This window comes from Microbacterium sp. KU4F, assembly GCF_056868075.1.
The window spans coordinates 396,856-624,609 of sequence record NZ_CP200324.1 but is presented as its reverse complement, the minus strand read 5'-3'; the positions used below and the strand labels follow the sequence as shown (position 1 = coordinate 624,609).

Genomic DNA, 227,754 nt, shown 5'->3' with positions numbered 1-227,754 from the left:
GTCGGGCACGGATCACTCCGCCCGTCTCGCCGTCGGGGTGCAGACCCAGCACGTCGTGGGGGGAGTAGTAGGAGCCGGTGGCGACGGTGTCGAGCACCCGCGGTTCGATGAGGCTCATGCGAGGCCCTTCACGTGGAGGATGTGCGCCGGCTCGCGGAACGCGTCCAGTCGCACATAGTTGTGGTCGGTCCAGGTCCAGGTGGCGCCCGTCACGAGGTCTTCGACGGTGTACGGCGTTCCCGCCGGAACCCCCCATGCCTCGGTGTCCAGATGAACGGTCGTCTCCCGTGCGGAGTGCGGGTCGACGTTGACGACCACGATGATCGTGTCGCTCTCGCCGCTCTCGTTGAGGGCGCCGTCGAGGTGCTTCGTGTACACCAGGATCGCGTCGTCATCGCTGCGCTGGATCTCGAGGTTGCGCAGTTGACGCAGCGCCGGATGCTCGCGGCGGATGCGGTTGAGCAACGCGAGGTACGGGGCGAGGGAGTCGCCGTCTGCCTCGGCCTGCTGCCAGTCGCGGAGCTTGTACTCGTACTTCTCGTTGTCGATGTTCTCCTCGCTGCCCGGGCGGGCGACGTTCTCGAACAGCTCGTATCCGGCGTAGACGCCATAGGTCGGGGCCGCGGTCGCCGCGATCGTCGCGCGGATACAGTAGGCCGCCCGGCCGCCGTACTGGAGGTATTCGGTGAGGATGTCGGGGGTGTTGACGAAGAGGTTGGGGCGCAGGTAATCGTCGGTCTCGTGGGCGAGCGAGTCGAGGAACTCCTCGAGCTCGGCCTTCGAGTTGCGCCACGTGAAGTACGTGTAGCTCTGCTGGAAACCCGCCTGCGCGAGCCCGCGCAGCGGCGTCGGCCTGGTGAAGGCCTCGGCCAGGAAGACCACGTCGGGTGCCTCGTCGCGGACGGTGCGAATGAGCCATTCCCAGAACTGCAGGGGCTTGGTGTGAGGGTTGTCGACGCGGAAGATCTTCACGCCCTGAGCGATCCAGTGGCGCACGATGCGAAGGACCTCGGCACGGATCCCGGCGGGGTCGTTGTCGAAGTTGACGGGATAGATGTCCTGGTACTTCTTCGGCGGATTCTCCGCGTACGCGATCGTGCCGTCGGGAAGGGTGGTGAACCACTCCGGGTGCTCTTTCACCCACGGGTGGTCGGGCGAGGCCTGCAACGCCAGATCGAGCGCGATCTCGATCCCGGCGGATGCGGCGGCATCCAGGAATGCGCGGAAGTCGGCCAGCGAGCCGAGTTCGGGGTGGACGGTATCGTGTCCCCCTTCGGCCGCGCCGATGGCCCACGGCGATCCGGGGTCGGCCGGGCCGGCGTTCAGCGTGTTGTTGGGGCCCTTGCGGTGGGTGCGTCCGATCGGGTGGATCGGCGGCAGGTACAGCACATCGAATCCCATCGCCGCGACGCCCGGGAGTCGGTCGATAGCGGTGCGGAAGGTGCCCGGCTCGATGGTCCCGTCCGCGCGTCGCGTCGCTCCCTCAGAGCGTGGGAAGAACTCGTACCACGCGCCGACACCGGCCCGCTCGCGCTCCACGAGCAGATCGTGCGTCGCGCCCAGGGTCCAGAGCTCGCCGAGCGGGCGTGCGCTGAAGGCATCGGCCACCCTCTCGTCGTGCACGATCGCGAGGGCGGCCGCCTCGTGGGTGGTGCTCGCGCGCAGCAGCGCGGCCTGCTCGGTCAGCAGACGTCGCTCGGCCGCGGGGCGATCCTTCTGGGCGGCGGCATCCTCGAACAGGAGTGCACCGATCTCGCGCACGAGCGCGACATCGACACCGGCCGGGATCTTCAGCTCGGCCGCGTGTCGCCAGGTCGCATACCGGTCGGCGAACGCCTCGAAGCGGAAGGACCACGTCCCCTGTGCGAGCAGGGTGACCAGCACGCCCCACGTGTCCAACCCGTCCTCGTGGGCGCTGAGCCGATGCAACGACTCGCTGCCGTCCGGAGCGGTCAGCCGTAGCTGTACGCCGATCAGGTCGTGTCCTTCCCGGAACGCGCGCACGCGGAACGGGACGACCTCGCCCGCGAAGGCGGAAGGGTCGAACCGTGGGTCGGGAGTCGACGGCCGTTCCGCGCTGAGGGGGATGCGGCCGGTCACTGTGTCGGCGGATGACCACGCGACGACCTTGCGCAGCGGGATCTCGGCACCGCTTCGTTGAGTGCGGACGGGAAGGGATCGTGTCGGAGTGGCCACACAGCGAACCTATCGCGGGCGCGTGCGGCACGACAGGCGTGACGCGGGCGGGGCGAACGTGCTATTCGGCGCGGAACAGATGCATCGACGTCGGGGGCGTCGGAACGATGTCGCCCGGTGTCAGGACCGGCTCCTCCTGCGAGGGCGACTCCTCGGCGCTCGACCAGAGCGACACGTAGCGGCTGACCCCGTCGATGAGCGGGAGGCGCACATCCACCGGCGTCTCATTGCCGTGGACGATCAGCAGAATGCGGTTGAACTCCTCGAACTCGGGCGTCGATGCCGCGACGTACTGGAGTGTGCGGTGCGCGGGATCGTTCCATCGCTCGCCCGACATGGTCTCGCCGTGCTCGTCGTACCACTCCATGACGGATGCCGACGGCGTCTCCTCGTCCAGGCGGGCGAAGCGGATGGGGCGCAGCGCCGGGTTCTCGGCCCGTAGCTCGATCAAACGCCGTACGTGCGCGAACAGCTCGCGCTGCCAGGGCCGATGCTCCCACGACAGCCAGGTGAGAGCGGAGTCGTGGCAGTACGCGTTGTTGTTGCCGCGCTGCGTCCGGCCGAACTCGTCGCCGGCGGTGATCATCGGGATCCCCGCCGAGAGCAGGAGCGTGCCCATGAGGTTGCGCATCGCCTTCCGGCGGGTGGCGAGGATCCGTTCCTCGTCGGTCGCGCCCTCCGCCCCGTGGTTGAACGAGCGGTTCGTGTCCGCCCCGTCGCGGTTGTGCTCGCCGTTGCCGAGATTGTGCTTGACGTCGTACGAGACGAGATCGTTCAGGGTGAAGCCGTCGTGGGCGGTGACGAAGTTGATCGACGCCAGCGGCCCCCGCTCGGCGCTGAAGGTGTTCGACGATCCCGCGAGCCGGGTGGCGAACCCGCCGATGCCGACCGGTGCCGTCGAGGCGCGACGGGCATAGTCCACGTCGGACAGCCAGAAGTTGCGCACGCGGTCCCGGTACCGGTCGTTCCACTCGTGCCAGCCGTCGCCGAAGTTGCCCGTCTGCCACCCGCCCATGCCCACGTCCCAAGGCTCGGCGATCTTCTTCGTGTCGGCGAGCTCCGGATCCTCGGCGATGGCCCGCAGGAGAGGATGATCGGGCGTGAAGCGATGCTGATCGTCGCGCCCCAGCGTCGTGGCCAGATCGAACCGGAAACCGTCGATCTGCACGTCCCGTGCCCAGTAGCGCAGCGAATCCAGTACGAGACGCGCGCCCGCATCCGTCGCCGTGTTCACCGAGTTGCCGCATCCGGTGACGTCGACGTACGTGCCGTCGTCCTGCTGCCGGTAGTAGGCGCGGTTGTCGAGACCGCGCAGGCTGGAGCGCGGACCGCCGATGCCCTCTTCCGCGGTGTGGTTGTAGACGACGTCGAGGACGACTTCCAGACCGGCCTGGTGCAGGAGCTTCACCATCCCCTTGACCTCGCGAAGAACCGCATCCGGTCCCTCGCGGCGCGCCTGATCGGTCGCATAGGCGGCGTGGGGCGCGAAGAAGCCGAGCGTGTTGTAACCCCAGTAGTTGTCGAGTCCCAGCTGCAGGAGGCGGGGTTCGGAGGCGAACGCATGGATGGGCAGCAGCTCGATGGTCGTGACGCCGAGGTCCAGGAAGTGCTCGATCATGGCGGGGTGCGCGAGTCCTGCGTACGTGCCGTGGAGCGCGGCGGGGACACCGGGATGCCGCTTGGTCATGCCCTTCACGTGCGCCTCGTAGATGACGGTTCGATCCAGCGGGACGGCGGGCTTTCGCACCTCGCCCCAGTCGAAGCCGCGATCGACCACCACGGAACGCCAGTCGCCGAACCCGCCGCTCACGATCCCGCGGCCGTACGGGTCGAGCAGCAGCGTCTGCGGATTGAAGATGTTCCCCGCCCCGAAAGGACCGGATGCGCGCAGTGCGTAGCGTGCGCCGGCGACGAGGAGCTCGGAGGTGATCTCCCATACCCCCCTCTCGCGACGCTGCATCGGCAGGGTCGCCGTCGCCCAGTCGAGATCGTCGGCGTCGAAGATCACCACGTCGAGGGCGTCGGCCGCCTGCGAGAAGACGCGGAGGGTGCCGCCGTTCTCGTGCAGGCGCACGCCGAGGTCCTCGAGAGCGGGATCGAGGACCTGCGAGAGCGCAGGAACGGAGGTCGTTGTCGGACTGACCATGCCCACAACCCTAGCCATCGCCGGATGACGAACTCATGACGCCGCCACATGCCGCGCGTGCGACAGTGGACGGGTGCACATCTACCTCGATCATGCGGCGTCGAGCCCGCTGCGTCCCGAGGCGCGGGAGGCCTGGCTCGAGGCGGCGGCGACGACGGGCAACGCCTCTTCCGTGCACGGCGGCGGGCAGGCGGCGAGGCGCGTGCTGGAGGACGCGCGAGAACGGCTCGCGGCGGTGGTCGACGCCGATCCCATCGAGGTCGTCTTCACCTCGGGTGGCACGGAGGCCGTGAACCTCGCGGTGAAGGGCTTGTGGGCGTCGCGCGCCGCCGGTGCGGACGCGGTCGTGCTTCCGGATGGGGAGCACCACGCGACGATCGACTCGGTCGCGGCCCTCGTCGACGCGCAGCACGCCGAGGTGCGACCCGTGCGGCTGACCCCGCTCGGCGCGATCGACCCCGAGGATTTCGCGTCGGCGCTCGGTGGCGCGGCATTCGCCACAGCGCTGGTCGCCAACAACGAGGTCGGGACGCTGTCGGATGCGGCGGGCCTGGCCGCGGACGCCGCGTCGGCCGAGGTGCCGCTGCATCTTGACGCCGTGGCGGCATTCGGGCAGGTTCCTGTGGACTTCCGGCGGTGGCGCGGCGATGCTCCAGCGGGTGCCGGCCTGGTGGCCATGAGCATCTCGGCGCACAAGGTCGGCGGACCGGTAGGCACGGGCGCTCTGATCAGCGCTCGGTCGGCGCGCATCTGCGCGCAGATGCACGGCGGTGCGCAGCAGCGGGGACTGCGCGCCGGGACGCAGGACATCGCGGGCGCTGCCGCCTTCGCCGTGGCGGCGGAACTCGCAGCGGCCGAGCGTGAAGCGGAGGCCGTGCGCCTCGGAGCGCTGCGGGACCGGCTGGTGACGCAGGTGTGCGCCGCCGTGCCGGGTCTCGAGTTGCTCGGCGACCCGGTGCACCGCATCCCCGGCAACGCGCATCTGCTGGTGCCCGGTGCGCTGGGGGAGACGCTGCTGTTCCTCCTCGACACCCGCGGCATCGCGGTGTCCACAGGGTCGGCCTGTCAGGCGGGCATTCCCGAACCCTCGCACGTGGTGCGCGCCCTCGGCCGTGACGAGGATGCGGCACGTTCGGTGCTGCGGATCACTCTGGGACGCACCACGACGTCCGACGACGTGGACGCGTTCCTGGAGGCGCTGCCCTGGGCCGTCGAGCGCGCTCGCGCTGCCGGAGCCCGTGCAGCCTCGCCCTCGTAGACTGGGATGATGCGGATTCTGGCGGCGATGAGCGGTGGCGTGGATTCGGCCGTGGCCGCGGCGCGCGCCGTGGATGCCGGACACGAGGTCGTCGGGGTTCACCTGGCCCTGTCCCGCGCGGGCGGGACGCTGCGCACGGGCAGTCGCGGCTGCTGCACCATCGAGGACGCGATGGATGCTCGGCGCGCGGCGGACAGGCTCGGCATCCCGTTCTACGTGTGGGATTTCTCGGAGCGCTTCCGCGATGACGTGATCGAGGACTTCGTCTCGGAGTACCGGGCCGGACGCACCCCGAACCCGTGCATGCGATGCAACGAGCGGATCAAGTTCGCCGCGCTGCTCGAGCGTGCGCTCGAGCTGGGCTTCGACGCCGTCTGCACGGGACACTACGCGCTGCTCGTCGACGGCCCGGAGGGCCGAGAGCTGCACCGGGCGAGCGACCAGGCCAAGGATCAGTCGTACGTGCTCGGCGTCCTGACCGCCGAGCAGCTCGCGCACACGTACTTTCCGCTGGGAGACACGCCGTCCAAGGCTCTGGTGCGCGCAGAAGCCGCCGAGCGCGGTCTGACGGTCGCCCAGAAGCCCGACAGTCACGACATCTGCTTCATCCCCGACGGCGACACCCGGGGCTGGCTCGCCGAGCGTGTCGGCGCCGAGCAGGGTGACATCCTCGACCGGACGGGCGCCGTCGTCGGACGACACGAGGGGGCCCACGCCTTTACCGTCGGCCAACGCCGCGGGCTGCAGCTCGGCGTCCCCGCATCCGATGGCAAGCCGCGTTTCGTGCTCGAAGTGCGTCCGGTGAGCAACTCCGTCGTGGTGGGCCCGAAGGAGGCGTTGGCGACAGCCGAGATCGCGGGTGCGCGCTTCAGCTGGGCGGGTGCCGCGCCGACCGAGGCCGCGTTCTCGTGCGAGGTGCAGATCCGCGCCCACGCCGATCCGGTGCCCGCACACGCCGACGTCACCGGCGACGGCGTGGTGGTGCGCCCGGTGGAGCCGTTCGACGGCGTCGCGCCGGGTCAGACGGCCGTGCTCTACCTCGGCTCGCGCGTGCTCGGCCAGTTCACAGTGGACCGCACGGTCTCCGCCGTCGCGGTCGACGCCGTCGCCGCATCCTAGGCACGAGACCCGCGCCGCGCACGGCCCTGGCGGTGTCGCAGGCCGCACCTAGACTCGATCCGTGACGCAAGCCGGTGACTCGATCGACGATGACACGACCCTCTCCGAGGCCCGTGCCGAAGCGGCGGAGCTGACGGAGCGCATCCTCCGTGCCCGCGATGCGTACTACGGCGACGACGCCGAGATCGTCGACGACGCGACCTACGACCGGTGGATCCGACGGCTCGAAGAGCTGGAGCGGCTGCATCCGGAGGTGCAGAAGCAGGATTCGCCGACCCTCAGCGTCGGCGCCGCATCCACCACGATGTTCGCTCCCGTCGAGCACGCCGAGCGGATGCTGAGCCTCGACAACGTCTTCAGCCCCGAGGAGCTGCGGGACTGGTGCGTCAAGGCCCAGGGCTCCGCAGGCCGGCCGGTGCGGTGGCTGACCGAGTTGAAGATCGACGGCCTCGCGATCAGCCTCCGGTACGAGAACGGTGTGCTCACCTCAGCCGCGACGCGCGGCGACGGGCGCATCGGCGAGGACGTCACCGTCAACGCAGTGCGCGTCGAAGGCATCCCCGAGCGCCTGAGCGGCACCGGCCATCCCACTCTCCTCGAGGTGCGCGGCGAGGTCTTCATCCCGGTCGCGGCCTTCGAGCAGCTCAACGCCCTGCAGGCCCGGATGCGGGAGCGCGTCGTCGAGCAGGCGCGTGAGCGCGGTAATCTCACCGAGGAGCGCGCGCGGCTGAGTGCCGATCGCCGATTCCCCGCATTCGCCAACCCGCGCAACGCCGCGAGCGGCGGACTGCGCCAGCAGCTCGACAAGAAAGACGGCCTCGAGCTCGAGGCCGGGCGGGCGCGTCTCGCGTCGCTGCGACTGTTCGTGCACGGCATCGGTGCGTGGCCGGCTCCTCCGGTGGCTTCTCAGAGCGAGATCTACGACCTGCTCGCCGAGTGGGGGCTGCCGACGAGTCCCTACTACAAGACCTTCGACGACATCGACGGCGTCCTCGGGTTCGTGGCGCACTACGGCGAGCATCGTCACGATGTGGAGCACGAGCTCGACGGCATCGTCGTCAAGGTGGACGAGCTCGCGCTCCACGACGAACTGGGGGCGACCAGCCGTGCGCCGCGCTGGGCCATCGCGTACAAGTACCCGCCCGAGCAGGTGAACACCCGCCTTCTCGACATCGTCGTCTCGGTCGGGCGCACCGGCCGTGCGACGCCGTTCGCGGTCATGGAGCCGGCACGTGTGGCAGGTTCCGTCGTGCGTCAGGCGACGCTGCACAACCAGGACGTCGTCAAGGTCAAGGGCGTTCTCATCGGCGACATGGTCGTCCTCCGCAAGGCCGGCGACGTGATCCCCGAGGTGCTCGGTCCGGTGGTCGAGCTCCGCGACGGCTCCGAGCGTGCCTTCGTCATGCCGCGCGACTGCCCGGTCTGCGGTACTCCGCTCGCGCCGGCGAAGGAGGGCGACGTCGATCTGCGCTGCCCCAACGCCCGTTCGTGCCCCGCGCAGGTGCGCGGCCGTGTCGAGCACATCGGCTCACGCGGCGCACTCGACATCGAGGCGCTCGGCGAGGTGACCGCGGCGGCTCTGACGCAGGCGGACGGTGACGCACGTGCACCCCTGGACACGGAGGCCGGGCTTTTCGATCTGACTCTCGATGAACTCGTTCCGATCGAGGTCGTCGTCCGGGACGCGGAGACCGGTGAGCCGAAGCTGGACGACGCGACGGGCGAGCCGGTGCGACGTGCTCCGTTCCGCCGCAACCCGACGCCCGCGGAGCGCAAGTCCGGTCTGCTGACTCCGCAGCCGTCCGCGCAGGCACTGACGCTGCTCGACGAGCTCGAGAAGGCGAAGACGAAGGAGCTGTGGCGTTTCCTCGTCGCCCTCAACATCCGTCACGTGGGCCCCGTCGCGGCCCGGGCGCTGGCGCAGTGGTTCGGATCCGTCTCAGCCATCCGGTCGGCGAGCCGCGAGGAGCTGGCAGCCGTCGAGGGAGTGGGCGGGATCATCGCGGATGCGGTCATCGCCTGGTTCGAGGTCGACTGGCACCGCGAGATCGTCGAACGGTGGGAAGCGGCCGGAGCGCAGCTGTCCACTCCCGGACACCCCGGACCCGGCGCGGCGGTCGTCGAGGGCGGGGTGCTCGAGGGGCTGACGGTCGTGGCGACCGGAACGCTCGAGGGCTACACGCGCGAGGGCGCTCAGGAAGCCATCCTCGCCGCCGGCGGCAAGGCCGGCTCCAGTGTGTCCAAGAAGACCGACTTCGTCGCGGCGGGGCCGGGCGCGGGCTCCAAGCTCGCCAAGGCCGAGCATCTCGGTGTGCGCATCATCGACGCGGCGCAGTTCCGCATCCTCGTGGAGCAGGGACCGGCGGCACTGGACGCCCTCGCGCCCGATGCGGGCTGAGCCCGCTCAGCGCCCCGTCTCGGCGAGCAGGTGCTCCCGCACCTGCTTGCGCAGCACCTTGCCGATGAGCGACTTCGGAAGCTCCTCGACGATGAACAGACGCCGCGGCACCTTGTAGGGGGTGAGGATCCCGCGCGCGTAGCCGCGGATCGCCTCGGTGTCGATCTCGGCACCGGGGGCCACCACGATGGCGGCGACGACTTCTTCACCCGCGTGCTCGTCGGGAAGACCCACGACGGCCACATCCTCCACCTGCGGGTGCTGTCGCAGGACGTTCTCCACCTCGGTGGGTGCGACGTTGAAGCCGCCCGTGATGATGAGCTCCTTGATGCGGTCGACGATGCGCACGAAGCCGGCCTCGTCGATCGTCACGATGTCGCCCGTGCGGAACCAGCCGTCGACGAAGACCTCCTCGGTCGCCTCCGGCTTGCCGTAGTAGCCCGAGAACACCTGCGGTCCACGCACGAGCAGCTCGCCTGCGCCGCCGGGGGCGACGTCGACCCGAGGGTTCTCGGGGTCGACGACGCGACACTCCGTGCCTGGCAGCGGCAGGCCCACGGTGCCGGGCACCCGGTTCTCGGCGACGGGGTTGGCCATCAGCACGGGGGAGCATTCACTGAGACCGTAGCCCTCGACCAGGTAGCCTCCGGTCGCCTTCTCGAACGGTACGACGAGCTCGTGCGGGAGCGCCATGGCGCCGGAGATCGCGATCCGGGTTCCCGCGAGCGAGACCCCCTTCGCCTGCGCCGCCTGCAGCAGCCGGTCGGCGATCGGCGGAACCAGCGGCAGGAACGTCGCGGGGTGCTTCTTGGTCACGGCGAGGACCATATCGGGGTCGAAGCGCGGGAACAGCACGAGCCGCGCACCCATCGACATCGCGAAGGTGAGACAGAGGGTGAGTCCGTAGGCGTGGAACATCGGCAGCACGGCGTAGACGACGCAGCCTTCGCCGCGGTGGATCGAAGGCACCCAGGCCCGCGACTGGGCCGCGTTGGCGAGCAGGTTCCGGTGGGTCAGCTTGGCGCCCTTGGGAGTGCCGGTCGTTCCACTCGTGTATTGGATGATGGCGAGGTCGTCCGCCGTCGGCGCGGGATGGGAGGTCGGAAGCGGGTCGCCGCGCAGCAACTGGTCCCAGTCGATGCCGCCGCGGACCTTCGTGTGCAGCGCGGCGCGGGACGCGCGGGCCTTGGCGATCGGCAACCGCAGCGCCGCCCGCGTCGTGAAGGGCATCGCGCGCGTCAGATCCACCGTCACGAGCGTCGAGACGCGCACATCCTTCGGGAAAGCCTGCACCGTGGCAGCCACCTTGCTCCAGACGATGGCGTGCTTGGCCCCGTGGTCCTCGAACTGCTTACGCAACTCGCGCGCGGTGTAAAGCGGATTGTGCTCGACCACCACCGCGCCCAGGCGCAGGACGGCGTAGAAGGCGACGATGTGCTGCGGGCAGTTGGGCAGGACGATCGCGACGGGGTCCCCTCGGCGCACGCCCTGCGCGTGGAGGCCGGCCGCCGCGCGCGAGATGGCATGGTCGAGTTCGCGATACGTGGTCTCGCGCCCGAAGAACTGCAGTGCGACGGCGTCCGGATACTCGCGCGCCGAAGCCTGCACGATATCCACGAGAGAACCCGACACCGGCTCGAGGTCGTCGGGCACTCCGTCGGCGTAGCTGCGGACCCAGGGACGGGGAGGATCGAAGGTCGTCACCCGGCACAGCCTACGGGCGCCCGGCGGTCCGGCGGGGCCGAACTAGACTGTCGGGGTGTCGGAAATCACCCCAGATCTCGTGCGCCATCTCGGCGTCCTCGCCCGGATCCAATTGAGCGACGAGGAGGTCGGGCGCCTCACCGGTCAGCTCGATGCGATCGTCGACAACATCGCGAAGGTGTCGGAGGTCGCGACCCCCGATGTCGTCGCGACGAGCCACCCGATCCCGCTGCAGAACGTCTTCCGCGACGACGAGCACAGCGAGGCGCTGTCTCTCGCCGAGGTGCTGCAGAACGCCCCGGATGCGGCCGAAGACCGCTTCCGCGTGACGGCGATCCTGGGGGAGGAGCAGTGAGCGACATCATCCGGCTCAGCGCGGCGGATCTCGCCGCCAAGCTCGCCGCGGGCGAGGTCTCCAGCGTCGAGGCGACCAAGGCGCATCTGGACCGCATCGCGGCGGTGGACGGCGACGTCCACGCATTCCTGCACGTCAACGAGGGCGCGCTGGCGGCCGCCGGCGAGATCGACCGCCGCCGCGCGAGCGGGGAGGCCCTGGGGAAGCTGGCCGGTGTGCCGCTCGCCATCAAGGACGTCCTGGTCACGACCGATATGCCCTCCACAAGCGGATCCAAGATCCTCGAGGGGTACATGTCGCCCTACGATGCGACGGTCGTGGCGCGCGCCCGCGCAGCCGGCCTCGTGCCCCTGGGCAAGACCAACATGGACGAGTTCGCGATGGGTTCCTCCACCGAGCACTCCGCGTACGGTCCTACCCACAACCCGTGGGATCTGGATCGGATCCCGGGAGGTTCCGGCGGGGGCTCGGCGGCCGCCGTCGCCGCCTTCGAGGCTCCCCTCGCGCTGGGGTCGGACACCGGCGGCTCCATCCGCCAGCCCGCGCACGTGACGGGCACGGTCGGCGTGAAGCCCACGTACGGCGGTGTCAGCCGCTACGGCGCGATCGCGCTCGCCTCGAGCCTCGACCAGGTCGGTCCGGTCACACGAACGGTTCTCGACTCGGCGCTCCTGCACGATGTGATCGCCGGTCACGACCCGCACGACTCCACGTCGCTCACCGATGCCTGGCCGTCTTTCGCGGCCGCGGCGCGTGAGGGCGCGTCCGGCGAGAGCCTCAAGGGTCTGAAGGTGGGCATCATCCGGGAGCTCGACGACAGAGGCTTCCAGCGGGGCGTCTCCGACTCGTTCCGCGCGGCACTCGCGGCCATGGAAGCACAGGGTGCGGAGATCGTCGAGGTCAGTGCGCCGCACTTCGAGTACGGCGTCGCGGCCTACTACCTCATCCTGCCGGCGGAGGCATCGAGCAACCTCGCGAAGTTCGATTCCGTGCGCTTCGGGATGCGGGTGAGCCCGCACGCGGCGGCCACCGTCGAAGACGTGATGGCGGCCACGCGCGAGGCGGGCTTCGGCGACGAGGTGAAGCGCCGCATCATCCTCGGCACGTATGCGCTCTCCGCGGGCTACTACGACGCCTACTACGGCAGCGCTCAGAAAGTGCGGACCCTCATCCAGCGCGACTTCGACGACGCGTTCGCGCAGGTGGACGTCATCGCGACTCCGTCCGCTCCGACCACCGCGTTCCGACTGGGCGAGAAGATCGACGACCCGCTGCAGATGTATCTCAACGACGTGACGACCATCCCGGCGAACCTGGCCGGTGTGCCGGGCATCTCCGTGCCCTCGGGTGTCGCGGCGGAAGACGGCCTTCCGGTCGGCATACAGTTCCTCGCGCCCGCGCGTGAGGATGCGCGCCTGTACCGAGTGGGAGCGGCGCTCGAAGCGCTGCTCGTCGATTCGTGGGGCGGGCCGTTGCTCGATCGCGCCCCCGTGCTGGGAGGGACCCGCTGATGGCCAAGGACAAGCTGATGGACTTCGATAAGGCTCTCGAGCTGTTCGAGCCCGTGCTCGGCTTCGAGGTCCACGTGGAGCTGAACACGCACACGAAGATGTTCTCCGCCGCACCCAACCCCGCGCACCCGGACAACCATCAGGCCGCGCCGAACACGCTCGTCGCGCCCGTCGACATGGGCCTGCCCGGTGCGCTGCCGGTCGTGAACGCGACGGCCATCCGGTCCTCGATCAGCCTGGGCCTCGCCCTCGGCTGTTCGATCGCGCCGTCCAGCCGGTTCGCACGCAAGAACTACTTCTACCCGGATCTCGGCAAGAACTACCAGATCTCGCAGTACGACGAACCCATCGCGTTCGACGGTCAGGTCGAGATCGAGCTCGCCGACGGCACGCTCGTGACGGTTCCGATCGAGCGCGCCCACATGGAAGAGGACGCCGGCAAGCTGACCCACGTCGGCGGCTCCACCGGTCGGATCCAGGGCGCCGAGTACTCGCTCGTCGACTACAACCGCGCCGGGGTGCCCCTCGTGGAGATCGTCACGCGGCCCATCTTCGGCGCCGAACACCGCGCCCCGGAGATCGCCAAGGCGTACGTCGCGGCCATCCGTGACATCGTCCTCTCGCTGGGTATCTCGGAGGCCCGCCTCGAGCGCGGCAATCTGCGGTGCGACGCGAACGTCTCACTGCGTCCGCGCGGCCAGGAGAAGCTCGGCACGCGCACCGAGACGAAGAACGTGAACTCGATGCGCTCCGTCGAGCGCGCCGTGCGCTACGAGATCCAGCGTCAGGCGGCGATCCTCGCCGACGGCGGCACGATCACGCAGGAGACGCGGCACTGGCACGAGGACACGGGCACGACCTCCCCGGGCCGTCCGAAGTCGGATGCCGACGACTACCGGTACTTCCCGGAGCCCGATCTGCTTCCCGTGGTCCCGGCCCCGGAGCTGATCGAAGAGCTTCGTGCCGCCCTCCCCGAACCGCCCGCGGCTCGCCGCCGCCGGCTGAAGGCCGAGTGGGGTTTCACCGACCTCGAGTTCCAGGACGTCGCCAACGGCGGACTCCTCGTCGAGGTCGAGGCCACGATCGCCGCCGGTGCCAGCCCGGCCGCGGCGCGCAAGTGGTGGACCGGAGAGATCACCCGCGTCGCGAACGCGCAGGAGCGGGAAGCGGCGGACCTCGTGACGCCGGCCGATGTCGCCGCCCTGCAGGCGCTCGTGGATGCCGGCACGCTGACCGACAAGCTCGCGCGTCAGGTCCTCGAAGGCGTCATCGCCGGTGAGGGCTCGCCGCAGGAGGTCGTCGATACTCGAGGGCTCGCGGTCGTCTCCGACGACGGCGCGCTCATCGCCGCGATCGACGACGCCCTGGCGGCGCAGCCGGACGTGCTCGCGAAGATCCGCGACGGCAAGGTCCAGGCCGCCGGTGCCGTCATCGGTGCGGTGATGAAGGCCATGAAGGGCCAGGCCGACGCCGCCCGCGTCCGTGAGCTCGTGCTGGAGCGCGCCGCACAGTGATCCGCCTCTCCCGCGGGCCGCGATGTCGGCGGTCCGCGGGAGAATGGACGCATGGGACGCGGTGACGGATCCGGGCGCATCGTGTCGCCGGCCGATGCCGACGACACCGGAGCGGGCATCCTGCACGTCGATATGGATGCGTTCTATGCCGCCGTCGCCGTGCTCGACGATCCGTCGTTGGCGGGCAAGCCGCTCATCATCGGATCGCCGGAAGGTCGCAGCGTCGTCTCGAGCGCATCCTATGAGGCGCGTCGTTACGGCGTGCGATCCGCGATGCCGGTCTCGCAGGCCATGCGCCTGTGTCCGACGGCGGTGATCGTCCCGCCGCGCTTCGATCGGTACACGGCGATCTCGGCGCAGGTGATGGACATCTTCCGCGAGTTCACCCCTCTGGTCGAACCGTTGTCCATCGACGAGGCGTTCCTCGACGTGCGCGGTTCGCGCCGGCTGTGGGGGAGTCCCGGGACGATCGCGCGGATGCTGCGCGCCCGGGTGCTCGAGCGCACAGGTCTCGTGTGCAGCGTGGGAGCGGCGTCGACGAAGCACGTCGCGAAGATGGCGTCGACCCTCAGCAAGCCCGACGGCCTGCTGATCATCGCAGCCGCCGACACCGCGGCGTTTCTCGCACCCCGACCGGTTCGTGCCATGTGGGGCGTGGGCCCCCGCTCCGCCGAGATCCTCGAAGCCCGTGGCATCCGCACGATCGGCGATGTCCTCCAGACTCCTCGGCCGGTGCTCGAGAAGGCCCTGGGGAACGCGATGGGGGAGCGCGTCTGGCATCTGGCGCGCGGCGAGGATGCGCGCGAGGTCTCCGTCGAGCGGATCGATAAGAGCATCGGCCACGAGGAGACCTTCCACGACGACGTCGATGACGACACCGTGCTCCGAGCGGAAGTGCGTCGCCTTGCCGACCGCGTGGGTGCCAGACTTCGGGCGCACGACGTCGAGGCGGCGACAGTGGCCATCAAGGTGCGTTTCGCGGACTTCCGCACGCTGTCCCGGTCGGTGACTCTGCCCGAGCCCACGGCCGTGGGTCAGCGGATCGGCGACGCCGCCCTGCGTCTGCTGGCGGGTATCGACCGGTCGCTGCCCGTTCGGCTCATCGGGGTGCGGGGCGAGAACCTGCGCTCTTCCGGCATGATGGCCACCCTCTGGGACGACGACGCCGAATGGCGACGCGTGGAGGAAGCCCTCGACGGCGCGTCGAGTCGCTTCGGCCGCGGGGCGGTGACCCGCGCGGCGCTGCTCGGCGCACCGCGCGCCGGTGGCTCCCTGCCTTCGCATCCCCGTCCACCGCGGCTGGACTGAGTCAAGACGTAGGTGTCGCGAGTTTGTGGCGTTAGCGTGGGGGCATGGCCAACTTCGTTCTCGATCTCGGTAAGCAGTCCGCATCCCTCGGTGTCACCTCCGTCTACGGCGAGCAGCAGGACGTCGACGGCGTGCGCTTCATCCCGGTCGCACTGTCGTGGCACGGTTTCGGGGGCGGCTCCGACGACAGCGGCAATGAGGGTGGTGGCGGTGGCGGCTACACGGTTCCGCTGGGCGCCTACATCCGCAAGGGCGACGATCTGCGCTTCGAGCCGAACCTGGTGTCGCTGCTCGCGGTGGCGATTCCGTTCGTCTTCGTCGCGGGTCGCGCACTGAGCCGTGTGATCCGCGCTCTCAAGAAGTAACGTGCGCCAGGTCGGCGCCGCGCTGGCGGACATCGCCGCGTCCGTCGACGTCTCCGGGCCGACCTGTCTCGTCGTCATCGACGGGCGCTCCGGTGCGGGCAAGACGACCCTCGCGCGTGAACTCGCCGATGCCCGCCCCTTTCTCACCGTGCTGTCGCTCGACCAGATCTATCCCGGCTGGGACGGTCTGCGGCGAGGCGCGGATGCCGCGATCAGCGGTGTGCTGCTACCGCTGTCGCAGGGAAGGGTGGGCCGGTGGCAGGGCTGGAACTGGGAGACGGACGAACCGTCCGCGTGGCACGAGGTCGCGGCGGGCACGCCTCTGATCATCGAGGGTGCGGGCATTCTGACTCCCGCGGCGGCCGCTCTCGCGCCGGTGCGCGTCTGGGTCGAGGCGGACGACGCGCTGCGACGCGAGCGGGCTCTGCGACGGGACGGAGCCACGTACGAGCCCCACTGGGAGCGATGGGCCACCCAGGAACGAGATCATCTGCGCCAGAACGACCCTCGGTCGCTCGCGACACACGTCGTCCGCGCGTGACTCAGAGATCCTCGGTGGCCGCGATCAGAAGCTCGAGTCGATAGCCGAGCCACTCGTACACGCCGAAGCGGGGGTCGTCTCCCGGCCGGTCGTCCTCGTCGTCGATGCCGAGCCGTGCGGCCAGGACGAGACGCACGGCGTTGAGCGTGCGCATCCACGCGGTCACCTGGCGGGGCTCGAGTGCGATCTCCATCTGCGCGAGCGCCTCGTCGAAAGCATCGTCGTCGGAGGGGTCCAGTTCGCCCGCACTCGCGAGGTCCGCGAGAACGGTGCCCGCCTCCGCGTTCCTCCGACGCAGGAGGTCCGCCCGGGTCGCCGCGTGGAACTGATCGGCCGACGCGGCATCGTCGGGGTAGGCCGAGGGCGTCAGGCGTGCGACGGCCGGGTCGGATGCGGCATCCGCGTCCGAGAGCAGATCCACGAACTGCCCCACGAGACCGCGCAGGTGTACCGCCTCGACGCGGGTGAAGGAGAGGATGATCTCGTCGCTCATGCGCCGGGCGCCCGTCGGACGGTGGCCCAGAGGCCGTAGTCGTGCATCGCCTGTGCGTGCAGCTCCATCTGCTCCCGCATCCCTTCCGCGACGACGGCGTGTCCGTCGTGGTGCACCGCCATCATGAGTCGTGTGGCTTCCTCTCGAGAGAAGCCGAAGTACTCGCGGAAGACGCGGACGACGTAGCTCATCAGGTTGACGGGGTCGTTCCACACCACGGTCTGCCAGTGGGGGTCGAGGGCGCCGGCGGCGCCGAGATCGACCGCTTCGTCGATCTCGGGACTCGCCAGCGCGGCCATCATGCCCACCCCAGCTCGTGCAATCGTGCGTCATCGATCCCGTAGAAGTGCGCGATCTCGTGAACGAGAGTCGTGTGGACCTCGTCGCGAAGCTCCGCCTCGTCGGCGCAGGCCTTCAGGTGCGGCTCGCGGTACACCACGATCCGATCCGGCAGCTCACCGACGCCGTAGCGGTCGCGTTCGGTGAGGGCCCAGCCGTCGTAGAGCCCGAACAGCTCGCCCTGGTTGTCATCCGCGCGGTCTTCGACCACGAAGACGACATTGTCGAGCCCGTCGACCATGTCGTCGGGGAGACGGTCGAGCTCCTCGACGACAAGCCGTTCGAAGCTCTCGTGATCCATCTCAAGCATCAGACGACCCTGCCTCGCAGCGGAGGAAGAAAGTGGGGTGGCTAACGGGGCTTGAACCCGCGACCCCCGCGACCACAACGCGGTGCTCTACCAACTGAGCTATAGCCACCATGTCTCCCGCTCTCGCGGGCAACCAAACGATTCTCTCACACCTCGGAGGCAAATGACGACACGACGTGAGCCGCGGCGGACTTCGCGTCGTCGCTCGACGGACCGGGCTGCGCGACGAAGACCGCCTCGCGGTAGTAGGCCAGTTCCCGGATGGATTCCCGGATGTCGGCGAGGGCCCGGTGTCCGCCGTTCTTGGCGGGCGCGTTGAAATAGACCCGTGGGTACCAGCGGCGCGAGAGTTCCTTGATGCTGGAGACATCGACGTTGCGGTAATGCAGCCACCGATCGAGTCGGGGCATGTAGCGGGCGAGAAAGGCGCGGTCCGTGCCGATGGTGTTGCCCGCGAGCGGGGCCTTGCCCTCGATCGGCGCGAAGCGCTGCACATACTCGAGCGCCTGGAACTCGGCCTCGGCGACGCTGACACCGGAGGGAATCTCATCGAGGAGCCCGGAGGATCGGTGCATCTCGGTGACGAAGTCGTTCATGTTCGCCAACGCGGAAGCGTCGGGGCGGATGACGATCTGGAACCCCTCGTCCAGGACGTTGAGTTCGAAGTCGGTGACGACGATCGCGATCTCGACGAGCTCGTCGATCTGCGGGTCGAGACCCGTCATCTCGCAGTCGATCCACACCAGCCGGTCGCCATCGGTCGTACTCACGTGCACTCCTCCTCGTGTGCTCCGACGCGGACGGGTCGGAGACGGTGGTCCCCCCGGCAGGAATCGAACCTGCGACCAAGAGATTAGAAGGCTCCTGCTCTATCCGCTGAGCTACGGGGGGCCGCATCCTCCAGCGTAGCGCGACGGGCCTGGTGCCCGACCGCCCGACGGCGTAGCGTCGGCCCCACACGGACGAGGAGGTTCGGCATGAGCACGACCGAAGCGCTATGGGTGGCCTACGGGAACACCGGTGTGGTGGGCAGTATCCGCAAGGACGCCGGGGGCTATGTCGTCACGATGAGCGGCGCGGACGAGCATCTCGGCAGCTACCCCAGCATGGAGATCGCGAAGGGTGCACTGCGCGCGCACCTCAAGCCCGGCTCGGCGTGGCCGGAGTTCCGTCAGCACTGATCGCCACGCGCGCCACGCGCGGACGGCGCGCCAGCAACGGCAGAGCGCGGTGCACCAGGGGGCCGATGAGGAGTGCGAAGGCGACGGTTCCGAGACCCACGGTGCCGCCGAGCAGCCAGCCTGCGCCCAGCACCGTCAGCTCGATGCTGCCGCGCGCGACCCAGATGGGAATGCCGAAGCGCGTGTGGAGTCCGGTCATCAGTCCGTCGCGTGGTCCGGGTCCCATCCCGGCGCTGATGTACAGACCGGTCGCGAAGGCGACGAGGAGGATGCCGCCGAGCAGTGTGAGCGCCTGGGCGACGATGCCCTGAGCGTCCGGCGCGAGATCCAGCACCAGCTGCATGCTCGTTCCGAGCAGGAGGATGTTGGCGAGAGTGCCGACGCCCGGTCGCTGGCGCAGCGGGATCCAGGCGAGCATGACGGCCAGTCCCAGGAGGTTGACGATCCAGCCGATGCCCAAGCCGGTGTGCAGTGAGATGCCCTGGGCGAGAACCGTCCACGGATCCACGCCGAGACCAGCGCGAACGATGAGAGCTTCGCCGGCGCCGTAGATCGCCAAGCCGACGACGAGGCGGATCAGTCGTGAGGTCATGCCCTCTAGAACACTCTCGAATTGGATTCCAGTAAAGAGGCCAATCTCGATAGACTGGCTTGCATGGATTCCCGAGTGAGTGCGCGTGCACTGGCAGCGCGGCTGGGTGGATGGCGCACGAGCGAACCCGCGTACGAGGCCCTGGCGGACGGGATCCGGCTCCTCTGTCTCGACAACCGCCTTCCTGCCGGCACCGCGCTGCCCGCGGAGCGGGAGCTTGCCGCGGTGCTCGGTGTCAGCCGGACGACAGTCGCGGCCGCGTACCGGAGTCTTCGCGACAGCGGCCACATCCGGAGCCTTCGCGGTTCGGGCAGTGTCACCCAGGGAGCGCCGCAGCGCGCCGCCACCAGGACGATCTCCGACCCTCGTGCCATCGACCTCCAGCAGGCCAGTCCTGCGGCATGGCCTGGACTGGCCGGTATCTTCGCCGAAGCCGCGACGCAGGCGCCGACGCTCCTTGCGCGCCCCGGTTATGACGTTGTCGGACGCGAGGAACTGCGCGCCGCGTTGGCCGACCAGTACAGGCGACGCGGCATTCCCACCACGCCGGCACAGATCCTCATCACGAGTGGGGCGCAGAGCGCGCTGCACCTCCTGGCGACCGTCCTGGTGCGCCGCGGCGATCGGGTGCTGATCGAGAGTCCGACGTATCCGCACGCGGCCGAAGCGCTCCGCTCCGCCGGTGCCCGGCTGGTGAGTGTTCCGGTGACCCCCGACGAGGGGTGGGATCTCGACCGCGCCGAGCAGGTGTTCGCACGCGTCCGCCCGAGTCTCGCGTACCTGATGCCCGACTTCCAGAATCCGACGGGCCGCTCGATGACAGGCGTCGAGCGCGAGCTGTTCGTCACGGCAGCCGAGCGTGCGGGAACGACGCTCATCGTCGACGAGACCACGGCCGATCTCGACATCGACCGTGCGATCGAGCCGCCTCCGTTCGGGGCGGACCCTCAAGACGAGCAGATCGTGCGCGTCGGTTCGTTCGGCAAGACGGTCTGGGGAGGCCTCCGCGTCGGTTGGATCCGGGCGGATGAGGAACTCATCCGCCGGCTCATCGCGGCCCGCTTTCCCATCGAGCTCGGAACTCCCGACTGGGAGCAGCACGTCGCGACGCTTCTCCTTCCGCATCTGCCCCAGGTCATCGCGCAGCGCGCGCATCTGCTGCGTACCGGACGCGACACGGTCAGCGCGGCCCTGGCGCAGCAGCTTCCCGAGTGGACGGTTCCGGTGGTCGACGGCGGCGTGGCGTTGTGGGTGGAGCTCGATCGGCCTTTCAGCAGCGCGCTCGTGCTCGCCGCGCGCGCCGAGGGCATCCTCCTTTCGGCGGGCCCCCGGTTCGGCGTGGACGGCGGGTTCGAGAAGAACCTGCGCATCCCCTTCACCGCCGGCGCGTCCGACCTCGAGCGCGCCGTCGACGGCATCGCTCACGCGTGGCGGCGGACCGTCGGGGGAGCGGCTCCCATGAGGGAGGGCGCGCTCGACGCGGTCGTCTGAAGACTCAACCTCGTCGGAGCACGGCAACGGCGTCATCGCGTCGCCAGAACTCGCCGACGTCGATGAAAGCGCGCGAGGACCACCGGTAGCGACGAGCGCGGTAACGCATTCCCTCCGCGCACGAGAGCGCATCGATCACGCCGATCACGACGCCTGCGGCATCGAGTACGCGCCATCGATCCAGTCCGAGAGCGACCAGGGATGGCGGGGTCTGGGTCTTCGTCGGTGCGTTCATCGGTTATGCCTCCCGTCGCACTGACGCTATCGATGGCCACCGACATGGCATCCTCGCTCCTCCCCAGCGCAATGCGGACGGCGGGTCCGCCGCATCCGGGTCGGTCGAGGGTTCGGCGACCTGATCGGACCGGCACAGTTGTCTTCGCTGCGGCGCCCGTCGGGCACCCGGGCGCCGCAGCGTCGTTCTGTGTGCCCGATCAGGAGGAGACGCCATGAAAGAACGCATCACGATCGTCGGCAACGTGGCGGCGACGCCCGAGCTGCGGCGGATGCCCTCCGGCGACGCGGTCGTCAGCTTCCGTGTCGGCGTGACCGAACGTCGCCAGGACAAGCAGACGTCGCAGTGGGTCGACGGAAACACCAGTTGGTACCGCGTGAACGCCTTTCGCGGATTGGCCGAGAACATCCACCGATCGATCGCATCGGGCGAGAGGGTCGTCGTGAGCGGTCGATTCTCGTTGCAGGAATGGGAGACCGACACGAAGAAGGGCGTCTCGGCGGAGATCGAGGCGGAGGCGGTGGGTCATGATCTGCGATGGGGCACGACCGTCTACACACGCACCGCCGCACGGTCGGACGACTCCGCCGGACACGACCCCAGCCCCCTCGCGGGTCCGGTCGACGACGACGGGTGGGCGGCGCCCGGTGCAGTGAGTGAAGAGGTGAGCGTCGGGTCGACCCCGTTCTGATGCCTAAACTGGGCCCGTGACCCCGCCCCGCGCCGTCCGACTGTCCGCCCTCGTTCTCGTGGCCGCGGCCGGCGCCGTGGTGCTGGCGGCGTGCACGCCGTCACCCGAGCCGACCCCGACCGTGTCGGTCTCGACTCCCACCGCCACGACTCCGGCTCCGAGCCCGACGCCGACTCTCGTCCCGGAGGGCTCGGCCGAAGACAATCTGCCGTTGTTCACGAGCGTGGTGGATGCGGTCTGGGCCGGCCCCGATCAGGTCTCGGGGCGTGCCTATGTCGACGCCCTCACGGCTGCCGGCTTCGACAAGGCGGCGATGCAGGTGACCCCCGATCAGTCGACGGTGAACAATCCGGCCGAGAGCATTCAGTTCTCGGTGCGCTGGGGTGAGGAGTGCTTGATCGGGCAGGTGGGACCTGCAACGCGGGAGGCGGTGACCGTGGTCGAGCCAGGCCTTCCCGACGGCACGTGTCTGATCGGTCGCACCCGCGCCATCGACTGGTAGACCGGCGGCGGGGCGGGTGAGCGCCGTCTAGACTGGAGCGGATATGGCCGAATACATCTACTCCATGGTCCGTGCCCGCAAGGCGGTCGGCGAGAAGCTCATCCTCGACGACGTCACGATGGCGTTCCTCCCCGGTGCGAAGATCGGCATGGTGGGCCCGAACGGCGCCGGTAAGTCGACGATCCTCAAGATCATGGCCGGTCTCGACCAGCCCTCCAACGGCGAGGCGAAGCTGAGCCCGGGCTACAGCGTCGGCATCCTGATGCAGGAGCCCGAGCTCGACGAGACGAAGACCGTGCTGGAGAACATCCAGGACGGTGTCGCGATCAAGGCCAAGCTCGATCGCTTCAATGAGATCTCGGGTCTGATGGCCGATCCCGACGCGGACTTCGACGCGCTGCTGGCCGAGATGGGCGTGCTGCAGGAGGAGATCGACGCCGCCGACGGGTGGGACCTCGACTCGCAGCTGGAGCAGGCGATGGATGCACTGCGCACCCCGCCCGGCGACGCCGCGATCGGCCCCCTCTCCGGTGGTGAGCGCCGCCGCGTCGCGCTGGCGAAGCTGCTGCTCCAGAAGCCGGACCTGCTCCTGCTCGACGAGCCCACCAACCACCTCGACGCCGAGAGCGTGCTCTGGCTCGAGCAGCACCTGCAGTCCTACAAGGGCGCCGTCATCGCGATCACCCACGATCGCTACTTCCTCGACAACGTCGCGGAGTGGATCGCTGAAGTCGACCGTGGCCGCCTGATCGGCTACGAAGGCAACTACTCGACGTACCTCGAGAAGAAGGCCGAGCGCCTCGACGTGCAGGGCAAGAAGGACGCGAAGCTCGCGAAGCGCCTCAAGGACGAACTCGAGTGGGTTCGCTCGAGTGCGAAGGGTCGCCAGACCAAGTCGAAGGCGCGTCTGGCGCGCTACGAGGAGATGGCGGCGGAGGCCGAGCGCACGCGGAAGCTGGACTTCGAGGAGATCCAGATCCCCGCCGGTCCCCGCCTCGGAAACGTCGTCATCGAGGCGAAGAAGCTCCACAAGGGCTTCGGTGACCGCGTCCTCATCGACGGGCTCAGCTTCAGCCTGCCGCCCAACGGCATCGTCGGTGTCATCGGCCCGAACGGCGTCGGTAAGACCACCCTGTTCAAGACGATCGTCGGCCTGGAGCCGCTCGACGGCGGCGATCTGAAGGTCGGCGAGACGGTCAAGATCAGCTACGTCGACCAGTCGCGCGCGAACATCGATCCCAACAAGACACTGTGGGAGGTCGTCTCCGACGGACTCGACATCATCACGGTGGGCAAGACCGAGATCCCGTCTCGCGCCTACGTCTCCAAGTTCGGGTTCAAGGGGCCGGACCAGCAGAAGAAGGCCGGCGTCCTCTCCGGCGGTGAGCGCAACCGCCTGAACCTCGCCCTGACGCTCAAGGAGGGCGGTAACCTCCTGCTGCTCGACGAGCCGACCAACGACCTCGACGTCGAGACCCTGAGCTCGCTCGAGAACGCCCTGCTGGAGTTCCCCGGCTGCGCCGTGGTCATCACGCACGACCGGTGGTTCCTCGACCGCATCGCGACCCACATCCTGGCCTACGAGGGCACCGACGAGAACCCCGCCCAGTGGTACTGGTTCGAGGGCAACTTCGAGGCGTACGAGCAGAACAAGATCGAGCGCCTCGGTCCGGATGCGGCCAACCCGCACCGTTCGACGCACCGCAAGCTGACGCGCGACTGATGCCGAATGCGGATCGCCCATGACGGGCGATCCGCATTCTGCATTCGAGGAGTGGGAGAGACCATGACCGAGGGCGAGCGCCGGCTCCACATCCCCATCCACCTGAGGTGGGGAGACCTCGACGCGTTCAATCACGTCAACAACACCTCCATGCTCAAGCTGTTGGAGGAGGCGCGCGTGCGTGCGTTCTGGGAGGCGGACGACGCAGAGCCGCAGTACCCGACGGCGGTCGTCCCGGCGGGGGCCTCGGCCGGTGTGCTCACGCTCATCGCGCGCCAGGAGATCGAGTACCTGCATCCGGTGCCGTACCAGCGTGCGCCGCTCGATGTGCAGCTGTGGTTCGGGAGCCTCGGCGGATCGAGCATGGAGGTCTGCTACGAGGTGTTCAGCCCGCTGACGGGCGAGCAGCCTCAGACGCTCTACGCCCGATCCTCCGCGGTCGTCGTCACGGTCGATGCCACCACGGGCCGGCCCATGCGGCTCACCGAGCGCATGCGCGAGGCCTGGGAACCGTACCTGGGTCAGCCCATCGCCTACGCCCGGCGCCGCTGAGCGTCGCGCCCGCCGCCGGAGCTCCTCCGCGGTCGGGCCCTCCTCCCTCCGTGAGACTGCATCTCTCGCACGAGATCACTGTCATTACCCGTGATCTCGTGGCGAAATTGCAGTCTCGCGGTGGAGGTGGCGGTCGAAGGGCGCTAGGAGTCCTCGGTCGGCGCGGGAACACGCACCATGATTTCCTGCGCGACGCTCGCGACCAGTTCGCCCTCGCGCGTGTAGATGCGGCCGGTGGCAAGCCCTCGCCCGCCGCGTGCGCTGGGGGAGTCCTGCGTGTACAGCAGCCAGTCATCGACGGCGGCGGGACGGTGCCACCACATCGCGTGATCGAGGCTGGCCACATTGAGCCGGGGTGTGCGCCACGTCAGTCCGTGTGCGCGCAGAATCGACTCCTGAATGGTCATGTCGGAGAGGTAGGCGAGCATCGCGCGATGCAGCAGGGGATCGGCCGGCAACGGTCGGCGCAGCCGCATCCACACGCTCTGGTGCGGTTCGGGGGTCACCGCTTCGCTCTCGAACAACGTCCCCGGCACGTGGCGCACCTCGACCGGCAGCTCGCTGATGCTGCGCATCGACAGCGGATGCAGTTGGTCCGATTCCTGGGGCACGAGCGCCTCCGGCGCCGGCACATCGGGCATCGGCTCGGCGTGGTCGAGGCCGGCGTCGTCGGTCTGGAACGAGGCGATCATCGAGAAGATCGGCACGCCCTCTTGATATGCCTGCGTGCGGCGCGCGGAGAAGGAACGGCCGTCGCGGAGGCGATCCACCGAGAACGTCAGCCCACGGGAGGAGTCCCCGGGGCGCAGGAAGTACCCGTGCATCGAGTGGATGGGGCGGTCCTCAGAGACCGTGCGGGATGCGGCGACCACGGACTGTCCGAGGACCTGTCCGCCGTAGATGCGTCCGAGGGGCATGGCGTGCGAGTCGCCGGTGAAGATGTCCTCCGTGGTGCGCGCATCGCTCGACGCGATCGAGAGGACCTCGATGAGGGAGCCGACCGGGTCGCTCGCGTGCTCAGTGGTGCCGGCGGTGGATTCATCGCTGTTCGTCATTGCTTCTCCTCGGCTCGCCGCGTGCACGCGTTGCTAGTTTAGGTGGGGTGTACGCTCGTCTCCTGTTCCCCGATTCCGAGGCCGCGGCGGACGCTCTGACCTTCGCCGGGCGAGCCGGAGCGCTCGATCGGGAGGCCGCGGTGCATCTGCGCGGCAACGGCGGCGTGCTGACGATGTCGACGGCGGTGCTGGCATCGCGGGGCCTGCTCGACGCGACGCCGACGGTGCTGGCCATGCGTGTGCTCCCGGTCGACCCTGAGCTCGAGTGCGACCTCAGCGTGCCCGCGGCGCAGCTGAGCGCCGCGTCGGACACGGCGATCGAGCTCGGCGAGACGGCCGTCCGACCCGCATGGACGGGCGTGACCCCGCCGCGTGCCGGGTGGGAGCCGTCTGGCCGTATCGCGTCGGACGTGCTGGCCGCACGCGCGCAATGGGGGATGGCCGCCGTGGCGGACGCACTGCCGAGCGACCCCGGTGAGGAGATCGTGCGGGCTGCTCGGCTCCGCGTGTGGGGCGAGCCGGATGAGGTGCTGGGCTCTCAGTTGCGGGCCATAGCGTTCGGCGCCGTCGCGATGGGGTTCGTGCTCGGTGAGGAGGACGCCCGCCTGTTCTCGGCCCCCGGATGGACGCGCCTCTCGCTCTCGAGAGGCCACATCCTGGTGCGCGTACCGATGCGGTCGGGGATGACGGCGGTACGCACGACGGGAACCTGACGGCTCAGAGGGCGCGCCCCGCCGCCCGCCCCGCGGCTCGGCCCGAGAAGAGACAGCCGCCGAGGAACGTCCCCTCGAGCGCTCGATAGCCGTGCACCCCGCCGCCCCCGAATCCTGCGGCCTCTCCCGCGGCGTAGAGCCCCGGGATCGGCTGGCCCTCGGCGTCGAGCGCACGAGAGTCGAGGTCGGTCAGGATCCCGCCGAGGGACTTGCGCGTCAACACGTGGAGCTGGACGGCGATCAGGCCGCCGCCCGCGCGGTCGAGGATGCGGTGCGGCCGGGCTGTGCGCACGAGTCGGTCGCCGCGGAACGCCCGCGCGGAGCGCAGCATCGCGACCTGGGCATCCTTCGTGAACGGATTGTCCATCTCGCGGTCACGGGCCTCGATCTCCCGTCGGACCTGCTCGGGATCGAGCGCATCGCCGCCCGGCAGGGCCCGCATCCCCGCGAGCAAGTCGTCGAGCCGGTCGGCGCGAACGAAATCGGCGCCGTGCTCCAGGAACGCGCGAACCGGACCTGAGGCGCCCTTCCCGAGCCGCGAGCGCACGAGCAGGGACAGATCCTTGTCGGTGAGATCCGGGTTCTGCTCGCTGCCGGAGAGGGTGAACTCCTTCTCGACGATGCGTTCGGACAGCACGAACCACGAATGGTCGTATCCGGTTGCGCGCAGGTGCGCCAGGGTTCCGAGCGTGTCGAAGCCGGGGAACAGCGGCACCGGCAGACGCTTTCCGGTCGCATCCAGCCAGATGGAGGAGGGGCCCGGGAGGATGCGGATCCCGTGCTGCGGCCAGATCGGGTCCCAGTTCTGAAGGCCCTCGACGTAGTGCCACATCCGGTCGCCGGCGATGAGCGTCGCTCCTGCGTGCTCCGCCACGGAGAGCATCGCGCCGTCCACATAGGCGGGAACCCCTGCGACCATCGTCTGGGGCGGGGTCCCCAGTCGCTCCGGCCACCGCTCGCGGACGAGGGCGTGGTTGCCGCCGATGCCGCCGCTGGTGACGATGGTGGCTCCTGCCTCGACGTCGAATTCGCCGACGACCTCGTGCGGGGTCGCTTGGCCGCGGGCGGTGTCGGCGGGCACCAGGATGTCGCCGCGCGCCCCCGTGACCGTGCCGTCGGCCGTGGTCAGCTCGGTGACGCGGTGGCGGCTGAGGATGCGCAGGCGCCCCGCCGCTTCTGCTTCCTCGATCTCGGCCGCGAAGGGGGCGACCAGACCGGGACCGGTGCCCCAGGTGATGTGGAAGCGGGGCACGGAGTTTCCTGGGCCGGTCGCCGTGTACCCGCCGCGCTCGGCCCAGCCCACCACGGGAAAGAACGACACCCCGCGCTGACGCAGCCACGAGCGCTTCTCGCCGTGCGCGAAGTCCAGGTACGCCCGGGCCCAGCGCGCGGGCCACTCGTCCTCGGCCCGGTCGAAACCGGCGGTGGCGAACCAGTCCTGCTCGGCGAGCTCCGGGGAGTCCCTGATGCCCATGCGGCGCTGCTCGGGCGAGTCGACGAAGAACAGACCGCCGAACGACCACCACGCCTGTCCGCCGAGATCGACGCGGGGCTGCTGGTCGACGATCGCGACCGACCGCCCGGAGCGCAGAACCTCGCACGCGGCCACGAGCCCTGCCAACCCCCATCCCACGACGAGAACATCGGTGCGGTGGGATGCGGTCACGTTCACTCCTTCGTGGGCGCCTCGGGATCGACCGGGAGAGTGGGACGCGACCCCGCTGCGGGGCCGATGCCTGCCGGCTCGAACGTGTTCACCATGGCATATGCCGCGCGCTGCAGGTAGTCCCACAGCGTCGCCTCGAGCAGGGGCGGCAGCTCGCAGGCGTCCACGGCGCGGCGCATGTGCGAGAGCCACCGGTCGCGCGCGTCCGGATCGACGTGGAACGCCGCGTGGCGCATGCGCAGTCGCGGGTGACCCCGTTGCTCGCTGTAGGTGGTGGGCCCGCCCCAGTACTGCTCGAGGAAGGTCTGCATGCGCACCTTGGCGGGGCCGAGGTCGGCCTCCGGGTACATGGGACGCAGAACCTCGTCGTCGGCGATCCCCTCGTAGAAGACGTCCACGAGCTTCGTGAAGAACGCGTGGCCGCCGACCTGATCGTAGAAGCTGATCGGCTGTTCGCTCATGCGGACTCCTCGGGCGGGGTTCGGGGCTTTCGGGGCTTGCGGGGTGCCGTCGCCGGCGCGTCGCCGGCAGGTGACTCCGCGGCTGGGGCGGGGGCGACCGTCTCACCCTGCGGTGCGGCTTCGGCGGCGCGTGCGCCGCGTCCGGTCCGCTTCGGACGCCACACCGGACGCTCGTCGGCCGGGACGGGGATCGGCTTGGTGCGGGGAGGATTGGCGCCGCGGACGCGACCCGCGCCCTCGAGGCCGCTCAGCATGATCGAGTTCAGCAGCGGCAGCTGGATGCCCATGGCATCCATCGCTCGCTTCAGGCGGACTCGGAGCTCGCGCGCGACATCGTCCTTGGCGTTCGAGCGCGTCTTCATCACGAGACGGATGACCAGGGCGTCGCCCGAGATGGACTCGAGTCCCCAGATCTCGGGCTGCTCGATGATCCGCGTGCGCCACTTGGGATCCTTCGCGAGCTGCTTGGCGGCGTCGAGCATCGCCTTCTCGACCGCATCCAGATCGGCGTCGACGGGAACGGAGAGATCGATGATCACCCGAGACCACCCCTGCGACATGTTGCCGATGCGCGTGATCTCGCCGTTTCGGACGTACCAGAGCGTCCCGTTGACGTCGCGCACATGCGTGACGCGCACGCTGACGTATTCCACGACGCCGGTCGCGAGTCCGAGGTCGACGACGTCGCCGATCCCCACCTGATCCTCCGCGACGATGAAGATGCCGTTGAGCACGTCCTTGACGATGTTCTGCGCCCCGAAGCCGAGTCCCGCGCCGATCGCCGCGGTCAGCAGCGCGAAGGAGCCCAGGATGCCCGAGTCAATCGTGTTGACGATCAGGATGATGCCGATGATGACGATCGTCACGTTGACGATGTTCTGCAGGATCGAACCCAGCGTGCGGGTGCGCTGGACGAGACGCACGGCCGCGAGCGGGGAGCGATCGAGCGCCTGGGTGTCGGTGACCTGCGCCTTGCTCTTCGCGCCCGAGACGATCCGCTCCACGACCCGGTGGATCACCCCGCGGAGGATCCAGGAGAGGATGATGGCGCCGACGATGATGGCCAGGACGCCGAGTGCCTTGAATCCGGCCGCGGTGAAGAAGGCGCCGATCTTGGGCCAGAGGTCCGGGTCGTTGGGGTCGAGGACGAAGGTTTGCGTCACCTTCTCGATGCTACCGACCACCGCTCTCGCCGGGCTGGGCGCCGTCGTCCACGAGCCCCGCGCGGTGGGCGATCACGACCGCCTGCACGCGGTCTCTCGCGCCGAGCTTGGCGAGGATGCGGCCGACGTGCGTCTTGACCGTGGACTCGCCCAGGAACAGGGCCGCCGCGATCTCGGCGTTCGTGGCGCCCTGCGCCATCGCGAGGAACACCTCGCGTTCTCTCTCGGTCAGCGTCTCGGTCGGGTCGGGTGCCGCGTTGCGGACAGGCGGGGTGCCGAGCAGCTCGATCATGCGGCGCGTCACGCGCGGCGAGAGCGTAGCGTCGCCCCGATGCACGGCGTGGATCGCGGAGATGAGCTCGTGCCGTTGCGCGTCCTTCAGGAGGAACCCGCTCGCCCCCGCACGCAGCGCGGCGAACGCATACTCGTCGAGATCGAAGGTGGTGAGCACGAGGATGCGGGCGTCGGGGTGGGCTTGGACGATCCGTTCCGTCGCGGTGATGCCGTCGACGCCCGGCATCCGCACGTCCATGAGCACGACATGGGGCTGCAGCGCCTCGACGGCCGTGACAGCGGAAGCTCCGTCCGCGGCCTCGCCGACGACCTGCAGATCCTCTTCGGCGTCCAGCACCATGCGAAAGCCGAGTCGGATGAGCTCCTGGTCGTCCACGAGGAGGATGCGGATGGGATCGGTCATCGGGTGTCCTCCTCGGTGGGAAGCCAGACGTCGAGGGTCCAGGTGCCGTCGCCGCGGCGGGTGCGCAGCGTTCCGCCGGCGTGGGCGACGCGCTCGGTGAGTCCGCGAAGTCCGAAACCGGGGTTGTCGTCGGCGCGTTCGGGCGGGACACCGTCGTTCGTGATCCTGATGCGCACCGCATCCGGATCCTCGCGGATCTCGACGACGGCCTCCGTTGCGCGTGGGGCATGTCGCATCGCGTTCGTCATGCCCTCCTGCACGACGCGTCCGATCGCGAGCTCGGTCGTCGGCGCATGCGTGCTCGTGCGGCCGGACGTGCGCAACACGACCGGGTAGCCCGCGCCCTGCGCGGTGGCGACGACCTCCCGCGGCGAGGGGGCGGTGAGAGGCGCGAGCGGCGCGCTGCCCGTGTCATCCGTGCGCAGGACCCCCAGCATCGCCCGCATCTCGGTCAGAGCGCCGCGGGCGGTGTCGGCGGCGGTGCGGGCGGCGGAGCGGGCGCGCTCGGTGTCGGTCGTGGCGGCAGCGCCCTCCGACAGTGCCACGATGACCGTGAGCGAGTGCGACACGATGTCGTGCATCTCGCGCGCGATCCGCGTGCGTTCGGCCGCTGTGGCGAGCTGTGCCTGCTGATCACGCTCGATCGTGAGCTGACGGGAGCGCTCGATGAGGGCTTCGACGTATCGTTTGCGCCCGCCCACGTTCGCTCCGATGAGCGCCCCGATCAGGAGCATGACCATCGTGGCGATCGTCGCGCCGATCGCGCTCGACCAGCTCTCGCCGAGAACCACGCGCACCGCACCCGAGATGACGAGGGCACCGCTGAGGATGCCGGCGCTCGCCCACGCGGCGCGACTGGAGCGGTACACCGAGAGGGAGTACACGGCGATCGCCAGTGCGACACCGCTGGGCAGCATGGGATACGGCGCGAAGGGGTAGGGGAGCGCGGCGACCAGGAAGACGGCGAGGGGGAAGCGCCGACGCCACAGCAGGGCGATCGCGGTGCTCGCCGGGACCGCGATGGACACGATCATCCCGAACGGTGCCCAGGCCGGATCCATGGGAGCGGCAGCCACGAGGCCCGGCCCCGAGAGGATGAAGGCGAAGAACGCGACCAGGGCGTCGGCGAAGCGCGGATGGCGCGCCCAGTACCGGCGAACGGCCCCGGGAGGACGGGGCAGCAGCAGGCCGTCGTCGGGGGAGTGCTCTCCGCCCCGGCGACGGCCTGACTGCTCGTGCTCATCCGCTCGACTCTACGCGTCCCGGCTCTTCAGAACGGCGCTCGCGCCCACGAGGCCGACGACCACCCAGGCGACGAGGGTGAGGCCGGCGGCCCACGGCTCGAGCGGGTTGCTCCCGCCCCCGGTGCCCATCAGAAGCTGGCCCGCGTTCGAGGGCAGGAACCGTGCGGCGTCCTGGATCCACTCCCAGCCCGGCAGGGCGGCGAAGAAGGCCGGGACGATGGGCAGGACGAACACGAGACCCACGCCGAGGGCGATCGCGCCCGGACCGTTGCGGAGGACGTAGCCCGTCGCGACGCCGATGATCGCGATGACCGCCATGGTGAGGGCGCCGGCGAGCAGTGGGAGCAACGAGACCTCCGGGTTGGAGAAGTCGAGTCCGAGGTCCTTGCGGGCCATGATCGGCGCTGTCGCCACGGCGACGATGGCGAAGATGATGATGCTGGACACGAACACGAATCCGGCGACCACGACGGTCTTCGCGAAGAGCGACCCGAGTCGCCCGGGCGCCGCCGTCAGGGTGGAGCGCATCATCCCGGTCGAGTACTCGCCGGTGACCTGGATGGCGCCGAGGATCACGGCGAGGAGCATCGTGAAGGTCGTGGGCGCGAGGATCACCATCGTGGCCAACGAGCCGTCGTCGCCCTGCGGTCCGCCGTCGAAGCTCGTGATCGCCCACGCCATCAGCAGGGAGAAGCCGATCGAGAGCACGGCGACGATCGCGATCGACCACCACGGAGAGCGCAGCGTCACGAGCTTGAGCGACTCGCTTCGTACGAGGCGCGGGAAGGAGATGCGGTACGAACCGTCCGTCGAGGTGGTGCGACGCGCGGGTGCGGGTGCAGTGGTGGCGCTCATGCGATTTCCTTGCTCTTGTACTCGACGGACTCGCCCGTGAGGGCGAGGTAGGCGTCTTCGAGCGAACCGCTCTGCGGGCTCAGCTCGTGGATGGGGATACCGGCTGCCGCCGCGGCGTCGCCGACGGCCTCGGGCCGCGCGCCGACCAGGTCGGCGGTTCCGGGCTCGGTCTGGGTGATCTCGATGCCCGCTCCCGAGATGAGGGGGATGAGCTCCGCGAGACGCGGGCTGCGCAGGCGGATGCGGGTGCTCGTCCATTCCGAGACCAGCTGCGACACGGGCGCGTCGGCCAGGACACGGCCTTTGCCCAGCACGATGATGTGGTCGGCGGTGATCGCCATCTCGCTCATGAGGTGGCTGGAGAGCAGGACGGTACGTCCCTCACTCGCGTAGTGGCGCACGAACTGGCGTACCCAGCGCACGCCCTCGGGGTCGAGGCCGTTGACCGGCTCGTCGAGGATCAGCGTCTGCGGGTCGCCCAGGAGCGCTGCCGCGATGCCGAGGCGCTGGCCCATGCCGAGGGAGAATCCGCCCGCACGCTTCTTGGCGACCGATTCGAGGCCCGTCAGCGCGATGACCTCGTCGACGCGAGAGGTCGGGATCCCGTGCGTGGCCGCGAGCGCCCGCAGGTGGTTACGGGCGGAGCGGCCGGTGTGCACGGCCTTGGCATCCAGAAGGACACCGACGCGGGTGAGCGGCGAGCGCATCTTGCGGTAGTCCTCGCCGTCGACGGTCACGCTGCCGTGGGTCGGGCGGTCCAGTCCCACGATCATCCGCATCGTGGTGGACTTGCCCGCACCGTTCGGTCCGAGGAAGCCGGTGACCTTGCCGGGTTGGACGGTGAAGCTGACATCGGAGACGGCGTGCTTGTCCCCGAACTGCTTGGTGAGGTTCTCTGCGACGATCATGGCTCCACGCTACGAGCGGTCGCTTCGTCGCCGCGTCCCCCTGTGGTACCGATCTCGACCGCTGCGTCTCGTCCCATGGGCGGAGATGAAGAAGGCCCCGTCGACACGGGGTCGACGGGGCCTTCAGGTATCAGCCGATCAGGCGTCCGCCTCCTGGACGGAGAGGGCACGCTCGACGCCGGCGAGGTTCTCGGCGACCAGACGGCGCAGCGCCGCCGGTGCTTCGCGGTTCTCGATGAGCCAGGCGCGTGTCGCGTCGCGCAGCGCGACGTCGGCGAGGGGTGCCGGGTATAGCCCCACGATCAGGTAGTTCGCGATCTGATAGCTGCGAGACTCCCAGACCGGCAGGAGCATGTCGAAGTAGGTCGACACGAACGGGGCCAGCAGGTCGCGACCGGCCGGGTGGGTGAAGCCCGCGGCGGCCGAGCGGACGACGGTGTTGGGAAGGTCGTCGGAGCCGACCAGAGCGTCCCAGGCGGCCTGCTTGGCCTCCGCGTTCGGGAGCGCTGCCTTCGCCTGCGCGGCGAACTCACCGCCCTTGGCCGTGTTGTCCGCGGCGAGGGCGGCGTCGATGTCCGCCGTCGTGACGAGTCCGCCCGCGGCGAGGGAGACCAGCAGTGCCCAGGACAGGTCCGCATCGATCTCGAGACCGTCGAGGACGAGCTCGCCGTCGCGCAGGCTCCGCACGCGCGCGAAGTGCTCCGGAGTCGCCGCGGCAGACGCGAATGCGGTCACGAACTGCAATTGGCTGTCGCTTCCCGCGGCCGCACCCTGTGCGAGGTCCCACAGGCCGTCGGCGACGGCCACGCGCGTGGCATCGCGCTTCGCCGGGTCGACGTAGGCGTTCGCCGTCAGCTGCAGCTGCGCGAGGGTCGTGCGCACGGTGGTGGACTCGGTCTCGGTGGCGATGTTGCCGAGGACGAGCTGCACGTACGCGGAGGCCGACGCCTCCGCATCCCGTGTCTGGTCCCAGGCGGCGCCCCACACGAGGGAGCGGGCGAGCGGGTCGCTGATCTTCGACAGGTGCGCGACGGCGGTGGCCAGCGACCGGTCGTCGAGTCGGATCTTGGCGTAGGCCAGGTCGTCGTCGTTGAGGAGGATGAGGTCGGGGCGGCGGTGGCCGACGAGCTCAGCGACGTCGGTGCGGTCGCCGTCGACGTCGAGCTCGATGTGGTGCACGCGAACGAGGGCGTCGCCCTGCAGGTCGTAGAAACCGATGCCGAGACGGTGCGGACGGATGGTGGGGTAGTCCGCCGGCGCCGTCTGGATGATGGAGAACTTGCTGATCGTGCCGTCCACGGATTCGTCCACCGCGGGGGTCAGCGTGTTGACGCCGGCCGTCTCCAGCCACTTCTTGGACCAGCCCGACAGATCGCGGCCACTGGTGGTCTCCAGCTCCGTCAGCAGATCGGGCAACTCGGTGTTGCCCCACGCGTGCTTCTGGAAGTAGGCGGACACGCCGGCGAAGAACGCCTCGACGCCGACCCACGCGGCGAGCTGCTTCAGGACCGAACCGCCCTTGGCGTAGGTGATGCCGTCGAAGTTGACCTGGACATCCTCCAGGTCGTTGATCTCCGCGACGACGGGGTGCGTGGAGGGCAGCTGGTCCTGGCGATAGGCCCAGGACTTCTCCATCGCGTTGAACGTCGTCCACGCCTCGGTCCACTCGGTGGCCTCGGCGGTGGCGATCGTCGACGCCCACTCGGCGAACGACTCGTTCAGCCAGAGATCGTTCCACCACTTCATGGTGACGAGGTCGCCGAACCACATGTGCGCCAGCTCGTGGAGGATCGTGACGACACGACGCTCCTTGACCGCATCCGTGACCTTGCTGCGGAAGACGTAGGTCTCGGTGAAGGTCACCGCGCCCGCGTTCTCCATGGCGCCGGCGTTGAACTCGGGCACGAACAGCTGGTCGTACTTCGCGAACGGGTACGCGACACCGAACTTCTCCTCGAAGTACGCGAAGCCCTGGCGGGTCTTCTCGAACACGTAGTCGGCGTCGAGGTACTGCCAGAGGCTCTTGCGCGCGAACACGCCGAGGGGGATGACCCGGCCCGACGAGCTGGTCAGCTCGGAACGCGTGACCTCGTAGGGGCCGGCGATGAGCGCCGTGATGTAGGACGAGATGCGGGGCGTGGGCTCGAACGTCCACGTCGCGACGCCGTCGCCCGCGGGAACGGGCTCGGGCGTGGGCGAGTTGGAGACGACCTGCCACGGGGCGGGAGCGGTGATCGTGAACTGGAACGTCGCCTTCAGGTCGGGCTGCTCGAACACGGCGAACACGCGCCGCGAATCGGGCACCTCGAACTGCGAGTAGAGGTACACCTCGCCGTCGACCGGGTCGACGAACCGGTGCAGACCCTCGCCGCTGTTCGTGTACCGCGCGTCGGCGTCGACGGTCAGCACGTTGTGGGCGGCGAGGTTCTCCAGCTGGATGCGGGAGTCCGCGAAGGCAGAGGTGTCGATGTCGACGCCGTTGAGCGTGATGCGGTGCACGCGCTCGGCGATGAGGTCGACGAAGGTCGAAGCGCCCTCGGTGGCGGCGAATCGGATGGTGCTGGTCGAGCGGAACAGCTCCGCTCCCGTGGTCAGATCCAGCGCGATCTCGTACGACTCGGTGTCGACGACCGCGCGGCGCTCCTGCGCCTCGATCCGGGTGAGGTTCTCTCCAGGCACTGCGTTTGCTCCCATGGGGTGAGGGTGTGAAAGGCGCGGCATCGCTGCTGGCGACACGGGCGAGACCTCCAGCCTACGGTTTTGCTGCGCATCGGCGGTATCGTTCCGGCCCGATCAATTCGCGGTGCGAGGATGTTGGCGTGAGTTCCCCTGAACAGACCCCGCTTCAGACCGAGACCCCCGACACTGCGGTGCCCTTCGCCTCGGCGCACGCCGCGAGCGGTCCGCCCTGGGTCGAGCAGCCCACCGCGTACGACGCCGTGCTGCTCGCCGGCTTCGGAGGGCCGGAGGGGCAGGAGGACGTGATCCCGTTCCTGCGCAATGTGACGCGGGGGCGCGGCATCCCTGACGAGCGCCTGGAAGAGGTGGCGCACCACTACCGCCACTTCGGCGGGGTGAGCCCCATCAATGCGCAGAACCGCGCGCTGAAGGCTGCGCTCGAGGCCGAGATCGCGCGCCGCGGACTCGGACTTCCGGTCTACTGGGGCAACCGCAACTGGGGCCCGTACCTGGAAGAGGCCGTGCAGGAGGCAGCGGATACCGGTCACACGACGCTGCTGGCGGTCGCGACGAGCGCATACAGCTCGTTCTCCAGCTGTCGTCAGTACCGCGAGGACTTCGCGCGCGTTCTGGACGCGACGAACCTGGGCGGGAGGGTGACCATCGACAAGGTGCGTCAGTTCTTCGACCACCCCGGATTCGTGTCCACCTTCGTCGAGGGCGTTCGCGAGGCCGTCTCGGGCTTCCTGGCCGACGGGGTGCCCGCGGATCAGATCCGCGTGCTGTTCTCGACACACTCGATCCCGACCGCCGACGCGCAGCGCTCGGGCCCGCGCGACCGGGATTTCGGCCCCGGCGGGGCGTACGAGGCCCAGCATCTGGCCGTCGCCGAGGTCGTCATGGCGCAGTCGGCGCCGGAGATCGGTTGGAAGCTCGTCTACCAGTCGCGCTCGGGCCCCGCGTCCCAGCCCTGGCTCGAACCCGACATCAACGACGAGATCACGGAGCTCGCCGCCGCCGGGATCACCGCCGTCGCGATCGTGCCGCTCGGGTTCGTGAGCGACCACATGGAGGTTCTCTGGGATCTCGACACGGAGGCCATGGAGACGGCGCAGGAGGTCGGCATCCGGGCCGTCCGCACGCCGACGCCCGGCATCGATCCCGCCTACGTGTCGGGGCTCGTCGATCTGATCGAGGAGCGACTGGCCGGCACGCCGGCTGACCAGCGCCCGCACCGCACCTCGCTCGGTCCGTGGTTCGACGTCTGTCGTCCCGGTTGCTGCGAGAACATCCGCGCGGGCTTCAAGCCGGCAGCCGCCGGCATCGCCCCGTGAGTGCGGGCCGGGTGCGCGCGTCCCTAGGATGAGCAGCATGCGCATCCATATCGCCACGGATCACGCCGGCCTCGAGTTCTCGACGCGCCTGCAGCACCATCTCGCCGAAGCCGGTCACGACGTCGTCGACCACGGGCCTCTGGAGTACGACCCCGTCGACGACTATCCCGCGTTCTGCATCCGCGCCGCCCAGGCGGTCGTCCGCGATCAGGCGGCGGGCATCGAGACGCTGGGCATCGTTTTCGGCGGCTCGGGAAACGGGGAGCAGATCGCGGCGAACAAGGTCGCGGGCATCCGTGCGGCGCTGGTCTGGAACATCGCGACGGCTGAGCTCGCGCGCGAGCACAACGACGCGAACGTCATCGCGATCGGTGCCCGCCAGCACACTTTCGAGGAGGCGACGACCTTCATCGACCGCTTCATCGCGACGCCCTTCTCCAACGAGGAACGCCACGTGCGGCGCATCGCGCAGATCGCGGACTTCGAGCGCGACGGCTCGCTTCTGCCCGATCCGCGTGCGGGTCTCGCGCACCCCGACGTGCTCGACGACGCGTCCAGCAGCTTCGACCCGGAAGCGGGCTGATGCCCGAGGGCCATTCCGTTCACCGGATCGCCCGGCAGTTCGACCGCAACGTGGTCGGGCACCGCGTTTCGGCGTCGAGTCCGCAGGGCCGCTTCGCTGAGGGTGCCGCGCTGCTGGACGGTCGTGAGGCGCTATCGGTGCGGGCCGTGGGCAAGCAGATGTTCCTCGAGTTCGAGGGCGATCTGTGGCTGCGGGTGCACCTCGGGATGTACGGCGCGTGGGACTTCTCGGGTGAGATCCTCGTCGACCCGACGATCGCGTCCGCCAACGGGCGCATGGGGCAGACGAACCAGCGGGGGACCGATCCCGAACGCATCGTGGACGACGCCGGTGAGAACTCGCTGTCCTCCATCGGTGCGCCCCGCAAGGCGCGCGGCCACGTGCGCATGTCGGAGCAGACGTCCGGGCTCGATGACACCGACGCGACCTGGCCACCCCCGGTGGTGGGCCAGGTGCGGTTGCGTCTGCTCACGGAGGCCACGTGCGCAGACCTGCGCGGCCCCACGGCGTGCGAGGTGCTGACCCCGGACCAGGTGCAGGCGGTCATCGCGAAACTCGGCCCGGATCCCCTGGTCGACGACGTGGCAGTGGGTGAGGAACGCTTCACGAGCGTCGTCCGACGCAAGCCCACGCCGATCGGACTCCTGCTCATGGACCAGAGCGTCGTCAGCGGGATCGGCAACGTCTACCGCGCCGAACTGCTGTTCCGCGCCCGGCTCGACCCGCACACGCCGGGACGCGACGTGCCCGAGGAGGTCGTGCGCGGCCTCTGGCGCGACTGGGTGAGACTGCTGCGCATCGGCGTCGAGACCGGCCAGATGATGACCATGGACGACCTCACCCCCGATGAGTGGCGCAGGGCGATGGCGCATCGCGACGACCGCCACTGGGTGTACCACCGTGCGGGCCTGCCCTGTCGGATCAGCGGCACATCGATCGTGCTGGAGGAGATGGGAGCGCGAAAGCTCTACTGGTGCCCGGTATGCCAGAAGTGAGGATGCGGTGAGACAGAACCCGAGCTTCGCGATGACCGATGTGGGCGAGATCCGTCGACTCATCGACTACAACCCGTGGGCGACCCTCGTGAGCGCCGGGCCCGACGGCCTCGTCGCGTCGCATTACGCCGTGCTCCTCGACGACACCAGGGACGATCTGAGCATCGTCGCCCACGTCGGCAAGCCCGACGACGCGATCCACGGCCTGGGCGAGCGCGAGCTGATGGTCGTGGTGCAGGGCCCGCACGGCTATGTGTCGCCGGGCTGGTACGGCGACGTGCCGGCGGTTCCCACCTGGAACTTCGTGGCCGCGCACCTGAGCGGCGTCCCCGAACTTCTCGGCACCGAGGAGAACCTGCGGGTGCTGGACCGTCTCGTCGACCGGTTCGAGTCGCCGATGCCGGCTCCGCGCCGGATGTGGGAGCGTCCGAACGACGCAGAGTTCGTGCATCGTCTTGAGCGCGGCACGGTCGGCTTCCGGCTCACGCCCACCTCGGTCGTGGCCAAGCGGAAGCTGAGCCAGAACCGCCCCGTGGAGGTGGTCGACCACATCGTCCACATGCTGCGTGCGGAAGGGCCGCACGCGAACGCCGCCTTGGCGGATGAGATGGCCCGGGCGCGGCGAGCACGGCCCGAGGCATGAGTCGGCCACGCATCGACGCCCTCGCGGACGTGCGGATCGCGGGTCCGGGCGCCGAGCTTCCGCCGGGGACCGAGCTCTACGACATCGTCCTCCACGACGGCCGCATCGCCGACATCGCGCCCGCCGGCGCGCTTCGGCTGACCGGCGCGGTGCATCGCGCCGAGGGAGCCCATGTCATCCCGGGCCTCTGGGATCACCACGTGCACGTGACGCAATGGGCCTTGGCCGCGTTGCGCGAGCCGCTCGGGGACGCGGTCTCGGCGACGGATGCGGCAGCCCGGATGGGCCGTGTGGCCCCGGGCGTGGACGGACGGCGTGTCGGCACCGGCTTCCGCGATGCGCTTTGGCCCGACACGCCGTCGCTCGAGGTACTCGATGCGGCGACGGGGGACATCCCGACCTACCTCATCAACGCCGACGTGCACAGCGTGTGGCTCAACTCCGCAGCCCTCGCCCGCGAGGGCGTCTCGTCCGACGACGGGATCCTGCGCGAAGGGCCGGCATTCGAGATGTCGCGGCGTCTCAACCAGCTTCCCGACCGGGTGTCGGATACGGCCGTGACGGCGATGGCCGCCGCCGCGTCCGCTCGCGGCGTCGTCGGTGTGGTGGACCTGGACATGGTGTGGAACGAGTCCTCGTGGCAGCGCCGTCGTTCGGCCGGCTTCGATCTGCTGCGCGTGGAGTTCGGCGTCTATCCCGATCTCCTCGACCGAGCCATCGCGGAGGGCCTGCGCAGCGGCGACCCTCTGCGGGGCGACGACGGAGGTCTCATCACGGTCGGAGCGCTGAAGGCGATCACCGACGGATCTCTCGGCACCCGGACGGCGGCGTGCTCGGTCGCCTACGCCGACGCGCCGCACCCGCACGGATTGCTCACGATCCCGCCCGACGCTCTGCGCGAGGTCATGACACGCGCGACGGCGGCCGGTCTGGACTGTGCGATCCACGCGATCGGCGACGAGGCGATGCGTCATGCCCTCGATGCGTACGCGGCCACCGGCGCACACGGAACCATCGAGCACGCGCAGCTCGTGGCCGTCGCCGACATCCCGCGCATGGCCCGCCTCGGCGTAGCCGCCAGCGTGCAGCCGGAGCACGCCCTCGACGACCGCGATCTCACCGACAGCATCTGGGCGACGCAGACGGCGCGTCCGTATCCGCTGCGATCGCTGTGGGCCGCGGGAATCGACCTACGCTTCGGATCCGACGCCCCGGTGTCCGCGCTCGACCCCTGGCGCCAGATCGCCGCGGCCGCGTCTCGCACGCGCGACGGACGCGAGCCGTGGCAACCCGGCGAGACCGTCTCCGTGGACGTCGCTCTCGCTGCATCCACGCATCGCGGTTGCTTGAACCCCGACACGATCGCCGTCGGCCAGCGCGCGGATCTCGCCCTCACTGCGGCCGACCCGCGCGCAATGGAGCCAGCCGCCCTTCGTGGGATGGAGGTCGTCGGCACGATCATGGACGGCCGCGTCATCTACCGCGCCTGAGCGCGATTACGCTCGGGGCATGATCGTCCTGCTCGCCGTCCTCCTGCTCGTCAACGCGGTCTACAACGTCGTGGTCTGGCCGCGTTTCTACGGACGTATTGCAAAGGACGCGCGAGCCCGCGACGCCGACGGGCGCCCCACACGGTTCCTCGTCGTGCACGCGGTGCTCATCGGCACCGCCCTCCTGCTCGCGGTCCTGTCGGCGGGCGCCGCGGTGTGGGCTCTCGTGGCGGGCTGAGCGCCTACGCTGTCTCGGTGGCCATCTCGAAGATCCTGCTGTACTACCGGTTCACCCCCATCGCCGACCCCGAGGCCGTTCGCCTCTGGCAGCGCGACCTCTGCGAACTGCTCGGTCTGCGCGGCCGCATCCTGATCTCGAAGCACGGCATCAACGGCACGGTCGGCGGTGAGCTCGGCGCGGTGAAGACCTACGCGCGCAAGACGCGGCAGTACGGGCCCTTCCGGGGTCTCGATCTGAAGTGGTCGGAGGGGAGCGGACTCGACGACGAGGGCCGGAGCCTCGACTTCCCGAAACTCTCCGTGAAGGTGCGCGACGAGATCGTCACCTTCGGCGCGCCCGACGAACTGCGCGTCGACACGGACGGCGTGGTGGGCACCGGCACGCACCTGACCCCCGGCGCCGTGCACAAGCTCGTCGAGGAACGCGGCGAGGAGGTGGTGTTCTTCGACGGCCGCAACGGGTTCGAGGCGGAGATCGGCCGTTTCCGCGGGGCGGTCGTCCCGGACGTCTCGACGACGAGGGAGTTCATCGCGGAGCTCGACTCCGGCCGGTACGACCACCTGAAGCAGAAGCCGATCGTGACGTACTGCACCGGCGGCATCCGGTGCGAGGTGCTCTCGAGTCTGATGACGGCGCGCGGCTTCCAGGAGGTCTATCAACTCGACGGCGGGATCGTGCGGTACGGCGAGACGTTCGGCAACACGGGACTCTGGGAGGGTTCGCTCTACGTCTTCGACGGACGGCAGGCGATGACGTTCGGCTCCGATGCCGAGCACATCGGGCGCTGCACCGGATGCGGCGCGGCGACGTCGCGGATGATCGACTGCGCCGTCGCCGGATGCCCTGATCGCGTGGTGCGATGCGAGGCGTGCGAGGGCAGCACGGCGTGCGGTCACCATCCGGAGCTCGTGGCGGGCTGAACCGATCGCCTGAGAAGATGGAGGGATGTCCTCCACTGACGCCGTGCCCTCTCGTTACACCGTCGCGACCGACGGTGCCTGCAAGGGCAACCCGGGCCCCGCGGGGTGGGCATGGGTCGGCGAGGACGGCCAGTGGGCCGCAGGCTCTCTGCCGAGCGGCACGAACAACATCGGCGAACTGCTGGGCCTGCTCTACGCCATCCGAGACCACTTCCAGGTGCCCGAGCTCATCGTGCAAGCGGACTCCATGTACGCGATCGACACCTACACGAAGTGGATGGACGGCCACGCGCGTCGCGGCTGGGTGACTTCTGCCAAGAAGCCCACCGCCAACCGGGACATCCTCGAACAGCTCATCGAGGTCCGCGACGCCCGGCGGGCGGCGGGCCTTCCCGACGTCGTCCTGGAACACGTGCGCGGGCATCGCGGTCATCGCCTCAACAGCTGGGCTGATGAGCGCGCAGTCCGGGCATCCCAACACGCGGCCAAGGGCGAAGAGCTCGTGTGGACCTCCCTGCGCGGGCTCGACCCCCTGGATGTGAGCGTCGACCCGCCGCGCAGCGCGGGCGACCGTGCGCGCTGAGCACCTCTCCCGCACTGCGCCGACGCGCGAGAGGATGGGGGTGTGCACACGACCGACAACCCGCTGATCGTCGCCGACGCCGCCGCCTGGCGCGCGTGGCTCGACGAACATGAGCACGACGACGAGGGAGTCTGGCTCGTGCTCGCCAAGAAGGGCACGACCGCGCCGACGGTTCTCAGCTACGACGGCGCACTCGAGGAGGCGCTGTGCAGCGGTTGGATCGATGGTCAGAAGCGAGGGCGCGACGAGGCGACGTTCCTGCAGCGCTACACGCCGAGACGCCGCGCCTCGTTGTGGTCCCAGCGCAATCTGACGCTGGTCGCTGGTCTGATCGAACAGGGGCGGATGCGCCCGCGCGGGCAGGCCGAGATCGACCGCGCGAAAGCGGATGGACGATGGGACCGTGCCTACGCCGGTTCGGCCACGATCGAGGTGCCCGACGACCTCCGCGACGCCCTCGCGGCGGAGCCCGCGGCGGCGGCGCTCTTCGAGCGTCTCGACGCGACCAACCGGTACGCAGTGCTGCACCGGGTCGCGACGGCCACGCCGTCGGCGCGAGCGGGGCGCATCGCCCGGCTCGTCGCGATGCTCGCCGAGGGGAAGACGCCGCATCCGCTCGGGGAGCCGCGCGGCCCCCGGCTCACGTAGGCTCGGATCATGCTCGCAACCGTCATCCACGCCGCCCGTGACATCCGCGTCGAAGAGGTCCCGCGCCCGCAGCCTCGACCGGGCGCGACGCGATCGTCCGCGTCGTCGCCGCGTGCGTGTGCGGCTCGGATCTGTGGCCCTACCGCGGGGTGACGCCGACGGAGCGTCCTCACCGCATCGGCCACGAGTTCGTCGGAGTCGTGGAGGAGGTCGGCGGCGACGTCGAGAACGTTCGTGCCGGCGACTTCGTCATCGCGCCGTTCTACGTGTGCGACGGCACGTGCGTGAACTGCCGTAACGGCGTGAGCACCTCGTGCCTCAACGGCGGATGGTGGGGCAGCGACGTGCGCGAGGACGGCTTCGCCGACGGCGGTCAGGGCGAGTTCGTGCGCGTGCCTCTCGCCGACGGCACCCTCGCCGTGGTCCCCGGCCCTGTCGAGCCCGAGGAGATCCCCGGCCTGCTGACGCTCAGCGACGTCATGGGCACGGGGCACCACGCCGCGGTGTCCGCGGGGGTGCGCCCCGGTGACAGTGTGGCCGTCGTCGGCGACGGGGCGGTCGGCCTGTGCGCCGTCATCGCCGCGAAGCGACTGGGTGCCACCACGATCATCGCGATGTCGCGTCACCCCGAACGACAGGCACTGGCGCGGGAGTTCGGCGCGACGCACATCGTCGCCGAGCGGGGCGAGGAGGGCATCGCGACGGTGCGCGAGCTCACGGGCGGCATCGGCGCGGACCGCGTCCTCGAGTGCGTCGGCACGAAGGAGTCCATGGACCAGGCGCTGCGCTCGACGCGACCGGGTGGGATGGTCGGGTACGTCGGTGTGCCCAACGGCGGCCCTGAACTGCCCGTGCGCACCATGTTCGGCTCGAATGTGGGTGTCAACGGCGGTGTGGCGCCGGTGCGCGGCTACATCGAGGAGCTGCTGCCCGACGTGCGCTCGGGAGCGATCCGGCCCGGGCTCGTCTTCGATCTCGAACTGCCGCTGCGTGAGGCCGCCGACGCCTACGCCGCCATGGACGAGCGTCGGGCGACGAAGGTCCTGCTGCGTCCGTGAGTCGGCGCGTTGTGCGCCCGGCGGGCGGGGGAGTGAGCGAGTCGGTGGCGACGGGAGACGAGAAGATGGCGCAGGCAGAGGCGACGACCTGGCTTCTCGTCGACGGCGAGAACATCGACGCCACCCTGGGCGGCTCGATCCTCGGCCGTCGTCCGCAACCGGATGAGCGTCCGCGCTGGGACCGCCTGCTGGACTTCGTCGAGCGCACCTGGGGAGGGCGCGCTCGCGGCCTCTTCTTTCTGAATGCCTCGACGAACCTTCCGATGACCTTCGTTCAGGCGCTGACGGCGCTCGGCTTCGAGCCGGTCCCGCTGTCGGGCCCCGCGGACGCAAAGGTCGTCGACATCGCCATCCAGCGCACCCTGCGAGCGCTTCGCGAGCGCGACGACGACGTGGTTCTCGTCAGCCACGACGGCGACTTCGTGGAGGATCTCGCACCACTCGCCGACGGCGCGCGGCGCGTCGGAGTGCTCGCGTTCAACGAGTTCCGCAACACCGGTTACGCGGCGATCGGCGGAGTCACCTTCTTCGACATCGAGTACGACGCGCAGGCGTTCGATGCGCCCCTGCCCCGCATCCGTGTGATCCCGATCGACGAGTTCGACCCGACGCAGTTCTTGCGCTGAGCGAAGGTCTCGCCGCGTCAGAGCGACAGCTGGTAGTGGATGAACCCGCTGCGCGTCGCGACCTGGTCGTACAGTGCCCGAGCGCGGGTGTTGGTCTCCGCCGTCAGCCAGTAGACCTTTGCGCAGCCCGCATCCTTCGCTCGATCCCGGACGTGGCCGATGAGTGATCGGCCCGCGCCGGACCCGCGCGCGCCAGGCGAGACGAACAGGTCCTCGAGGTAGCAGTAGTCACTCCTGGACCAGGTCGCCTGGTGGGTCAGCCAGTGCACGAGTCCGACCGCGTGCCCGTCCTGCCAGGCGATCGCGCCGTCGAGTCCGGATGCGGGATCGACGATGCGGTCGAAGGCGTGCTGCGTGACGTCGTCGGAGAGTTCCGTCTCATAGAAGCTCAGGTATCCCCGCCAGAGCTGCAGCCAGACGGCGTGGTCTTCGGTGCGAACGGCGCGGATCTCCAGCATTCGACCAGCTTAGAGTCGACTCGACGCGACGACGCCTTCGTCGGATCAGTGGTTCTGCTTGGTCGACATATGTCAGAGAAGGTGTTGCCCAGCGCCGAATGTTCTCGCTAACATGCAGTCGTCGCCACCGGACATAGATCGTCCGAACCCGCGGCCTGCAGTGGTGAGGCCCGGGTGCGGCGGCAGTGCGTGGCGCCCCGAAGGCGACACGATGCGGCGCGATGATGCGCGGAAGGGGAGACATTCAGTGACGATCATGAACCCGGGGAAACGCGCAGGGCGCCTCCTGACCCGAGCGGCAGCATTGACCGCCGCTGTCGCGACCACCGTGTCCGGCGCGGTCGTGAGCACGGCGGCGGCGCGCGCGGCAGATGACGACCCATGGTCGGGCCAGGGGAAGAGCTTCACGTCGACGCAGACCTCCGAGGCGACGTTCACGAACGCCATCATCGGATCCGATGTGCCCGATGTCGCCACGATCCGCGTCCCTGCCGGGACCGCGGGTGCCAGCAGGGACAGCTACTACATGATCTCCACGACCATGGAGCTCACGCCCGGCGCCCCCATCCTGCGCTCGTACGATCTCGTGAACTGGGAGATCGTCAACTATGTGTACGACGTCATGGAGGTCACCGACACCAACGCGTTGCGCAACGGCTACAGCGCGTACGGCCAGGGCCAGTGGGCGAGCACCCTGCGCTATCACGACGGCACGTTCTATGCGCTCATGAACAGCAACAACAACGGTCACGCCTACCTCTACACGACCACCGACATCGAGAAGGGGCAGTGGGAGAAGTACAGCTACAACCGCAGCTTCCACGATCCCAACATCTTCTTCGACGGCGACACCCCCTACATCGTCTACGGCAGCTCCTCGATGCAGATCGCGCAGATGAGTCCCGATCTGCGCAGCGTCATCAGCGACCGCGTCGCGGCGACCACGGCCACCGCGATCAACAACACGGGTCTGACCACCTCCGAGGCCATGGGCAGCGGCTGGGAGGGCAACCAGGTCGAGTACATCAACGGGTACTACTACGTCCTCGGCATCGCCTGGGGCAAGTACGGACGCCAAGCCATCGTGCTGCGTTCCAAGAGCCTGCTGGGTGCCGCCGCATCCGACCCGTACGAAGTGCGTGTCGCCGTCGGCTCCAATCTCGTCGCGCAGGGCGGGTTCATCGGCACGGGCGACTCAGCCACGCCCCAGTGGGCATTGCTGTTCGGCGACGACTACCCGACCGGCCGCATCCCCGTGCTCGTCCCCGTGACATGGGATGCGGCCGACAAGGACGCGTGGCCCGTCTTCGGAACCGGCGTCTACGGAAGTTCCCAGGTCCCGCTGCCCGGCGCGCAGCCGATGCCGGTCACCCTGAGTGCGGCAGACCGGCGCAGGGCCGAGTCGGCGAGCGTCGTGACGTCGGACCGGTTCGACAACGACGCGGACCCCCGCGACTTCCACAACCCCAACGGGAGCGCACCCGAGGTCGTGGTGCCCGAATCGCACGGTGAGCACATCGCCAACGGCACGATCGAGAGCGGCACGACGGCGTGGCAGTCGTTGGGGGGAACGACCCTCGGGCTCGGCTACTCCACGCGCCACCAGGGTTCGATGTCGCTGAAGGTGAACGGCCGCACGACCGATGCTGCCGGCGCTTCGCAAGCGGTCACGACTCTTCAGCGACGATCGAACTACTCCGTGTCGGCGTGGGTGCACTATCGCGACGCCGGTTCGGATCCGGCGCGGTTCGCGATCACGCTCAGCGACACGAGCGGTCACTCCTACGTCATGGCGCAGGCGGACGTGCCGAAGGGCTCGGCCTCGGCAGCGACCACCTTCGTGCAGGTCGCCGGTGACTTCACCATCCCCGCGGAGCTGGACGTCGCCAACGCGAAGGTCTCGATCGTGACCGTCGACTCGGCCACCGTCCCCGACGTCTTCTTCGTCGACGACGTGTCGATGGTCGGAGCACGGGCGGTCCCCGACTACTACACGCCCGAGGAGGGCGCCGACAACGGCTCCCATCTGGCACTGCCGTGGCAATGGGGGCACAACGCGGACAACAGGTATTGGTCGCTGACCGATCGGGCCGGCTGGCTGCGCCTGACGAACGGACGCATCGTGACCGGAAAGGCGAACAAGCAGTATCAACTGACGTACTTCGAGGAAGCGCGCAACACTCTCTCGCAGCGCACGTTCGCCCCGGCATCGTCCGCGCAGACCCGCCTCGACTTCACGGCCCTCAACGACGGCGACGTCGCGGGTCTCGCCGTCTACAACCGGCAGGTGAGCTACATCGGCGTGACCAGACAGGACGGGGAGTTCACGCTCGGCATCGTCAACCGTCCCGTGCGCGACTACACCGACCAGGAGTCGATCGCGACAGCGGAGGATTTCGTGGCCAGCGTGGCCGTGCCGGACGGAACCACATCGGTGCTGTTGAAGGCCGACCTGAACATGCGCAAGACGGGTGCGGACCGCAACACCGTCCGGTTCCTCTACAGCTGGGACGGCGCGACCTGGCACGCGTTGGGGGAAGCGCAGCCCAAGCGCGCCTCGTGGGAGTCGAAGCACTTCAAGGGGCAGCGATTCGGTCTGTTCAGTTACGCCAAGCAGACGACCGGCGGGCATGCGGACTTCGACTACTTCTATCTCTCCGACGTGCTGAGCGCAGACGGGGCAGCCGTGGACACGAGTGACCTCGACTGGCTCGTGCGCGAGGCGGCCGGCTTGGATCGACGCGACTACACGGATGCGTCATGGGTGAGCGTGGAGGCAGCGCTCGCGTGGGCGAAGTCGGTCGTGGCCCCGGCGACGCAGAATGAGGTGGATGCGCCGGCGCAGGCTTTGAATCGCGCGGTCGCGGCCCTCGAGGCGTCGCCGGCGGTGGCCCCCGTCGTCTCGGCCGAGGTGAGTTCGGCCGCCGCTCAGATCTCGGGCTGGTACCCCGCCGCAGTATCGGTCGCCCTGGCACTGAACGAGCGGGCGAAGGCCGACATCCAGTACCGGATCGACGGCGGCGTCTGGTCGGAGTACCAGGACGAGATCGTGGTCGCCGACTCCGGAAGTCACACCGTCGACTACCGCGCCAGCGTGGGAGGGGAGCCTGTCGCGGAGTCGGGCGGCGCCGCATCCTTCTCCATCGATGTCGACGCTCCCGTGACCACGGCGACCGTGGACGCCATGGCGCGGACGGTGCGCCTGACCGCGGTCGACGCGCATGCCGGAATCGATCGGATCGAGTACCGGATCGGTGAGACGGGGCCGTGGTCGCGTGTGGACGGTGCGGTGATCGTCGGCGACGAAGAGAGCGTCGTCGGTTATCGCGCGGTGGACGTCGTCGGCAACGTCGAGGCCGTGCGGACGGTCACCCTCCCCGCCGTGTCGGGGCCGCCTGCGGGTGTCGTCGCGCCTGCTGCGGACGAACTGACCGACCAGCGGCAGGGCGCGGTGAAGGGACCCGCCACGGTACGACGGGGCGAGGTGCTGACGCTGACGCTCGGGGACGTCCAGCCGGGGACCGAGGTTCACGTGTGGCTGTTCTCGACGCCGATCTACCTCGGGAAGGCGACGGCGGGCGCTGCGCAGACCGTCGCCGTCACGGTTCCCGCCACGGCGAGCCTGGGAGCGCATCGCGTGGCTGTCGCCAGCGCTGACGGATCTGTCATCGGATGGATGCCCCTCACGGTGACGGCATCGGACGGCACACTCCCGGCGACGGGTCGGGACGCCGCCGGAGTCGTGGCGATGCTCATCGGCGCCGCGGGGCTTCTCGCGTTCGGCGGGCTTCTGGTGTGGCGTCGCCGCAAGACAGGACGTTCGACGACGTCGTCGTAGTGGCTCGCGCTCCGCGGGTCGCGTACGAGCTCACCGGGCCGTAGGCACGGGGATGTCGTCCTGAGAGGCGGCGTCCCCTTGCCTGATCGGTATTGTTGGACTGAGGCCAACAAGGGAGTCAAGAATGCTCGACATCGTGACGGTGGGTTTCGCGCCCGCCCTCGTTCCCTACGAGCGCGCGTGGGCGATGCAGAGGCGCCTGCACGAGGAGGTCGTGACGGGCGTACGACGTGACACCCTGCTGCTGCTCGAGCATCGGGCCGTGTACACCGCAGGTACGCGTACGGAGCCCGCCGAGCGACCGGTCGACGGCACCCCGGTCCTCGATGTCGATCGCGGCGGCCGCATCACCTGGCATGGGCCGGGCCAGCTCGTGGGCTACCCGATCGTGCGTCTTCCCGATCCGATGGACGTGGTGGCGCACGTGCGCCGGCTCGAGCGTGTGCTGATCGCGGCTGTCGCCGAGTACGGCGTCGCTGCACACCAGGTGCCGGGGCGCAGCGGCGTCTGGGTGGAGGGCGAAGCAGGTGTGGACAAGCTCGCGGCGATCGGTGTGCGTGTCGAGCGGGGCGTCACGATGCACGGCTTCTCCGTCAACTGCGACAACTCTCTCGCACCGTTTCGCCGCATCGTGCCCTGCGGGATCACGGATGCCGGTGTCACGACTCTCAGCGACGCCGCCGGTCGGCCGATCTCGCCGCAGGAGTTCGCGGACACGGTCTCCCATGTATTCCGGCTCGAGTATGCGGAGGTGACGGCGTGAGCGCACCGGACGGGCGGCGCCTGCTCCGGCTGGAGGTGCGCAACGCCCAGACGCCCATCGAGCGCAAGCCGGATTGGATCAAGACGAAGGCGCGGACGGGGCCTGAGTACACGGCACTGCGCGAACTGGTGCGCACGGAAGACCTCCACACCGTCTGCCAGGAGGCCGGGTGCCCCAACATCTACGAGTGCTGGGAGGATCGCGAGGCGACGTTCCTCATCGGGGGCGCCCAGTGCACCAGGCGCTGCGATTTCTGCCAGATCGACACCGGCAAGCCCGCCGAGTACGACACCGACGAACCGCGCCGAGTCGCCGAGAGTGTGCGACGGATGCGGCTGCGATACGCGACGGTCACGGGCGTTGCCCGCGACGACCTGCCGGATGAGGGCGCATGGCTTCACGCGGAGACCGTCCGCCGCATTCACGCCGAGAACCCGGAAACCGGGGTCGAGATCCTCGCCACCGACTTCTCGGGAGATCCGGATCTGCTGGACGAGGTCTTCTCATCGCGTCCCGAGGTCTTCGCGCACAACGTGGAGACCGTGCCGAGACTGTTCACCCGCATCCGTCCGGCTTTCCGCTACGAACGATCCCTCGGGGTCCTCGCGAGAGCACGGGCGGCGGGCCTGATCACGAAGTCGAATCTGATCCTCGGCATGGGAGAGGAGCCCGACGAGGTGCGTCAAGCGCTGCGCGATCTGCGCGAGGCGGGCACGGATATCGTCACGATCACGCAGTATCTCCGACCGACACCGCGCCACCTTCCGGTCGCGCGGTGGGTGAAACCGGACGAGTTCGTCGCGATCCGACAGGAAGCGGAGCAGATGGGCTTCCTCGGTGTGCTCGCCGGCCCTCTGGTTCGTTCGTCGTACCGTGCCGGACGCTTGTGGGCCCAGTCGATGCGCGCCCACGGCCGCCGGATCCCGACGGAACTCGCACACCTGGTCGAAGACATCGATGCCGAAGGCGGAGGCTTCGCCCGGGCGGTGTGAGGTGACGGCTCCCGCCTGGGTCAGGTACGCGAGCGACGCCGGAAGGTCAGGTGCATCACTCCGTTCGGTGCGGCCTCGCTGGTCGCCTCGTAGTCCGCCTCCCACCCGCGCAGATCGTCCCAGAGCCGGATGCCGCCACCGAGGATGATGGGCGAGATGCCCACGTGCAGCTCGTCGACGAGTCCCTCGCCGAGGAACGCCCGCGCCGTGCTCGCGCCGCCGCCGATCCGCACGTCCGCGCCGCCCGCCGCGTCGATGGCCCGAGCGAGGACCGTCGCCGGCGGCCCCTGGACGAAGTGGAACACGGTGCCGTTCGCCATCTCGATCGGTGGGCGCTCGCGGTGCGTGAGAACGAAGACGGGGACCTCGAACGGAGGCTCGTCCTCCCAACAGCCGCGCCACTCCGGGTCGTCGCCGTGCAGATGAAGGCCGAACATCCCGGCACCCATGATCTCGGCGCCCACACCCTCGAAGTAGCGCGCGGCGTACGCGTCGTCGACGCCCGCCGTCCCCGATCCGCTCTCGTCGTGGAGCACGCGGCGGCGGAACGTGCGGGTGGCGACGTATGCGGCGGTGAGTCGCCCCCAGTCGTCGCCGAACGGGTTCTCCGGCGTCTGGTCGGTCGTGGTGGCGAAGCCGTCCAGCGAGATGTTGAGGTCGAGGCGCACGCGAGTCACACTCGAGGATCCGGCCGATCGGAGCGGGTGTCAACATCCGGCGCGGCGAAGGGATGCGGGCGCGTGCTTGCCGGTGGAGCGGATGCGGGGCACCATGATTCTGGCGAGGCGCGTGCGCCAGAGGGAGTACAGCATGGTGCGTCGGGTGCGCGGCAGTTTCCGACGCGCCGCCCGGACCTGCGCGGATGCGGTCTCCGGCGGCGCCTTCCTGACGCGTTGGAGCGCGCTGCTGTCGTTCGTCGTCGCCAGCACGGTGAGCGTGCCGACGGTCGGTGATGCGACGCTTGAGGGCTACGCGGCCGCGGTGCTGGTCGGTGCGCTCGGCTGGATCGTTCTCTCGATCATCGTCCTGCCTGCGGCCGTGGCCGAACGGCGGCTGAAGGCATCTCAGGCGCGCGCGATCGTGGTGCTGGGGGCGCTCGTTGTTGCTGCTGTCGTGCGCGCCCCCGTCAACAACGCCGTGAGTCTGCTGTTGTGGGACACGCCCACGACGGGTTCGTGGGGTCCGCGAACGCTCACCAACCTCGTCACGACTCTCGTGGTGTTCGGCGTCGTCGGCGTCGCGACGACGCAGTTCGCGCGACGCCGCCTCGTCGCTCAGCGACTGGCTGATGCTCTGGAGCTCATGCGAGCCCGCCTGGACCGCGCCCAGGAGCGTGTGACGCAGACTCGCGAGTTGCTGGCGCAGACCGTGATCGACCTGCGCACCGGTCGCGACGCGATGCTGAGCGGTGACGTGGACTTCGACACCGTGCGGGCGTACGCCGCGAAGGTGCGCGAGAGCAGCCACCTCTTGGTGGAACTGGCGGACGACGAGGATCTTCCCGCGGACCGACCCACGGGCAGGAGGGAGGCTGCCGCCGGGGGTCGGACACCGGTCGTGCTGATTCCGACGCCCCTGCTCGTCGTCGCACTCGTCTACAACATCGCCTCTCTGCCCTTCGCTTTCACGGCCGGGCCGCCCGCGCTCGTCGGGCTCGGCTACCTCGGCGTGTGCCTGCTCGACATCGCCGCGGGAGCAGTGACCCGTCTCCCTCGCCTCCGCGGGTCGACGCCCGGCTCCGTGCGGCCGGTCGCATTCATCGGGGTGTGGCTGCTGGCCGGAGTCGGCGTGGCAGCTTTGACCTTCGCCCTGCTGCCGGATCTGAGGATGCTGAGCGTGGTCGGTGTCGTGGCGATCCCCGCCGCGGCAGTGGCGCTGTCACTGTGCGTGGACGCGGTACGGAGGGTGCGCTCCGCCGAGCACCGTGCCGCGCGTGTGCTGGCTCGCGTGGCGCAACGCGTGGCGGCGCGGAGGGCGCAGGCGAGTGAGCAGCTCATTCGCGCGTCGGGGCTGCTCCACGGTCCGGTGCAGGGCAGGTGCGTGATCCTCGCCGCGCAGGCGGACGACGAACCGCCGACGCCGGAGGATCTCGCGGTGTTCCGCGACCACACGGACGAGGCCTTCGATGCCATGCTCGAAGCGTCTCCGGACGCGGACGGCACCCCCGCGCCGGGCTTCGCCGGATCTGTCGAGGCTCTCCTGTCCGCCTGGAGCGGTGTCGTCGCGACGACGCTCCAGCTCGACGCGGACGCGCGTCTCGCCCTGACCGATCCCGGGACGGCCGCGCGTGCGGTCGAAGCGGTCAATGAGGCCCTGGTCAACGCTGTCAAGCACTCGGCAGCGCGTGTGGCAGCTGTCGCGATCGCGGTGATGGCCGACGGTCGGGTGCGTGTTCGCGTCTCGTCGCGGGGCGCCCTCGCCGCAGGCTCGCATCGTCCGACGGGGCTGGGGACGAGAGGTGCGGGCATCGCGATCAGTCAGCAGGGCGAGGACGTCGTCCTGGACTCGGTCCTGCCCGCCGCCGGCTGACGGAGGGGAGGGCACCGGGCCTCCCGCTCGGCGACGATGGAGACGGGCGGAGCGGGCGCTCTCAGGCCGAGACCGGGGCCTTCCAGCCGAGGGCCGGGGCGACGTACTTCGCGAACGACTCCACGACGCGCAGGTTGAACTCTACGCCCAACTGGCTGGGGATGGTGAGCATGAGCGTGTCGGCGGACTGGATGGCCGCATCCTGCAGCAACTGCTCGACCAGCACGTCGGGTTCGGCGGCGTACGTCTTGCCGAACGTGGAGCGAATACCGTCGATGATGCCGATCTGATCGCCGCCCTGCGAACCGCCGAAGTACATGGCGTCCTCCGCAGTCGTGATCGGGAAGATGCTGCGACTGACCGAAACGCGGGGCGTGCCCGCGTGACCGGCTTCGCGCCACGCCGCGCGGAACGCGTCGATCTGCTGCGCCTGCAGAAGATCGAAGGGCGTACCGTCTGCCTCGGTGAGCAGCGTCGAGGACATGAGGTTCACCCCGACGCGTCCCGCCCATTCAGCGGTGTCGCGGTTGCCTGCTCCCCACCACACCCGCGAGCGGAGCCCGGGGGATTGCGGTTCGATCGCCTGCATCCCGGTTCCGCCGCCGAAGGGGCTGTTCGCGTCGCGCTCGGCGAGCGGCTCGCCGTCGATCGCACGTAGGAACAGATCGAAATGCCGACGTGCGATGTCGGCACCCCGGGGGTCTTCGGAACCCGTGTAGCCGAAGGTTTCGTAACCCCGCACGACGGACTCGGGTGACCCGCGGCTCACGCCGAGCGCCAGCCTGCCGTCGCTGATCAGGTCGACCGCCGCCGCTTCCTCTGCCAAGTACAGCGGGTTCTCATAGCGCATGTCGATCACGCCGGTCCCCATCTCGATGCGGGAGGTGCGCGCGGCGATCGCAGCGAGAAGCGGCATGGGTGAGCCCTGCTGGCGCGCGAAATGGTGGACCCGGAAGTAGATGCCGTCGACGCCGAGCTCGTCCATTCCCACGGCGAGGTCGATCGCCTGGAGCATCGAGTCGCGCGCCGTGAGGATGCGGCCGCCGCCGAGAGGGCCGTAATGCCCGAAGGACAGTGTTCCGAAGCGTTCCATATCGATGACAACCGTACGCAGGCGGAAAGCATTCCGATGAATCGATCTTCGTTCTTCGCGTCGGCCCTCGCCCGCCGCGGCCGTGCGTAGCATGGCAGCACGTCGACGACCGGGAGGTGCCATGGTTCGCGTCCGCGTCCTGGGGGTTGCTCTGGATCCGGCGCAGGAGCATGTGATCCTGCTGAAGCCGGTCGCACGCCCGTGGGACAGGATCCTCCCGGTCTGGATCGGTGCCCAAGAGGCGACGGCGATCCTGGTCGCCGTGCAGGGTGCCCCCTCGCCGCGCCCGCTGGCCCACGATCTGATGCTCTCGATCGTGGACGAGCTGTCCGCACGGGTCGAGCGGGTCGAAGTGACACGAGTCGACGACGGCACGTTCTACGCCGCGGTGACCCTCGACACCCCGCTGGGCGCCCGCGTGGTGGATGCCCGGCCGTCGGACGCCATCGCACTGGCGTCCCGTGCGGATGCTCCCATCTTCGTGGCGGACGAAGTCCTCGCTGTGGCAGGCATTGCGGATACCGTCTCGGAGCAGTCGGATGAAGCTTCGACGCGGGACGAGGAGTCGCGCATTGCCGAGTTCCGCAGCTTTCTGGACGAGGTGGAGCCGGAGGATTTCGAGGACTGAGCGCGGTGGCTACGCTGGCGCCATGACAACCCTTGTGCTCACCGTCGTCGGGGTCGACCGTGCGGGCATCGTGTCCGCGGTCGCCGAAGTGATCGGTGCGCACGGCGGCAACTGGGAGGACAGCGAGCTCGCGGAGCTGGCGGGCACCTTCGCCGGCGTCATCCAGGTCGATGTCGCACCGTCGCGTGCTGACGAGCTGCGGGGCGCATTGAGCGTCCTGGAGGGATTGGCGAGCATAGTGGTCGTCACGCCCGGGCGATCCCTCGACCCGCGGAATGAACTCGCCGTCCGCGTGATGGGCAACGACCGCGTCGGCATCGTCCGCGAGGTCACGAGCGCGCTGGGCGCGCGTGGCGTCAACGTCGTCCGCATGACGACGCATACGCAGGATGCGGCGATGTCGGGCGGGCGGCTTTTCCAGGCGGAGATCGTGGCCGCGGTCCCTGCGGAGACTCCTGCGACGGAGGTCGTGGCGGCGCTCGAGTCGATCGCCGCGGACATCCAGGTCGAGGCGACCGTCATCGAGAGGTGATGAAGGCCCCTCAGTCGGCCTGAACGGTGTCGGTCGACTCGTCGGGAGCGAGAAAGCCGGACGTGGGCTCCTCCGGTGCCTCAGCGGGCGGATCCGGCGTCGGCGTCGTCGTCGGCTCGGGCGACGGTGTGGGATCGTCGGTCGGCGACGGGGTGGGCTCCGGAGTCGGAGCGGGGGTCGCCGGTGGGGCGGGAGCGGGGGTCGGCGCCGGCTGCGGAACACGCACGACGGCCGGCGGGGTGCCCCGATCGCGGCGGGACGACGGAGGAGCGGGGTCGTCGCGGGCGGGGGGTTCGGCGATCGGGGTCGGCTCCGTACCGATCGCCGCTTTCAGGGATGCGGGAGCATTCAACGCGATCGGAGGGAGTGCACGATCAGTGCTGGCCGCGCGCGGCGAGGTCTCGGCGTCGACGCCGGTGAGGGCGAAGGCGCTCAGGCACGAGAGCACGAGCGCACCGGCCGACGCGACCATCGCGGTCACGAGCGGTCGGGGCGCGGGCATAGAAGTCTTCCTTCGGTAGATCTACCGGCGTTCGGGTTCTTCCATCATTCTCCGGACGTTCCCGGACGTCAACGCGTGCCCCGCGCACCGATGAGCGCAGTGACGTCAGGATGGCCCGGTCATCGCGCGAAAAGACTGCTGCTGCACATCTTTCGATCTCGCAAGCCCGGCCCGCATGTCTCGCCCGCTTCGTAGGCTGGACACATGGCAGAACATCACGCAGATCACCGCGCCGACGCGAAGCGATCGAACGCGGGGCGCATCCCCTCGGTCTCTCTCAATTCGGGTCACGACATCCCGCAGCTCGGGTACGGCGTCTTCAAAGTCGACCCCGCTCAGACGGAGAGATTCGTCTCCGAGGCCCTCGAACTCGGATATCGACACATCGACACCGCAGCGATCTACGGCAATGAGGAAGGCGTCGGGCGCGCGATCGCGGCCAGCGGGATTCCGCGGGACGAACTGTTCATCACGACGAAGCTCTGGAACGACCGGCAGTCCGGATCGCAGCCGAAGCACGCCCTCGAGGAGAGCCTGACCAAGCTCGGACTCGATCACGTCGACCTGTACCTCGTGCACTGGCCCGCCCCGGCCAACGACAACTATGTGCATGCCTGGGAGCAGCTCGTCTCGTTCAACGAGGCCGGACTCGCCCGTTCCATCGGCGTCTCCAATCACCTCGTCGAGCACCTCGAGCGCCTCGTGGCGGCGACGGGCAAGGTTCCCGCCGTCAACCAGATCGAGCTGCACCCCGCATACCAGCAGCGTGAGGTGGTCGCCTGGGCGAAGGCCAACGGCGTGCACATCGAAGCATGGGGACCCCTGGGCCAGGGCAAGTACGACCTGTTCGGCACCCCCGCGATCCACGATGCTGCGGCCTCTCACGGCAAGACGCCAGCTCAGGTCGTGCTGCGCTGGCACCTGCAGGTCGGCAACATCGTGTTCCCGAAGACGGTCAACCGGGATCGGATGGCGGAGAACCTCGACCTGTTCGACTTCGAACTCTCCGACGACGAGGTCGCTGCGATCACGGCACTCGACCCGGGTGACGGATCTGGCCGTGTCGGCACCCACCCGAACGATCTGAACTGACGCATGCGCAGGTGAGTGGCGCAATGGATGCGGCGGGCGTGTGCTCGCCGCATCCGCCTGCGTCAGGCCTGTGTCGCGGCGCTCTCGCGACGCGGCAGCACCCAACCCTGTCGAGGGAAGTGGCAGGTGTAGCCGTTGGGGATCCGCTGGAGGTAATCCTGATGCTCAGGCTCCGCCTCCCAGAACGGACCCGCCGCCTCGATCGTCGTCACGGCCTTGCCCGGCCACAGGCCCGAGGCGTTCACATCCGCGATGGTGTTGCGGGCCTCCTGCTCCTGCTGCTCGGTGAGCGGGAAGATGGCCGAACGATAGCTCGTGCCGATGTCGTTGCCCTGGCGGTTCAGGGTCGACGGGTCATGGATCTGGAAGAAGAACGCGAGGATGTCGCGATAGGTCGTCTTGGTGGGGTCGAAGACGATCTCGACGGCCTCCGCGTGTCCGGGATGGTTGCGGTAGGTCGCGTGATCGTTCTGCCCACCGGTGTAGCCCACGCGGGTGTCGAGAACGCCGGGCTGACGACGAATGAGGTCCTCCATTCCCCAGAAGCACCCGCCCGCGAGCACGGCGGTCTCGGTGCCGGGGATCTGCGTGATGGTTCCGTTGTCGGTGGTCATGCTGACTGCTCCTTGTCGGACGGATCGTCGCCGCGTGATGGCTTTCACGAGTGTAGATCCGCCGGTCTGCGATGCGGCCGGTCGGCGGCATCGACGGGTACAACAACGCACCTGGCCGTTTTGGTCCCGCGCCGCGGATCCGCCTCAGCGGCGGCGTGAGCGCAGCAGTCGCCCGCGCGGGCGACTCGGGACGATCGGGATGGGGCGGGTGACGATCGCGTCGACGACCATGGATCCGCTCGTCGGTCCGACGACCGGGATGGGCGTGGTCTCGGGGGAGACGTGGTCCACCTGGGAGATGGGATCGTGGGCGAGGCGACGGTGGGCGCGCACGTACGCCGGGATCAGGACCACCACGGCTCCGAGCCACGCGAGCGGATTGCTGAAGGCCACCCCTGCGAACCCGAAGGCGGCGCCGAGCGCGATCGCGGCGCCCACGCGCATCACGAGCTCGATGACCCCCGTGACGGTGGGGATGACGGTGTGACTCAGACCCTGGAGCGCACCGCGGAGGACGAAGAGGATTCCGAGGAACGTGTAGCTGGCGCCGTTGATGACCAGGTTGAGCGCGGCGAGATCGACGACCTGCGGCGCGGAGTCTCCGACGAACAGGCGCACGATGGGCGCCCCGAAGACGATGAGCAGACCGCCGAGGGCGACGGCCCCGGCGATGGCGAGCCAGGACGCTTGACGCACGCCTGCGCGGATGCGGTCGGGACGGCCGCCGCCGAAGTTCTGCGCGACGAACATGGACACCGCCAGCCCGAGGGACTGCAGCAGAGCGACGGCCAGTCCATCGACGCGCGCCGCGGCGGTGTAGGCGGCGACGGCATCCGCGCCGAGCTCGTTCAGACGCACCTGCACCGCCAGCGTGCCGATGGCGATGATGGAGGCCTGGAACCCCATGGGCAGTCCGAGACGAAGATGCAGAGCGATGTCCGCGCGGCTGATTCTCCAGTCGGGGCGGGTCAGATGAAGGACCGGTACGCGCCGGCGCACGTACGCGAGGCACAACAGCACCGACACGGCCTGCGAGACGACCGTCGCCACCGCCGCTCCGGCGACTCCCCACCCGAGAGGGCCGACCGTGAGCACCACGAGCCCCGCATTCAGCAGGCACGCGACCGTGAGGAAGACGAGCGGGGTGCGTGCGTCGCCGATGGCTCGGATGGTGGCTGCGAGGTAGTTGAAGAACATGGTGGCCGCAGCGCCGAGGAAGCTGACCTGGGCGAAGACGGTCGCGTTCTCCAGCAGCTCCGGGGGAGTCTGCAGCAGCTGGAGCAGAGGACGTGACACGAGGGGTGCGCCCACGGTGAGGACGGCGCTGGTCGCGGCCGTCAGTACCGTGCCGGTGGCGACCGATCGCCGTACGGCGGCGTGGTCTCCCGCGCCGAACGCCTGTGCGGTGGGAATGGCGAAGCCCGAGGTCAGACCCCACGCGAACCCGATGAGCAGGAACAAGAGACTGCCTGTCGCGCCGACGGCGGCGAGCGCGTCCACACCCAACTGGCGTCCCACCACGATCGCGTCGACCACCTGATACAGCTGTTGCACGACGTTGCCGACAAGGAGGGGAACGGAGAAGAGGAGGATGACGCGCCAGGGGCTGCCCGTGGTCAGTGAGGTGGACATGCGAAAGCTCTCGGGATCGTGCGGGGAAGACGGCGGTTCGACGACCGCATCCTTCAGGATATCGAATCGATTCGAGAACGCGCCAGTGGTTCCGCCCGCCGAATTCGCCGGGAAGGGAGGTCGGACGAGATCCGCCTTCCCGGGACACGCGTGCTCTAGCGTGAGGGGCATGAGCTCCCGTACTTCGTCACTGACCATCGCCGAGCGTGCGACGCGACTGCGCGAGCTGCACGCCGCGTCCGAGATCCTGCGCGTCGTGAACGTGTGGGACGTGGTTTCGGCGCGGGCCGTCCTCGCCCTGCCCGAGACGCGGGCGATCGCCACGGCGGGTCATTCCATCGCGGCGAGCTTCGGCTACGAAGACGGCACGATCCCGCTCGAGACGACTCTCGACATGGTCTCGCGCATCGTCCGCGTCGCCGGCGACGTGCCCGTCTCCGCCGATCTCGACGACGGTTACGAGGACCCGGGGGACACCGTCCGTCGCGCGATCGGCGTGGGTGCCGTGGGGGCCAATGTCGAGGACAGGCTGCGCCCGCTCGACGAGGCCGTCGCGCGCATCGCCGCGATCACCGCTGCCGCGGATGCGGAAGGGGTGCCGTTCGCCCTCAACGCCCGCACCGATGCCTTCGTGCGGGCGGGCGGGCGCCCGGTAGACGAGTCTGTCGCCGATGCGATCGAGCGGGGTCGCGCGTACCTCGACGCCGGCGCCGATGTGGTCTTCGTCCCCGGCATCCTGGACGCCGTCGTCGCCCGCCGCCTCGTCGAAGGGATCGGCGAGCGCAAGGTGAGTGTCATCGGTCTTCCGGGGGCGCTGACCGCCGCGGAGTACGAGGCGCTCGGCGTCGCGCGCATCTCCTACGGGCCCACCACCCAGCGCGTCGCGCTCACCGCGTTGCAGGATGTGGCCGCGCAGCTCTACTCCGATGGCTCCATTCCCGGCTCGACCCGCGCACTGAACTGAACAGCGATCCGATCGGCGACATGAGAGCTCTGGGTGGGGCGCGAGCCGAACTCGCAGCACTTGCGCGGAACGCGGAGAGTTTCGACGTCGCCGAACTCCCCGCCCCGGCCCCGACAGATCGCGCGGCCGCGGTGCTCATGCTGTTCGGAGTCCTCGATGCGCTTCCCGCGACCCGCAGCGCGGCGGACGAAGCGGTGTCTGCCGACCTCGATGTGCTGCTGCTCTCGCGGGCGGCGACACTGCGTGCCCATCCGGGCCAGGTGGCCTTTCCCGGGGGCCGTCTCGAGGCGGGCGACGACGGTCCCGTCGCTGCGGCACTGCGCGAGGCGCGTGAGGAGACGGGCCTGGATCCTGAGGGCGTCGAGGTTCTGGGGCCTCTTCCCGCCGTGCCCCTCGCGTTCTCGCGACACGTCGTCACCCCCGTTCTCGCCTGGTGGCAGAAGCCGTCGCCGGTGCGCGTGGTGGACGTCGCCGAATCGGCTGCGGTCTTCCGAGCCCCCGTCGCGGATCTGCTAGATCCCGCTCGACGGGGCATGACCGTCGTACGGCGAGATGGACGCGAGTGGCGCGGTCCCGCTTTCGCCGTGGACGCTGCCGCGGGGGAGTTCCTGGTCTGGGGCTTCACGGCGCTGCTGCTGGACGCTGTCTTCGATCGCCTGGGCTGGACGGAGCAGTGGGATCGTTCGCGGGAGTTCGTTCTCCCGATGTGATGCGTCAGACTCGACGCATGTCTCTGCCTCTGGATCTGCCTGACGGTGCTCAGCTGCGCGCCGCGCGGCCCGGTGACGAACCCGGCATCCTCGCTCGGATCCACGATCTCGCCAGGTACGAGAACGAACCGGATGCGGTCGCGAACACCGAGGAGGCCTTGGCGGAGGCATTGTTCGGCGCAGAACCGCGCGTCTACGCGCACGTCGTGGAACGTGGTGGCGACATCGTCGCGATCGCGATCTGGTTTCTCACCTACTCGACGTGGACGGGCCGGCACGGGATCTGGCTGGAAGACCTCTTCGTCGCCGATTCGGAGCGGGGGCGCGGGCTCGGCCGGGCGCTGATCGGGTCGCTGGCGGCGCTGTGCGTCGATCGTGGGTACTCGCGTCTGGAGTGGACGGTGCTGGACTGGAATGCGCCGGCGATCGCGTTCTACCGCTCTCTGGGCGCGACGCCGATGGATCAGTGGACGACGCAGCGCCTCACGGGAGAGGCGCTGCGTCGTCTGGGCGAGGGCTGATCCGCGTCAGTCGGCGCCCCGCACCTCGCGCAGGAAAGCCGTGACGTTCTCGCGGAGGGCCTCGATGCGTCGCTGTCGAGCCGCTTCACGGTCGAAACCGAGGTAGGCGGAGGGTGGCAGGCGACGGACGTTGCGGGAACACTCGAAGCCGGCGCAGACCAAGGTGCCCACCGTGTCGCCGCGGCGGCCGGCGTCACCTGCGCGGCGCGCGACGAAGAGCACGACATCGTTCGGCAACTCGACGTCGTTGCACCACGCGCACTGGGCTCGTGTGCGCGGGCGGCTGTCGGCCTCGCGCAGGATCACGCCGACCGGAGCGCCCTCGACCTCGGCGACCGCGTAGCCCATCTTGGGCTGCTTGGGGTCGCGCCAGCCGAGATAGTCCAGGTCGTCCCACGACACGGTCTCGAGAGTCGGCGGAAGAAGAACGGCCTTGCGCTCGCGCAGGGACGCGTTGACGAAACTAGCCCGGATGCGGGCATCGTCCAAAGGGATCATGAGGGTGCCTTCGTGTGCGTGCCGCCGAAGCGGCGGGTGGACATCGACCGGCGGTCGACGCAGATGCAGAGGAGCCCGCGGGGCTCGGCCCTCATCTGTCGCCGGCGCGATGCGCGCCGGGGACCTCCTGACGCCCTGCGGGCTGCATGTCACGAATCACGCCGACCACTGTACGCCGTCGCCGGAGGGCGGGCGCCGTACTCTGAAGACGTGCGCAGCCGTCTCCGTCGACCGATCCTCCTCGCTGCCGTGGCGGACGTCCTGGTGGTCGTCGTCTTCTGTGTCATCGGTCGCGCCAGTCACGACGAGTCGCCACTGGGGAAGCTGCTTGTGACGGCGTGGCCGTTCCTCGTCGCACTTGCCGCCGGCTGGGGGATCTCGCTCGCTTGGCGACGGCCGTTCGCAGTCCTGCGTACGGGAGTACCCGTCTGGATCGTCACGGTGGCCGGGGGCATGCTGCTGCGCATGCTGGTCGGCCAGGGGACGGCTCCGGCATTCATCGTGGTCGCATCGCTCACCCTCGGAGTCCTCCTGGTCGGCTGGCGTGCCGCGCGTATGGCGGTTCTGCGCAGGCCCGGCCGATCCGCGATGACCGCCGTGGATGAGAACATGAAGGCATGATCGAGAACATCGCCCGATACGTCGACCACACGCTGCTCAAGCCCGAAGCCACCACGGCGGATGTCGCGGCGACGATCGCGGAGGCTGCGGCACTCGGCGCCTACAGCGTGTGCCTGTCTCCCTCGGTGCTCCCGGTCACCATCCCGGACCCGCTCAAGCTCGCCGTGGTCGTCGGCTTCCCCAGCGGCAAGCACCATTCGCAGATCAAGGCCGCCGAGGCCGCGCTGGCCGCGTCCGAGGGTGCGGACGAGATCGACATGGTGATCGATGTGGGTGCGGCGATCGAGGGACGCTACGACGCGGTCGAGGCGGACATCCGCGCGGTGCGCGAGGCCGCTCCCTCGCCAGTGGTGCTCAAGGTCATCATCGAGTCCGCGGCACTGAGCGACGACGCGATCGTGGCCGTCTCGCAGGCTGCCGAGCGTGCCGGGGCCGACTTCGTCAAGACGTCCACCGGCTTCCACCCCGCGGGCGGTGCCACCGTCCACGCGGTCGAGCTGATGAAGCAGACCGTCGGAGACCGACTGGAGGTCAAGGCTTCGGGTGGCATCCGCACGCGTGAAGACGCCGAGGCGATGATCGCAGCCGGCGCCACGCGCCTCGGTCTCTCGAGCACGCGCGCCGTGGTGGAGGGGGCGACCGCGTCGGGCTCGTACTGACGCGCGCGGCAGACGCCGCGGATCGATGACGCCGCATGACGGCGCTCTCCGGAGCGCTGGATCGCGGTGCCCGGCTCTGATAGCCTTGATCGTCACTCGTGTGGCGCGCCCGATGGTGCGCGCAGGGTGACAAGAAACCAGACAATCCGCTCCGTCCGTCGCATGCGCGTGCGTTCGGAGCCTGAGACCCCAATCCAACAAGGACTACCCACTACATGACTACCGCAACGACCGCCCCGGCCACCAAGCAGGTCGCGATCAACGACATCGGATCTGCCGAGGACTTCCTGGCCGCGGTCGAGAAGACCCTGAAGTTCTTCAACGACGGCGACCTCATCGAGGGCACCGTGGTGAAGATCGACCGCGACGAGGTCCTCCTCGACGTCGGGTACAAGACCGAGGGTGTCATCCCCTCGCGCGAGCTCTCCATCAAGCACGACGTGGACCCCAACGAGGTCGTCAACGTCGGCGACCACGTCGAGGCCCTGGTTCTCCAGAAGGAGGACAAGGAAGGTCGCCTCATCCTGTCCAAGAAGCGTGCGCAGTACGAGCGCGCGTGGGGCGACGTGGAGAAGATCAAGGAGAACGATGGCGTCGTCACCGGTCAGGTGATCGAGGTCGTCAAGGGTGGCCTGATCGTCGACATCGGCCTGCGTGGCTTCCTGCCCGCATCGCTCATCGAGCTGCGTCGCGTCCGCGACCTCACCCCGTACCTCGGTCAGGAGCTCGAGGCGAAGATCCTCGAACTCGACAAGAACCGCAACAACGTGGTCCTGTCGCGTCGCGCTCTTCTCGAGCAGACGCAGTCGGAGTCGCGCTCCAACTTCCTCAACAACCTGCACAAGGGTCAGGTCCGCAAGGGCACCGTGTCGTCGATCGTCAACTTCGGTGCGTTCGTCGACCTGGGCGGCGTGGACGGCCTCGTGCACGTCTCGGAGCTGTCCTGGAAGCACATCGAGCACGCCTCCGAGGTCGTCGAGGTGGGCCAGGAGGTCACGGTCGAGATCCTCGAGGTCGACCTCGACCGCGAGCGCGTCTCGCTGTCGCTGAAGGCGACCCAGGAGGACCCGTGGCAGGTCTTCGCGCGTACCCACGCCATCGGCCAGGTCACGCCGGGTAAGGTCACCAAGCTCGTTCCGTTCGGTGCGTTCGTTCGCGTCGCAGACGGCATCGAGGGCCTGGTGCACATCTCCGAGCTCTCGGGCAAGCACGTCGAGCTGGCCGAGCAGGTCGTCTCGGTGGGCGAAGAGGTCTTCGTCAAGGTCATCGACATCGACCTCGAGCGTCGTCGCATCTCGCTCTCGCTCAAGCAGGCGAACGAGTCGGTCGACCCGTACGGCACCGAGTTCGACCCGGCCCTCTACGGCATGGTCACGGAGTACGACGAGAACGGCGAGTACAAGTACCCCGAGGGCTTCGACCCCGAGACCAACGCCTGGAAGGAAGGCTTCGACGCTCAGCGCGAGGCCTGGGAGCAGGAGTACGCCGCTGCTCAGGGTCGTTGGGAAGCCCACAAGGCTGCCGTCATCAAGGCCCAGGAGGCGGAGGCCAACAACGTCGGCACCGTCGAGGCCAGCGGTTCGTCCTCCTACTCGAGCGAGTCGGGCCCTGCGGGCACCCTCGCCGACGACGAGGCTCTCGCGGCTCTGCGCGAGAAGCTGTCGGGTCGTTGATCGACTGACATCCTCATGAGAGAGGGCCGGGATCTTCGGATCCCGGCCCTCTTCTCGTTCTCGCGACGCCGCTAGGGTGGGCGCATGACCCAGGAGCGCCCGGTGGGCGTCGACGAGAGGAGCGACGTCCCGCCGCGCCCGGCGCTGGTGCTCGCCGCCCTCGTGCTCGCGGCGTTGGTGTGCAACCTCAATCTCGCTGCGGCGAACATCGCACTGCCGGAGATCGGTGACGACTTCGCCGCAGGCCAGACCGGGTTGAATCTCGTCGCGCTCGGATGCTCTCTCGGCCTTGCGATGTCCGTGCTGTACCTCGGCGCGCTCGCGGACCGCTATGGCCGCAAGCAGATGCTGATGCTCGGGCTCGCGCTGACCGTCATCGCCAGTTTCGCGGCCGCCGCGGCACCGTCGATCGAGTGGCTCATCGCTGCTCGCGTCTTCACCGGCGTCGCTGCGGGTATGGCCTACCCGACCACGTTGTCGTTGATCACCGCTCTGTGGTCCCGCGGACCCGCCCGTACGGGCGCGATCGCCCTGTGGTCCAGCGTCAGCGCAATGGCCGGTGTGCTGGGTGCGGTGGCGGCCGGCTTGGTGCTGGAGGTCTTCCACTGGCAGGCGGCCTTCCTGCTGGCCGCCCCCATCGCCGCCGTGGGACTCGTTCTGGTGCTCGCCGTCGTCCCCAGCCACATCCGCGAGTCGACCGAACCGGTGGATCACGTCGGCGGCGTGTTGTCTGTGTTCGGTGTGGCCGCTCTCGTGGTCGGAGTGGGGATCATCGCCGCACCCGAGCAACGCCTCGCAGGGGGCGTGAGTCTCGCTCTCGCCGCCGTGCTGCTCGGTTTCTTCGTGTGGCGTCAACGCAGCGCCGCATCGCCCCTGTACGACCTCGCGATCGCCCGTCGACGGATGTTCTGGGTGCCCGCGCTTGCGGGCATGGTCGTGTTCGGCTCGCTGATGGGAGCGATGTTCGTCGGTCAGCAGTTCCTGCAGAACATCCTCGGCTACGACACGCTCGAAGCGGGTCTGGCGGTTGTGCCGGCTGCGGCAGGGCTCCTGATCGCGGCGCCGGTGTCGGCGCGCATGGTCACGACACGCGGCTCGCGGACGACGATGCTCGCCGGGTACGCCTTCGTGTTCGTCGGGTTCCTGACGACGCTGTTCTGGCGGGAGCACACTCCCTACTGGTTGATCGGAGCGGGCTTCTTCACGATCGGGGTCGGCGCCGGGTTCGCGATGACTCCCGCGTCGCGGTCGCTCACCGATGCCACGCCGGTCCTGCGCGTGGGCATGGCCTCCGCGACCTCCGACCTCCAACGGGACCTCGGCGGTTCCATCATGCAGGCGCTGTTGGGCGCCATCCTGGCCACGGGATTCGCCGGTGCGTTCGGTCGGGCCATCGCCGCCTCGCCGTCCGCCTCGCAGGTCTCCGCGGAGGTGCAGGCCGCGCTGCAGGCCTCCTTCGCCTCAGCGCTGCATGTGGCCGAGCAGTTTCCGCAATACCGCAACGAGATCGTGGCCGCCGCGACGCAGAGCCTCGTCGACGGCGCACTGTGGTCGTACGCGGTCGGTGTCGTCGCGATCGTCTCCGGCGCCGTCCTCGTGCGTGTGCTCCTGCCTTCACGCAGCGGCGAGCATCGTCTGATCGCGGAGTACGCCGCGGCGGACGCGGCTGACGACCCGCCGTCTTCCGACGCGACCCCTCGATGACGTCCCACCTCGGAGGTCGTCGATCGGGAGCGGAGGTGGACGTCGCGTCGGCGTGTGGCGTCGGGTCGCGATAACGTCGGATTCATGAGCATCAGCGACGTCGGCGACGCGTACCCCGTCGCCGAGCATGTCGTCGACTCGCGGCGCATCCTTCGCCGCATCCGGGAGTTCGGTCGTCATTTCGCGTTGCCGCCCTTCCTCGACACCGGTCGGGCACGGACGACGGCGACTCTGCAGCTGAGCCTCGCTGCCGTCGTGCTCGTCTACGTCGTCATCGCGGTGCCGTGGGGCTATGCCGGTGATCTGGGTCTGTTCTGGCTGGGTGCGATCGTCGTGCTCGGCGCGGGCGGTGTGGCGCTCCTGGTGCCATGGGCCCGCGTCTCTGCGTGGTGGATCATGGCCGTGCCCATCATCGATCTGCTGGGCATCGCGCTGCTGCGCCAATCGCTGCCCACCGGTGGGTTCGGTGTGCTGTTCTTCATTCCCGCCATCTGGCTCGCCATCTACTTCGGCATCGGCGGCTACCTGGTCGGCATCATCGTCGCGCCAGCCATCCTTGTAACCACCGCGATCGTCGACACCCGGCAGGACGTCGGATACGTGACCTTCAGTCTTCCGCTGATGATCGTGGTCGTCGCAACCATCAGCCTCGCGCTCGGGCGGCAGATGACGGCGCAACGACTGCTCTTCACCCGTCAGACCCGCACCATGGCCCGCACCCTGCGCCGCGCCCAGAAGCAGGAAGAACTGCTGGCCGAGGTGCTGGACACGATCGACTTCGGTGTCATCCGTCTCGCGGCCGACGGATCCACGACCGTCGCGAACGAGGCGCACGCACGACTGCAACGCGCCGCCCGCTCCGCGGAGGCCGGTTCGGGCGGACACGCCGCCTTCGCGGCCGACGGAGTGACCCCGGTGGACCGGCAGGACACACCCTTCGCGCGGGCGGCCCGGGGCGAGGTCTTCGACAATCAGATCGTGTGGTTCGGCGGCGACGGACCGCGCCGCCGAGCGCTCAGCGTGACGGCGCGGCGCACGCGCGCCGTCGACGGGTCCGACAACGGCGCGGTCATCGTCTCGCGTGACGTCACGGCGGAGCTCACGGCTCTGCGTGCGCGCGACTCGCTCGTTTCCTCGGTCTCACACGAGCTCCGCACGCCGCTGACCTCGATCATCGGCTACCTCGAGCTCGCGGTCGACGACCCGGATGTGCCAGAACGCGCGCGCGGCTACCTCGACGTCGCGGAGCGGAACGTCTCGCGCCTGTTGGAGATCGTCTCCGACATCCTGACGGCGTCGAGCACGTCCGAGATGTCGGCGGACCTGACGATCTCGCAGCAGGACGTCGACATCGCCGACGTCGTGCGTGCCAGCGGCGAGTCCTGGGCCCCCGCTGCGGCGGAGCGCGCGATCGCCATCGACATGGCGGGCGTGCGCCCGGCGCCGGCCTACGCCGATCCTCTCCGCATGCGGCAGGTCATCGACAACCTGGTCAGCAACGCGGTGAAGTACAACCGCGACGGCGGACGCGTGACGCTCAGCACGACCTCGGACGGGATCACGACCTGGATCACGGTCACCGACACCGGCGTCGGCGTCTCCGAGAGCGACGTGGGCAGGCTCTTCGAGCGCTTCTTCCGTGTCGCCGACACGTCGACGGGAACGGGGCTGGGTCTGTCGATCAGCCGCGAACTCGTGCGCGCCCACGGTGGCGACATCATCGTCACCAGCACGGCCGGCGTCGGTTCGACCTTCAGCGTGCAGCTCCCGGCGAGCGCCGAGTCGCTGGATGATCCGGACGCGATCATCACGATCTCCGGAACGGGCGCATCTCGACGCGAAGAGGACCAGGTCACATGACGCTCGATCCCATCACCGCGGACATCTTCACCGCGATCGCTGTGGTCACCATCGCTGTGACCTACATCGCCACCACGCTCTCGCGGCGCTACGGGGGCGGGTCCCAGCTGTGGGGCATCGGGTTCCTGCTGCAGATCATCGCCGTCGTGTGCACGGTGGTGATCGGTCTGTTCGACGCCTCCGAGTGGACCAACGTGTGGGCTCTCGCGCTCGGCAACGCAGCCGCGGTGGGCGCCGCCGGCTGCGTTCTCATGGGGTTCCGCGCGTACAACGGCGAGGAGGTCGCCGGTCCCGCGCTCATGGTCGTGTCCCTCGCGTTCCTCGTCGCGGCGGTCACCGTCGTCGAGAAGCCGGCCGCAGGCGGGCAGACCGGTGTCCTCTGGTACAGCCTCGCCATCGCCGGACTGTGCGTGGGGGCGATCATCCATGCCGTCGGCCCGCGGACGAGGCCTCATGTCGCGACCTGGGTATTCGTGGGCGCCACCACCCTCCTCGGTGCGTATCACGTGACGCGCGCCGTCGTCACTCTCACGGCGGGGGAGGACAGCCCCGTCTTCGCGGCCTGGTTCGGTCCGATCTCGCTGAGTCTGGTCGTCCTGGTACTGGGAACCGTCTCCTCGCTGACGCTCTTCATGCTTCGCGCCGTGCTGGTCACCGCGCAGCAGGCGGCGGGCTCCGCCGCCGTGGACGAGGTCCTCGCTGCGTCCGCGTTCCTCGCGATGCTGCGGCGGATCCTCCGCCGTGCTGCGCATCGCACGGAACTCGTCGTCGTCATCGCCGTGATCGTCGAGGACGTCGGAGCGATCACGGCGTCGTTCGGGCAGGAGGTCGCCGAAGCCACCACTCGCGTCCTGCGGTCTGCGGTGCGCGAGTTCGCGTCGCCCGTGGCGGCGGTGGGCGCCACGGATGACCGGACCATCATCCTCGTCGCCACGACCGCATCCAGCCCTTCCGATGCCCGCCGCCAGGCCGGACTCATCTACCGCGGAGTGATCGAGCGCTTCGTGGATGCCCGGGGCATCGTCGTGCCCGGTGTCGGGGTGGGTGTCGCCCTCAGTCAGACGCTGGGCTACGGTCCCGAGGTGCTCGTGGAAGCGGCGACGATCGCCGCGGTGGAGGCGTCCGAGAGCGACGAGACCTCCGTGGTCTTCGCGCAGGCTCGGGGGGTCGGCGCTCCTGCGTTCCCCGGGGAGCCGACGGAGCGATAGTGTCCACGATATGCACAGCGACGCTGCTCCCGGTCGGGGCAGAGGTGTACGCGGATTCCTGCGCGCGAGGCTCGCGGGATCACGTGCGCCACGCACATTCGCGGCTCGGGGACGCACCGCTGTTCTGAACCAGCTCGTGCTCTGCGCGCTGGTTCTGGTCGTGGCGACGGTGGGGATCTTCTCGTCGACGCTTCGCAACGAGAGCCTGTTCCTCGTCGGGGTCGTCATCGTCTTCGCCGTCGGGGTGGCGACCTTGGCTACGCCGTGGACCCGCATCCCTCGGACCGCCCTCTACGTCTTGCCCATCGCGGACATCGCAGGCATCGCCGTCATACGCGTCGCCGAACCCATGAGCGGGCTCGGGCTCATGTGGGTCTTTCCCGCGATGTGGCTGGCAACCCTGGGCATCGTGGGATTCGTCATCCAGTTCACGATCATCACCGCCACCTATGCGGTCATCGTCGTGACGGGGGAACGACCGTGTGGGGGTACACGGTGTTCCTGCTCCCGATCGCCGTTCTCGCCGTCGCAACGACCACCTACATCTCCTCACGACGTCAGCGGGCCCAAGCGCATCTGCTCGAGAAACAGGCGGCGCTGCTCAGCGGAGCGCTGCAGCGTGCCCAACGTCAGGAGGAGCTCATCATCGATGTGCTCGACGCGGTGGATTTCGGTGTGCTGCGCATCGCACCCGACGGCACGGTTTCCGTGGTCAATGAGGCGCTGGGCCGATTCCAGAACACGATCCCCGGATTCGGGTCCCGCAGCCGGGAGATCGAGAACGCATACCGCGCCGACGGCGTGACCCCGTTGCCCCGTGCGGAACGGCCGCTGCTCCGGGCGCTTGCGGGCGAGGTGTTCGAGAATCAGGTGGTGTGGTTCGGCCACCCCGACGAACGCCGTCACGCCATGAGCATCACGGTGCGCCGGATGCATGACGCGGAGGGCGCGGATGCGGGAGCCGTACTGATCGCGCGGGATGTGACCCCGGAGATGACGGCACTGCGTGCCCGAGATCGGCTCGTCGCCTCCGTCTCGCACGAGTTGCGGACGCCGCTGACATCGGTGCTCGGTTACCTCGATCTCGCGATGGACACGCTCGACGACCCGGATCAGGCGCGCCACTCGCTGGAGATCGCTGCCCGAAACGGCGAGCGGCTCCTCGAGATCGTCGCCGACATCCTCGCCGCCTCCAGCGCCTCGCGCCTGTCCGTCGACATGACCATCTCGCCCGAACCGATCGATGTCGCAGAACTGGTGGCGGCGACGGCGGAGGCCTGGCGTCCGCGGGCGGCCGAGCGGGCGTTGACCATCGATACGTCCGGGATCGAGCCCGCCGGTGCGTTCGCCGATCCGCTGCGGTTGCGACAGGTCATGGACAACCTCGTCAGCAACGCCGTGAAGTACAACCGCGACGGGGGCGCCATGTTCCTCGGCTGCACCACGGACGGCAGCTCCACCTGGATCCTGGTGCGCGACACCGGGACGGGGATCGCGGAGCCGGACCTGGACCGCCTGTTCGAGCGCTACTTCCGTGCGCGGACGGATGTGGAGGGGACGGGCCTGGGCCTGTCCATCAGCCGCGACATCGTTCGTGCGCACGGCGGAGACATCACCGTGCGCACGAGCCGAGGGCTGGGATCGACCTTCATGGTGCAGCTTCCCGTCGACGAGCGCTCGGTCGCTTCGCCCGCTGCACCGCCTCAGGAGACGGGAGAAGCGAGATGAACGTCGATCTGTTCACCGCGTCGTTGTTCACGGCGCTCGTCGGCAATGTCGCCGGGGCCGTCTTCATCATCGACACGATCCTGCGCCGCGATCACGGTCCCGGTCGCATCTGGTCGATCGCGTTCCTGTGCGGGATGGCCACGACCGTCGCTTACAGCATGTGGGCAGCCGGCATCGGCGAGATGCTGCCGATCGCGGTGGGCAACGCGCTGTTCGTCACGACGACGGCGGTGATGTGGCTCGGCTCACGCAGTTTCAACGAGCGGCGGATCGGTTCGGCGACGGCGATCACCGTGCTCGGCGGGCTGACCGTGGCCGGTGCCGTCGTCGTAGAGGGACCGGACGGCGGAGACTGGGCCGGGTGGCTGACGATGGGCATCGGCCTCGTCGTGTTCTCCACGCTCGCCGCGATCGAGACGCTCCGTGCGCCGATGCGCCGCTTCGGCACCGCCGCGGTGCTCGCCGTCGTCTTCCTGGTGATGGCGACCTTCTATCTCATTCGCTGTGTGGTCTTCGTCGTCGCGGGCGCGGACAGCCCGCTCTTCCTCGACGCGTTCGGCTCGGTCGTCGCCAACTTCTTCACCGTCGTCCTGACCGTCGTCGCCGTCGTGGTCATCTCGGTGCTCAGGGCGGCGCAGGTCGAGCTGCGCTCCTTCGCGTGGATGACCAGCAGGGGGGTCACCTCGGACGGCATCCTTCTGGCGGCGACGCTCCGTACGGCGATGGCGGATGTCATCGAGCGCGCCCAATGGCGCGGCGAGCTGGTCTCGACCGTCGCGGTGCGTGTGGCGGATCTGGCGGAGATCCGCACGGCATTCGGCGCAGACGTCGCGGGCGACGTCCTGCACCATTGGAGACGGAGCGTGCGGCGGTATGCGCCGTCGTTCGCGCTCGTCGGCGAGGACGGCGCGGATGCGCTCGTCGTCGTCACGCGCGCGGCCACTGCGGCGGAGGCGCGCAGGCAGGCCGCCGTGATCTATCGCGGCGTGCTGGAAGCACTCGGCGCCGTGAGCCGCGCGGTCATCCCGTCCGTCGGCGTCGGGGTCGCCCTGACCGAGACCGTCGGCTACCGGACGGAGGCCCTGGTGCACAGCGCCCGCGCGGCGGCCGACGAGTCCGCCACGAGCGTCGAGTCCTCCGTGCTGTTCGGCGGCCTCTCGTATGCGGAGCAGGACCCGGCGTGAGGTCGTGGCATGCTCGAGGCATGCCTCTCATCGCACTGACCGGCGGGATCGCGTCCGGCAAATCCACGATCTCACGGCGTCTCGCCGAGCACGGCGCGGTCATCGTGGACGCCGATGCCATCGTGCGAGAGGTGCAGTCGGTGGGATCTCCGGTGCTGGAGCGGATCGCGGCCGAGTTCGGGTCCGGGGTGATCCAGAACGACGGGTCGCTCGATCGCGCCGCACTGGGCGCGATCGTCTTCTCCGACGACGCGGCGCGGGAACGTCTGAACGCCATCGTGCATCCGGCGGTGCGTCAGGCCTCGACCGAACGCTTCGCGCGTGCGTTCGCCGACGATCCCGATGCGGTGGTCGTGTACGACGTGCCGCTGCTCGTGGAGGCGCGCGTCGACGATCCATGGGAGGCGATCGTGGTGGCCCATGCGCCGGCTGCGGTGCGTGAGCGTCGGCTCGTGGAGCTTCGAGGCGCCAGCGCACACGACGCCCGCGCGCGGATCGCCGCCCAGGTCCCTGACGAGGAACGCCTCGCCGTCGCCGACGTGGTGATCGACACGTCGGGCTCTCTCGCGGACACGATCGCGCAGACCGACGAGCTGTGGGAGCGGCTGCGCGGCTGACCGCCCCCGATGTCCGTGGTCCCGCCTACGCTGGAACGGTGCAGACCACACGATCCGTTCGCCCCTTCGAGGTCGTCAGCGAGTACGTGCCGTCCGGCGATCAGCCGGCCGCGATCGCCGACCTCGCCGCCCGCATCAACGCCGGCGAGACCGATGTCGTGCTGCTCGGCGCCACCGGCACGGGAAAGTCGGCGACGACGGCCTGGCTCATCGAGCAGGTGCAGCGTCCGACGCTCGTTCTCGCTCACAACAAGACCCTCGCGGCGCAGCTCGCCAATGAGTTCCGAGAGCTCATGCCCCACAACGCCGTCGAGTACTTCGTGTCGTACTACGACTACTACCAGCCCGAGGCGTACGTCCCGCAGACCGATACGTTCATCGAGAAGGACTCGTCGATCAATGCCGAGGTGGAGCGCCTGCGCCACTCCACGACGAACTCCCTGCTGAGTCGGCGGGACGTCGTCGTGGTGTCGACCGTCTCCTGCATCTACGGTCTGGGCGCCCCGGAGGAGTATCTCCGTGCGATGGTGGCGTTGCAGGTGGGGGAGCGCTACGACCGCGACGCTCTCATCCGGCAGTTCATCGCGATGCAGTACAACCGCAACGACGTCGACTTCTCGCGGGGCAATTTCCGGGTGCGCGGCGACACGATCGAGATCATCCCGGTCTACGAGGAGTACGCCATCCGCATCGAGCTCTTCGGTGACGAGATCGAGGCGCTGTACACCCTGCATCCGCTGACCGGGGAGATCGTCGAGCGGATGGATTCGGTTCCGATCTTCCCCGCGTCACACTACGTCGCAGGCACGGATGTGGTGCAGCGCGCGATCGGCACGATCGAGACCGAGCTGGCCGAGCGGCTGAAGGAGTTCGAGTCACAGGGGAAACTTCTGGAGGCGCAACGGTTGCGCATGCGCACCACCTTCGACCTCGAGATGCTGCAGCAGCTCGGATTCTGCTCCGGCATCGAGAACTACTCGCGCCACATGGACGGGCGCGCACCGGGGGAGCCCCCGCACACGCTGCTCGACTTCTTCCCTGACGACTTCCTCCTCGTGATCGACGAGTCGCACGTGACGGTGCCGCAGATCGGGGCGATGTACGAGGGCGACGCGTCGCGCAAGCGCACGCTCGTCGAGCATGGGTTCCGGCTGCCGTCGGCGATGGACAATCGTCCGCTTCGGTGGGACGAGTTCAAGAACCGGATCGGGCAGACGGTGTACCTGTCGGCGACGCCCGGTCGGTACGAGATGGGAATCGCCGACGGGGTGGTGGAGCAGATCATCCGTCCCACCGGCCTCGTTGATCCCGAGATCGTGGTCAAGCCCTCGAAGGGCCAGATCGACGATCTGCTCGAAGAGATCCGGCTCCGGGTCGAGCGCGACGAGCGTGTGCTGGTGACGACGCTGACCAAGAAGATGGCGGAGGAGCTCACCGACTTCCTCGGAGAACACGGCGTGCGCGTCAGGTATCTGCACTCCGATGTCGACACGCTGCGGCGCGTGGAGCTGCTCAGCGAGTTGCGGGCGGGCGTGTACGACGTTCTCGTGGGCATCAACCTGCTGCGCGAGGGTCTCGACCTACCGGAGGTGTCCCTGGTCTCGATCCTCGACGCCGACAAGGAGGGGTTCCTGCGCAGCGGAACCTCTTTGATCCAGACGATCGGCCGCGCCGCGCGCAACGTGTCCGGTCAGGTGCACATGTACGCCGACAAGATCACCGATTCGATGCGCAACGCGATCGACGAGACCGAGCGGCGCCGTGAGAAGCAGATCGCGTACAACACGGCGAACGGCATCGACCCGCAGCCGCTGCGCAAGAAGATCGCCGACATCACCGACGCCCTGATCCGTGAGGGCGCCGACACGAAGGCGATGCTCTCCCGCGACCCCAAGGGCAAGGGCAAGTCACCCACGCCGAACCTGCGTCGCGAGGGAATCGCGGCCGAGGGCGCTGCGCAGCTCGAGGCTACGATCTCCGATCTGTCCGATCAGATGCTCGCCGCAGCGTCGGAGCTGAAGTTCGAGCTCGCCGCCCGACTCCGCGACGAAGTCCAAGACTTGAAGAAGGAGCTTCGCGCGATGGAGCGCGCCGGTCACGCCTGATCAGGGCGTATCGCTGGCTCAGACGGCGGCGGTGCGGGCGGCTCAGTCCGGCGCACGCGCGCGCCCATCGTTCAGGGGCAGTGCATGATCGGCTTCGGGCCGGACCGGTCGAACGTGTGCGCCGACATGGCGGCGCCGCACAACGGGCATGGACGTTCGGTGCGCACCGGCTCGGGCGTCGTCTCGTAGGGGCCCACGGATGCCGGACCCGCGGCGCGGATCAGGGTGCGGTTGATCCAGGCGTACCAACCGCCTGCCTCGCGCACGCGCTCTCGCAGCGGTGGACGCGCGTTCTTGTGTGCCATAACCATTAGTGTACTAACTAATCTGTAGGATAGTGCGATGACTGACGATCTGCTCCGGCTCGAGAACCAGCTCTGTTTCGCTCTGGTGACGGCCGCCCGGAATGTCGTCGCCATCTACCGGCCCGTGCTCGAGCCGCTCGGGCTCACGCATCCGCAGTACCTCGTGTTGCTCGCGCTGTGGGAACGATCGCCGCGGACCCTGGGGAAGCTGGCCGAAGAGTTGGCGATGGAACCGGCCACCCTGTCGCCGCTGCTGAAGCGTCTCGAGGCGCAGGGGAGGGTCACACGCGCTCGGCGCGCCGACGACGAGCGCGTGCTGGAGATCGGTCTCACCGATGCAGGCCGCCGCCTCCGCGAGGAGGCGCTGCGCGTGCCGCAGCAGATCATGGACCGCGTGGGCATGGACGCTTCTCAGATCGCGGCGCTGCGCGACTCGCTGGCGCCCTTCGCCGGCCGACGCCCCGAGCTCTGACCGCGCCCGTACACGATCGTGCGCTCTCGGCGAAGCTCGGAGCCCGTGTCCGTGGCCCTGCCTAGACTTGCGTGGTGCCCATCTCGCCTGTCTCCGAACTCGCCCACGACGCCGGAACTCTCAGTGTCCGTGGTGCCCGGGTCCACAACCTGCGCGGCGTCGATCTCGACATCCCCCGCGACTGCCTCGTCGTCTTCACGGGTCTCTCCGGATCCGGAAAGTCGAGTCTCGCCTTCGACACGATCTTCGCCGAGGGACAGCGCCGCTACGTCGAGTCGCTGAGCTCCTACGCGCGCCAGTTCCTCGGGCAGGTCGACCGTCCCGACGTGGACTTCATCGAGGGGCTGAGCCCCGCGGTGTCCATCGACCAGAAGTCCACCAACCGCAACCCGCGCTCCACGGTCGGCACGATCACGGAGATCCACGACTACATGCGCCTGCTGTGGGCGCGTATCGGGGTGCCGCACTGCCCCGAGTGCGGTGAGGTCATCCAGCGTCAGACGGTCCAGCAGATCGCCGATCAGCTGATGACGCTGCCCGAGCGCACGCGGTACCAGATCGTGGCCCCCGTGGTCACGCAGAAGAAGGGGGAGTTCGTCGACCTCTTCAAGGAGCTCAGCGCAAAGGGCTACGCGCGGGCCGTGGTCGACGGTGAGCTCATCCAGCTGTCCGAGCCGCCGACGCTGAAGAAGAGCTACAAGCACGACATCGCCGTCGTCGTCGACCGGCTCGTCGCCAGCGCCGACATCCTCTCGCGCGTCACCGACTCGGTCGAGACGGCGCTCGGTCTCGCCGGCGGTGTCATGCAGGTCAACTTCGTCGACGAAGAGGGCGACGATGCCTGGCAGAACTTCAGCGAGAAGCTCGCATGCCCGAACGGTCATCCGCTCCAGCTCACCGAGATCGAGCCGCGCACGTTCTCGTTCAATGCTCCGTTCGGCGCGTGCCCGACGTGCTCCGGCCTCGGCACGCGGATGTCGGTCGATGTCGAACTGATGCTCGGCGATGAGGACCTCTCGATCCGCGAGGGCGTCCTGGTGCCGTGGACGACGCAGGGCAAGGGTCTGTTCCAGTACTACGAGCGCCTGCTCGAGGGACTCTCCTCCGACCTCGGTTTCTCGCTCGACACGCCCTGGCGCAAGCTGCCGCAGGACGTCAAGGATGCGGTGCTGCACGGCGACAACTTCAAGGTCTCGGTCAAGTGGAAGAACCGCTACGGCCGCGAGATGCGTTACACCTCCGGGTTCGAGGGTGTCGTTCCCTACATCGAGCGTCAGTACCAGCAGGCCGAGTCCGACAGCGCCCGGCAGCGGTGGGGCGAATACCTCCGCGAGGTGCCGTGCCCGGTGTGCGACGGCACGCGCCTGAAGCCCGAAGTGCTCGCGGTCAAGGTGCACGGTCACTCGATCGCGGATGCGTCGAGCCTCAGCCTCATCGACGCGCAGGGCTTCTTCGACGGCCTCGAGCTGACCGACCGCGAGGCGAAGATCGCGGCGGCGGTGCTGCGCGAGATCCGCGCGCGGCTGAACTTCCTCATCCAGGTCGGGCTCACGTATCTCAGCCTGTCCCGGGCCGCAGGCTCTCTCTCGGGTGGCGAGGCGCAGCGCATCCGGCTCGCGACGCAGATCGGTTCCGGCCTCACGGGCGTGCTCTACGTGCTCGACGAGCCCTCGATCGGGCTCCATCAGCGCGACAACCGGCGGCTCATCGAGACGTTGCTGGCGCTCAAGAACCTCGGCAACACGCTCATCGTGGTCGAGCACGACGAAGAGACCATCCAGGCGGCGGACTGGATCGTCGACATCGGCCCGCGCGCGGGCGTCGAGGGTGGGCGCGTCGTGCACTCCGGCACCTACCCGCAGCTGCTCGAGGAGCCCGAGTCGCTCACCGCCGCATATCTCTCCGGCCGACGCGCCATCGCGGTGCCGGCCAAGCGCCGCAAGATCGACAAGAAGCGCCAGATCTCGGTCGTCGGCGCGCGCGAGAACAACCTCAAGAACGTCACCGCGACCTTCCCCCTGGGTGTGCTGACGGCCGTGACAGGGGTCAGTGGTTCCGGTAAGTCGTCGCTCGTGAACGGCATCCTCTACGAGGTGCTCGCGTCGCGGCTGAACGGCGCACGTCGCGTTCCCGGCAAGCACACCCGGGTGACGGGCCTGGAGAACCTCGACAAGGTCGTGCACGTCGATCAGGCTCCGATCGGTCGCACGCCGCGGTCGAACCCCGCGACCTACACCGGTGTGTTCGACCGCATTCGCACGCTCTTCGCCGAGACCCTCGAGGCCAAGGCGCGCGGATACCAGGCCGGGCGGTTCAGCTTCAACGTCAAGGGCGGGCGCTGCGAGGCGTGCTCGGGTGACGGCACGATCAAGATCGAGATGAACTTCCTCCCCGACGTGTATGTCGACTGCGAAGTCTGCCACGGTCAGCGCTACAACCGTGACACGCTGACGGTGCACTACAAGGGCAAGAACATCGCCGAGGTCCTGCAGATGCCGATCGCCGAGGCCGCAGAGTTCTTCGAACCGATCCAGGCCATCCACCGCTACCTCAAGACGCTCGTCGATGTGGGCCTCGGCTACGTCCGTCTCGGACAGTCCGCCACGACGCTGTCGGGTGGCGAGGCGCAGCGCGTGAAGCTCGCGACCGAGCTCCAGCGACGCTCGAACGGGCGCAGCATCTACGTGCTCGACGAGCCGACGACGGGTCTGCACTTCGAGGATGTGAGCCGGCTTCTCGAGGTGCTGAACAGCCTGGTCGACAAGGGCAACACCGTCATCGTGATCGAGCACAACCTCGACGTGATCAAGTCCGCCGACTGGGTGATCGACCTCGGACCCGAGGGTGGTTCGGGAGGTGGGACGATCGTCGCGACCGGCACGCCGGAGCAGGTCGCCCAGGTCCCCGAGAGCCACACCGGCGCGTTCCTCGCGGAGGTGCTGGGCGTCGCCGAGCAGCGCAAGGCCGGCTGACCGTGCTGCCGTACCGGCCCAAACAGGGGGAGATCCCCACCAGCCCGGGGGTCTATCGGTTCCGTGACGCCGAGGGCCGCATCCTCTACGTCGGCAAGGCGAAGAACCTGCGGGCGCGGCTGTCGAACTACTTCGCTCCGCTGCACACGCTGCACGAGCGCACGCGCCGGATGGTGACGACAGCGACCTCGGTCGAGTGGACGGTCGTCGGCAGCGACGTCGAGGCGTTGCAGCTGGAGTACATGTGGATCCAGGAGTTCTCGCCGACCTTCAACGTGCGCTACAAGGACGACAAGTCCTACCCGTACATGGCGATCACTCTGGCGGACGAGGCACCGCGCGTCATCGTCACGCGCAATCGGCGGATCAAGGGAGCGAAGTACTTCGGTCCGTATCCGAAGGTGTGGGCCGTGCACGACGTCATCGACCTGATGATCAAGGTGTTCCCGATCCGTACGTGCTCCGACGCGTCGTACAAGAAGGCGATGGCGACAGGACGACCTTGCTTCCCCGGACAGATCGGCCGTTGCGGCGGTCCGTGTTCGATGAAGGTCACGATCGAGGAGCACCGCGCGATCGTCGACGACTTCATCGCCTTCATGGCCGGCGGCGACCAGCGCTTCGCCAGGGCTCTGACGGCGCGGATGAGGGAGGCCGCCGCGGCGATGGACTACGAGGCGGCCGCCGGCTACCGCGACAAGCTGCAGGCGATCGAAGCGGTGCTCGGCAAGAGCGCGCTCGTGCTCTCCGACGACACGGATGCGGATCTGTTCGGCATCGCCGAAGACGAGCTGGCGGCCGCGGTGCAGCACTTCGTGGTGCGCGGCGGTCGTGTCCGCGGGGTGCGCGCGACCACGATCGAGAAGGAGATCGACATCTCCGGCGCCGAGCTCGTGGACCAGGTGCTGCAGCGCACCTATGGGGATGCGGCCGCCGCCGACATCCCCAAGCAGGTGCTCGTGCCCGCGCTTCCGGACGATGTGACCGAGCTCGAGCAGTGGTTGCGCGACAAGCGCGGCAAGAACGTCACGATCCAGGTCGCCCAGCGCGGTGGCAAGGCCGATCTCATGCGCACCGCCACCCTCAACGCCCAGCAGGCGCTGATGCTGCACAAGACCCGGCGCACGAGCGATTACGTCGCCCGGACGCAGGCGCTGACCGACCTCCAGGAGGCGCTGGGGCTCGCGACGGCGCCGCTACGCATCGAATGCTTCGATGTGTCACATCTGGCCGGGACCAACGTGGTCGCCTCGATGGTCGTGTTCGAGGACGGCCTGCCGCGCAAGGACCAGTACCGGTCCTTCTCGGTCGCGGAGACGACGGACGACACCGACTCTCTCTACCAGGTCCTCACCCGCCGCCTCGCTCACCTCGACCGGCCGGAGGACGCCGACGATGTCGAGGTCGCCGCCGCGGCGATCGATCCCGAGCAGGCGGCCGCCGAGGGCGAGGTGGCGACCGTGCGCAAGCGTCCGAGGTTCGCCTACCCGCCCCAGCTGCTGATCGTGGACGGCGGCCAGCCCCAGGTCGCGGCGGCCGCACGTGCGCTGGAGGAATCCGGCCACACCGAGATCGCGCTGTGCGGTATCGCCAAACGACTGGAGGAGATCTGGCTGCCGGGGGAGGAGTACCCCGTGATCCTGCCCCGTACCTCCGAGGCGCTGTATCTGGTTCAGCGCTTGCGCGACGAGGCGCACCGGTTCGCGATCACGCATCAGCGCAAGCGCCGGCGCCGAGACATCTCCAGCGTGCTGGAAGAGGTGCCGGGTCTCGGCGCCGCGCGCATCCGTGCTCTGCTGCGTCACTTCGGCTCGGTCACCGCATTGCGTGGTGCGACCGTGGAGCAGATCGCCGAGCTCCCCGGCATCGGGCCGAAGCTGGCGACGGCCGTGCACGAGCACCTGACGAGTCGATAGTCTGGGCGAGGCGGACAGGGGAGAGGGATGACGGACCCGGACACGGCGAACACCGGCGAGGTGCTGATCGTCACCGGCATGTCGGGCGCGGGACGCTCGACCGTGGCCAACGCCCTCGAGGACCTCGATTGGTACGTGGTCGACAATCTCCCGCCCCAGATGCTGCGTCCGCTGCTCGAGCTCTCGGAACTCGCCGGCGGGGCGGTACCCCGCGTAGCCGTCGTCGTCGACGTGCGAGGTCGTGAGCTGTTCGGCCGCGTGCCCGAGATCGCCGACGCCCTTCGCGCGCATCGACGCCTGCGCATCGTGTTCCTCGACGCCAGCGACGAGGTGCTGGTGCGGCGGTTCGAGGCGGTTCGACGACCGCATCCGTTGCAGAGCACGGGGACGATCATCGACGGCATCCATCGGGAACGTCAGCGCCTGGCTCCTCTGCGCGAGAGTGCCGATCTCATCATCGACACCTCGTCGTACAACATCCACCAGCTCACCACCCGAGTCGCCGAGTTGTTCTCCGCCGAGGGAAGCCCGCTGCACACCGTCTCTGTGATGAGCTTCGGCTTCAAGTACGGACTCCCGGTGGATGCGGATCTCGTCGCCGACATGCGCTTCCTGCCGAATCCTTATTGGACGGACGAGTTGCGTCCGCTCACGGGCGAAGACGAGGCGGTGCGTGAGTTCGTCCTCTCGCAGCCAGGGGCGCGCGAGTTCCTGGACGCGTACACGACGGCATTGGCGCCCGTCATCGCCGGCTACCAGCGGGAGAACAAGCGGCACTCGATCATCGCGATCGGTTGCACCGGCGGTAAGCACCGTTCGGTCGTCATGGCGCGGGAGATCGCTGCACGATTGTCCGAGATGCCGGATGTGGCCGTGGGCGTCACACATCGGGACCTGGGTCGAGAGTAGGCTGGAACGTCGTCCCGTTCCCCATTCCCACAAGGAGTACCGTGCCGCTGACCGCCGATGTGAAGGCCGAACTGATCGCCGGTCGCGATCCGCGTCCGAGCGCCCGAGTGGCCGAGTTAACCGCCATCCTGCGGTTCGCCGGCGGACTTCACGCGATTGCGGGGCGCGTCGCCGTCGAGGCCGAGGTCGATTCCGAGGCTCTCGCCCGACGTGTGGCGCGCGAACTGGTCGACCTGTACGGGGTGCGGCCCGAGCTCGCGCACGTGCAGGGCACCTCGGGGCGTCCGGGCACCACATACGCGGTACGTGTGATCGAGGGTGGGGAGACGCTCGCCCGACAGACGGGCCTGCTCGATCAGCGTCGCCGGCAGGTGCGCGGTCTGCCGAACCGGCTGACGACGGGTGCTCGGCACGATCTCGCCGCCATCTGGCGCGGGGCCTTCCTGGCCGCCGGAAGCCTCAGCGACCCCGGCCGCTCGGCGGCCCTGGAGATCGCGTGCCCCTCCGGTGAGGCCGCGATGGCCCTGGTCGGTGCCGCTCACCGCATCGGGATCGCTGCCAAGGCGCGAGAGGTACGCGGGCTTCCGCGTGTCGTGGTCCGAGAAGGAGACGCGATCCGTGCCGTGCTGCACGAGATGGGTGCGCGTCGCGCCGCCCAGGAGTGGGAGCAGCTGCGCCAACGCCGCGAGGTCCGTGCAGGAGTCAACCGCCTCGTGAACTTCGACGACGCCAACCTCCGTCGTTCCGCGCAGGCAGCCGTCGCGGCGTGCGCGCGCGTGGAACGCGCGCTGGAGATCCTGGGTGACACCGTCCCCGACCACTTGCGCGCCGCGGGGGAGCTTCGTCTCGCGCACCGTGATGCGAGCCTGGACGAGCTCGGGCACCACGCCGATCCTCCGTTGACCAAGGACGCCGTGGCCGGCCGCATCCGTCGACTGCTCGCGATGGCTGACAAGAAGGCGGAGACCGAGGGGCTGCCGGACACGGAGTCCGCCGTGCCCGCCGCCGCCAAGGAGTAGCCACCGCCGTCTGGGACACGTCATCCGAGGAATCAACCCCTGCCCCGCTCGGTTGCGCCTCAGTAGGATGAAGGCGTCATCCCCGCATCGCCGAGGCGTTCGGCGCTGCGCCCGACAGGAGGAAGAGAACATGGCGAAGTACACGCTGCCCGAGCTCCCTTACGACTATGCCGCGCTCGAGCCCAGCATCAGCGCGACGATCATGGAGCTGCACCACAGCAAGCATCACCAGGCCTACGTCACGGGCGCGAACACCGCGCTCGAGCAGCTGGCGGAGGCCCGCGACAGCGGAAACCTCGCGAACGTGAACAAGCTCGAGAAGGACCTCGCGTTCAACCTGGGCGGTCACACCAACCACTCGATCTTCTGGACGAACCTCTCGCCCAACGGCGGCGACAAGCCGACCGGCGAGCTCGAGGCCGCCATCGACGACCACTTCGGTTCGTTCGACAAGTTCCAGGCCCACTTCACCGCCGCCGCTCTCGGCGTGCAGGGCTCCGGCTGGGCGGGTCTGTTCTGGGACTCGATCGGTGAGAACCTCATCATCCAGCAGTTCTTCGACCAGCAGTCGCAGTTCGCCGCCGGCAGCGTTCCGCTGCTGTTGCTGGATGTCTGGGAGCACGCGTACTACCTCGACTACAAGAACGTCCGCGCCGACTACGTGAAGGCGTTCTGGAACATCGCCGACTGGTCCAACGTCCAGTCCCGCTTTGTTACGGCGCGAGAGAAGACGGCAGGCCTGCTGGTAGGGTCATGATCAGGTGAGGATGCCTCGGAGCCCTCGCCGTGCGGGGGCTCCGGCATCCCCCTCTCCGAGTCGATGCGCACCCACGCACGGCTCACCCCGGGAGGACAACCCGGGATGGAAAAGGCGCTGCGGCGCGACGAGAAAACGGGAGACACCGTGTCTGTCAAGATCGGCATCAACGGCTTCGGCCGCATCGGACGCAACTACCTGCGCGCAGCGCTCGCGCAGGGTGCGGACCTCGACATCGTGGCGGTGAACGACCTCACCGACAACAAGACTCTGGCCCACCTGCTCAAGTACGACTCCATCACGGGCCGTCTGGACGCGGAGGTCACGTACGACGAGGACTCGATCACCGTCGGTGGTCACAAGATCAAGGTGCTCGCCGAGCGCGACCCCGCCAACCTCCCCTGGGGCGAGCTGGGCGTCGACATCGTCATCGAGTCCACCGGCCGCTTCACGAAGGCCGAGGACGCGAAGAAGCACATCGCCGGCGGTGCGAAGAAGGTCCTCATCTCGGCCCCCGCGACCGGTGACGACGTCACCATCGTCATGGGCGTGAACGAGGGCGACTACAACCCCGAGACCGACGTCATCATCTCGAACGCGTCGTGCACCACGAACTGCCTCGCCCCGCTGGCGAAGGTGTTCAACGACAACTTCGGCATCGAGCGCGGTCTCATGACGACGGTCCACGCCTACACGGCCGACCAGAACCTGCAGGACGGCCCCCACAGCGACCTGCGTCGCGCGCGCGCCGCCGCGATCAACATCGTTCCCACCTCCACCGGTGCCGCCAAGGCCATCGGCCTGGTGCTGCCGGAGCTCAAGGGCAAGCTCGACGGCTTCGCGCTGCGCGTGCCCGTGCCCACCGGCTCGATCACCGACCTCACGGTCGAGGCGTCGCGCGAGGTCACCGTCGACGAGATCAAGGCCGCGTACAAGGCTGCTGCCGAGGGTCCCCTCAAGGGCATCCTGAAGTACACCGAGGACGAGATCGTCTCCAGCGACATCGTCACCGACCCGCACTCGTCGATCTTCGACGCAGGTCTGCTGCGCGTCATCGGCAACCAGGTGAAGCTCTCGAGCTGGTACGACAACGAGTGGGGCTACTCCAACCGTCTCGTCGACCTGACCGAGTACGTCGCCGAGCGTCTCTGATCCACACCATGGCACTGCGCACCCTCGATTCGCTGGGGTCGCTCGCAGGCCGCCGCGTCGTCGTCCGTGCTGACCTCAACGTTCCTCTCAAGGACGGGGTCATCACGGACGACGGTCGCGTGCGGGCCACGCTGCCGACCCTCAACGCCCTGATCAACCAGGGCGCCCGCGTCGTCGTCTGTTCCCACCTGGGACGTCCCGACGGCGAACCCAATCCGAAGTACAGCCTCGAGCCTGTCGCGCAGCGACTGTCCGAGCTGCTCGGCAAGCCCGTAGCCTTCGCACGCGACACCGTGGGTGTCTCGGCACAGGAGGCTGTCGCCTCGCTCGGCGACGGCGACGTCGCGATCATCGAGAACCTCCGCTTCAACCCGGGGGAGACCTCGAAGGATGCAGACGAGCGTCGCGCCTTCGCGCAGGAGCTCGCCGCTCTTGGCGACGCCCTCGTCTCCGACGGCTTCGGTGTCGTGCACCGCAAGCAGGCCAGCGTCTATGAGCTCGCCGAGCTCCTGCCCTCGGCTGCGGGCCTGCTCATCGAGAAGGAGGTCGATGTTCTCGACCGCCTGACCGAGAACCCCGAGCGGCCCTACGCGGTCGTGCTCGGCGGCTCGAAGGTGAGCGACAAGCTCGGCGTGATCGAGCACCTCCTGCCTCGCGTGGACACGCTCCTCGTCGGCGGCGGCATGATGTTCACGTTCCTCGCCGCTCTCGGCCACAAGGTGGGTGCGAGCCTGCTCGAGAAGGATCAGATCGACACGGTCAAGGGCTACCTGGCTGCTGCCGAGGAGCGCGGTGTGAAGATCGTGCTCCCCGTGGACGCCGTCGTGGCCGCATCCTTCTCGGCGGACGCGGAGCACGTGGTCGCCGCAGTCGATGCCCTGGAGGACACCCCGTTCGGTGCGTCGGGTCTGGGTCTGGACATCGGTCCGGAGACGGCGAAGACGTTCGCGGCGACGATCGCGGCGAGCAAGACCGTGTTCTGGAACGGCCCGATGGGCGTGTTCGAGATGGCCGCGTTCGCCGACGGCACCCGCGCGGTCGCGAAGGCGCTGACCGAGGTCGACGGCCTTTCGGTCGTCGGCGGGGGAGACTCCGCCGCGGCCGTGCGTCAGCTCGGCTTCCGTGACGATCAGTTCGGCCACATCTCCACCGGTGGTGGCGCCAGCCTCGAATTCCTCGAGGGTAAGAAGCTTCCCGGACTGGAGGTCCTCGGATGGCAGTGACGCGTAACCCGCTCATCGCGGGAAACTGGAAGATGAACCTCGACCACCTGCAGGCGGTCGCGCTCGTCCAGAAGCTGTACTGGACGCTGAAGGACGCGAAGCACGACGAGGACAGCGTGGAGGTCGCGGTCTTCCCGCCGTTCACCGACCTGCGCACGGTTCAGACGTTGATCGACGCCGACAAGATCCCGTTCGCCCTGGGCGCGCAGGACCTGTCGACGCACGACTCCGGCGCCTACACCGGTGAGGTCTCCGGCGCGTTTCTGGCGAAGCTCGATGCGAAGTACGTGATCATCGGTCACTCCGAGCGTCGTGAGTACCACAACGAGACGGACGAGGTCGTCGCGGCCAAGGTTCAGGCGGCTCTGCGCCACGGTCTGAGCCCGGTCATCTGCGTGGGCGAGACCGCGGAAGATCTGGAGAAGTTCGGTGCGAGCGCCGTTCCCGTCGGCCAGCTGCGGGTCGCCCTCGAGGGCGTCTCGGCCGATGCCGACGTGGTCGTCGCGTACGAGCCCGTCTGGGCCATCGGATCCGGCCAAGCGGCCACGCCCGAGCAGGCGCAGGATGTGTGCGCGACGCTTCGCGGCGTCGTCGCCGAGGTGCTGGGCGAGGATGCCGCCGCGCGCACCCGCGTTCTGTACGGCGGTTCCGTCAAGTCCGGCAACATCGCGACGTTCATGCGCCAGCCCGACGTGGACGGCGCGCTCGTGGGCGGTGCCAGCCTGGTCGCCGAGGAGTTCGCGGCGATCATCCGCTACCAGAAGCACGTCGGCGTCTGATCTCGGCCGTGAGACGGGGCTCGGCCCCGTCTCACGGCTCCGGTCGGCCGGTTGGCTATACTTGTTCCTTGTGCGATCTCGGGATCGCCAAGAAGGGTGACGAACACAGTGCAGATCCTCGAGTTCGTGCTCCAGGTGCTTCTCGGCATCACGAGCCTGCTGCTGACGCTGCTGATCCTGCTCCACAAGGGGCGCGGCGGTGGCCTGTCCGACATGTTCGGCGGCGGCATGAGTTCTTCGCTGGGCTCCTCGGGCCTGGCCGAGCGCAACCTGAACCGGTTCACGATCGTTCTCGCGCTCGTCTGGTTCATCTCGATCGTGGCCCTCGGCCTGGTCACCAAGTTCACCGGGCTGGTCTGATCATGGCCACCGGGGGGAACGCGATCCGGGGTACCCGCGTGGGTGCGGGACCGATGGGGGAACAGGACCACGGCTACCACGCCGACCGCGTGGCGGTGTCGTACTGGGACGCGCTGGGCAATGAGACGGTGCGCTATTTCGCGGCCGGCATCGCCGAAGAGGAGATTCCGGAGACGATCGACTCGCCGCACTCCGGTCTTCCGGCGGGTCGCGATCAGGCGAACCCGCCTGCTCTGGCCAAGCCCGAGCCCTACAAGACACACCTTGCGTACGTGAAAGAGCGTCGCACCGACGACGAGGCCGAGCAGCTCCTCGATGAGGCGCTGCACAAGCTGCGTGAGCGTCGCGGGCAGGACTGACCCGCCGCGTCCACGAGAAGAGCCCCGGTCGCTGACCGGGGCTCTTCCATGTTCTCAGTAGTCGCTGTCGATGAGCTCGACGGGAACCTTCGCGGCGGCCGCCTCGTCGACGAAGAAGACCGTTCGCTTACGCCCCTTCGCGCCGGCCGCAGGAACGCTCTGGTAGCTGGCGCCTGCGAGTGCGAGTCCGAGCACGGACGCCTTGTCGGGACCGACGAGGACCAGCCACACGCGCTTGGCGGAGTTGATGACGGGTCGGGTGACCGTGATTCGCTCCGGAGGCGGCTTCGGTGCGTCGCGAACGGCCAGCGCCGCGCGGTCCGTCACCTGGATCTCGCCACGATCCGGAAAGAGCGAAGCGATGTGCGCATCCGGCCCGACCCCCAGGAAGCAGACGTCGAACGACGGCCACGCGCCCACGCTCGGGTCCGCGAAGCGGGCGAGCTCGGCTTCGTAGGCAGCGGCCGCATCCTCGATGCTGAGTCCGTCGTCGCTGGCCGCCATGGTGTGCACGTTCTCCGCCGGCACCGGAATGCGATCGAGCAGAGCGGCGAACGCCTCGGCGTCGTTACGATCCTCTGATCCCCGCGGCACGAAACGCTCATCGCTCCACCAGAAGTGGACGAGGGACCAGTCCACCTCGTGACACCGCGGGTTCTCGGCGACGGCGGCGAGCACACGCCCACCCATCGACCCTCCGGTCAACGAGATGTGGGCCAGCTTCCCCTCTACGACGCGCTTCGCGATCCGGCTCAGCAGGCGACGGGCCACAGCGCGGGCGATCCGGTCGGGGTCCGAGCGGACGACGACCTGCTTCTCGGTGGCCTCGGGCATCATGCTCCTCGTATCAGTGCTCGATGAGGGCACTGCCCTCGGTGACGACGCGACCGTACAGCAAATCGGCATCCAGGCGTCGCAGCTCCTCGGCGAGGCATTCGCGCAGCGACCGCCGCGGGAAGGCCAGCTCGTGGCTCGGCTGTCCCGGCTGGGTCAGCACGGCCGTCAGCGCGTCGGGGCGTTCGAGCACGATGTCACCGCTGGAGCGTGTGAGTCGGACGGACTTGATGCCGCTCGCCCATTCCTCGCTGTCGAGATAGCGCCAGGTCACGTCCACCTTCAGCTGCAGACGGAGCCAGGCGGCCAGCAGGGGAGTCGAGGGAGAGTCGCCGCCACCCAGCACCTCGACGGCTGTGATCGGCTCGTACGGAGGCTGATCCAGGACGGCGGCGAGCTGCTCGCGCCAGCGCGTCAGTCGCGTCCAGGCGAGATCGGTGTCGCCGGGCGCGTAGTGTCCGCCGAGGTTGAGCACCCACTCGTGCGGGTCGCTCTGCATCGCGGCGTCCGTGATGCGGCGTTGAGCGATCTTGCCGATGTCGGAGCGCGAGGGGACCTCGGGGGTGTCCGCGGGCCACCATGCGACGACGGGCGCATCGGGAAGGAGGAGACCAGTCACCAGGCTCTCTGCATTCGAGCCCGCCGGCCCGTGCGCGTGCAGCAGGATGACCTCGCTCGCACCGGCGTCGCCGCCGACGCGAATCTCCGCATCCAGGCGCGGCTCCGCCTTCGGGTTGTCGAGCATGAGCACGATGACGCGCATGGGGTGCTCGCGAGATGCATCGTTCGCGGCCTCGATCGCCTCCTCCTCGATGCCGCGGCGCGTGGCGATGATGAGCGTCAGGACACGACCGAGGGCGACCGCTCCACCCTCCTCGCGAACGTTGACCAGGGCGCGGGAGATCTTGCTGACGGTGGTGTCGGGCAGATCGATGATCACGGGCGCCTCCAGGTGCGACCATCGCGGGCGAGGAGCTCGTCCGCGGACTGCGGTCCCCACGAACCGGGGGAGTACTGTTCGAGCGGGCCGGACTGCTCCGACCAGAACTTCTCGATCGGGTCGAGGATCTTCCAGCTGAGCTCCACCTCTTCGTGGCGGGGGAACAGCGGCGGATCTCCCAGGAGCACATCGAGGATCAGCCGCTCGTACGCCTCGGGGCTCGCCTCGGTGAATGCGTGACCGTATCCGAAGTCCATCGTGACGTCGCGCACCTGCATGTCGGCGCCCGGCACCTTGGATCCGAAACGGATCGTGACGCCCTCGTCCGGCTGGACGCGGATCACGAGCGCATTCTGCCCGAGACCGTCGGTCTGGCTGCGGCCGAAGAGATGCTCGGGTGCGCGCTTGAACACCACGGCGATCTCGGTCACCCGGCGGCCGAGTCGCTTTCCGGCGCGCAGGTAGAAGGGGACTCCTGCCCATCGGCGGGTGTTGATGTCGAGCTTGATGGCCGCGTAGGTCTCGGTCGTCGAGTCGGCGGCCATGCCATCCTCTTCGAGGAAGCCGAGCACCTTCTCGCCGCCCTGCCAGCCGCCGGCGTACTGCCCGCGAGCGGTCGCCGTGGACAGATCGTCGGGCAGTGTGACCGCCGCCAGCACCTTCTCCTTCTCGGCGCGCAGCTGCGCAGCATCGAAGGTGATCGGCTCCTCCATCGCTGTCAGAGCCAGGAGCTGCAGCAGGTGATTCTGGATGACGTCGCGCGCCGCGCCGATCCCGTCGTAGTACCCGGCTCGCCCGCCCACGCCGATGTCCTCGGCCATGGTGATCTGCACGTGATCGACGTAGTTGCGGTTCCAGATGGGCTCGTACAGCTCATTGGCGAAGCGCAGCGCCAGGATGTTCTGGACCGTCTCCTTGCCCAGGTAGTGGTCGATGCGGAAGATCGAGTCCGCCGGGAAGGCGGAGCGCACGACGTCGTTCAGTTCGCGCGCCGACTCGAGGTCGTGACCGAAGGGCTTCTCGATGACGACACGGCGCCAGCGATCTGCGCCATCGGCGGTGTCGTCCACGAGGCCGGATGCCTTGAGCTGTTCGGCGACGATCGGGAAGTCACGCGGCGGGATCGACAGGTAGTACGCGTGGTTTCCCATCGTGCCGCGTTCGACGTCGAGCTTCTCGACGGTCTCGCGAAGCCGACGGAACGCGTCGAGGTCGTCGAACTGTCCCTGCACGAAGCGGATGCCCTGGAGCAGCTGCTCCCAGGTCTCGTCACGGAACTCGGTGCGGGCGTACTGCTTCACCGCGTCGCGCACGACCTCGGCGAAGTCCTCGTCCTCCCAGTCTCGGCGGGCGAACCCGACCAGCCCGAAGCCGGGCGGCAGGAGGCCGCGGTTGGCGAGGTCGTAGACCGCGGGCATGAGCTTCTTGCGCGAAAGGTCACCTGTCACACCGAAGATCACGAGCGCGCTGGGGCCCGCGATCCGGCTCAGGCGTCGGTCATCCGGGTCGCGGAGGGGGTTGTGCCCCCGCGAGATCTCGGCAGTCATCGAGAATCTGTCTCCTACTGGGCGGCGTCGAACAGCGCGAGCACATCGGCTTGCGCGTCGACGAGGGTGAGCGTGACGACCGGGCGCGCGTGCTCGTCGGCCAACACGGATGCGTCACCGGCGGCCTGCGCGGCGATCAGTTCGCCGAAAGTGAAGGGGCGACCGGGGATGGTCAGATCCGTCTGCGGGTGCTGCAGGATCTGCAGGAACACGCCGTTGGCGGGACCCCCCTTGTGGTACTGACCGGTCGAATGCAGGAATCGCGGACCCCACCCGAAGGTGGTGGGGCGACCGGAGTCGGCGGCGACGAGCTCTCGCAGCCCCTCGAGCGCGGCGAGCTCTCGCCGGTCCACGTAGGCCTGCAGAGCCACGTACCCGTTCTCGGGGATGCGGGCCCAGAGCGCGTCGAGCACCCCGCTCAACGTGCCGCTCACCGCAAGAGACGGGTCGGACACGCGGACCTCGATGCCGTCCTGTACGAAGGCGGCGGGGGTGGGCGCGGGGCGGTCGTCGAGGAGTGCCCGCGCGGCGACCTTCGCCGCCTCGACGTCAGGCTGGTCGAAGGGGTTGATCTGGAGCATCCGCCCGGCGATCGCCGTCGCGTACTCCCAGACGACGAACTGCGCGCCCAGGGAACCGGCGACGAGGATCTCGCCGTGGTGGTGCTCGAACAGGTGATCGTGCCGCACGTTGTCGACCAGGCGCAGCACCTGCACATCGGCGGGAGTCTTCTCGACTTCCGGGGAGACGGGCAGCAGGACCACGGGGAGGATGCCGGTGCCGTCCTTCCCCGTGGACTCCGCGACGAGCTGCTCGATCCACCCCGGCAGCCCGACGATGTGCGTGCCGTCGGTGACGAGACCGAGCTTGTCCTTGCGCGAAGCGCCGCCACCGGCGATGGCCGCCGCGAGGACCAGCGCAGGGTTGCGCGGGTCGTCGATGGCGACTTCGAGCAGGGTCGCTTCCGCCTCGTCGAGGAGCTCGTCGATGTCGACGCCCGCGAGGCCCGCGGGGACGAGCCCGAATGCGGTCAGCGCGGAGTAGCGTCCGCCGACGGTGGGGTCAGCGGTGAACAGACGGTAGCCGTCGGCATCCGTGGACTCTGCGAGCGGTGACCCGGGGTCGGTGACGACGACGATGCGACTCGCCGGTTCGATGCCTGCCGCGCGGTAGGCCGCCTCGAAGGCGCGCTTGGCGGAGTCCGTCTCGATCGTGGATCCGGACTTCGAGGACACGACAAGCGCCGTCTGCGCGAGACCGCCCGCTTCGGCGTCGCCGCCGATGGCGGCCGCGACCTCGCCGGGTGCGGTGGAGTCCAGGACCACCAGCGGCACACCCGCCGTGGCGGCGATCACTTCGGGAGCGAGGGACGATCCGCCCATCCCGGCCAGCACGATGCGCGTGACGCCGTCGGCGCGCAGCACCTCGCGAAGCGTCACGATCTCCTCGACCAGCGGTCGCGACACGGTGACGGCCTGGACCCAGCCGAGACGCTCGGCGGCATCCGCGGCGGCGCCCGGACCCCAGAGGTCCGGGTCGCCGGCCGTGATGCCGGAGGCGATCAGCGAGTCGACGAGAGCGGGGAGCTCCGCCTCGACCACGTCGCGGATGTCGCCGCTGACGTGGATGTCGAAGCTCATCGCGCAGCCTTGAGCGCCGTCTCCACCGTCTCCTGCAGCTCGTGCCAGGACACGATGAACTTCTCGACGCCCTCGTCCTCCAGCGTCTGGGTGACGTCGGCGAAGTCGACGCCGACAGCGGAGAAGCTGGTCGAAGAAGGCGTGGGCCGCCTCGATGTTTCCCGTGATGGTGTCGCCCTCGATGACGCCGTGGTCGAAGGTGGCCTCGAGCGTCTTCTCGGGCATCGTGTTCACGGTGCCCGCTGCGACGAGTTCGGTCACGTACAGGGTGTCGGGCAGGGCCGGGTCCTTGACACCCGTGGAGGCCCAGAGCGGACGCTGCAGATTCGCTCCGGCCTCGAGCAGCGCTTGTGCGCGCGGCGAGCCGAACTCGCGCTCGAACAGCTCGTACGCGAGGCGCGCGTTGGCCAGGCCCGCCTGGGACAGCAGAGCGGTCGCCTCAGCCGTGCCGATGGCCTTCAGACGCTTGTCCACCTCGGTGTCTACCCGCGAGACGAAGAACGACGCCACCGACTGCAGGCCGGAGATGTCGATGCCCGCGTCACGCGCCTTCTCGAGACCGGACAGGTACGCGTCGATGACGGCGGCGTAGCGCTCCAGGCTGAAGATGAGCGTCACGTTGACGGAGATGCCCGCGCCGATGACTTCGGTGATCGCCGGAAGCCCCGCCTTGGTCGCGGGGATCTTGATGAGCGCGTTGGGGCGGTCGACCTTGGCCCACAGCTCCTTGGCCTGCGCGACGGTCGCGGCCGTGTCGTGGGCGAGGTCGGGGGAGACCTCGATCGACACCCGCCCGTCGACACCGTTCGTGGCGTCGTAGACCGGCCGGAAGATGTCCGAGGCTGCCTGGACGTCATCCGTCGTGATCTCGAAGATCGCCGTGTCGACATCCGCGCCGGCAGCGGCCAGGGTGGCGACCTGCTCGGCGTACGCCTCGCCCTTCGAGAGGGCACCGGCGAAGATCGTCGGGTTGGTGGTGACGCCGGAGACCGTGCGGTCAGAGATCAGCGCGCTGAGGTTGCCCGTCGTGATGCGCTCACGGGAGAGGTCGTCGAGCCAGATGCTGACGCCCGCTGCGGCGAGCTGTTCGGTTGGGGTGCTCATGTTCTTGCTTCTCCTCGTACTTACTCGGCAGCCGCAGCGATGGACTCGCGAGCGGCGGTGACGACGGCTTCGGTGGTGATCCCGAACTTCTGGAACAGCGTCTTGTAGTCGGCGGAGGCTCCGAAGTGCTCGATGGCGACAGAGCGACCGGCGTCGCCGACGATGCCCTGCCAGGTGAGCGCGGAGCCGGCCTCCACAGAGACGCGCGCCTTGACCGAGGACGGCAGGACGGACTCGCGGTACTCGGCGTCCTGCTCGGCGAACCACTCGAGAGAGGGAACGGAGACGACGCGCGCCGCCACACCCTCCTGAGCGAGGGTCGCACGGGCTTCGACGGCCAGCTGTACTTCCGAACCCGTGGCGATCAGCAGCACATCGGGCGTGCCGCCGGGAGCCTCGGCCAGGACGTATGCGCCCCTGACCGCGTTGTCCGCGGAGGCGAACACGTCGCCGGATGCGGCGCCGTCGCCGCGCTCGAACACCGGGATGTTCTGGCGGGTGAGCGCGATGCCGGAGGGGCCGGCCGTGCGGCGCAGCATCTCGAGCCAGACCACGGCGGTCTCGTTGGCGTCCGCGGGGCGGACCATCGAGAAGTTCGGGATGGCGCGCAGCGTCGCGAGCTGCTCGATCGGCTGGTGCGTGGGGCCGTCCTCGCCGAGAGCGACCGAGTCGTGCGTCCAGACGAAGACCGTGGGGATGTTCATCAGCGCTGCCAGACGCACCGGCGGACGCATGTAGTCGCTGAAGATCAGGAACGTGCCGCCGAACGGACGCGTCGGTCCGTGCAGCACGATCCCGTTGAGGATCGCACCCATGGCGTGCTCGCGGATGCCGAAGTGCAGCACTCGGCCGTAAGGCGAGCCGGTCCACTCGTGCGTCGACCACTCCTGGGGGATGAACGAGCGCGCATCCTTGATCGTGGTGAGGTTCGACTCGGCCAGGTCGGCCGAGCCTCCCCAGAGCTCGGGCAGTTGCGCCGCGAGCGCGTTGATGACCTGGCCGCTGGCGGCACGGGTCGAGACGTCCTTGCCCGCCTCGAAGACGGGCAGAGCGTCGGCGATGTCGGCGGGGAGCTCGCGCGCCTCGAGACGGTCGAGAAGCGCCTTGCGCTCGGGGTTGGCGGCAGCCCAGGCATCGAACGACTTCTGCCACTCGGCCTTGGCCTGCTCGCCGCGCTGCACGAGCTCGCGCGTGTGGGCGATGACGTCCTCCGCCACGGCGAAGTTCTTCTCCGGGTCGAACCCGAGGACCTTCTTGGTTGCAGCGAGTTCGTCGGCGCCGAGGGCTGCGCCGTGGATCTTGCCGCTGTTCTGCTTGCCCGGCGAGGGCCAGCCGATGATCGTCTTGAGGATGATGAGCGACGGCTTGTCGGTCTCGCCCTTCGCGCGTTCGATGGCCGCGTAGAGCTCGGCGACGTCCTCGACGTACTGGCCCGTCTTCTTCCAGTCCACGGTCTGGACCTGCCAGCCGTACGCCTCGTACCGCGCGGCGACGTCCTCGGTGAAGGCGACGTTCGTGTCGTCCTCGATCGAGATCTGGTTGGAGTCGTAGATGACGACGAGATTGCCGAGCTGCTGGTGTCCCGCGAGCGAGGACGCTTCGCTCGTCACACCTTCCTGCAGATCTCCGTCACCGGCGATCACGTAGACGAAGTGGTCGAAGGGAGAGGTTCCGGCCGGCGCCTCGGGATCGAACAGTCCGCGCTCGTAACGGGCGGCGTAGGCGAACCCGACGGAGGAGGCGAGGCCCTGGCCCAGCGGGCCGGTGGTGATCTCGACACCCTTGGTGTGGCCGTACTCCGGGTGGCCCGGGGTCAGCGAGCCCCAGGTGCGCAGCGACTCGAGGTCGCTCAGCTCGAGACCGAATCCGCCCAGGTACAGCTGCACGTACTGCGTGAGCGAGGAGTGGCCCACGGAGAGGATGAAGCGGTCGCGGCCGATCCAGTGCGGGTCGGCGGGGTCGTGGCGCAGCACCCGCTGGTAGAGCAGGTAGGCAGCGGGGGCGAGGCTCATCGCGGTGCCGGGATGACCGTTGCCCACCTTCTCCACCGCATCCGCCGCGAGGATGCGGGCCGTGTCCACGGCGCGTGCATCAATCTCATCCCAACGCAAATCGGCCACGGGACCGCCTTTCACAAAGAGGAGTGCGCCACAGAGGGCCGATGGGTCCGGCCCCGGAGGGGCACGACCACGGCAGGCGCGCGTGTGGTTTCAGCATAGACTGGTCTGGAGCTTGACGAGGGGCGACAACGCAGCAGATGGACATCATGACGACGAGCCAGGGCGAGCCCGCATCCGCCGTCCGTCCCTCCATGGGTCGGAAGGTGCGCGCCTACATCACCCTGACGAAGCCGCGCGTGCTCGAACTGCTGCTCGTGACGACGGTGCCGGTCATGATCCTGGCGCAGAACGGGCTGCCTGATCTCTGGCTGGTGCTGGCGACGGTCATCGGCGGATCGCTGAGCGCGGGTTCCGCCGCAGCGTTCAACATGTACCTCGATCGCGACATCGACGCGCACATGCAGCGCACGGTGAACCGGCCGCTGGTGACGGGCGAGGTATCGCCGCGCGGCGCGCTGATCTTCGCGTGGAGCTTGGCCGTCGTCTCGACCGTCTGGCTGCTGCTGACCACGAACTGGCTCGCCGCAGCCTTGTCCGCGGGGGCCATCTTCTTCTACGTCGTCATCTACACGATCCTGCTCAAGCGTCGCACCGAGCAGAACATCGTGTGGGGCGGCATCGCGGGCTGCTTCCCCGTCGTCATCGGCTGGTCGGCCGTGACGGGATCGCTCTCCTGGGCGCCCCTCATCCTCTTCGTCCTGATCTTCCTGTGGACCCCGCCGCATTACTGGCCGCTGTCCATGAAGTACAAGGACCAGTACGAGAACGTCGACGTCCCGATGCTGGGTGCCACGCGATCCGGATCGCAGGTCGGACTGCAGGTGATCCTCTACGCGTGGGCGACCGTGGCCTGCTCGCTTCTGCTGATCCCGGTCGCTTCGATGGGCATGGTCTACTCGGTCTCGGCACTGGTCTTCGGAGGCTGGTTCCTCTACGAGTCCCACCGTCTCTACGCACGCGCGGTTCGCGGCACCGAGCCGCGCCCGATGCGGGTCTTCCACGCATCGATCACCTACCTGACGCTGCTCTTCGTCGCCATCGCGATCGATCCGCTCCTGCCCTTCTGATCGCGACGCGACACGCGACGACCCCTCGGCCTGCAAGAGGCGGCCGAGGGGTCTTCGCTTCGTGTGAGCGTCGCCGGATCAGCGGGTGATCGGCTGCTCTGCGTGTGCCTCGACCTCGTTCTCCGGCGCGGAAGCGGCGTCGGCGGGGACGTCGGGCGCCGTCTCTGCCTCGAGCGGCTCTGCCTCGTCCTGCCACGTGATGGTCTCGACGACGTCCACCGCCGGGGTGACGAGACTGCGCGCTGCGCCGAGGGCGAGGGCCGCGACGAGGCCGACGAGGCCCGCACCGGCGATGACGGCACCGAGCAGGGCCCACGCCTGGCCGGCATACACCTCGACGCCGGTCGCACTGCCGTCGGTGAGGGTGGAGGTCATGACCGAGATCTTGTCGATCGTGAGCCAGGCACCGAAGCCGACGGCGGCGGCGGAGCCTGCGATGAGCCCCCAGAACGGGATGCTGCGGGACAGGCGGGGACGGGTCGTCATGTGGATCACTCCTCGAACGCGCGGCAACGGTTGCCGCGACCTGGCCACCCTCGCGGGTGAATCCAGGTGTGTTCGATGATGCGTCTATGCGTCTGCTGAGGAGCGCTCGCCTGCGACCGGCGTCTTCAGGCGAAGGACGACGACCGTGTAAGCGGCCGCGGACAGCGAGGCGAGCACCATGTGGATCCCCACGAGAAGCTCGGGAAGCCCCTCGCGCGCCTGCCACACTCCGACGGTCACCTGCACGGCGATGGCGACGATCAGTACGAGGAGCCACCGTCGGTGCTCGAGGCGCAGGACCCATGCGCTGATCGTGAGCGCCAGCACGAGAGCTGCGAGAACGTAGCCGGGCCACGCGTGCACGTGGGCGAGCACCGTCGCGTCGAATCCCTCGCGGATCACGTTGGCGTCGCCCGAGTGCGGCCCGGAGCCCGTGGTGAGTACCCCGAAGAGAATCGTCACGGCGAGGACCAGACCGGTCACGTGCGCACCGATCTGGAACCACAGCGGGACGACACGCTCCCGTGCGCCCTCGGTCGCGTCGAGTCGCACCAGGTACGCCGCAGCGACGCAGACGAGCAGCAGCGAGCAGGTGTAGTGGAAGCCCACGAGGAAGGGGTTCAGGTCCGTGAGGACCGCGAATCCGCCGACCACGGCCTGGGCCATGACGCCGGCCAGCACGATCCACGCGAGTGTCGACAGGTCGCGACGTCGAGGGAGTCGTCGCGCGGAATCGATCGCCGCCGCGATCACCGCCGCGAGGAGGGCGCCGGACGCGAAGCCGAAGGCAGGCAGGTCGAGGGCGGCCGCCAGCGCGTAGACAGGGACGGCGAGGACGATGCCGCCGACGGCGAACACGAGCGCCCGCATGACCGCAGGACGGCCCGCGATCGCGTGGAGCGTCAGCAGCACGACGGCCACCGCGACGATGCCCACGACGCCCGTCATCGTGCGGTTGCCGAACTCGATCAGACCGTGGATGCCCTGCTCGGGCAGCGGGACGAGGGACTCCGGCGTGCACAACGGCCAGTCCGAGCAGCCCAGTCCCGAGCCGGTCAGACGCACGGCGCCACCCGTTCCGATGATGATGACCTCGGTCAGGAACGAGAGCCACGCGAGGATGCGCAGCGGGCGTCGCACCACGATCCCGGAGGCTCCGGAGACGTGATCGGATTCGGGCAGAGCGGTGCGAGCGGGCATGTGTCCTCCGGCCCGTTCCGGACCCCGGACGCGGCCCGGAAGTCAGGGGGAACCTGTAGAATCGTGGTTGTTGTGATGCCGCGCTTCGCGCAGGGTGCATCGACAACAGTTTAGGCGCCAGGTGCGCGCCCATGATGAGGGCCCGAGAGCGGCGTTCGTCCCCGCAGACTCGACGGGGCGGCGGATGCCGGGGCGGATGACACCGTTGCGGTCCAATAAGGAGAGTGTGATGTCGGATGTGCTGATCGACCGCCCGGAGCTCGAAGGTCTGGGGGTGTACGAGTTCGGATGGCACGACCCCGACGCCGCGGGTGCGAGCGCGAAGCGCGGCCTCACCGAGGCCGTCGTGCGCGACATCTCGGCACTCAAGGCCGAGCCCGAATGGATGCTGAAGACCCGTCTGAAGGGGTTCCAGCTGTTCGGCCGCAAGCCGATGCCGACCTGGGGCGCAGACCTCAGCGACATCGACTTCGAGAACATCAAGTACTTCGTTCGGTCGACGGAGAAGCAGGCGCAGTCCTGGGAAGACCTCCCGGAGGACATCCGCAACACGTACGAGAAGCTCGGCATCCCCGAGGCCGAGCGGTCACGGCTGGTGGCGGGCGTCGCGGCGCAGTACGAGTCCGAGGTCGTCTACCACCAGATCCAGGAGGATCTGGAGGCGCAGGGCGTCATCTTCATGGACACCGACACGGCGTTGAAGGAGCACCCGGAGTTCTTCGAGGAGTACTTCGGCACCGTGATCCCGGCCGGTGACAACAAGTTCGCAGCCTTGAACACGGCCGTGTGGTCCGGCGGATCGTTCGTCTACGTCCCCAAGGGCGTGCACGTGGAGATCCCGCTGCAGGCGTACTTCCGCATCAACACGGAGAACATGGGCCAGTTCGAGCGGACGCTGATCATCGCCGACGAGGGGTCGTACGTCCACTACATCGAGGGCTGCACGGCTCCCATCTACAAGAGCGACTCGCTGCACTCGGCGGTCGTCGAGATCATCGTGAAGAAGAACGCTCGCGTGCGCTACACGACGATCCAGAACTGGTCGAACAACGTCTACAACCTGGTGACCAAGCGCGCCGTCGCGCACGAGGGCGCCACCATGGAGTGGGTCGACGGCAACATCGGCTCGAAGGTGACGATGAAGTACCCCTCGATCTACCTCATGGGGGAGCACGCGAAGGGCGAGACCCTGTCGGTGGCGTTCGCCGGGCCCGGCCAGCATCAGGACGCCGGCGCCAAGATGATCCACATGGCGCCCTACACGCAGTCCTCGATCGTCTCGAAGTCGATCGCGCGCGGCGGAGGGCGGGCAGGGTACCGCGGCGAGGTCCGCGTCGACGCGAACGCCCATCACTCGGCCAACACGGTGCGTTGCGACGCGCTGCTGGTCGACACGATCTCGCGCTCCGACACGTACCCCGCTATCGACATCCGCGTTGACGACGTCCAGCTGGGGCACGAGGCGACGGTCTCGAAGGTCAGCGAGGAGCAGCTCTTCTACCTGATGAGCCGTGGTCTCGCGGAGGACGAGGCGATGGCCATGATCGTGCGCGGATTCATCGAGCCCATCGCGCGCGAACTGCCGATGGAGTACGCACTGGAGTTGAACAAGCTCATCGAGATGGGCATGGAAGGCAGCGTCGGATGAGCCCCCAGGCCGAAGCCCCCGTGGTCGAGACCGCGAAGGGGCACGTCGACCCTGCCGCCGCGTTCGTGCCGGTGCAGACCCGTTCGGAGCGCCCGCGTGCGAACGAGGTCGCCTTCTTTGAGGCGCCGAGCGGCCGCGAGGTGAACTGGAAGCACACGCCGATCGACCGCATCCGCGGCCTCCTCGAGGATGTCGCGGGTGATGCCGGTGCCGTCGCGGTCTCCGTGACGGGGCCGTTGGCGGCGGCCGGCCTGTTGGCCGACCAGGCGCCCCGTGGCGAGGTCTTCACGGCGGAAGACCTCAGCGCGGCGATCGCCTGGGAGCGCTCCGCAGAGGCGCTGTATCTCAGCATCCCCGCAGGTGCCGAACTGAGCGAGCCCGTCGTTGTCGACCTCCGCGGCGCGGGTGGCCGCGCGCACGCCCATCTGGTCATCGAGGCGCAGCCGAATGCACGGGCGACGGTGCTTCTGCGCCATGCGGGTGTCGCGCAGCTCGCCGAGAACGTGGAGATCATCGCCCGCGACGGTGCCGCCCTCACGCTGGTCACGCTCCAGGAATGGGACGACGAAGCGGTGCACCTGGCAGCGCATCAGGCGCGTGTCGACCGTGACGCCAGCCTGCGTCACATCGTCGTGTCTTTCGGCGGTGGCGTCGTGCGCGTGAACCCGAACGTGGAGCTCGCCGGCACCGGCGCGCGCGGCGAGCTGTACGGTCTTTCCTTCGCGGATGCCGGTCAGCACCTCGAGAGTCAGGTGTATCTGCACCACAAGGGTGCGCAGACCGTGGGCGACGTGCTCTACAAGGGTGCGCTGCAGGGCGATACCGCCCACTCCGTCTGGATCGGTGACGTGCTGATCGGACCGGATGCCGTCGGCACCGACTCGTACGAGGCCAACCGCAACCTGGTGCTGACCGACGGTGCGCGGGCCGATTCCATCCCGAACCTCGAGATCGAGACGGGAGACATCCGCGGAGCGGGTCACGCCAGCGCCACCGGTCGTTTCGACGACGAGCAGTTGTTCTACCTGCAGGCTCGAGGCATCGACGCGGAGCAGGCGCGTCGCCTGGTCGTGCTCGGGTTCCTCATGGAGATCGTGCAGAAGATCGGCATCGCCGAGCTCGAGGAGCGTCTCGTGGATGCGATCGAAGCCGAGCTCGCGGGGGAGCAGCGGTGAGCGCGACACGCGTGTGCGCTCTGAGCGAGCTGCAGCAGGACGAGGCGCGCCGCGTCGAGATCGACGGCGTGCCGATGGCCGTCGTGCTCGACGGCAACGGCCAGGTGCACGCGATCGGCGACACCTGCACGCACGGCGACATCTCGCTCTCCGACGGATTCGTCGAGGGGGACACGCTGGAGTGCTGGGCGCACGGTTCCGCATTCTCGCTGCGCACCGGAAAGCCCCTGAACTTGCCGGCGTACGAGCCGGTGCCCGTGTATGAAGTCACGATCGAGGGAGACGATGTCCTGATCGATCCTGCCGTGACGAAGAACGTCGACTGACGAAGGAACTGACATGTCTGTGCTCGAGATCCGCGACCTCCACGTGACGGTCGAGACCGATGAGGGGACCACCCCCATCCTGAACGGCGTCACGCTGACGATCCGCACCGGTGAGACCCACGCCATCATGGGCCCGAACGGGTCGGGCAAGTCGACGCTCGCCTACACGATCGCCGGACACCCGAAGTACACCGTGACCGGCGGCTCGATCACCCTCGACGGCGAGGACGTCCTCGAGATGAGCGTCGACGAGCGTGCCCGGGCGGGCCTGTTCCTCGCGATGCAGTACCCCGTCGAGGTTCCCGGAATCACGGTCACCAACTTCCTGCGTACCGCCAAGACCGCGATCGACGGCGAGGCTCCGGCCATCCGCACCTGGACCAAGGACGTCAAGGCAGCCATGAGCAACCTGCGCATGGACGCGAAGTTCGCGCAGCGCAACGTCAACGAGGGCTTCTCGGGCGGCGAGAAGAAGCGTCACGAGATCCTCCAGCTCGAACTGCTCAAGCCCAAGGTCGCAATCCTCGACGAGACCGACTCCGGTCTCGATGTCGACGCGCTGAAGATCGTGTCCGAGGGTGTGAACCGTGCCAAGGCCGAGACCGACCTCGGTGTTCTGCTCATCACGCACTACACCCGCATCCTGAACTACATCCGCCCCGACTTCGTGCACGTGCTCGTCAACGGCCGCGTCGCGGAGGAGGGTGGTCCCGAGCTCGCGGAGCGCCTCGAGAACGAGGGCTACGACCGCTTCCTCGAGCCCGGTGTGCAGGCTGGCGCGTAGGATTCGACTATGACCGCGACGATCACCCCGGAGAAGTACGACGAGGTCACCGAGGCTCTGAAGGACGTCATGGACCCCGAACTGGGCGTCAACGTCGTCGACCTGGGTCTCATCTACGACCTCGCTTGGGATGACGAGAACGACGCTCTCGTCATCCATATGACGCTGACTTCGGCCGGGTGCCCGCTGACGGACGTCCTCGAAGAGCAGACGGCGCAGGCATTGGATTCGGTCGTCGAACGGTTCCGGATCAACTGGGTCTGGATGCCGCCGTGGGGACCGGAGCGGATCACGGATGACGGCCGCGACATGATGCGGGCCCTCGGCTTCGCGATCTGACCTCCGTCGCTAGGCTCGTTCTGTGATGATCGAGCCCCTTCGCGCCCTTCCCCTCGACGAACTGCGCGGGCGCCGGAGCGCGAAGTGGCGGTCGTACCCGGACGACGTCATCCCGCTGTTCGTCGCGGAGACGGACTACCCGCTCGCTCCCGCCATCAGCCGGGCGCTGCAGGAGGCCGTCTCTCGCGGGGACACCGGCTACACACCCGCGGATCCTGGTGTCACGGCTGCGTACACGGCCTTCGCCTCGCGACGCCTGGGGTGGGAGCCGGATCCCGCGCGGATGCGGATCACCGGGGACGTCATCATGGGCGTCGTTGAGATCCTGCGTCGGGTCATCGTGCCCGGGGACCGTGTCGTCATCACGCCACCCGTGTATCCGCCGTTCTTCGAAGCCGTGCCCGAGGCAGGCGGGGTCGTACAGCCCGTACCGCTGCGAGACACCGGGGCAGGCCGGGTGCTGGACCTCGAGGGGATCGAGGCCGCTTTCCGCGACGGTGCGCGCGCCATTCTCCTCTGCAACCCGCACAACCCGACCGGCACGATCCACGCACCCGACGTGCTGCGTCAGCTGGCGGAGATCGCCGTGCGCCACGGGGCGGTCGTCGTCAGTGACGAGATCCATGCCCCACTGCCGCGCTCGGGGAGGATCGTGACCCCCTTCCTGTCCGTCTCGGACGAGGCCGCACGATGCGGCTACGCCGTGGTCTCCGCAAGCAAGGCGTTCAACCTGGCGGGTCTGAAGTGCGCGATCATGGTGGCCGCGCACGAGCGGACCCATGCCGTGCTGCGTGCGCTTCCCGACGAGGTCTCGTGGCGCACCGGGCTGTTCGGCGCCCTGGCAACGGTGGCTGCGTTCTCGGACGAGTCCGATGCGTGGTTGGACGCCCAAGCCCTCGCGCTCGATGCGAACGTCGACGTGCTGCGCACGCTGCTCGAGGCGCACCTGCCGGATGCGGGTTATCGTCCGCCTGACGCCGGCTACCTGGGGTGGGTGGATCTCTCCCGCTACGGCTGGGGAGACGCGCCCGCACGGCGCATCCTGCGCGAGGCGCGCGTAGCCGTCCACTCCGGTCCCGCGTTCGGAGCCGGCGGAGCCGGCCACATCCGACTCACGCTGGGCTGCGCACCGGAGGTGCTGGCCGAAGCGATCGAGCGGATCGCTGCTCTCCGTTGACGAGCTTGGGCATCCGTTCAGGTAAGGGTACCCTTAACAGGTGACAGCCCTCGCGACTCGCCCTTCCTACCGGCCGTACATCGCGCGTGTATCGCGGGTGGTGCGACTCTCTCCGCATTTCGCGCGTCTCACGTTCACCGGCCCGGACTTCGAGCATTTCGGTACCGCTGGCCGGGACCAGCGGCTGAAGGTTCTGTTCCCCGGTGCGGACGGCCGCGTCTGCGACGTGGGGCAGCGCGATGAGCAGGCGATGGCCAACGGTGACTGGTACACCCGCTGGCGCGCGTTGGCGCCCGGGGAACGGACGCCCTTCCGCACGTACACGGTGCGCCGGGTCGATCCCGCCGGAGGCGAGGTCGACATCGACTTCGTGCTGCACCACGATCCCGGCCCGGCCGGCGCGTGGGCGGAGGCGGCCGTTCCTGGTGACGAGATCGTGATCGTCGGTCCTGACCAGCGCAGTCCGGATTCCCATCTGGGTATCGACTGGCATCCGGGCAGCGCACGCAGGCTCCTGCTCGCCGGTGACGAGACGGCGGCACCGGCCATCGCCGGCATCCTCGAGTCGCTGCCGTCCGACACCGACGTCGACGCGTTCATCGAGGTTCCCTCTCCGCAGGATGCGCTCCCGATCGCGACGCATGCCCGTGTCACGTGGCTGGCGCGTGACGACCGCGCCCACGGCGAGGCGCTCATCGCGGCCGTCACCTCGTGGACGGATGCTGCCGCTGACGTACTCGCCCGCGCCGCCGCGCCCCGTCCGCAGGAGCTCGAGGACGTCGACGTCGATCGTGAACTCCTGTGGGATAGCCCGGAGGACTCGGAGGGTGAGTTCTACGCCTGGATCGCCGGCGAATCGCAGACCGTGAAGACACTGCGGCGACTGCTCGTCCAGGGCAACGGCGTCGATCGCAAGCGCGTGGCCTTCATGGGGTATTGGCGACGAGGGGTCGCCGAACGCGTCGAGTAGAAGGCGGACGCGTCAAGCAGGAGCGTCCGCGTCGGTGATCGTGTGGTGACGTCCGAGCGGGATGACCATCGGGCGACCGGTCAGCGGATCGGGCATGATCCTGCTCTCCAGGCCGAAGACCGTGCGCACGACGTCCGTGGTCAGGACGCTCTCGGGCGCCCCCGCGGCGAGGATGCGGCCGTCGACCATGGCGACGAGATGATCCGCGTAACGGGCTGCGAGGTTGAGGTCGTGGAGCACCATCACGATGGTGGTTCCGCGATCGCGGTTCAGATCGGTCAGCAGGTCCAGCACATCGATCTGGTGACTGATGTCGAGGAATGTCGTCGGTTCGTCGAGGAGCAGCAGGTCCGTCTGCTGAGCCAGCGCCATCGCGATCCATACCCGCTGACGCTGTCCGCCGCTGAGCTCGTCGACCGAACGGTCAGCGAGGTGTGTGGTGCCGGTCGCCTCGAGCGCGCCGGCGATCGCCGCGTCGTCGGCTGCGTTCCATCGGGCGAGAGGGCCCTGATGCGGATGCCTGCCCCGGCTGACGAGGTCGGATACCGCGATGCCGTCGGGAGCGATCGGAGACTGAGGGAGGAGCCCGAGGACCCGAGCGACCTGTCGTGTCGGCAGACGGTGGATGCTCTTCCCGTCCAGCAGGACGCTGCCGGCGATCGGGGAGAGCAGGCGCGCCATGGCTTTCAGGAGCGTGGACTTCCCGCACGCATTGGCGCCGACGATGGTCGTGATCCTGCCCGCGGGGATCGCGAGATCCAGTCCGTCGACGATGGTCCTCTCTCCGTACGCGAGGGTGAGCGCGTCGGCGGCGAGGGTGTGTTCAGCGGTCATAGGGAGGTTCCTCCGGCTCGACTGCTGCGGATGAGCAGGTAGACGAGATAGGGCGCGCCCAGCACCCCGGTCACGACGCCGACGGGAAGGCGCGTGCCCAGCGCGTACTGCGCGATGAAGTCGGACACCAGCACGAGGACGGCACCCACGAGTCCTGCCGGCAGGACGGGGGAGCCGACGGCGCCCAGCACCCTCACAGCGATGGGGCCTGCGAGGAAGGCCACGAACGAGATGGGGCCGGCAGCGGCGGTCGCGAAGGCGAGCAGACAGACGGCCGCGATGATCAGGAGCAGCCGGCTGCGTTCGACCCGCACACCGAGGGCGGATGCGGCTTCGTCGCCGACCCGCAGCAGTTCGAGATCGCGGGACAGGACAAGCAATGCGGGAACGACCACGACCATCACCGCGGCGAGGGGCAGGACCTTGTCCCAGCTCGCGTCGTTGAGATTGCCCGTGATCCAGCGCATGGCGGTCTGAAGGTCCCACTCCGCGGCGCGGGAGATGACGTATGAGACGACGCTGTTGCAGATGGCGGCCACGCCGATACCGATCAGGATCAGTCGGGCTCCGGAGCCGCCGCGCTTGTAGGCGAGCACGTAGATGACGAGGGCCGCCGCCAGTGCTGCGCCGGTCGCCAGGAACGAGACCGGTGTCTCGCCGAGACCGAGAACCACAATGCCCGTCACGGCGGCCGCGCTGGCGCTCGAGCTGATACCGATGACGTCGGGACTCGCGAGGGGGTTGCGCAGCATCGTCTGGAAGACGACGCCGCCCATTCCGAAGCAGAGGCCGGTCAGCAGCGCTGTCGTGGCTCGCGGCAGTCGCAGCTCGCCCACGGTGAACGACGCGCCTGCCACGCGCTGTCCTGTCAGAACACCCCAGACCTCGGCGGGGGAGTAGAAGGTCTGTCCCAGCATGAGCGAGAGGACGTAGGCGATGAGCGTGAGGGCGGCGAGACCGGATGTGACGGCGATCCAACGCCGGCGCCGTCTGCGGCGCCCCGCACGCACGATATCGAGTGCCGCCATGTCGCCCGCAGTGACGGTCACAGTGCTTTCACCTTCTGACGTCGCACGATGGCGATGAAGAAGGGGGCACCGACGAGGGCGGTGATGATCCCTACCTCGATCTCCTCGGGGCGGGCGATGACGCGCCCGATGACATCGGCGCCCGTGAGGAGCACAGCCCCCGCGACCGCGCTGAAGGGAAGGAGCCACCGGTGGTCCACACCGATGAGCAGTCGGCAGATGTGCGGCACGACCAATCCCACGAAGCCGATCGGGCCGGCGACCGCCGTGGCCGCCCCGCACAGCAGGACCGCGCCGAGAGTGGAGACCATGCGTGCGGTGCGCACGCGTTCGCCGAGACCGGCTGCGAGCTCGTCGCCCAGGGCCAGGGTGTTCAGGGCGGGGCTGCACGCCAGGCACACGACAAGACCGACCATGAGAAACGGCGCGACCTGCAGGATGGTGGCGCCTGTCGCGCCGCCGACGCCGCCCACCTGCCAGAATCGGAACTGGCTCATCACGTCGACCCGCGGAAGCAGAATCGCGCTCGTCAGGGAGGAGAAGGCGACGGCGGTCACCGCCCCGGCGAGGGCGAGCTTCAACGGCGTCGCGCCTCCTCGGCCCAGTGCGCCGATCCCATAGACGAACACGGCCGCCACAGCGGCGCCCACCAGGGCCGTCCAGATGTACTGGGTGGGTGTGGCAAGGCCGAGGAACGCGATCCCGCAGACGACGGCCAGGGCGGCCCCGCCGTTGATGCCCAGGATCTGCGGGTCGGCCAGGGGATTGCGGGTCGCGCCCTGCAGTACCGCGCCCGCGACGCCGAGCGCCGCACCGACCGCGATCGCCAGGACGGTGCGAGGGATGCGCTTGTTCACGGCGGCGGCCCCGACCGTGTCTACCGCCCCGCCGAGCCCGGCCCAGATGTCGTGCCATCCGACGGCGCGTGCCCCGAAGGTGACCGACAGGAACGAGACTCCCAGCAAGGCGACCACCAGCACCAGGATCCCCCACGCCCGCCGCCGCCCCCAGCGTCGTCGCGGCGACGGCGTGGGGGCGGCAGCGGTGGAGGTGACGGCGACGCTCATCGCCGCCCGCGTCCACGGACGATCGGTGGGATCATGATGCCTTGGCGGCAGCCTCTCCGACCAGCTTGATGTAGTCGTCGCCGTAGCTCGTGCCGATCGACAACGGTGACGGCGTGATGGCCGAGGAGAGGGTCGAGTCGGACGTGATCACCGCGACGGCGCCCTTGGCGACGGCGGGGATACGGGACAGGAGCGGATCGGCCTGCCACTGCGCGAGCGTCTCGTCCGTGCCGTAGGTGACGATCACCTGCACGTCTTCGAAGCTCTCGATCTGCTCGGTGCTGGTGACGATCCAGAACTGGTCGGACGCGGCCGACTGCTCCTTGACGTACGCGGAGGGTACGAAGCCCATCTCCTCGAGGTAGCCCACACGCGGATCCGACCGGCTGTAGAAGCCGAGGTTGCTGAGATCGGTCGGGTCGAAGTACGACAGGAGCGAGATCTTCCCGGCGATGGACGGATACTCCGCAGCCGTGTCGGCGACGTGCTTCTCGAGCGAGGAGACGAGCTCCTGCGCCTCATCCGCCATCCCGAGGGCCGTCCCATCGAGGACGGTCATGTCCTGCCACGACGTCCCCCACGCCATGTCCTGATAGGTGACGACCGGGGCGATCTTGCTGAGGGTGTCGTACTGTTCCTGGGTCATGCCGGAGTATGCGGCCAGGATGACATCGGGCGCGGCATCGGCGATGGCCTCGTAGTCGTACCCGTCCGTCTCATCCATGAGAACAGGTGTTTCGGCGCCGAGCTCGTCGAGCTTGTCCTTCACCCAGGGCAGAAGCCCGTCGCCGTCCTCGTCGCCGTAGGTCACCTTCGGCATGGCCACCGGCACGATTCCCAGCGCCAGAGCGACGTCCTGGTTGCCCCAGTCGACTGTGACGACGCGCTTCGGCTTGGCGTCGATCGTGGTGGTGCCGAAGGCATTCTCGATCGAGAGCGGGAACGCGTCGCTCTGACCCGCATCCTCGCCGGTGGCAGCGGGGGTCGACGCTCCTGAACTGCAGGCGGTGAGGGCGGCAAGGGAGACGGCGGCGACCGCGACGGCGGTCCAGCGCTTGAGCTGCATGACGAGGAGGGCCTTTCTGAAGGGGGTGCTAGGCGAGGCTACCCTAACTCCGCTTCCGATTTCGACCGCGTTCGACCACCCATGCGGCGGGAACGACGGCGCCGATGCGCGCCCGGTAGACTGAACGGTGGTCTTCTCCGGCCGCCATCCCACCCGAACAGAACGGACGTACGCCGTGCTCGCCGTGCATGACCTCGAGATCCGCGTCGGCGCGCGCGTTCTCATGTCCGAGGTCGCCTTCCGCGTCTCCCGAGGCGACAAGATCGGTCTGGTCGGTCGCAACGGCGCGGGCAAGACGACGCTCACGAAGGTCCTCGCCGGCGACCTGCTGCCTTCGGCGGGAGAGGTGCAGCGCGGCGGAGAGCTCGGCTATCTCCCGCAGGACCCTCGTTCCGGGGACCCGGAGATGCTGGCACGTACACGCATCCTCGACGCGCGTGGGCTGGGAACACTCGCGCTCGGGATGCAGGAGGCCTCGCTCGCGATGGCCGACGACGACCCGGAGGTCGCTGCCAAGGCCATGCGGCGTTACGGAACGCTCACGGAGCGCTTCGAGTCGCTCGGCGGCTATGCGGCCGAAGCGGAGGCGGCATCGATCGCCCACAACCTCTCGCTTCCGGACCGCATCCTCGATCAACCGCTGAAGACGCTCTCGGGCGGACAGCGCCGGCGCATCGAGCTCGCTCGCATCCTGTTCTCGGATGCCGACACGATGATCCTCGACGAGCCGACGAACCACCTCGACGCCGACAGCGTGGTCTGGCTCCGCGAGTTCCTGAAGAACTACAAGGGCGGACTCATCGTCATCAGCCACGACGTGGAGCTCGTCGGCGAGACCGTGAACCGTGTCTTCTACCTCGACGCCAACCGTCAGGTCATCGACATCTACAACATGAACTGGAAGAACTACCAGCGTCAGCGGGTGGCCGACGAGGAACGTCGTAAGAAGGAGCGCGTCAACGTCGAGAAGAAGGCGACCGCCCTGCAGTTGCAGGCGGCGCGCTTCGGGGCGAAGGCCTCCAAGGCCGCGGCTGCGCATCAGATGGTGGCACGCGCGGAGAAGATGCTCTCGGGTCTGGACGATGTGCGTCAGGAGGATCGGGTCGCGAAGCTCCGCTTCCCGAAGCCTGCTCCGTGCGGAAAGACTCCGCTGATGGCGCGTGGCCTGTCGAAGTCGTACGGGTCGCTGGAGATCTTCGCCGACGTGGACCTCGCGATCGATCGCGGCTCGAAGGTCGTCGTCCTGGGGCTGAACGGCGCAGGGAAGACGACGCTGCTGCGCATGCTGGCGGGAGTGGATGCTCCCGACACCGGAACGATCGAACCCGGGCACGGTCTGAAGATCGGGTACTACGCGCAGGAGCACGAGAACCTCGACGTGTCCCGGTCTGTCCTGGAGAACATGATGTCGGCAGCGCCGGACATCACCGCGACAGAGGCGCGCAAGGTCCTCGGTTCGTTCCTGTTCACGGGCGACGACGTGCTCAAGCCTGCCGGGGTGCTCTCCGGCGGGGAGAAGACGCGCCTGTCGCTGGCGACCCTCGTCGTCTCGAGCGCCAACATGCTGCTTCTCGACGAGCCGACGAACAACCTCGACCCGGCCTCACGTGAGGAGATCCTCGGCGCCCTCGCGCACTACGAGGGCGCTGTGGTGCTCGTCTCGCACGACGCAGGGGCCGTCGAGGCACTCAATCCCGAGCGGGTCCTCATCCTGCCCGACGGGGTCGAGGACATCTGGGGTCGTGACTACGTCGACCTGATCACCCTGGCCTGATCTCTCAGGCGTCGGCGCGGTCCAGGATCGCGTCCTCCTGCTCGGCGTCCCGATCCACGCGCGCAGGGCGACGGACGACGGGCGACGCCGTCGGAGTCGTCTCGTCGTCGTCCTCGGCGCGCTTGCGACGCTCCGTGCGGATGATGTAGCCGATGAACACGAAGCCCATCACGGCGAACAGGATCCACTGGATCGCGTAGGACAGATGCGGTCCAGGATCCTCCGACGGCGCGTCGAGCGCGTAGGGCATCTCGGCGACGGCGGGCGATTCACTCACCAGCACGCCATAGGCGGAGGTGAGTGTCGTGGGGCCGGTCGTCTCTGCGACGAGAGGGAGATTGATGGTCGGCACCTGTCCGGCGGGCGCGGTGCGCCCCGAGGTCGGCAGCGCCTCGGGGGCGCGCAGGCGCACCACGACGCTCACCGTGCCGGCCGGCGGCGCGGGGATCGCCGAGGGGCCGTCGCCGCTCTCCGCCGGCGGAATCCATCCGCGATCGACGATGAGCACGCGCCCGTCGGACGTGCGCAGAGGCGTCAGGACCTCGAACGCGCTCGTGCCGCCGTGGGGCCGATTGCGCACCACGGTCTGCTGCTCGGGCACGTACTCGCCGACGACGACCACGGGGTGCCATTCGGACTCGGGATCGAGGTGATCTGAGGGGAGCATCTCATCCAGCGGAACCGCGTCGGCGTCGTAGTTCCGCTCGACGAGAGCCAGCTGCGCAGCCCTCTCACCGTTGCGCGCGAACTGCCAGTTCGAGAGGAAGACGCAGGCGATCGCGAATGCGATGGCCACCGCGACGTACGCCGTCCACCGCAGAGCCGTGTCACGACGGATGCTCACGACGCGTCCTGCGTAGCGAAGGGCTCGACCGCGACCGGGAAGGACCGGGTCGCGAGGAAGTCGCGGAGATACGCGACGTGCGCGTCGCAGGCCAACCAGATCTTCCGTCGATCCGCGTCATGGATGCGCGGATTGCGCCACAGCACTCGCCAGAGGGCACCGTCGCGACACCCCGCTCTCGAGCAGATGGGTTCGCCGCTCATGCGTCGCGCGGGGTCGAGGGTGTCTCGGCGATGGTGATCACCTGGGTGTGCGGAGTCGGGGAGGGTTGCTCGGCTCGCTGATCGAGAGCGGGCAGTGTCACGGTCTCGGCCGGCGCGGCGCGGGATTCCTGGCCCACGTTCGCGATCACGACCGCGATGTAGGGAAGGAAGACCGCCCCCGCCGCGAACAGCCAGGTGTACCAGCCGTAGGGGGTGACGAGGATCATCGCGACGAAGCAGGCCACCCGCACGCCCATCATGATGACGTACTTGAGCATGCGAGAGCTCGACTCGTCACGCGGTGCGTGGGGGAGCGAGGTCGCCGACTGCGGTGGGGAGGGGTGCTTCACAGTGCTTCCAGAGTACGCCGGAGGCACCGCTCGCGGGGTCGGTCAGGAAGAGTAGCTGTAGTCGTAGTAGGCGCCGTTGGCGAGATTCACGACCCAGATGATCCAGAGGACCACGAGCACGGTGATGACCGCGTAGAGCGCCAGGCCCGCGTAACCCGTGATGGTGCCCGCGAGCGCCAACCCACGGCCGCCCTCCTCGCGTTCGCGGATCTGCTTGAGCGAGATGTGGCCGGTGATGATGCCGACGATGGAACCGATGAACGGCAGGAGGACGACGCCGACGATCGCGGAGACCAGCGACACGATCGCGAGACTGTTGGTCTTGGGGCCCGCGGGGTAGGGCGTGTACGTCGGCGGGGCTCCGTAGGCCGGTGCGCCCTGGTAGGCCGGGGGATACGCGGGGGCCGTCGGGGGCGCGCCGTAGGCAGGGTAGGCCGCGGGTGCGGCGGGCGGTGCGCCGTATCCCGGGTAGGCGGCGGGCGCTGCATAGGAGGGGGGCGGGGTCGACGGAGCCGGGTAGGACGGCGGTGTGTAGGCAGGCGCCTGGTAGTCCGGCGACGCCGGCGCCGCGGCGGAGGGCTCCGCAGGTGCGGGCTGAGCGTCGGGCGTGCCGCCTTCTCCCGCGGATGCGGGTGTGGGAAGGTCGTTGTTCTGATCGCTCATCTGGGCGCCTTTCAGTCTGTGAGGGAAGCCTTCCAGTGTCCGCTGGGCGGTGTCAAACGGGCCTGTCGATAGGCTGGAGGCTCTGCCTGAACTGACGAGGAGAACCATGTCGAGCGATCGTGTCGTGCTCATCACCGGAGGAAACCGTGGCATCGGCCGCGCGATCGCCGAACGCTTCGTGTCCGACGGGTACCGCGTCGCCGTGACGGCTCGTTCGGGCGAGGGGCCGGAAGGGACCCTCACGGTGCGCGCCGACGTGACGGACGCCGCCGCGCTGGACGCCGCTTACACCGAGGTCGAGGAGAAGCTCGGCCCTGTGACCATCCTCGTCGCCAATGCGGGCATCACGCGCGACATGCTGCTTCTGCGCATGAGCGAGGACGACTTCGACGACGTGATCGACACCAACCTCGGCGGCACCTTCCGCGTGGTCAAGCGCGCCGCCAAGGGGCTCGTCCGCGCGCGGTGGGGGCGCGTGATCCTCATCTCCAGCGTCGTGGGCCTCTACGGCTCGGCGGGCCAGATCAACTACGCCAGCTCCAAGAGTGCGCTTGTCGGCTTCGCCCGCTCGCTGACCCGCGAGCTCGGCGCGCGAGGCGTCACGACGAACGTCGTCGCCCCCGGCTTCATCGAGACGGACATGACGGCGGAGTTGCCTGCCGAGACGCAGGCCGAGTACAAGAAGGCCATTCCGGCCGGGCGCTACGGCACCGCGGCGGAGGTGGCGGCGGTCGTGGCGTGGCTCGCCTCAGACGACGCCGCCTACGTCTCCGGCGCGGTCATCCCCGTCGACGGCGGCCTCGGGATGGGCCACTGATCGTCAGCGCTCGATCGCGCGCACGATGAGCGCTCCCAGCCGTTGCGGCTGGGAGAACTGCGGCCAATGGCCCGAGCCGATGCGCACGACCTCGCGGTCGGCGATCGCGCGCCACTCATCGTGGTAGCTCGGCCAGTGCGACAACTGCGCGTCGAGCTCTTCTGCGTCTGCACCCCCCGAGAGGACCGTGACGGGGATGCCGTGTCGGCGCGTGTCGTGCAGGTGTAGCGGATCGGTCGGAACCGCCGCGGGGACCGCGATCGCCTCGGCGGCGATGCGCTCACGCGTAGCCGCGTCGAGATCGGCGACGTCGGACGCATCGAACGTGTCCCAGCCGGGGAAGGGGATGACGCCGTCAACGACCGGGAACGCCGTGATGTCCGCGCCATCCGGGACGGGCACGGTGTCGACGAGCACCACGCGCGCGATCGACTCCGGACGCGCGTCTGCGGCGCCCCAGGCGACGTTGCCCCCGCCACTGTGCCCTACGAGGGCCACGGGCTCGTCGGCGGCGTCGATGTGCGCCACGACGGCGGCGACCCAGTCGGTCAGGTGCGCCTCGGGTGCGTTCGGAAGGGTGACGGGAAGGGCGTCGAAGCCGGCGTCGTCGATCGTGGGCACCACGTCGTGCCATGATCCGGCGTCGAGCCAAAGGCCCGGGATGAGGATGAGCTGCATGCCCGGACTCTACGCCCGGCCCCGGACGCCGTCAGGGCAGAAGCGGGATGACCTCGCGCAGGTCCACGGGGCCGATGACGAGATCCGCGGAGGCGCGCACCGCGGGCTTCGCGTTGAACGCGAGGCCCAGAGCCGCCGCGCGCATCATCCTGAGGTCGTTGGCGCCGTCGCCGATGGCGATCGTGCGGCGCGGATCGATCTTGTGCTCCGCGGCCCAGTCGAGAAGCTGGGACGCCTTGGCCTCGGCGTCCACGATGGCGCCCGCCACGACGCCGGTCAGCGCGCCGGCGTCGACCTCGAGGCGGTTGGCGCGCCACAGGTCGACGCCCAGGGCGGGCGCCACGTCGTCGAGGATCTCGTGGAAGCCGCCGGAGACCACGCCGACGATGCCGTCGCGGGCGTGGACGGCGTCGATCAGCTCGCGCACGCCCGGCGTCGGCTCGATGCGCGAGCGCACGCGCGCGAAGGATGCGGTGGGCACACCGCGGAGCTGGGCGACGCGGGAGCGCAGGCTCGTCGCGAAGTCGACCTCGCCCCGCATGGCCGCCTCGGTCGCCGCTGCGACCTCCGCGCCGCGTCCGGCTTCGTCCGCGATCAGTTCGATGACCTCGTTGCGGATGAGGGTGGAGTCGGCATCCAGGACGACGAGCAGACGGCGGGGGAGGTTCTCACGCATCCATCAACGCTAGCGCGCGCCGCCGCGCGCTCCGCACGGGTGCCCCTCGCCGCTACGGCTCGACGCGCACGTTCTTGCCGACGACCGTGATCCCCGAATCGGTCACCGTGAATCCCCGCGCCAGATCGCGTTCCCGATCGACACCGACGGTGGCACCGTCGGCCAGCACGACGTTCTTGTCGAGGATCGCCCGGTGGATGCGTGCACCGGCTCCCACGCGGACCCGGTCGAAGAGGACGGAGTCGGTGATGGTCGATCCTCCACCCGCCAGGGTCCAGGGGCCCACGACGCTGCGCTCCAGATGCGTCCCCGACAGTACCGATCCGAGCGAGACGACGGAGTCGATGGCGTTTCCGATGCGCCCCACCGCGTCCCGCACGAACTTCGCGGGGGGCGAGTTCACGAGCTGGGAGTGGATGGGCCACTGCATGTTGTAGAGATTGAAGATCGGCAGCGTCGAGATCAGATCGAGGTGCGCGTCGTAGAACGAGTCGATCGTGCCGACATCCCGCCAGTACGCCCGGTCGCGGTCGGTGGAACCGGGCACCTCGTTGCGGATGAAGTCGTAGACGCCGGCCTCACCGCGGTCGACGAAGTACGGCACGATGTCGCCGCCCATGTCGTGGTTGGAGGTGGGAAGTTCGCCGTCCGCTTCGACGGCTTCGATGAGGGCATCGGTGTTGAAGATGTAGTTGCCCATCGAGGCGAGCACCTCGTGCGGGCTGTCGACGAGCCCCGCCGGGTTCTGCGGCTTCTCGAGGAACTCGCGGATGCGGGTCGGGTCGTCGGGCTCGACGTCGATGACGCCGAACTGGTTCGCCAGTCCGATCGGCTGTCGGATGCCGGCGACCGTCGCACGCGCCCCGGACGAGATGTGCGCGTCCAGCATCTGCTGGAAGTCCATGCGGTAGACGTGGTCGGCACCGACCACGACGACGATGTCGGGCTGCTCGTCGTTGATGAGGTTCAGGCTCTGCAGGATCGCGTCGGCGGAACCCGAGAACCACCGCTTGCCGAGGCGCTGCTGGGCCGGCACCGAGGTCACGTAGGAGTCGAGCAGCGCCGACATGCGCCATGTCTGGGAGACATGACGGTCGAGGCTGTGCGACTTGTACTGCGTGAGGACGACGATCTGTCGCAGTCCCGAGTTGATGAGGTTCGAGATGGCGAAGTCGATGAGTCGGTACTGTCCGCCGAACGGCACCGCCGGCTTAGCCCGGTCGGCCGTCAACGGCATGAGTCGCTTACCTTCGCCACCCGCGAGGATGATTCCGAAGACCTTGGGTGCCGGCATGGCACCAGACTATGCCGCACGCACCCCCTGTACTAGCGTCCATGACATGCGCGTCGACATCGTCTCCAAGGAATACCCGCCCGAGATCTACGGCGGGGCCGGAGTCCACGTCGCCGAGCTCGTCCGCGCGCTGCGTGAGCGTATCGAGGTGCAGGTGCGCGCCTTCGGAGAGCCGCGCGACGAGGCGGACACGACGTCGTACGCGACGCCCGCGGAGCTCGCGCACGCGAACCCCGCCGTGAAGACGCTCGGCACCGATCTGGAGATCGTCGGAGACGTCGCCGGGGCCGACATCGTGCACAGCCACACCTGGTACGCGAACTTCGCGAGCCACCTCGCGTCACTTCTGCACGGTATTCCGCACGTGGTCACCGCGCACTCGCTCGAACCGCTGCGGCCCTGGAAGGCCGAACAGCTCGGGGGCGGATACGCGGTGTCCAGCTGGGTCGAACGCACCGCCTACGAGTCCGCCGCGGCGGTCGTCGCCGTCAGCGAGGGGATGCGGGCCGACATCCTGCGCGCGTACCCCCACGTGGATCCGGCGCGTGTGCGCGTCATCTACAACGGCATCGACGCCGAGGCGTGGCAACCGACGCAGAACGAGGATCTCCTCCGCGCGCTCGGCATCGAGCCGACGAGGCCGTCCGTGGTCTTCGTCGGGCGCATCACGCGACAGAAGGGTCTGCCGTATCTGCTGCGCGCCGCGAGGCTCCTGCCCCCGGGGTGCAGCTGGTGCTCTGCGCGGGAGCTCCCGACACGCCCGAGATCATGGCGGAGGTCGAGGGTCTGGTCCGCGAGCTGCAGGAGACGCGCGATGGGGTGATCTGGATCGACCGGCACCTGCCGCGCCCGGAACTGTCCGCCATCCTGACGGCTGCGACGACGTTCGTGTGTCCGTCCATCTACGAGCCGCTGGGGATCGTGAATCTGGAGGCCATGGCCTGCGGCGCGGCGGTGGTCGGAACCGCCACGGGCGGGATTCCGGAGGTCGTGGTCGATGGCGAGACGGGGCGCCTCGTGCCGATCGAACAGGTCCAGGACGGAACGGGGACGCCGCTGGATCCCGACCGCTTCGTCGAGGACCTCGCCCGGGTGCTCATCGAGGTCGTTTCCGACCCCGAACAGGCCGCCCGCTACGGGGCTGCCGGTCGCCGGCGCGCGGTCGAGGAGTTCAGCTGGACGCGCATCGCCGCGCAGACCGAGCAGCTCTACCGTGAGGTGCTCGAGGCGCGCTGATCCGGCTCGGCATGAACCGCCGGCCCGGTAGGCTGAAGAACATGCCGCAGGTGCTGGATTTCTCTGACGTCGTCGTCCGCCGCAACGCAAAGGACATCGTCTCTCATCTGGACTGGCAGGTGGACGGCGACCAGCGCTGGGTGGTCCTCGGCGCGAATGGGGCGGGCAAGACCACCATTCTGCAGCTGGCCGCGACCCTCGATCACCCGACCTCGGGCGCGGTGACCATCCTCGGGGAGCGTCTCGGTCGCACCGACGTGTTCGAGCTGCGTCCCCGCATCGGGTTCGCCTCCAGCGCGATGGCCAAGCGCATCCCGGCCGAGGAGACCGTGCTGAACGTCGTGCTGACGGCGGCCTTCTCCGTGCTCGGGCGTTGGAACGAACAGTACGACCGGATCGACGAGCGCCGGGCGCTGCGGGTGTTGGCGGAGTGGAAGCTCGACCACCTCGCCGATCGCACGTTCGGCACGCTGTCGGACGGCGAGCAGAAGCGTGTTCAGATCGCTCGCGCCGTCATGACCGACCCCGAGCTGCTGCTGCTCGACGAGCCGACCGCGAGTCTCGACCTCGGCGCGCGTGAGGAACTCCTCGAGCTTCTGAGCGGCTACGCGCAGGCGCCCACGACGCCGGCGATGGTCATGGTCACGCACCACGTCGAAGAGATCCCGGTCGGGTTCACCCACGTGCTGCTGCTGCGCGCGGGCGCCGTGGTGGCCGCGGGGTCGATCGCCGAGACGCTCACCGCCGAGAACCTCTCCGAGACGTTCGGCATGCCGATCGTGGTCACCGAGGCCGACGGTCGCTACGCCGCGCGCGCGGCGCGCTGACCACCGGATGCGGCGAAGCGCCGCTCCTGCTGTTAGACTCGTCTTTTGGTGCTTCCGGCACCGCAGACTTTCCTCCGAAGCACTCCCGCAAGGAACACCATGAAGACTGACATTCACCCCGACTACCGCGACGTCGTTTTCCGCGACCTCGGCTCGGGCGAGACCTTCCTCACCCGCTCGACGGTCTCGAGCGACAAGACGATCGAGCTCGACGGTGTCGAGTACCCCGTCGTCGACGTCGAGATCTCCTCCGCCTCGCACCCGTTCTACACGGGCAAGCAGCGCATCATGGACTCGGCCGGTCGCGTCGAGAAGTTCAACCAGCGCTTCAAGAACTTCGGCGCCAAGTAAGACGCCTTCACCACGAAGGGCCCCGCGATCTCGCGGGGCCCTTCGTGGTGTCACCGGATCGGCCAGCGTCCGTCGACGGGATCGAGCGGGTCGATGCGGCCGATGCGGACGAAGTACTCGGTGAGACTCTCCGCCTGAGACCTCGCCCACGCGATCTGGTTCGTGTGGAGCTCCGAGACGGCCGCCGGCAGCAGATCGCCGTACCTCTCGCAGAGGGCAAGCGCGACCCTTCCCGCGGCGACCGCATCCGCTGCGGCTTCGTGCGCACCCTCGAGAACGACCCGATAGTGCTCGGCGACGACGCTCAGCGTCCGCTTGCCGCGACGATACGTGTCGAACGCCTTGTCGAGCACCAGCGGGTCGATGACGGGAGCCGGGTCTTCGATCGGCGGTACGGAATGTCGGGCGGCCTCGTATCGCAGCAGAGAGAAATCGTACGGGGCGTTGTAGGCGACGACCGGCGTGCCCGCTGCGAAGAGCTCCGAGAGCGCGGTGCATACCTCGGCGACGACCTCTGGAGCGGGACGCCCGTGGGCTCGGGCGTGCGCGGTGGAGATGCCGTGCACGGCCTGCGCGCCCTGGGGGATCTCCACTCCCGGATCCGCGAGCCACGAGCGCGCCTGGATGACGGAGCCGGTCTCGTCCAGGACGCCGACGTGCGCGGTCACGATACGATCGCGGGTCACATCGACGCCGGTCGTCTCGAGGTCGAAGACGCCGATGCGCCTGACCCACTCGGGCGAACGTGGTGCCAGGAACTCCTCGAGGTCGAAGAGCGCCTCGGGGGCGGCGACGGGGTGGTCGGGCATGCGATCACGCTACGGGAGACCACCCCCACGCTCGGAGGACCACGCCGGGCGGGACGTAGACTCGGACGGTGACCGCGCCGCATCCGTATGCCGACAAGCTCGCGCCCATCCCCGTGCGGCGGCGTACCGTCGAGGTCCTGGGTGGCGAGACCGTCTACTGGGAGTACGGCGACGAAGACGCCCACACGACACTGCTGCTTGTGCACGGCTTCCGCGGGGACCACCACGGGCTCGAGCCGGTCGTCGCGAACCTGCCGGGCTTCCGGGTGATCGCCCCCGATCTTCCGGGCTTCGGCGAGACCGAACCTGTTCCGCACCGCGTGCACGATCTGGAGCTCTATGCGGAGTGGTTGCATGGTTTCGCGCAGGAGGTCGCGGCAGGATCACCGATCCTCGGTCACTCGTTCGGGTCGATCGTGGCCTCGGCGGCGGTCGCCGCAGGCCTCGCCACGGACCGACTCGTGCTCGTGAACCCGATCGGAGCGCCGGCGCTGGAGGGCCCGCGCGGCGTCCTCACGCGCCTCGCGGTGTTCTACTACCGTGCGGCGGCGCGTCTCCCGGCGCCCATCGGTGACGCGCTGTTGCGCAACCGGGCGATCGTGCGGGGCATGAGCGTCGCCATGGTCAAGACGCGTCAGCCGCTGCTGCGCCGGTTCGTCCACGACCAGCACGACCGCTACTTCTCGCGCTTCGCCGACCGCGACGTGCTCCTGCAGGCGTTCGTGGCTTCCGTGTCGCACGACGTGCGCGAGTTCGCACCGCGCATCTCCCAGCCCACACTGCTTGTTGCGGCTCAGCTCGACGACATCACGCCGATCGAGGCCGAGCGCACCCTGCGTACGCTGTTCCGAAATGCCGAGCTCGTCGAGATCCCGGGCGTCGGCCATCTCATCCACTATGAGACGCCGGAGCCGGCAGCGGCCGCGATCAGTCGCTTTCTCTCGCCTTCCGCTGACGGTACGCGTTGACGTTCATCCGGTTGCCGCAGTTGCCGGTGTCGCAGTAGCGCTTGGATCCGTTGCGGGAGAAGTCGACGTAGACCGCTCCGCAATCGTCGGCCGAGCAGACGCGGATCCGCTCATACGCGTCCGCGCGGATGACATCGACGAACGCCATCGCCGCTTCGATCAGGATGCGATCGGCAAGAGGGCCGTCGTCCGGCGTCGCGTGGATGTGCCAGTCGTACGCATCGTGGCGTACGAGACGCGGCACCGCGTTGCTCTCGTGCAGCATGGCGTTCACGAGGGGCACCGCGCAATCGCGATCGACGCACCAGAGCTCTCGCAGGCGCGGCCGGATGCGGCGGATCGCGTCGAGTTCGGCGGCGTCGAGACGGATGGTTCCCGAGTAAGGGTGCACCCGCAGATATGCGGCGAGATCGTCGAGATCGACGAGGCCGTCGAGGTCCGGTGACGCCGTGCCGGGCAGCGTGTTCACCATGTCCGCGGTCATGACGAGAGACGAGCGTGTGTCAGGGGTGAAGATCAAGTTGACTCCTGACTCGATGGGGGATAGCGTCACCAGCGTCCCTCTAGTTTACTCGTGACATCCGGAGACGCCGATGGTCGCCCAGACCTCCTCCCTGGCCGTGGTCGCGCCGTTGCCCGTCCCCGGGCGCCGTGTCGCGGGACTCGCGGTCGGGCTCGCGTCGGCGCTGGCCTTCTCGTCCAGCGGTCCCGTCGTGAAGCCGCTCATCGAGGCCGGGTGGACTCTCGGCGCGGCTCTCCTGGTGAGGATGTCGCTCGCGGCACTCATCCTGTCGCCTGCGCTCGTGCGGGCCGTTCGGCGCCGGCCGGGACTCCTGCGCCGCCAGTGGCCGCTGATCGTCGGATTCGGCCTGACGGGCGTCGCGGGGTGCCAGATCTTCTACTTCGCTGCCATGCAACGGATGCCGGTGGCGGTCGCCCTCCTCGTGCAGTACCTCGCTCCCGTGCTCCTGGTTCTTCTCGCGTGGGTCCGCACCCGTCGCGCCCCGTCTCGGCTGGTCCTCATGGGTTCCGCCGTCGCGATCGTCGGCCTCGTGCTGGTCGTGGACATCGCCGGCGCGCGCTTCGACCTGCTCGGCACCGTCTTCGCGCTCGGGGCCGCGGTCTGCGTCGGCGCGTACTTCCTCCTGTCCGAGCGCACCGGCGAAGAGCTGCCGGCCCTGGCTCTCGCCGCGGGCGGGCTCATCGTCGGGGCCCTTCTCATGGCTGTCCTGTGCATGACCGGCCTCTTGCCGTTCGCCGCTCCCGACGTCTCCGTCGCCCTGGCTGGGATCCAACTGCCGGCATGGGTCGCCATCGGCTGGGTCGGCGCTGTCGCGACCACCCTCGGGTACGCCCTCGGTGTCATCGCCGTGCCGATGCTGGGTTCGCGCGTCGCATCCTTCGTCGGACTGTCCGAGGTCCTGTTCGCGCTGCTGTTCGCCTGGGCGCTTCTGGGCGAGGCGCCCGGTCCGGTGCAGATCGTCGGCGGCGTGGTCCTGATCATCGGGGTCGTGCTCGTGAGAATGGACACGTCCCCGTCAGCGGCTCCTATCGCTGCGGTTGCGCCAGCCCCATGAGGGGCGTCACGCGGTAGGGGATGACCTCGTCCATGACGAGGGAGGTCTCCGTGCGTTCCACCCCGCTGATCGCCAGGATGCGGGCGTCGGTGTCGAACAGATGCTGCGCATCGCGACACGCGACCCGGACGAGAAGATCGACCGAACCCGCCAGGCCGTGGGCCTGCAGGACCTCCGGCACCTCCGCCAGCTGCTCTCGGATACGCGGCAGCTCGTGCTGTCGCACGGTCACGCTGACGTAGGCCTCGATCGGGAATCCGAGGGCAGCGGTCGACAGGGCGCGCTGGTAGCTGAGGAAGGCTCCCGTGCGATCGAGGCGGGCGAGCCGCGCCTGGATGGTGTTGCGGGACAGCTGCAGGCGCTCGGCGAGAGCGACGACCGTTGCGCGATGGTCGTCAGCAAGCGCGCGGAGCAGCTCGATGTCGATACGGTCCAAGGCGGGCATGATGCGCAACGCTAGCAGCAGTGAGCGGCACCGTTTGCGCATATTGCGCGGGCGACGCTACGTCGCCGTCGGCATCGGGGATGCGCCCTGAGTCGTGAAGAGCCCCAGTCCGTGCGCCTTGAGGATGTTGTAGGCGTCGGCGTAGGTCTCCGGCTCCGGCGCGCCGCTCGGGCCGTAACGCTCCAGAAGGAGTCCGAGCAGGCCTTTCGCGGGCGACGTCAGCGGCTTGTCGGAGGTGCGGATCTCCTCCAGCTCGTCCTCTTCCCGCAGCGGCGGTACGTAGGCGGGACTCACTGTGGGCCAGGTGGATGGATCGCGGGGCTCGGTCAGATTGGTCGCGCTGAACAGGGTCGGGGCGCCGCGGTCGCGATCGGTCAGCGGCTCGAGGCCGTGCAGCTGACACAGGGTCGCGATGACGGCGGCGTGATGGATCTCCTCGTTGATGATCGTGCCCGCCCTCGTGTACGCCGACACGGCGATCGCCGGCACGCGCAGGCCGAGTCTGTTGAAACGGAATCCCATCTCGCCCTCGGCGGCCTCAGGATCCGGAGGTGTGGCCTTGGGTGGGACGACGTGGTCGTAGGTACCGCCGTGCTCGTCGAACGTGATGAGCAGGAGCGTGTTGAGCGCGTTGGAGCCGTCGCTGCTGGCGGAGGTGCGGATGGCGTCGTAGACGCTCGCCACGAGCGCTTCGCCGGCGCGGACGTCCGAGACCGCCGAATCGAACACGGGCGAGCCGTCGACGTCGCTCCCGCGCACGACGCCGAAGGGAGGGTGGAAGTCGTTGTGGTTGTAGACCATCCGGGGCTCGATGAAGGCGTAGTCGGGCAGGGTTCCCGCCTCCGCGTCCGCGAAGAACTGGTCCATGTACGCGAAATGCTCGCTCCGCCAGTACTTCTCGAGCACGGGCGCGTGCATGACGCCGGTCAGCGAGACGAGCTGCTGTTCGTCGAAGTAGATGCGCCAGCTGCGGCCGGCCTCCTCCAGACGGTTGAAGATCGTCGGCGCCGCAGGCGCATCCAACCACTTGCCGTAGCCGCCGCCACCGCGATTGGTGACGAATCCGTGTGAGGTGGAGGCGTGGAAGAAGGAGCGGTTGCAGTAGGTCTGGCTCGGCACCGCGCAGTGCCAGTGGTCGTAGACCGCGAACCCCTGAGCCAGCGTCGAGAGCACGGGCAGCATCGCGGGGGAGAATCCGCCCATGATCACGTCGGCGTCGGCGGGCGACGGTTCCTTGCCCTTGCTCTCACGCCGGTAGTTGGCGACGTAGTCGCGGACGAACCCCTGCATGGTCGGGGTCGTGTCGGCAGACGGCGCGTTCCAGGGTGCGCGCAACGGTCGATGCCACGAGGTCTCGTTGGACGCAGGGTCGACCGTGCCGAAGATCTGGGTGTTCACGTGCGGGTACGTCTCGCCCGGATCCGGGTCGGGTGAGCACATGATCTCATCGGTGCTGCCCGTGTACACGTGCGCAGGCACCGTTCGGCCGTCAGGTGCGGGGTTCGAGTAGTCGCCGAACGCGAGGCCGTCGAAACGTGCACCGGTGGGCAAGCTGGCCGGTGTGTAGAGGTGGCCGAGGAGGTTGTCGAACGACCGGTTCTCGCCCATGAGGACCACCACGTGCGAGAACGCGGGTTCGTTCGCGGCGCGAGAGGGCGCGTCGAGGCCTGCACCGTCGCCGCGCCCGCTCCGGCGGCGCCGCCCAGGGCCAGTCCGCCGAGGGCGAGTCCGCCCACGCGGAGGAAGTCGCGCCGGGATGCGGCTCCGGCGTCCGGGGGTGGATCGTTCTGCGGTCGACGGCTCATCGTGTGTGTCAGGCTACGGCATCGCCGTAGAGCCGACTCAGCGGCTCAGGCGGCGGAGTAGGAGAGAAGCCGCAGCACGCCGTCCTGCCACGAGAACTCCTGCGCAGAGCCGTTGCCGAGCCGATCGCCGTCGGCGGGGAGCTGCTCGTCGGTGGCGAAGGCCAGCACCTCGCGGATGAGGGCGCCGTGCGCGACGGCGACCACCACGGGAGGCGTCTCGTCCGCCGATGCGTCGGCGATCACCCGCGCGAGACCGCTCAGCGCGCGCTCGCGCAGCTGTTCTCGCGTCTCGGCTCCCGGCACACGGGCATCGGGTCCCCGTCCCCAGCGCTCGGCGAGCTCGTCGATGGATACGCCTTCGGCCTCGCCGTACGAACGCTCCCTCAGCTCGGGATATCTCCCCGCCACGGGCCGCTCCAGGATCGCCCCGATGATGTCCGCCGTCTCGGCTGCGCGCTGCAGATCGCTCGAGACGAGCACCAGCGGCGTGTCTGCGTCAAGGCGGTCGCGGAGGGCGAGTCCGGCGTCGCGGGCCTGTGTGCGCCCGGTCTCGTTGAGGGGGATGTCTGTCGCGCCCTGGATGCGGCGTGCACGGTTCCAGTCGGTCTCGCCGTGGCGGATGAGGATGAGGTGGGTCACGGGCCTGTCGGTGTGTCGAAGCGGAGTCAGCGTCGGCGGGGGAGTGCCTCCGCCAGGGCGGTGAGCACCTCACTCGTCCCGGCGTCGACCTTCACCGTGGCCCGGGCGTCGGCCCGGGTCTGTCCGCGGTTGACGATGACCACCGGAAGCCTACGTCGCCGGGCGCGCTCGACCAATCTGATGCCCGAGTTCACGACCAGGGATGAACCCGCCACGAGAAGCGCGTCCGCGGCGCGCACGAGCTGCTCGGCCTCGCGGAACCGCTCGGCGGGGATGAACTCGCCGAAGAAGACGACATCCGGCTTGAGCACGCCCCCGCACACGCTGCACTCGGGGATGCGGAAGCCGCCCACCTCGGCGCCCGCGACGTCGCCGTCCGGCCCGAGCGGCAGCTCCTCCGTCTCGCTCAGCCAGGGGTTGTCCGCCTCCACCCTCACTGCGAGATCACGTCGGTCGAACACCTGCCCGCATTGCAGGCAGCCCACGCGGCGCATGGTGCCGTGCAGCTCGACCACGCGACGGGAGCCGGCACGCACGTGCAGACCGTCGACGTTCTGGGTGATGACCCCGCTCGTGATGTCCGCTGCCTCCAGCTGGGCGAGCGCGCGATGGCCTTCGTTGGGCTGCGCTGCGGCGAAGCGCCGCCACCCGAGGTGGCTGCCGACCCAATAGCGCCGCCTGGCGCTCTCCTCGGAGAGGAACTGCTCGACGCTCATGGGCTTGCGCACCGGAGCGCCCTGCCCGCGGTAGTCCGGGATCCCGGAATCGGTCGACACTCCGGCGCCGGTGAGGACGGCGACCCGTCGACCGGCCAGCGCGTCGATCGCGCGCTCCAGCTCGGCGAGGGCGGTCGGATCGGGTTCCGTCACGAGTGGCACAGTACCTCCTGCTGCCGAGCCTACGCCTGCCGGTTTGCGGGTATGTTTCGTCGGCGGCCTCTGAGGCTGGTTAGCTGGCCGAGGAGGGACGTATGCACCTGGAAGAGATCACCGACCCCGACGACACGCGACTGCACGACTACCGCGACCTCACCGACGTCGCGCTACGGCGGATGTCGGAGCCGGCAGAGGGGCTGTACATCGCCGAGTCCGCCAAAGTGATCGCGCGGGCGCTGGCGGCGGGACACCGACCTCGATCCGTGCTCGTGCAGCGCAGGTGGGTCGACGAAGTGTCGGCGCTCCTGGCGTACACCGACACGCCGGTGTACGTCGTCCCGGCTGAAGTCGCCGAGTCGGTGACGGGCTACAGCGTGCACCGCGGCGCTCTGGCGGCGATGCACCGCCCGGAGCTGCCGGATGTTGTCGGCCTCCTGCGCGACGCGCGCACGGTGCTCGTCCTCGAGGACATCGTCGACCACACGAACGTGGGCGCGGCGATCCGCGCGGCCGCAGGAATGGGGGCGGATGCGGTGCTCGTGACCGAGCGGTGCGCGGATCCGCTCTACCGACGCAGTGTGCGCGTCAGCATGGGCACCGTCTTCCAGGTCCCGTGGACGCGGCTGCCCGCGTGGCCCGAGGCGAGGCACCTCTTCGACGAGGCGGGATTCCACGTCGCCGCTCTCGCGCTTGCGCACGATGCCGTCGCGCTCGAGTCGTTCGCGGCGTCCAGGCCCGAGCGAGTGGCGTTGCTGCTCGGCGCCGAGGGCGATGGGCTGAGCCGCGGGGCGCTCCGGGCAGCCGACACGGTGGTGACGATCCCGATGGCGGGCGGCGTCGACTCGCTCAACGTGGCTTCAGCGGGCGCCGTGGCGCTCTGGGCGCTGGCTCACCCGCCCGCGGCGGGATCCTGATCCTCGATGCGCGACACGCGCGACGGCTCCGGGCGCTTCGCCGTCACGTGGTCGCCCGACGACTGGTGCCTCAGCCGCCGCAGAACCCAGGGGACGAGGTAGGTCCGTGCCCAGACGAGATCGTCGGCACGGGCCGCCCGCCAGTTGCGCACCGCGATCGGCGCCGGTTGCATCGGCGTCAGATCGTTGGGCACGTTGAGGGCTCTCAGCACCATCCGCGCGACTTCGTGATGGCCGAGGGCATTCAGGTGGAGCCGGTCGTCCGCGAAGAAGCGGGCGTCCTGGATCTCTTTGAGGCCCCACTGGTCCGCGACGATGCAGTCGTACCGGTCGGCGATCGCTCGAAGGTTCTCGTTGTAGATCGCGACCTTCCCGCGGAAGCCGCGGAACACCGGCGAGAAGTTCGTGTCGATTCCCGTGAACACGACGACGGTGGCGCCGGTCGAAGAGAGTCGGATGACGGCGTCCTCGAACTGCTGCGAGATATCGTCCGGATCGGTGCCGGGGCGGATGACGTCGTTCCCTCCCGCGCAGAAGCTGATGAGGTCGGGGGAGAGGGCGAGCGCGGGCTCGATCTGCTCCGCCACGATCTGGCCGATCAGGCGGCCGCGCACGGCGAGGTTCGCGTAGGCGAAGTCGTCGACTCCGGCGCCGAGCACCTCGGCGACGCGGTCCGCCCAGCCGCGGTTGCCGCCCGGCGAGTCGGGGGACGGATCGCCGAGGCCTTCGGTGAAGGAGTCGCCGATGGCGACGAAACGCCGCCACGGATGCCCCTGATCGTTGGCAACGTAGGGCGTGCGGTGGGGCAGAGCCGATTCGCTGGTCATCGTTCCTCCTGACCCCTCAGCGTAGCCCCGCGCCCTGACCGGAGGTCGGGGCCGGGTGTCCGCGATCTCGCCTATCGTGGATTCTCGCGTTCGAGAACGGAGGTGCGATGGACGACGAGCGGGAGACGACCATCGACGCCGATCGGATCGACGAGCACGGAGCCGAGCACATCGGCAGTTTCGCCGCCGAGCACCTCTCTCCGACATATCCGCAGCGAGCACCGTGGGGAACCGCGCAGCGCCTGCGCGCCTGGCAGGCCGAGGCCCTCGACCAGTACTTCTCCATGGATGGTCCCGACGGCATCGGCAAGGGCCCCCGCGACTTCCTCGCCGCTGCCACACCCGGTGCCGGAAAGACCACCTTCGCGCTGCGACTTGCGAGCGAGCTGCTGCGTCGTGGAGTCGTCGACCGCATCATCGTGGTCGCTCCGACGGAGCACCTCAAGACGCAGTGGGCGGATGCGGCGGCCCGGGTCGGCATCCGCCTCGACCCCCACTTCAGCAACCGCCACACGGTTCCGGCTCGGCAGTATCACGGCGTCGCGGTGACGTACGCGCAGGTCGCCGTCAAAGCCTCCGTCCATCAGTACCTGACGATCGAGAAGCGCAGCCTCGTGATCCTCGACGAGGTGCATCACGGCGGCGACGCCCTCAGCTGGGGCGACGCGCTGCGCGAAGCGTACGGGCGCGCCACCCGCCGGCTGCTGCTGTCGGGGACACCCTTCCGCTCCGACACGGCCCCCATCCCGTTCGTCGAGTACCACCCGGATGCCAAGGGCAACCGCGTCTCGCGTACCGACTATGCGTACGGCTACCGTCGCGCGCTCGAGGACGGCGTCGTACGACCGGTGCTGTTCATGGTCTACGCCGGTCACATGCGATGGCGCACGAAGACCGGCGACGAGATGGAGGCGCAGCTCGGGCAGGACAACACGAAGGACATCACGTCCCAGGCGTGGCGTACGGCGCTCGCGCCGGAGGGGGAGTGGATCTCCGCCGTCCTGCGGTCGGCCGATCGGCGCCTCTCGGAGGTGCGAGAACAGGTTCCGGATGCGGGCGGCCTCGTCATCGCGACCGACCAGACGGCGGCGCGCGCGTACGCCGACATCCTGCAGCAGATCTCCGGTGAGTCCGTCACCGTCGTCCTCTCCGACGAGGCCGAGGCGTCCTCTCGCATCGAGACCTTCTCCGCCTCGGATTCTCGCTGGATGGTGGCCGTGAGGATGGTGTCGGAAGGCGTCGACGTGCCGCGCCTCGCCGTCGGCGTGTACGCGACCTCTGCGTCGACCCCGCTGTTCTTCGCGCAGGCGATCGGTCGTTTCGTGCGTGCCAGGCGCCGCGGTGAGACCGCGAGCGTGTTCCTCCCGAACGTCCCGCAGCTGCTGACCCTCGCCAACGAGATGGAGCGCCAGCGCGACCACGCGCTCGATCGCGAGAGCGACGCGGAGGACATGTGGGATGCCGAAGAGGACATGATGAACCAGGCGGAGCGCGAGGACTCCGCATCCGACGCTCTCACCGAGGAGTTCGCGTACCAGGCGCTCGGCGCGAACGCCCACTTCGACCGCGTGCTGTTCGACGGCAAGGAGTTCGGTCAGCTCGCCGTGCCCGGCACGCCGGAGGAGGAGGAGTTCCTGGGTATCCCGGGCCTGCTCGAGCCGGAGCACGTGCACGAACTCCTGATGCAGCGCCAGGCCCGCCAGGGACGCCATCGCTCCGCGCGGGAAGCGCGCGAGGCGGCGGGGGAGCAGGAGCCGCCGAGCGACATCCCCGCGCCCCTGCACCGCACGCTCAAGGAACAGCGACAGCTGCTCAACAGCCTGGTGGGGCTGTACGCGCGACAGAGCGGCGAGCCGCACGGCGCGGTGCACACCGAACTGCGTCGCCTGTGCGGCGGACCTGCGGTCTCGCACGCGACCGTCGCCCAGCTGCAGGCCCGGATCGAACTGCTGCGCAAGCGCGTCCACAGCTGAGCGGGTCAGTGCGTCGGCGTGCGGGATGGCACACGCACAAAAGAAGAAGAGGGCCCCTTCCGGGACCCTCTTCTGTCACTGTGCGCGAGGGGGGACTTGAACCCCCACGCCCTATACGGGCACTAGCACCTCAAGCTAGCGCGTCTACCTATTCCGCCACCCGCGCAGTGTTTTCGTCGCTTTCGCAACGAGGAGCAACGTTACCACGTCCCGTGTCCGGTCGATAATCCGGATCGCCCCGCGTGTGTCGCACGTCACGGGACGGACACACGGAGCCGGTAGCCTGAACCCCATGACGGACGCGACTGCCGCAGGCGCGCCCGATCTGCCCGAGGTCGCGCGGATCGCGCGCGACCTCATCCGCATCGACACGACGAACTACGGCGGCGGTCGCGCTGTCGGCGAACGCGAGGCCGCCGAGTACGTCGGCGCCTACCTCGAGCAGCTCGGTCTCGACACGCAGTACTACGAGCCGGTGCAGCGCCGCACGAACGTGTTCGCTCGCGTGCCCGGACGGGACCGCACCCGACCGGCGCTCGTCGTGCACGGTCACCTCGACGTCGTCCCCGCGGTAGCGCAGGACTGGAGCGTCGACCCGTTCGCGGGTGTCATCCGAGACGGGATGCTGTGGGGTCGCGGTGCGGTGGACATGAAGAACATGGACGCCATGATCCTCACCTCGGTCGCGGAGCTCTTACGGGCGGGGGAGCAGCCGGAGCGCGATCTGGTGCTGGCCTTCTTTGCAGACGAGGAGAACGGCGGCGTCGAGGGCTCCTCGCTCGTCGTGGAGCATCGACCGGAGATCTTCGCCGGCGCGACCGAGGCGATCAGCGAGGTGGGCGGCTTCTCCGTGGACGTCGGCTCACGACGTGCCTACCTCCTCCAGGTGGGGGAGAAGGCGCTTCTCTGGTTGCGGTTGGTGGCGCGCGGCGCGGCCGGCCACGGCAGCAGATTCCACCCGGACAACGCCGTGGTCCGCCTCGCCGAGGCCGTCGCAGCACTCGGGCGCACCGAGTGGCCCCTGCGGCTCACCGCCACCACCGAGCGCTTCCTCGCCGAGATGTCGCGTCTCACCGGGATGGATGCCGACGATCCCGATGCGCTGGCCGACGCCGCCGGTCCCGCATCCGCGTTCCTCCGGGCGAGTCTGCGCACGACGGCGAACGCGACGGGGCTGGCAGCCGGTTACAAGCACAACGTGATCCCCGATCGGGCCGAGGCGCTGATCGACGTCCGTGTGCTGCCCGGGACCGAGGAGGAGGCGCTCGCGGACATCCGTCGGATCGTCGGTGAGGGGATCGAGATCGAGACGGTCGTGCGCGACGTCGGCCTGGAGACGACCTTCGACGGCGACCTCGTCGATCGCATGGTCGCCGTCCTCGGGCGACATGATCCCGAAGCGCCCGTCATTCCGTACCTGCTCGGTGCGGGAACCGACAACAAAGCGCTGTCGCGTCTGGGGATCACCGGTTACGGGTTCGCGCCGTTGCGCCTTCCGCAGGGCATGGATTTCACCGGTATGTTCCACGGTGTCGACGAACGCGTCCCGATCGATTCCCTCGTGTTCGGGCAGCGCGTGCTGACCGACTTCCTCCGCACCTGCTGACCCGTCATCCGATAAGGCGAAAGGCCGTCGATGCAGAATTTCCTCGAAGCGCTCCTCCTGGGCCTCGTTCAAGGTCTCACCGAGTTCCTTCCGGTCTCATCCAGTGCGCATCTCGCGATCCTCGGAGCCTTCCTGCCTTCCGCGCAGGATCCGGGCGCGGCATTCACGGCGATCACGCAGATCGGGACCGAGGCCGCGGTCGTGATCTTCTTCTGGAAGGACATCGTCCGCATCATCTCGCACTGGTTCGGCTCGTTCACCGGACGCGTCCCGCGCAACGATCCCGACGCGCGGATGGGCTGGTTGATCATCGTCGGGTCGGTGCCGATCGTCGCGCTGGGGCTCTTCTTCCAGGATCAGATCGAGGGCGTGTTCCGCTCGCTCTGGCTGGTCGCGGGCATGCTCATCTTCTTCGGCGTCCTCCTCGGCATCGCGGATGCGGTCGGCGCACACCGCCGCAAGCTCAAGGACCTCACGGTCGGCCACGGCATCGTCTTCGGCCTGGCGCAGTCGCTCGCGCTCGTGCCGGGGGTCTCGCGCTCCGGCGGCACCATCACCGCGGGGCTCTTCCTCGGGTACGAGCGCGCGGCGGCGGCGCGATACGCCTTCCTGCTCGCGATTCCTGCGGTGTTCGGCAGCGGCTTCTACCAGCTGTTCAAAGTGCTCCGCGAGCCCGAGGTCGACCCCGTCTTCAACCTGTGGGAGACAGGAGCCGCGACCATCGTCGCGTTCTTCGTCGCGCTCGTGGTGATCAAGTACTTCATGGCGTGGATCTCCAAGCGCAGCTTCCTGCCGTTCGTGATCTATCGCGTCGCGTTGGGTGCGTTCGTGATGATCATGCTCGCGACGGGCGTGATCGCCGCCTGATCACGCTCCAGCGTCAGCGCCGCGGCTCGTCGCGGCCGGGCTTGCCCGGCCCGTCGCCGCGGCGACGCAGGTACTGCTCGAACTCACGGGCGATCGCGTCGCCGGACGCATCCGGGGAGTCCCACGTGTCGCGCGTGCGCTCGAGTCCGCGGATGTACTCGGTCATCTCCTCGTCGTCGGCCGCGGCCGCGTCGATGGATGCCTCCCACGCGGCGGCCTGCGTCGACAGCTCGCCGCGGGGGACCTTCGCCCCGGTGATGTCCTCCAGACGGTCCAGCAGCGCCAGCGTGGCCTTCGGAGAGGGCGTGTGTCCCGCGACGTAGTGCGGAACGCTGGCCCACAGCGACGCCGCCGGGATGCCGGCCTGCTCAGCGACATGGGCGAGGACGCTCAGGATGCCGACGGGTCCTTCGTAGGAGCTTCTCTCGAGGCCCAGGCCGGTGCGCAGCGCGTCGCTGTCGCTGCCCGCGAAGATCGAGATCGGACGGGTGTGCGGCACATCCGCCATCATCGAGCCGAGCGCGACGAAGCCGGTGATGTCCTCGGCGAGAGCGAAGTCGACGAGTTCGGAGGCGAACGCCTTCCACGCTCGCGCAGGCTCGACGCCGGTCAGCAGCCACAGCTGCGTGCCCCGGGTCTGCTGCGCCGGGCGCAGCAGCGTCGCCTCCGGCCACGAGAGCGCGCGATTGCCCTCCGCATCCAGGCTCACCGTCGGGCGGGTGTACTGATAGTCGAAGTACAGTTCGGGGTCCACCGAGTAGACGCTCTCGTACTCGCCCTCGGCGCGCAGGAGCGCCACGGCGGCCGAGGCCGCCTCACCCGCGTCGTTCCAGCCGTCGAAGGCGGCGACCAGAACGCGCCGACCGAGTCCCTCCACCGTCACTCCCTCTCTTCCGCAGCAGCTGAGCGCCGCGGGGATCGTTCCAGGATAGGCGCAGCGACGCCGCGTGGCGCGGGTCCGGTCGGGGCGCCCCGTAGCATGGGACGGTGAACCCCCAGCTTCCCGAGGCCGTCCTGTGGGACATGGACGGCACTCTCGTCGACACCGAGCCCTATTGGATGGCAGCCGAGGGGCCGCTCGTCGCCTCCTACGGCGGCGTCTGGACCCACGAACAGGCGCTGGGGCTGGTCGGCCTCGGGCTCGACGACGCGGCACGTCTGCTGCAGGGCGCAGGCGTTCGTCTCGCAGAGCAGCAGATCATCGACACGCTGACGAGCCGGGTCATGCAGTCGCTGCGGGAGGACGGCGTGCCCTTCCGCCCCGGTGCCCGAGAGCTGCTGGCCAGTCTCCGCGCAGCGGGGGTGCGCACGGCCCTGGTGACCATGTCCCTGCGTCGCATGGCGGATGCGGTCGTCGATCTCATCGACTTCGACGCGTTCGACCTCGTGATCGCCGGAGACGAGGCGACCCGCCCGAAGCCCTTCCCGGATCCGTACCTCCAGGCCTGCGCCTCGCTCGGCGTCGATCCGGCACGCACCGTCGCGATCGAGGACTCGCCGAACGGGCTGCGCTCCGCCATCGCGGCCGGCACCGTCGCACTCGGCGTTCCCCACATGGTGTCGCTCGAGGGCGTCGGGGCCGCTGCCCTGTGGCCCTCGCTCGCCGACACCGACGCGGACGACATCGCGCGTCTGTTCACCGCACACCACGAATTCGAGGACGTCGCACGATGACCACTCCCGCCTCCGCACCCCGCGGCCCCTTCCGCTTCGGCGATCGCATCCAGTTGACGGGACCGAAGGGTCGGCTGCACACGATCACGCTGAAGGACGGCGGCGAGCTGCACACGCATCACGGCGTGCTGCGTCATCGCGACCTCGAGGGCCTGCCTGACGGCTCCGTCGTCGCCAACAGCGGCGGCCACGAGTACCTCGCCCTGCGCCCGTTGCTGCGTGATTTCGTCATGTCGATGCCGCGCGGCGCCGCGATCGTGTACCCGAAGGACGCGGCGCAGATCGTCGCGCAGGCCGACATCTTCCCCGGGGCGGTCGTCGTCGAAGCGGGTGTCGGGTCGGGTGCGCTCGCGCTCTGGCTCCTGCGTGGAGTCGGAGCGGCGGGACGGCTGACGTCCTTCGAGCGGCGGGAGGACTTCGCCGAGGTCGCGCGCGCGAACGTCGAGACCTTCCTCGGCTCCGTGCCCGAGAACTGGACGCTCGAGGTCGGGGATCTCGTCGAGCGCTTGCCGCAAGCGGTCGAACCGGCATCCGTCGACCGCGTCGTGCTTGACATGCTGGCGCCGTGGGAGTGCATCGATGTGGTCGCCGATGCCCTCGCGCCCGGCGGCGTGGTGATCTGCTACGTCGCCACCGCGACGCAGCTCAGCCGTGTCGCGGAGTACATCCGCCAGACCGAGCTCTTCACCGACCCGGAGGCGAGCGAGACGCTCGTGCGCGGCTGGCACGTCGAGGGGCTCGCGGTGCGCCCGGATCACCGCATGGTCGCGCACACCGGGTTCCTGCTGACGGCGCGGCGACTCGCTCCCGGCGCCGTGCTTCCCGAGCAGAAGCGGCGGGCCTCCAAGTCGAGCTACAGCGACGAGGATGTGGAGCTGTGGACGCCGGGGGCGGTGGGGGAGCGGCAGATCACCGACAAGAACCTCCGCAAGCGTGTGCGCGAGGCGCAGCGCGCGGCTGCCGGTGCGCGCCAAGCGGCGGCGGAGGACGCCGCCCACGAGCACGTAGACTGATCCGGTGCGCAGACTCCCCGCCGCGGCCGCCGCAGTCGGCCTGATGACCCTGGCCCTCGTCGGATGCTCTTCCTCGGCAGCATCGGGTTGCGATCGCCCTGATTCCGTCGGCGCGATCGGTTCGCTCGTCGCCGTCTCCGGCGACGACAGCACTGTCGCACCCACGGTCCAGGTGTCCTCGCCGATCAACATCGACGGCGTGCAGTACGACGACCTCGTTACCGGCGGCGGAAATGCCATCGTCTCCGACAACCAGGTGGTAGACGTGGGCTTCACCCTCGCCGATGCGACGAGCGGCGAAGTCCTGGCAGCGGAGGGCTACGGCCAGCCGCTCTATCTGCCGCTGACCGGCCTGACCCAGGCGATGCCGGGGATCAAGAGCGCACTGGAGTGTGCGACCGGGGGGTCGAAGATCGTCGTAGGTCTCGCCGGCGATCAGGTCGACGCAGGCTTCCTCGAGCAGCTGCGACTCGCCGAAGGCACTCCGCTCGTCGCCGTCCTGGACCTGCGCTCCGTGATGCTCCCGGCGGCGGACGGCGCACCTCAGTACAACGAGGCGCACGGCATGCCGTCGGTCGTGCTCACCGACGACGGCCACCCCGGCGTGGTGGTCCCCGATGGCTCCGCCCCGTCCGAGCGCAAGGTGGAGGTCCTGAAGAAGGGCGACCACGACGTCCCCGCCGACGGTTCAACCGTCGTCGTGAACGTGCTGCAGGTCGATTGGAAGAGCAAGCGCGTCACGAAGACCACCTGGGACGACAAGCCCGACGCGGTCGCGCTCGGGGGCGATTCGGTCGTCTCTCAGACGATCGCCGGCCTTCCGATCGGTTCGCAGGTGCTGGTCGTCGAGCCGCCCGCCGACGCCTCCAGCGATGCCTCCATCTACGTCATCGACATCCTCGGCGCGCTGGGCTGAGCCCCGCCATCACCGCGCCGGGAGGTAGCGGCGCGCCTAGGATATGGGGGTGCCCATGAACGAAGCGAGTTCCGTCGCGCCAGAGGAGCGCTTGGTGAACCTCGCCGTCGCGCTCATGGCGACGGAACAGGGCCTCACCAAGGACACGATCCTGCGATCGGTCTCGGGGTACCGGGAGCAAGCGGAGGCCGGCGCGTCGAAGACCGCTCTGGAGAAGATGTTCGAGCGCGACAAGGAGAACCTGCGCGCGCTGGGCGTCCCGATCGAGACCATCGGTGACCACGCCGACCCGGATGACCTCCGCGAGGCGCGCTACCGTGTGCCGACGGCGGAGTACGCGCTCCCCGACGACATCACGTTCACGCCCGCGGAGATCGCCCTGCTGAATCTGGCGGGCTCTGTCTGGAGCGAGAACAGCATGTCGGCGCCTGCCCGGAGCGGGCTGCGGAAGATCCGAGCCCTGGGCAACGAGGTCGACGCGGAGATCGTCGGTTATGCGCCGCGCATCAGCGTGCGCGACACGGCGTTCGCTCCGCTGCAGCGTGCCATCGAGCAGGCGCGCGTCGTCTCGTTCACCTATGTGCGCCCGGGGGAGTCCACAGCGCGCCGGCGCCGGGTGCGCCCGCTTGCTCTCGTCGAGTACGAGGCCCGCTGGCACGTGTACGGCACGGATGTGACGCTCGGTGCGGAGCGCACATTCCTCCTCTCCCGTATCACCGACGCGGTCCAGATCACCAAGGAGAGTTTCGACCCCTCGCTGCGCGTGGGCGCGGGGGAACGCGCCCTCCGCGAGCTCCAGGAGCTCGCGGCACGACAGGAGGCCCTCATCGAAGTGCATCCGGGAACCGAGGCCGCGCTTCGCCTCTCCCGCCGTGGCCGCTCGGCCGCTCAAGGCATCCTGGTGCCGTACGTCGACGCGCACATCCTCGCCGACGAGCTCGCCTCTTACGGTCCCGAGGCACGCGTGGTGGACCCGCCCCACCTGCGCGATCTCGTGGTCGAGCGCCTGCGCGCAGTGGTGGCGCTGCACGGAGGACGCGCGTGAACGCCTCGCGTCCGCTGGTCGCCACCGAGCGCGCGGCCTTGATCATGCAACTCGTGCCCTACCTGCTCGAACGCGGCGATGTCGCCCTGGACGACGCCGCGCGCGACTTCGAAGTGAGCCCCGCGCAGATGCGGGGAATGGTCGAGAAGCTGACGGTCATCGGCCGTCCCGGGGAGGGGGGCTTCTGGTCGCTGCCCGGTGACCTCTTCGACATCGATTGGGATCTGCTCGACACGCAGGACCGCATCGCGCTGACGCACACCGTCGGCCTCGAGCGCACCCCTCGCCTGACGGCTCGCGAGGCCGCGGCCCTGCTCGCCGGGCTCCAGCTCACGGGCTCGTTGCCCGGAGTGAGCGATTCCGCCCTCCTGAAGGGCCTCCTGGCGAAACTCGCGCGCGGCGCGGCATCGGCGCCGGCCGACGTCATCGTCGCGCCCGCCCCCGTCGACCACGTGCGCGAGCGCGTCGACGAGGCACTCCGTCGCGGTCGTGCGGTCTCGTTCTCGTACAAGACCCCGGATGCGGCCGCGACGACCCGCACGGTCGACCCGGTCAAGGTGCACATCGCCGAAGGACAGTGGTATCTGCAGGGCTGGTGCCACCTGCGCCAGGCCACGCGCACGTTCCACCTCGACCGCGTGTCCGATGTCGAGGTCACCGACATCCCGGTGACGCACGGCGCGGATCCGCTGCCCGCCCTGTTCGACACCCTCCAGGGTGATATCGTCGCGCGTCTGCGGTTCCCGGAGGCAGTGGCACCGCTTCTCGGCGAGTTCTTGACGCACGCCGAGATCGAGAGCTCCGGCGGCATGGCGACCGCCACGGTGCGCCTGGCGGATGAAGGCGTGCTGCGGAGGCTCGCCGCCCGCCGCGCCGGTGACGTCGAGATCCTGGCACCCGAGGCGGCCCGCCGAGCCGCCGCATCCTGGGCGCACGCAGGTCTGGCGCAGTACGAACACTCCGACTGATCCCCGGCCCCGTCGCAGGTGCGCGGGTTACACTGGGGGCACCTCGAACTTTTGGAGATCTCCATGGGCGCTTTCGGTTGGCCGCACCTGCTGGTCATCCTCGCGGTGATTCTGCTCCTCTTCGGCGCTGCCAAGCTGCCGGCTCTGGCGAAGAGCGTGGGACAGTCCGCCCGGGTGTTCCGCGGAGAGATGAAGGCCATGAAGGAAGACGACGCCGCGGCGCCGTCCCCCGTCACCAACGCCGCGCCGGCTCCTACCCCGGCGGAGTCCGCGCCGAAGGCTCCCGACACGGGGACCTCGCCCGACACTCGCGCCTGACCGGCCGTGACGGCCCCGGCTTCGCCCATCACGGGAGCTGAAGAACCACGCCGCGAGAAGCGGATGTCGCTGGGACAGCACCTCATCGAGCTGCGGCGTCGTCTGATGATCGCGGCGATCGCGCTGGTTGCGGCGATGATCATCGCCTTCTTCGTGACGGACCCCATCCTGGACTGGTTGATGGGCCCGATCAAGTTCGTGGCAGAGAAGCGCGGAGACAGTTTCTCCGCCCTGAACTTCGCGACGGTCACATCGCCGTTCGAGATGCGGATGCGGATCGCGGTGACGATCGGCATCTTCCTGTCCGCCCCCGTCTGGCTGTGGCAGATCTGGGCGTTCATCATGCCCGGGCTCACTCGCAAGGAGATCCGGTACACGATCGGATTCGTCGCGGCCGCCATCCCGCTGTTCTTCGCCGGGTGCTACGTTGCGGTCCTCGTCATGCCGCACGTCATCGAGGTCATGTGGAGCTTCACGCCCCAGGGCGCCGTGAACTTCTACTCCGCATCCGAGTACTACGACTTCATCTTCAAACTCATGATCGTCGTGGGCGTCTCGTTCGTGCTGCCCGTGTTCCTCGTGGCGCTCAACCTCGCCGGGATCATGTCGGGAATGGCCATTCTCAAGGGATGGCGGGTGGCCGTGCTCGTCGCGACGGTCTTCGCCGCCGTCGCGACCCCGGCTGCTGACGTCGTCAGCATGCTGCTGCTCGGCGCCATCCTGATCGTGCTGTTCTTCGCGGCCGCTGGACTGTCCATGATCTTCGACCGCCGGCGCCGCAAGCGCGAGGCGGCGCTGCTGGACACGACGCTGTGACCGAACTCTCCGCCGCCGAGAGGTTCGCCGCCGCACAGTCGCGGGCTTCCCATCCGGAGACGGCTGCGTTCGCGGCCGCCCAGCGCTTCGAGCTCGACCCGTTCCAGCTCGAGGGATGCGCCTCTCTCGAAGAGGGGCGAAGTGTTCTCGTCGCCGCGCCCACGGGCGCAGGGAAGACCATCGTGGGGGAGTTCGCCATCCATCTGGCCATGCTCACCTCGCGCGACAAGGCCTTCTACACGACGCCCATGAAGGCGCTCTCGAACCAGAAGTTCCGCGAGCTGACCGAGGTCTACGGACCGGAGAACGTGGGCCTGCTGACCGGCGATACCAACATCAACGGAAATGCGCGCATCGTGGTGATGACGACCGAGGTGCTGCGCAACATGCTCTATGCGGGCTCCTCCGCGTTGCGCGATCTCCGTTTCGTCGTGATGGACGAAGTGCACTACCTGGCCGATCGCTTCCGCGGCGCGGTCTGGGAAGAGGTGATCATCCACCTCCCGGAGAGCGTCCGGCTCGTTTCCCTTTCCGCCACGGTCTCCAACGCCGAGGAGTTTGGCGACTGGTTGGACACGGTGCGCGGCGAGACCGACATCATCGTCTCCGAAACGCGACCCGTCCCTCTCGAGCAGCATGTCCTGGTGCGCGGAGACCTTCTGCCCCTGTTCGATGATCGCGCCGGCGTCGCCGCCGCCCAGGTCAACCAGGAGCTGCTTCGCATCCGCTCCGGCGGAGGACCGGGACACGACCGCAAGCGCTACGGGCAGCAGGCGCGGCGGGATGCCGACGCTCATCGTCGTCCGCATCGGCACGGAACGAAGCAACTCCGATCGGGAAACACCCGACGGCTCGAACGGATCGACCGCCCCGAGGTCGTCGACCTGCTGGGACGCGCCAACCTGCTCCCCGCAATCTTCTTCATCTTCTCGCGCGCGGGTTGCGACGGTGCCGTGCAGCAGGTGCGGCGATCAGGACTCCGCCTCACCGACGCCGACGAGCGTCGCGCGATCAGAGAGATCGTGGAGGAACGCACACGCAACCTCCCGGACGAAGATCTGGCCGTTCTCGGCTTCTGGGAGTGGCGAGAGAACCTCGAACGTGGGGTCGCGGCCCACCACGCCGGTCTTCTCCCCGCCTTCAAGGAGATCGTCGAGGAGCTCTTCCGTCGCAAGCTCGTCAAAGTCGTCTTCGCGACCGAGACGCTGGCGCTGGGGATCAACATGCCCGCCCGCACGGTGGTGCTCGAGAAGCTCGAGAAGTTCAACGGCGAAGCGCGTGTCGCCATCACGTCGGGGGAGTACACCCAGCTGACCGGCCGGGCGGGGCGTCGGGGCATCGACGTCGAGGGGCACGCGGTGGTGCAGTGGAGCGAGACGATGGATCCGCAGGCGGTGGCGGCCCTCGCATCCCGCCGCACCTATCCGCTGAACTCGAGCTTCCGACCCACTTACAACATGGCGGTCAATCTGATCGACCAGTTCGGCCGCCCGCGCGCCCGCGAGATCCTCGAATCCTCGTTCGCGCAGTTCCAGGCGGACCGCTCCGTCGTGGGACTGGCTCGGGAGGTGCGCTCGGCGGAGGAGTCGCTGGCGGGCTACCGCGAGGCGATGACCTGCGATCGTGGCGACTACGCGGAGTACGCGCAGTTGCGACAGGAGGTCTCCGAACTGGAGAAGCTCGGGCGCAAAGACGCGAACGCCTCCCGGGCGACCCGTGACGAACGTACCCGTCGCATTCAATCGCTGCGTCGTCGGCTCCAGCATCACCCGTGCCACTCCTGCCCGGACCGTGAGTCGCACGCACGATGGGCGGAGCGCTATCTCAAGCTGAACAAGCGTGTGGAACGCATGCGCGCCCAGATCTCCTCGCGTACCGGAACGGTCGCGCGCGTCTTCGACCGCGTCGTCGACGTCTTGAGTGAACTCGACTACGTCGCCCATGACGACGAGGGGCGCACCGTCCTCACCGCATCGGGCCGGCGGATGCGGCGGATCTACGGAGAGCGCGATCTCCTCGTCGCGGAGTCTCTGCGCACCGGCATCTGGGATCGTTTGGACGCCCCATCACTCGCTGCGCTGGTGTGCGCACTCGTGTACGAGCCCCGGCGCGACGAGGCGGGAGTGGGGGAGCGCGGCCTGCCGCGCGGCGCCTTCCGCACCGCCCTCACCGCCACCGAGGACCTGTGGCAGCGTCTCGACGACATCGAACGCGATCACCACCTGCCCGGTTCCACGCCGCCCGCGGTGGGACTGTCGCAGGCGATGTACTCGTGGGCGCGAGGGTCGATCCTCGACCGTGTCCTCACCGAGGCCGACATGGCGGCCGGCGACTTCGTGCGGTGGGCCAAACAGACGATCGATCTGCTCGATCAGCTTCTCCCTCGTCGCGGATGCGCCACTGGCCACGACCGCGCGCACTGCTCTCGACTCGGTGCGACGCGGCATCGTCGCGTACGCCGGCGTCTGACGGCGGGCCCATAGCAGGATCCGCCTAGGCTGGAGATCGTGCCGAGACCGCGTGCCCTCCTACCGCTCTGGGCTGCCGTGCTGGCATCCGTTCTCGGCGGGCTCGCCCTGACGACGGCGTTCCCGGCGCTGAGCTGGTGGCCGATGGTCTTCGTGGCGATCCCGCTCGCGCTCGTCTCGCTCATCGGCCGCAGCGTCGGTGGCGCGTTTCTCGTCGGCACGGCGTACGGGGCAGCGTTCTTCCTCGTCAATGTCTCCTTCACCGCGCGCTACCTGGGGCCCGTGCCCTGGCTCGCCCTGTCCGTGCTGGAAGCCGTCCTCACCGGGGCTGCGGCCATCCTCATCACCTGGGCGTATCGGTGGGTGCCCCGGGCGCTGCGGGGGATGTGGCCTCGCCTGATCGTGCTTCCCTTGCTCGTGGCGGGCCTCTGGGTGCTGCGCGAACAATGGGTCGGAACATTCCCCTACGGCGGCTTTCCGTGGGGGAGGGTCGGTGTGACCCAGGTGAACGGCCCGCTTGCCCCGCTGCTGTCGTGGGTCGGGATGTCGGGCGTCGGCTTCGTGGTCGTCTTCCTGTGCGCGTCGGCGATCGAGTATGTGCGCGTCCGGCGGTTCCGTGATGTCCGCACGATCGTCCCCACGCTCCTGGTAGCCCTGATCGCCGTCGCCACGCCGGCGTTCGCCACGACCGCCGCCGGCACGTTGCGCATCGGTTCGGTGCAGGGCAACGGCCCGGCGGGGTACTTCGACCAGCGAGCACGAGGCGCGCTGCTCGATGCACAGCTGAAGGCCACCGAGGCGATCGCCGATGATCGTATGGATCTGCTCGTGTGGCCCGAGGGGGGCATCGATTCGGATCCCACGAGCAACCGGACCACGGCCGCCACGCTGAACACACTGTCGAACCGTATCGGTGCGCCCCTGCTCGTGAACGCCGCCACCGCGCGCGGCGACCGCTACTTCAACACCTCGATGCTGTGGGACGCCGGCGAAGGCGTCGTCGCCTCCTACGACAAGATCCACCCCGTGCCGTTCGGGGAATATGTTCCGGATCGTCCCTTCTTCGCCGCGCTGGCACCGGATCTGATCAACCTCATCCAGCGGGAGTACACCCCGGGTACGGCCGAACCCGTCGTCGAGCTCGGCGATACCCCGATCGGCCTCGCCATCTGCTTCGACGTCATCTACGACGACGTGGTGTGGGCGGCCTCCGACGGCGGCGCCCAGGTGTTCGTCTATCAGACGAACAACGCGGACTTCCGGGGCACCGACGAGAACCTTCAGCAGCTGGCATTCGCGCGCGCACGAGCGATCGAAACGGGACGCGCCGTCGTGAACATCTCGACCGTCGGCACGAGTCAGGTGATCGCGCCCACGGGCGAGGTCATCGACGGCATCGCCGCCGACACCGCCGGGGCGATGCTGACGGAGGTGCCGCTGCGCACCGGCACGACCGCTGCGATGGTGCTGGGGCCGGCGCTGCACGCCGTGTTCGCCTGGGGGAGTCTGATCGTGCTGCTGGCAGCGTGGCTGGGGCCGAAGGTGCGCGGAGCGCGCGAGAACCGCGGATGACGAAGAACGGCGCCACCCCGAGGGGGCGGCGCCGTTTCGGACGACTGCGCTCAGGCGGTCTTCTTGGTGACGTCGTCACCGGCGCCGCGACGGGCGCGGACGAAGGCGAGACGCTCCTCGAGAAGCTCCTCGAGCTCCGGGATCGTGCGGCGCTCGAGCAGCATGTCCCAGTGGGTGCGCGCAGCCTTGTCGTCGCTGTGGTCGACGGAGACGGTCTGCTCGCCCACGCGCAGCAGTGCCTCTCCGCCGCAGGCGCGGCATTCCCAGGTCTGCGGCGGCTCAGCGTCTGCCGCGAAAGTCAGTGTGGTCTCTTTCGAACACACGCTGCAGACGTAGGTCTGCTGCGTGCGCTCATGAAAAACGACGCCCTCTTCGCTCTGTAGGCTCTGGGCGCCGAGTCGGATGCCGCGAAGACTGCGGTCTGCCATTGTGTGGTCCTCTCGTCGCGTGGTGCTTACCCGGTATAACGCGTCGAGTTGGGAGGATCATCCGAGGCGGCTATGACGGAGCAGAACTCACAGTCTATCTTCAGCGTCCAGAGCCGAGAATTCGCAGCGCGAGATCCGCACGGTCGGTCACGAGGCCGTCGACTCCCATCTCGATCAGTCGTCGCATGTCCGCTTCGTCGTTGACGGTCCAGACATGCACTTCGACCCCCGCATCGTGCACCGCATCGAGGAAGCGGGGCGTCACGAGACGGATGCGGTTTTGATACTCCGGGACCTGGAGCGCATCGATGCCCTCCAAGGTGCGGCGCAGGAGCCGGCGCGAGCCGCTGAGGGCGGCAGCTGCTGCACGCGCGACCAGCGTCGCCCCCGCGGATGTGGCGGGCAGCAGCGATGAGCGGGCGCGCGCTGCTGCGGCGAGGGCGGCTCGGCGCCGACGCTCGGAGAAGCTCGTGAGCAGAACACGCTCCGCCGCGCTCGAGGCAAGACGCCCGGCGGGCTCGGCCGCCGCATCCGCCTTGACGTCGATGTTGAAACGTACATCGGGGAAGCTCTCCAGCGCCTGCGCGAAGCTCACCAGCCCGCCGCGCTCGGCCATGAGCTGCTCGAGCTCTCGGAGCGTCACATCGCGAACGAGACGAGGATCACCGACGACGCGCGAGAGGTCGTCGTCGTGGAACAGGATGACCTCGCCGTCACGCGTCAGATGACAGTCCGACTCCACGTAGACGGCGCCCGCGGCGTGAGCGGCGGCGATCGCCGCGAACGAGTTCTCCACCAGATCGGCCGCGCCCACGGGCACGAGGCCGCGGTGCGCGAACACGCGGGGGGTGGGTGTGCGACTCAGGTAGGGATGCGTCACGGCGCCCACGCTATCGCGCGCGACGCCGAGCGGGGATTGGTAGGGTCGGGTGTCGCCCTGATGCGCCGTTTCGGAGCCCGGCGACGTCCTTTCGCACCAGATTCAGGAGTGCCCGTGACCGATTCGCTCACCCCCCTCGCCGCCGGTTCCCTCGCCGGCAAGACCGCCCTCGTGACCGGTTCGTCGCGCGGCATCGGAGCCGACACCGTGCGCTACTTCGCGCAGGCAGGCGCGAATGTCGTCATCAACTTCCGCAACAAGGCGCCGCGCGCCGAGAAGCTCGCCACGCAGCTGCGCGAACTCGGCGTGGAGGTGCTCGTGGTCGGAGCGGACCTGACGGACGCGGCGTCCGTCGAGGCGATGTTCTCGGAGGTGGAGCAGACGTTCGGATCCCTCGACATCCTGGTGCTCAACGCCTCCGGCGGCATGGAGGGCGGCATGGCCGCGGACTATGCGCTGCAGCTGAATCGCGACGCGCAGGTGCGCGTTCTCGAGACGGCACTGCCGCTGCTGGGTTCGGGATCACGCGTCGTGTTCGTGACGAGCCACCAGGCGCACTTCATCCACACCACGCCCACGATGCCGGAGTACGAGCCGGTCGCGCTCTCGAAGCGTGCCGGTGAAGATGCGCTTCGTGAGCGGATCCCCGCTCTGAGCGAGCGCGGCGTCGAGTTCGTCGTCGTCTCGGGCGACATGATCGAAGGCACCATCACCGCGACGCTGCTCGAACGCGCCAATCCCGGCGCCATCGCGCTGCGCCGTGAGGATGCCGGCAAGCTCTACAACGTGTCCGAGTTCGCAGCGGAGGTCGCCCTCGCCGCCGTGGAGCCGGTTCCCGCGGACAACACGCGGCTCGTGGGGGAGACCAGCTCCTTCGTCGCCGAGTGAGATTGCAGAACGGCCCCGGATCCGTGGATCCGGGGCCGTTCTCGTGCTGTCAGGCGCGGCCGAAGGTGAACGCGCGCACCAGCTGGATGATGCCGAGGACGACCAGTGAGGCGCCTACGAACAGCCAGAGCAGCGCCACGTAGAGCGGCGAGAACACCAGGATGACGCCGGCGATGAGGCTCATCACCGCGAAGAAGATGGTCCACCCTCGTGACGCGCTGTTGCCGAGTGTCGTGAGCGCGACGACACCTTCGACGATCCAGGTGACGCCGATGAACACTCCCACGAAGAGGGCGAGGAACACCGTGGTGTCGCCGAGGTTCGCGAGTGCGATCACTCCGGCGGCCACGAACAGCACGCCGAGAGCGATATGACCGACGCGGGACCACCCGCCGAGGGTCTTTGAGAAGATGCCGAGACCCGCGTACACGAGTCCCGATGCGATGGCGTAGACGGCGATGATCGCGGTTCCTACGGCGGCCGTCTTCAGCGGCCACACCAGGATCAGAATGCCGACGATGAGGGCGATGGCGCCACCGATGCCGAAGGCGGTGCGGATGCCGTTGACGAACGTCTTGTCGGCGCCAGGGGTGACAGTCTCGGACATGGCTTGCTCTTTTCTGAGAAGAAGCTGAGTGTACGATCCCACCGTAGCGCGGCGAGGCGCCGCAGGGGAGTGGTGCTCGACGCGGCGCGTCACAGCAACAGGACGATCCCCAACAGCACGGGCACACTCCCCACGGTCGTGAGGAAGATCGTGTCTCGCGCGACCGTCTCGCCGACGCTGTAGCGCTGTGCGTAGTTGAAGACGTTCTGCGCCGTCGGCAGGGCCGCCAGCACGGTGACGATCAGCACCTCGTGCCCGGAGAGTCGGAAGAGCGTCGCCACAGCCCACGCCGCCGCGGGCATCGCGACCAACTTGAGCGCGCTCGCGATCAGCACCTCACTGCGGCGGCCGGCGTCGGCGAGAACGCGCTGGCCGTGGAGCGAGATGCCGTAGCTGATCAGAAGGACGGGGACGCAGGCGTTCGCGATCAGCAGCGCGGGCTCCAACACGATCGTCGGAAGCTCGATGTCCGATAGCGAGACGAGGGTGCCGAGTGCCGAGCCGATCACGATGGGATTGCGGGCGGTTCGCCCCAGTACGCGCCAGAAGGATCTGGTGCCGGTGGTGGCAGCATCCAGGATCGCGAGCGCGATGGGCGTCAGCAGCAACAGCTGCATGAGGATGACCGGCGCCGGGTATGCGGCGCTGCCCAGTAGGTACAGCGACAGGGGGATTCCGATGTTGTTGGAATTGACCTGGCCCGCCGACAGTGCGGAGATCGTCGCATCCGCCACGGAGCGTCGCCACACGAAGCGCGAGAGCAGCCATTGCAGCCCGATGATCACGGCGGCGGCGATCGTGGACACCGGAAGCAGTGCGGAGAACAGCGTCGTGATGTCCGCCTGGCTGAGCACCGTGAAGAGGAGGAAAGGCGAGAGAACGTAGAACGTGAGCCGGCTCAGCACGTGCCGTGCGTGCGGACCGAGCAGGTCGATACGTCCGATGATGTATCCGACGATGATCGCGGTTCCGACAACGGCGAACCCGGTCAGCGTCTCCAGCACGTCCTCAGCCTATGGGGCGCCTGTGCGCAGAGACGTCCACTCTGGGCTTCGGCGCCGCGGCGGGCGGATCGGTGTGATTACCGATAATGCACATTATGTCAGAACACGATTCTGCGGTCCTCTCCTCGGCGAAGCCGGGATGTGCAACGTTTCGGGACCGAACGGGAATGAGGAGGTACAAGCGAGAGGATCTTCTGCGATGAAACCGTCGGCTCTGGATTCGTACCTGGACACGATGGCGACGCCCGTGTCACCCGAAACGCAGCACCTTGCTCGGGCTCTCGCCAGCGCGATGCGACCGACCGAGCGTCGTCGACGCCCCAGCCGCTGGCTCCTTCCCGGACTCGCCGTCGGTGCGGTCCTGCTGACCGCCGGCGCGGCGACGATCGTGATGTCGCACTGGGGCGGGGTGAGCATGCCGTTGGGCAACGTCAGGAACGAGACGCCGCTGCCGATCTCCTGGACCACCGAAACGGGCCACTCCGAGAGCTGTCGAGTCTGGATCGAGTTGCGCCATCCTGAGCCGTCGGACGGCGCCGTCCTCGACGCGGCCATCGAAAGCCATGACTGGGACGGCCTCGGTCAGCATCTCTACGCCTCTGCCGCTCCTGAGCCCGACGATCCGGATGGCGAGGTTCGCGTCTCCGGCGCCCTCGTTCCCGTTCTGCAGGACTTCGTCGCGGGAACCTTCCCCGGCATCATCTGGCTCGGTGATCCCGCGGCGAGCACGACGCGCGCCGTCGACGCGTGGGGCATGACGTGTGTCCCCGAAGCGGAGTGAGATGCCGAGCGAACGCACAGCCGATGAGATCACTGCGGTCATCGCTGCCCACTCCCCTGATGTCCTCGCCTACTTCACCCGCCGAGTGCCTGTGGCTGCCGATGCCGCGGACCTCCTCGCCGAGACGCTTCTGATCGTCTGGCGGCGTGCCTCTCGTCTGCCGTCAGCAGACGAGGAAGCCCGAGCATGGATGTTCGGCATCGCGCGGAACGTCCTGCTGCATCACCGGCGCGGGTTTGCCCGCAGACTTGCCCTGACGGAACGCCTTCGAGCTGTTCTCGCGACGACGACGCACCCGGGCTTCTCCCCCGACCCCGAACACGAGGAACTGCACCGCGCACTCTCTGCGCTGGCGGAGATCGACCGCGACATCATCGGCCTGGTGCACTGGGAGGGTTTCTCTCTCGTCGATGCCGGCCGCATCCTCGGCCTTAAGGAGGGCACGGTTCGTAGCCGCTACCACCGGGCGAAGGCGCGCCTGCGCGATGCGCTCGTCGAAGGGAACGGTGCCAGCCCGACGAGGGCGATCCCTCGTTGACGCCAGGCTGCGCAAAGCCACGACGCGGAGCCGCTGTCTCAGCGGAGTCCGCGGAGATCCACACCCATCTGCACGCGGGGCCCGAGACGGTCGAGCCCGAGTCTTGCCTCCGTCTCGATCAGCTCGCGGTGGAAGTCGTCAGACGGCTCCTCGATCACGAATCCCGCGGATGCGTAGAACGGTGCGTTCCAGGGGACCTCAGCGAACGTGCGGAGCGTAAGCCTGTCGTAGCCTGCGTGGCGCGCCGCATCCTTCGCTGCTTCGACGAGCGCGCGTCCGATACCGCGGCCGCCGAAGCCCGGCAGAACAGACACCTGTTCGAGAAGCGCCCCGCCGTCGAACTCGATGACGTGAACGAAACCGACCACGGTGCCATCCTCTCCTTCGGCGACGAGAATGATGCCTCCGTCGGCGAGCCGCTCCGTATCCGTCGGTGCGGGGTGCCACTGATCCGGCTGGAGAAGATCCACCAGGAGCGCATCGGCCTTGTTCTCGATTCGCTCGAGGAGCGGGAGGTCGGCGGCCCCCACCGGGCGGATCTGCACGGGCATTCCTTGATCCTAGGTCGACCGTGGTGCCCACTACGCTCGAGCCCATGCCCTCCGATTCCATCCCCGTCACCCGGCGGGTCGAGCTCGATCTGCGCAAGCCGCGGCTCGCCGCGTACGCCGTGCGACCGACCGTCGTGATCGGCGGCCGCGGGCAGCCGGCCCAATGGGGCCGCGGCACCTGGCAGGTGTCGGCGACGCAACCCGAGCGCATCGGCGTCTTCCTGTTCAACCGCCTCTGGCGCTTCGGCTCGGCCGTCATCGACCTCGAGCCCGAGACAGCGGGACCGTTGGTGTACCGCGCACCGTTGTTGCCGTTCGGCCGGGGACGATTGTCGGGGGCGACCACTCCCCCTACGTCGTCGTCACCCGCCGGTTGAGCTCGCGCTGCAGCACCTGAGAGAGACGGGCGACACCCGTCGCGATGTCTTCGCGTCCCGCTGGCCGGACTTCCTCGAACATCTCGACATCCACGCTCCGACCCTCGAGACGCCACACGCTGCGCACTGCCCCCTCGGTGCGGACGTAGGCCCGCTCCCCCACCACCGTCACCGCAGTGATGGAGTCGAGCTCGTCGAGCCACGCGCGCACGAGGCGCCGACGCACGGTCAGTCCGGCCGCGAACCAGGCGTGCAGTTGCTTCTCTGTCGCCGGCGCGTCAGCGGCGAGGAAATCGCGGACGGCGCGGGACCCCGCCTCGGCGAGAGGAGACGTCCCCGAGCGCGCTGTCCCACGAGACGTCCACAGTGCCATCGTAGGAAGGATCGGGACGCGGCACTTCATGGACCGTGAGGGGCCGAGGGATGTCGGACGCCCCGCATACGGTGACGCCATGGTCCGCTACGTCTACTGCACCGCATCCACTCTCGACGGCTTCCTCGCCGACGACGCGGACAGCCTGGAGTGGCTGCTCACCGTGCCCGGCGCCGAAAGCGCGGGCGCCTTCGCGACCTTCTTGGACAGTGTGGGCACGCTCGTGATGGGATCGACGACCTTCGACTGGGTGTATCAGCACGAGCGCCTCGACGAACACCCCGAGCGTTGGCATGATGCCTACGCGGACCGCCCCGCCTTCGTGTTCAGCTCACGTGAGGTGGCACCCGTGGCAGGGGCTGATGTACGGCACCTCAGTGGACCCGTCTCGTCGCATCTCGCAGAGTTCGAAGCAGCGGCCGCGGGGCGGGACGTCTGGATCGTCGGCGGTGGCGACCTCGCTGGTCAGTTCGCCGACATCGGCCGTCTCGATCGCATCATCGTCACGTACGCTCCTGCGGTCCTCGGGTCGGGACGTCCGCTCCTGCCCCGTCGTCTGGACCACACGCGCCTCCGCGTGGAGGATGCGGCCATGGACGGGCCTTTCGCTCAGGTCACGCTGTCGGTGTCACCGTGACCCAGTCGCCGAACTTCGGCACTCGGCCGTCGCCTGACGACCGGCCGGTCAAGCGACGCTGAACCCAAGGCCCCACGTGCGTGCGGTAGTACGCGAGGCCGGAGCTCGTGCGCGCCGCCGACTCGCTCGGAAGCGACCACCATGAGGGATCCGGCGTCTCCCCGAGCGAGTCCAGGACGCGAGCAGCTACGCGATGATGACCCCGCGCGCTCATGTGCAGGCGGTCATCCGACCAGTAGCCCCGCGACGACAACTCTCTGTCGGGCCAGTTCAACGCCTGGACGACGTCCGGTCGGTTCTCGATGCGAGAGACGACCGCGGCCGAGAGCTCGTCGCCGCGACGCTGGATGAGGCGCCCCATCGGTAGGTGCGGCGCGGGATTCGCGCCGCTGAGCACGATGAGGGTCACTCCCTCCTCGTCGCACCGGCGCAGCACCTGGTCGAAGGCATCCGCCACGTGCGAGATGGCGGTCCGCGGGCGCAGCATGTCGTTACCGCCGCCGTTGAACGAGAGATGCGTCGGCCTCAGCGCGAGCGCGGGTTCCAGTTGCTCGGAGACGATGGGCCAGATCAGTTTTCCGCGGATGGCGAGGTTCGCGTAGGAGATCTCGTGACCGAGCGAGTTCGCCCAGCCCTGCGCGGTGAGGTCCGCCCAACCGCGCACACGACCGTCCGGAAGCTCGTCGCCGACTCCCTCGGTGAACGAATCCCCGATCGCGACGTACCGGATGTCGGGCACGCGTCCCCCTGTTCCGCCGGCTCTCTGCGCCGGACCTGTCGAGCCTACTCGCCGCCCTCGGCCAGCAGCTCCGCACCCGCGGGGCCACCTCTGTGCCGTAGAGCTCGATCGAGTGCAGCATCTTGTCGTGCGCGAGGGTGCCGTTCGAGAACTTCAGGTCGAACCGGTCGATCCCGAGGGTCCTCACGGTGGCCGCGAGCTTGCGCGCCACGGTCTCCGGCGATCCGGCGTACACGGCGCCGTCGGGGCCGACGTCGTTCTGGAACTGCGCGCGGCTGTACGGCGGCCAGCCCCGCTCTCGTCCGATCGCGTTGCGGTTGGCTTCCATCGCCGGATACATCTCGTCCCATGCCTGCTCGTCCGTGTCGGCGACATGACCCGGCGAGTGCACGCCGACGGGCAGGCGCTCCGCGCCCATCGCGTCCCGCGTGCGGTGGAAGAGGTCGACGTAGGGGCGGAATCGTGCCGCCGCTCCCCCGATGATCGCGAGCATCAGCGCGTATCCGTGGTGCGCGGCACGCACGACGGACTCCGGCGAGCCGCCCACGCCGACCCACGCGCGGAAGCCGTTCTCCGTTTTGGGGAAGACATCGGCGTCCTTCAACGCGGCGCGGGTACTCCCCTGCCAGGTCACCGGTCTCTCATCGCGCAGCCTGCTGAACAGATCGAGGCGCTCGTCGAAGAGCACCTCGTAGTCGGCGAGGTCGAAACCGAAGAGCGGGAAGGACTCGATGAACGACCCGCGCCCGAGGATCACCTCCGCACGCCCGTTCGAGACCGCATCCAGCGTGGCGAAGCGCTCGTACACGCGCACGGGGTCGTCTGAGGAGAGAACCGTCACGGCGGTGCCGAGATGGATGTCGCGCGTGCGTGCGGCCGCGGCGGCCAGGACGATCTCGGGGCTGGAGACCGCGAACTCCTTACGGTGGTGCTCCCCCACGCCGAAGAACGCCAGCCCGACCTCGTCGGCGCGCACGGCCTGCTCGACCACGTTGCGGATCGTCTGTGCGTCCGTGAGCGGCACGCCCTGCGCGTCCGCGGTGACATCACCGAAAGTGTCCAGTCCGAACTCCACGGTCATCGCGACCACCTTTCATTCAGACGGATACAACTCGCGGGCGAGTGCCGTCATTCCCTCAGTGATCGCGCAGCGCGTTGCGCAGCGTGTCGAGACCGACACCGCCGATGTCGAGAGCCCGCTTGTGGAACTGCTTGATCGAGAAGGCGTCGCCCTGCGCCTGACGCGCATCGTCTCGGATCTGCTCCCAGATCCGCTGACCGACCTTGTAGGAGGGCGCCTGGCCAGGCCACCCGAGGTAGCGGTTCACCTCGAACTGGATGAACGCGTCCGGCATGTTGACGTTCTGCCGCATGAACGCGAGGGCGAAATCGTGATCCCAGACGCCGGCGCCGTCTGGGCGCTGCTTGCCCAGGTGCACGCCGATGTCCAGGACGACGCGGGCCGCCCGCATCCGCTGTCCGTCGAGCATGCCCAGGCGGTCGGCGGGGTCGTCGAGGTACCCCAACTGCTCCATGAGGCGCTCGGCGTACAGGGCCCAGCCCTCGGCGTGTCCGGAGGTTCCGGCCAGCAGACGCCGCCAGGAGTTGAGCTGCGCGCGGTTGTAGACGGCCTGCGCGATCTGGAGATGGTGCCCCGGAACGCCCTCGTGGTAAACGGTGGTCAGTTCGCGCCACGTGTCGAATTCGGTGACTCCCTCGGGTACCGACCACCACATGCGGCCCGGCCGGGAGAAGTCGTCGGTCGGACCCGTGTAGTAAATGCCGCCCTCCTGTGTCGGAGCGATCATGCACTCGAGCGTGCGGATCGGTTCCGCGATGTCGAAGTGGGTGCGGCCGAGCTCGGCGACCGCACGGTCGCTCGTCGCCTGCATCCACTCCTGCAGCGCCCGGGTGCCGTGCAGCTTGCGCGAGGGGTCCGCCTCTAGGTGCGCGACGGCTTCGGCGACGCTCGCGCCGGGCAGGATCTCGTTCGCGATGGACTCCTGCTCGGCGACCATCCGGGCCAGTTCCTCGATGCCCCACTCGTACGTCTCGTCGAGGTCGATCTCGGCGCCCAGGAAACGACGCGAATGCAGGGCGTAGAGCTCCCGACCCACCGCATCCTGGTCGCCGGCCACCGGGGCGAGCTCCGCAGACAGGAAACGTGCGAGATCGTCGTACGCGACGCGGGCGGCGCCCGACTGATCGGCGAGTTCGCGGGCCAGGGATGCGGGCAGTTGTCCCTCGCCGGGGGCGGCATCGCCGGCGAACGTCGCGAAGAACCCGCTCTCCGCGGTGTACCGCTCGATCTGCGTGACGACCTCCAGCACCTGGCGGCGAGCGGGGACGGCTCCCGCAGCGATCCCCGCCCGAAGTGTCGCGATGTAGCCGTCGATCGCCGAGGGCAGGGCCTGCAGACGGCGGGCGACGACCTCCCAGTCCTCGATCGTGTCGGTGGGCATGAGATCGAACACCGACCGGATGTCCTGTGCGGGGGATGCGATGACGTTGAGGTCGCGCAGGCTCGCTTGGGCCTCGTGCAGTTCGAGGTCCAGGCGCAGCTCGCGCGACAGATCCGCCTTCGTGACGGCGTCGATGTCGTCGACGGGCTCGGCCGCATCGAGGTCGGCGAGAGTGCGGCGGGCTGCCTCGGCGTAGCGCTCGGCCCCCTCGGGCGAGTAGTCCCCGAATCGGTCGTTGAACTCGAACCGACCGATGTACGTGGCGGTCGTGGGTGACAGCTCGGCCACGGTGTCGACCCACGCGTCGGCGATGGTGTCGATGGGAGTGGTGGGGCGGGACGTTTCACTCATGGATTCGAGCCTACGCCGACGGTCGGCGCCGTTCAGTGCCCGGCCGCGTTCCAATCAGCGCCGCGGCCGATCTGCACGTCGAGCGGGACCGTGAGCTGCGCCGCATCCCCCATGCGCGCGCGCACAATCTGCTCCGCCTGGTCCCACTCTCCCGCAGCGACCTCCACGACGAGCTCGTCGTGGATCTGCAGCAGCACGCGCGAGGCGAGTTGACGCTCCTGGAACTCGGCGTGGATGCGGAACAGCGCGATCTTCATGATGTCAGCCGCGCTCCCCTGGATGGGGGCGTTGAGCGCTGCACGCTCCGCGTTCTCGCGCAGCACCCGGTTGGGGCTGGCGAGGTCGGGGAACGGACGACGCCGCTGGAAGATCGTCTCGGTGTAGCCGTCTTCGCGGGCCTTCTCGACGGATGCGCGCAGATAGTCGCGCACCGCACCGAAGCGCGCGAAGTACTCCCCCATCAGCTGCTTCGCCTCGGACTGATCGATGCGCAGCTGCTTGGAGAGCCCGAATGCGGACAGGCCGTAGACGAGACCGTAGGACATCGCCTTGACCTTCGTGCGCATCTGCGGTGTGACCTCCTCCGGGGTCACGCCGAACACGCGCGCGCCGACGAACCGGTGCAGGTCCTCCCCCGTGTTGAACGCTTCGATCAGCCCGGGATCTTCCGACAGGTGCGCCATGATGCGCATCTCGATCTGCGAGTAGTCGGCCGTGAGGAGCGTCTCATAGCCCGCGCCCACCTGGAACGCCGAACGGATGCGGCGGCTCTCCTCGGTGCGGATCGGGATGTTCTGGAGGTTGGGGTCAGTGCTCGACAGTCGACCCGTCTGCGACCCCGTCTGCAGGTAGGTCGTGTGGATGCGTCCGTCGGCGGCGATCGCCGCGTCGAGCGTCTCGATGATCTGACGCAGCTTCGTCGCCTCGCGGTGCTGCAGCAGCAGATCGAGGAAGGGGTGCGGGTGGGACTCCTGCAGGTCGGCGAGGACGGCGGCATCCGTCGAGTAACCGGTCTTCGTCTTGCGGGTCTTAGGCAGCTGGAGCTGCTCGAACAGCACCTCCTGCAGCTGCTTCGGCGAACCGAGGTTGACCTCGCGATCGATCGCCGCGTAGGCGCGCTGCGCGAGGCCGTCCGCGCGCTCGGCCAGTTCGGCCGAGAAGCCGGACAGCACCTCGTGAGACACCGCCACGCCCGCGAGCTCCATGTCGGCCAGGGCGAGCAGGGTGGGCAGTTCGATATCGGCGAGCACCGAGGACGGACCGTCGCCCAGAGCGGCACGCAGGGGCTCGGCCACGCGGATCGTGTACCACGCCAGCTGGCCGGGAGTCGCCCCCTCGGTCTCGGGCACGAGCTGCGACGGATCGGCCTCGGGGAGCTTCTCACCGAGGTAGCGGTCGACGAGGTCGCCGAGCGACTTGTCGGGAAGGCTCGGACGGATGAGCCAGCCGGCGAGGAGGGTGTCGAACGCCACGCCGGCGACCGTGAGCCCCGCACGCCGCAGTGCCTTCACCTGGCCCTTGGCGTCGGTGAACGTCTTCGGGCGGGCGGAGGCGAGCCAGGGCGCCAGCGCAGCGGCGACCCCGTCGTTCCAGCCGGCCTCGATGACGGCGCCGGCGCGGGCGAGCCCGATCCGTGTAGGCACGGAAGCGCCCAGCACGACGGTCACCCCGACCTCCGCGTCACCGGCCTCGTCCAGCCATGCGGTGAGCATCGCGGGGTCCGTCGCCTCCACGGGAGACGGGGCCGCGACAACCGGTGCGTCGTCGGCGACGGCGCCGGCCGCATCCGCTCCGGTGGCCTCGAACACCCGCGGCAGCAGCGTACGGAACTCGAGCCGCGCGAAGATGTCGCGCACGCCCTGCGCGTCGATCGGACGCACGGCGAGATCCTGCGGCGTCACCGGCAGCTCGACGTCGCGCAGGAGTCGGTTGAGTGCGCGATTGCGACGCACGTCGTCGATGTGCTCGCGCAGATTGTTGCCCACGACGCCGGTGACCTTGTCGGCGTTGGCCAGCAGCTCGTCGAGGGATCCCCACTGCGTGAGCCACTTCACGGCCGTCTTCTCGCCGACCTTGGGAACACCGGGCAGGTTGTCGCTCGTCTCCCCCACGAGCGCCGCGATCTCGGGGTACTGCGCCGGAGCCAACCCGTAGCGCTCGCGCACCGTCTCGGGGGTGTAGCGCTTGAGTTGCGAGACCCCCTGCACGCTCGGGTAGAGCAGCGTGACCTCGTCGGTGACGAGCTGGATGGTGTCGCGGTCGCCGGAGCAGACGAGCACGTCGTAGCCCGCAGCGACTCCTTCCGTCGCCAGGGTCGCCAGGATGTCGTCCGCCTCGATGTCCTCCTTGGTCAGCACCGTGACGTTCATGGCGCGCAGGCACTCCTGCAGAAGGGGGATCTGCCCGGAGAACTCGGGCGGGGTCTCGCTGCGGGTCGCCTTGTACTCGGGGTACTCACGAGTGCGAAACGAGACGCGCGAGGTGTCGAACGCCACCGCGAGATGCGTCGGCTTCTCGGCCTTCAGAAGGTTCACGAACATCGACAGGAAGCCGTAGACGCCGTTGGTGTGCTGGCCGTCCTTCGTCGTGAAGTTGTCGACGGGAAGGGCGTAGAACGCCCGGAAGGCGAGCGAATGGCCGTCGACGACGAGCAGAGTAGGCTTTTCGGAGTCCGTCACCCTGACAGCCTAGTAAGGCCTGCGGACACGACACCCCGGAGCCCAGGAGCAGCATGACCGCGCCCGAGTACACGATCGATCCGCTGGAATGGGTGACGCGCCGCGGCACGGGCGCCCTCGCCGACAAGATGGGACTCGAGTGGCTCGAGTTCACGGCGGAGCGCGGCGTCGCACGCATGCCCGTCGAGGGCAACACCCAGCCGGTGGGTCTCTTCCACGGCGGCGCCTACGTCGTGCTCGGTGAGTCGCTCGGCTCGATGCACGCGAACTATCTCGCCGGCCCCGGGCGCCTCGCCGTAGGGGTCGACATCAACGCGACGCACACGCGCTCGGCCACATCCGGATTCGTCACGGGAGTGTGCACCCCGCTGCACGTCGGACGCACGCTGATGGTGCACGAGATCGTCCTCTCGGACGACGCGGGGCGCCGCTGCTCGACCGTGCGCATCACGAACCTCGTGAAGGACACCGCCGGAATCGCCTGATCGATCGGATCAGGCGGGACGCGTCACTTCTTGGGAGCGAGCTGCTCGATGATCGCCTTGGCGACGTCCTGCATCGTCAGGCGGCGGTCCATCGACGCCTTCTGGATCCAGCGGAACGCCTCGGGCTCGCTGAGGCCCATCTTCTCGTTCAGCAGGCCCTTGGCGCGGTCGACGAGCTTGCGGGTCTCGAAGCGCTCGACCATGTCGGCGACCTCGGCCTCGAGCGTGATGATCTGCTCGTAGCGCGCGAGAGCGATCTCGATCGCGGGCAGCAGGTCGTTCGGCGTGAACGGCTTCACGACGTAGGCCAGAGCCCCTGCCTCGCTCGCACGCTCCACGAGCTCCTTCTGGCTGAAGGCCGTCAGCAGCACGACGGGGGCGATGTGGTTCTTGTTCAGCTTCTCCGCGGCGCTGATGCCGTCGAGCTGCGGCATCTTGACGTCCATGATGACGAGGTCGGGACGCAGATCGGTGGCGAGCTGCACAGCGGTCTCACCGTCTCCGGCCTCACCGACGACGTCGAAGCCGTTGTCGCGGAGGATCTCGACGATGTCGAGGCGGATGAGCGACTCGTCCTCTGCCACCACCACGCGGCGGGGTGCGGTCGGGTTGGTCGCGGCGGTTTCCTGCTCAGTCACCTTTGAATCCTACGGCACGCGGGCAGTCCGCATCCGGATGCGACACCGCCGACGGCGCGGATGCGGCCGTCCTCAGGCGTCGAGGCGATCTTCCGCCCCCGAGGAAATCGCTCGACCGGGCCGCAGAGCCCGACGGCGGGCGGCGGTCGGCCGGTGCGATAAGGTCGAATCCGGCCACCTGCGTGGTCGATGCCGGCGTGGCGGAATGGCAGACGCGACCGACTCAAACTCGGTTACTCGAAAGGGTGTGTGGGTTCGACTCCCACCGCCGGCACCAACATCTTGTCGCCGTCGCGCGCGCACTTCGTGTCTCACTTGTGCACGTCTGCGGCGCTCACGGCGTGAACTGTTGAGACGCGGATCACCGGGTCGGGCGCCAGAGGGCTCTGTGTCTCACTTGTGCACGCCTGCGGCGCTCGCGACGTGAACGGTTGGGACACGCATCCGGTGCATGGCGTCCCGGGTCCTTCGTGTCTCACTTGTGCACGCCTAGGGAGCTCACGGCGTGAACAATTGAGACACGCATCCCTATGCGGCACACCGCGGACACTTCGCGTCTCAGCTGTGCATGCCTGTGGCGCTCATGTCGTGAACGGTTAAGACACGCATCCGGGCGTCGCACACCGCGAGTGCGCCGCGTGCCCTACGCACGAGCACAACGCAGGCGAACAGGGCAGGCGAACAGGGCAGGCGAACAGGGCAGGCGAACAGGGCAGGCGAACAGGGTGCGCGAACAGCGCACGAGCACAACGCACGCGCACAGGGCACGCGCACAGGGCACGCGCACAACGCACGAGCACAACGCACGCGAATAGGGCACACACTCAAGGAACGAGCACAGGGCACGCGCACAAGGCGCGCGCTCGGGGCACCGCACAGCAGAAGGGACCTCCCCCTCAGGGAAGGTCCCTTCTGTGCACCTCGCGGGTTACTCGCCCGACCAGATCGGGGCGCGGCCGTTGACGGCGTCACCGATCTTGTGGATGCGGATGTCGTTCGTCGACCCGGCGATTCCGGGAGGGGAACCGGAGATCACGACGACCTTGTCACCCTCCTTGGCCAGACCCTTAGAGAGGAAGAACTCGTCCACCTGCATGAACATGTGGTCGGTGTGCGGCACGTGCTCCACCAGCGCCGACTGGATGCCCCACGTCACGGCCATGCGACGACGGATCGCCGGGTCCGGCGTGAACGCCATCATCGGGATGCTGGGACGCAGGCGCGACATGCGACGAGCGGTGTCGCCGGACTCGGTGAAGATGCAGAGCCAGCTCGCCTCGACGAACTGCGCGACCTCCATCGCAGCCAGGGTGATCGCGCCACCCTGCGTGCGCGGCTTCGTGTTCAACGGAGCGATGCGGTCGAGTCCGTGCTCCTCCGTGGAGGCAACGATGCGCGCCATCGTCTCGACGACGCCGACCGGGTACTTGCCGACGCTGGTCTCGCCCGAGAGCATGACCGCGTCCGCGCCGTCGAGGACGGCGTTGGCGACGTCGCTCGTCTCGGCGCGGGTCGGGACCGGGTTCTCGATCATGGACTCGAGCATCTGGGTGGCCACGATGACCGGCTTCGCCATACGACGGCACAGCTCGACGGCGCGCTTCTGCACGATCGGCACGGCCTCCAGCGGAAGCTCCACACCGAGATCGCCGCGAGCGACCATGATGCCGTCGAACGCGTCGATGATCTCCTCGAGGTTGTCGACGGCCTGCGGCTTCTCGATCTTGGCGATGACCGGCACACGCCGACCCTCTTCCGCCATGATCTCGTGCACGCGATTGACGTCCTCGGCGTTGCGCACGAACGAGAGCGCGATGATGTCCGCACCCGCGTTCAGACCCCAACGAAGATCGGCCTCGTCCTTCTCCGACAGTGCGGGGACGTTGACGGCCACGCCGGGGAGATTGATGCCCTTGTTGTTGGAGACAGGGCCGGCGACGACGACCTTCGTGGTGACGACGGTGCCGTCGGTCTCGACGACCTCGACACGCACCTTGCCGTCATCGATCAGAAGGAAATCGCCGGGCTTGACGTCCTGCGGGAGACCCTTGAAGGTCGTCGAGACGATCTCCTTGGTCCCGAGGATGTCCTCGACCGTGATCTTGAAGATGTCACCCACGGCGAGCTCGTGAGGGCCGTCGGCGAACTTGCCGAGGCGGATCTTGGGCCCCTGCAAGTCGACGAGGATCGCGACGGCGGAGCCGGCGTCTTCCGCGGCACGGCGCACGTTCGCGAAGTTCGCGTCGTGGACCGAATAGTCACCATGACTGAGGTTGAGGCGGGCGACGTTCACACCTGCGTCGATGATCGCGCGGACCATCTCGTAGGAGGAAGTTGCCGGGCCTAGGGTTGCGACGATTTTCGCGCGTCTCATCCGAGTTCGAACTCCGGGTCTTTTAGCGATGAAGGGGATGCAGGTTCAGCCTACGCGGGCTGCAACCCGATCGCGATATCGGTGGGCCGTACAGGCGCCGGCAAAGAGGTCGAACCCATCAGATAGCGGTCGACGGATGCGGCGGCCGCACGTCCTTCGGCGATCGCCCACACGATGAGCGACTGGCCGCGACCCGCATCGCCCGCCACGAACACGCCGGGCGTGGTCGTCTCGTAGGCGTCGTCGCGCTCGACGTTGCCGCGCGAGGTGAACTGCGTCTGCAGCTGACCCTCGAGCTCGGTGCGCTCCGGCCCGGTGAAGCCCATCGCGATGAGCACCAGGTCGGCCGGGATCTCGCGCTCGGTGCCGCTCTTGGGCACCCGGCGGCCGTCGACGTACTCGGTCTCGGCCACACGCAGCGCGCGCACCTCCCCGACCTCGTTCGAGAGGAACTCGACGGTGGAGGCCAGGAAGACCCGCTCGCCGCCCTCCTCGTGCGCCGACTGCACCTCGAAGATCGTCGGCGTCGTCGGCCAGGGCTGCGCATCCGGGCGGGATGCGGGGGGCTGCTTGCCGATGGCGAGGTTCGTCACGCTCAGCGCGCCCTGACGGTGCGCGGTACCGATGCAGTCGGCGCCGGTGTCGCCGCCGCCGATGACGACGACGTGCTTGCCCTCCGCGCTGATCTGCGTGTGGAGCTTCTCACCCGCGACCGCGCGGTTCGACTCGACCAGGTACTCCATCGCGAAGTGCACACCTGCCAGGTCGCGACCGGGGATGGAGAGATCCCGCGGCACCGTCGAGCCGGTGGCGACGACGACCGCGTCGTACCGGCTGCGCAGCTCGTCCCACGTGATGTCGCGGCCGATCTCGACGCCGGCGCGGAACCGCGTCCCCTCGTCCTGCATCTGGCGCAGGCGAAGCTCGAGGTGGCGCTTCTCCATCTTGAAGTCCGGGATGCCGTATCGCAGCAGACCGCCGATGCGGTCGTCGCGCTCGAACACCGCGACCGTGTGACCGGCACGGGTCAGCTGCTGAGCAGCAGCGAGGCCCGCGGGGCCCGACCCGACGACGGCGACCGTCTTGCCGGTCAGCCGCTCCGGCGGCTCCGGCTCGACCCATCCGTGCGAGAAGGCCTCGTCGATGATCGAGACCTCGACCTGCTTGATGGTTACTGCGGGCTGGTTGATGCCCAGGACGCAGGCGCTCTCGCAGGGAGCGGGGCACAGCCGTCCCGTGAACTCCGGGAAGTTGTTGGTGGCGTGCAGTCGCTCGATGGCGCTGCGTCCCTCGCCGCGCCAGGTGAGGTCGTTCCACTCCGGAATGAGGTTGCCCAGCGGGCACCCCTTATGACAGAACGGGATGCCGCAATCCATGCACCGGCCCGCCTGCCGACGCAGCACCGCCGAGTCACCGGGCTCATAGACCTCTTTCCAGTCCATGATGCGCACGGGTACGGGACGGCGCGCGGGCAGCTCCCGCTCGGTCACCTTCAAAAAGCCCTTGGGGTCAGCCACCGGTCACCTCCATGATGCGGCTCCACACGATGTCGCCGTCGGGGTCCAGCCCCTCTGCCAACGCCTCCTCGCGGGTCTGCAGCACCGCTGCGTAGTCGCGCGGCATGACCCGCACGAAGTTCTTCACTTCCTCCTCGAAGTTCTCGAGGAGCGATGCCGCCAGAGACGAGTCCGTCTCCGCGGTGTGACGCTCGAGCAGGTCGCGCAGGATCGCGGCGTCGCCGGATCCCAGCTCGCCCAGCTCGAGCTCGCCCGAGGCGAGCGATTCGCGGTTCACCAGGTTCTCGTCGAGGCGGTAGACGTAGGCCGTGCCGCCCGACATCCCGGCGCCGAGGTTGCGTCCGGTCGTGCCGAGGATGACGGCGAGACCGCCCGTCATGTACTCCAGCGCGTGGTCGCCGACGCCCTCCACGACCGCTGTCGCACCCGAGTTGCGCACCAGGAAGCGCTCACCGACGACGCCGCGCAGGAACATCGTGCCCTGCGTCGCGCCGTAGCCGATGACGTTGCCCGCGATCACGTTCTGCGAGGCGTCGAAGCTCGAACCGCGCGGCGGACGCACGACGATCTGCCCACCCGAGAGGCCCTTGCCGACGTAGTCGTTGGAGTCGCCCTCGAGGCGCAGCGTGATCCCCGCCGGCATGAAGGCGCCGAAGGACTGACCGGCTGATCCGGTGAGGTTGACGATGATCGACCCGCTCGGAAGTCCGTTCGCGCCCCGGGCCTTGGTCACGTGGTGACCGAGCATGGTGCCGACGGCTCGCTCGGTGTTGCGCACCGGGAGCGTGATCTCGACCGTACCGCCGTGGGCGATGACGTCCTGCGCACGCTCGATGAGCGCCACGTCGAAGTGCTTCTCGAGCTCGTGCAGCTGCTCACGGGCGTTCCGGCGCGGCTCATCCTCGGCGAACGCGGGACCCTCGAGGACGGGTGCCAGGTCGAGGCCGCTCGCCTTCCAGTGCTCGATCGCACCGTTGACGTCCAGCAACTCGTTGTGCCCGATCGCCTCGTCCAGTGAGCGGAACCCGAGCTCGGCGAGGTACTCGCGCACCTCCTGGGCGATGAACTCCATGAAGTTGACGACGAACTCGGGCTTGCCGGTGAAGCGCTCCCGCAGAACCGGGTTCTGCGTCGCGACTCCCACCGGGCAGGTGTCGAGGTGGCACACGCGCATCATGATGCAGCCCGAGACCACGAGCGGTGCGGTCGCGAATCCGAACTCCTCGGCACCCAGCAGCGCGCCGATGATCACGTCGCGGCCGGTCTTGAGCTGTCCGTCGACCTGCACGACCACCCGGTCGCGCATGCCGTTGAGCATCAGCGTCTGCTGCGTCTCGGCGAGACCCAGCTCCCACGGGGTTCCTGCGTGCTTGAGCGAGTTGAGCGGGCTGGCGCCCGTTCCCCCGTCGAACCCGGAGACAAGGATGACGTCGGCGAGGGCCTTCGCCGTCCCCGCGGCCACCGCGCCGATGCCCGACTGGCTCACGAGTTTGGCGTGTACACGCGCCGAAGGGTTCGCACGCTTGAGGTCGAAGATGAGCTGCTTGAGGTCTTCGATCGAGTAGATGTCGTGGTGCGGAGGCGGTGAGATGAGCCCGACGCCGGGCGTTCCGCCACGGGTGCGCGCCACCCACGGGTACACCTTCTGCGGGGGCAGCTGTCCGCCCTCGCCGGGCTTCGCGCCCTGCGCGAGCTTGATCTGGATGTCGTCGGCCTCGGTGAGGTACAGGCTCGTGACGCCGAACCGGCCCGACGCCACCTGCTTGATGGCGCTGCGCCGCTCGGGATCGAGCAGACGTTCGACGTCCTCGCCGCCCTCGCCCGTGTTCGACTTGCCGCCGATGCGGTTCATCGCGATCGCGAGGGTCTCGTGCGCTTCCTTCGAGATCGAGCCGTAGCTCATCGCACCGGTGGAGAAGCGCTTCACGATCGCCGAGATCGGCTCGACCTCGTCGATCGGCACCGGAGGCCGGACGCCGGTGCGCAGGCCGAACATGCCGCGCAGCGTCTTGAGCTCGCTCGCCTGGTCGTCCACGAGTTTCGTGTACTCGCGGAAGATGTCGTAGCGACGCTCGCGAGTGGCGTGCTGGAGCCGGAAGACGGTGTCCGGGTTGAAGAGGTGCGGCGAACCGTCGCGACGCCACTGATACTCGCCACCGGTCCACAGCCGCTCGTGCGCGCGCGCGGCCGCATCCTCCGGGTACGCGAAGGCGTGGCGTGCCGCGTTCTCGGCCGCGATCACGTCGAGGCCCACGCCGCCGAGCTTCGACTCGGTGCCGGTGAAGTAGGACGCGATGAATTCCTCGGAGAGACCGACCGCCTCGAACACCTGGGCGCCCGCGTAGGACGACACGGTGGAGATGCCCATCTTCGACATGATCTTCAGAACGCCCTTGCCGAGCGCCTTGATCAGGTTCTTGACCGCCTTCTCCGGCGAGATGCCCGTGATGAACCCGGCGCGTACGAGGTACTCGACGCTCTCCATCGCCAGGTAGGGGTTCACCGCGGACGCGCCGTAGCCGATGAGGGTGGCCACGTGGTGCACCTCGCGCACGTCACCTGCCTCGACCACGAGACCGACCTTCATGCGGGTCTCGTTGCGGATGAGGTGGTGGTGCACGGCCGCGAGCATCAGCAGTGACGGGATGGGTGCCAGGTCCGCGTTGGAGTCGCGGTCGCTGAGCACGATGAACTCGGCACCGTCCTCGATGGCACGGTCGACCTCGGCGCACATCTGTGTGAGGCGCTTCTCCATGCCCTTCGCGCCGGCCTGCACGCGGTAGAGGCCGCGGATCGTGGCGGAGGTGCGCCCCGGCAGGGCCGTGTCGATGTGCTGGATCTTCGCGAGCTCGTCGTTGTCGATGACCGGGAAGTCGAGCGTGACCGTGCGCGCGTGCTCGGCGCCCCAGCTCAGCAGGTTCGGCTCGGGGCCCAGTCCCAGCGAGAGCGAGGTGACGACCTCCTCGCGGATCGAGTCCAGCGGCGGGTTGGTCACCTGCGCGAACTGCTGCGTGAAGTAGTCGAACAGCAGCCGCGGGCGGTCGCTGAGCACCGCGACGGGAGTGTCGCTGCCCATCGCACCCAGCGGCTCGGCGCCCGTCTGGCCCATGGGAGTCAGGAGGATGCGGACCTCCTCCTCGGTGTAGCCGAAGGTGCGCTGACGCCGTGTGATGGAGGCGATGGGGTGCACGATGTGCTCGCGCTCCGGAAGCTCCGAGAGGCGCACGCGACCGGCATCCAACCACTCCTGCCACGGCTGGAGCGTCGCGAGCTCGTTCTTGATCTCGTCGTCCTCGATGATGCGGCGCTGTGCCGTGTCGACGAGGAACATGCGGCCGGGCCGCAGCCGGCCGCGACGCTTGATCCGCTCGGGCTCGAAGTCGAGCACACCGGTCTCGCTGCCGATGACGACCAGTCCGTCGGTCGTCTCCGTCCAGCGTCCCGGACGCAGCCCGTTGCGGTCGAGGGTGGCCCCTACGACGGTGCCGTCGGTGAAGATGAGCGCGGCGGGGCCGTCCCATGGCTCCATCTGCATGGAGTGGTACTCGTAGAACGACCGCAACTTCGGGTCCATGTCGGGCTGCTTCTCGTACGCCTCCGGGACCATCATCATGATGGCGTGTGGCAGGCTCCGGCCCGTGAGGGTGAGAAGCTCGAGCACCTCGTCGAAGGACGCGGAGTCGCTCGCACCGTCGGTACAGATCGGCAGGAGCGGACGGATGTCGCCCAGCAGCTCGGACTCGAGCTGCGACTGGCGCGCCCGCATCCAGTTGCGGTTGCCGTTGACCGTGTTGATCTCGCCGTTGTGAGCGACCATCCGCAACGGCTGCGCGAGAGGCCACGACGGGAACGTGTTGGTCGAGTAACGGGAGTGGACGACGGCCAGCTCCGAGGCGAAGCGCTCGTCCTGCAGGTCGGGATAGAAGGGCTCCAGCTGCAGGGTCGTGACCATGCCCTTGTATCCGAGCGTGCGACTGGACAGCGAGACGAAGTAGGCGTCGAGTTCGTTACGGGCGCGCTTGCGCAGTCGGAACACCCGACGGTCCAGGTCGATGCCGCTGAGCGCGGGCGCGTCGCCCACGGCGGGGCGGGACAGGAAAACCTGCTCGAACGCCGGACGCGCCTCGAGGGCCAGCTTGCCGAGGTGCTCCTCCTCCGTGGGCACCTCGCGCCAGCCGAGCACCACGAGGTTCTCGCTGGCGGCGATGCGCTCGATGCCGGCCTTCTGTGCGGCGCGCTCCTCACCGTCGCGAGGCAGGAACGCGAGGCCCGCCGCGTACTCCCCCACCGGCGGCAGATCGAAGTCCACGACGGCGCGCAGGAAAGCGTCCGGCATCTGGGTCAGGATGCCCGCACCGTCGCCGGTCCCGGCGTCGGAGCCGATCGCGCCGCGGTGCTCCAGATTGCGAAGCGCCGTCAGGGCGAGATCGATGATGTCGTGGCCCGCCTCGCCGCGAAGGGTCGCGACCATGGCCAGACCACACGCGTCCTTCTCGAATGCGGGGTTGTACATGCCCTGCTTGGCAGGGAAGGCGCCGAAGCCCGCAGATCCGGGGGCGCTGTGACGGGGGCTCGAAGCCATACCAACCGTCCTCGATTGTTGCTGTTGCTGGGACGACGTCGGCCCGGAGAGTTACTTGGCGGCGGTGCTTGTGGCGCTGCCAGTCGTGATGGTTTCGTCGGCGGGGGGTGCGCTCACATCGACGAAGTCCTCGGTGTTCTGCGATTGTACAGCCGACTTGTCCACCCACTCGCGACCGGGCCGGTAGGGCGAGGCCTCCAAGCCGGTGTGACGCACCTTCTGGACCACGAGGATGACCAGGCCCAGGATGACGCCGAAGATCGCAGCCCACACGTTCGAGCGCAATCCGAAGAACACCTCGCTCGGGTCGATGCGGATGTTCTCCCAGACGATTCGGCCCGCCGAGTACCAGACGAGGTACAGACCGAACTGGCGGCCCCACTGGAGCGTGAACCGCTTGCCCGCCCACAGGATGACGGCGGCACCCAACAGATTCCAGATCACCTCGTACAGGAAGGTCGGCTGGAAAAGCGTGCCCTCTGGCAGTCCGACGGGGATCGCGTCGTTGGGTCGGGCGATCTCCAGCCCCCACCAGGCGTCGGTCGGCTGACCGAACAGCTCCTGGTTGAAGTAGTTGCCGAAACGGCCCATCGCCTGGGCGATGATCAGGCCCGGAGCGAGGGCATCCGCGAAGCTCCAGAACCGGATGCCGGTCCAGCGGCAGCCGATGAGCGCGCCGATCGCGCCGCCGATGAGGGCACCGTAGATCGCGATGCCGCCCTCCCAGATGGCCCACACCGACCCCGGCTCGAACGGGTTCCAGGTGTTCTTGCCGTCACCGAAGTAGAACCCCGGGTGCGTGAGCACGTGGAAGGCTCGGGCGCCGATGAGCGCGAGCGGAATCGCGAACAGCGCGATGTCCACAACGACCCAGGGCTCGCCCCCGCGCTTGGTCAGGCGCCTGTTCGTGAGGAGTGTGGCCACGACGATGCCGGCGATGATGCACAGCGCGTAGAACCGGATCTCCGGGCCGCCCGGCCACAGGTTGAATCCGTTGATCGGAGGGCTCGGGATGCTGGCGAGCACGCCTGCGGGCGCGCTCGTGAGGGCGAACGTCATGACGACGAGTCTAAAGGCGTCGATGGTGCCCTCGTGCGCGCTCAGGGATACCTGTCGAAGCGGGCGCCCGCGGGACGGGAACGTCCGGTCGTGAACACCAGCAGGACGATCACCCCGATGAGCGGGATCAGCACCATGAAGAACCAGAGCCCGCTGCGATCCACGTCGTGCAGCCGGCGCCAGGTCAGAGCGAGTCCGGGCAGCAGGGTGAGCAGGGAGTACAGGGCGGCGATGGCGCCGATCGCCGTCGTCACGCCTGCGTCGGACTGTGCGCCGTTCCACACCAGATACGGCGCCGGCCATGCCGAGAAGGTCAGCGGCTCGCCGACGGCGCTCGAGACGATCTGGAATCCGAGCCCCACGAGAGCGTTGGTCAGTACCCACCACCAGAACTCGCTGCGGCTCGCCCTGCCCGAGAACGTCGCGTACTTCAAGAAGTAGCGCGCGATCGCCTGAGCCCAGGACGCCCCGTAGAGCGGGTGCGACAGCGGGATCGTGGAGGAAGTCACCTCGGCGACGCTACGCGAACCGCACGCGGCACGCGAGCGGGCTCAGCGACGGGTGCCGTCGGCCAGAGCGTGGGCGGTGCGCGCCAGTTCCTCGAGCCCGCCGTCACGGAGCGCCCGCACCAGAGCGGTGCCCACGATCGCGCCGTCGGCGTACTCCAGGACGCCCGAGACCTGCTCCGCGTTCGAGATGCCGATGCCCACGGCCGCGTGCTCGACCCCCCGCTCGCGCAGCCGCGACACGAGCGTGCGAGCCGCCGCATCCAACTCGGCGCGCTCCCCCGTGATGCCCATCGTCGAGACCGTGTAGACGAACCCCGTGGAGTTCTGCACGACCAGCTCGAGACGCTCGTCGCTCGAGGTGGGGGCCGCAAGGAAGATCCGGTCGAGCCCGGTGCGCTCGCTCGCGGCGATCCACTCGGCAGCGGCCTCGGGGGTGATGTCGGGGGTGATGAGTCCCGCTCCCCCGGCGGCGAGCAGGTCGTCGGCGTAGCGGTCTACGCCGTACTGGAACACGGGGTTCCAATAGGTCATGACCACGACGGGCACGTCGACGCGGCTCGTGATCTCCTTGATCGCCGGGAACAGGTCGCGCAGGCGGAAGCCAGCGGCCAGGGCGGCCTGGGTCGCCTCCTGGATGACCAGGCCGTCCATCACCGGGTCGGAGTACGGCGGGCCGAGCTCGATGATGTCGGCACCGTTCTCGGCGAGCACGACAGCAGCCTCGATGCTCGTGGCGATGTCGGGGAAACCGAGCGGCAGGTAGCCGACGAACGCGCCGCGTCCCTCGGCGTGGGCGGCCTCGATGGCCGCGGCGACGCGTGAACTCACAGCTCGGTCCCCTCTCCCCGCGCCTCGTCGGCCGGGGGCGCGCCGTCGACCGGCGACCCCTCGTCGCCCGCTGCGTCGTACAGATCGAAATAGCGGGCGGCCGTGTCCATGTCCTTGTCGCCGCGACCGGACAGGTTGATGGCGATGACCGCGTCGGGGCCGAGCTCCTTGCCGATGCGCAGAGCACCGGCCAACGCGTGCGCCGATTCGATGGCGGGGATGATGCCCTCGGTGCGCGAGAGCAGACGCAACGCCTGCATGGCCTCGTCGTCGGTCGCCGGGATGTAGGACGCGCGGCCGATATCGGCTAGCCAGGCGTGCTCCGGGCCGACGCCCGGGTAGTCCAGGCCCGCCGAGATGGAGTGGGACTCGACGGTCTGCCCGTCTTCGTCCTGGAGCACGTAGGTCTTGGCGCCGTGCAGGATGCCGGCGCGGCCGCGCTCGATGGAGGCCGCGTGCTTCGGCGTGTCGACTCCGTCGCCCGCCGCTTCGACGCCGTAGAGCGCCACGGATTCGTCGTCGAGGAACGCGTCGAACATGCCGATCGCGTTTGATCCGCCGCCGACGCAGGCGAACACGGCGTCGGGGAGCCGGCCCACCTGCTCCAGCAACTGGGCGCGCGCCTCCTCCCCGATGACCTTCTGGAAGTCACGCACGAGGGCGGGGAACGGATGCGGCCCCGCCGCGGTGCCGAAGATGTAGTTCGTCGTCTCGACGCTCGCCACCCAGTCGCGGTATGCCTCGTTGATCGCGTCCTTGAGGGTTCGGGAGCCCGTCGTGACCGGGATGACCTCGGCGCCCAGCAGCCGCATCCGCGCGACGTTCAGCGCCTGTCGCTCGGTGTCGACCTCTCCCATGTAGATCGTGCACTCGAAGCCGAACAGCGCCGCAGCCGTGGCGGTCGCGACGCCGTGCTGGCCCGCCCCCGTCTCTGCGATGACACGCGTCTTACCCAGGCGCTTGGTGAGCAGCGCCTGCCCGAGCACGTTGTTGATCTTGTGCGAGCCGGTGTGGTTGAGGTCCTCGCGCTTGAGGAACACGCGTCCTCCCCCGCGTGGGCGGCGAATCGCGGCACTTCGGTCAGCACCGACGGACGCCCGGCGTACGAGTGGAGCAACTCCGCGAACTCGGCCTGGAAGGCGGGATCGACGATGGCCGACTCATAGACCGCGGTCAGCTCGTCGATCGCCGCGATGAGCGACTCGGGCATGTAGCGCCCGCCGTATTGACCGAAGAAGGGTCCTTTGACATCGCGCAGACTCATGATCCAGCCTCCAGGAAAGCGTGCAGGGTCGCCACCGGTTCCGCGGTCACGAGTGCTTCGCCGATGAGGACGACGTCCGCGCCACCGGAGCGGTAGTGGCGGACATCGTCGGGTGTGAGCACCGCCGACTCGGCGATCTTGATGGCATCGCTCGGGAACGAATCGGCGAGACGGCCGAACAGGTCGCGATCGAGTTCGAACGTGCTGAGGTTGCGCGCATTGACCCCGATGAGGCGTGCTCCGAGATCGGATGCGCGGGATAGTTCCTCGGCGGAATGTGTCTCCACGAGCGGCGTCATCCCGAGCTGGAGGACGAGATCGTGCAGCTGCGCCAGGAGCGGCTGCTCGAGGGCCGCGACGATCAGCAGCACCAGATCGGCACCGGCCGCGCGGGCTTCGAGCACCTGATACGGGGTGGCGATGAAGTCCTTGCGCAGCACCGGCACGGAGACGCGTTCGCGGACCGCTTCGAGGTCCGCGAGGCTGCCCTTGAACTTGCGGCCCTCCGTCAGCACGGAGATCGCGCTCGCGCCACCCTCTTCGTAGCGCGAGGCTTGGAAGGCGGGATCCGGGATCGCCGCCAGATCACCGCGCGACGGGCTCGCGCGCTTCACCTCGGCGATGATCTTCACGCGGTCCGCCGGGGCGAGGGCCGCGAGGGCGTCGAGCGCGGCGGGACGGTCCAGGGCAGCGCGCTCCACGATCGCGAGAGGCGTGCGCGCCTCACGCTCGCGGGCATCCTCGACTGCGCCGGCCGTGAGGTCGGCGAGCACCATCAGTGCTCTTTCGCGACGTACTTCGGGCCGTTGACGCCCCAGCCGGCGCGGGCCAGCGCCCACCCGACGATCAGACCCACCACGAGCAGACCGACCGACGCCCAGACGAGCACGGGCATGTCCAGCACGAAGAACACCGTGCCCAGCGCGACGGCGACGAGCATGATCACCACGGCCGTCCAGGCTGCCGGGGAGTGTCCGTGGCCGGGGTCGTCGATGGAATTGCTCATGTCTCTCCTTCGGGTGCGGCCACGTGACGGCCGGATCCAGTCTAGCGGGGCGGGCCGGGGAAGGTCGGATCATCGCCGCGTGAGAGGTCGTCCCACGAGTCGATCGCATCCAGAGGTGCGTCGTCGGCGACGACGGTCCGCCGTCGTGCAGCGTCGTACTTGCGTCCTCCGCCCGCCCAGCGCCAGCCGGTCACGATCACGAAGGAACCCGCCACCAGCAGCAGGAAGGCAGCGAGGAGGGCGACGACCGGCCACCCGGTGACGCTGGCGCTCGCGACGAGTGCCGCCACCGAGGAGTCGCCGGTGATCCCCGTGGTCTCCGTCACGCTCGGCGCATACGCGTCGATGGGCACGTCGAAGACGACGGGCGCCGTGACCGATGCGATACCGATCGCCGCGGCCACTGTCAGCGCGCCGAACACGACACGGAGCACCCGTCCGACGATCGACAGCGCCGCGCCCAGCGCGAGCACCGCCAGACTCAGCGGCGTCAGCACGGGGATGGCTGCGGTTCCCGCGACCGCTACATCGGCGGCAGCACCGTCTGTCAGCGCAACGTGGATCCAGGTCTGCGTGGCTGCCAGGATGCTCGCAGCGCCCGCCGCGAGGATCGCCAGAACCGAGGTCGAGCGTGCGCGACGGATCACTCGCCGCCTCGCACGGGCTCCAGGTCGTCGGAGTCGAAACAGGTCCGGGTGCCGGTGTGGCAGGCGGGGCCGGTCTGCTCGACCGAGAGGAGCACGGCGTCGCCGTCGCAGTCGAGACGGGCACCGCGCACGACCTGGATGTGGCCGGACGTGTCGCCCTTGCGCCAGTACTCCTGCCGCGACCGCGACCAGTAGGTGGCACGGCCGGAGGTCAGCGTGCGCCGTAGCGCCTCCGCATCCATCCAGCCCATCATGAGCACCTCACGGGTGTCCCACTGCTGCACGATCGCTGCGACCAGACCCTGGTCGTTGAAACGCACCCGCGAGATTCGCTCGTCGACGCTCTCGCTCATCGCCGCACCTCGATCCCCTCGTCGACCAGCGCGTCCTTCACGTCGCCGACCGTGAGCTGGCCGGAGTGGAAGACGGATGCGGCCAGCACCGCGTCCGCACCGGCACGGATCGCGGGTGCGAAGTCACCGACCTGACCGGCACCGCCCGAGGCGATGACCGGCACGCGGGAGATCTCCCGCATCAGAGCGACGAGCTCAAGGTCGAAACCGTTCTTCGTGCCGTCGGCGTCGATCGAGTTGACCAGCAGCTCTCCGGCGCCGCGCTCGATGGCCTCGCGGGCCCAGGCGAGCGCGTCGAGGCGGGTGAGCGTTCGGCCGCCATGGGTCGTGACGGCGAAGCCGGACGGCATCCCTTCGGCGCGCTTCACATCCAGCGACAGGACCAGCACCTGGGCGCCGAATCGGTCCGCGATCTCGTCGATGAGCGCCGGGCGGGCGATCGCCGCGGAGTTGACGCCGATCTTGTCCGCGCCCACCCCGAGCAGCCGTGCAACGTCGTCATCGGAACGCACGCCGCCGCCGACCGTCAGCGGGATGAAGACCTCTTCCGCGGTGCGACGGACGACGTCGTAGGTCGTCGCCCGTTCGTCGACGGTCGCGGTGACGTCCAGGAAGGTGAGCTCGTCCGCGCCCTGTTCGAAGTACAGCCGTGCGAGCTCGACGGGATCCCCCATGTCGCGGAGGTTCTCGAACTTCACGCCTTTGACCACGCGTCCCGCCGCCACATCCAGGCACGGGATCACCCGGCAGACCACGCTCATCAGAGCCTCGCCGCGTGGATCTCGGTCACGAGGATCGCTCGCGCGCCGATCGCATAGAGCGCGTCCATGACCTGGTTCACGCCCTTGCGCGGGCTCATGACGCGCACCGCCACCCACGACGGGTCCCGCAGGGGCGAGATCGTGGGCGATTCGATACCCGGCGCGACCGCGATCGCCTCGTCGACGAGGTCGGCCGGCAGGTCGTAGTCGATGAGCACGTACTCACGCGCGACCATGACACCGCGCAGGCGCCGCAGCAGCGTCTCGAGCCCTGCAGGTTCCTGGGCACCGGTGATCAGTACGGCATCCGACTCCAGGAGCACCGGTCCGAAGATCTCGAGCCCCGCCTGGCGGAGCGTGGTGCCGGTGGAGACGACGTCGGCTACCGCGTCGGCGACGCCGAGTTCTACGGCCGACTCCACGGCGCCGTCGAGCGGCACGAGATCGACCGCGACGCCGTGCTCGTCGAGGTACGCGTCGACGAGACCCGGATAGGCGGTGGCGACCCGCATCCCCTCGAGGTCTGCGAGCTCGGTGAATCGACCGGGGGGGCCGGCGAAGCGGAAGGTGGAGCCGCCGAAGCCGAGCGCTTCGATCTCGCGCGCGCCGGGCATGCGCGCATCCAGCAACAGGTCGCGCCCGGTGATGCCGACATCGAGGGCGCCCGAGCCGACGTAGGTCGCGATGTCCTTGGGACGCAGGTAGAAGAACTCGACGTCGTTGAGCGGGTCGATGGCGTGCAGATCCTTCGGATCGCGGCGGCCCTTGTACCCCGCTTCGGCGAGCATGGCCGCCGCGGTCTCGGAAAGGGAGCCCTTGTTGGGCACGGCGATTCTCAGCATGGGGAAACTCTCTGGAAGGTGACGGATGCGGCGGGTGCGGGCATCAGAGATGTCGGTACACGTCCGCCGGCGTCAGGCCCTTGGCCAACATGAGCACCTGGAGGTGGTACAGCAGCTGGGAGATCTCCTCCGCCGCTTCGGTGTCGCTCTGGTACTCGGCGGCCATCCAGACCTCTGCCGCCTCTTCGACGATCTTCTTGCCGATCGCGTGCACACCGGCATCCAGCTCCGCGACGGTGCCGGATCCGGCGGGGCGCGTCCGGGCCTTGAGCTCGAGCTCCGCGAACAGGTCGTCGAACGTCTTCACCGTCCTAGGGTACCGTCCGCGGACCGGCGCGGATGCCGCCCTCAGTGCCGGTGCGCCATCGCGCCGGCGGCCTGCGCCCGGAGTCCCGCGATCGCCGCATCCGGGTCCTCCGCGCCGAACACGGCGGATCCGGCGACGAACGTGTCGGCGCCCGCGGACGCCGCCTGTTCGATGGTGGCCGGAGCGATCCCACCGTCGACCTGGAGCCAGACCGCCGAGTCGACACGCCGCGCGGCGTCGGCGAGGCGCGCGAGCTTCGGCATCGTCTCGGGCATGAACGACTGTCCGCCGAAGCCCGGCTCCACGGTCATCACCAGGATCTGGTCGAACTCGCGCAGCAGCTCCAGCAACGGCTCCTCGGAGGTCCCGGGCTTGATCGCGACCCCGGCGCGTGCACCGATCTGACGCAGCCGTCGTGCGAGCGCAACCGGCTCCGCGGCGGCTTCGAGATGGAAGGTCACCGAGGCCGCGCCCAGCTCTGCGTATCCCGGCGCCCATCGGTCGGGGTCGTCGATCATCAGGTGCACGTCCAGAGGGACGGGACTCGTCGCCTGCACCCGTTCGACCATCTGCGGACCGAACGTCAGGTTCGGCACGAAGTGGTTGTCCATCACGTCGACGTGCACGAAGTCGGCGCCGGAGATGCGGCCGAGCTCGGCCTGCATGTTGACGAAGTCGGCGGCGAGGATCGAGGGATTGATGCGGGGAGCGCTCACCCTGCCATTATCGGCGAGCGTCACGCACGGCGCCGCAGCAGCGAGATCGACATGGCGTCCGTGCCGTGGCGGTGGGGCCACAGCTGGGCTCGTCCGCTGCCGTCGGCGGGCGTCGGGAGATCCATCGGCTGATTCGCGACCTCCTGCAGCACGGCGCGGGCGTCGATCTCCTCGATGTCATCGCCTCGGCGCTCTCGCACCTCCGCCACGACGGCACTCGTCTCGGCCAGATGGGGCGAGCACGTGACGTAGGCGACGATGCCACCCGGCGTCAGCGCGTCGAGCGCGCTCTCCAACAGCTCCGCTGCAGGCTCGCGAGCGCCGCCACGTCTTGCGGGGACTTCCGCCAGCGCGCCTCGGGCCGGCGACGGAGGGCCCCCAGGCCCGTGCACGGCGCGTCGACCAGGATGCGGTCGTAACGCCCGCGCCCCGCGCGCGAACGCCCGTCCTCCTCGCTGACGACCACCTCTGCGGGAACACCCGCGAGCGCCTGACGCACGAGTCCTGCACGGGCCGGCGCGATCTCGTTGGCCTCCAGCAGAGCACCGCCGGCGACGGCCTCGGCGGCCAGCAGGGCGGTCTTGCCGCCGGGCCCCGCACACAGATCGAGCCATCGCTCGCCGGCGAGCACCGGCTCGGCGCGACTGAGCGCGAGCGCCGCCAGCTGCGAGCCCTCGTCCTGCACGCGGATGCGGCCGCCGGACGCGCGGATGAGCGGCTCGGGGTCGCCGCCCGCCGAGAGGGCACCCACCGGCGAGTACCGGGTCGGTGCGAGCTCGGACGGCCGTTCGGCGAGTCCGGGGAGCACGGCGAGCGACACCCGCGGTGAGGCGTTGTCCGCACGCAGGAGGTCGTCGAGCTCGTCAGCGCGCCCCTCGGCCGCGAGGGCACGACGGAAGGCGCGGATCACCCAGACCGGGTGCGCGTATGCGAGCCCCCGTCGTTCGTCGTCGGAGCGGGCCGCCGCCTCGATGCGGGCGAGCCACTCCCCCGGCGTGTCGCGCGAGATCCGCCGGAGCACCGCGTTGACGAATCCGGTCGGCGCTGCGCCGATCGTCTCGCGTACGAGGGCCACCGTCTCGTGCACGGCCGCGTGGGAGGCGATCCGGGTCGAGAGCAACTGGTGCGCACCCAGCCGCAGGGCGTCGAGCACGTCCTCGTCGATCTCGTCGGTGGATCGGCCCGCCGCAGACGCGATGATCGCGTCGTAGGTGCCGAGGCGCCGAAGGGTGCCGTACGTCAGCTCGGTGGCGAGGGCCGCATCCTTCGCGTCGAGCCCGGCGCGCGCGATCTCCACCGGCAGAAGGAGGTTCGCGTACGCATCGGATGCCGCGACGGCGCGCAGCGTGTCGAAGGCCACCCGTCGCGGATCGAAGCGGCTCACGACGCCACCAGCCCGTCCGCCGCACGGAGCCCTCGCAGCCAGTCGCCGGCTGCCATCGCCGCCTTGCCCGCCGGCTGCACCCGCACGAGCGCCACCGGCTCGGTCGCGGTGCCGACGAGCACCTCGGACTGCGCTGCGTGGATGGCGCCGGGGGCCAAGGTCGCGGCACCATCCGCGCGATGCATGTCGTGGATCTTGACGCGCACGTCGTCGACCGTCGTGAAGGCGCCCGGTTCGGGCGTCGTGCCACGGAAGCGCGACAGCACCGCGTCCGCCGGCTGCGTCCAGTCGAGACGGCCGTCCTCGGCTGTCAGCTTGCCCGCGTACGTGCTCTCGCCCGCCTGCGGGAGGGCACGAGCCGTCCCCGCCGCCATCTGATCGACGACCTCGACCAGCGCCGTCGCGCCGTCGCGTGCGAGATCCTCCAGGACCCGGCCCGCCGTGGCCGTCGCGGGGATGCGGTACCGGGTGCCGCCGTACACGTCGCCCTCGTCGAGGCCCGCGGTGAGCTGGAACACGTTCGTCCCGGTCTCGCTGTCTCCGGCGATGAGCGCCCGCTGCACGGGGGCCGCTCCCCGCCAGCGCGGCAGCAACGAGAAGTGGAGATTGATCCATCCGAGACGGGGTGTGCTCAGCAGGGGTTCGCGAACGAGGCCACCGTACGCCACGATGACGCCCAGATCCGGTGCGAGGGCCGCGATGTGCTCGGTCGCCTCCGCGTCCAGACGATCGGTCTTGAGCACGTCGATGCCGAGCTCTTCGGCCGCCGCGGCGACCGGCGACGCCGTGAGGACGCGTTTGCGGCCGACGGGAGCGTCACGGCGGGTGACGACGCAGGCGATCTCGTGATCGGTGCCGGCCAACGCGCGCAGCGAGGCGACGGCAGGATCGGGCGTTCCTGCGAAGACAAGACGCATCGGGTTCCTCACAGCTCGGGATCGGGCACGTCCACCCGAACTCTGAGTGTATTCCGGCTCCGCGCGGCACCGCGGCCTCGTGCGCGGCGTGCACGGACGGCGTCGGCGATCACCGCGGCCCGCAGCGAGCCCGTCACCGCCTTCCCGTGGCCGTAGTCGAAACGCACGAGGGCTCGCGAGCGCGGCGGGTCCTCCCCGAGGATCTCGGATGGCCCGAGGACCGCCTCCGGATCCAGCGAGGGCACCTCGGCGCGCAACTGCGCGAGGGCGTCGTGGAGGGGTCGGGGCTCCCCCTCCACCACGGCCACCCGCACCGCCGGCGGCAGATGCAGCACCGCGCGGTCGGCGATCTCCGCGCGGGCATGGGCGGGCTGCGTCCATGTCGCCAGGGCACGGGCGAGGGGCCCTGCGACCCCGGTGAGCAAGACGGGTGCGCCGGGCGCGGCCAAGGCTGCGGCGTTCGACCACCACCGCAGACACGCCTCGCCGATGCGCAGGTCCTCGGCGAGCAGCATCCGGTCGCCGTCCAGCAGCAGCACGGCACGGTACCCGCCGTCCGCGATCGGTTCGGCCCCACGGGTGGCGATGACCAGAGCGGGCCGATGCTCGACGCGCGCGACGGGGTGGTCGCCGTCGGCCACGATCACTCGGGTGCCCGGGAACGCCCGACCGAGCTCGTCCGCGGTGCGTTCGCTTCCCGACGATGCGAGCCGGAGGTGCTGGCCCTCGCACACGGCGCACTGCCAGCCGGCGATCCCGCGCCCGCACCAGGCGCATCCGGGCGGCCGGCCCTGCCTGCGCACGCGGAGGGGACCGGAGCAGTGCAGACAGCGCGCCGGCGCGCGACACGAGGAGCAGACAACCACGGGCGCGTATCCTGGGCGCGCGACCTGGACCAGCACCGGACCCTCCGTCAGCGCGTCGCGCACGGCCTGGAACGCCGAGGAGGGGATGCGGGCCTGCGCGACCGCATCCGATGTCGCGGTCAGGATCACGCGCGGTGTGACACGACGCGCCGCCGGGAGGTGGCGGAACCAGCCGATCTGAACGAGCCGCTCGACATCCGTGGTGCGCGTGTGACCGAGCACGAGCAAGGCGCTCTGCTCGCTCTCCTGCCGCAGCAGCGCGACGTCCCGGGCGTGCACACCCGGGCTGAGCGGCTCCGCGAGCAACGGATCGCCGTCGTCCCAGATCACGACCAGCCCCGTGTTCGTCGTGGGTGCGTAGACGGCGGATCGATTGCCGACGACGATGCAGGGGGCTGCGGCGAGGGTGCGCAGATAGGCGCCGTAACGCGACGGTCCGCTCTGCCGCGCGTCCGACTGCACGAGTGCGTTCGGCGGCACGCGCCCCGCGAGCGCGGTCATCACCTGGTCCTGATCGCGGTGGTCGGGAACCACGATGACGACGCTGCGTCCCGCGGCGAGGGTGATGGTGGCCGCGGCGGCGATGAGCACCGCCCAGGATCCCACCGTGGTGCCCTCCGCGAGTTCTGCGACGCGCGGCGTCGCATCCACGGCGAGTCGTTCACCGGCTCGGATGCCCTCCGCCAGGTGCGGGAACGCCGCGAGCACTTCTTCGGCGGTCCGCACGGCTTCGGCCTGCGGCGCCTCGACGACCGGTTCCGGCGAGTGGAGCCACGCCTTCTCGGCGCGCACCATCCGTTTCGGCACGGCGAGGCGGAGGACATCGGATGCGGACCCGGCCGCACGGTCTGCGACGCGACGCGCCAGGTTGTAGAGGGTCGGCGGCAGCACGGGCATCGGCGAGACCACGCTGTCGAGTTCCGAGAGCGGACGCTCGCGGTCCGTCTCCTCGCCGCGTTCGACCAGGAATCCGTCCACGACGCGGCCGGCAGTACGCAGCGGTACGCGTACGCGTACCCCGGGCACGGCGTCCTCGTCGAACTCCGGCGGGATCGCGTAGTCGAACAAGCGGTCGAGCTGCGGCAGCGGCGAGTCCAGCAGCACGCGCGCGACGGGCCGAGCGGGGCCGGATGCCCCGGTCATCTCAGAGCCCGGCTGCGGCACGCAACTCGTCGACGCGGTCCAGCCGCTCCCAGGTGAACGTGGGCAGCTCGCGACCGAAGTGACCGTACGCGGCCGTCGCCGAATAGATGGGACGCAGCAGATCCAGCTGGTCGATGATGGCCTTGGGACGCAGATCGAAGACGTCGAGGATCGCCGCCGTGATCGTCTCGTCGCTCACATGTCCCGTGCCGAAGCTCTCGACGTAGAGGCCGACCGGGCTCGCCTTGCCGATCGCGTACGCGACCTGTACTTCGAGGCGCTCCGCGAGACCCGCCGCCACCGCGTTCTTCGCGACCCACCGCATCGCGTACGCGGCGGAGCGGTCGACCTTGGACGGATCCTTGCCGCTGAAGGCGCCGCCACCGTGGCGTGCCGCGCCCCCGTAGGTGTCGATGATGATCTTGCGCCCGGTCAGGCCGGCATCGCCCTTGGGGCCACCGGTCACGAAGGGGCCCGCGGGGTTGATGTAGTACTGCACGTCGGGCGTGTCGAGCCCGGTGTCCGCGAGGACGGGGTCGATCACCTCCCGGCGCACCAGCTCGCGTAGCTCGTCCTGACTGATGTCGGGATGATGCTGCGTGGAGAGCACGACCGACTCCACGGTCTTCGGGGTGTGGCCGTCGTAGCCGAGGGTGACCTGTGTCTTGCCGTCGGGACGCAGGAAATCGAGGGTGCCGGACCTGCGGACGGCGGCCAGGCGCTCGGCCATGCGGTGCGCGGTCCACGCCGCCATGGGCATGAGCTGCTCGGTCTCGGTCGTGGCGAAGCCGAACATGATGCCCTGGTCGCCGGCGCCCTGTTCGTCTCGGGGATCGACCGATCGACCCTCGCGCTGCTCGAACGCCTGGTTGACGCCTGCCGCGATGTCCGAGGACTGCGCGCCGATCGAGACCGAGACGCCGCACGAGTCGCCGTCGAACCCGGTGTCACTGGAGGTGTATCCGATGCGGTTCACGACGTCGCGGACGATCGCGGGGATCTCGACGTAGGCGCGCGTCGAGACTTCGCCCGCGACGTGCACGAGCCCGGTCGTCGCGAGGGTCTCGACAGCGACGCGTCCCGTCGGATCCTCCGCGATGATCGCGTCGAGGATGCTGTCGGAGATCTGGTCGCAGATCTTGTCCGGATGCCCTTCCGTGACGGACTCGGACGTGAACAGACGCAGCTCGGTCATCGCAACTCCCACTCGAGACGTGAGGGACTCCCCCACTGTGACGCTCCCCCGGACACCGAAGTGCCGGGGGGAGCGTCGACGTGATCAGATCACTCGGCGTGACGCAGCCGCAGCTTGTCCTCGTTGATCTCGTGCAGCGCGATCGTCAGCGGCTTGTCCTCGATCGTGGAGTCCACGAGCGGGCCCACGTTGTCGAAGAGGTTGCCCTCGTGCAGGTCCGAGTAGTAGTCGTTGATCTGACGCGCCCGCTTGGATGCGTAGATCACGAGCTGGTACTTCGAGTCGACCTTGTCGAGAAGGCTGTCGATGGGGGGCTCGATGATGCCCTGGTTGGTCCCAGCCATGGCGGTACCTCCTGGTTCGGGGATGTCGGCGGAGAGTCGTTCGACGACGACGCATCACGACGGACGCGCGGAAGCCTTCGTCAATTCTACGACCTCGCGCGCCGCCTCGGCGACTTCTGCGTTCACGACCCGGTAGTCGAACTCGCCCTGGGCCGCCAATTCCACCCGCGCGGTGCGTAGGCGTCGTGCGCGCTCCTCGGCGTCCTCCGTGCCGCGTCCGACCAGACGTTGCACGAGCTCGTCCCAGCTGGGCGGGAGCAGGAACACGAGTGCCGCATCGGGGGCCGCTGCTCGCACCTGCCTCGCGCCTTGCAGATCGATCTCCAGCAGAACCGTGCGACCGTCTGCCAGCGCTCGCTCGATCGGGCCGCGCGGCGTGCCGTAACGGTACTTGTTGTGCACGGTCGCCCACTCCAGCAGTTCGCCGCGCGCGACGAGCTCATCGAAGGCGGCATCGTCCACGAAGAAGTAGTGCGTGCCGTCGACCTCACCGGGACGCGGCGGACGCGTCGTCGCAGAGACCGAGAGAAGGATCTCCGGATAGTGCTCCTGGATGTGGGCGGCGACGGTGCCCTTGCCGACGGCGGTGGGTCCGGCGAGGACCAGCAGACGGCTGCGGGCGGCTCGGGGCTGCGGCTCCGGGAGCCGCCCGTCGAGCCACTCCTGCAGCGCGGCGCGCTGGCGCACCCCGAGTCCGCCGAGGCGCTTGACGGGCGAAATGCCGAGCTCGGCGAGGATGCGGTCGCGCTTTCCCTCTCCGATGGCGGGGAGCGAGGTGAGGAACTCCGGAACGCGCAGGGTCCCGGCGGCGGATGCGGGATCGGCCAAGGCCCGTCGCAGCACCTCCTGACCGCTGATCACGCGCGTGGAGAGGTCGCGCTTGAGCGACGCACGGGCACGGCGGGCCTCGACGGCCCGGCGTGACGCGGCGGCGCGGTCCACCTCGGGGGGCGTTCGGCTGTCAACCATGGCGAACCTCCGAATAGAGCGCGCGTCTGGCGTCGATGCGGGCGGCGAGACCGGCGGGGCCTGCCGAGAGGATGCTTCTGCTCTCGCTCGCGACCACCTGCGACGCCACGTAGCCGAAGAGCGCGCTGAGGTCGGACGGCTGCGCGCCCTGCGCGCCGAAACCCGGTGCCAGGATCGGGGTTCCAGCCAGCACCGTGTCGGTGAGTCCGAACGCCGCACGCTGCAGCGTCGCTCCGACGACGACGCCCGCGGGGCCGAGGGCGCCCGCGCTCCCCACGTTGTAGGAGCCCACCTCGCGTGCGACGCGGGCCGCGAGCGGCTCGTCGTCGCCGGCGGACGCATCCACGGTGACAGCGGTCTGCACGGCGGCGGCCTCGCGGTTGCTCGTGGCAGCGAGGACGAACACGCCCTTGTCCGCCCGGATCGCGCGCGTGATCGTCTCGTGCAGGGACTCAGGTCCGAGATACGGGCTCAGGGTGAGAGCGTCGGCTTCCAAGGGCGCACCCGGCTCGAGCCATGCCGCCGCGTAGCCGTCCATCGTGGTGCCGATGTCGCCGCGCTTCGCGTCGGCGATCACCAGCAGACCCGCATCCCGCGCCGCCGCGAGAACGTCCTCGAGAGCGGCGTAGCCCGCCGATCCGAACCGCTCGTAGAAGGCGACCTGCGGCTTCACGACTCCGACCCGCCCGGCGGCCGCATCCACGACGCGCAGCCCGAACTCGCGCACGCCCGCGGCATCGTCGCCGAGACCCCAGGCACGCAGGAGCTGTGCGTGGGGGTCGATCCCCACGCACAGCTGCCCGAACTCGTCGAGCGCGGCCTGCAGCCGCGTTCCGAAGCCGGATGCGCTCACGCGCGCGCCGCCCGCTCCACCGCGTACTCCTGCAGGCTCTTCACGTCGAAGCCCTCTCGCAGCACCGGAAGCGCGCTCACGGCAGCACCGAGGACGGCCATCGTCGTGAACAACGCCTTATCCGCGGCCACCGCGGCCGCGCGGATCTCATAGCCGTCCGCACGGGCCAGGCCACCGCTGGGCGTGTTGACGATCATGTCGATCTCACCCGCGTTGATGAGGTCGACGATGTTCGTCTCCCCCGTCTCCTGCGTCGCCGAGTACTTGTTGACCGTGCGCACGGCGATGCCGTTGCGCGCGAGGATCTCCGCCGTGCCCTCCGTCGCCACGAGCTCGTAGCCGAGCTCCTGGAGGCGGTGCGCAGGAAGGATGACCGCGCGCTTGTCCGCGTCGGCGACCGAGATGAACACCGTGCCCGACAGGGGCATCCCGCCGTAGGCAGCCTGCTGACTCTTCGCGAACGCCGTCGGGAAGTCGCGGTCGAAGCCCATGACCTCACCGGTGGAGCGCATCTCGGGGCCGAGCACGGAGTCGACGGTCTGACCGTCCTTGGTGCGGAACCGCTTGAAGGGCAGCACCGCCTCCTTCACCGCGACCGGCGCGTCGAGCGGGACACGGGAGCCGTCCTGTTCGGGCAGCATGCCTTCGGCCTTCAGCTCGGCAATCGAGCTGAAGGCCATGATGCGGCTCGCGGCCTTCGCCAGAGGGATACCGAGCGCCTTGGACACGAAGGGAACCGTGCGGCTCGCCCGCGGGTTCGCCTCGATCACGTAGAGCACGCCGGCGCTGATCGCGAACTGCACATTGAGCAGCCCCCGCACACCCACGCCCCGGGCGATGGCGAGCGTCGCCTCGCGGACCCGATCCACGTCGGTGCGGCCCAGCGACACCGGCGGGAGGGTGCAGGACGAGTCGCCGGAGTGGATGCCGGCCTCCTCGAGGTGCTCCATCACGCCGCCGATGTAGAGCTCCTCACCGTCGAACAGGGCGTCGACGTCGAGCTCGATCGCGTCGTCGAGGAACCGGTCTACGAGAAGCGGGAGCCCTGGACCGATGATGGCCGCGTCGGCGATGCGGACGAAGTAGTCGCGCAGCGCCTCTGTCGAGTAGACGATCTCCATGCCGCGGCCGCCGAGCACGAAGCTCGGACGCACGAGCACCGGGTATCCGATCTCCTCGGCTACGCTCACCGCGCCGTCGACGTCGATCGCCGTGCCGCTCCGGGGAGCGACCAGGCCCGCGTCGTCCAGCAGGCGCGAGAACAGTTCGCGCTCTTCGGCCAGATCGATCGCGGCGGGGCTCGTGCCCAGGATGCGGTAGCCCGCCGCCTCGATACCCTTCGCCAGGCCCAGGGGCGTCTGTCCGCCGAGCTGGCAGATGACCCCGAGGATCTCGCCCGAGGCGCTCTCGGCGTGCAGCACCTCCAGCACGTCTTCGAGCGTGAGAGGTTCGAAGTACAGGCGGTCGCTGGTGTCGTAGTCGGTCGAGACCGTCTCGGGGTTGCAGTTGATCATGACCGTCTCGTAGCCCGCGTCCGAGAGCGCGAAGCTCGCGTGCACGCACGAGTAGTCGAACTCGACGCCCTGACCGATGCGGTTGGGGCCGGAGCCGATGATGACGACCTTGGTGCGCTCCGAGGGCGACACCTCCGTCTCGGCGTCATAGCTCGAGTAGTGGTACGGCGTGAGCGCGGGGAACTCCCCCGCGCACGTGTCGACGGTCTTGTAGACGGGCCGGAGGCCCAGTGCGTGGCGGATGCCGCGCACCTCGGCTTCGCCGATCCCGCGGAGCTCAGCGATCTGCACATCGCTGAAGCCGTGCTCCTTCGCGACCCGCAGGACCTCGGCGTCGAGCTCGCCGGCTGCGCGCACGAACTCTGCCACCTCGTTGATGAGGGCGATCTGGTCGAGGAACCAGGGGTCGATCGCCGTCGCCTCGAAGGCCTGCTCGATCGTGGCGCCCTTGCGCATGGCCTGCTGCAGGACGACGATGCGGCCGTCGGTCGGGGTCTTGGCGATCTCCAGCAGCTCGTCGACCGAGCGCTGCTCCTCGCCCCAGTGGAAGCTGGAGCCGCGCTTCTCGAGCGAGCGCAGCGCTTTCTGGAGAGCCGTCGCGTAGTTACGGCCGATCGCCATCGCCTCGCCGACCGACTTCATGGTGGTCGTGAGGGTCGTGTCGGCGGCCGGGAACTTCTCGAAGTTGAAGCGGGGCACCTTGACGACGACGTAGTCCAGCGTCGGCTCGAAGCTCGCCGGCGTCACCTTCGTGATGTCGTTGGGGATCTCGTCGAGGCGATAGCCGATGGCGAGCTTGGCCGCAATCTTGGCGATCGGGAAGCCCGTGGCCTTGGAAGCCAGCGCCGAGGAGCGCGACACGCGCGGGTTCATCTCGATCACGATGATGCGCCCGGTCACGGGATCGACGGCGAACTGGATGTTGCAGCCGCCGGTGTCGACGCCCACACGACGGATGATCTCGATCCCGATGTCGCGCAGCTTCTGGTACTCGCGGTCGGTGAGCGTGAGAGCCGGGGCGACCGTGATCGAGTCGCCCGTGTGCACGCCGACGGGGTCGACGTTCTCGATCGAGCAGACGACCACCGTGTTGTCGGCGGTGTCGCGCATGAGCTCGAGCTCGTATTCCTTCCACCCGAGGATGGACTCCTCTAGGAGCACCTCGTTCGTGGGCGAGTCGTGCAGCCCCGCGCCGCCGATGCGGCGGAGGTCGGCCTCGTCGTACGCGAAGCCGGAGCCGAGTCCGCCCATCGTGAACGAGGGACGCACCACGAGCGGGTATCCCAGCTTCTCGGCCCCGGCGAGCAGTTCGTCCATGGAGTGACAGATGACGGAGGCGGCCACATCCGCGCCGGCCTCGATCACCAGCTCCTTGAAGATCTGGCGGTCTTCACCCTTGTTGATGGCCTCGAAGTTGGCGCCGATGAGCTCGATGCCGTACTTCTCCAGCACACCGTTCTTGTGCAGGTCGATCGCCGCGTTGAGCGCGGTCTGGCCACCGAGCGTCGGCAGGATCGCGTCGGGGCGCTCCTTGGCGATGATGGTCTCGATGACTCGCCAGTTGATGGGCTCGATGTAGGTCGCATCGGCGAAATCGGGGTCGGTCATGATCGTGGCCGGGTTGGAGTTGACCAGGATCACCCGAACACCCTCGGCGCGCAGCACACGGCACGCCTGGGTGCCCGAGTAGTCGAACTCGCACGCCTGACCGATGACGATCGGGCCGGAGCCGATGACGAGGACGGAGCGGATGTCGTCGCGCTTGGGCATTACTTGGTGTCCTTCTTGCTCTGCTCGGCGATGACCATGTCCCGGAACCGGTCGAAGAGGTAGTTCGCATCGTGCGGGCCCGCAGCGGCCTCCGGGTGGTACTGCACGCTGAACGCGGGGATGTCGAGGGCGCGCAGGCCCTCGACGACCTGATCGTTCAGACCGACGTGGCTGACCTCGACGCGGCCGTAGCCGTTGGGGCTCTCGCTCACGCCGTCCAGGGGCGCGTCGACCGCGAACCCGTGGTTGTGAGCGGTGATCTCGACGCGGCCCGTCGTGCGGTCCATGACGGGCTGGTTGATGCCGCGGTGGCCGAACGGCAGCTTGTAGGTGCCGTAGCCCAGCGCTCGTCCCAGCAGCTGATTGCCGAAGCAGATGCCGAAGAACGGCAGGCGGTCATCGAGCACCGCGCGCAGCAGCTCCACGTGGTCGGCGGATGCGGCCGGGTCGCCCGGGCCGTTGGAGTAGAACACCGCGACGGGCTCGATCGCACGGATCTCGTCGATCGTGGCGGTCTGCGGCAGCACGTGCACGTCGAATCCGCGGGCGGCGAGGTTGTCGATCGTCGCCTGCTTCACACCCAGGTCGAGCACGGCGAGGTTGCCGACCCGTTCCGCGGTCGCAGGCGTGACCTCGGTCTCGGAGACCGACACCGAGGCGGAGAGGTTCTGCCCCGCCATCGCCGGTGCCTCGCGCACGATGCGCAGCTGCTCCTCGGGGTCCATCGATGCGGCGTCGCCCGAGAAGATCCCGCCGCGCATGCTGCCGGCGGAGCGGATGTGGCGCGTGACGGCCCGGGTGTCGATCCCGCTGATGCCGACGATCCCGTCGTTGGTCAGTGCCTCGTCGAGCGATTCGTCGGCACGCCAGTTGGACACGATCCGCGAGGGGTCGCGCACGATGTATCCGGCGACCCAGATGCGACGCGACTCGGGGTCCTCGTCGTTGACACCCGTGTTGCCGATGTGGGGCGCGGTCTGCAGGACGATCTGTCCCGCGTAGGAGGGGTCGGTGAGGGTCTCCTGATAGCCGGTCATCCCGGTGGCGAAGACGACCTCGCCGAGGGTCGTGCCGGTGGCGCCGTAAGCGCGCCCGGTGTGGCGTGTGCCGTCTTCGAGGACGAGGACGGCCGGTCCGGTGCGGAAGAGAGTCATACGTCGTTTCCCGTCGAGGTGGGGTGGGGCAGGATCGCGTCGAGGGCGGCGGCGACCGCGCGCGCCGAGGCGTCCTGCGGGCGGAAGTAGGAGTCGACGAGCGTGTCGTCGTCGATGCGCCAGGTGAGGCGGGCGAGCCCGTCGCGTTCGACCACGCGGTCGATCGTGACGGTGGCCTGCTGAGCCGACTCCAGGCGCGTTCTGTCGATGAACACCGGCTCGCCGCCGTAGGCGAGCAGCGCCACGCCGGCGTCGGTGATCAGGAGGTCGGCCTTGGCGCGGAATCCGAGTCCTCGAACGGCGAGACGTTCCAGGGCGGTGTCATGCGCGGTCGTCGCGACGTACAGGCCGGCGAAGCGTGCGAGCACCTCTGCCTGGGCGGGCGGCGATCCGAGCGGCGCGGCAAGGCCGCTGTCTCGTCGCACTCGACGTCGCCAGCCCCAGAAGGTGAGTCCGATCAGCAGCAGTGCGACGGCGAGCATGACCAGGAGCGCGCCTTCCCGGCTCATGCGTGCACCTCCGCCGCATCCGCCACGACGCCGTCGCGCACCGTCGCCACGCCGGCGCGGAACGTCCAACGCGTCGAACCCGGCAGCTCGCGCCCGAGGTAGGGCGAGTTGGTGCTGCGTCCGCGCAGGTCGTCGAGGCCGAACCTCGCGCGTACCGTGTCGTCGTACAACGCCAGGTGAGCGGGCTCGCCGACGGCGAGGGGGCGACCGTGACCCGCCAGACGGCCGATGGCCGCGGGGGTGCTGCTCATGACCCGTGCGACATCCGTCCAGTCGAGCAGTCCGGTCTCGACCATCGCGTGGTGCACGACGCGCAGGGCGCTTTCGAGTCCGACCATGCCGTTGGCTGCTGCCTGCCACTCGCAGGCTTTCGCCTCGGCGGGATGCGGCGCGTGATCCGTCGCGACGATGTCGATCGTGCCGTCGGCGAGGCCCTCCCGGACCGCCTCAACGTCTTCGTCCCGCCGCAACGGCGGGTTCACCTTGAACCGGGCGTCGTAGCCGCGCACGAGCTCCTCCGTCAGCAGGAGATGGTGCGGAGTGACCTCGGCGGTGACCGCGATCCCCCGCTTCTTCGCCCAGCGGATGATGTCGACGCTGCCGGCCGTGGAGAGGTGGCACACGTGCAGGCGGGAACCGACGTGCTCGGCGAGCAGGACATCGCGCGCGATGATCGACTCCTCCGCGACCGCGGGCCACCCGGTGAGGCCCAGCTCCGCGGAGACGGCGCCCTCGTTCATCTGGGCGCCCTCGGTCAGCCGCGGATCCTGCGCGTGCTGCGCGATCACCCCGTCGAAAGCCTTCACGTACTCGAGGGCGCGACGCATGATGAGCGGATCGAAGACGCAGAAGCCGTCGTCGCTGAACACGCGCACACGCGCACGGGAGTGAGCCATCGCGCCCAGCTCCGCCAGGCGTTCGCCCTTCTGTCCGACCGTGACCGCGCCGATGGGCTGCACGTCGACGAAGCCCGCGGCCTCGCCGAGCGCGAGCTCCTGTTCGACGACTCCGGCCGTGTCGGCGACGGGCGACGTGTTCGGCATGGCGAACAGCGCGGTGTACCCGCCCGCGGCGCCGGCCCGGGAGCCGGTGAGGATGGTCTCTGACGCCTCGTAGCCGGGCTCGCGCAGGTGCGTGTGCAGATCGACCAGACCGGGAAGGGCGACGAGGCCGTCGGCGTCGATGACCTGGGCCCCGGCGCGGCTGAGGCCGCTTCCCATCTCCTGGATGAGGCCGTCCGCGACGACGAGATCGACCGCAGCGGCGCCGACCGGTCGCACACCGCGGATCACGTACGTTCCGCTCATGACGCACCTTCTTTCTCGGAGGCGGGGCGTTCGCCCGCAAGCAGCAGGTACAGCACGGCCATCCGCACGGATACCCCGTTGGTGACCTGCTCGAGCACCGTGGAGCGCGGCGAATCCGCCGCCGCAGCGGAGATCTCCAGACCGCGGTTCATCGGCCCAGGGTGCATCACAATGCTATCGGCCGGCAGCGCATCGAGACGTTCGCTGTCCAGGCCCCACGCTCGCGCGTACTCGCGCTCCGTCGGGAAGTAAGCCGCGTTCATCCGCTCGAGCTGGATGCGCAGCATCATGAGCGCATCCGGACCTCCGGCGATCGCACGGTCGAGGTCGTACTCGACCGTGGCGGGCCACGCCGAGACGTCCTGCGGGATCAGGGTCGGCGGCCCGACGAGCGTGATCCGCGCGCCCAGTGTGTGCAGCAGCCACACGTTGGAGCGCGCGACGCGGGAGTGGAGGATGTCGCCGACGATCGTGACCGACACACCCGAGAGGTCGCGCCCCCGGCTGTCCGGGCCGAACAGGCGCTTGCGGAGCGTGAACGCATCCAGCAGCGCCTGTGTCGGATGCTCGTGCGTGCCGTCGCCGGCGTTGACCACGCCCGCGGTGATCCAGCCGCTGGTGGCGAGCGTGCGCGGCGCGCCGGAGGCGCCGTGCCGGATGACGACCGCATCCGCTCCCATGGCTTGCAACGTCTGGGCGGTGTCCTGGAGAGACTCCCCCTTCGACACGCTCGAGCCCTTGGCGGAGAAGTTGATGACATCGGCGGACAGGCGCTTCGCCGCTGCCTCGAACGAGATCCGCGTGCGGGTGGAGTCCTCGAAGAAGAGGTTCACGACCGTCTTTCCCCGCAGCGTCGGCAGCTTCTTGATCTCGCGCTGCTGCGTGTCGGCCATGTCTTCGGCGACGTCGAGGATGCGCAGTGCCTGCTCGCGGCCGAGCGTGCGGGTGTCCAGGAGGTTCCTCATGACTCGATCGTCACCTCCTCGACGCCGTCGGTCTCGGCCAGACGGACGTTGACGCGCTCGTCGCGCGCGCTCGGGAGGTTCTTGCCGACGAAGTCGGGGCGGATCGGAAGTTCGCGATGCCCCCGGTCGATCAGAGCCGCCAACCGTACGGCGGCGGGGCGTCCGATGTCCTGGAGCGCGTCGAGGGCGGCGCGGATGCTCCGCCCCGAGAAGAGCACGTCGTCGACGAGGACCACGGTGCGTGCGTCGATGCCTTCCGCGGGGATGTCGGTGCGATGCGGAGCCCGGGTGGGGTTGATCGCGAGATCGTCGCGGTACATCGTGACGTCGAGAGCCCCCACGGGTACCGGTGCGCCGCCGAAGTCGGAGACCAGGGCGCCGATGCGGCGTGCCAGCGGCACTCCTCTGGTGGGGATGCCGAGGATCACCAATCCCTCCGGACCGCGGTTGGACTCCAGGATCTCGTGGGAGATCCGAGTCAGGGCTCTGGCGATGTCGGCCTCATGCAGCACGGTGCGCGTGCTCATCCGCCGCTCCCTTCTCCGCCTCACAGGACGGTGTTAAAGGTTGCTGTGGTTTGCAGAAAGACTATCCCAGAGAGTCCCCTCCGCGCTCGGTGGCGCGGACGCTGTTAGGCTCGCGTGCGTTCCTATGACCAGTTCTTCTGCCCGTCCCGCGCGCCCATCCGACGCGCCGGCGACGCCGACCCCCACTGCCGCCGCGAGCGGACGGGCATCCGGCAAGGCGATCCTCCTCGGCGAGCACGCCGTCGTCTACGAGCGGCCGGCCCTGGCCATCCCGCTCTCCGCGCTCCAGGTCCGCGCGGACGTCCGCCGGTCCAGTGGTCCGAGTCTCCTGCACAGCGCGCTCTACGACGGTCCGCTCGCCGCGGCGCCCCCACGCCTGGGGCCGACGGCGATGGCGGCCGCTGCGGCGCTCGAGGTGGTCGGCGCCACCGGCGACTCGATCGACCTGCGCATCGAGAGCAACCTGCCTGCGGAGCGCGGCGTCGGGTCCTCCGCCGCCGTGGCCGCGGCCGTCGTTCGGGCCGTGACCGCGGCCTACGGGATCGTCTTGGATGCCGCTGAGGAGCACGAGATGATCCAGCGGGCCGAGCGCGTCGCGCATGTGGCACCGAGTGGACTCGACGCGCACGCCGTGCGCGCCGGCGCACCGATCTGGTTCGAGGGCGGTGCCGTATCGCCCGTCGTCGTGGCCGCCCCTCTGACGTTCGTGATCGCCGATACCGGAGTCGCCGGCCGCACACGGGAAGCGGTCGCTGGCGTGCGTGCACGTCGCGATGAAGACCCGGCGGGCACGACCGCTCTTCTCGACGAACTGGGCGAACTCACCCGCGATGCCCGCGCACACCTCGCCGCGGGCGACGCGCGAAGCCTCGGCGCCGTCATGGACCGCGGCCACGTGGCGCTCGACCTCCTGGGCGTGGGCGATCCGGCGCTCGACGAGCTCGCGACGACGGCGCGCGCGCACGGCGCCTGGGGCGCCAAACTGACCGGCGGAGGGCGCGGCGGCTGCATCCTCGTGCTCGCCCGAGACGACGAGAGCGCTGCCGAGGTCGCCGGCGCCCTGCGTGCCGCGGGAGCGGCCGCGACCTGGACCACCACGGTGGAGGCGACGACATGACCGAGGCTCGCGCGATCGCGCATCCGAACATCGCCCTGGTGAAGTACTGGGGCAAGCAGGACACCGCGCTCAACCTGCCGGCGACGGGCAGCCTGTCGATGACCCTCGGGGTGTTCCCCACGACCACCACGGTCGTCGTGGACGACTCTCTCGAAGCCGACGTCTTCGTGTTGAACGGCCGAGAGCAGTCCGGCGTCCCCGCCGAGCGCACCGCGCGGTTCCTCGATCTCGTGCGCGGCCTCGCCGGCACCGGGATGCGGGCCCGCGTGGAGTCGCATAACACCGTGCCCTCCGCCGCGGGTCTCGCCTCCTCCGCCGCCGGCTTCGCCGCGCTCGCAGGTGCGGCCGCATCCGCCTACGGACTGCAGCTGAGCGCACGGGAGCTGAGCAGGCTCGCCCGCCGCGGCTCGGGCTCCGCCGCCCGCTCGATCTTCGGCGGCTTCGCCCTCTGGCACGCCGGCGACGATGAGCAGTCGTACGCCGAACCGCTGCCGGCACCAGCGGAGCTCGCCATGGTCGTCGCGATCGTGGACAGCGCAGAGAAGCAGATCTCGAGCCGGGAGGCGATGCGTCGCACCGCCGCCACGTCTCCCTTCTACCCCGCATGGATCACCTCGACCGCTCTGACGCTCGAGGAGGCACGGCGTGCCTGTGTCGAGGGCGACGTCGCCCGGCTCGGACGTCTCACCGAGAACAACGCGCTGCGGATGCACGCCGTGATCCAGGCTGCGGCGCCCTCCATCCGTTACCTCTCTCCGACGAGCATCGCGTTGTTCGATCGCGTGGCGGCGCTGCGCGACGCGGGTCTGGAGGCGTATGCGACGGCGGACGCGGGCCCGAACGTCGTCGCGCTCTGCCGCGCCGCCGACGCGGAAGCCGTCGCGGGTGAGCTCGGCGCCCTCGCCGAGACGGTCGTGGCGCTGCCCGGGCCGGGGCTGGTGGTCGGCGGGCGGTCCGTCGAATGACCGCCCCGATCGTCGTCCGCTCGCCGGGCAAGCTCTTCATCGCGGGCGAGTACGCGGTCGTGACACCCGGAGAGCCGGCGGTGCTCGTCGCCGTCGATCGTTACCTGACGGCCCGCCTCACCCCCAGTGCCCACTCGGGCAGCATCCACTCGCCCGAGTTCGGCCGTACTCCCCTGGTCTGGGGCCGTACGGGCGACGGTCTCACGATAGACACCGAGCATCATCCCTATGAGTACGTGCTCGCAGCGATCACCCTCGCCGAACGTCTGCGCTCCGAGCGCGGGCTGACCGCGCACTATTACGACCTCCGCATCGACAGCGGACTGGACGACGCGTCCGGCCGCAAGTTCGGCCTCGGATCCTCCGCAGCCGTCACGATCGCGACGATCCGCGCCATCGATGAGTTCTACGGATTCGGACTCTCCCGTCGCGACGCGTACCGTCTCGCGCTGCTGGCCACCGTCCAGGTCGCACCGCAGGCATCCGGCGGCGACCTGGCCGCGAGTGCGTTCGGCGGTTGGATCTCCTATCGCTCCCCCGACCGGCGAGTGCTGCGACAGTCCCTCGACGAGGGCGCATCGGTCGCCGAGCTGCTGGTATCTCCCGGGTGGGAGCCGATGGACATCGCCCGCCTCACGCCGCCCGCCTCCCTCCGCTTCCTCGTCGGGTGGACGGGGCGTCCCGCATCCACCGCGCGACTCGTCGACGCGGTGCGCGACGGATCCGGCGCCATGGACTACCCCGCGTTCCTGCTCGACTCACGCGCGTGCGTGACGGACCTGGCACGCGCCCTGGACGAGGGCGACGACACCGCCACGCTGGACGCCGTCCGTCGGGCGCGCCGCCTGCTGCGTCGGCTCGGGCGAAGCGCCGGCGTGGCCATCGAGACGGATGCGCTCGCGGCGCTCTGTGACACCGCCGAATCGGCCGGGGCCGCCGCGAAGTCCTCGGGCGCCGGTGGCGGGGACTGCGGCATCGTGCTGGCTCCGGAAGATGCCGACATCGCCGGCATGCTCCGCGATTGGGAGGAACGCGACATCCGGCACCTCACCCTGTCGGTGTCTCCCGCCGAAGGAGGTGCGCCGTGAGCGCCGCGGACCGCAAAGACGATCACGTCCGGCTCGCTGCCGCCCAGCATCCGCTCGTCGCCGGAAATGCCTTCGACGACGTCCGACTCCTCCATCACGCCCTGTCCGGCATCGACGCCGCCGACGTGACGCTGGCCACGGAGGTGGCTGGGCTGCAGTGGCCCGCGCCCTTCTACATCAACGCGATGACCGGTGGCAGTAGCCGCACGGGCGAGATCAACCGCGCTCTCGCCGCCGCTGCCGCCGCGGCGGGCGTGCCGATCGCGTCCGGCTCGATGAGCGTCGCACTCGACGACCCGGATGCCGCCCCCACATTCCGCGTCCTGCGCGAACAGAATCCGGACGGACTCCTGTTCGCCAACATCGGAATCGAACGATCCGCGGACGATGCCCGACGCGCCGTCGCCCTCATCGACGCCGATGCGCTGCAGATCCACGTGAACGCCGTGCAGGAGATCGTGATGCCCGAGGGCGGGCGTTCGTTCGGGCACTGGGTCGCCTCTCTGGAGCGCATCGTCGCCGCCGTGGACGTCCCCGTCATCGTCAAGGAGGTCGGCTTCGGCCTCAGCCGGCGCACGCTCTCCGTTCTCGGAGAGATCGGGGTCGCCGCGGCGGACGTCGCGGGGCGCGGCGGAACCGACTTCGTGCAGATCGAGAACGCGCGGCGGACGGACGCCGATTTCGGCTACCTGGCCGGATGGGGTCAGAGCGCCGTCGAGAGTTTGCTCGACGCTCCCACCGATGCCCCGCCGCTGCTTGCCTCGGGGGGCGTGCGCACTCCCCTGGACGTCATTCGGGGCCTCGCCCTCGGAGCAGGCGCCGTCGGTGTCTCCGGCACCTTCCTGCGGATGGTGCTCGACGGCGGAGTGGATGCTCTGTCCACGGCGCTCGACGCGTGGAAGAGGCAGTTGCGGTCCGTCATGACCGTTCTCGGGGCGCGCACGAGCACGGACCTGATCCGAACGGACCTGATCATCGGCGGCGCGACCGCCGAATTCGCGCGGGCACGCGCGATCGACATCACCTCGCTGGCGCATCGCTCCGATGCGCTCGGCGCACCTGGAAGGAGCCGGAATGACCGGTGAGTTCACGCCCGTACCCACACGCTGGGTGGGTCCGCTACGCCTGAGCGGCGATGTCGTGGGCGAGCAGGAGGTTCCCCTCGCCACCTACGAGAGCCCGCTCTGGCCCTCGGTCGGGCGCGGCGCGCGCGTGTCGCGCTTGGTCGACGACGGTATCCGGGTGACGGTCGTGGACGAGCGGATGACGCGCTCCTCCCTGTTCACCGCCGTCGACGCTGCGACCGCCGTCCGCGCCGGACGCGACATCCGGGGCCGCTTCGCTGAGCTCGCGGCGACGGTGGCCGCTCAGAGCCGGCATGCTCGACTGCTCGATGTCGACACCGAGGTCGTCGGCAACCTGCTCTTCGTACGCTTCGCTCTGTCGACCGGCGACGCCTCCGGGCACAACATGGTGACGCTGGCCGCCGAGTCGCTCATGACGCAGATCCTGCAGTGGCATCCCGAGCTGGAGTACGGATCGATCTCCGGCAACTACTGCTCCGACAAGAAGGCGACCGCCGTCAACGGCATCCTGGGCCGCGGTCGCAATGTCGTCGCCGACATCCTCATCCCCGCAGAGCTCGTGGAGTCGCAGCTGCGCTCGAGTGCAGCGCGGATCGTCGAGCTGAACACCCGCAAGAACCTCGTCGGCTCCACGATCGCGGGCGCTCTGCGCTCGGCGAACGCCCACTACGCGAACATGCTGCTCGCGATCTTCCTCGCGACCGGTCAGGACGCCGCGAACATCGTCGAAGGCTCGCAGGGGATCACGTGGGCCGAGGTCCGCGGCGACGGCGACCTGTACTTCTCGTGCACGCTGCCCACCCTCATCGTGGGCACGGTCGGTAACGGCAAGGACCTCCCCCAGGTCGAGGAGGCGCTCACCCGCCTCGGATGCCGCGAGGATCGTGAGCCGGGTGAGAACGCTCGGCGCCTCGCCGCTCTCGTGGCGGCCACGGTGCTCTGCGGCGAGCTCTCTCTGCTCGCCGCCCAGACCAATCCCGGAGAACTCATGACCTCCCACCTCCAGCTGGAGCGCAACGGAAAGGCCACGCGATGACCGCGCCCCTGATCGGAATCCACGACCTGGCGATCGCGACCGCCGGCCACGTACTGGAGCTCGACGACCTGGCGGCGGCGACAGGCGTCGACCCCGGTAAGTTCCACATCGGACTCGGCCAAGACCAGATGAGCGTCCCCGGTCCGGATGAGGACATCGTTACGATGGGTGCGACGGCCGCCCGGCGCATCATCGACCGGCACGGCGTCGACGGCATCCGCACGGTCTTCTTCGCCACCGAGTCCGGCGTCGACCAGTCCAAGTCCGCCGGTGTCTGGGTGCACGATCTGCTGGGGCTGCCCTCCACGAGCCGCGTCATCGAGCTCAAGCAGGCCTGCTACTCCGCCACCGCCGCATTGCAGGCGGCCGCGGGGCTGGTCGCCCGCGAGCCGGGATCCAAGGTGCTGGTCATCGCGAGCGACATCGCCCGCTACGAACTCGACTCGGCCGCCGAACCCACGCAGGGCGCCGGCGCGGTCGCCATGCTCGTCACCGCGGATCCCGCCCTGCTGAGCATCGAGCCGGCGACGGGACTGCACACCGCTCACGTCGACGACTTCTGGCGGCCGAACGACAGCGTGACCGCCGTCGTCGACGGCAAGCTGTCCATCGACGCATATCTCGACGGCTTCGTCGGCGCGTGGGACGACTATCGTGCCCACGGTGGGGTGGACGCCGCCGAGATCGACGTCTTCACCCACCACCAGCCCTTCACACGGATGGCGGCCAAGGCGCATCGCCGTCTCGCCGAACACCTGGGTACGGAGCTCGCAGAGGACCGTTACCTGCGCTCCACGCTCTACAACCGGCGCATCGGCAATTCGTACACGGCGTCGCTGTACTTCGGACTCGCCGCTCTTCTCGACGGCGACGACGACCTCACCGACAAGCGCGTGGGCATGTTCAGCTACGGCTCCGGCAGCGTCAGCGAGTTCTTCGCGGGCGTGATCCAGCCTGGTTACCGTGCGCACACGCGCGCGGATGAGACCGCGGAACTGCTCGCCGCACGCACGCGCGTGGATGTCCCTGCGTACCGCGCGCTGCATGCCGCGGCACACCTGGGAAGCCGTCAGGACGTGGTCGTGCCGGCCCAGTCTCCGTGGCCGTACCACTTCGCAGGCGTCCGGGGTCGCGCCCGCCAGTACACCGCCGACCAGGCCTGATCTCCCGCGCGTCGTCTCTCCCCGCTCGCGGAGCCGGGACAGGCGACGCGACGGCGGTTCAGACGCCGGAGGCGATCTCGGCGGTCTCGCGCGACGCGCGGATGGGGTGTCCCTGCGTCGTCAGGCAGCGTCCGCTCGCGAGGTCCCACTTCCAATCGTGCAGACTGCACGTCAGCACGCCGTCCTCGATCTTGCCGGTCTTCGTGAGGTCCGCGCGCAGGTGGGGGCAGCGGCGCTGCACGACCCAGTCGCCCAACTGGGCGTCCTCGGTCTGGTCAGACTGTTCGGCATACCAGTTCTCGACGTACTCGATGCGATCGCGTGAGAGGCACTTGAGGAACGTGGTGAGGAACTCGTTGAACTTGCCGCTGCGTCCGACCTCGAACTGCATCGACAGGAAGATCGAGTTGGACCAGTCGATCTCGTGGTCTGCGATGTTGGTGGAGACGAGGTCGGCCGGGATCGTGTACCAGTAGATGCACTCCTCCCCCGCATACTCGCGGACCTTCGCCTTCGGGAAGTCCACCACCATGTCCAGTTCGCCGATACGGAACCGGACGTTGCCCCCCACCCCGTTGCGGATCGTGCGTGCGCGGCGCAGCAGCGGCTCCCACCACCCCTTGATGGCGGTGAGCATCTCGGCCGGCGGTAGCACCTCGGCCCGGCTCGCCTCCTCGTCGCGGATCTCCTGCTGACGGCTGTCGCGCTGCTCGGCGAGGTAGGCCCACTTGTCGGCGAACATGCGCTCGATCTCGGCTTCGGTGTACAGGGTCTGCGTGACCTCGATCGCGCCGTGGTTCAGATCGACCTGCGTCCCGGGTACGAACAGATAGCCCTTCTGTTCGGGGCGATGCTCGGCCATGTGCGCGAGGAACTCGCTCTGATCGGTGAAGATCGAGTCGTTCTCGAGACCGAGACCGTTGTAGCGGAACAGCTCCTCGCGCAGGAACATCGGCGGACCGGCCATCGGGAACACATGCTCGGCATCGACCTTCTCGATGTAGTACATCGCGCGCTTGTTCTGCGCGTCGCGCTTGAGCTTCGCGAAGTTCTGCTTCGCATCCTGCGGCAGGTCGTAGACCATCGGCCACCAGATGGCTCCGGAGACCTGCGTGAAGTACGCATCCGGCTTCGAGAACGAGAGCAGCTTCTCGAGATCGAGCGGATGCGAGTCGTTCTGGTTCAGGACGGAGGCCGATCCATCATCCACGCTCAGGGACGAGTCTCCGATGGGGCCGTCACTGGGCGCCCGCAACGGCGTGACCATGACGGACAGCTCGCCGTACTCGAGCGGAACGCCGGCCTGCGTATAGACGATGTTCTCGTAGCCGAGGGCACGCAGATCCTGCTCGAGGTCGTCCGTCGGATAGTCGGGAAGCAGCACGGGGATGTCCGAGCGCACGTACCGCCGGAGCAGCCGAGGGTCGAAGTGATCGCGGTGCCGGTGCGAGATGTAGAGGAAGTCCGCCTGCCCGAAACGCTCCCAGTCGAGCCCGCGGTTGTCGGGGAACGGGAACCACGACCCGAAGAACGAGGGGCCGATGACGGGGTCGCAGAGGATGCTGCCGCCTGCCGTCTCGATGAACATGCCCGCGTGGCCGAGACCCGTGATGCGCATAGAAGAGTCCTTTCCGCTGTCGAGTCTAGGCAGCCGCGGCTGTGTGTCCCGTCCGCACCGCCGGGGCCCGCGCTCCCGGATCAGGCCCCCGGCTCGTGCGTCAGGCGGAGCGGGCGATGCGCGCGAGCACGCCGTGCACGAAGGCCCCGGCCTCGTCGGTCGAGTACTCCTTCGCCAGCTCCACGGCCTCGTCGATGGCGACGGCGACGGGAACCTCATCGTTGAAGACGGCTTCCCAGACGCCGATGCGCAGGACGGCGCGGTCGACGGCCGGCATCCGCTCGATCTTCCAATCGCGCGCGTGGGTGACGATCTGCTCGTCGATCTCGTCGCGGTGGTCGATGACACCATCGACGATGTCACGCGCGTACAGCCAAGAGCTCTGACGGTCGGGTTCGCCCGCCGCACGCGAGGCCTCTGCGGCGAGGATCGCCGCGGGGTCCTCGCCGCGGACGTCGGCCTGGAAAAGGATGTCGAGGGCGCGCTTACGCGCCTTGCTACGAGCGCTCACCCGTCAGCTGACGCGGCCGAGGTAGTCGCCCGTGCGCGTGTCGACCTTGACCTTGGTGCCCGTCTCGACGAAGAGCGGGACCTGGATCTCGTGACCGGTCTCCACCGTCGCCGGCTTCGTTCCGGCGGACGAGCGGTCACCCTGGAGACCCGGCTCGGTGTAGGTGATCTCGAGAACGACGGAGGCGGGCAGCTCGATGTAGAGCGGGTTGCCGTCGTGGAGCGCGATCTGCACCTGCTGATTCTCGAGCAGGTAGTTCGCCGCGTCGCCGACCGTCGCCGCACCCACCGTGATCTGGTCGTAGTCGGCGACGTCCATGAAGACGAAGCCCTCACCATCGTTGTAGAGGTAGGTGAAGTCGCGACGATCGACGTTCTGGATGTCGACCTTGGCGCCGGCGTTGAACGTCCTGTCGACGACCTTGCCGGTCATGACGCTCTTCAGCTTCGTGCGGACGAACGCGCCGCCCTTGCCGGGCTTGACGTGCTGGAACTCCACGACGTTCCACAGCTGTCCGTCGATGCTGAGGACGACGCCGTTCTTGATGTCTGCGGTAGATGCCATGAGGGTGGAGGTTCCGTTCGTCGTGAGATCTGCGGGCGCGTCGTGACTACTGATGGCCCAGCGTCCTATCTTACGGGATGGTCGCCGGTCCCGCCGGGCACCCGGTGGCGCAACGGCGGGCCGGCGTGCACGTCATGCGTAGCGGTAGAAGCCTTCGCCGGTCGCGACACCCAGCTTGCCCTGGTCGATGTAGTTCTCCTTCAGCCAGGCGGCCAGCGCCTGATCCCCCGTGCTCGAGTGCGTGAGGATGTTGTATGGCGTGTTCAAACCGATGACGTCCAGCATCTGCAGGGGCCCCATCGGGGCGCCGGTGGCGATGCGCCACGTCTTGTCGATGTCGGCGACCGATGCGTACCCGCCGGCTGCCAGTCCCATACCGGCGTTCAGCAGCGGGACGAGGAGCGAGTTGAGCACGTAGCCTGCCTTCTCCTTGCGGATGGCGATGGGCACCATACCGATGGCCTCGGCGAACCGCATCACCGCATCGAACACCTCGGGAGCCGTGTGCTCGGTTCCCATCACCTCGCCGGTGTTGAACTTCCATACCCGGTTCGCGAAGTGCAGCGCGAGGAACCGATCGGGGCGACCTGTGAAGTCGACGATGTCGGACGGCAGGAGGGTGGACGAGTTGGTCGCGAAGATCGTGTTCTCGCTCGCGAGCTCGGACAGGCGCGAGTACACCTCGCGCTTCAGATCGAGCACCTCCGGAACGGCCTCGATGACGAGGTCGGCCTTCGCCGCGTCGGCGAGACTGGTGGTCAGGCTCAGGCGCGCCAGCGCCTCGTCGACGCGCGTACCCTCGGCAGCTCCGGGCACCTCGGCGCGATAGGTGGCCGCGAGGCGCTCGAAGCGCTCGCGCGCAGAGGTCAGTGCCTCTTCGCTGATGTCGTAGGCGACGACGGGGAATCCGCTGTAGGCGCTCTGAAACGCGATCTGCGAACCCAGAACGCCTGTTCCGAGAACGGCGACAGTCGTGATGTCGGTCATGATCTCTTCTTTCTGACGGGGGTCTCCCGTCGCTCACTCCGCGGTCGGGTGGGCCGCGGTCTCACCGGCGCCGGCACGGTAGCCGGCGACGATCTGCGCGATCTGCGTGGGCAGGTCGGTGGTGTCGAAGCCCTCTTCGCCCCGAGGTCGGACGAGCACGACATGCGCGCAGGCGAAGATCGCGCGGGCCGCGCTGCGGGCTGCGGCGCTCGCCTGAGCGCCGGTGAGGATCCGGGCGATGCCGTCCTCCAGCTCGGCCACCACCGACAACCCGTCGGCGCGGTGCGGGTCGTCCGGATCGCCGAACATGAGTTCCCGCTGGTACACGGCTGCATCCGCCGCGCGCTGCGCCGCGGTGTCGAACAGCGGGCGCAGGGCGGCGCGGACCGCCTCGGCCGCATCCGGAACGGCTCGGGCCGCTTCCAATCCGCGACGGACCGCTTGGCGCACTTCCTCGTTGCGCACCATGAGGAGAAGCTCCGACTTCGTCGCCGCATAACGGAAGACCGTTCCCACCGCGACATCCGCGCGATCCGCGACCTGTTGCGTCGTGACCCTGGCGTAGCCGAACTCATCGAACAGCTCACGCGCGGCCGCGGAGATCCGCTCCCGTTTCAGCTGCTTCCCGCGCTCACGGCGCCCCTCATCGCTCGACACGAATGAGTCAACTCAAAAATGAGCAGACTCATTCCCGACGCGCCGGAACGAGTTCTCAGCCGTCGGCCTGGCCGGCGATCACCCGGATGAGGCGGTCCACCGCGGTGGCATAGCCCTGCACGCCCTCGCCGATCACGTGGACGATCGCGACGTCGCGGACGTAGGAGTGGTGTCGGAACTCCTCGCGAGCCATGACATCCGAGATGTGCACCTCCGCGACCGGTAGGGAGACGCCGCTGAGCGCATCGCGCAGGACCACCGAGGTGTGGGTGAGCCCGCCCGGGTTGATCACGATCCCCGCGCAGTCCCGGCGCGCGGCATGGATCTCATCGAGCAGCACGCCCTCGTGATTGCTCTGTACCGCTCGCAGTTCGAAGCCGTGCGCGGCCGCCGCCTCCGACGCGATGCGCTCGACGTCGGCCAGCGTCGCCGTGCCGTAGATCCCGGGTTCACGCGCACCGAGCAGGTTCAGGTTCGGGCCGTTGACGAGCAGCAGACGACGTGCGGTGGTCACGTTCGCACGCTACCAGCAGCACGAATCAAACGAGACGCCATCAGTCGGCGACCTCCTGGTACGCCGCGAACAAGAGCGACTCGTCGGGGGCCTGCAAGACCGTGGGGCGAGCGATGTCGTCCAGCACGATGAACCTCAGCATCCCGCCGCGCGACTTCTTGTCGCGCTGCATGGTCGCCAACAGCTGCGGCCACGCGCCGGCGCGATAGCTCGTGGGAAGCCCGAGAGACTCCAGAATGTCCCGATGGCGCGCCGCAGCCGCATCCGACAGGCGTCCCGCCAAGCGCGACAGCTCCGCGGCGTAGACCATCCCGATGGAGATCGCGGCACCGTGACGCCAGCGGTAGCGCTCCGCGTGTTCGATCGCGTGCCCGAGTGTGTGACCGTAGTTGAGGATCTCCCGCAGCCCCGCCTCGCGGAAGTCCTCGCCGACGACGCGCGCCTTCATGTCGATCGCAAGCTCCAGACAGCGTCGGAAGGACGCGGATGAAGGGTCGACGATCGACTGAGGTTCCGCTTCGATGCGGTCGAGGATCTCAGGCGCCCAGATGAAACCCGCCTTGACCACCTCGGCGAAGCCGGCGGTCGCCTCATTCTGGGACAGACCGTCCAGCATCGACAGATCGCACACGACGGCCTGCGGAGCCCAGAATGCGCCGACGAGATTCTTGCCTTCGGCGGTGTTGATGCCCGTCTTGCCCCCGACCGCCGCGTCGACCATCCCGAGAACGGTCGTCGGAACCTGAACGACCTGGATGCCGCGCAGCCAGGTCGCGGCCACGAAGCCCGCCAGATCGGTCACCGCGCCGCCGCCGAATCCGACGACCGCATCCGTCCGAGTGAAATCCGCCTGACCCATGACCTGCCAGCAGAAGGCCGCCACCTCGACGCGCTTTCCCTGCTCGGCGTCGGGAATCTCCGCCAGCAGCACATCGCGTCCACCGTCGGACATGAGTCTTTCACGGAGCGTGGTCGCAGCCGCGGCAAGCGTCGGCGGGTGGACCACGAGCACCTTGCGCACCGAAGCCGCCAGCGCCTCGCCCACCCGATCCAGGATGTCGCGCCCGAGGTGGATCGTGTACCCGTTGTCACCGGCGACGGTGATCTCGGTCGTCTCGGTCATGATTGTCCCTTCGGTACGGCTGTGCGCGCCCATGCCACGATCTTCTCGACGACGTCGGAGAGCGGCCCGTGTGAGGTGTCGAAGGTCGCGTCGGCGACTTCGGTGTACAGCGGCATTCGTTCCTCGAGGATGCGGCGCCAGCGCGCGACCGGATCCTCCCCCTCGTCGGCGAGCAACGGACGGTGCCCGCCGCCGATCCGACCGGCGACGACCGAGGGCGACACCGTCAGCAGCGCGACGCGGTGTGCCCGCAGATCGACACGTGTCGCAGGGTCGAGGACAGAACCACCGCCGAGCGACACCACGCCACCGCGTGCCAGCGCCTGCGCGACGGCATCACGCTCGAGCTCTCGGAAGCGCGCTTCGCCGTGGGTGGCGAAGATGTCCGAGATCGCACCGTGTGATCGCACCACCGTGGCGTCGGTGTCGACGAAGCCGACCTCCAGCGCTTTCGCGACGCGCTTGCCGATGCTGGTCTTTCCGGCACCCATGGGGCCGACGAGCACGATCGCCGAGTCGGCGGGCGCTGTCATCGATCCAGATCGGGATCGCTGGCGTCTGCCGTGCGCAAGGTGTCCGGGATCGCCGCGAGGTAGGACTGCAGGTTGCGACGGGTCTCGACGATGTTGTCGCCGCCGAACTTCTCCAGCACGACATCGGCGAGCACGATGGCGACCATGGCTTCGGCGACGACGCCGGCCGCGGGGACGGCGCACACGTCCGAACGCTGGTGGTGCGCCGAAGCGGTCTCGCCCGTGGCGACGTCGATCGTGCGCAGGGCATGAGGGACGGTCGCGATCGGCTTCATTCCCGCCCGCACCCGCAGCACGGTCCCGGTGGACATCCCGCCCTCGGTTCCGCCGGCGCGGTCGGTGCCGCGCGTGATGCCGCCGTCCGTCGCGAACAGCTCGTCGTGTGCCGCTGAGCCGCGTCGACGAGTGGTCTCGAAGCCGTCGCCGACCTCCACGCCCTTGATGGCCTGAATGCTCATGAGCGCTTGCGCCAGCTTGGCGTCGAGACGGCGGTCCCACTGCACGTGCGAGCCCAGGCCCGGCGGGACGCCGTAGGCGAGAACCTCGACGATGCCGCCCAGAGTGTCGCCGTCCTTCTTCGCGGCGTCGACTTCGGCGACCATGGCCTCTGACGTCGTCGCATCGAAGCAGCGCAGCGGATCCGCGTCCAGCGCGTCGACGTCGTCCGGCGTCGGAAGCGCTGCGCCCTCGGGCACGCGCACCGGCCCGATCGAGAGCGTGTGGCTCACGAGGCGGATGCCGAGCTCGCCGAGGAACGATCGCGCGATGGCGCCCAGGGCGACGCGCGCGGCGGTCTCTCGGGCGCTGGCGCGCTCGAGGATCGGACGCGCCTCGTCGAACCCGTACTTCTGCATTCCGACGAGATCGGCGTGACCGGGGCGAGGCCGCGTGAGAGCCGCCCCCCGACCGCGCGAACGCTCGGTGAGGGGCACGGGGTCGGGGCTCATGACCTCGACCCACTTCGGCCACTCGGTGTTACCCACCCGCAGCGCGAGGGGACTGCCGATGGAGTACCCGTGCACCACACCCGAGGAGATCGAAAGCTCGTCCTCCTCGAACTTCATCCGCGAGCCGCGGCCGTAGCCCAGCTTGCGGCGGGCGAGGTCGGCTTGGATCGCCTCACGGGAGACGGGGACGCCGGCAGGCAGACCCTCCATGATGGCGACGAGTTCGGGGCCGTGCGATTCGCCGGCCGTGAGCACGCGGAGCATTCGTCTATTCTCCCACGAGCGCCCGGCGCATTGCGGCCAGCACCCGGGCTTCGTCATCGAGCGGCTGATCCTGTTCCCCGCCCACGAACGCGCGCACCTGTCGAAGGGCCTGATGAAGCAGCATGGGAAGCCCGGACACCGCGGTCAGACCACGGTCGGACCATGCCGCCGACAGAGGCGTCGGCCAGGTGCCGTAGACGACGTCCATGAGGGTGCCGCCCGCATCCGCCAACGAGGACACCGTCGCGGAAGGGAGGACGGCGTCCCCAGGAAGGGTTGCCACAGTCACCTCGACGGCGCGATGCGGACCGTCCAGAGAACGAGCAGTGGTGCGCATCCCCAGCTCGGTGCCTCGGGCGACGAGTTCGTCGGCCGCATCCGGACGGCGGGCCAGGATCTCGACGGAAGCGACACCCATCTCCGACAGTGCGACCAGCGCGGATGTGGCGGTGGCTCCCGCTCCGAGGATCCGTGCCGACGACACGTGACCCACTCCCGCCTCACCGAGCGCGGCCACGATGCCGCCGACGTCCGTGTTGTACCCGCGCGGACCGCGCGGACCGAGCAGCAGCGTGTTCACCGCACCCGTCGAACGCGCCCTCGCGTCATGCGCGACGGCCGCACGGAAGGCCGCCGATTTGAGAGGCATCGTGAGCGAAAGGCCGCGCCACGACGCGTCGAGAGACGAGAGCGCCGAAGGAAACCCCGCCTCGTCGACGCGTCGCCTGTCGTATGTCCACGGGACATCCAGCACGTCGTACGCGGCCGTGTGCAGCAGCGGCGAACGACTGTGGGCGATGGGGTCGCCCCATACGGCGAGACGCGTGCCGCTCAACATCCCGAGTCCGGGTGCTCGCTGCACCACTGCTGGAACTGCTTCACGTACTTCTGATGCTCGGCGTACGTCGTCGTGAACACCGTCTCCCCGGTGTCCAGATTCACCGTGACGAAATAGAGCCACGGGCCGTCAGCGGGGTGCATGGCCGCATCGATCGCCACATCCCCCGGGTTCGAGATCGGCCCGACCGGCAGACCGGGATGCACGTACGTGTTCCACGGATTGTCATCGTGCTGCGCCTGTTCGGAGGTGCTCACCGAACCCGCATGGAGCTCGCCGTAGCCGTACTGCGCAGTCGAGTCCATCTGCAGCAGACCGAACGTCTCCTGGTTGGAGGGATCGAGACGGTTGAGGATGACACGCGACACCTTCTGCATGTCGGCCTCGTAGCGCGCCTCGCGCTGGATGATCGACGCGATCGTCAGGATGCGCTCCCGCTGGTCGGCGGGGACGCCTGCCGCGTCGAGCGACTGGATTGTGCGATCGACCATCATCTGGATGATCGCCGTCGCGCTGGTACCGGGCTCGATCGTGTAGGTCGCGGGGAAGAGCCAGCCTTCCAGGCTCGACGCCGAGACGCCGTAGGCCGATGGATCGGCGACGGCCGCCGTCAGATCGTCCAGCGACACGCCGGCTCCGTCGGCGATCCGCTGCAGGGACACATCGACCGTCAGCCCTTCGGGCAGCACGACGCGCCCCTCCATCCGGTTGGCCGGATCTCCGAGCGCCTCCAGCGCCGCCGCCGAGGTCATCTCCTGCTGCAGCTTGTACGTTCCCGGCTGGAAGGTGAAGGCGATGTTGTTGTCGATCATGTAGCTGTACAGCGAGTTCGCCGTGCGGGTCACCCCGGCGTCGAACATCTTCTGGGATACCTGGGGACCGGCGTCACCGCTGACGACGGTGATGGTCGCCTCACCGTGTGCTTGACCGGCCTCGAACTCGGTGGGCTCCTCCCAGCCGAGCACGGCGCGGATCTTGTCCTCGTAGGTGTTCCAGACCCAGAGTCCGCCCGCCGCGACACCGCCCACGAGCACGACCACGATCGCGAGGGCGATCCACCCGCCCTTGCGACGGCGGCGCTTGTCCGGCGGGGGCGGCGGTGCACCCAGGACGTCGGTCGTCGCTTCACCTGTGAACAGATCATCCAGCGAGGGACGCGCCGCCGGAGCGGGCGCAGGCTCGGCCGGCGCACGGAAGATCGGCTCGGATGCCGCGGGAGTCGGCTGAGCGGACGGGGCCGGCTGCGGGGTGCGCGCACGCTCGCGTTCGGCGGCCTCGCGCGCCTCGCGGCGGGAAGAGGGAGTGTCGGACATCAGTCGGTCTCCTGGTCCGGGTCGACGGGAGTGCCGGGCGCCCGCCCTGTCTGCTTCTCGACGTCGAGCGCGTTCTGCAACAGGATCACGGCGGCGACCTGGTCCACTATCCCACGCGATGAGCGCTGGGAACGCCCTGAACGCCGGAGCGCCGCATGTGCCGACACCGTACTCAGTCGTTCGTCGACCAGTCGCACGGGGAGCGACCCCGAGGCCGCGAGGGCCCGCGCGAACTCACGGGCGTCCTGCGTCGACGCCGTCTCGTTGCCGTTGAGGCTGATGGGCAGTCCGACGTAGAGCGCGGTGGCGTTCTCCTCCTGGGCGATGGCGAGCACACGCTGCGGTGAGTCCTCCGCTCTCGCGACGGTCTCCACCGGTGTCGCGAGCATCCCGTCGGGATCGCAGCGCGCGACGCCGACCCGGGCCTTCCCGACGTCGATGCCGAGCCTGACGCCCCTGCGGAAATCGCTCACGCCGACGTGGTCTCCAGCGATCGGATGATCCCGTCGAGAGCGTCGGGCAGGGCAGCCGCATCCGACCCGCCGCCCTGAGCCACGTCATCGCGGCCGCCGCCCCCACCGCCGAGCACGCCCGCGGCGCCCTTGGCGAGCACCCCGGCCTTCACGCCCGCACGCCGCGCCGCCTCGTTCGTGGCGACGATGACGATCGGGCGGCCGCCTACGGTCGCACCGAGCGCGACGACGCTTGCGTCCTCACCGAGACGATCGCGCACCGCCAGGGCCACGGTACGCAGGTCGTCGGCAGATCCGACAGCGCCGATCGAGGCGACGACGGCACCGACCTGTCCCACACGACGCGCCTGGGTCGCGAGCTCAGGGGCACGCTGCGCGAGAGCCTGCGCCTCGAATGCCGCGATCTTCTTCTCCGCCGCCTTCAGGCTCGCGGCGAGATCGGCGATCCTTGCGGGGATCTGCTCGCGCGGGACCTTCAAGTCCGAGGTCAGCTGGGAGACGATGGCTCGCTCGGCCGCGAGATCACGGAACGCGTCGAGTCCGACGAGCGCCTCCACGCGTCGAGCAGTCGCTCCCACCGAGGACTCCCCCACGAGGTTGATGAGTCCCACCTCCGCGCTTGTGGAGACGTGCGTACCGCCGCACAGCTCGCGCGACCACGGTCCGCCGATGTCGACCATGCGTACGGTGGTCCCGTACTTCTCACCGAACAGCGCCATCGCGCCCAGTTCCTTGGCTTCATCGAGAGGCAGCACGCGGGTCGTCACCTCGAGGTTGTCGCGCACGGCGTTGTTGGCGATCTCCTCGATCTCGCTGCGCGTGGCGGGCGAGAGCGCCTGGCTCCAGTTGAAGTCGAAGCGCATGTACCCCGCACGGTTCAGCGAACCCGCCTGGGTGGCGGAGCTTCCCAGAGTGTCGCGCAGTGCCGCGTGCACGAGGTGCGTCGCGGAGTGCGCCTGTCGCGCGGCGCGGCGGTTCGCCGCATCCACGACCGTCGTCGCGGCATCGCCCACGCCGACCTCACCCGTGAGCACCTCGACGGTGTGGCTGATGAGCCCGGGCACCGGCTTCTGCACATCCAGCACATCGAGTTCGAAACCCGAACCGACGATGGTGCCCTTGTCGGCGACCTGGCCGCCGGACTCGGCGTACAGCGCCGTGGCCGGCAGGATCACCTCGACGACCTGCCCCTGACGGGCTCGATCCACCGAGACGCCGTCGTGCAGGATGCCGAGGACGCGCGACTCGGTCGCGAGGTCGGTGTATCCGGTGAAGACGGTCTCGCCCTGCGCCCGGAAGTCGCGGTAGACGCTGTGGTCGGCGAGCTGGCGACGACGGCTCTTGGCGTCGGCTTTCGCGCGGGTGCGCTGCTCCTGCATCAGGCTGTCGAACGCGTCGCGGTCGACGCTGAGCCCGGCCTCTTCGGCGACCTCGAGCGTGAGATCGATCGGGAAGCCGTAGGTGTCGTGCAGGAGGAAGGCCTGGTCGCCGGAGATCGACGAACCGCCGGTCTTCTTCGTCTCGGCGATCGAGAGGTCGAGGATCGACGACCCCGACGCGAGGGTACGCAGGAACGTCTCCTCCTCCGCGAAGGCGTACTGCGAGATGCGACCCCAGTCCTCGGCCACGACGGGGTACGACGCCGCCATCGCGTCGCGGGACGCGGCGAAGAGCTCCGGGAAGGTCGCGCCGTCGACGCCCAGCAGTCGCATCGCGCGGATGGAACGGCGCATGAGGCGACGAAGGATGTAGCCGCGTCCCTCGTTCGACGGCGTCACACCGTCGGAGAGCAGCATCAGAGAGGAGCGCACGTGGTCCGCGATGACGCGGTAGCGCACGTCGTCCTCGTGCTCCTTGCCGTACGGGCGGCCGGAGAGCTCCACGGCTCGGTCGAGGACGGGACGCACCTGGTCGGTCTCGTACATGTTGTCGACGCCCTGCTTGATGAAGGCGACGCGCTCGAGTCCCATGCCCGTGTCGATGTTTTTGTTCGGCAGTTCACCGACGATGTCGAAGTCGATCTTCGAGCGCACGTTGGTGATCGCGTACTGCATGAACACGAGGTTCCAGATCTCCGTGAACCGCGAATCGTCGACGGCGGGGCCGCCGTCGCGACCGTAGGCAGGGCCCCGGTCGAAGTAGATCTCGGAGCAGGGCCCCGCCGGTCCCGGCTGCCCGGTCGACCAGTAGTTGTCCTCGCGACCGAGTCGCTGGATGCGGTGCTCGGGAAGCCCGGCGATGCGACGCCAGAGATCGGCGGCCTCGTCATCCGTCTCGTAGACCGTGACCCAGAGGTCCTTCTCCTGGAAACCCAGCCCGCCGTCGGCCTCGGAGCGCGTGAGCAGATCCCACGCGTAAGTGATGGCACCTTCTTTGAAGTAGTCGCCGAACGACCAGTTGCCCAGCATCTGGAAGAACGTGCCGTGCCGTGCCGTGTGACCGACTTCCTCGATGTCGTTGGTCCGGATGCACTTCTGCACGTCGGCGGCGCGCGGGAACGGCGGCGGGACGGTGCCGTTCAGGAACGGGACGAACGGCACCATGCCGGCGACCGTGAACAGGAGCGTCGGGTCATCGCTGACCAGAGAGGCGGAGGGAACGATGGTGTGATCGTTCTTCTCGAAAAAGTCGAGGTAACGCTGGGCGATCTCGGCGGTCTTCATGCGGTGTCTTCCTCGGGCAGGACAGGAAGGCCGCCGGAGCGGCCGTTCGGAGTTCGCGGGTGGTCAGCGATCGTCAGCGGCGGAGCCCGCGGCGTCGGGCTCGGTGTCGAACCGAGCCTGCTGCTCGCGGTAGGCGTCCTGGATGCGGTCGGTGAACTCGGTGATGCGGGCGTCGATCTCGGCGAGCACCTCGTGTCCGCGCGGATCCTTGTTGACGAGGTGCGCGAGCACGAACCCGGCCGTCGTTCCGACCGCGAACCACAGAAGACTTCTCACCGTGACCTCTTCCTCATCGTGTCCGCGTGTGTCGCGAGCATCCTCCATCGTAGGCGAGAACGGATGCCGGCGACGGGTGGACGACGAAGGGCGCCGGGATGACCCCGGCGCCCTTCGTGCGCGAACGACTCAGCGCGCGGCGTAGTACTCGACGACCAGCTGCACGTCACAGGTCACGGGGACCTCGGCGCGCTTGGGGCGACGCACCAGGCGTGCCTGGAGCTTGTCGAGCTCGACCTCGAGGTATCCGGGGACGTTCGGCAGGACCTCGGCGTGACCGCCGGCGGCCGCGACCTGGAACGGCTCGGTGCCCTCGGAGCGGGCCTTGACGTGGATGAGCTGGCCGGGCTTCACGCGGAACGACGGGCGGTCCACGATCTGGCCGTCGACCATGATGTGGCGGTGCACGACGAACTGACGCGCCTGCGCCGTGGTGCGGGCAAAGCCGGAGCGCAGCACGAGGGCGTCGAGACGCATCTCGAGCAGCTCGACGAGGTTCTCACCCGTCAGGCCGTCGGTGCGACGGGCCTCGTTGAACGCGATGCGCAGCTGCTTCTCGCGGATGCCGTACTGCTCGCGCAGACGCTGCTTCTCACGCAGACGGACGGCGTAGTCGCTGTCGGCCTTGCGCTTCGTACGGCCGTGCTCGCCGGGAGCGTAGGGACGCTTCTCGAGGTAGCGGGCGGCCTTGGGGGTCAGCGCGACGCCGAGCGCGCGCGACAGGCGGACCTTGCGGCGGTCCTGGGACTTCGTGGTCACGAAGATGTCCTTCCGATGACGTGGCCGCGCCTTTCGCGGCTCACGGGCGTATCACCCGACTTCTCCCGATGACGCGCACGCCGGGGCGCGTCGGACGGTGGTGCAGAAGGAGGGGGATGCCCGAAAACTCGGTTTCGAGCCGGTTCATCTTATCAGACGGCCGTACGGCTCTCACGGGCGTGCCGCCCGGTCGTCAGCCAGAGCGAACTCTGCATCGCGACGATGGCTTCCCCCGGCAGCGCATCCGCCGCAACCGGAGTGCGCACGCTGTTGCGGTCGGCGATGATGGCCGCCGCGTCGGGGCGCGCCGCGAAGGCAGAAGCCACGCGTTCACGCAGCAGCGCGCGTTCGCGCTCGAAGGAAGGCAGCTGCTCTGCCACGGCCCAGGACCATGCCGCGTCGACCGCTGCAGCCTCAGCGGGCATGCGGCGTCGCCTGCTTTCGAACCACACGGCGATCCCCACCGATAACAGTGCCACCACGACGACGGCGACCGCCGTGGCGGGCGCGACCAGTCCGTCCGCATACGCGAGGAGCACGGCGCCGGCTCCCAGGGCGTACAGCAGCGCGGCGCGCGCGGCAACGTTGGACACAGATCGGTCGACGACCCTCTTTCCCACCACGACCAGCATCGCCACGAGACCGACTGCGATGACGCCGGCGACGATGAGCGACGCGATATCGGGCTGCAGCGTCTCGAGCCGGTGCTCCCGTTCGTACTGCACGCTGAGCATGTTGACACTGATGAGGACGGTCGCTCCGAGGAGAACCAGCAGGAACTGCAGCCCCGCTAATGGCGCGCCGAACGAGGTGGCCGCGCCGAACCGGCCGCGTGCCCGCCGCCCCGCCTCACGTTCCATCCGCCTGCTGAGCGCACCGGCGTCTCGGAAGAGCCCCTCCGCGAGCTCACGCATGCCGTAGAACACGAGCAGGCCGTACTCGAGGTCGCGGTCGGCGATAGAGGCGTCAGCGGTGGCGTCGCCGTCAGAGCGGCCCGGGATCACTCCATCACCACGGGCGCTCACCCCTCGAGGATCCGGCGGATCTTCTCGACGCGCGCGGCGATGTCGCGTTCGATGCCCCGCTGAGTGGGCTGGTAGTACCGCCGCCCGCGGAGCTCGTCGGGCAGATACTGCTGGGTCGCCACACCGACGTCCAGATCGTGGGGGTAGATGTAACCCTTGCCGTGGCCCAGGCGCTTGGCACCCGGATAGTGCGCGTCGCGGAGGTGCGTGGGGACACGCCCGAAGCCGCCGGCTTTGACATCGGCGATCGCGGCGTTGATGGCGTTGTAGGCGGCGTTCGACTTGGCGGTCGTCGCCAGGTACACGGTCGCCTCCGCGAGCGGGATGCGTCCCTCGGGCATTCCGATGAAGGCCACCGCGTCCGCCGCGGCGACAGCGATCTGCAGAGCCTGAGGGTCGGCGAGCCCGATGTCCTCCGCGGCGGAGATGACGAGACGGCGAGCGATGAACCGCGGATCCTCCCCCGCCTCGATCATGCGCGCGAGGTAGTGGATCGCCGCATCCGCATCCGATCCGCGGATCGATTTGATGAACGCGCTGATGACGTCGTAGTGCTCGTCGCCCTGGCGGTCGTAGCGCAGCAGCGCACGATCGACCGCCTGCGCGATGAGCGCGGCCGTGATCCGGGGTGACTCCTCGCCGTCGGTCATGGCGGCCGCGGCCTCGAGCGCCGTCAATGCACGCCGGGCATCCCCCGATGCAAGGCGCACGAGCGCATCCCTCGCCTCGTCGTCGAGCGCAATCCGCCCGCCCAATCCCCGTGGATCGCTCACCGCGCGATCCACCAGGGCACCCAGGTCATCGTCGCCCAGCGGCTTCAACGTCAGCAGCAGAGAACGCGACAACAGCGGAGAGATGACGGAGAACGACGGGTTCTCCGTCGTCGCTGCGATGAGCACGACCCACCCGTTCTCGACGCCGGGCAGCAGCGCGTCCTGCTGCGCCTTGGTGAAGCGATGGATCTCGTCCAGGAACAGGATGGTGGACTGCCCGTACAGATCGCGCTGGTTGAGCGCCTCCTGCATCACCTCCCGCACGTCCTTCACTCCGGCCGTGATGGCGGAAAGCTCGACGAAACGACGCCCCGACGAGCGGGCGATCGCCTGCGCGAGGGTGGTCTTGCCGGTGCCGGGCGGGCCCCAGAGGATGACGGAGACCGCTCCGGAGGTCTGGCGCTCGGGATCGGCCAGCGCGACGAGCGGCGAACCCGGCTTCAAGAGGTGTCCCTGGCCCGCGACCTCCGCCAGTGACACCGGCCGCATGCGCACGGCGAGAGGCGTCTGGCCCTGGAAGAGGGCGCCGGAGGAGGTCACTCCCCCAGGCTAACGGCGCCCGCCGACGCCGGCTTTGATGACCCCCGGCACCGCCGCATAAGATCGGCTGGTCCGGCCGACGAGGAGGAACCGTGGCAACGGGAAGCAAGCAGCAGCGCGCCGAGCGCGAACGCGCTCGTCTCTACCAGGCGCGCCGCGCCCACCACAACGCCCAGATCCGTCGGCGTCGGCGCGACAACCTGATCGCGGGCATCGGCGGCGGACTACTCGTGCTCGCTGTGCTCGGCGGTCAGATCGCCTATTACACGCTGGGGCCCGGCGCGATCTCCCCGACCGCGGAGACGCCGGCACCGACGCCTTCGGGAACCGCGCCACCCTCGACCCCGCTGCCGACACCGGAGCCCACGTCCTGACCTGCACGGCGCCGAACCTGTCGGCGTACTAGGCTGAGTCCGATTTCCCCCGCCGACGCGAGACGCTCGAGGTGCCCCGTGACTGCCGCGACAGACCACACCCCTGACCAGCCCGACACCACCGGGGCCGCTGACGAGCCCTGGGGTCGGGTGGATGCCGACGGCACCGTCGCCGTGCGCGAGGGTGAGAACTGGCGCGTCGTCGGCCAGTATCCCGACGGAACACCGGATGAGGCGCTCGCGTACTTCGTGCGCAAGTACACCGACCTCGCAAGCGAGGTGACCCTCCTCGAGGTGCGTCACCGTCGCGGCGGTGCGTCGGCTTCGGACCTTCGGCACACGGCGAACACGCTGCGGGAGAAGGTCACGGACGCCGCGGCCGTCGGCGACCTCGAGGCATTGCGCGCTCGGCTCGACGCCCTGGTCGCGTCCCTCGCCGAAGCCACCGCGAACGAGGCGGAGGCGGCGAAGGCCGCTGTCGACGAGGCGCTCGCCCAGCGCACTGTGCTGGTCGAGCGGGCCGAAGCACTCGCGGCGCGCGACCCGAAATCGCTGCAGTGGAAGCAGGTCACCGCAGAGCTGTCCGAGCTGTTCGATCAGTGGCAGAGCCAGCAGCAGAACGGCCCGCGCCTGCCGAAGTCCGCGTCGCAGCAGCTGTGGACGCGCTTCCGCGACGCACGCAGCACGCTCGAGCGTCATCGTCGCGCCTTCTACGCCGAGCTCGACGAGGTGCACAAGGCCGCCAAGGACCGCAAGACGCGTCTCGTGGAGCGCGCCGAGGCTCTTGCCCCGCGTGGCGAGGACGGCATCCCCGCCTACCGCGACCTCCTCGACGAGTGGAAGGCCGCGGGGCGCGCCGGCAAGCGCGTCGACGACGCGCTCTGGGCACGCTTCAAGGCCGCCGGTGATGCGCTCTACGGAGCGCGACAGGGCCGTGAGGCCGCCGAGGCCGAGGAGTCCAAGGAGCGGATCGTCGCCAAGCAGGCGCTGCTCGAGACGGCGAAGCCCATCGTCGACGAGAAAAACCTGTCCACGGCACGTCAGCGCCTCACCGAGATCCAGCGTCAGTGGGACGAGATCGGACGCATCTTCCCGCGTGATCGCGAACGCGCTCTCGACGACGAACTGCGCAAGATCGAGCAGCACGTGCGCGGCCGCGAGGACGCAGAGTGGAAGCGCAACGAGCCGGAGACGACGGCCCGCGCCAACGACATGACCCGCCAGCTGACCGATGCCATCGAGAAGCTCGAGAGCGAACTGGCCGACGCGGAAGCCCGCAAGGATGCGAAGGCTGCGAAGACGGCGCGCGAGTCCCTCGAGGCCCGCAAGGCGTGGCTGCGCGCCATCGGCGGCTGACCGCTCCTCCTCCCGACCTCGACGCGCGGGGCCTGTCCACAGATCGGACGGGCCCCGCGCGTCTTCGCGTGCGATCGCGGCACACTGAGGCGATGGGCTCCCGTTTCCTCTACTTCCCGAGCGAGCTGCTCAGTCGAGCCGAGCTCACGGCCGCCTGCCTCGACGGGGATCTCGTCGGACTCGGCGAGGGCTTCGTCCCCGCGGACACGATCGAGACCGCGGCGATGCGGGCCGCATCCCTGCGCCCGCTCGTCGGCGAGCGGATGGCGGCGACCCACCGCAGCGCGGCCTGGGTCCACGGCTTGATCGACGAGGTGCCCGTCCGGCACGACCTGCAGCGCATCAGTGCGCACCGCCTGCACGAGCCGGTGGACCGACGCTTCGTCTACCGCGATCCGCGCATCCCCGACGAAGACCTGGTCCGCCTCGGCGGCGTTCCCGTCACCACGCCCGCTCGCACCATCGCCGATCTTGCGCGAGGCACCGACGAGACGATGCATGCCCTCCTCGGGCAGTGCGCGGAGCGGGCACCACACGCCGCCCAGGGGGCCATCGCGTGGCTGGCGGCAAAACGACGCGTGCCCCGTCGCCTGGCCGCGCTCGCTCTGCTGGAGGGGCTTGTCAGGAAGAGGTGACGCGGTAGACGTCGTAGACGGCGTCGATGCGGCGCACCGCGTTCAGCACCCGGTCGAGGTGGACCGTGTCGCCCATCTCGAACACGAAACGGCTGAGAGCGAGACGATCGTTCGACGTGGAGACCGTCGCGGAGAGGATGTTGACGTGGTGTTCGCTCAGCACCCGCGTCACGTCGCTGAGCAGCCCCGAGCGATCGAGCGCCTCGACCTGGATCTGAACGAGGAACACGCTCTTCGTCGTCGGCGCCCACTCGACATCGATCATGCGTTCGGGGTCCGACTCCAGCGACTTGACGTTGGTGCAGTCGGCCCGGTGCACCGAGACGCCGCTCCCCCGCGTCACGAAGCCGACGATCTCGTCGCCCGGCACGGGGGTGCAGCACTTGGCGAGTTTGACGAGGATGTCGGGCGCACCGCGCACGAGCACTCCGGAGTCGCCGTCGCGCGGCGCACGACCGCGGCCGATGTGGGGGATGTCGATCGGGCCGGTGGAGGTGTCGTTGTCCGCCGCGACGAGCGCCGTCACCTTCTCGATCACCGACTGGGTGGAGACGTGCCCCTCACCGACAGCTGCGTACAGCGCAGACACGTCCTCGTAGCGCAGCTGCTGCGCGACCTGCGTGAACGAGTCCTGGCTCATCAGGCGCTGCAGCGGCAGGTTCTGGCGCCGCATGGCTCGCGCGATCGATTCGCGACCCTGCTCGATGGCCTCTTCACGGCGTTCCTTGGTGAACCAGCCGCGGATCTTGTTGCGCGCGCGGGTGCTCTTGACGAACCCGAGCCAGTCCTGGCTGGGTCCCGCATCCGGATTCTTCGAGGTGAAGACCTCCACGACGTCGCCCGAATGCAGCTCGGACTCAAGAGGCACGAGCCGGCCGTTGACCTTCGAGCCCATCGTGCGGTGCCCGATCTCGGTGTGGACCGCATACGCGAAGTCCACCGGCGTCGCGCCCGCCGGCAAACCGATCACCCGCCCCTTGGGGGTGAAGACGTAGACCTCTTTCGCACCGATCTCGAACCGCAACGAATCGAGGAACTCGCCCGGGTCGGCGGTCTCGGCCTGCCAGTCGGAGATGTGGGCGAGCCAGGCCATGTCGGCATCGACGGCCTTGGTGTCGGTCTTGGCGCCCGACATGCGTTCCTTGTACTTCCAGTGCGCCGCGACACCGAACTCGGCCTGCTGGTGCATCTCGTTCGTGCGAATCTGGATCTCGACCGTGCGCCCGTTCGGGCCGATGACGGTCGTGTGCAGCGATTGGTAAAGGTTGAACTTGGGTGTGGCGATGTAGTCCTTGAAGCGCCCCGGGAGCGGTGTCCACCGCGCGTGGAGTGCGCCGAGGACGGCGTAGCAGTCCCGGACGGTCGCGACGATCACCCGGATGCCGATCAGGTCGTAGATGTCGTCGAACTCACGACCCCGAACGACCATCTTCTGGTACACGGAGTACAGCTGCTTCGGTCGGCCCGCCACGCGTCCGCGGATGCGCAGCTCGCGCAGATCCTCTTCGACCGCGTTGATGACGTTCTGCAGGTACTGCTCGCGCTGGGGCGTGCGCTGCTTGACGAGGCTGTCGATCTCGACGTAGAGCTTCGGGTGGAGTACGGCGAACGACAAGTCCTCGAGTTCGGACTTGATGGCCTGGATGCCGAGCCGATGCGCGAGGGGCGCGTAGATCTCGAGGGTCTCGGTCGCCTTCTTCGAGGCCTTCTCGGGGGGAACGAAACCCCACGTGCGGGCGTTGTGCAGGCGGTCCGCGAGCTTGATGACGAGCACGCGGATGTCGCGAGACATCGCCACGATCATCTTGCGGACGGTCTCTGCCTGCGCGCTCTCGCCGTACTTGACCTTGTCGAGCTTCGTGACTCCGTCGACGAGCATCGCGACCTCGTCACCGAACTCGGCACTCAGCTCGTCGAGCCGGTATCCGGTGTCCTCGACCGTGTCATGCAGGAGAGCCGCGGCGACGGCCTTCGGCCCCAGTCCGAGATCGGCCAGGATCTGGGCCACCGCGAGCGGATGCGTGATGTACGGCTCGCCGCTCTGCCGCTTCTGTCCCTCGTGCGCCCGCGCCGCCACCACGTACGCACGCTCGACGATCGCGAGATCGCCCTTGGGATGGTGCGTCCGAACCGTGCGGACGAGCTTGTCGACATCGTCGCGACGGGCGGCGCGCGAGAAGATCCGCGGGATCAGGCGGCGCAGAGACGAACTCTGGGCGCCCGCGGGAAGCGTCTCGGCCATGCCTCGATCACCACCCTTCGCCCGGTCGGATCATTTTACGCGCGTGCGACCCGATCAGGCTTCGACGACGGCACGCTCGCGTGCCGACCGCACCCGCGCATCGCTCGCCTTGACCTTCGTCTCTCCCTCGCGGAAGAGGCTGTACAGCGGCGCAGCGAGGAACAGCGTCGAGTACGCGGCGACGATGGTTCCCACGAAGATCGACAGCGAGATGTCCGTGAGGGTCTGCGCCCCGAGCCAGAACGCACCGATGAACAGGATGGCGCCGGTCGGCAGAATGGCGACCACGGTCGTGTTGATCGAGCGGATGAGGGTCTGGTTGACCGCGAGGTTCACGGACTCTCCGAACGTGCGGGCAGAGATCTCACCGTCATCCCGCGTGTTCTCTCTGATCTTGTCGAAGACGACGGTGATGTCGTAGAGCGAGTACGCGAGGATCGTGAGGAATCCGATGACGGCGGCCGGCGAGATCGGGAATCCGAACACCGCATAGATGCCGACCGTGACGACCAGCACGTCGACCACGCCGATGATGGCGGCCGCGGACATCTTCCAGGTGCGGAAGTACAGGGCCAGGATCACGAAGGTCAGCGTGAGGAAGATCGCCAGGCCCCACAGGGACTGCCGTGTCACTCCCTCACCCCAGCTCGGCCCGATGAACGACGACGTGACGTCTGCGGCGGGCACGTTGTAGGCCTCCGCGAGCGCCTCGGACACGCGCTGCGTCTCGTCGTTGGACATCTGGTCGGTCTGCACCCGGACGGAGTCCGCCCCCACCGTGGTGACGCGCGTCTCGGCGTTCGGCACGACGGACTGTACGGCACTCGTCGCGATGGCCTGGTCGGGGTTGGTCAGCTCGTTGATCGTGAACTGGGACCCGCCGGTGAACTCGATCGAGAACTCGATCGGGCGAAACAGCGGCACCAGCGCGGAGGCGATGACGAGCACGGCGCCGATCAGGAACCAGAGTCGACGACGTCCGACGAACGGGAATGAGGTCTTGCCGGTGTAGAGGTCGTTACCGACCTGGGACATCGAGCGCATCAGCTGCGACCGCCCTTCGTCTGGGACGCGGTTTCGTCCGCGGATGTGGAACCGACATCCCCCTGCTGCGCGGCGCGCTTGCGCTCGGCGATGGTCTGGCGGCGCTCTGCCTCGCCGCGGGAGCGCGCGACGCGACCCGTCTGGGCCACCGGGGCGCGGAACTGCGCGCGACCGCGATAGACCGCGCCGAGTGCCGTCGGATCCAGTCCCGAGAGCGGGTGGCCGGAGCCGAAGAACCGGGTGCGAGCCAGCAACTGCATCACAGGATGCGTGAACAGGATGAAGATGAGCACGTCGATGACGGTCGTGAGGCCCAGCGTGAACGCGAAGCCCTTCACCGTCGCATCCGCGAGGATGTAGAGCACGACGGCGGCCAGCACGTTGATCGACTTCGAGATGTAGATCGTGCGCTTGGCGCGGCTCCACCCGTCCTCGACCGCCGCGGTGATCGACTTGCCGTCGCGCAGCTCATCGCGGATGCGCTCGAAGTAGATGATGAACGAGTCCGCGGTGAATCCGATGGACACGATCACACCCGCGACACCGGCCAGCGACAAGCGGTACCCCATGCGCCACGCCAGGACGCACAGCGTGATGTAGGTCAGCACGCCCATGACCACGAGCGACGCCATGATCACCGTGCCGAGCGCTCGATAGACCGTCAGCGAGTAGACCGCGACGAGAGCAAGACCGATGAGGCCGGCGATCAGGCCGATCATCAGCTGCTGAGAGCCGAGGGTGGCCGAGATCGTGTCGGAGCTCTGCACCGTGAAGCTCAACGGCAGGGCGCCGTACTTGAGCTGGTCCGCCAGCGTCTTGGCACTCTCCTGCGTGAACGACCCGGTGATCTGCGGCTTGCCGTCGGTGATGATGCCGTTCATCGACGGGGCCGACAGCACGGTGCCGTCGAGCACGAACGCGAACTGGTTCAGTGGCCGCTGGAGGGGGTACAGCCGCTGGCTGATCTCGGTGAACTTCGCGGTGCCCTCGGCATTGAAGACGAGGTTGACAGCCCACTGGCCGTTGTTCTGCACGACCCCCGAGCTGGCGTCTGCGACGTCGTCGCCCTTGATCTCGACGGGGCCGAGGATGTACTTCGCCGTGCCGTCCGTCGAACAGGTGATCAGGGGGTCGCCGTCGGGAGCGTTCGCGGGATCGTTCGTGGGATTGGCGCAGTCGTATGCCTGGAACTCCGCCTGCAGCTTGGGGGTGATCCACGCAATGTCGCTGCCGTTCGTGGGCGATGCAGTGGGCGTGGCCTCGAGCGAGGGATCGGGCGTCGGATACGGCGTGGCCGTGCCGTCCTGACCGATGAAGGTGCCGCTGACCTCGCCCGATTCGACGAGCACGGGCCGCAGCTGCAACTGGGCGGAGTCCTGGATGCGCTGACGCGTCTCCTCGTCGGCCTCACCTGGGATCTGGACGACGACGTTGCGTCCGCCCTCGGTCGTCACATCCGCCTCACCGACGCCGGATGCGTCGACGCGCTGGCGGATGATGGTGACGGCCTGGGTCATCTGCTCACCGCTCGGAGCGGCGCCGTCGGCGGTCTGCGCCGCCAGGATGATCTGTGTGCCGCCCTGCAGGTCCAGGGCGAGCTCCGGAGACCAGGAGCTCGCGGGAGCCCCGGCGGAGGTCTTGAAGACGTAGACGCCCAGGGCGTTGACGCCGAAGAGCACAGCGGTCACCGCGAGGAGCCCGATGAGGGCGCGCCAGGCGTGACGGACGGGAGTGGATGTCGCCACGGACGATCAGCTTTCTCGTGCAGGAAGGGACGGAGGTGTCAGGCCTCGGGCTTGTCCTTCTTGTCGTTGTCGACCTCGTCGCTCGGCGACGAGTACTTGCGGTCGTCACTGATCGAGGTGATGTCGCCGTCGGCGACGCCGGCGATGTACTCGGCCTCGCTCGCCTCGGCATCGATGAACTCGTCCTCGGTCACAACGCCCTCGGCGGGGTCGACGACGCGGAGGATGGCCTGGCTGTGCACCTTGATCTCGACGCCGGGGGCGATCTCGATGAGTGCCGGCTGGTCGAGGTTCTCGGGGTCGAACGCGACGATGGTTCCGTACAGACCGCCCTGCAGCAGCACCTCGGCGCCGGGAACGGTCTGGCGAGCCTTCTGCTCCTGCTCGGCCTTCGCCTTCTGCATGCGGCGACGCGAGCTCCAGAACATGAAGATCAGGAGGATCACCAGCAGGATGATCAGACCGTAGTTGGTGAAGAAGGTCGCGAAGTCCATGAAGAGGAGGGGCCCTTTCCGGGGCAGCGCGAACCGGGTCCAGCGCTGGTCGAGTCAGTTGCGGCGAAAGCCTTCAGCGATTATAGGTCATCGAGCCGCAGCGCTCCGGTCGGATGAGGCACGCCCAGGTGGCCGTAGGCCTCCGGAGTGGCCACGCGCCCCCGTGGCGTGCGCCCCATGAAGCCGATCCGCACCAGGTAGGGCTCGACGACCGACTCGATCGTGTCCGCCTCCTCACCCACCGCGACGGCGAGGGTGCTCAGGCCCACGGGGCCGCCGCGGAAGCGACGGATGAGCGCGTCCAGCACGGCCCGGTCGAGCCGGTCGAGACCGATCGGATCGACGTCGTACAGCTCGAGCGCCGCATCCACGCTGGCGAGATCGCCCGATCCCCCATCGCCGTAGACGATGAGGTAGTCGCGCACTCGTCGCAGCAGTCGGTTCGCGATACGCGGCGTTCCGCGCGAGCGGCGGGCGATCTCGGAGCGCGCCGTGGCCGGCAGATCGACGCCGAGCATCGTGGCCGAGCGGGCGATGACCCGTTCGAGCTCCTCGGGCTCGTAGTACTCGAGGTGCGCGGTGAAACCGAAGCGGTCGCGCAGCGGATTGGGGAGCAACCCGGACCGCGTGGTGGCACCCACGAGGGTGAAGGGCGCCAGATCGAGGGGGATGCTGGTCGCGCCGGCGCCTTTGCCGACCATGATGTCGATGCGGAAGTCCTCCATCGCGAGGTAGAGCATCTCCTCCGCGGAGCGCGCCATCCGGTGGATCTCGTCGATGAACAGCACCTCGCCGGGCGTCAACGACGACAGGAGCGCCGCGAGATCGCCGGCGTGCTGGATGGCGGGCCCGCTGGACATCCGCAGCGCACGGCCGCTCTCATGCGCGACGATCATCGCGAGCGTCGTCTTGCCGAGCCCGGGAGGGCCGGAGAGCAGGATGTGGTCCGGCGGGCGCTGTTGGATGCGCGCCGCGTCGAGCAGGAGCTGCAGCTGTCCGCGCACCTTCTGCTGACCGACGAAGTCGGCCAGCGACTCCGGACGCAACGCGCCCTCGATCGCGAGTTCGCTCTCGTCTGCGGGGGTACCCGCATCCCTCAGCTCATCCACGCAGCACCTCCCCGCGGGCCGGGCCCAGCGCCGCCAGCGCACGTCGCAGCAGGGCGGCGACCGTGCGTTCGTCGGGTGCATCGGCGATGACGACCGCCGCCGTCTCTGCGGCGACACGCTCGGACCATCCCAGACCCACGAGCGCCTGCGCCAGCTGAGCCACCAGATCGGTGGACGCAGCCGCCGAGCCCGTGGTGGATGCGGTCGGAGGTGCCAGTTTGCCGGCGAGCTGCACCACGATGAGCTTCGCCGTCTTGGGCCCGATCCCCGAGACCTTACGGAAGGGGCCGTCGGCCTCGTCGGCCACCGCTTGGGCGATCTGATCGATGCTGAGCTCCGCCAGCACACCGAGCGCGGACTTCGGTCCCACTCCGGACACGGCGATCAACGCCGCGAACACCGCGAGCTCTTCTCGAGTGCGAAAGCCCACGAGCGACAGGGCGTCCTCGCGGACGATCATGTGCGTGTGCAGCAGGATCTCGTCGCCCAGGTGTACCGCGCGCGAGACGTCCGGCGTGACGGCCACGCTGTAGCCGACGCCCGCGACGTCCAGGACGAGGCCGTCGGAGGATACGTGCGCGACGGTGCCGCGGAGCGAGGCGATCATGGCTGCGAGCCTATCCCGCTTCGCACCTTTGTTCGATTCGACACGCTCAGCGGCGCGCCTTCTCCGCCGCCCGCCACGCGCGCTGCGCCGGCGTGAGCGCCGCGTCCGTGACCGCCGCTGAACCGGAACTGCCACCGCGCCACGCGTGACACAGCGCGAGCGCGAGCGCATCCGCGGCATCGGCGGGCTGCGGGAGCGCGTCGAGTCGGAGAACCCGGGCCACCATCGTCTGGACCTGCAGCTTCTCGGCCGAACCGTAGCCGGTGATCGCCGCTTTGACCTCGCTGGGCGTATGGGTCGCCGTACGCAGACCGTGCTCGGCGGCGATGAGTAGCGCGATGCCGCTGGCTTGCGCCGTCCCCATCACGGTGCTGCGGTTCTGCTGCGCGAACACGCGCTCGACGGCGACCACATCGGGGCGATGCTCCCGCACGGCGTCACGGAGCCCCTGCGCAATGAGGTGAAGGCGTTCGGCGACCGGCAGGTCGGGCGACGAGCGGATGACGCCGACGTGCACCAGGCTCGCACGACGGTCGGCCCCGACGTCCACGACGCCCACGCCGCAGCGCGTCAGGCCCGGGTCGACACCGAGCACACGCAGAGAAGAACCCACCCCGTCACGCTACGTGCCTCGCGGCGAGCCGGGGCCCCGACGCGCCCGCAATGCCCGCTTACTCGTCGGCCTCGAGCTCCGCCTGCACCTCGGGCGTCAGATCGAAGTTGCTGAAGACGTTCTGCACGTCGTCGCTGTCCTCGAGGGCGTCGATCAGGCGGAACACCTTCCGCGCCGTCTCGGCGTCGACCTCGACCTTGAGGTTCGGGACGAACTCGACATCGGCCGATTCGTACTCGATGCCCGCGTCGGTCAGCGCGGTGCGCACCGACACGAGGTCGGACGCCTCGGTGATGACCTCGAAGCCCTGCGCGTGCGGCTCGATCTCCTCCGCGCCCGCCTCGAGGGCAGCCATCATGACGTCGTCCTCGCTCGTGCCCTCCTCGGCGACCACGATGACGCCCTTACGGGTGAAGTTGTAGGCGACCGAGCCGGGGTCGGCGAGCGTGCCGCCGTTGCGCGACAGTGCCGTGCGGACCTCGGCAGCAGCACGGTTCTTGTTGTCGGTCAGACACTCGATCATGAGGGCCACGCCGTTGGGACCGTAGCCCTCGTACATGATCGACGAGTACTCGACCGACTCGCCGCCGATGCCGGCTCCGCGCTTGATGGCGCGATCGATGTTGTCCTTGGGCACCGAGGTCTTCTTCGCCTTGAGCACCGCATCGAAGAGCGTCGGGTTGCCCGCGAGATCGGCGCCGCCCAGCTTCGCGGCGACCTCGATGTTCTTGATGAGCTTCGCCCACGACTTCGCACGGCGGGCGTCGACGACGGCCTTCTTGTGCTTGGTGGTGGCCCATTTGGAGTGACCGGACATGAGTCTCCCGTGTTCAGCGGCTGGAAAGTCCAGCGTCGATCTTAGTTCAGCCGCGCGCGGACCCGCTCGAGGAGACGTTCGTGGAACCGCGTCTCGTCCGAGACCTCGGGGTGGAACGACGTCCCCAGCAGGTTGCCCCGCTCCACGGCCACCACCCGTCCGTCATCCAGCGTCGCCAGGATCTCGACGCCCGCGCCGACGCGTTCGACCACGGGGGCGCGGATGAAGACGGCCTTCACCGGAGGTCCGCCGAAGGCCTCCACGTGCAGGTCGCTCTCGAACGAATCGAGCTGCGAGCCGAACGCATTGCGGCGCACGGCCACATCCAGTCCGCCGAAGCTCTGCTGACCCGGCAGACCGTCGAGCACTTCGTCGGCGAGCAGGATGAGCCCCGCACACGTCCCGTAGACCGGCAGCCCCTCAGCGATCGCCAGGCGCAGCGGATCGCGCATCCCGAACGCCCGGCTCAGCTTGTCGATCACACTCGACTCGCCGCCCGGAATCACCAGGCCGTCCACCTCGGCGAGCTCGGCGGGCCGGCGAACCGTGCGCACCGCCGCGCCGAGGAGGCGGAGGATGCGCACGTGCTCGCGCACGTCGCCCTGGAGTGCCAGGACCCCGATACGCGGGGTGTCACCAGCCACGGTCGGCGAGGCGGTGCGGAGCGGGCAGGTCTGCGACGTTGATGCCGACCATCGCCTCGCCGAGTCCTCGTGAGGCTTCGGCGATGACGGCGGGGTCGTCGAAGAAGGTGGTCGCCTTCACGATCGCCGCCGCCCGCTGGGCGGGATTGCCGGACTTGAAGATCCCGGAGCCCACGAACACGCCGTCGGCTCCCAACTGCATCATGAAGGCGGCATCCGCCGGCGTCGCGACGCCGCCGGCGGTGAACAGAACGACCGGGAGCGTACCGGTGCGGGCGACCTCGGCCACGAGTTCGTACGGAGCCTGGAGCTCCTTGGCCGCGACGTACAGCTCGTCGGCGCTCTTCGCACCGAGAGCCGCGATCTCGCCGCGGATCGTGCGGATGTGCTTCGTGGCCTCCGAGACGTCTCCCGTGCCGGCCTCCCCCTTGGACCGGATCATCGCCGCGCCCTCGGTGATGCGCCGCAGAGCCTCACCGAGGTTCGTCGCACCGCACACGAACGGAACCGTGAAGCCCCACTTGTCGATGTGGTTGACGTAGTCCGCGGGCGAGAGCACCTCGGACTCGTCGACGTAGTCGACACCGAGCGCCTGCAGCACCTGAGCCTCCACGACATGACCGATCCGCGCCTTCGCCATGACCGGGATCGACACCGCCGCGATGATCTCGTCGATCAGGTCGGGATCGCTCATCCGCGCAACGCCGCCCTGCGCGCGGATGTCCGCGGGGACGCGCTCGAGGGCCATGACGGCGACGGCTCCCGCGTCTTCCGCGATTCGAGCCTGCTCGGCGGTGACCACGTCCATGATCACGCCGCCCTTCAGCATCTCGGCGAGTCCGCGCTTGACGCGCGTGGAACCGGTGAGGGAATCGGTCATCGGGTGCTCCTTCGTCGACGTCGCGTCGAGCGACGTTTTGTCCTAGGCCAGAAAGTAGCATGTCCTACGGCGTAGGCTGGTCTGGATGTCTCTGTCTGACACGCGTCCTGGGATCCGCGGTTCCTCCGCCGCGGAGATCGCCGACAGCGTCCGCGCGCTCGTCGAGCGCGGCGAGCTCGCCCCTGGGCAGTCGCTTCCGCCGGTCCGGGCGCTCGCCGAGTCGCTGGACGTCAACCGCAACACCGTCGCGGCGGCGTATCGACTGCTCACTCAGGCGGGCACCGTCGTCACCCGCGGGCGCGGCGGCACGCTCGTCGCCGAGGCCGCACCCGTCGCGCAAGAGGGCTTCGCCGCCGGCACCGTGCTCCGCGACGTGGGCACCGGCAATCCGGACCCCGACCGCATCCCGGATGCTGTTCCCGCGCTCACACGCATCGCCCGCCGCCCGGTCCTCTACGGCGAGCCTGTCATCGACCCCGATCTCGAGGGGTGGGCCCGAGAGTGGATCAGCGCCGACCTCGCGCCGTCGACGGTGCGCTTGACGATCACGAGCGGGGCGGTCGATGCCGTGGAGCGCCTGCTCGCGCAGGCGCTGACCCGGGACGACGCCGTCGCCCTCGAGGACCCCTGCTTCCTCGCCAGCATCCACACCGTGCGTCTCGGCGGCTATCGCGCGGTTCCGGTTCCCGTGGACGCCGAGGGCATGACCGTGGACGGGCTTCGCGCGGCGCTCGCTGCCGGTGTTCGCGCGATCGTCTGCACGCCGCGCGCCCAGAATCCGACCGGCGCGAGTCTGAGCGCCCGCCGAGCCGCCGAGTTGCGCGCGGTCCTGGAGAATCATCCCTACGTGCTGATCATCGAGGACGACCACTTCTCGCTGCTCTCCGCGCAGCCGTACCACTCGATCATCGGCGGCGACCACCGACGCTGGGCGCTCGTGCGGTCGGTGTCCAAGTTCCTCGGGCCCGATATGTGTCTGGCCGTCGCCGCCTCGGATCCCGAGACGGCGGACCGACTCGCACTACGACTGAGCCCCGGCACCACCTGGGTCAGCCACCTCCTGCAGCGACTCGCCGTCGCTCTCCTCGCCGACGACGCGGTCCGCGGCGCCATCGGATCGACGGGACGGCACTACGCGGACCGCAACCGCGCGTTCGCCGAACGGGCACGGGAGCACGGCTTCGCCGTCGAGCCCGGCGACGGTCTCAACCTGTGGGTCCCGCTGGGCGTGTCTGCCCGCGCGGTCGCCGAGCAGCTCATGCGACGCGGCTGGCTCGCGCGCACCGGCGACGAGTTCGTCCTCGCCGACGCGCGAGCGACGCACCATGTGCGCCTGACGGTGCATGATCTCTCCGACGATGACGCCGACCGGCTCATCGCCGACCTCGCCGCGGCCGTGGATGCGGTCGCCGCCACCTCGAAGATGGGATGACTCCGCCGTGAAGGTACTTTCGATCCAGTCCGCCGTCGCCTACGGTCACGTCGGCAACTCCGCCGCGGTGTTCCCGCTCCAGCGCATCGGCGTCGAGGTGCTGCCGGTGTACACGGTGAACTTCTCGAACCACACCGGATACGGCGCCTGGCGAGGACCGCTCATCGCGCCGGACGACGTGCGCGAGGTCATCACGGGTATCGAGGAGCGCGGGGTCTTCGACAAGATCGACGTCATCCTGTCCGGATACCAGGGCTCCGAGGGCATCGCCGACGTGATCGTGGAGACCGTGGCGCGCGTGAGGGCTGCCAACCCGAACGCCGTGTACGCGTGCGACCCCGTCATGGGCAACGCCAAGTCCGGCTGTTTCGTCGCCCCCGCCATCCCGGAGCTCCTGCGGGAGAAGGTCGTGCCGGTGGCGGACATCATCACGCCCAATCAGTTCGAACTGGGCTTTCTCACCGGCACGGATCCGCACACGATCGAGGAGACCCTCGCTTCGGCGGATGCCGCCCGCGCGATGGGACCGGGGACGGTACTGGTCACGAGCGTCGAGCGCCCCGACCGCGAGGAGGGAACGATCGAGATGATGGCTGTGACGCCCCGGGGCGCCTGGATCGTGACGACCCCGCTGCTGCCGATGAAGGCGAACGGTTCCGGCGATGTCACCGCGGCATTGTTCACCGCGCACTACACGCGTACCGGCGATGCCGCGGATGCCCTCGCGCGCACCGCATCCAGCGTGTTCGACCTGCTGGAGGCGACGCACCGCTCGGGTGAGCGCGAGCTCCAGCTCGTGGAGTCGCAAGACGCCTACGCGCACCCGCGCCTTCAGTTCCCCGTGCGTCAGGTGCGCTGAACCTCCTCAACCGCCCGTGGATGCCCGGAAGGCGCTCTCCCACTGCGGAGCGTCGGCCGGGCACAGGAACCCGGTTCCGAACACCATGATGCTGACGACGTTGCGCTCGGTGGTCGGGTCGCCGTTCGCGAGCGCCGAGATCAGCGGCGACGTCGCGATGTGCGTGGCATACAGATCCGCGTCCACGTCATGCCCGTTGAGGATCGAGGTCTCGCAAGCGTCCAGCGCGAGGGCCAGGGTGATGCTCTCGATCTCCGGTGACCACGTGCCGCCCTGCG

At 69.0% G+C, this 227,754-nt stretch carries 216 protein-coding genes, 4 tRNA genes and 6 pseudogenes (2 of these 226 cut by a window edge); 104 read left to right on the top strand and 122 right to left on the bottom strand.

Features of this window, described 5'->3' with window-relative positions; genetic code table 11:
* The 3 genes and pseudogenes from glgB to glgX form a co-directional block, all read right to left on the bottom strand.
* A pseudogene (gene glgB / locus AC1VNH_RS03120) lies at window positions 1-118 on the bottom strand (1,4-alpha-glucan branching protein GlgB) (it extends 2,019 nt beyond the left edge of the window).
* Window positions 115-2,196 (bottom strand): alpha-1,4-glucan--maltose-1-phosphate maltosyltransferase, encoded by a 2,082-nt coding sequence (locus AC1VNH_RS03115; protein ID WP_483109813.1) that lies wholly within the window; start codon window positions 2,194-2,196, stop codon window positions 115-117. The pseudogene glgB and the gene AC1VNH_RS03115 overlap by 4 nt, the downstream one beginning before the upstream one ends.
* A 61-nt stretch (window positions 2,197-2,257) precedes the next feature.
* Window positions 2,258-4,342: a glycogen debranching protein GlgX gene (gene glgX, locus AC1VNH_RS03110; RefSeq protein WP_483109812.1), complete on the bottom strand. Its 2,085-nt coding sequence runs from the start codon at window positions 4,340-4,342 to the stop codon at window positions 2,258-2,260.
* 73 nt (window positions 4,343-4,415) lie between these two features.
* On the opposite strand from glgX, the gene AC1VNH_RS03105 reads away from it, so the two are divergent.
* From AC1VNH_RS03105 to ligA, 3 genes are all read left to right on the top strand, one after another.
* A complete protein-coding gene (locus AC1VNH_RS03105; RefSeq protein ID WP_483109811.1) occupies window positions 4,416-5,600 on the top strand; it encodes a cysteine desulfurase family protein in 1,185 nt (394 codons plus the stop codon).
* A 9-nt stretch (window positions 5,601-5,609) separates the two neighbouring features.
* Window positions 5,610-6,719, top strand: a complete 1,110-nt coding sequence (gene mnmA, locus AC1VNH_RS03100) for a tRNA 2-thiouridine(34) synthase MnmA (RefSeq protein WP_483109810.1) — start codon at window positions 5,610-5,612, stop codon at window positions 6,717-6,719.
* A gap of 61 nt (window positions 6,720-6,780) precedes the next feature.
* Window positions 6,781-9,117, top strand: coding sequence for an NAD-dependent DNA ligase LigA (gene ligA / locus AC1VNH_RS03095; RefSeq protein ID WP_483109809.1), 2,337 nt, complete (start codon window positions 6,781-6,783; stop codon window positions 9,115-9,117).
* A 6-nt stretch (window positions 9,118-9,123) separates the two neighbouring features.
* Here ligA and AC1VNH_RS03090 read toward each other — a convergent pair whose 3' ends face one another.
* A complete protein-coding gene (locus AC1VNH_RS03090) occupies window positions 9,124-10,821 on the bottom strand; it encodes a long-chain-fatty-acid--CoA ligase (protein ID WP_483109808.1) in 1,698 nt (565 codons plus the stop codon).
* Window positions 10,822-10,876: 55 nt separating this feature from the next.
* Here AC1VNH_RS03090 and gatC point away from each other — a divergent pair, with 55 nt between their 5' ends.
* Genes gatC through AC1VNH_RS03060 form a run of 6 tightly spaced genes read left to right on the top strand, consistent with a single transcriptional unit; the run spans window position 10,877 to window position 16,415 of the window.
* Window positions 10,877-11,176: an Asp-tRNA(Asn)/Glu-tRNA(Gln) amidotransferase subunit GatC gene (gene gatC, locus AC1VNH_RS03085; protein ID WP_137417120.1), complete on the top strand. Its 300-nt coding sequence runs from the start codon at window positions 10,877-10,879 to the stop codon at window positions 11,174-11,176.
* A complete protein-coding gene (gene gatA / locus AC1VNH_RS03080; RefSeq protein ID WP_483109807.1) occupies window positions 11,173-12,687 on the top strand; it encodes an Asp-tRNA(Asn)/Glu-tRNA(Gln) amidotransferase subunit GatA in 1,515 nt (504 codons plus the stop codon). Before gatC ends, gatA begins: the two co-directional genes overlap by 4 nt.
* Entirely contained in the window at window positions 12,687-14,201 is a 1,515-nt protein-coding gene (gene gatB / locus AC1VNH_RS03075; RefSeq protein WP_483109806.1) for an Asp-tRNA(Asn)/Glu-tRNA(Gln) amidotransferase subunit GatB, read from the top strand. The genes gatA and gatB overlap by 1 nt, the downstream gene beginning before the upstream one ends.
* A 51-nt stretch (window positions 14,202-14,252) precedes the next feature.
* Window positions 14,253-15,509, top strand: coding sequence for a DNA polymerase IV (gene dinB / locus AC1VNH_RS03070; RefSeq protein WP_483109805.1), 1,257 nt, complete (start codon window positions 14,253-14,255; stop codon window positions 15,507-15,509).
* Between the two features lie 44 nt (window positions 15,510-15,553).
* Window positions 15,554-15,874, top strand: a complete 321-nt coding sequence (locus AC1VNH_RS03065) for a hypothetical protein (protein ID WP_137417116.1) — start codon at window positions 15,554-15,556, stop codon at window positions 15,872-15,874.
* 1 nt (window position 15,875) lies between these two features.
* Complete coding sequence (locus AC1VNH_RS03060; RefSeq protein WP_483109804.1) at window positions 15,876-16,415, top strand: nucleoside/nucleotide kinase family protein; 540 nt, start codon at window positions 15,876-15,878, stop codon at window positions 16,413-16,415.
* Window position 16,416: 1 nt separating this feature from the next.
* On the opposite strand, the gene AC1VNH_RS03055 is transcribed toward AC1VNH_RS03060, so the two are convergent.
* From AC1VNH_RS03055 to AC1VNH_RS03030, 6 genes are all read right to left on the bottom strand, one after another.
* Window positions 16,417-16,908 (bottom strand): DUF2017 family protein, encoded by a 492-nt coding sequence (locus AC1VNH_RS03055; RefSeq protein ID WP_483109803.1) that lies wholly within the window; start codon window positions 16,906-16,908, stop codon window positions 16,417-16,419.
* Entirely contained in the window at window positions 16,905-17,210 is a 306-nt protein-coding gene (gene clpS, locus AC1VNH_RS03050; RefSeq protein WP_483109802.1) for an ATP-dependent Clp protease adapter ClpS, read from the bottom strand. The genes AC1VNH_RS03055 and clpS overlap by 4 nt, the downstream gene beginning before the upstream one ends.
* Window positions 17,207-17,557, bottom strand: a complete 351-nt coding sequence (locus AC1VNH_RS03045; protein ID WP_483109801.1) for a metallopeptidase family protein — start codon at window positions 17,555-17,557, stop codon at window positions 17,207-17,209. The genes clpS and AC1VNH_RS03045 overlap by 4 nt, the downstream gene beginning before the upstream one ends.
* A gap of 33 nt (window positions 17,558-17,590) precedes the next feature.
* A tRNA-His gene (locus AC1VNH_RS03040) sits at window positions 17,591-17,666 on the bottom strand.
* Window positions 17,667-17,703: 37 nt separating this feature from the next.
* The gene (gene orn, locus AC1VNH_RS03035; RefSeq protein ID WP_483109800.1) at window positions 17,704-18,327 is read right to left on the bottom strand and encodes an oligoribonuclease; all 624 of its coding nucleotides are present in this window, start codon (window positions 18,325-18,327) and stop codon (window positions 17,704-17,706) included.
* A 45-nt stretch (window positions 18,328-18,372) separates the two neighbouring features.
* A tRNA-Arg gene (locus AC1VNH_RS03030) sits at window positions 18,373-18,448 on the bottom strand.
* Between the two features lie 86 nt (window positions 18,449-18,534).
* Between AC1VNH_RS03030 and AC1VNH_RS03025 the strand changes: the two genes are divergently transcribed.
* The gene (locus AC1VNH_RS03025; RefSeq protein ID WP_460740364.1) at window positions 18,535-18,738 is read left to right on the top strand and encodes a methyltransferase; all 204 of its coding nucleotides are present in this window, start codon (window positions 18,535-18,537) and stop codon (window positions 18,736-18,738) included.
* Here the strand turns inward: AC1VNH_RS03025 and yczE are convergent.
* Complete coding sequence (yczE, locus tag AC1VNH_RS03020) at window positions 18,698-19,330, bottom strand: membrane protein YczE (RefSeq protein WP_483109799.1); 633 nt, start codon at window positions 19,328-19,330, stop codon at window positions 18,698-18,700. The two genes, AC1VNH_RS03025 and yczE, sit on opposite strands and share 41 nt — an antisense overlap.
* Before the next feature lie 63 nt (window positions 19,331-19,393).
* On the opposite strand from yczE, the gene yczR reads away from it, so the two are divergent.
* On the top strand, window positions 19,394-20,821 hold the full coding sequence (gene yczR / locus AC1VNH_RS03015; protein WP_483109798.1) for a MocR-like transcription factor YczR: 1,428 nt from the start codon (window positions 19,394-19,396) through the stop codon (window positions 20,819-20,821).
* Window positions 20,822-20,825: 4 nt separating this feature from the next.
* Here the strand turns inward: yczR and AC1VNH_RS03010 are convergent, their stop codons facing one another.
* Entirely contained in the window at window positions 20,826-21,056 is a 231-nt protein-coding gene (locus AC1VNH_RS03010) for a hypothetical protein (protein ID WP_483109797.1), read from the bottom strand.
* Window positions 21,057-21,270: 214 nt separating this feature from the next.
* On the opposite strand from AC1VNH_RS03010, the gene ssb reads away from it, so the two are divergent.
* From ssb to AC1VNH_RS02990, 4 genes are all read left to right on the top strand, one after another.
* A complete protein-coding gene (ssb, locus tag AC1VNH_RS03005; RefSeq protein ID WP_483109796.1) occupies window positions 21,271-21,747 on the top strand; it encodes a single-stranded DNA-binding protein in 477 nt (158 codons plus the stop codon).
* Between the two features lie 16 nt (window positions 21,748-21,763).
* On the top strand, window positions 21,764-22,249 hold the full coding sequence (locus AC1VNH_RS03000) for a DUF6993 domain-containing protein (protein ID WP_483109795.1): 486 nt from the start codon (window positions 21,764-21,766) through the stop codon (window positions 22,247-22,249).
* A gap of 43 nt (window positions 22,250-22,292) precedes the next feature.
* On the top strand, window positions 22,293-23,972 hold the full coding sequence (gene ettA, locus AC1VNH_RS02995) for an energy-dependent translational throttle protein EttA (RefSeq protein WP_137417106.1): 1,680 nt from the start codon (window positions 22,293-22,295) through the stop codon (window positions 23,970-23,972).
* 63 nt (window positions 23,973-24,035) lie between these two features.
* Window positions 24,036-24,524, top strand: a complete 489-nt coding sequence (locus tag AC1VNH_RS02990) for an acyl-CoA thioesterase (protein WP_243227732.1) — start codon at window positions 24,036-24,038, stop codon at window positions 24,522-24,524.
* A gap of 143 nt (window positions 24,525-24,667) precedes the next feature.
* Here the strand turns inward: AC1VNH_RS02990 and AC1VNH_RS02985 are convergent, their stop codons facing one another.
* The gene (locus AC1VNH_RS02985) at window positions 24,668-25,579 is read right to left on the bottom strand and encodes an acyl-CoA thioesterase (protein WP_483109794.1); all 912 of its coding nucleotides are present in this window, start codon (window positions 25,577-25,579) and stop codon (window positions 24,668-24,670) included.
* Between the two features lie 47 nt (window positions 25,580-25,626).
* Here AC1VNH_RS02985 and AC1VNH_RS02980 point away from each other — a divergent pair, with 47 nt between their 5' ends.
* Window positions 25,627-26,292: a DUF8185 domain-containing protein gene (locus AC1VNH_RS02980; RefSeq protein ID WP_483109793.1), complete on the top strand. Its 666-nt coding sequence runs from the start codon at window positions 25,627-25,629 to the stop codon at window positions 26,290-26,292.
* Between the two features lie 4 nt (window positions 26,293-26,296).
* Here the strand turns inward: AC1VNH_RS02980 and AC1VNH_RS02975 are convergent, their stop codons facing one another.
* The 8 genes from AC1VNH_RS02975 to pepN form a co-directional block, all read right to left on the bottom strand.
* The gene (locus AC1VNH_RS02975; RefSeq protein WP_483109792.1) at window positions 26,297-27,958 is read right to left on the bottom strand and encodes an FAD-binding dehydrogenase; all 1,662 of its coding nucleotides are present in this window, start codon (window positions 27,956-27,958) and stop codon (window positions 26,297-26,299) included.
* A 2-nt stretch (window positions 27,959-27,960) separates the two neighbouring features.
* Window positions 27,961-28,419 carry a globin gene (locus AC1VNH_RS02970; protein ID WP_483109791.1) on the bottom strand — a complete coding sequence of 153 codons (459 nt, stop codon included), beginning with the start codon at window positions 28,417-28,419 and terminating at the stop codon, window positions 27,961-27,963.
* Window positions 28,416-29,582, bottom strand: a complete 1,167-nt coding sequence (locus tag AC1VNH_RS02965; protein ID WP_483109790.1) for a mechanosensitive ion channel family protein — start codon at window positions 29,580-29,582, stop codon at window positions 28,416-28,418. Before AC1VNH_RS02965 ends, AC1VNH_RS02970 begins: the two co-directional genes overlap by 4 nt.
* 10 nt (window positions 29,583-29,592) lie before the next feature.
* Entirely contained in the window at window positions 29,593-30,279 is a 687-nt protein-coding gene (locus AC1VNH_RS02960; RefSeq protein ID WP_483109789.1) for a response regulator, read from the bottom strand.
* Window positions 30,276-31,460, bottom strand: coding sequence for a sensor histidine kinase (locus tag AC1VNH_RS02955; RefSeq protein WP_483112682.1), 1,185 nt, complete (start codon window positions 31,458-31,460; stop codon window positions 30,276-30,278). The genes AC1VNH_RS02960 and AC1VNH_RS02955 overlap by 4 nt, the downstream gene beginning before the upstream one ends.
* A 72-nt stretch (window positions 31,461-31,532) precedes the next feature.
* Complete coding sequence (locus AC1VNH_RS02950) at window positions 31,533-32,378, bottom strand: ABC transporter permease (protein ID WP_483109788.1); 846 nt, start codon at window positions 32,376-32,378, stop codon at window positions 31,533-31,535.
* Window positions 32,375-33,286: an ABC transporter ATP-binding protein gene (locus tag AC1VNH_RS02945; RefSeq protein WP_483109787.1), complete on the bottom strand. Its 912-nt coding sequence runs from the start codon at window positions 33,284-33,286 to the stop codon at window positions 32,375-32,377. The genes AC1VNH_RS02950 and AC1VNH_RS02945 overlap by 4 nt, the downstream gene beginning before the upstream one ends.
* A gap of 138 nt (window positions 33,287-33,424) precedes the next feature.
* Window positions 33,425-35,965 carry an aminopeptidase N gene (gene pepN / locus AC1VNH_RS02940; protein ID WP_483112681.1) on the bottom strand — a complete coding sequence of 847 codons (2,541 nt, stop codon included), beginning with the start codon at window positions 35,963-35,965 and terminating at the stop codon, window positions 33,425-33,427.
* Window positions 35,966-36,105: 140 nt separating this feature from the next.
* On the opposite strand from pepN, the gene AC1VNH_RS02935 reads away from it, so the two are divergent.
* The 11 genes and pseudogenes from AC1VNH_RS02935 to AC1VNH_RS02885 all read left to right on the top strand — a co-directional run bounded on the left by AC1VNH_RS02935 (window position 36,106) and on the right by AC1VNH_RS02885 (window position 45,086).
* Window positions 36,106-37,299: a ferrochelatase gene (locus AC1VNH_RS02935; protein ID WP_483109786.1), complete on the top strand. Its 1,194-nt coding sequence runs from the start codon at window positions 36,106-36,108 to the stop codon at window positions 37,297-37,299.
* A gap of 37 nt (window positions 37,300-37,336) precedes the next feature.
* Entirely contained in the window at window positions 37,337-37,882 is a 546-nt protein-coding gene (locus AC1VNH_RS02930; RefSeq protein ID WP_243227742.1) for a ribose-5-phosphate isomerase, read from the top strand.
* Window positions 37,882-38,877 carry an Fpg/Nei family DNA glycosylase gene (locus AC1VNH_RS02925; protein ID WP_483109785.1) on the top strand — a complete coding sequence of 332 codons (996 nt, stop codon included), beginning with the start codon at window positions 37,882-37,884 and terminating at the stop codon, window positions 38,875-38,877. The genes AC1VNH_RS02930 and AC1VNH_RS02925 overlap by 1 nt, the downstream gene beginning before the upstream one ends.
* 7 nt (window positions 38,878-38,884) lie before the next feature.
* The gene (locus AC1VNH_RS02920; protein ID WP_483109784.1) at window positions 38,885-39,520 is read left to right on the top strand and encodes an FMN-binding negative transcriptional regulator; all 636 of its coding nucleotides are present in this window, start codon (window positions 38,885-38,887) and stop codon (window positions 39,518-39,520) included.
* Entirely contained in the window at window positions 39,517-41,010 is a 1,494-nt protein-coding gene (locus AC1VNH_RS02915) for an amidohydrolase (protein WP_483109783.1), read from the top strand. The genes AC1VNH_RS02920 and AC1VNH_RS02915 overlap by 4 nt, the downstream gene beginning before the upstream one ends.
* Window positions 41,011-41,029: 19 nt before the next feature.
* Window positions 41,030-41,248, top strand: coding sequence for an SCO4848 family membrane protein (locus tag AC1VNH_RS02910; RefSeq protein ID WP_483109782.1), 219 nt, complete (start codon window positions 41,030-41,032; stop codon window positions 41,246-41,248).
* Between the two features lie 17 nt (window positions 41,249-41,265).
* Window positions 41,266-42,171, top strand: a complete 906-nt coding sequence (gene trhO / locus AC1VNH_RS02905) for an oxygen-dependent tRNA uridine(34) hydroxylase TrhO (RefSeq protein WP_483109781.1) — start codon at window positions 41,266-41,268, stop codon at window positions 42,169-42,171.
* A gap of 25 nt (window positions 42,172-42,196) precedes the next feature.
* The gene (locus AC1VNH_RS02900; protein WP_483109780.1) at window positions 42,197-42,754 is read left to right on the top strand and encodes a ribonuclease H family protein; all 558 of its coding nucleotides are present in this window, start codon (window positions 42,197-42,199) and stop codon (window positions 42,752-42,754) included.
* A 42-nt stretch (window positions 42,755-42,796) separates the two neighbouring features.
* The gene (locus tag AC1VNH_RS02895) at window positions 42,797-43,402 is read left to right on the top strand and encodes a YdeI/OmpD-associated family protein (protein WP_483109779.1); all 606 of its coding nucleotides are present in this window, start codon (window positions 42,797-42,799) and stop codon (window positions 43,400-43,402) included.
* Between the two features lie 9 nt (window positions 43,403-43,411).
* A pseudogene (locus tag AC1VNH_RS02890) lies at window positions 43,412-44,460 on the top strand (zinc-dependent alcohol dehydrogenase family protein).
* Window positions 44,461-44,525: 65 nt separating this feature from the next.
* A complete protein-coding gene (locus AC1VNH_RS02885; protein ID WP_483112680.1) occupies window positions 44,526-45,086 on the top strand; it encodes an NYN domain-containing protein in 561 nt (186 codons plus the stop codon).
* A 17-nt stretch (window positions 45,087-45,103) separates the two neighbouring features.
* On the opposite strand, the gene AC1VNH_RS02880 is transcribed toward AC1VNH_RS02885, so the two are convergent.
* Window positions 45,104-45,544, bottom strand: coding sequence for a GNAT family N-acetyltransferase (locus AC1VNH_RS02880; protein WP_483109778.1), 441 nt, complete (start codon window positions 45,542-45,544; stop codon window positions 45,104-45,106).
* 256 nt (window positions 45,545-45,800) lie between these two features.
* On the opposite strand from AC1VNH_RS02880, the gene AC1VNH_RS02875 reads away from it, so the two are divergent.
* The 3 genes from AC1VNH_RS02875 (at window position 45,801) to lipA (ending at window position 51,137) form a co-directional block, all read left to right on the top strand.
* Window positions 45,801-49,382, top strand: a complete 3,582-nt coding sequence (locus AC1VNH_RS02875; RefSeq protein WP_483112679.1) for a beta-xylosidase family glycoside hydrolase — start codon at window positions 45,801-45,803, stop codon at window positions 49,380-49,382.
* Window positions 49,383-49,506: 124 nt separating this feature from the next.
* Complete coding sequence (gene lipB / locus AC1VNH_RS02870; protein ID WP_483109777.1) at window positions 49,507-50,145, top strand: lipoyl(octanoyl) transferase LipB; 639 nt, start codon at window positions 49,507-49,509, stop codon at window positions 50,143-50,145.
* Window positions 50,142-51,137 carry a lipoyl synthase gene (gene lipA / locus AC1VNH_RS02865; RefSeq protein WP_483109776.1) on the top strand — a complete coding sequence of 332 codons (996 nt, stop codon included), beginning with the start codon at window positions 50,142-50,144 and terminating at the stop codon, window positions 51,135-51,137. The genes lipB and lipA overlap by 4 nt, the downstream gene beginning before the upstream one ends.
* Before the next feature lie 20 nt (window positions 51,138-51,157).
* Here lipA and AC1VNH_RS02860 read toward each other — a convergent pair whose 3' ends face one another.
* A complete protein-coding gene (locus tag AC1VNH_RS02860) occupies window positions 51,158-51,814 on the bottom strand; it encodes a dihydrofolate reductase family protein (protein ID WP_483109775.1) in 657 nt (218 codons plus the stop codon).
* 133 nt (window positions 51,815-51,947) lie between these two features.
* On the opposite strand from AC1VNH_RS02860, the gene AC1VNH_RS02855 reads away from it, so the two are divergent.
* Entirely contained in the window at window positions 51,948-53,666 is a 1,719-nt protein-coding gene (locus AC1VNH_RS02855; protein ID WP_483109774.1) for a hypothetical protein, read from the top strand.
* Between the two features lie 61 nt (window positions 53,667-53,727).
* Here AC1VNH_RS02855 and AC1VNH_RS02850 read toward each other — a convergent pair whose 3' ends face one another.
* A complete protein-coding gene (locus tag AC1VNH_RS02850) occupies window positions 53,728-54,759 on the bottom strand; it encodes an LLM class flavin-dependent oxidoreductase (protein WP_483109773.1) in 1,032 nt (343 codons plus the stop codon).
* A gap of 121 nt (window positions 54,760-54,880) precedes the next feature.
* Here AC1VNH_RS02850 and AC1VNH_RS02845 point away from each other — a divergent pair, with 121 nt between their 5' ends.
* Together AC1VNH_RS02845 and AC1VNH_RS02840 are read left to right on the top strand one after the other, a co-directional pair.
* Window positions 54,881-55,387 carry a bifunctional nuclease family protein gene (locus AC1VNH_RS02845; protein WP_483109772.1) on the top strand — a complete coding sequence of 169 codons (507 nt, stop codon included), beginning with the start codon at window positions 54,881-54,883 and terminating at the stop codon, window positions 55,385-55,387.
* Window positions 55,388-55,409: 22 nt separating this feature from the next.
* A complete protein-coding gene (locus tag AC1VNH_RS02840; RefSeq protein ID WP_483109771.1) occupies window positions 55,410-55,919 on the top strand; it encodes a glycine cleavage system transcriptional repressor in 510 nt (169 codons plus the stop codon).
* A 10-nt stretch (window positions 55,920-55,929) separates the two neighbouring features.
* On the opposite strand, the gene AC1VNH_RS02835 is transcribed toward AC1VNH_RS02840, so the two are convergent.
* Window positions 55,930-56,421, bottom strand: a complete 492-nt coding sequence (locus AC1VNH_RS02835; RefSeq protein ID WP_483109770.1) for a hypothetical protein — start codon at window positions 56,419-56,421, stop codon at window positions 55,930-55,932.
* Between the two features lie 204 nt (window positions 56,422-56,625).
* Between AC1VNH_RS02835 and AC1VNH_RS02830 the strand changes: the two genes are divergently transcribed.
* Window positions 56,626-57,513, top strand: coding sequence for an aldo/keto reductase (locus tag AC1VNH_RS02830; protein WP_483109769.1), 888 nt, complete (start codon window positions 56,626-56,628; stop codon window positions 57,511-57,513).
* 62 nt (window positions 57,514-57,575) lie between these two features.
* Here the strand turns inward: AC1VNH_RS02830 and msrA are convergent, their stop codons facing one another.
* Complete coding sequence (gene msrA / locus AC1VNH_RS02825; RefSeq protein ID WP_243227760.1) at window positions 57,576-58,127, bottom strand: peptide-methionine (S)-S-oxide reductase MsrA; 552 nt, start codon at window positions 58,125-58,127, stop codon at window positions 57,576-57,578.
* A 144-nt stretch (window positions 58,128-58,271) separates the two neighbouring features.
* Window positions 58,272-59,759: an MATE family efflux transporter gene (locus AC1VNH_RS02820; RefSeq protein WP_483109768.1), complete on the bottom strand. Its 1,488-nt coding sequence runs from the start codon at window positions 59,757-59,759 to the stop codon at window positions 58,272-58,274.
* Between the two features lie 169 nt (window positions 59,760-59,928).
* Between AC1VNH_RS02820 and AC1VNH_RS02815 the strand changes: the two genes are divergently transcribed.
* The 3 genes from AC1VNH_RS02815 to AC1VNH_RS02805 are packed head-to-tail and all read left to right on the top strand — an operon-like array spanning window position 59,929 to window position 61,954.
* A complete protein-coding gene (locus tag AC1VNH_RS02815; protein ID WP_483109767.1) occupies window positions 59,929-60,723 on the top strand; it encodes an isocitrate lyase/PEP mutase family protein in 795 nt (264 codons plus the stop codon).
* A 20-nt stretch (window positions 60,724-60,743) separates the two neighbouring features.
* Window positions 60,744-61,433 (top strand): NUDIX hydrolase, encoded by a 690-nt coding sequence (locus tag AC1VNH_RS02810; protein WP_243227763.1) that lies wholly within the window; start codon window positions 60,744-60,746, stop codon window positions 61,431-61,433.
* Window positions 61,434-61,450: 17 nt separating this feature from the next.
* Complete coding sequence (locus AC1VNH_RS02805) at window positions 61,451-61,954, top strand: GNAT family N-acetyltransferase (protein ID WP_483109766.1); 504 nt, start codon at window positions 61,451-61,453, stop codon at window positions 61,952-61,954.
* Between the two features lie 6 nt (window positions 61,955-61,960).
* Here AC1VNH_RS02805 and AC1VNH_RS02800 read toward each other — a convergent pair whose 3' ends face one another.
* Complete coding sequence (locus AC1VNH_RS02800) at window positions 61,961-62,452, bottom strand: FBP domain-containing protein (protein ID WP_483109765.1); 492 nt, start codon at window positions 62,450-62,452, stop codon at window positions 61,961-61,963.
* A gap of 210 nt (window positions 62,453-62,662) precedes the next feature.
* Here AC1VNH_RS02800 and AC1VNH_RS02795 point away from each other — a divergent pair, with 210 nt between their 5' ends.
* The 10 genes from AC1VNH_RS02795 (at window position 62,663) to uvrB (ending at window position 75,811) form a co-directional block, all read left to right on the top strand.
* Window positions 62,663-63,073 carry a DUF3054 domain-containing protein gene (locus AC1VNH_RS02795; RefSeq protein ID WP_483109764.1) on the top strand — a complete coding sequence of 137 codons (411 nt, stop codon included), beginning with the start codon at window positions 62,663-62,665 and terminating at the stop codon, window positions 63,071-63,073.
* The gene (deoC, locus tag AC1VNH_RS02790; RefSeq protein ID WP_483109763.1) at window positions 63,070-63,732 is read left to right on the top strand and encodes a deoxyribose-phosphate aldolase; all 663 of its coding nucleotides are present in this window, start codon (window positions 63,070-63,072) and stop codon (window positions 63,730-63,732) included. Before AC1VNH_RS02795 ends, deoC begins: the two co-directional genes overlap by 4 nt.
* Window positions 63,733-63,947: 215 nt before the next feature.
* Entirely contained in the window at window positions 63,948-65,405 is a 1,458-nt protein-coding gene (rpsA, locus tag AC1VNH_RS02785; protein WP_234075368.1) for a 30S ribosomal protein S1, read from the top strand.
* Window positions 65,406-65,489: 84 nt separating this feature from the next.
* Window positions 65,490-67,109 (top strand): MFS transporter, encoded by a 1,620-nt coding sequence (locus AC1VNH_RS02780; protein ID WP_483109762.1) that lies wholly within the window; start codon window positions 65,490-65,492, stop codon window positions 67,107-67,109.
* Window positions 67,110-67,193: 84 nt separating this feature from the next.
* The gene (locus AC1VNH_RS02775; RefSeq protein ID WP_483109761.1) at window positions 67,194-68,969 is read left to right on the top strand and encodes a sensor histidine kinase; all 1,776 of its coding nucleotides are present in this window, start codon (window positions 67,194-67,196) and stop codon (window positions 68,967-68,969) included.
* Complete coding sequence (locus AC1VNH_RS02770; RefSeq protein WP_483109760.1) at window positions 68,966-70,177, top strand: hypothetical protein; 1,212 nt, start codon at window positions 68,966-68,968, stop codon at window positions 70,175-70,177. The genes AC1VNH_RS02775 and AC1VNH_RS02770 overlap by 4 nt, the downstream gene beginning before the upstream one ends.
* Before the next feature lie 480 nt (window positions 70,178-70,657).
* The gene (locus tag AC1VNH_RS02765) at window positions 70,658-71,905 is read left to right on the top strand and encodes a sensor histidine kinase (RefSeq protein ID WP_483109759.1); all 1,248 of its coding nucleotides are present in this window, start codon (window positions 70,658-70,660) and stop codon (window positions 71,903-71,905) included.
* Entirely contained in the window at window positions 71,902-73,089 is a 1,188-nt protein-coding gene (locus AC1VNH_RS02760; RefSeq protein WP_483109758.1) for a diguanylate cyclase, read from the top strand. The genes AC1VNH_RS02765 and AC1VNH_RS02760 overlap by 4 nt, the downstream gene beginning before the upstream one ends.
* Window positions 73,090-73,109: 20 nt before the next feature.
* Entirely contained in the window at window positions 73,110-73,706 is a 597-nt protein-coding gene (gene coaE, locus AC1VNH_RS02755; RefSeq protein WP_483109757.1) for a dephospho-CoA kinase, read from the top strand.
* 38 nt (window positions 73,707-73,744) lie between these two features.
* The gene (gene uvrB / locus AC1VNH_RS02750) at window positions 73,745-75,811 is read left to right on the top strand and encodes an excinuclease ABC subunit UvrB (RefSeq protein ID WP_483109756.1); all 2,067 of its coding nucleotides are present in this window, start codon (window positions 73,745-73,747) and stop codon (window positions 75,809-75,811) included.
* Window positions 75,812-75,882: 71 nt separating this feature from the next.
* Here uvrB and AC1VNH_RS02745 read toward each other — a convergent pair whose 3' ends face one another.
* Complete coding sequence (locus AC1VNH_RS02745; protein ID WP_483109755.1) at window positions 75,883-76,116, bottom strand: hypothetical protein; 234 nt, start codon at window positions 76,114-76,116, stop codon at window positions 75,883-75,885.
* A gap of 37 nt (window positions 76,117-76,153) precedes the next feature.
* Here AC1VNH_RS02745 and AC1VNH_RS02740 point away from each other — a divergent pair, with 37 nt between their 5' ends.
* From AC1VNH_RS02740 to AC1VNH_RS02690, 11 genes are all read left to right on the top strand, one after another.
* Window positions 76,154-76,588, top strand: coding sequence for a MarR family winged helix-turn-helix transcriptional regulator (locus AC1VNH_RS02740; protein WP_483109754.1), 435 nt, complete (start codon window positions 76,154-76,156; stop codon window positions 76,586-76,588).
* Window positions 76,589-76,662: 74 nt separating this feature from the next.
* Window positions 76,663-79,560, top strand: coding sequence for an excinuclease ABC subunit UvrA (uvrA, locus tag AC1VNH_RS02735; protein WP_425561420.1), 2,898 nt, complete (start codon window positions 76,663-76,665; stop codon window positions 79,558-79,560).
* Complete coding sequence (uvrC, locus tag AC1VNH_RS02730) at window positions 79,557-81,476, top strand: excinuclease ABC subunit UvrC (RefSeq protein ID WP_483112678.1); 1,920 nt, start codon at window positions 79,557-79,559, stop codon at window positions 81,474-81,476. Before uvrA ends, uvrC begins: the two co-directional genes overlap by 4 nt.
* A 27-nt stretch (window positions 81,477-81,503) precedes the next feature.
* Window positions 81,504-82,385 carry an RNase adapter RapZ gene (gene rapZ / locus AC1VNH_RS02725; RefSeq protein ID WP_243227783.1) on the top strand — a complete coding sequence of 294 codons (882 nt, stop codon included), beginning with the start codon at window positions 81,504-81,506 and terminating at the stop codon, window positions 82,383-82,385.
* A 41-nt stretch (window positions 82,386-82,426) separates the two neighbouring features.
* On the top strand, window positions 82,427-83,404 hold the full coding sequence (whiA, locus tag AC1VNH_RS02720) for a DNA-binding protein WhiA (protein ID WP_344228234.1): 978 nt from the start codon (window positions 82,427-82,429) through the stop codon (window positions 83,402-83,404).
* A 130-nt stretch (window positions 83,405-83,534) separates the two neighbouring features.
* The gene (locus AC1VNH_RS02715; RefSeq protein WP_137417062.1) at window positions 83,535-84,161 is read left to right on the top strand and encodes a superoxide dismutase; all 627 of its coding nucleotides are present in this window, start codon (window positions 83,535-83,537) and stop codon (window positions 84,159-84,161) included.
* 147 nt (window positions 84,162-84,308) lie between these two features.
* On the top strand, window positions 84,309-85,313 hold the full coding sequence (gap, locus tag AC1VNH_RS02710; RefSeq protein ID WP_137417061.1) for a type I glyceraldehyde-3-phosphate dehydrogenase: 1,005 nt from the start codon (window positions 84,309-84,311) through the stop codon (window positions 85,311-85,313).
* Window positions 85,314-85,321: 8 nt separating this feature from the next.
* Window positions 85,322-86,536 (top strand): phosphoglycerate kinase, encoded by a 1,215-nt coding sequence (locus AC1VNH_RS02705; RefSeq protein WP_483109753.1) that lies wholly within the window; start codon window positions 85,322-85,324, stop codon window positions 86,534-86,536.
* A complete protein-coding gene (tpiA, locus tag AC1VNH_RS02700) occupies window positions 86,527-87,315 on the top strand; it encodes a triose-phosphate isomerase (protein WP_483109752.1) in 789 nt (262 codons plus the stop codon). The genes AC1VNH_RS02705 and tpiA overlap by 10 nt, the downstream gene beginning before the upstream one ends.
* A gap of 108 nt (window positions 87,316-87,423) precedes the next feature.
* On the top strand, window positions 87,424-87,675 hold the full coding sequence (gene secG, locus AC1VNH_RS02695; protein WP_137419120.1) for a preprotein translocase subunit SecG: 252 nt from the start codon (window positions 87,424-87,426) through the stop codon (window positions 87,673-87,675).
* 2 nt (window positions 87,676-87,677) lie between these two features.
* On the top strand, window positions 87,678-88,034 hold the full coding sequence (locus AC1VNH_RS02690) for an RNA polymerase-binding protein RbpA (RefSeq protein WP_243227789.1): 357 nt from the start codon (window positions 87,678-87,680) through the stop codon (window positions 88,032-88,034).
* Window positions 88,035-88,088: 54 nt separating this feature from the next.
* Here the strand turns inward: AC1VNH_RS02690 and pgl are convergent, their stop codons facing one another.
* Genes pgl through tkt form a run of 5 tightly spaced genes read right to left on the bottom strand, consistent with a single transcriptional unit; the run spans window position 88,089 to window position 96,219 of the window.
* Window positions 88,089-88,871: a 6-phosphogluconolactonase gene (gene pgl / locus AC1VNH_RS02685; RefSeq protein ID WP_483109751.1), complete on the bottom strand. Its 783-nt coding sequence runs from the start codon at window positions 88,869-88,871 to the stop codon at window positions 88,089-88,091.
* Window positions 88,872-88,881: 10 nt separating this feature from the next.
* Entirely contained in the window at window positions 88,882-89,808 is a 927-nt protein-coding gene (locus tag AC1VNH_RS02680; RefSeq protein ID WP_483109750.1) for a glucose-6-phosphate dehydrogenase assembly protein OpcA, read from the bottom strand.
* On the bottom strand, window positions 89,805-91,355 hold the full coding sequence (zwf, locus tag AC1VNH_RS02675) for a glucose-6-phosphate dehydrogenase (protein ID WP_309731473.1): 1,551 nt from the start codon (window positions 91,353-91,355) through the stop codon (window positions 89,805-89,807). The genes AC1VNH_RS02680 and zwf overlap by 4 nt, the downstream gene beginning before the upstream one ends.
* Window positions 91,356-91,369: 14 nt before the next feature.
* Complete coding sequence (locus AC1VNH_RS02670) at window positions 91,370-94,099, bottom strand: bifunctional transaldolase/phosoglucose isomerase (protein ID WP_483109749.1); 2,730 nt, start codon at window positions 94,097-94,099, stop codon at window positions 91,370-91,372.
* 20 nt (window positions 94,100-94,119) lie between these two features.
* Window positions 94,120-96,219: a transketolase gene (gene tkt / locus AC1VNH_RS02665; protein WP_483109748.1), complete on the bottom strand. Its 2,100-nt coding sequence runs from the start codon at window positions 96,217-96,219 to the stop codon at window positions 94,120-94,122.
* A 137-nt stretch (window positions 96,220-96,356) separates the two neighbouring features.
* Here tkt and AC1VNH_RS02660 point away from each other — a divergent pair, with 137 nt between their 5' ends.
* Window positions 96,357-97,286 (top strand): heme o synthase, encoded by a 930-nt coding sequence (locus AC1VNH_RS02660; RefSeq protein ID WP_483109747.1) that lies wholly within the window; start codon window positions 96,357-96,359, stop codon window positions 97,284-97,286.
* Between the two features lie 78 nt (window positions 97,287-97,364).
* Here the strand turns inward: AC1VNH_RS02660 and AC1VNH_RS02655 are convergent, their stop codons facing one another.
* Together AC1VNH_RS02655 and AC1VNH_RS02650 are read right to left on the bottom strand one after the other, a co-directional pair.
* Entirely contained in the window at window positions 97,365-97,772 is a 408-nt protein-coding gene (locus AC1VNH_RS02655; protein WP_483109746.1) for a dinucleotide-utilizing enzyme, read from the bottom strand.
* A gap of 84 nt (window positions 97,773-97,856) precedes the next feature.
* On the bottom strand, window positions 97,857-98,972 hold the full coding sequence (locus AC1VNH_RS02650) for a COX15/CtaA family protein (protein ID WP_483109745.1): 1,116 nt from the start codon (window positions 98,970-98,972) through the stop codon (window positions 97,857-97,859).
* Between the two features lie 229 nt (window positions 98,973-99,201).
* Between AC1VNH_RS02650 and sufB the strand changes: the two genes are divergently transcribed.
* From sufB to AC1VNH_RS02615, 7 genes are read left to right on the top strand one after another with little or no spacing between them, the layout of a single operon-like run.
* Window positions 99,202-100,620, top strand: coding sequence for a Fe-S cluster assembly protein SufB (gene sufB, locus AC1VNH_RS02645; protein ID WP_137417048.1), 1,419 nt, complete (start codon window positions 99,202-99,204; stop codon window positions 100,618-100,620).
* Window positions 100,617-101,795, top strand: coding sequence for a Fe-S cluster assembly protein SufD (gene sufD, locus AC1VNH_RS02640; protein ID WP_483109744.1), 1,179 nt, complete (start codon window positions 100,617-100,619; stop codon window positions 101,793-101,795). Before sufB ends, sufD begins: the two co-directional genes overlap by 4 nt.
* Window positions 101,792-102,121 carry a non-heme iron oxygenase ferredoxin subunit gene (locus AC1VNH_RS02635; protein ID WP_483109743.1) on the top strand — a complete coding sequence of 110 codons (330 nt, stop codon included), beginning with the start codon at window positions 101,792-101,794 and terminating at the stop codon, window positions 102,119-102,121. The genes sufD and AC1VNH_RS02635 overlap by 4 nt, the downstream gene beginning before the upstream one ends.
* A 13-nt stretch (window positions 102,122-102,134) precedes the next feature.
* Window positions 102,135-102,905, top strand: a complete 771-nt coding sequence (sufC, locus tag AC1VNH_RS02630) for a Fe-S cluster assembly ATPase SufC (RefSeq protein ID WP_137417045.1) — start codon at window positions 102,135-102,137, stop codon at window positions 102,903-102,905.
* Between the two features lie 9 nt (window positions 102,906-102,914).
* Window positions 102,915-103,244 carry a metal-sulfur cluster assembly factor gene (locus AC1VNH_RS02625; RefSeq protein WP_137417044.1) on the top strand — a complete coding sequence of 110 codons (330 nt, stop codon included), beginning with the start codon at window positions 102,915-102,917 and terminating at the stop codon, window positions 103,242-103,244.
* 25 nt (window positions 103,245-103,269) lie between these two features.
* Entirely contained in the window at window positions 103,270-104,421 is a 1,152-nt protein-coding gene (locus AC1VNH_RS02620) for a MalY/PatB family protein (RefSeq protein WP_483112677.1), read from the top strand.
* Window positions 104,422-104,461: 40 nt separating this feature from the next.
* Window positions 104,462-105,391, top strand: coding sequence for a siderophore-interacting protein (locus AC1VNH_RS02615; RefSeq protein ID WP_483109742.1), 930 nt, complete (start codon window positions 104,462-104,464; stop codon window positions 105,389-105,391).
* Window positions 105,392-105,403: 12 nt separating this feature from the next.
* On the opposite strand, the gene AC1VNH_RS02610 is transcribed toward AC1VNH_RS02615, so the two are convergent.
* Genes AC1VNH_RS02610 through AC1VNH_RS02595 form a run of 4 tightly spaced genes read right to left on the bottom strand, consistent with a single transcriptional unit; the run spans window position 105,404 to window position 109,386 of the window.
* Window positions 105,404-106,225, bottom strand: coding sequence for an ABC transporter ATP-binding protein (locus AC1VNH_RS02610; RefSeq protein WP_483109741.1), 822 nt, complete (start codon window positions 106,223-106,225; stop codon window positions 105,404-105,406).
* Window positions 106,222-107,253, bottom strand: a complete 1,032-nt coding sequence (locus tag AC1VNH_RS02605) for a FecCD family ABC transporter permease (RefSeq protein ID WP_483112676.1) — start codon at window positions 107,251-107,253, stop codon at window positions 106,222-106,224. Before AC1VNH_RS02605 ends, AC1VNH_RS02610 begins: the two co-directional genes overlap by 4 nt.
* A 17-nt stretch (window positions 107,254-107,270) precedes the next feature.
* Complete coding sequence (locus tag AC1VNH_RS02600; RefSeq protein WP_483109740.1) at window positions 107,271-108,320, bottom strand: FecCD family ABC transporter permease; 1,050 nt, start codon at window positions 108,318-108,320, stop codon at window positions 107,271-107,273.
* Between the two features lie 31 nt (window positions 108,321-108,351).
* Window positions 108,352-109,386: an iron-siderophore ABC transporter substrate-binding protein gene (locus AC1VNH_RS02595; protein WP_483109739.1), complete on the bottom strand. Its 1,035-nt coding sequence runs from the start codon at window positions 109,384-109,386 to the stop codon at window positions 108,352-108,354.
* 175 nt (window positions 109,387-109,561) lie between these two features.
* Between AC1VNH_RS02595 and AC1VNH_RS02590 the strand changes: the two genes are divergently transcribed.
* Window positions 109,562-111,160, top strand: coding sequence for an ABC-F family ATP-binding cassette domain-containing protein (locus AC1VNH_RS02590; RefSeq protein ID WP_243228204.1), 1,599 nt, complete (start codon window positions 109,562-109,564; stop codon window positions 111,158-111,160).
* A gap of 4 nt (window positions 111,161-111,164) precedes the next feature.
* Here the strand turns inward: AC1VNH_RS02590 and AC1VNH_RS02585 are convergent, their stop codons facing one another.
* The 3 genes from AC1VNH_RS02585 to AC1VNH_RS02575 form a co-directional block, all read right to left on the bottom strand.
* Window positions 111,165-111,998, bottom strand: a complete 834-nt coding sequence (locus AC1VNH_RS02585) for an SURF1 family cytochrome oxidase biogenesis protein (RefSeq protein WP_483112675.1) — start codon at window positions 111,996-111,998, stop codon at window positions 111,165-111,167.
* 205 nt (window positions 111,999-112,203) lie between these two features.
* Window positions 112,204-112,557 carry a DUF3099 domain-containing protein gene (locus AC1VNH_RS02580; protein ID WP_483109738.1) on the bottom strand — a complete coding sequence of 118 codons (354 nt, stop codon included), beginning with the start codon at window positions 112,555-112,557 and terminating at the stop codon, window positions 112,204-112,206.
* 42 nt (window positions 112,558-112,599) lie between these two features.
* The gene (locus AC1VNH_RS02575; RefSeq protein WP_483109737.1) at window positions 112,600-113,220 is read right to left on the bottom strand and encodes a DUF4190 domain-containing protein; all 621 of its coding nucleotides are present in this window, start codon (window positions 113,218-113,220) and stop codon (window positions 112,600-112,602) included.
* 106 nt (window positions 113,221-113,326) lie between these two features.
* On the opposite strand from AC1VNH_RS02575, the gene fabG reads away from it, so the two are divergent.
* Entirely contained in the window at window positions 113,327-114,037 is a 711-nt protein-coding gene (gene fabG / locus AC1VNH_RS02570) for a 3-oxoacyl-ACP reductase FabG (RefSeq protein ID WP_483109736.1), read from the top strand.
* A 3-nt stretch (window positions 114,038-114,040) separates the two neighbouring features.
* Here the strand turns inward: fabG and AC1VNH_RS02565 are convergent, their stop codons facing one another.
* From AC1VNH_RS02565 to glgC, 3 genes are read right to left on the bottom strand one after another with little or no spacing between them, the layout of a single operon-like run.
* On the bottom strand, window positions 114,041-114,715 hold the full coding sequence (locus AC1VNH_RS02565) for an alpha/beta fold hydrolase (protein ID WP_483109735.1): 675 nt from the start codon (window positions 114,713-114,715) through the stop codon (window positions 114,041-114,043).
* A gap of 31 nt (window positions 114,716-114,746) precedes the next feature.
* Window positions 114,747-115,391 (bottom strand): phosphoserine phosphatase SerB, encoded by a 645-nt coding sequence (gene serB / locus AC1VNH_RS02560; RefSeq protein WP_483109734.1) that lies wholly within the window; start codon window positions 115,389-115,391, stop codon window positions 114,747-114,749.
* 52 nt (window positions 115,392-115,443) lie between these two features.
* A complete protein-coding gene (glgC, locus tag AC1VNH_RS02555) occupies window positions 115,444-116,685 on the bottom strand; it encodes a glucose-1-phosphate adenylyltransferase (RefSeq protein ID WP_344228181.1) in 1,242 nt (413 codons plus the stop codon).
* 46 nt (window positions 116,686-116,731) lie between these two features.
* Here glgC and glgA point away from each other — a divergent pair.
* The 3 genes and pseudogenes from glgA to AC1VNH_RS02540 all read left to right on the top strand — a co-directional run bounded on the left by glgA (window position 116,732) and on the right by AC1VNH_RS02540 (window position 119,099).
* Window positions 116,732-117,921, top strand: a pseudogene (glgA, locus tag AC1VNH_RS02550) (glycogen synthase).
* Between the two features lie 41 nt (window positions 117,922-117,962).
* Complete coding sequence (locus AC1VNH_RS02545) at window positions 117,963-118,748, top strand: ABC transporter ATP-binding protein (protein WP_483109733.1); 786 nt, start codon at window positions 117,963-117,965, stop codon at window positions 118,746-118,748.
* A gap of 99 nt (window positions 118,749-118,847) precedes the next feature.
* Window positions 118,848-119,099, top strand: coding sequence for a type B 50S ribosomal protein L31 (locus AC1VNH_RS02540; RefSeq protein WP_137417031.1), 252 nt, complete (start codon window positions 118,848-118,850; stop codon window positions 119,097-119,099).
* A gap of 50 nt (window positions 119,100-119,149) precedes the next feature.
* Here the strand turns inward: AC1VNH_RS02540 and AC1VNH_RS02535 are convergent, their stop codons facing one another.
* The gene (locus AC1VNH_RS02535) at window positions 119,150-119,908 is read right to left on the bottom strand and encodes an exonuclease domain-containing protein (RefSeq protein WP_483109732.1); all 759 of its coding nucleotides are present in this window, start codon (window positions 119,906-119,908) and stop codon (window positions 119,150-119,152) included.
* 68 nt (window positions 119,909-119,976) lie between these two features.
* Between AC1VNH_RS02535 and AC1VNH_RS02530 the strand changes: the two genes are divergently transcribed.
* Window positions 119,977-120,876 carry an alpha/beta fold hydrolase gene (locus AC1VNH_RS02530; protein WP_483109731.1) on the top strand — a complete coding sequence of 300 codons (900 nt, stop codon included), beginning with the start codon at window positions 119,977-119,979 and terminating at the stop codon, window positions 120,874-120,876.
* On the opposite strand, the gene AC1VNH_RS02525 is transcribed toward AC1VNH_RS02530, so the two are convergent.
* The gene (locus tag AC1VNH_RS02525) at window positions 120,836-121,396 is read right to left on the bottom strand and encodes a CGNR zinc finger domain-containing protein (RefSeq protein WP_483109730.1); all 561 of its coding nucleotides are present in this window, start codon (window positions 121,394-121,396) and stop codon (window positions 120,836-120,838) included. The genes AC1VNH_RS02530 and AC1VNH_RS02525 overlap by 41 nt on opposite strands.
* Before the next feature lie 73 nt (window positions 121,397-121,469).
* Here AC1VNH_RS02525 and AC1VNH_RS02520 point away from each other — a divergent pair, with 73 nt between their 5' ends.
* Window positions 121,470-122,453 (top strand): EamA family transporter, encoded by a 984-nt coding sequence (locus tag AC1VNH_RS02520; protein ID WP_483109729.1) that lies wholly within the window; start codon window positions 121,470-121,472, stop codon window positions 122,451-122,453.
* On the opposite strand, the gene AC1VNH_RS02515 is transcribed toward AC1VNH_RS02520, so the two are convergent.
* From AC1VNH_RS02515 to AC1VNH_RS02500, 4 genes are all read right to left on the bottom strand, one after another.
* Window positions 122,425-122,898 carry an Lrp/AsnC family transcriptional regulator gene (locus AC1VNH_RS02515; protein WP_483109728.1) on the bottom strand — a complete coding sequence of 158 codons (474 nt, stop codon included), beginning with the start codon at window positions 122,896-122,898 and terminating at the stop codon, window positions 122,425-122,427. The two genes, AC1VNH_RS02520 and AC1VNH_RS02515, sit on opposite strands and share 29 nt — an antisense overlap.
* Before the next feature lie 57 nt (window positions 122,899-122,955).
* Window positions 122,956-124,506 (bottom strand): alkaline phosphatase family protein, encoded by a 1,551-nt coding sequence (locus tag AC1VNH_RS02510; protein ID WP_483109727.1) that lies wholly within the window; start codon window positions 124,504-124,506, stop codon window positions 122,956-122,958.
* Window positions 124,507-124,748: 242 nt separating this feature from the next.
* Entirely contained in the window at window positions 124,749-125,342 is a 594-nt protein-coding gene (locus AC1VNH_RS02505; protein WP_483109726.1) for a histidine phosphatase family protein, read from the bottom strand.
* A gap of 26 nt (window positions 125,343-125,368) precedes the next feature.
* The gene (locus tag AC1VNH_RS02500) at window positions 125,369-126,211 is read right to left on the bottom strand and encodes a Sir2 family NAD-dependent protein deacetylase (protein WP_483109725.1); all 843 of its coding nucleotides are present in this window, start codon (window positions 126,209-126,211) and stop codon (window positions 125,369-125,371) included.
* A 101-nt stretch (window positions 126,212-126,312) separates the two neighbouring features.
* On the opposite strand from AC1VNH_RS02500, the gene AC1VNH_RS02495 reads away from it, so the two are divergent.
* Complete coding sequence (locus AC1VNH_RS02495) at window positions 126,313-127,131, top strand: TrmH family RNA methyltransferase (RefSeq protein ID WP_483109724.1); 819 nt, start codon at window positions 126,313-126,315, stop codon at window positions 127,129-127,131.
* On the opposite strand, the gene AC1VNH_RS02490 is transcribed toward AC1VNH_RS02495, so the two are convergent.
* Window positions 127,107-127,958, bottom strand: coding sequence for an SGNH/GDSL hydrolase family protein (locus AC1VNH_RS02490; RefSeq protein ID WP_483109723.1), 852 nt, complete (start codon window positions 127,956-127,958; stop codon window positions 127,107-127,109). The two genes, AC1VNH_RS02495 and AC1VNH_RS02490, sit on opposite strands and share 25 nt — an antisense overlap.
* Before the next feature lie 107 nt (window positions 127,959-128,065).
* Here AC1VNH_RS02490 and AC1VNH_RS02485 point away from each other — a divergent pair, with 107 nt between their 5' ends.
* Window positions 128,066-129,931, top strand: coding sequence for a DEAD/DEAH box helicase (locus AC1VNH_RS02485; protein WP_483109722.1), 1,866 nt, complete (start codon window positions 128,066-128,068; stop codon window positions 129,929-129,931).
* 81 nt (window positions 129,932-130,012) lie between these two features.
* Here AC1VNH_RS02485 and AC1VNH_RS02480 read toward each other — a convergent pair.
* A tRNA-Leu gene (locus tag AC1VNH_RS02480) sits at window positions 130,013-130,097 on the bottom strand.
* Between the two features lie 126 nt (window positions 130,098-130,223).
* Here AC1VNH_RS02480 and AC1VNH_RS02475 point away from each other — a divergent pair.
* Together AC1VNH_RS02475 and AC1VNH_RS02470 are read left to right on the top strand one after the other, a co-directional pair.
* Window positions 130,224-131,537, top strand: a complete 1,314-nt coding sequence (locus AC1VNH_RS02475) for a M20/M25/M40 family metallo-hydrolase (RefSeq protein ID WP_483109721.1) — start codon at window positions 130,224-130,226, stop codon at window positions 131,535-131,537.
* A 30-nt stretch (window positions 131,538-131,567) separates the two neighbouring features.
* Window positions 131,568-132,404, top strand: coding sequence for an undecaprenyl-diphosphate phosphatase (locus AC1VNH_RS02470; RefSeq protein ID WP_243227827.1), 837 nt, complete (start codon window positions 131,568-131,570; stop codon window positions 132,402-132,404).
* 13 nt (window positions 132,405-132,417) lie between these two features.
* On the opposite strand, the gene AC1VNH_RS02465 is transcribed toward AC1VNH_RS02470, so the two are convergent.
* Window positions 132,418-133,281, bottom strand: coding sequence for a PAC2 family protein (locus AC1VNH_RS02465; RefSeq protein WP_243228206.1), 864 nt, complete (start codon window positions 133,279-133,281; stop codon window positions 132,418-132,420).
* 110 nt (window positions 133,282-133,391) lie between these two features.
* On the opposite strand from AC1VNH_RS02465, the gene AC1VNH_RS02460 reads away from it, so the two are divergent.
* From AC1VNH_RS02460 to lnt, 9 genes are all read left to right on the top strand, one after another.
* Entirely contained in the window at window positions 133,392-134,078 is a 687-nt protein-coding gene (locus AC1VNH_RS02460; RefSeq protein WP_483109720.1) for an HAD family hydrolase, read from the top strand.
* Window positions 134,075-135,091: a tRNA (adenine-N1)-methyltransferase gene (locus tag AC1VNH_RS02455; RefSeq protein ID WP_483109719.1), complete on the top strand. Its 1,017-nt coding sequence runs from the start codon at window positions 134,075-134,077 to the stop codon at window positions 135,089-135,091. Before AC1VNH_RS02460 ends, AC1VNH_RS02455 begins: the two co-directional genes overlap by 4 nt.
* 4 nt (window positions 135,092-135,095) lie before the next feature.
* On the top strand, window positions 135,096-136,007 hold the full coding sequence (locus AC1VNH_RS02450; protein ID WP_483109718.1) for a hypothetical protein: 912 nt from the start codon (window positions 135,096-135,098) through the stop codon (window positions 136,005-136,007).
* Between the two features lie 55 nt (window positions 136,008-136,062).
* Window positions 136,063-137,052: a helix-turn-helix transcriptional regulator gene (locus tag AC1VNH_RS02445; protein WP_483112674.1), complete on the top strand. Its 990-nt coding sequence runs from the start codon at window positions 136,063-136,065 to the stop codon at window positions 137,050-137,052.
* Window positions 137,049-138,020 (top strand): helix-turn-helix transcriptional regulator, encoded by a 972-nt coding sequence (locus AC1VNH_RS02440; protein ID WP_483109717.1) that lies wholly within the window; start codon window positions 137,049-137,051, stop codon window positions 138,018-138,020. The genes AC1VNH_RS02445 and AC1VNH_RS02440 overlap by 4 nt, the downstream gene beginning before the upstream one ends.
* A 63-nt stretch (window positions 138,021-138,083) precedes the next feature.
* Window positions 138,084-138,338, top strand: coding sequence for a twin-arginine translocase TatA/TatE family subunit (gene tatA, locus AC1VNH_RS02435; protein ID WP_483109716.1), 255 nt, complete (start codon window positions 138,084-138,086; stop codon window positions 138,336-138,338).
* Between the two features lie 63 nt (window positions 138,339-138,401).
* Window positions 138,402-139,154, top strand: a complete 753-nt coding sequence (gene tatC, locus AC1VNH_RS02430) for a twin-arginine translocase subunit TatC (protein ID WP_483109715.1) — start codon at window positions 138,402-138,404, stop codon at window positions 139,152-139,154.
* On the top strand, window positions 139,151-141,637 hold the full coding sequence (locus AC1VNH_RS02425; protein WP_483109714.1) for a DEAD/DEAH box helicase: 2,487 nt from the start codon (window positions 139,151-139,153) through the stop codon (window positions 141,635-141,637). The genes tatC and AC1VNH_RS02425 overlap by 4 nt, the downstream gene beginning before the upstream one ends.
* A 24-nt stretch (window positions 141,638-141,661) precedes the next feature.
* A complete protein-coding gene (gene lnt / locus AC1VNH_RS02420) occupies window positions 141,662-143,194 on the top strand; it encodes an apolipoprotein N-acyltransferase (protein WP_483109713.1) in 1,533 nt (510 codons plus the stop codon).
* A 50-nt stretch (window positions 143,195-143,244) separates the two neighbouring features.
* Here the strand turns inward: lnt and AC1VNH_RS02415 are convergent, their stop codons facing one another.
* The gene (locus tag AC1VNH_RS02415; protein ID WP_243227835.1) at window positions 143,245-143,622 is read right to left on the bottom strand and encodes an RNA polymerase-binding protein RbpA; all 378 of its coding nucleotides are present in this window, start codon (window positions 143,620-143,622) and stop codon (window positions 143,245-143,247) included.
* A gap of 100 nt (window positions 143,623-143,722) precedes the next feature.
* Entirely contained in the window at window positions 143,723-144,502 is a 780-nt protein-coding gene (locus tag AC1VNH_RS02410) for a glycerophosphodiester phosphodiesterase family protein (protein ID WP_483109712.1), read from the bottom strand.
* 114 nt (window positions 144,503-144,616) lie between these two features.
* Here AC1VNH_RS02410 and AC1VNH_RS02405 point away from each other — a divergent pair, with 114 nt between their 5' ends.
* Entirely contained in the window at window positions 144,617-145,390 is a 774-nt protein-coding gene (locus AC1VNH_RS02405) for an SDR family oxidoreductase (RefSeq protein ID WP_483109711.1), read from the top strand.
* Window positions 145,391-145,439: 49 nt separating this feature from the next.
* On the opposite strand, the gene AC1VNH_RS02400 is transcribed toward AC1VNH_RS02405, so the two are convergent.
* Window positions 145,440-145,997, bottom strand: coding sequence for an HdeD family acid-resistance protein (locus tag AC1VNH_RS02400; RefSeq protein ID WP_483109710.1), 558 nt, complete (start codon window positions 145,995-145,997; stop codon window positions 145,440-145,442).
* A gap of 89 nt (window positions 145,998-146,086) precedes the next feature.
* The gene (locus tag AC1VNH_RS02395) at window positions 146,087-147,001 is read right to left on the bottom strand and encodes an AEC family transporter (protein ID WP_483109709.1); all 915 of its coding nucleotides are present in this window, start codon (window positions 146,999-147,001) and stop codon (window positions 146,087-146,089) included.
* 199 nt (window positions 147,002-147,200) lie between these two features.
* Here AC1VNH_RS02395 and AC1VNH_RS02390 point away from each other — a divergent pair, with 199 nt between their 5' ends.
* Both AC1VNH_RS02390 and AC1VNH_RS02385 read left to right on the top strand, forming a co-directional pair.
* A complete protein-coding gene (locus AC1VNH_RS02390) occupies window positions 147,201-147,782 on the top strand; it encodes a hypothetical protein (protein ID WP_483109708.1) in 582 nt (193 codons plus the stop codon).
* A gap of 1 nt (window position 147,783) precedes the next feature.
* Window positions 147,784-148,320 (top strand): RNA polymerase sigma factor, encoded by a 537-nt coding sequence (locus tag AC1VNH_RS02385; protein ID WP_483109707.1) that lies wholly within the window; start codon window positions 147,784-147,786, stop codon window positions 148,318-148,320.
* Between the two features lie 38 nt (window positions 148,321-148,358).
* Here AC1VNH_RS02385 and AC1VNH_RS02380 read toward each other — a convergent pair whose 3' ends face one another.
* Complete coding sequence (locus AC1VNH_RS02380; protein ID WP_483109706.1) at window positions 148,359-148,871, bottom strand: GNAT family N-acetyltransferase; 513 nt, start codon at window positions 148,869-148,871, stop codon at window positions 148,359-148,361.
* 44 nt (window positions 148,872-148,915) lie between these two features.
* Between AC1VNH_RS02380 and AC1VNH_RS02375 the strand changes: the two genes are divergently transcribed.
* Entirely contained in the window at window positions 148,916-149,248 is a 333-nt protein-coding gene (locus AC1VNH_RS02375) for a hypothetical protein (protein ID WP_483109705.1), read from the top strand.
* Here the strand turns inward: AC1VNH_RS02375 and AC1VNH_RS02370 are convergent.
* Window positions 149,223-149,621 (bottom strand): hypothetical protein, encoded by a 399-nt coding sequence (locus tag AC1VNH_RS02370; RefSeq protein WP_483109704.1) that lies wholly within the window; start codon window positions 149,619-149,621, stop codon window positions 149,223-149,225. The genes AC1VNH_RS02375 and AC1VNH_RS02370 overlap by 26 nt on opposite strands.
* Before the next feature lie 79 nt (window positions 149,622-149,700).
* On the opposite strand from AC1VNH_RS02370, the gene AC1VNH_RS02365 reads away from it, so the two are divergent.
* Window positions 149,701-150,258, top strand: a complete 558-nt coding sequence (locus AC1VNH_RS02365) for a dihydrofolate reductase family protein (protein WP_483109703.1) — start codon at window positions 149,701-149,703, stop codon at window positions 150,256-150,258.
* Here AC1VNH_RS02365 and AC1VNH_RS02360 read toward each other — a convergent pair.
* The 4 genes and pseudogenes from AC1VNH_RS02360 to polA all read right to left on the bottom strand — a co-directional run bounded on the left by AC1VNH_RS02360 (window position 150,236) and on the right by polA (window position 156,488).
* Window positions 150,236-150,997, bottom strand: a complete 762-nt coding sequence (locus AC1VNH_RS02360; RefSeq protein ID WP_483109702.1) for an SGNH/GDSL hydrolase family protein — start codon at window positions 150,995-150,997, stop codon at window positions 150,236-150,238. The genes AC1VNH_RS02365 and AC1VNH_RS02360 overlap by 23 nt on opposite strands.
* A gap of 70 nt (window positions 150,998-151,067) precedes the next feature.
* A pseudogene (locus AC1VNH_RS02355) lies at window positions 151,068-152,078 on the bottom strand (LLM class flavin-dependent oxidoreductase); the annotation flags it as partial.
* Between the two features lie 55 nt (window positions 152,079-152,133).
* Complete coding sequence (locus AC1VNH_RS02350; RefSeq protein WP_483109701.1) at window positions 152,134-153,810, bottom strand: DUF885 domain-containing protein; 1,677 nt, start codon at window positions 153,808-153,810, stop codon at window positions 152,134-152,136.
* Between the two features lie 32 nt (window positions 153,811-153,842).
* Window positions 153,843-156,488, bottom strand: a complete 2,646-nt coding sequence (gene polA / locus AC1VNH_RS02345) for a DNA polymerase I (protein ID WP_483109700.1) — start codon at window positions 156,486-156,488, stop codon at window positions 153,843-153,845.
* Window positions 156,489-156,541: 53 nt separating this feature from the next.
* On the opposite strand from polA, the gene AC1VNH_RS02340 reads away from it, so the two are divergent.
* On the top strand, window positions 156,542-156,973 hold the full coding sequence (locus tag AC1VNH_RS02340) for a hotdog fold thioesterase (RefSeq protein ID WP_483109699.1): 432 nt from the start codon (window positions 156,542-156,544) through the stop codon (window positions 156,971-156,973).
* 23 nt (window positions 156,974-156,996) lie between these two features.
* Here the strand turns inward: AC1VNH_RS02340 and AC1VNH_RS02335 are convergent, their stop codons facing one another.
* Complete coding sequence (locus AC1VNH_RS02335) at window positions 156,997-157,611, bottom strand: ANTAR domain-containing response regulator (RefSeq protein ID WP_137416998.1); 615 nt, start codon at window positions 157,609-157,611, stop codon at window positions 156,997-156,999.
* 191 nt (window positions 157,612-157,802) lie between these two features.
* On the opposite strand from AC1VNH_RS02335, the gene AC1VNH_RS02330 reads away from it, so the two are divergent.
* Window positions 157,803-157,888, top strand: a tRNA-Leu gene (locus AC1VNH_RS02330).
* Window positions 157,889-158,539: 651 nt separating this feature from the next.
* On the opposite strand, the gene pyk is transcribed toward AC1VNH_RS02330, so the two are convergent.
* From pyk to pyrR, 28 genes and pseudogenes are all read right to left on the bottom strand, one after another.
* Window positions 158,540-159,985, bottom strand: coding sequence for a pyruvate kinase (pyk, locus tag AC1VNH_RS02325; RefSeq protein WP_243227851.1), 1,446 nt, complete (start codon window positions 159,983-159,985; stop codon window positions 158,540-158,542).
* Window positions 159,986-160,035: 50 nt separating this feature from the next.
* Window positions 160,036-161,502, bottom strand: a complete 1,467-nt coding sequence (locus AC1VNH_RS02320; protein ID WP_483109698.1) for a glutamate synthase subunit beta — start codon at window positions 161,500-161,502, stop codon at window positions 160,036-160,038.
* Window positions 161,495-166,084 carry a glutamate synthase large subunit gene (gene gltB / locus AC1VNH_RS02315; protein WP_483109697.1) on the bottom strand — a complete coding sequence of 1,530 codons (4,590 nt, stop codon included), beginning with the start codon at window positions 166,082-166,084 and terminating at the stop codon, window positions 161,495-161,497. The genes AC1VNH_RS02320 and gltB overlap by 8 nt, the downstream gene beginning before the upstream one ends.
* Before the next feature lie 51 nt (window positions 166,085-166,135).
* Window positions 166,136-167,143 carry a prolipoprotein diacylglyceryl transferase gene (lgt, locus tag AC1VNH_RS02310; protein ID WP_483109696.1) on the bottom strand — a complete coding sequence of 336 codons (1,008 nt, stop codon included), beginning with the start codon at window positions 167,141-167,143 and terminating at the stop codon, window positions 166,136-166,138.
* Window positions 167,144-167,184: 41 nt separating this feature from the next.
* Complete coding sequence (locus AC1VNH_RS02305) at window positions 167,185-167,652, bottom strand: DUF805 domain-containing protein (protein ID WP_483109695.1); 468 nt, start codon at window positions 167,650-167,652, stop codon at window positions 167,185-167,187.
* 42 nt (window positions 167,653-167,694) lie between these two features.
* Complete coding sequence (gene trpA, locus AC1VNH_RS02300) at window positions 167,695-168,480, bottom strand: tryptophan synthase subunit alpha (protein ID WP_483109694.1); 786 nt, start codon at window positions 168,478-168,480, stop codon at window positions 167,695-167,697.
* Window positions 168,477-169,744 (bottom strand): annotated as a pseudogene (gene trpB, locus AC1VNH_RS02295) (tryptophan synthase subunit beta). Before trpB ends, trpA begins: the two are co-directional and overlap by 4 nt.
* On the bottom strand, window positions 169,741-170,517 hold the full coding sequence (gene trpC, locus AC1VNH_RS02290) for an indole-3-glycerol phosphate synthase TrpC (protein ID WP_483112673.1): 777 nt from the start codon (window positions 170,515-170,517) through the stop codon (window positions 169,741-169,743). Before trpC ends, trpB begins: the two are co-directional and overlap by 4 nt.
* Window positions 170,518-170,519: 2 nt before the next feature.
* Window positions 170,520-170,750 (bottom strand): DUF6704 family protein, encoded by a 231-nt coding sequence (locus AC1VNH_RS02285; protein ID WP_344228094.1) that lies wholly within the window; start codon window positions 170,748-170,750, stop codon window positions 170,520-170,522.
* 41 nt (window positions 170,751-170,791) lie between these two features.
* Window positions 170,792-171,397, bottom strand: a complete 606-nt coding sequence (locus tag AC1VNH_RS02280) for a Trp biosynthesis-associated membrane protein (RefSeq protein WP_483109693.1) — start codon at window positions 171,395-171,397, stop codon at window positions 170,792-170,794.
* Window positions 171,394-171,750, bottom strand: a complete 357-nt coding sequence (gene hisI / locus AC1VNH_RS02275; protein WP_243227858.1) for a phosphoribosyl-AMP cyclohydrolase — start codon at window positions 171,748-171,750, stop codon at window positions 171,394-171,396. The genes AC1VNH_RS02280 and hisI overlap by 4 nt, the downstream gene beginning before the upstream one ends.
* Complete coding sequence (gene hisF / locus AC1VNH_RS02270) at window positions 171,747-172,511, bottom strand: imidazole glycerol phosphate synthase subunit HisF (RefSeq protein ID WP_483109692.1); 765 nt, start codon at window positions 172,509-172,511, stop codon at window positions 171,747-171,749. The genes hisI and hisF overlap by 4 nt, the downstream gene beginning before the upstream one ends.
* Entirely contained in the window at window positions 172,511-173,353 is an 843-nt protein-coding gene (gene hisG, locus AC1VNH_RS02265; RefSeq protein ID WP_243227860.1) for an ATP phosphoribosyltransferase, read from the bottom strand. The genes hisF and hisG overlap by 1 nt, the downstream gene beginning before the upstream one ends.
* Before the next feature lie 43 nt (window positions 173,354-173,396).
* Entirely contained in the window at window positions 173,397-173,660 is a 264-nt protein-coding gene (locus AC1VNH_RS02260) for a phosphoribosyl-ATP diphosphatase (protein ID WP_137416985.1), read from the bottom strand.
* Window positions 173,661-173,701: 41 nt separating this feature from the next.
* On the bottom strand, window positions 173,702-174,376 hold the full coding sequence (gene rpe / locus AC1VNH_RS02255; RefSeq protein WP_483109691.1) for a ribulose-phosphate 3-epimerase: 675 nt from the start codon (window positions 174,374-174,376) through the stop codon (window positions 173,702-173,704).
* A 20-nt stretch (window positions 174,377-174,396) separates the two neighbouring features.
* Window positions 174,397-175,760, bottom strand: a pseudogene (locus AC1VNH_RS02250) (RsmB/NOP family class I SAM-dependent RNA methyltransferase).
* The gene (fmt, locus tag AC1VNH_RS02245) at window positions 175,757-176,677 is read right to left on the bottom strand and encodes a methionyl-tRNA formyltransferase (RefSeq protein WP_483109690.1); all 921 of its coding nucleotides are present in this window, start codon (window positions 176,675-176,677) and stop codon (window positions 175,757-175,759) included. Before fmt ends, AC1VNH_RS02250 begins: the two are co-directional and overlap by 4 nt.
* Window positions 176,678-176,685: 8 nt before the next feature.
* Entirely contained in the window at window positions 176,686-178,686 is a 2,001-nt protein-coding gene (locus AC1VNH_RS02240) for a primosomal protein N' family DNA-binding protein (RefSeq protein WP_483109689.1), read from the bottom strand.
* Between the two features lies 1 nt (window position 178,687).
* Window positions 178,688-179,881, bottom strand: a complete 1,194-nt coding sequence (gene metK / locus AC1VNH_RS02235; RefSeq protein ID WP_483109688.1) for a methionine adenosyltransferase — start codon at window positions 179,879-179,881, stop codon at window positions 178,688-178,690.
* 89 nt (window positions 179,882-179,970) lie between these two features.
* Entirely contained in the window at window positions 179,971-180,225 is a 255-nt protein-coding gene (rpoZ, locus tag AC1VNH_RS02230; RefSeq protein ID WP_137416980.1) for a DNA-directed RNA polymerase subunit omega, read from the bottom strand.
* A 54-nt stretch (window positions 180,226-180,279) separates the two neighbouring features.
* Window positions 180,280-181,194, bottom strand: a complete 915-nt coding sequence (gene gmk / locus AC1VNH_RS02225) for a guanylate kinase (protein WP_243227865.1) — start codon at window positions 181,192-181,194, stop codon at window positions 180,280-180,282.
* Complete coding sequence (gene pyrF / locus AC1VNH_RS02220; RefSeq protein ID WP_483109687.1) at window positions 181,187-182,047, bottom strand: orotidine-5'-phosphate decarboxylase; 861 nt, start codon at window positions 182,045-182,047, stop codon at window positions 181,187-181,189. The genes gmk and pyrF overlap by 8 nt, the downstream gene beginning before the upstream one ends.
* Complete coding sequence (carB, locus tag AC1VNH_RS02215) at window positions 182,044-185,331, bottom strand: carbamoyl-phosphate synthase large subunit (RefSeq protein WP_483109686.1); 3,288 nt, start codon at window positions 185,329-185,331, stop codon at window positions 182,044-182,046. Before carB ends, pyrF begins: the two co-directional genes overlap by 4 nt.
* The gene (carA, locus tag AC1VNH_RS02210) at window positions 185,331-186,485 is read right to left on the bottom strand and encodes a glutamine-hydrolyzing carbamoyl-phosphate synthase small subunit (RefSeq protein ID WP_483109685.1); all 1,155 of its coding nucleotides are present in this window, start codon (window positions 186,483-186,485) and stop codon (window positions 185,331-185,333) included. The genes carB and carA overlap by 1 nt, the downstream gene beginning before the upstream one ends.
* Entirely contained in the window at window positions 186,482-186,994 is a 513-nt protein-coding gene (locus tag AC1VNH_RS02205) for a PH-like domain-containing protein (protein WP_483109684.1), read from the bottom strand. The genes carA and AC1VNH_RS02205 overlap by 4 nt, the downstream gene beginning before the upstream one ends.
* Window positions 186,991-188,301 carry a dihydroorotase gene (locus AC1VNH_RS02200; protein ID WP_483109683.1) on the bottom strand — a complete coding sequence of 437 codons (1,311 nt, stop codon included), beginning with the start codon at window positions 188,299-188,301 and terminating at the stop codon, window positions 186,991-186,993. The genes AC1VNH_RS02205 and AC1VNH_RS02200 overlap by 4 nt, the downstream gene beginning before the upstream one ends.
* On the bottom strand, window positions 188,298-189,266 hold the full coding sequence (locus AC1VNH_RS02195) for an aspartate carbamoyltransferase catalytic subunit (protein ID WP_483109682.1): 969 nt from the start codon (window positions 189,264-189,266) through the stop codon (window positions 188,298-188,300). Before AC1VNH_RS02195 ends, AC1VNH_RS02200 begins: the two co-directional genes overlap by 4 nt.
* A complete protein-coding gene (gene pyrR / locus AC1VNH_RS02190; RefSeq protein ID WP_483109681.1) occupies window positions 189,263-189,793 on the bottom strand; it encodes a bifunctional pyr operon transcriptional regulator/uracil phosphoribosyltransferase PyrR in 531 nt (176 codons plus the stop codon). Before pyrR ends, AC1VNH_RS02195 begins: the two co-directional genes overlap by 4 nt.
* 124 nt (window positions 189,794-189,917) lie before the next feature.
* Here pyrR and mvk point away from each other — a divergent pair, with 124 nt between their 5' ends.
* The 6 genes from mvk to AC1VNH_RS02160 are packed head-to-tail and all read left to right on the top strand — an operon-like array spanning window position 189,918 to window position 196,247.
* Window positions 189,918-190,910, top strand: coding sequence for a mevalonate kinase (gene mvk / locus AC1VNH_RS02185; RefSeq protein ID WP_483109680.1), 993 nt, complete (start codon window positions 189,918-189,920; stop codon window positions 190,908-190,910).
* Window positions 190,907-191,875, top strand: coding sequence for a diphosphomevalonate decarboxylase (gene mvaD, locus AC1VNH_RS02180; RefSeq protein ID WP_483109679.1), 969 nt, complete (start codon window positions 190,907-190,909; stop codon window positions 191,873-191,875). Before mvk ends, mvaD begins: the two co-directional genes overlap by 4 nt.
* On the top strand, window positions 191,872-192,963 hold the full coding sequence (locus AC1VNH_RS02175; RefSeq protein WP_483109678.1) for a phosphomevalonate kinase: 1,092 nt from the start codon (window positions 191,872-191,874) through the stop codon (window positions 192,961-192,963). The genes mvaD and AC1VNH_RS02175 overlap by 4 nt, the downstream gene beginning before the upstream one ends.
* Complete coding sequence (gene fni, locus AC1VNH_RS02170) at window positions 192,960-194,048, top strand: type 2 isopentenyl-diphosphate Delta-isomerase (RefSeq protein WP_483109677.1); 1,089 nt, start codon at window positions 192,960-192,962, stop codon at window positions 194,046-194,048. The genes AC1VNH_RS02175 and fni overlap by 4 nt, the downstream gene beginning before the upstream one ends.
* Entirely contained in the window at window positions 194,038-195,084 is a 1,047-nt protein-coding gene (locus AC1VNH_RS02165; protein WP_483109676.1) for a hydroxymethylglutaryl-CoA reductase, read from the top strand. The genes fni and AC1VNH_RS02165 overlap by 11 nt, the downstream gene beginning before the upstream one ends.
* Window positions 195,081-196,247 carry a hydroxymethylglutaryl-CoA synthase gene (locus AC1VNH_RS02160; protein ID WP_483109675.1) on the top strand — a complete coding sequence of 389 codons (1,167 nt, stop codon included), beginning with the start codon at window positions 195,081-195,083 and terminating at the stop codon, window positions 196,245-196,247. The genes AC1VNH_RS02165 and AC1VNH_RS02160 overlap by 4 nt, the downstream gene beginning before the upstream one ends.
* 58 nt (window positions 196,248-196,305) lie before the next feature.
* Here AC1VNH_RS02160 and AC1VNH_RS02155 read toward each other — a convergent pair whose 3' ends face one another.
* From AC1VNH_RS02155 to AC1VNH_RS02075, 17 genes are all read right to left on the bottom strand, one after another.
* A complete protein-coding gene (locus AC1VNH_RS02155; RefSeq protein ID WP_483109674.1) occupies window positions 196,306-197,865 on the bottom strand; it encodes a Rieske 2Fe-2S domain-containing protein in 1,560 nt (519 codons plus the stop codon).
* A 100-nt stretch (window positions 197,866-197,965) separates the two neighbouring features.
* A complete protein-coding gene (gene nusB, locus AC1VNH_RS02150; protein ID WP_243227880.1) occupies window positions 197,966-198,376 on the bottom strand; it encodes a transcription antitermination factor NusB in 411 nt (136 codons plus the stop codon).
* A gap of 3 nt (window positions 198,377-198,379) precedes the next feature.
* Complete coding sequence (efp, locus tag AC1VNH_RS02145; RefSeq protein ID WP_344228046.1) at window positions 198,380-198,940, bottom strand: elongation factor P; 561 nt, start codon at window positions 198,938-198,940, stop codon at window positions 198,380-198,382.
* Between the two features lie 132 nt (window positions 198,941-199,072).
* On the bottom strand, window positions 199,073-199,927 hold the full coding sequence (locus AC1VNH_RS02140; RefSeq protein ID WP_483109673.1) for a 3-hydroxyacyl-CoA dehydrogenase: 855 nt from the start codon (window positions 199,925-199,927) through the stop codon (window positions 199,073-199,075).
* Between the two features lie 33 nt (window positions 199,928-199,960).
* Entirely contained in the window at window positions 199,961-200,584 is a 624-nt protein-coding gene (locus AC1VNH_RS02135) for a TetR/AcrR family transcriptional regulator (RefSeq protein ID WP_483109672.1), read from the bottom strand.
* Between the two features lie 55 nt (window positions 200,585-200,639).
* Window positions 200,640-201,098 carry a type II 3-dehydroquinate dehydratase gene (locus AC1VNH_RS02130; protein ID WP_483109671.1) on the bottom strand — a complete coding sequence of 153 codons (459 nt, stop codon included), beginning with the start codon at window positions 201,096-201,098 and terminating at the stop codon, window positions 200,640-200,642.
* Between the two features lie 40 nt (window positions 201,099-201,138).
* A complete protein-coding gene (aroB, locus tag AC1VNH_RS02125) occupies window positions 201,139-202,221 on the bottom strand; it encodes a 3-dehydroquinate synthase (protein WP_483109670.1) in 1,083 nt (360 codons plus the stop codon).
* Window positions 202,218-202,754: a shikimate kinase gene (locus AC1VNH_RS02120; protein ID WP_483109669.1), complete on the bottom strand. Its 537-nt coding sequence runs from the start codon at window positions 202,752-202,754 to the stop codon at window positions 202,218-202,220. Before AC1VNH_RS02120 ends, aroB begins: the two co-directional genes overlap by 4 nt.
* Window positions 202,751-203,965, bottom strand: coding sequence for a chorismate synthase (gene aroC / locus AC1VNH_RS02115; protein ID WP_483109668.1), 1,215 nt, complete (start codon window positions 203,963-203,965; stop codon window positions 202,751-202,753). The genes AC1VNH_RS02120 and aroC overlap by 4 nt, the downstream gene beginning before the upstream one ends.
* Window positions 203,966-203,969: 4 nt before the next feature.
* Window positions 203,970-204,803: a shikimate dehydrogenase gene (locus AC1VNH_RS02110; RefSeq protein WP_483109667.1), complete on the bottom strand. Its 834-nt coding sequence runs from the start codon at window positions 204,801-204,803 to the stop codon at window positions 203,970-203,972.
* Complete coding sequence (gene mltG / locus AC1VNH_RS02105; protein WP_483109666.1) at window positions 204,797-206,116, bottom strand: endolytic transglycosylase MltG; 1,320 nt, start codon at window positions 206,114-206,116, stop codon at window positions 204,797-204,799. The genes AC1VNH_RS02110 and mltG overlap by 7 nt, the downstream gene beginning before the upstream one ends.
* Entirely contained in the window at window positions 206,116-206,589 is a 474-nt protein-coding gene (gene ruvX / locus AC1VNH_RS02100) for a Holliday junction resolvase RuvX (protein ID WP_483109665.1), read from the bottom strand. The genes mltG and ruvX overlap by 1 nt, the downstream gene beginning before the upstream one ends.
* Window positions 206,586-209,252 carry an alanine--tRNA ligase gene (alaS, locus tag AC1VNH_RS02095; RefSeq protein WP_483109664.1) on the bottom strand — a complete coding sequence of 889 codons (2,667 nt, stop codon included), beginning with the start codon at window positions 209,250-209,252 and terminating at the stop codon, window positions 206,586-206,588. Before alaS ends, ruvX begins: the two co-directional genes overlap by 4 nt.
* Window positions 209,253-209,315: 63 nt before the next feature.
* On the bottom strand, window positions 209,316-209,528 hold the full coding sequence (locus AC1VNH_RS02090) for a hypothetical protein (RefSeq protein WP_460740204.1): 213 nt from the start codon (window positions 209,526-209,528) through the stop codon (window positions 209,316-209,318).
* A gap of 129 nt (window positions 209,529-209,657) precedes the next feature.
* On the bottom strand, window positions 209,658-210,287 hold the full coding sequence (gene rpsD / locus AC1VNH_RS02085) for a 30S ribosomal protein S4 (RefSeq protein ID WP_243227891.1): 630 nt from the start codon (window positions 210,285-210,287) through the stop codon (window positions 209,658-209,660).
* Window positions 210,288-210,439: 152 nt separating this feature from the next.
* Window positions 210,440-211,312: a hypothetical protein gene (locus AC1VNH_RS02080; protein ID WP_483109663.1), complete on the bottom strand. Its 873-nt coding sequence runs from the start codon at window positions 211,310-211,312 to the stop codon at window positions 210,440-210,442.
* A complete protein-coding gene (locus tag AC1VNH_RS02075) occupies window positions 211,309-212,625 on the bottom strand; it encodes a replication-associated recombination protein A (protein ID WP_483109662.1) in 1,317 nt (438 codons plus the stop codon). Before AC1VNH_RS02075 ends, AC1VNH_RS02080 begins: the two co-directional genes overlap by 4 nt.
* Before the next feature lie 92 nt (window positions 212,626-212,717).
* On the opposite strand from AC1VNH_RS02075, the gene AC1VNH_RS02070 reads away from it, so the two are divergent.
* From AC1VNH_RS02070 to AC1VNH_RS02060, 3 genes are all read left to right on the top strand, one after another.
* Window positions 212,718-212,999: a dioxygenase gene (locus tag AC1VNH_RS02070; RefSeq protein WP_483109661.1), complete on the top strand. Its 282-nt coding sequence runs from the start codon at window positions 212,718-212,720 to the stop codon at window positions 212,997-212,999.
* A 78-nt stretch (window positions 213,000-213,077) separates the two neighbouring features.
* On the top strand, window positions 213,078-214,355 hold the full coding sequence (locus tag AC1VNH_RS02065) for a DUF349 domain-containing protein (protein ID WP_483109660.1): 1,278 nt from the start codon (window positions 213,078-213,080) through the stop codon (window positions 214,353-214,355).
* Between the two features lie 92 nt (window positions 214,356-214,447).
* The gene (locus tag AC1VNH_RS02060; RefSeq protein WP_483109659.1) at window positions 214,448-214,990 is read left to right on the top strand and encodes a type IV toxin-antitoxin system AbiEi family antitoxin; all 543 of its coding nucleotides are present in this window, start codon (window positions 214,448-214,450) and stop codon (window positions 214,988-214,990) included.
* Here AC1VNH_RS02060 and AC1VNH_RS02055 read toward each other — a convergent pair.
* From AC1VNH_RS02055 to pdxS, 10 genes are all read right to left on the bottom strand, one after another.
* Window positions 214,977-217,232 carry a RelA/SpoT family protein gene (locus AC1VNH_RS02055; RefSeq protein ID WP_243227896.1) on the bottom strand — a complete coding sequence of 752 codons (2,256 nt, stop codon included), beginning with the start codon at window positions 217,230-217,232 and terminating at the stop codon, window positions 214,977-214,979. The two genes, AC1VNH_RS02060 and AC1VNH_RS02055, sit on opposite strands and share 14 nt — an antisense overlap.
* 54 nt (window positions 217,233-217,286) lie before the next feature.
* Window positions 217,287-218,276 carry a protein translocase subunit SecF gene (secF, locus tag AC1VNH_RS02050; RefSeq protein WP_483109658.1) on the bottom strand — a complete coding sequence of 330 codons (990 nt, stop codon included), beginning with the start codon at window positions 218,274-218,276 and terminating at the stop codon, window positions 217,287-217,289.
* Entirely contained in the window at window positions 218,276-220,021 is a 1,746-nt protein-coding gene (gene secD, locus AC1VNH_RS02045; RefSeq protein WP_483109657.1) for a protein translocase subunit SecD, read from the bottom strand. Before secD ends, secF begins: the two co-directional genes overlap by 1 nt.
* 38 nt (window positions 220,022-220,059) lie before the next feature.
* Window positions 220,060-220,515 carry a preprotein translocase subunit YajC gene (locus AC1VNH_RS02040; RefSeq protein ID WP_483109656.1) on the bottom strand — a complete coding sequence of 152 codons (456 nt, stop codon included), beginning with the start codon at window positions 220,513-220,515 and terminating at the stop codon, window positions 220,060-220,062.
* A gap of 80 nt (window positions 220,516-220,595) precedes the next feature.
* Window positions 220,596-221,624 carry a Holliday junction branch migration DNA helicase RuvB gene (gene ruvB / locus AC1VNH_RS02035; RefSeq protein ID WP_243227900.1) on the bottom strand — a complete coding sequence of 343 codons (1,029 nt, stop codon included), beginning with the start codon at window positions 221,622-221,624 and terminating at the stop codon, window positions 220,596-220,598.
* On the bottom strand, window positions 221,617-222,231 hold the full coding sequence (gene ruvA / locus AC1VNH_RS02030) for a Holliday junction branch migration protein RuvA (RefSeq protein WP_483109655.1): 615 nt from the start codon (window positions 222,229-222,231) through the stop codon (window positions 221,617-221,619). Before ruvA ends, ruvB begins: the two co-directional genes overlap by 8 nt.
* Window positions 222,232-222,277: 46 nt before the next feature.
* On the bottom strand, window positions 222,278-222,844 hold the full coding sequence (gene ruvC, locus AC1VNH_RS02025) for a crossover junction endodeoxyribonuclease RuvC (protein ID WP_483109654.1): 567 nt from the start codon (window positions 222,842-222,844) through the stop codon (window positions 222,278-222,280).
* 58 nt (window positions 222,845-222,902) lie between these two features.
* The gene (locus AC1VNH_RS02020) at window positions 222,903-223,661 is read right to left on the bottom strand and encodes a YebC/PmpR family DNA-binding transcriptional regulator (RefSeq protein ID WP_243227903.1); all 759 of its coding nucleotides are present in this window, start codon (window positions 223,659-223,661) and stop codon (window positions 222,903-222,905) included.
* 41 nt (window positions 223,662-223,702) lie between these two features.
* Window positions 223,703-224,305, bottom strand: a complete 603-nt coding sequence (gene pdxT / locus AC1VNH_RS02015) for a pyridoxal 5'-phosphate synthase glutaminase subunit PdxT (RefSeq protein ID WP_483109653.1) — start codon at window positions 224,303-224,305, stop codon at window positions 223,703-223,705.
* Window positions 224,295-225,185 carry a pyridoxal 5'-phosphate synthase lyase subunit PdxS gene (pdxS, locus tag AC1VNH_RS02010; RefSeq protein WP_137416937.1) on the bottom strand — a complete coding sequence of 297 codons (891 nt, stop codon included), beginning with the start codon at window positions 225,183-225,185 and terminating at the stop codon, window positions 224,295-224,297. Before pdxS ends, pdxT begins: the two co-directional genes overlap by 11 nt.
* A gap of 85 nt (window positions 225,186-225,270) precedes the next feature.
* Here pdxS and AC1VNH_RS02005 point away from each other — a divergent pair, with 85 nt between their 5' ends.
* Together AC1VNH_RS02005 and pdxY are read left to right on the top strand one after the other, a co-directional pair.
* Window positions 225,271-226,617, top strand: a complete 1,347-nt coding sequence (locus tag AC1VNH_RS02005) for an aminotransferase class I/II-fold pyridoxal phosphate-dependent enzyme (RefSeq protein WP_483109652.1) — start codon at window positions 225,271-225,273, stop codon at window positions 226,615-226,617.
* A 7-nt stretch (window positions 226,618-226,624) separates the two neighbouring features.
* Entirely contained in the window at window positions 226,625-227,476 is an 852-nt protein-coding gene (gene pdxY, locus AC1VNH_RS02000; protein WP_483109651.1) for a pyridoxal kinase PdxY, read from the top strand.
* A 6-nt stretch (window positions 227,477-227,482) separates the two neighbouring features.
* Here the strand turns inward: pdxY and AC1VNH_RS01995 are convergent, their stop codons facing one another.
* Window positions 227,483-227,754, bottom strand: partial view of a hypothetical protein gene (locus AC1VNH_RS01995; protein WP_483109650.1) — the 3' end only. It continues 301 nt past the right edge of the window; the window shows 272 of its 573 coding nt (coding positions 302-573); its start codon lies off the right edge, out of view — the gene reads right to left on this strand; it ends in the stop codon at window positions 227,483-227,485.

Excerpts from the sequence above, each read along its gene's own strand:
- glgX (WP_483109812.1), bottom strand. The coding sequence starts at position 4,342 with ATGGTCAGTCCGACAACGACCTCCGTTCCTGCGCTCTCGCAGGTCCTC.
- mnmA (WP_483109810.1), top strand. The coding sequence starts at position 5,610 with ATGCGGATTCTGGCGGCGATGAGCGGTGGCGTGGATTCGGCCGTGGCC.
- gatB (WP_483109806.1), top strand. The coding sequence starts at position 12,687 with ATGGCCAAGGACAAGCTGATGGACTTCGATAAGGCTCTCGAGCTGTTC.
- dinB (WP_483109805.1), top strand. The coding sequence starts at position 14,253 with ATGGGACGCGGTGACGGATCCGGGCGCATCGTGTCGCCGGCCGATGCC.
- AC1VNH_RS03065 (WP_137417116.1), top strand. The coding sequence starts at position 15,554 with ATGGCCAACTTCGTTCTCGATCTCGGTAAGCAGTCCGCATCCCTCGGT.
- AC1VNH_RS03055 (WP_483109803.1), bottom strand. The coding sequence starts at position 16,908 with ATGAGCGACGAGATCATCCTCTCCTTCACCCGCGTCGAGGCGGTACAC.
- clpS (WP_483109802.1), bottom strand. The coding sequence starts at position 17,210 with ATGATGGCCGCGCTGGCGAGTCCCGAGATCGACGAAGCGGTCGATCTC.
- AC1VNH_RS03045 (WP_483109801.1), bottom strand. The coding sequence starts at position 17,557 with ATGCTTGAGATGGATCACGAGAGCTTCGAACGGCTTGTCGTCGAGGAG.
- AC1VNH_RS03025 (WP_460740364.1), top strand. The coding sequence starts at position 18,535 with ATGAGCACGACCGAAGCGCTATGGGTGGCCTACGGGAACACCGGTGTG.
- yczE (WP_483109799.1), bottom strand. The coding sequence starts at position 19,330 with ATGACCTCACGACTGATCCGCCTCGTCGTCGGCTTGGCGATCTACGGC.
- yczR (WP_483109798.1), top strand. The coding sequence starts at position 19,394 with ATGGATTCCCGAGTGAGTGCGCGTGCACTGGCAGCGCGGCTGGGTGGA.
- AC1VNH_RS03010 (WP_483109797.1), bottom strand. The coding sequence starts at position 21,056 with ATGAACGCACCGACGAAGACCCAGACCCCGCCATCCCTGGTCGCTCTC.
- ssb (WP_483109796.1), top strand. The coding sequence starts at position 21,271 with ATGAAAGAACGCATCACGATCGTCGGCAACGTGGCGGCGACGCCCGAG.
- ettA (WP_137417106.1), top strand. The coding sequence starts at position 22,293 with ATGGCCGAATACATCTACTCCATGGTCCGTGCCCGCAAGGCGGTCGGC.
- AC1VNH_RS02990 (WP_243227732.1), top strand. The coding sequence starts at position 24,036 with ATGACCGAGGGCGAGCGCCGGCTCCACATCCCCATCCACCTGAGGTGG.
- AC1VNH_RS02985 (WP_483109794.1), bottom strand. The coding sequence starts at position 25,579 with ATGACGAACAGCGATGAATCCACCGCCGGCACCACTGAGCACGCGAGC.
- AC1VNH_RS02970 (WP_483109791.1), bottom strand. The coding sequence starts at position 28,419 with ATGAGCGAACAGCCGATCAGCTTCTACGATCAGGTCGGCGGCCACGCG.
- AC1VNH_RS02960 (WP_483109789.1), bottom strand. The coding sequence starts at position 30,279 with ATGACCGATCCCATCCGCATCCTCCTCGTGGACGACCAGGAGCTCATC.
- AC1VNH_RS02950 (WP_483109788.1), bottom strand. The coding sequence starts at position 32,378 with ATGAGCGCCACCACTGCACCCGCACCCGCGCGTCGCACCACCTCGACG.
- AC1VNH_RS02945 (WP_483109787.1), bottom strand. The coding sequence starts at position 33,286 with ATGATCGTCGCAGAGAACCTCACCAAGCAGTTCGGGGACAAGCACGCC.
- AC1VNH_RS02930 (WP_243227742.1), top strand. The coding sequence starts at position 37,337 with ATGCGCATCCATATCGCCACGGATCACGCCGGCCTCGAGTTCTCGACG.
- AC1VNH_RS02925 (WP_483109785.1), top strand. The coding sequence starts at position 37,882 with ATGCCCGAGGGCCATTCCGTTCACCGGATCGCCCGGCAGTTCGACCGC.
- AC1VNH_RS02915 (WP_483109783.1), top strand. The coding sequence starts at position 39,517 with ATGAGTCGGCCACGCATCGACGCCCTCGCGGACGTGCGGATCGCGGGT.
- AC1VNH_RS02910 (WP_483109782.1), top strand. The coding sequence starts at position 41,030 with ATGATCGTCCTGCTCGCCGTCCTCCTGCTCGTCAACGCGGTCTACAAC.
- AC1VNH_RS02900 (WP_483109780.1), top strand. The coding sequence starts at position 42,197 with ATGTCCTCCACTGACGCCGTGCCCTCTCGTTACACCGTCGCGACCGAC.
- AC1VNH_RS02885 (WP_483112680.1), top strand. The coding sequence starts at position 44,526 with ATGGCGCAGGCAGAGGCGACGACCTGGCTTCTCGTCGACGGCGAGAAC.
- AC1VNH_RS02880 (WP_483109778.1), bottom strand. The coding sequence starts at position 45,544 with ATGCTGGAGATCCGCGCCGTTCGCACCGAAGACCACGCCGTCTGGCTG.
- AC1VNH_RS02875 (WP_483112679.1), top strand. The coding sequence starts at position 45,801 with ATGAACCCGGGGAAACGCGCAGGGCGCCTCCTGACCCGAGCGGCAGCA.
- lipB (WP_483109777.1), top strand. The coding sequence starts at position 49,507 with ATGCTCGACATCGTGACGGTGGGTTTCGCGCCCGCCCTCGTTCCCTAC.
- AC1VNH_RS02855 (WP_483109774.1), top strand. The coding sequence starts at position 51,948 with ATGGTGCGTCGGGTGCGCGGCAGTTTCCGACGCGCCGCCCGGACCTGC.
- AC1VNH_RS02850 (WP_483109773.1), bottom strand. The coding sequence starts at position 54,759 with ATGGAACGCTTCGGAACACTGTCCTTCGGGCATTACGGCCCTCTCGGC.
- AC1VNH_RS02845 (WP_483109772.1), top strand. The coding sequence starts at position 54,881 with ATGGTTCGCGTCCGCGTCCTGGGGGTTGCTCTGGATCCGGCGCAGGAG.
- AC1VNH_RS02840 (WP_483109771.1), top strand. The coding sequence starts at position 55,410 with ATGACAACCCTTGTGCTCACCGTCGTCGGGGTCGACCGTGCGGGCATC.
- AC1VNH_RS02835 (WP_483109770.1), bottom strand. The coding sequence starts at position 56,421 with ATGCCCGCGCCCCGACCGCTCGTGACCGCGATGGTCGCGTCGGCCGGT.
- AC1VNH_RS02830 (WP_483109769.1), top strand. The coding sequence starts at position 56,626 with ATGGCAGAACATCACGCAGATCACCGCGCCGACGCGAAGCGATCGAAC.
- msrA (WP_243227760.1), bottom strand. The coding sequence starts at position 58,127 with ATGACCACCGACAACGGAACCATCACGCAGATCCCCGGCACCGAGACC.
- AC1VNH_RS02820 (WP_483109768.1), bottom strand. The coding sequence starts at position 59,759 with ATGTCCACCTCACTGACCACGGGCAGCCCCTGGCGCGTCATCCTCCTC.
- AC1VNH_RS02815 (WP_483109767.1), top strand. The coding sequence starts at position 59,929 with ATGAGCTCCCGTACTTCGTCACTGACCATCGCCGAGCGTGCGACGCGA.
- AC1VNH_RS02810 (WP_243227763.1), top strand. The coding sequence starts at position 60,744 with ATGAGAGCTCTGGGTGGGGCGCGAGCCGAACTCGCAGCACTTGCGCGG.
- AC1VNH_RS02805 (WP_483109766.1), top strand. The coding sequence starts at position 61,451 with ATGTCTCTGCCTCTGGATCTGCCTGACGGTGCTCAGCTGCGCGCCGCG.
- AC1VNH_RS02800 (WP_483109765.1), bottom strand. The coding sequence starts at position 62,452 with ATGATCCCTTTGGACGATGCCCGCATCCGGGCTAGTTTCGTCAACGCG.
- deoC (WP_483109763.1), top strand. The coding sequence starts at position 63,070 with ATGATCGAGAACATCGCCCGATACGTCGACCACACGCTGCTCAAGCCC.
- rpsA (WP_234075368.1), top strand. The coding sequence starts at position 63,948 with ATGACTACCGCAACGACCGCCCCGGCCACCAAGCAGGTCGCGATCAAC.
- AC1VNH_RS02780 (WP_483109762.1), top strand. The coding sequence starts at position 65,490 with ATGACCCAGGAGCGCCCGGTGGGCGTCGACGAGAGGAGCGACGTCCCG.
- AC1VNH_RS02775 (WP_483109761.1), top strand. The coding sequence starts at position 67,194 with ATGAGCATCAGCGACGTCGGCGACGCGTACCCCGTCGCCGAGCATGTC.
- AC1VNH_RS02770 (WP_483109760.1), top strand. The coding sequence starts at position 68,966 with ATGACGCTCGATCCCATCACCGCGGACATCTTCACCGCGATCGCTGTG.
- AC1VNH_RS02760 (WP_483109758.1), top strand. The coding sequence starts at position 71,902 with ATGAACGTCGATCTGTTCACCGCGTCGTTGTTCACGGCGCTCGTCGGC.
- coaE (WP_483109757.1), top strand. The coding sequence starts at position 73,110 with ATGCCTCTCATCGCACTGACCGGCGGGATCGCGTCCGGCAAATCCACG.
- AC1VNH_RS02745 (WP_483109755.1), bottom strand. The coding sequence starts at position 76,116 with ATGGCACACAAGAACGCGCGTCCACCGCTGCGAGAGCGCGTGCGCGAG.
- AC1VNH_RS02740 (WP_483109754.1), top strand. The coding sequence starts at position 76,154 with ATGACTGACGATCTGCTCCGGCTCGAGAACCAGCTCTGTTTCGCTCTG.
- rapZ (WP_243227783.1), top strand. The coding sequence starts at position 81,504 with ATGACGGACCCGGACACGGCGAACACCGGCGAGGTGCTGATCGTCACC.
- AC1VNH_RS02715 (WP_137417062.1), top strand. The coding sequence starts at position 83,535 with ATGGCGAAGTACACGCTGCCCGAGCTCCCTTACGACTATGCCGCGCTC.
- AC1VNH_RS02705 (WP_483109753.1), top strand. The coding sequence starts at position 85,322 with ATGGCACTGCGCACCCTCGATTCGCTGGGGTCGCTCGCAGGCCGCCGC.
- tpiA (WP_483109752.1), top strand. The coding sequence starts at position 86,527 with ATGGCAGTGACGCGTAACCCGCTCATCGCGGGAAACTGGAAGATGAAC.
- AC1VNH_RS02690 (WP_243227789.1), top strand. The coding sequence starts at position 87,678 with ATGGCCACCGGGGGGAACGCGATCCGGGGTACCCGCGTGGGTGCGGGA.
- pgl (WP_483109751.1), bottom strand. The coding sequence starts at position 88,871 with ATGATGCCCGAGGCCACCGAGAAGCAGGTCGTCGTCCGCTCGGACCCC.
- zwf (WP_309731473.1), bottom strand. The coding sequence starts at position 91,355 with ATGACTGCCGAGATCTCGCGGGGGCACAACCCCCTCCGCGACCCGGAT.
- AC1VNH_RS02670 (WP_483109749.1), bottom strand. The coding sequence starts at position 94,099 with ATGAGCACCCCAACCGAACAGCTCGCCGCAGCGGGCGTCAGCATCTGG.
- AC1VNH_RS02660 (WP_483109747.1), top strand. The coding sequence starts at position 96,357 with ATGGACATCATGACGACGAGCCAGGGCGAGCCCGCATCCGCCGTCCGT.
- AC1VNH_RS02655 (WP_483109746.1), bottom strand. The coding sequence starts at position 97,772 with ATGACGACCCGTCCCCGCCTGTCCCGCAGCATCCCGTTCTGGGGGCTC.
- AC1VNH_RS02650 (WP_483109745.1), bottom strand. The coding sequence starts at position 98,972 with ATGCCCGCTCGCACCGCTCTGCCCGAATCCGATCACGTCTCCGGAGCC.
- sufB (WP_137417048.1), top strand. The coding sequence starts at position 99,202 with ATGTCGGATGTGCTGATCGACCGCCCGGAGCTCGAAGGTCTGGGGGTG.
- sufD (WP_483109744.1), top strand. The coding sequence starts at position 100,617 with ATGAGCCCCCAGGCCGAAGCCCCCGTGGTCGAGACCGCGAAGGGGCAC.
- sufC (WP_137417045.1), top strand. The coding sequence starts at position 102,135 with ATGTCTGTGCTCGAGATCCGCGACCTCCACGTGACGGTCGAGACCGAT.
- AC1VNH_RS02625 (WP_137417044.1), top strand. The coding sequence starts at position 102,915 with ATGACCGCGACGATCACCCCGGAGAAGTACGACGAGGTCACCGAGGCT.
- AC1VNH_RS02620 (WP_483112677.1), top strand. The coding sequence starts at position 103,270 with ATGATCGAGCCCCTTCGCGCCCTTCCCCTCGACGAACTGCGCGGGCGC.
- AC1VNH_RS02610 (WP_483109741.1), bottom strand. The coding sequence starts at position 106,225 with ATGACCGCTGAACACACCCTCGCCGCCGACGCGCTCACCCTCGCGTAC.
- AC1VNH_RS02605 (WP_483112676.1), bottom strand. The coding sequence starts at position 107,253 with ATGGCGGCACTCGATATCGTGCGTGCGGGGCGCCGCAGACGGCGCCGG.
- AC1VNH_RS02600 (WP_483109740.1), bottom strand. The coding sequence starts at position 108,320 with ATGAGCGTCGCCGTCACCTCCACCGCTGCCGCCCCCACGCCGTCGCCG.
- AC1VNH_RS02595 (WP_483109739.1), bottom strand. The coding sequence starts at position 109,386 with ATGCAGCTCAAGCGCTGGACCGCCGTCGCGGTCGCCGCCGTCTCCCTT.
- AC1VNH_RS02575 (WP_483109737.1), bottom strand. The coding sequence starts at position 113,220 with ATGAGCGATCAGAACAACGACCTTCCCACACCCGCATCCGCGGGAGAA.
- fabG (WP_483109736.1), top strand. The coding sequence starts at position 113,327 with ATGTCGAGCGATCGTGTCGTGCTCATCACCGGAGGAAACCGTGGCATC.
- AC1VNH_RS02565 (WP_483109735.1), bottom strand. The coding sequence starts at position 114,715 with ATGCAGCTCATCCTCATCCCGGGCCTTTGGCTCGACGCCGGATCATGG.
- serB (WP_483109734.1), bottom strand. The coding sequence starts at position 115,391 with ATGCGTGAGAACCTCCCCCGCCGTCTGCTCGTCGTCCTGGATGCCGAC.
- glgC (WP_344228181.1), bottom strand. The coding sequence starts at position 116,685 with ATGCCGGCACCCAAGGTCTTCGGAATCATCCTCGCGGGTGGCGAAGGT.
- AC1VNH_RS02545 (WP_483109733.1), top strand. The coding sequence starts at position 117,963 with ATGCCGCAGGTGCTGGATTTCTCTGACGTCGTCGTCCGCCGCAACGCA.
- AC1VNH_RS02540 (WP_137417031.1), top strand. The coding sequence starts at position 118,848 with ATGAAGACTGACATTCACCCCGACTACCGCGACGTCGTTTTCCGCGAC.
- AC1VNH_RS02535 (WP_483109732.1), bottom strand. The coding sequence starts at position 119,908 with ATGCCCGACCACCCCGTCGCCGCCCCCGAGGCGCTCTTCGACCTCGAG.
- AC1VNH_RS02520 (WP_483109729.1), top strand. The coding sequence starts at position 121,470 with ATGGTCGCCCAGACCTCCTCCCTGGCCGTGGTCGCGCCGTTGCCCGTC.
- AC1VNH_RS02515 (WP_483109728.1), bottom strand. The coding sequence starts at position 122,898 with ATGCCCGCCTTGGACCGTATCGACATCGAGCTGCTCCGCGCGCTTGCT.
- AC1VNH_RS02510 (WP_483109727.1), bottom strand. The coding sequence starts at position 124,506 with ATGGGCGAGAACCGGTCGTTCGACAACCTCCTCGGCCACCTCTACACA.
- AC1VNH_RS02495 (WP_483109724.1), top strand. The coding sequence starts at position 126,313 with ATGCACCTGGAAGAGATCACCGACCCCGACGACACGCGACTGCACGAC.
- AC1VNH_RS02490 (WP_483109723.1), bottom strand. The coding sequence starts at position 127,958 with ATGACCAGCGAATCGGCTCTGCCCCACCGCACGCCCTACGTTGCCAAC.
- AC1VNH_RS02485 (WP_483109722.1), top strand. The coding sequence starts at position 128,066 with ATGGACGACGAGCGGGAGACGACCATCGACGCCGATCGGATCGACGAG.
- AC1VNH_RS02475 (WP_483109721.1), top strand. The coding sequence starts at position 130,224 with ATGACGGACGCGACTGCCGCAGGCGCGCCCGATCTGCCCGAGGTCGCG.
- AC1VNH_RS02470 (WP_243227827.1), top strand. The coding sequence starts at position 131,568 with ATGCAGAATTTCCTCGAAGCGCTCCTCCTGGGCCTCGTTCAAGGTCTC.
- AC1VNH_RS02455 (WP_483109719.1), top strand. The coding sequence starts at position 134,075 with ATGACCACTCCCGCCTCCGCACCCCGCGGCCCCTTCCGCTTCGGCGAT.
- AC1VNH_RS02445 (WP_483112674.1), top strand. The coding sequence starts at position 136,063 with ATGAACGAAGCGAGTTCCGTCGCGCCAGAGGAGCGCTTGGTGAACCTC.
- tatA (WP_483109716.1), top strand. The coding sequence starts at position 138,084 with ATGGGCGCTTTCGGTTGGCCGCACCTGCTGGTCATCCTCGCGGTGATT.
- tatC (WP_483109715.1), top strand. The coding sequence starts at position 138,402 with ATGTCGCTGGGACAGCACCTCATCGAGCTGCGGCGTCGTCTGATGATC.
- AC1VNH_RS02415 (WP_243227835.1), bottom strand. The coding sequence starts at position 143,622 with ATGGCAGACCGCAGTCTTCGCGGCATCCGACTCGGCGCCCAGAGCCTA.
- AC1VNH_RS02400 (WP_483109710.1), bottom strand. The coding sequence starts at position 145,997 with ATGTCCGAGACTGTCACCCCTGGCGCCGACAAGACGTTCGTCAACGGC.
- AC1VNH_RS02390 (WP_483109708.1), top strand. The coding sequence starts at position 147,201 with ATGAAACCGTCGGCTCTGGATTCGTACCTGGACACGATGGCGACGCCC.
- AC1VNH_RS02385 (WP_483109707.1), top strand. The coding sequence starts at position 147,784 with ATGCCGAGCGAACGCACAGCCGATGAGATCACTGCGGTCATCGCTGCC.
- AC1VNH_RS02380 (WP_483109706.1), bottom strand. The coding sequence starts at position 148,871 with ATGCCCGTGCAGATCCGCCCGGTGGGGGCCGCCGACCTCCCGCTCCTC.
- AC1VNH_RS02375 (WP_483109705.1), top strand. The coding sequence starts at position 148,916 with ATGCCCTCCGATTCCATCCCCGTCACCCGGCGGGTCGAGCTCGATCTG.
- AC1VNH_RS02370 (WP_483109704.1), bottom strand. The coding sequence starts at position 149,621 with ATGGCACTGTGGACGTCTCGTGGGACAGCGCGCTCGGGGACGTCTCCT.
- AC1VNH_RS02365 (WP_483109703.1), top strand. The coding sequence starts at position 149,701 with ATGGTCCGCTACGTCTACTGCACCGCATCCACTCTCGACGGCTTCCTC.
- AC1VNH_RS02350 (WP_483109701.1), bottom strand. The coding sequence starts at position 153,810 with ATGAGTGAAACGTCCCGCCCCACCACTCCCATCGACACCATCGCCGAC.
- AC1VNH_RS02340 (WP_483109699.1), top strand. The coding sequence starts at position 156,542 with ATGACCGCGCCCGAGTACACGATCGATCCGCTGGAATGGGTGACGCGC.
- pyk (WP_243227851.1), bottom strand. The coding sequence starts at position 159,985 with ATGAGACGCGCGAAAATCGTCGCAACCCTAGGCCCGGCAACTTCCTCC.
- gltB (WP_483109697.1), bottom strand. The coding sequence starts at position 166,084 with ATGGCTTCGAGCCCCCGTCACAGCGCCCCCGGATCTGCGGGCTTCGGC.
- lgt (WP_483109696.1), bottom strand. The coding sequence starts at position 167,143 with ATGACGTTCGCCCTCACGAGCGCGCCCGCAGGCGTGCTCGCCAGCATC.
- AC1VNH_RS02285 (WP_344228094.1), bottom strand. The coding sequence starts at position 170,750 with ATGAGCAATTCCATCGACGACCCCGGCCACGGACACTCCCCGGCAGCC.
- hisI (WP_243227858.1), bottom strand. The coding sequence starts at position 171,750 with ATGAGCGAGAGCGTCGACGAGCGAATCTCGCGGGTGCGTTTCAACGAC.
- hisF (WP_483109692.1), bottom strand. The coding sequence starts at position 172,511 with ATGAGCGTGGTCTGCCGGGTGATCCCGTGCCTGGATGTGGCGGCGGGA.
- hisG (WP_243227860.1), bottom strand. The coding sequence starts at position 173,353 with ATGCTGAGAATCGCCGTGCCCAACAAGGGCTCCCTTTCCGAGACCGCG.
- fmt (WP_483109690.1), bottom strand. The coding sequence starts at position 176,677 with ATGCGTCTTGTCTTCGCAGGAACGCCCGATCCTGCCGTCGCCTCGCTG.
- AC1VNH_RS02240 (WP_483109689.1), bottom strand. The coding sequence starts at position 178,686 with ATGACCGGGGCATCCGGCCCCGCTCGGCCCGTCGCGCGCGTGCTGCTG.
- metK (WP_483109688.1), bottom strand. The coding sequence starts at position 179,881 with ATGACCGAGCTGCGTCTGTTCACGTCCGAGTCCGTCACGGAAGGGCAT.
- rpoZ (WP_137416980.1), bottom strand. The coding sequence starts at position 180,225 with ATGGCTGGGACCAACCAGGGCATCATCGAGCCCCCCATCGACAGCCTT.
- gmk (WP_243227865.1), bottom strand. The coding sequence starts at position 181,194 with ATGGTTGACAGCCGAACGCCCCCCGAGGTGGACCGCGCCGCCGCGTCA.
- carB (WP_483109686.1), bottom strand. The coding sequence starts at position 185,331 with ATGCCCAAGCGCGACGACATCCGCTCCGTCCTCGTCATCGGCTCCGGC.
- carA (WP_483109685.1), bottom strand. The coding sequence starts at position 186,485 with ATGACTCTCTTCCGCACCGGACCGGCCGTCCTCGTCCTCGAAGACGGC.
- AC1VNH_RS02205 (WP_483109684.1), bottom strand. The coding sequence starts at position 186,994 with ATGAGCCGGGAAGGCGCGCTCCTGGTCATGCTCGCCGTCGCACTGCTG.
- AC1VNH_RS02200 (WP_483109683.1), bottom strand. The coding sequence starts at position 188,301 with ATGAGCGGAACGTACGTGATCCGCGGTGTGCGACCGGTCGGCGCCGCT.
- AC1VNH_RS02195 (WP_483109682.1), bottom strand. The coding sequence starts at position 189,266 with ATGAGGAACCTCCTGGACACCCGCACGCTCGGCCGCGAGCAGGCACTG.
- pyrR (WP_483109681.1), bottom strand. The coding sequence starts at position 189,793 with ATGAGCACGCGCACCGTGCTGCATGAGGCCGACATCGCCAGAGCCCTG.
- mvk (WP_483109680.1), top strand. The coding sequence starts at position 189,918 with ATGACCAGTTCTTCTGCCCGTCCCGCGCGCCCATCCGACGCGCCGGCG.
- mvaD (WP_483109679.1), top strand. The coding sequence starts at position 190,907 with ATGACCGAGGCTCGCGCGATCGCGCATCCGAACATCGCCCTGGTGAAG.
- AC1VNH_RS02175 (WP_483109678.1), top strand. The coding sequence starts at position 191,872 with ATGACCGCCCCGATCGTCGTCCGCTCGCCGGGCAAGCTCTTCATCGCG.
- AC1VNH_RS02165 (WP_483109676.1), top strand. The coding sequence starts at position 194,038 with ATGACCGGTGAGTTCACGCCCGTACCCACACGCTGGGTGGGTCCGCTA.
- AC1VNH_RS02160 (WP_483109675.1), top strand. The coding sequence starts at position 195,081 with ATGACCGCGCCCCTGATCGGAATCCACGACCTGGCGATCGCGACCGCC.
- AC1VNH_RS02155 (WP_483109674.1), bottom strand. The coding sequence starts at position 197,865 with ATGCGCATCACGGGTCTCGGCCACGCGGGCATGTTCATCGAGACGGCA.
- efp (WP_344228046.1), bottom strand. The coding sequence starts at position 198,940 with ATGGCATCTACCGCAGACATCAAGAACGGCGTCGTCCTCAGCATCGAC.
- AC1VNH_RS02140 (WP_483109673.1), bottom strand. The coding sequence starts at position 199,927 with ATGACCGACATCACGACTGTCGCCGTTCTCGGAACAGGCGTTCTGGGT.
- aroB (WP_483109670.1), bottom strand. The coding sequence starts at position 202,221 with ATGACCGAGACGACCGAGATCACCGTCGCCGGTGACAACGGGTACACG.
- AC1VNH_RS02120 (WP_483109669.1), bottom strand. The coding sequence starts at position 202,754 with ATGACAGCGCCCGCCGACTCGGCGATCGTGCTCGTCGGCCCCATGGGT.
- aroC (WP_483109668.1), bottom strand. The coding sequence starts at position 203,965 with ATGCTCCGCGTGCTCACGGCCGGCGAATCGCACGGCCCCGAACTCGTC.
- AC1VNH_RS02110 (WP_483109667.1), bottom strand. The coding sequence starts at position 204,803 with ATGTTGAGCGGCACGCGTCTCGCCGTATGGGGCGACCCCATCGCCCAC.
- mltG (WP_483109666.1), bottom strand. The coding sequence starts at position 206,116 with ATGTCCGACACTCCCTCTTCCCGCCGCGAGGCGCGCGAGGCCGCCGAA.
- alaS (WP_483109664.1), bottom strand. The coding sequence starts at position 209,252 with ATGAAGACCGCCGAGATCGCCCAGCGTTACCTCGACTTTTTCGAGAAG.
- AC1VNH_RS02060 (WP_483109659.1), top strand. The coding sequence starts at position 214,448 with ATGGGCTCCCGTTTCCTCTACTTCCCGAGCGAGCTGCTCAGTCGAGCC.
- AC1VNH_RS02055 (WP_243227896.1), bottom strand. The coding sequence starts at position 217,232 with ATGGCCGAGACGCTTCCCGCGGGCGCCCAGAGTTCGTCTCTGCGCCGC.
- secF (WP_483109658.1), bottom strand. The coding sequence starts at position 218,276 with ATGCGCTCGATGTCCCAGGTCGGTAACGACCTCTACACCGGCAAGACC.
- AC1VNH_RS02040 (WP_483109656.1), bottom strand. The coding sequence starts at position 220,515 with ATGGACTTCGCGACCTTCTTCACCAACTACGGTCTGATCATCCTGCTG.
- ruvA (WP_483109655.1), bottom strand. The coding sequence starts at position 222,231 with ATGATCGCCTCGCTCCGCGGCACCGTCGCGCACGTATCCTCCGACGGC.
- AC1VNH_RS02020 (WP_243227903.1), bottom strand. The coding sequence starts at position 223,661 with ATGTCCGGTCACTCCAAATGGGCCACCACCAAGCACAAGAAGGCCGTC.
- pdxS (WP_137416937.1), bottom strand. The coding sequence starts at position 225,185 with ATGACCGATTCCCTCACCGGTTCCACGCGCGTCAAGCGCGGACTCGCC.
- AC1VNH_RS02005 (WP_483109652.1), top strand. The coding sequence starts at position 225,271 with ATGTCTCTGTCTGACACGCGTCCTGGGATCCGCGGTTCCTCCGCCGCG.